This window comes from Ruegeria sp. AJ12 (assembly GCF_056536245.1).
Map to the genome: position 1 here is coordinate 450,001 of NZ_JBQFJJ010000001.1, position 175,000 is coordinate 625,000.

General features: G+C 58.1%; 171 protein-coding genes, 2 tRNA genes, 2 rRNA genes and 2 pseudogenes (2 of these 177 running past the window's edge). 87 read left to right on the top strand and 90 right to left on the bottom strand.

All coding sequences use genetic code 11. The features are described 5' to 3' along the window. The 3 genes from ACR3E0_RS02210 to ACR3E0_RS02220 form a co-directional block, all read left to right on the top strand. Positions 1-2,339 (top strand): 23S ribosomal RNA (locus tag ACR3E0_RS02210) (it extends 600 nt beyond the left edge of the window). Between the two features lie 189 nt (positions 2,340-2,528). Next, positions 2,529-2,643 (top strand): 5S ribosomal RNA (gene rrf / locus ACR3E0_RS02215). Positions 2,644-2,768: 125 nt separating this feature from the next. Then, a tRNA-Met gene (locus ACR3E0_RS02220) sits at positions 2,769-2,845 on the top strand. A gap of 430 nt (positions 2,846-3,275) precedes the next feature. Here the strand turns inward: ACR3E0_RS02220 and ACR3E0_RS02225 are convergent. The 4 genes from ACR3E0_RS02225 to ACR3E0_RS02240 form a co-directional block, all read right to left on the bottom strand. Next, on the bottom strand, positions 3,276-4,451 hold the full coding sequence (locus tag ACR3E0_RS02225; protein WP_480475756.1) for a recombinase family protein: 1,176 nt from the start codon (positions 4,449-4,451) through the stop codon (positions 3,276-3,278). 157 nt (positions 4,452-4,608) lie between these two features. Beyond that, positions 4,609-5,331, bottom strand: a complete 723-nt coding sequence (locus ACR3E0_RS02230; protein ID WP_480475758.1) for a hypothetical protein — start codon at positions 5,329-5,331, stop codon at positions 4,609-4,611. A gap of 168 nt (positions 5,332-5,499) precedes the next feature. Further along, complete coding sequence (locus ACR3E0_RS02235; RefSeq protein ID WP_170734239.1) at positions 5,500-5,712, bottom strand: helix-turn-helix domain-containing protein; 213 nt, start codon at positions 5,710-5,712, stop codon at positions 5,500-5,502. A gap of 636 nt (positions 5,713-6,348) precedes the next feature. Further along, entirely contained in the window at positions 6,349-6,633 is a 285-nt protein-coding gene (locus ACR3E0_RS02240; protein WP_480475760.1) for a hypothetical protein, read from the bottom strand. Between the two features lie 110 nt (positions 6,634-6,743). Between ACR3E0_RS02240 and ACR3E0_RS02245 the strand changes: the two genes are divergently transcribed. From ACR3E0_RS02245 to ACR3E0_RS02255, 3 genes and pseudogenes are all read left to right on the top strand, one after another. After that, positions 6,744-9,872, top strand: a complete 3,129-nt coding sequence (locus tag ACR3E0_RS02245; RefSeq protein ID WP_480475762.1) for an adenylate/guanylate cyclase domain-containing protein — start codon at positions 6,744-6,746, stop codon at positions 9,870-9,872. Between the two features lie 133 nt (positions 9,873-10,005). Continuing rightward, positions 10,006-10,980 (top strand): hypothetical protein, encoded by a 975-nt coding sequence (locus tag ACR3E0_RS02250; protein WP_480475764.1) that lies wholly within the window; start codon positions 10,006-10,008, stop codon positions 10,978-10,980. A gap of 393 nt (positions 10,981-11,373) precedes the next feature. Further along, a pseudogene (locus ACR3E0_RS02255) lies at positions 11,374-11,763 on the top strand (transposase); the annotation flags it as partial. 143 nt (positions 11,764-11,906) lie between these two features. On the opposite strand, the gene ACR3E0_RS02260 reads toward ACR3E0_RS02255, so the two are convergent. Beyond that, a complete protein-coding gene (locus ACR3E0_RS02260; protein ID WP_480475766.1) occupies positions 11,907-12,920 on the bottom strand; it encodes a hypothetical protein in 1,014 nt (337 codons plus the stop codon). A gap of 1,330 nt (positions 12,921-14,250) precedes the next feature. On the opposite strand from ACR3E0_RS02260, the gene ACR3E0_RS02265 reads away from it, so the two are divergent. Together ACR3E0_RS02265 and tnpB are read left to right on the top strand one after the other, a co-directional pair. Then, positions 14,251-14,688 (top strand): transposase, encoded by a 438-nt coding sequence (locus ACR3E0_RS02265; RefSeq protein WP_480475768.1) that lies wholly within the window; start codon positions 14,251-14,253, stop codon positions 14,686-14,688. Beyond that, on the top strand, positions 14,685-15,035 hold the full coding sequence (gene tnpB, locus ACR3E0_RS02270) for an IS66 family insertion sequence element accessory protein TnpB (RefSeq protein WP_480475770.1): 351 nt from the start codon (positions 14,685-14,687) through the stop codon (positions 15,033-15,035). The genes ACR3E0_RS02265 and tnpB overlap by 4 nt, the downstream gene beginning before the upstream one ends. A gap of 117 nt (positions 15,036-15,152) precedes the next feature. Here tnpB and ACR3E0_RS02275 read toward each other — a convergent pair whose 3' ends face one another. Beyond that, complete coding sequence (locus ACR3E0_RS02275; RefSeq protein ID WP_480475772.1) at positions 15,153-15,785, bottom strand: tyrosine-type recombinase/integrase; 633 nt, start codon at positions 15,783-15,785, stop codon at positions 15,153-15,155. Between the two features lie 307 nt (positions 15,786-16,092). On the opposite strand from ACR3E0_RS02275, the gene ACR3E0_RS02280 reads away from it, so the two are divergent. The 5 genes from ACR3E0_RS02280 to ACR3E0_RS02300 all read left to right on the top strand — a co-directional run bounded on the left by ACR3E0_RS02280 (position 16,093) and on the right by ACR3E0_RS02300 (position 19,883). Further along, positions 16,093-16,326 (top strand): helix-turn-helix domain-containing protein, encoded by a 234-nt coding sequence (locus tag ACR3E0_RS02280; RefSeq protein ID WP_480475774.1) that lies wholly within the window; start codon positions 16,093-16,095, stop codon positions 16,324-16,326. Positions 16,327-16,524: 198 nt separating this feature from the next. After that, positions 16,525-17,055 carry a transposase domain-containing protein gene (locus ACR3E0_RS02285; protein WP_480475776.1) on the top strand — a complete coding sequence of 177 codons (531 nt, stop codon included), beginning with the start codon at positions 16,525-16,527 and terminating at the stop codon, positions 17,053-17,055. A 69-nt stretch (positions 17,056-17,124) separates the two neighbouring features. Next, on the top strand, positions 17,125-17,376 hold the full coding sequence (locus ACR3E0_RS02290; protein WP_480475778.1) for an IS66 family transposase: 252 nt from the start codon (positions 17,125-17,127) through the stop codon (positions 17,374-17,376). A 31-nt stretch (positions 17,377-17,407) separates the two neighbouring features. Further along, positions 17,408-18,046, top strand: coding sequence for a hypothetical protein (locus ACR3E0_RS02295; RefSeq protein WP_480475780.1), 639 nt, complete (start codon positions 17,408-17,410; stop codon positions 18,044-18,046). A gap of 283 nt (positions 18,047-18,329) precedes the next feature. Continuing rightward, a complete protein-coding gene (locus ACR3E0_RS02300) occupies positions 18,330-19,883 on the top strand; it encodes an MBL fold metallo-hydrolase (RefSeq protein ID WP_480475782.1) in 1,554 nt (517 codons plus the stop codon). Positions 19,884-20,091: 208 nt separating this feature from the next. Here the strand turns inward: ACR3E0_RS02300 and ACR3E0_RS02305 are convergent, their stop codons facing one another. The 3 genes from ACR3E0_RS02305 to ACR3E0_RS02315 form a co-directional block, all read right to left on the bottom strand. Next, on the bottom strand, positions 20,092-20,466 hold the full coding sequence (locus tag ACR3E0_RS02305) for a hypothetical protein (RefSeq protein WP_480475784.1): 375 nt from the start codon (positions 20,464-20,466) through the stop codon (positions 20,092-20,094). Between the two features lie 372 nt (positions 20,467-20,838). Then, positions 20,839-21,996 carry a M24 family metallopeptidase gene (locus tag ACR3E0_RS02310; RefSeq protein ID WP_480475786.1) on the bottom strand — a complete coding sequence of 386 codons (1,158 nt, stop codon included), beginning with the start codon at positions 21,994-21,996 and terminating at the stop codon, positions 20,839-20,841. Positions 21,997-22,089: 93 nt separating this feature from the next. Next, positions 22,090-22,887, bottom strand: a complete 798-nt coding sequence (locus ACR3E0_RS02315; protein WP_480475788.1) for a GntR family transcriptional regulator — start codon at positions 22,885-22,887, stop codon at positions 22,090-22,092. 111 nt (positions 22,888-22,998) lie between these two features. Between ACR3E0_RS02315 and ACR3E0_RS02320 the strand changes: the two genes are divergently transcribed. The 3 genes from ACR3E0_RS02320 to ACR3E0_RS02330 all read left to right on the top strand — a co-directional run bounded on the left by ACR3E0_RS02320 (position 22,999) and on the right by ACR3E0_RS02330 (position 27,920). Beyond that, positions 22,999-25,449, top strand: coding sequence for a GcvT family protein (locus tag ACR3E0_RS02320; RefSeq protein WP_480475790.1), 2,451 nt, complete (start codon positions 22,999-23,001; stop codon positions 25,447-25,449). A gap of 144 nt (positions 25,450-25,593) precedes the next feature. Further along, positions 25,594-26,727, top strand: coding sequence for an amidohydrolase (locus tag ACR3E0_RS02325; RefSeq protein WP_480475792.1), 1,134 nt, complete (start codon positions 25,594-25,596; stop codon positions 26,725-26,727). Further along, positions 26,727-27,920, top strand: a complete 1,194-nt coding sequence (locus tag ACR3E0_RS02330) for a diaminopropionate ammonia-lyase (protein ID WP_480475794.1) — start codon at positions 26,727-26,729, stop codon at positions 27,918-27,920. The genes ACR3E0_RS02325 and ACR3E0_RS02330 overlap by 1 nt, the downstream gene beginning before the upstream one ends. A 127-nt stretch (positions 27,921-28,047) precedes the next feature. On the opposite strand, the gene ACR3E0_RS02335 is transcribed toward ACR3E0_RS02330, so the two are convergent. The 7 genes from ACR3E0_RS02335 to ACR3E0_RS02365 are packed head-to-tail and all read right to left on the bottom strand — an operon-like array spanning position 28,048 to position 36,156. Beyond that, positions 28,048-29,217: an aromatic ring-hydroxylating oxygenase subunit alpha gene (locus ACR3E0_RS02335; RefSeq protein WP_480475796.1), complete on the bottom strand. Its 1,170-nt coding sequence runs from the start codon at positions 29,215-29,217 to the stop codon at positions 28,048-28,050. Positions 29,218-29,252: 35 nt separating this feature from the next. Then, complete coding sequence (locus ACR3E0_RS02340; protein WP_480475798.1) at positions 29,253-29,717, bottom strand: sarcosine oxidase subunit gamma; 465 nt, start codon at positions 29,715-29,717, stop codon at positions 29,253-29,255. Beyond that, positions 29,710-32,649: a sarcosine oxidase subunit alpha family protein gene (locus ACR3E0_RS02345; RefSeq protein WP_480475800.1), complete on the bottom strand. Its 2,940-nt coding sequence runs from the start codon at positions 32,647-32,649 to the stop codon at positions 29,710-29,712. Before ACR3E0_RS02345 ends, ACR3E0_RS02340 begins: the two co-directional genes overlap by 8 nt. Further along, on the bottom strand, positions 32,646-32,966 hold the full coding sequence (locus ACR3E0_RS02350) for a sarcosine oxidase subunit delta (RefSeq protein ID WP_480475802.1): 321 nt from the start codon (positions 32,964-32,966) through the stop codon (positions 32,646-32,648). The genes ACR3E0_RS02345 and ACR3E0_RS02350 overlap by 4 nt, the downstream gene beginning before the upstream one ends. Continuing rightward, positions 32,941-34,212, bottom strand: a complete 1,272-nt coding sequence (locus ACR3E0_RS02355; RefSeq protein ID WP_480475804.1) for a sarcosine oxidase subunit beta family protein — start codon at positions 34,210-34,212, stop codon at positions 32,941-32,943. Before ACR3E0_RS02355 ends, ACR3E0_RS02350 begins: the two co-directional genes overlap by 26 nt. Before the next feature lie 7 nt (positions 34,213-34,219). Next, positions 34,220-35,014 (bottom strand): maleate cis-trans isomerase family protein, encoded by a 795-nt coding sequence (locus tag ACR3E0_RS02360; RefSeq protein ID WP_480475806.1) that lies wholly within the window; start codon positions 35,012-35,014, stop codon positions 34,220-34,222. Beyond that, the gene (locus tag ACR3E0_RS02365) at positions 35,014-36,156 is read right to left on the bottom strand and encodes a M24 family metallopeptidase (protein ID WP_480475808.1); all 1,143 of its coding nucleotides are present in this window, start codon (positions 36,154-36,156) and stop codon (positions 35,014-35,016) included. Before ACR3E0_RS02365 ends, ACR3E0_RS02360 begins: the two co-directional genes overlap by 1 nt. A 114-nt stretch (positions 36,157-36,270) precedes the next feature. Here ACR3E0_RS02365 and ACR3E0_RS02370 point away from each other — a divergent pair, with 114 nt between their 5' ends. Then, a complete protein-coding gene (locus ACR3E0_RS02370; RefSeq protein ID WP_480475810.1) occupies positions 36,271-37,149 on the top strand; it encodes a LysR family transcriptional regulator in 879 nt (292 codons plus the stop codon). A gap of 3 nt (positions 37,150-37,152) precedes the next feature. On the opposite strand, the gene ehuA is transcribed toward ACR3E0_RS02370, so the two are convergent. The 4 genes from ehuA to ACR3E0_RS02390 form a co-directional block, all read right to left on the bottom strand. Then, entirely contained in the window at positions 37,153-37,968 is an 816-nt protein-coding gene (gene ehuA, locus ACR3E0_RS02375; RefSeq protein WP_480475812.1) for an ectoine/hydroxyectoine ABC transporter ATP-binding protein EhuA, read from the bottom strand. A gap of 3 nt (positions 37,969-37,971) precedes the next feature. Continuing rightward, on the bottom strand, positions 37,972-38,637 hold the full coding sequence (gene ehuD, locus ACR3E0_RS02380; protein WP_480475814.1) for an ectoine/hydroxyectoine ABC transporter permease subunit EhuD: 666 nt from the start codon (positions 38,635-38,637) through the stop codon (positions 37,972-37,974). Continuing rightward, on the bottom strand, positions 38,630-39,307 hold the full coding sequence (ehuC, locus tag ACR3E0_RS02385) for an ectoine/hydroxyectoine ABC transporter permease subunit EhuC (RefSeq protein WP_480475816.1): 678 nt from the start codon (positions 39,305-39,307) through the stop codon (positions 38,630-38,632). The genes ehuD and ehuC overlap by 8 nt, the downstream gene beginning before the upstream one ends. Before the next feature lie 75 nt (positions 39,308-39,382). Next, on the bottom strand, positions 39,383-40,222 hold the full coding sequence (locus ACR3E0_RS02390; RefSeq protein ID WP_480475818.1) for a transporter substrate-binding domain-containing protein: 840 nt from the start codon (positions 40,220-40,222) through the stop codon (positions 39,383-39,385). 218 nt (positions 40,223-40,440) lie between these two features. Between ACR3E0_RS02390 and ACR3E0_RS02395 the strand changes: the two genes are divergently transcribed. From ACR3E0_RS02395 to amaB, 3 genes are all read left to right on the top strand, one after another. Then, positions 40,441-40,890 carry an Lrp/AsnC family transcriptional regulator gene (locus ACR3E0_RS02395; protein ID WP_480475820.1) on the top strand — a complete coding sequence of 150 codons (450 nt, stop codon included), beginning with the start codon at positions 40,441-40,443 and terminating at the stop codon, positions 40,888-40,890. A 776-nt stretch (positions 40,891-41,666) separates the two neighbouring features. Further along, on the top strand, positions 41,667-42,773 hold the full coding sequence (locus tag ACR3E0_RS02400) for a saccharopine dehydrogenase family protein (RefSeq protein WP_480475822.1): 1,107 nt from the start codon (positions 41,667-41,669) through the stop codon (positions 42,771-42,773). A gap of 18 nt (positions 42,774-42,791) precedes the next feature. After that, positions 42,792-44,288, top strand: coding sequence for an L-piperidine-6-carboxylate dehydrogenase (gene amaB, locus ACR3E0_RS02405; RefSeq protein ID WP_480480918.1), 1,497 nt, complete (start codon positions 42,792-42,794; stop codon positions 44,286-44,288). A 38-nt stretch (positions 44,289-44,326) separates the two neighbouring features. On the opposite strand, the gene ACR3E0_RS02410 is transcribed toward amaB, so the two are convergent. Further along, positions 44,327-45,904, bottom strand: coding sequence for a DUF5928 domain-containing protein (locus ACR3E0_RS02410; RefSeq protein ID WP_480475824.1), 1,578 nt, complete (start codon positions 45,902-45,904; stop codon positions 44,327-44,329). Between the two features lie 143 nt (positions 45,905-46,047). Between ACR3E0_RS02410 and ACR3E0_RS02415 the strand changes: the two genes are divergently transcribed. Further along, a complete protein-coding gene (locus ACR3E0_RS02415; protein WP_480475826.1) occupies positions 46,048-46,866 on the top strand; it encodes a sulfotransferase family protein in 819 nt (272 codons plus the stop codon). 187 nt (positions 46,867-47,053) lie between these two features. On the opposite strand, the gene ilvD is transcribed toward ACR3E0_RS02415, so the two are convergent. Continuing rightward, positions 47,054-48,886, bottom strand: coding sequence for a dihydroxy-acid dehydratase (ilvD, locus tag ACR3E0_RS02420; RefSeq protein ID WP_480475828.1), 1,833 nt, complete (start codon positions 48,884-48,886; stop codon positions 47,054-47,056). A 105-nt stretch (positions 48,887-48,991) separates the two neighbouring features. Here ilvD and ACR3E0_RS02425 point away from each other — a divergent pair, with 105 nt between their 5' ends. From ACR3E0_RS02425 to ACR3E0_RS02440, 4 genes are all read left to right on the top strand, one after another. Continuing rightward, on the top strand, positions 48,992-49,567 hold the full coding sequence (locus ACR3E0_RS02425) for a helix-turn-helix domain-containing protein (RefSeq protein WP_480475830.1): 576 nt from the start codon (positions 48,992-48,994) through the stop codon (positions 49,565-49,567). A gap of 36 nt (positions 49,568-49,603) precedes the next feature. Beyond that, on the top strand, positions 49,604-49,873 hold the full coding sequence (locus ACR3E0_RS02430; protein WP_480475832.1) for a CBU_0592 family membrane protein: 270 nt from the start codon (positions 49,604-49,606) through the stop codon (positions 49,871-49,873). Positions 49,874-49,965: 92 nt separating this feature from the next. Beyond that, positions 49,966-50,820 carry a 3-mercaptopyruvate sulfurtransferase gene (gene sseA / locus ACR3E0_RS02435; RefSeq protein WP_480475834.1) on the top strand — a complete coding sequence of 285 codons (855 nt, stop codon included), beginning with the start codon at positions 49,966-49,968 and terminating at the stop codon, positions 50,818-50,820. Then, the gene (locus ACR3E0_RS02440) at positions 50,820-52,004 is read left to right on the top strand and encodes an amino acid aminotransferase (RefSeq protein ID WP_480475836.1); all 1,185 of its coding nucleotides are present in this window, start codon (positions 50,820-50,822) and stop codon (positions 52,002-52,004) included. The genes sseA and ACR3E0_RS02440 overlap by 1 nt, the downstream gene beginning before the upstream one ends. A gap of 70 nt (positions 52,005-52,074) precedes the next feature. Here the strand turns inward: ACR3E0_RS02440 and ACR3E0_RS02445 are convergent, their stop codons facing one another. Beyond that, on the bottom strand, positions 52,075-53,397 hold the full coding sequence (locus ACR3E0_RS02445; RefSeq protein ID WP_480475838.1) for an ammonium transporter: 1,323 nt from the start codon (positions 53,395-53,397) through the stop codon (positions 52,075-52,077). A gap of 33 nt (positions 53,398-53,430) precedes the next feature. After that, on the bottom strand, positions 53,431-53,769 hold the full coding sequence (locus tag ACR3E0_RS02450) for a P-II family nitrogen regulator (protein ID WP_480475840.1): 339 nt from the start codon (positions 53,767-53,769) through the stop codon (positions 53,431-53,433). Between the two features lie 259 nt (positions 53,770-54,028). On the opposite strand from ACR3E0_RS02450, the gene ACR3E0_RS02455 reads away from it, so the two are divergent. Then, positions 54,029-56,218 carry a transglycosylase domain-containing protein gene (locus tag ACR3E0_RS02455; protein ID WP_480475842.1) on the top strand — a complete coding sequence of 730 codons (2,190 nt, stop codon included), beginning with the start codon at positions 54,029-54,031 and terminating at the stop codon, positions 56,216-56,218. Between the two features lie 38 nt (positions 56,219-56,256). Here the strand turns inward: ACR3E0_RS02455 and leuB are convergent, their stop codons facing one another. Both leuB and ACR3E0_RS02465 read right to left on the bottom strand, forming a co-directional pair. Continuing rightward, a complete protein-coding gene (gene leuB / locus ACR3E0_RS02460; RefSeq protein WP_480475844.1) occupies positions 56,257-57,360 on the bottom strand; it encodes a 3-isopropylmalate dehydrogenase in 1,104 nt (367 codons plus the stop codon). 144 nt (positions 57,361-57,504) lie between these two features. Next, a complete protein-coding gene (locus tag ACR3E0_RS02465) occupies positions 57,505-58,398 on the bottom strand; it encodes a LysR family transcriptional regulator (protein ID WP_480475846.1) in 894 nt (297 codons plus the stop codon). 84 nt (positions 58,399-58,482) lie between these two features. Between ACR3E0_RS02465 and ACR3E0_RS02470 the strand changes: the two genes are divergently transcribed. Continuing rightward, positions 58,483-59,385, top strand: a complete 903-nt coding sequence (locus tag ACR3E0_RS02470; RefSeq protein ID WP_480475848.1) for a Rossmann-fold NAD(P)-binding domain-containing protein — start codon at positions 58,483-58,485, stop codon at positions 59,383-59,385. Positions 59,386-59,392: 7 nt separating this feature from the next. On the opposite strand, the gene ACR3E0_RS02475 is transcribed toward ACR3E0_RS02470, so the two are convergent. The 7 genes from ACR3E0_RS02475 to ACR3E0_RS02505 all read right to left on the bottom strand — a co-directional run bounded on the left by ACR3E0_RS02475 (position 59,393) and on the right by ACR3E0_RS02505 (position 64,374). Further along, positions 59,393-60,421 (bottom strand): endonuclease/exonuclease/phosphatase family protein, encoded by a 1,029-nt coding sequence (locus tag ACR3E0_RS02475; protein WP_480475850.1) that lies wholly within the window; start codon positions 60,419-60,421, stop codon positions 59,393-59,395. Next, positions 60,418-61,248: a hypothetical protein gene (locus tag ACR3E0_RS02480; RefSeq protein WP_480480920.1), complete on the bottom strand. Its 831-nt coding sequence runs from the start codon at positions 61,246-61,248 to the stop codon at positions 60,418-60,420. Before ACR3E0_RS02480 ends, ACR3E0_RS02475 begins: the two co-directional genes overlap by 4 nt. Before the next feature lie 14 nt (positions 61,249-61,262). Further along, positions 61,263-61,442, bottom strand: coding sequence for a hypothetical protein (locus tag ACR3E0_RS02485; RefSeq protein ID WP_480475852.1), 180 nt, complete (start codon positions 61,440-61,442; stop codon positions 61,263-61,265). Positions 61,443-61,580: 138 nt separating this feature from the next. Further along, positions 61,581-62,186: a 3-isopropylmalate dehydratase small subunit gene (leuD, locus tag ACR3E0_RS02490; RefSeq protein ID WP_480475854.1), complete on the bottom strand. Its 606-nt coding sequence runs from the start codon at positions 62,184-62,186 to the stop codon at positions 61,581-61,583. Positions 62,187-62,228: 42 nt separating this feature from the next. Continuing rightward, positions 62,229-62,783, bottom strand: a complete 555-nt coding sequence (locus ACR3E0_RS02495; protein WP_480475856.1) for an HdeD family acid-resistance protein — start codon at positions 62,781-62,783, stop codon at positions 62,229-62,231. Positions 62,784-62,820: 37 nt separating this feature from the next. Further along, the gene (gene leuC, locus ACR3E0_RS02500; protein ID WP_480475858.1) at positions 62,821-64,224 is read right to left on the bottom strand and encodes a 3-isopropylmalate dehydratase large subunit; all 1,404 of its coding nucleotides are present in this window, start codon (positions 64,222-64,224) and stop codon (positions 62,821-62,823) included. Between the two features lie 51 nt (positions 64,225-64,275). Next, positions 64,276-64,374 (bottom strand): isopropylmalate isomerase, encoded by a 99-nt coding sequence (locus ACR3E0_RS02505; protein ID WP_480475860.1) that lies wholly within the window; start codon positions 64,372-64,374, stop codon positions 64,276-64,278. A gap of 231 nt (positions 64,375-64,605) precedes the next feature. Between ACR3E0_RS02505 and rsfS the strand changes: the two genes are divergently transcribed. The 3 genes from rsfS to ACR3E0_RS02520 are packed head-to-tail and all read left to right on the top strand — an operon-like array spanning position 64,606 to position 65,967. Next, positions 64,606-64,965 carry a ribosome silencing factor gene (rsfS, locus tag ACR3E0_RS02510; RefSeq protein ID WP_480475862.1) on the top strand — a complete coding sequence of 120 codons (360 nt, stop codon included), beginning with the start codon at positions 64,606-64,608 and terminating at the stop codon, positions 64,963-64,965. A gap of 44 nt (positions 64,966-65,009) precedes the next feature. Further along, positions 65,010-65,480, top strand: a complete 471-nt coding sequence (rlmH, locus tag ACR3E0_RS02515; protein WP_480475864.1) for a 23S rRNA (pseudouridine(1915)-N(3))-methyltransferase RlmH — start codon at positions 65,010-65,012, stop codon at positions 65,478-65,480. Position 65,481: 1 nt separating this feature from the next. Continuing rightward, positions 65,482-65,967 carry a flavodoxin family protein gene (locus ACR3E0_RS02520; RefSeq protein ID WP_480475866.1) on the top strand — a complete coding sequence of 162 codons (486 nt, stop codon included), beginning with the start codon at positions 65,482-65,484 and terminating at the stop codon, positions 65,965-65,967. 3 nt (positions 65,968-65,970) lie between these two features. Here the strand turns inward: ACR3E0_RS02520 and ACR3E0_RS02525 are convergent, their stop codons facing one another. Together ACR3E0_RS02525 and ACR3E0_RS02530 are read right to left on the bottom strand one after the other, a co-directional pair. Continuing rightward, complete coding sequence (locus tag ACR3E0_RS02525; protein WP_480475868.1) at positions 65,971-66,318, bottom strand: hypothetical protein; 348 nt, start codon at positions 66,316-66,318, stop codon at positions 65,971-65,973. A 34-nt stretch (positions 66,319-66,352) separates the two neighbouring features. Continuing rightward, positions 66,353-66,655 (bottom strand): annotated as a pseudogene (locus ACR3E0_RS02530) (DUF599 family protein); the annotation flags it as partial. 187 nt (positions 66,656-66,842) lie between these two features. On the opposite strand from ACR3E0_RS02530, the gene ACR3E0_RS02535 reads away from it, so the two are divergent. The 3 genes from ACR3E0_RS02535 to ACR3E0_RS02545 all read left to right on the top strand — a co-directional run bounded on the left by ACR3E0_RS02535 (position 66,843) and on the right by ACR3E0_RS02545 (position 69,037). Then, the gene (locus ACR3E0_RS02535) at positions 66,843-67,634 is read left to right on the top strand and encodes a trypsin-like serine peptidase (protein WP_480475870.1); all 792 of its coding nucleotides are present in this window, start codon (positions 66,843-66,845) and stop codon (positions 67,632-67,634) included. Next, a complete protein-coding gene (locus tag ACR3E0_RS02540) occupies positions 67,631-68,446 on the top strand; it encodes a trypsin-like serine peptidase (RefSeq protein ID WP_480475872.1) in 816 nt (271 codons plus the stop codon). The genes ACR3E0_RS02535 and ACR3E0_RS02540 overlap by 4 nt, the downstream gene beginning before the upstream one ends. Before the next feature lie 123 nt (positions 68,447-68,569). Continuing rightward, positions 68,570-69,037: an Hsp20 family protein gene (locus ACR3E0_RS02545; RefSeq protein ID WP_480475874.1), complete on the top strand. Its 468-nt coding sequence runs from the start codon at positions 68,570-68,572 to the stop codon at positions 69,035-69,037. A gap of 112 nt (positions 69,038-69,149) precedes the next feature. Here the strand turns inward: ACR3E0_RS02545 and ACR3E0_RS02550 are convergent, their stop codons facing one another. Next, a complete protein-coding gene (locus ACR3E0_RS02550) occupies positions 69,150-69,785 on the bottom strand; it encodes a hypothetical protein (RefSeq protein WP_480475876.1) in 636 nt (211 codons plus the stop codon). Positions 69,786-69,956: 171 nt separating this feature from the next. Then, a complete protein-coding gene (locus ACR3E0_RS02555) occupies positions 69,957-70,397 on the bottom strand; it encodes a MarR family winged helix-turn-helix transcriptional regulator (RefSeq protein ID WP_480475878.1) in 441 nt (146 codons plus the stop codon). A 101-nt stretch (positions 70,398-70,498) separates the two neighbouring features. On the opposite strand from ACR3E0_RS02555, the gene ACR3E0_RS02560 reads away from it, so the two are divergent. After that, positions 70,499-70,720 (top strand): hexameric tyrosine-coordinated heme protein, encoded by a 222-nt coding sequence (locus tag ACR3E0_RS02560; RefSeq protein WP_480475880.1) that lies wholly within the window; start codon positions 70,499-70,501, stop codon positions 70,718-70,720. A gap of 87 nt (positions 70,721-70,807) precedes the next feature. Here ACR3E0_RS02560 and ACR3E0_RS02565 read toward each other — a convergent pair whose 3' ends face one another. Beyond that, entirely contained in the window at positions 70,808-72,991 is a 2,184-nt protein-coding gene (locus ACR3E0_RS02565) for an esterase-like activity of phytase family protein (protein ID WP_480475882.1), read from the bottom strand. A gap of 128 nt (positions 72,992-73,119) precedes the next feature. Continuing rightward, entirely contained in the window at positions 73,120-74,595 is a 1,476-nt protein-coding gene (locus ACR3E0_RS02570; protein ID WP_480475884.1) for an NAD-dependent succinate-semialdehyde dehydrogenase, read from the bottom strand. 283 nt (positions 74,596-74,878) lie between these two features. Between ACR3E0_RS02570 and ACR3E0_RS02575 the strand changes: the two genes are divergently transcribed. The 7 genes from ACR3E0_RS02575 (at position 74,879) to ACR3E0_RS02605 (ending at position 82,007) form a co-directional block, all read left to right on the top strand. Continuing rightward, positions 74,879-75,958, top strand: coding sequence for a hypothetical protein (locus ACR3E0_RS02575; protein ID WP_480475886.1), 1,080 nt, complete (start codon positions 74,879-74,881; stop codon positions 75,956-75,958). A 297-nt stretch (positions 75,959-76,255) separates the two neighbouring features. Next, a complete protein-coding gene (locus ACR3E0_RS02580) occupies positions 76,256-77,374 on the top strand; it encodes a hypothetical protein (protein ID WP_480475888.1) in 1,119 nt (372 codons plus the stop codon). 22 nt (positions 77,375-77,396) lie between these two features. Further along, positions 77,397-79,328, top strand: a complete 1,932-nt coding sequence (locus tag ACR3E0_RS02585; RefSeq protein ID WP_480475890.1) for an AAA family ATPase — start codon at positions 77,397-77,399, stop codon at positions 79,326-79,328. After that, a complete protein-coding gene (locus ACR3E0_RS02590; protein ID WP_480475892.1) occupies positions 79,325-79,612 on the top strand; it encodes a hypothetical protein in 288 nt (95 codons plus the stop codon). Before ACR3E0_RS02585 ends, ACR3E0_RS02590 begins: the two co-directional genes overlap by 4 nt. Before the next feature lie 133 nt (positions 79,613-79,745). Continuing rightward, a complete protein-coding gene (locus tag ACR3E0_RS02595) occupies positions 79,746-81,083 on the top strand; it encodes a DUF6638 family protein (protein WP_480475894.1) in 1,338 nt (445 codons plus the stop codon). Positions 81,084-81,085: 2 nt separating this feature from the next. Further along, on the top strand, positions 81,086-81,352 hold the full coding sequence (locus tag ACR3E0_RS02600; RefSeq protein ID WP_480475896.1) for a hypothetical protein: 267 nt from the start codon (positions 81,086-81,088) through the stop codon (positions 81,350-81,352). Between the two features lie 10 nt (positions 81,353-81,362). Further along, positions 81,363-82,007: a DUF1523 family protein gene (locus ACR3E0_RS02605; protein WP_480475898.1), complete on the top strand. Its 645-nt coding sequence runs from the start codon at positions 81,363-81,365 to the stop codon at positions 82,005-82,007. A gap of 69 nt (positions 82,008-82,076) precedes the next feature. On the opposite strand, the gene ACR3E0_RS02610 is transcribed toward ACR3E0_RS02605, so the two are convergent. From ACR3E0_RS02610 to ACR3E0_RS02635, 6 genes are all read right to left on the bottom strand, one after another. Further along, on the bottom strand, positions 82,077-83,171 hold the full coding sequence (locus ACR3E0_RS02610; protein WP_480475900.1) for a flagellar basal body P-ring protein FlgI: 1,095 nt from the start codon (positions 83,169-83,171) through the stop codon (positions 82,077-82,079). Beyond that, complete coding sequence (locus ACR3E0_RS02615) at positions 83,168-84,139, bottom strand: flagellin (protein WP_480475902.1); 972 nt, start codon at positions 84,137-84,139, stop codon at positions 83,168-83,170. The genes ACR3E0_RS02610 and ACR3E0_RS02615 overlap by 4 nt, the downstream gene beginning before the upstream one ends. Positions 84,140-84,177: 38 nt before the next feature. Further along, positions 84,178-85,629 carry a flagellar hook-associated protein FlgK gene (flgK, locus tag ACR3E0_RS02620; protein ID WP_480475904.1) on the bottom strand — a complete coding sequence of 484 codons (1,452 nt, stop codon included), beginning with the start codon at positions 85,627-85,629 and terminating at the stop codon, positions 84,178-84,180. A gap of 33 nt (positions 85,630-85,662) precedes the next feature. After that, a complete protein-coding gene (locus tag ACR3E0_RS02625; protein ID WP_480475906.1) occupies positions 85,663-86,958 on the bottom strand; it encodes a flagellar hook protein FlgE in 1,296 nt (431 codons plus the stop codon). 91 nt (positions 86,959-87,049) lie between these two features. Next, a complete protein-coding gene (locus ACR3E0_RS02630) occupies positions 87,050-87,889 on the bottom strand; it encodes a flagellar motor protein MotB (protein WP_480475908.1) in 840 nt (279 codons plus the stop codon). A 92-nt stretch (positions 87,890-87,981) separates the two neighbouring features. Continuing rightward, positions 87,982-89,301, bottom strand: coding sequence for a FliI/YscN family ATPase (locus tag ACR3E0_RS02635; RefSeq protein WP_480480922.1), 1,320 nt, complete (start codon positions 89,299-89,301; stop codon positions 87,982-87,984). A gap of 105 nt (positions 89,302-89,406) precedes the next feature. Between ACR3E0_RS02635 and ACR3E0_RS02640 the strand changes: the two genes are divergently transcribed. Genes ACR3E0_RS02640 through ACR3E0_RS02680 form a run of 9 tightly spaced genes read left to right on the top strand, consistent with a single transcriptional unit; the run spans position 89,407 to position 93,973 of the window. Continuing rightward, positions 89,407-89,796: a FlgB family protein gene (locus tag ACR3E0_RS02640; protein WP_480480924.1), complete on the top strand. Its 390-nt coding sequence runs from the start codon at positions 89,407-89,409 to the stop codon at positions 89,794-89,796. 11 nt (positions 89,797-89,807) lie between these two features. Further along, on the top strand, positions 89,808-90,194 hold the full coding sequence (gene flgC, locus ACR3E0_RS02645; protein ID WP_480475910.1) for a flagellar basal body rod protein FlgC: 387 nt from the start codon (positions 89,808-89,810) through the stop codon (positions 90,192-90,194). Between the two features lie 11 nt (positions 90,195-90,205). Next, a complete protein-coding gene (gene fliE / locus ACR3E0_RS02650) occupies positions 90,206-90,496 on the top strand; it encodes a flagellar hook-basal body complex protein FliE (protein WP_480475912.1) in 291 nt (96 codons plus the stop codon). 3 nt (positions 90,497-90,499) lie between these two features. Next, the gene (locus ACR3E0_RS02655) at positions 90,500-90,772 is read left to right on the top strand and encodes a flagellar biosynthetic protein FliQ (RefSeq protein WP_170433997.1); all 273 of its coding nucleotides are present in this window, start codon (positions 90,500-90,502) and stop codon (positions 90,770-90,772) included. Next, complete coding sequence (locus ACR3E0_RS02660; protein WP_480475914.1) at positions 90,772-91,482, top strand: flagellar hook-basal body complex protein; 711 nt, start codon at positions 90,772-90,774, stop codon at positions 91,480-91,482. The genes ACR3E0_RS02655 and ACR3E0_RS02660 overlap by 1 nt, the downstream gene beginning before the upstream one ends. A gap of 24 nt (positions 91,483-91,506) precedes the next feature. Next, positions 91,507-92,292: a flagellar basal-body rod protein FlgG gene (gene flgG, locus ACR3E0_RS02665; RefSeq protein WP_480475916.1), complete on the top strand. Its 786-nt coding sequence runs from the start codon at positions 91,507-91,509 to the stop codon at positions 92,290-92,292. Then, complete coding sequence (gene flgA, locus ACR3E0_RS02670) at positions 92,292-92,711, top strand: flagellar basal body P-ring formation chaperone FlgA (RefSeq protein WP_480475918.1); 420 nt, start codon at positions 92,292-92,294, stop codon at positions 92,709-92,711. The genes flgG and flgA overlap by 1 nt, the downstream gene beginning before the upstream one ends. Beyond that, positions 92,711-93,442 (top strand): flagellar basal body L-ring protein FlgH, encoded by a 732-nt coding sequence (flgH, locus tag ACR3E0_RS02675; RefSeq protein WP_480475920.1) that lies wholly within the window; start codon positions 92,711-92,713, stop codon positions 93,440-93,442. Before flgA ends, flgH begins: the two co-directional genes overlap by 1 nt. A 9-nt stretch (positions 93,443-93,451) precedes the next feature. Continuing rightward, entirely contained in the window at positions 93,452-93,973 is a 522-nt protein-coding gene (locus ACR3E0_RS02680; RefSeq protein ID WP_480475922.1) for a flagellar basal body-associated FliL family protein, read from the top strand. A 40-nt stretch (positions 93,974-94,013) separates the two neighbouring features. On the opposite strand, the gene ACR3E0_RS02685 is transcribed toward ACR3E0_RS02680, so the two are convergent. From ACR3E0_RS02685 to ACR3E0_RS02720, 8 genes are all read right to left on the bottom strand, one after another. After that, a complete protein-coding gene (locus ACR3E0_RS02685) occupies positions 94,014-94,400 on the bottom strand; it encodes a hypothetical protein (RefSeq protein ID WP_480475924.1) in 387 nt (128 codons plus the stop codon). Then, positions 94,397-95,485 (bottom strand): flagellar type III secretion system protein FlhB, encoded by a 1,089-nt coding sequence (flhB, locus tag ACR3E0_RS02690; protein WP_480475926.1) that lies wholly within the window; start codon positions 95,483-95,485, stop codon positions 94,397-94,399. Before flhB ends, ACR3E0_RS02685 begins: the two co-directional genes overlap by 4 nt. Next, entirely contained in the window at positions 95,482-96,255 is a 774-nt protein-coding gene (locus tag ACR3E0_RS02695; RefSeq protein ID WP_480475928.1) for a flagellar biosynthetic protein FliR, read from the bottom strand. The genes flhB and ACR3E0_RS02695 overlap by 4 nt, the downstream gene beginning before the upstream one ends. Continuing rightward, entirely contained in the window at positions 96,252-98,339 is a 2,088-nt protein-coding gene (gene flhA, locus ACR3E0_RS02700) for a flagellar biosynthesis protein FlhA (RefSeq protein ID WP_480475930.1), read from the bottom strand. Before flhA ends, ACR3E0_RS02695 begins: the two co-directional genes overlap by 4 nt. 9 nt (positions 98,340-98,348) lie before the next feature. Beyond that, complete coding sequence (locus tag ACR3E0_RS02705; RefSeq protein ID WP_480475932.1) at positions 98,349-99,047, bottom strand: lytic transglycosylase domain-containing protein; 699 nt, start codon at positions 99,045-99,047, stop codon at positions 98,349-98,351. A 73-nt stretch (positions 99,048-99,120) separates the two neighbouring features. After that, entirely contained in the window at positions 99,121-99,549 is a 429-nt protein-coding gene (locus ACR3E0_RS02710; protein WP_480475934.1) for an Lrp/AsnC family transcriptional regulator, read from the bottom strand. A 51-nt stretch (positions 99,550-99,600) separates the two neighbouring features. Further along, positions 99,601-100,821 (bottom strand): MFS transporter, encoded by a 1,221-nt coding sequence (locus ACR3E0_RS02715; RefSeq protein ID WP_480475936.1) that lies wholly within the window; start codon positions 100,819-100,821, stop codon positions 99,601-99,603. A 3-nt stretch (positions 100,822-100,824) separates the two neighbouring features. Continuing rightward, entirely contained in the window at positions 100,825-101,082 is a 258-nt protein-coding gene (locus ACR3E0_RS02720) for a metal-sensing transcriptional repressor (RefSeq protein WP_480475938.1), read from the bottom strand. Positions 101,083-101,215: 133 nt separating this feature from the next. Here ACR3E0_RS02720 and ACR3E0_RS02725 point away from each other — a divergent pair, with 133 nt between their 5' ends. The 7 genes from ACR3E0_RS02725 (at position 101,216) to ACR3E0_RS02755 (ending at position 106,005) form a co-directional block, all read left to right on the top strand. Next, on the top strand, positions 101,216-101,830 hold the full coding sequence (locus ACR3E0_RS02725) for a ribonuclease D (protein ID WP_480475940.1): 615 nt from the start codon (positions 101,216-101,218) through the stop codon (positions 101,828-101,830). Beyond that, the gene (locus tag ACR3E0_RS02730; protein ID WP_480475942.1) at positions 101,827-102,795 is read left to right on the top strand and encodes a KpsF/GutQ family sugar-phosphate isomerase; all 969 of its coding nucleotides are present in this window, start codon (positions 101,827-101,829) and stop codon (positions 102,793-102,795) included. Before ACR3E0_RS02725 ends, ACR3E0_RS02730 begins: the two co-directional genes overlap by 4 nt. Before the next feature lie 12 nt (positions 102,796-102,807). Further along, a complete protein-coding gene (locus tag ACR3E0_RS02735) occupies positions 102,808-103,407 on the top strand; it encodes an LPS export ABC transporter periplasmic protein LptC (RefSeq protein WP_480475944.1) in 600 nt (199 codons plus the stop codon). A gap of 39 nt (positions 103,408-103,446) precedes the next feature. Beyond that, complete coding sequence (locus ACR3E0_RS02740) at positions 103,447-103,902, top strand: LptA/OstA family protein (protein ID WP_480480926.1); 456 nt, start codon at positions 103,447-103,449, stop codon at positions 103,900-103,902. After that, positions 103,902-104,660: an LPS export ABC transporter ATP-binding protein gene (lptB, locus tag ACR3E0_RS02745; protein ID WP_480475946.1), complete on the top strand. Its 759-nt coding sequence runs from the start codon at positions 103,902-103,904 to the stop codon at positions 104,658-104,660. The genes ACR3E0_RS02740 and lptB overlap by 1 nt, the downstream gene beginning before the upstream one ends. Positions 104,661-104,915: 255 nt before the next feature. Further along, entirely contained in the window at positions 104,916-105,479 is a 564-nt protein-coding gene (hpf, locus tag ACR3E0_RS02750; protein ID WP_480475948.1) for a ribosome hibernation-promoting factor, HPF/YfiA family, read from the top strand. A 61-nt stretch (positions 105,480-105,540) separates the two neighbouring features. Continuing rightward, positions 105,541-106,005 carry a PTS sugar transporter subunit IIA gene (locus ACR3E0_RS02755; protein ID WP_480475950.1) on the top strand — a complete coding sequence of 155 codons (465 nt, stop codon included), beginning with the start codon at positions 105,541-105,543 and terminating at the stop codon, positions 106,003-106,005. Positions 106,006-106,063: 58 nt separating this feature from the next. Here ACR3E0_RS02755 and dalA read toward each other — a convergent pair whose 3' ends face one another. Further along, entirely contained in the window at positions 106,064-106,579 is a 516-nt protein-coding gene (gene dalA, locus ACR3E0_RS02760; protein ID WP_480475952.1) for a divisome-associated lipoprotein DalA, read from the bottom strand. A 168-nt stretch (positions 106,580-106,747) separates the two neighbouring features. On the opposite strand from dalA, the gene ACR3E0_RS02765 reads away from it, so the two are divergent. After that, on the top strand, positions 106,748-107,347 hold the full coding sequence (locus tag ACR3E0_RS02765) for a L,D-transpeptidase (protein ID WP_480475954.1): 600 nt from the start codon (positions 106,748-106,750) through the stop codon (positions 107,345-107,347). Positions 107,348-107,487: 140 nt separating this feature from the next. Further along, positions 107,488-107,670 carry a hypothetical protein gene (locus ACR3E0_RS02770; RefSeq protein WP_170433947.1) on the top strand — a complete coding sequence of 61 codons (183 nt, stop codon included), beginning with the start codon at positions 107,488-107,490 and terminating at the stop codon, positions 107,668-107,670. Positions 107,671-107,745: 75 nt separating this feature from the next. Here ACR3E0_RS02770 and hemH read toward each other — a convergent pair whose 3' ends face one another. Both hemH and ACR3E0_RS02780 read right to left on the bottom strand, forming a co-directional pair. After that, complete coding sequence (gene hemH, locus ACR3E0_RS02775; RefSeq protein WP_480475956.1) at positions 107,746-108,795, bottom strand: ferrochelatase; 1,050 nt, start codon at positions 108,793-108,795, stop codon at positions 107,746-107,748. Between the two features lie 55 nt (positions 108,796-108,850). Continuing rightward, positions 108,851-109,681, bottom strand: coding sequence for a methyltransferase domain-containing protein (locus ACR3E0_RS02780; RefSeq protein WP_480475958.1), 831 nt, complete (start codon positions 109,679-109,681; stop codon positions 108,851-108,853). Between ACR3E0_RS02780 and ACR3E0_RS02785 the strand changes: the two genes are divergently transcribed. Genes ACR3E0_RS02785 through ACR3E0_RS02800 form a run of 4 tightly spaced genes read left to right on the top strand, consistent with a single transcriptional unit; the run spans position 109,662 to position 112,006 of the window. After that, on the top strand, positions 109,662-110,426 hold the full coding sequence (locus tag ACR3E0_RS02785; RefSeq protein ID WP_480475960.1) for a double zinc ribbon domain-containing protein: 765 nt from the start codon (positions 109,662-109,664) through the stop codon (positions 110,424-110,426). The two genes, ACR3E0_RS02780 and ACR3E0_RS02785, sit on opposite strands and share 20 nt — an antisense overlap. Before the next feature lie 37 nt (positions 110,427-110,463). Next, complete coding sequence (gene grxC, locus ACR3E0_RS02790) at positions 110,464-110,721, top strand: glutaredoxin 3 (protein WP_480475962.1); 258 nt, start codon at positions 110,464-110,466, stop codon at positions 110,719-110,721. Beyond that, positions 110,721-111,551 carry a carbon-nitrogen hydrolase family protein gene (locus ACR3E0_RS02795; RefSeq protein ID WP_480475964.1) on the top strand — a complete coding sequence of 277 codons (831 nt, stop codon included), beginning with the start codon at positions 110,721-110,723 and terminating at the stop codon, positions 111,549-111,551. Before grxC ends, ACR3E0_RS02795 begins: the two co-directional genes overlap by 1 nt. 14 nt (positions 111,552-111,565) lie before the next feature. Further along, positions 111,566-112,006: a MarR family winged helix-turn-helix transcriptional regulator gene (locus ACR3E0_RS02800; RefSeq protein ID WP_037313149.1), complete on the top strand. Its 441-nt coding sequence runs from the start codon at positions 111,566-111,568 to the stop codon at positions 112,004-112,006. Between the two features lie 153 nt (positions 112,007-112,159). Here ACR3E0_RS02800 and ACR3E0_RS02805 read toward each other — a convergent pair whose 3' ends face one another. Both ACR3E0_RS02805 and ubiG read right to left on the bottom strand, forming a co-directional pair. Next, on the bottom strand, positions 112,160-112,747 hold the full coding sequence (locus ACR3E0_RS02805; RefSeq protein ID WP_480475966.1) for a hypothetical protein: 588 nt from the start codon (positions 112,745-112,747) through the stop codon (positions 112,160-112,162). A 10-nt stretch (positions 112,748-112,757) separates the two neighbouring features. Beyond that, entirely contained in the window at positions 112,758-113,504 is a 747-nt protein-coding gene (gene ubiG / locus ACR3E0_RS02810; protein WP_480475968.1) for a bifunctional 2-polyprenyl-6-hydroxyphenol methylase/3-demethylubiquinol 3-O-methyltransferase UbiG, read from the bottom strand. Between the two features lie 48 nt (positions 113,505-113,552). Here ubiG and pip point away from each other — a divergent pair, with 48 nt between their 5' ends. The 7 genes from pip to ACR3E0_RS02845 all read left to right on the top strand — a co-directional run bounded on the left by pip (position 113,553) and on the right by ACR3E0_RS02845 (position 121,918). Beyond that, positions 113,553-114,530, top strand: a complete 978-nt coding sequence (gene pip, locus ACR3E0_RS02815; RefSeq protein ID WP_480475970.1) for a prolyl aminopeptidase — start codon at positions 113,553-113,555, stop codon at positions 114,528-114,530. Then, entirely contained in the window at positions 114,527-115,348 is an 822-nt protein-coding gene (locus tag ACR3E0_RS02820; protein WP_480475972.1) for an ABC transporter substrate-binding protein, read from the top strand. Before pip ends, ACR3E0_RS02820 begins: the two co-directional genes overlap by 4 nt. A 181-nt stretch (positions 115,349-115,529) precedes the next feature. After that, the gene (gene rimP, locus ACR3E0_RS02825) at positions 115,530-116,120 is read left to right on the top strand and encodes a ribosome maturation factor RimP (RefSeq protein ID WP_424832006.1); all 591 of its coding nucleotides are present in this window, start codon (positions 115,530-115,532) and stop codon (positions 116,118-116,120) included. Next, positions 116,120-117,739, top strand: coding sequence for a transcription termination factor NusA (gene nusA, locus ACR3E0_RS02830; protein WP_480475974.1), 1,620 nt, complete (start codon positions 116,120-116,122; stop codon positions 117,737-117,739). The genes rimP and nusA overlap by 1 nt, the downstream gene beginning before the upstream one ends. 21 nt (positions 117,740-117,760) lie before the next feature. Next, positions 117,761-118,384: an RNA-binding protein gene (locus ACR3E0_RS02835; protein WP_480480928.1), complete on the top strand. Its 624-nt coding sequence runs from the start codon at positions 117,761-117,763 to the stop codon at positions 118,382-118,384. A gap of 8 nt (positions 118,385-118,392) precedes the next feature. Beyond that, complete coding sequence (gene infB, locus ACR3E0_RS02840) at positions 118,393-120,867, top strand: translation initiation factor IF-2 (protein WP_480475976.1); 2,475 nt, start codon at positions 118,393-118,395, stop codon at positions 120,865-120,867. Positions 120,868-121,198: 331 nt separating this feature from the next. Beyond that, on the top strand, positions 121,199-121,918 hold the full coding sequence (locus ACR3E0_RS02845) for a hypothetical protein (RefSeq protein WP_480475978.1): 720 nt from the start codon (positions 121,199-121,201) through the stop codon (positions 121,916-121,918). A 196-nt stretch (positions 121,919-122,114) separates the two neighbouring features. Here ACR3E0_RS02845 and ACR3E0_RS02850 read toward each other — a convergent pair whose 3' ends face one another. The 5 genes from ACR3E0_RS02850 to ACR3E0_RS02870 all read right to left on the bottom strand — a co-directional run bounded on the left by ACR3E0_RS02850 (position 122,115) and on the right by ACR3E0_RS02870 (position 126,790). Continuing rightward, positions 122,115-122,942 carry an alpha/beta hydrolase gene (locus ACR3E0_RS02850; protein WP_480475980.1) on the bottom strand — a complete coding sequence of 276 codons (828 nt, stop codon included), beginning with the start codon at positions 122,940-122,942 and terminating at the stop codon, positions 122,115-122,117. A gap of 2 nt (positions 122,943-122,944) precedes the next feature. Further along, positions 122,945-123,826: a tryptophan 2,3-dioxygenase gene (locus ACR3E0_RS02855; protein WP_480475982.1), complete on the bottom strand. Its 882-nt coding sequence runs from the start codon at positions 123,824-123,826 to the stop codon at positions 122,945-122,947. A gap of 63 nt (positions 123,827-123,889) precedes the next feature. After that, positions 123,890-124,918 carry an L-threonine 3-dehydrogenase gene (gene tdh, locus ACR3E0_RS02860; protein WP_480480930.1) on the bottom strand — a complete coding sequence of 343 codons (1,029 nt, stop codon included), beginning with the start codon at positions 124,916-124,918 and terminating at the stop codon, positions 123,890-123,892. 14 nt (positions 124,919-124,932) lie between these two features. After that, on the bottom strand, positions 124,933-126,117 hold the full coding sequence (locus tag ACR3E0_RS02865) for a glycine C-acetyltransferase (protein WP_480475984.1): 1,185 nt from the start codon (positions 126,115-126,117) through the stop codon (positions 124,933-124,935). 109 nt (positions 126,118-126,226) lie between these two features. Continuing rightward, positions 126,227-126,790: a helix-turn-helix domain-containing protein gene (locus ACR3E0_RS02870; protein ID WP_480475986.1), complete on the bottom strand. Its 564-nt coding sequence runs from the start codon at positions 126,788-126,790 to the stop codon at positions 126,227-126,229. Positions 126,791-126,907: 117 nt separating this feature from the next. Here ACR3E0_RS02870 and ACR3E0_RS02875 point away from each other — a divergent pair, with 117 nt between their 5' ends. Beyond that, entirely contained in the window at positions 126,908-128,083 is a 1,176-nt protein-coding gene (locus ACR3E0_RS02875) for an acetyl-CoA C-acyltransferase family protein (protein WP_480475988.1), read from the top strand. Positions 128,084-128,180: 97 nt separating this feature from the next. On the opposite strand, the gene ubiB is transcribed toward ACR3E0_RS02875, so the two are convergent. Together ubiB and ubiE are read right to left on the bottom strand one after the other, a co-directional pair. Further along, the gene (ubiB, locus tag ACR3E0_RS02880; RefSeq protein WP_480475990.1) at positions 128,181-129,710 is read right to left on the bottom strand and encodes a 2-polyprenylphenol 6-hydroxylase; all 1,530 of its coding nucleotides are present in this window, start codon (positions 129,708-129,710) and stop codon (positions 128,181-128,183) included. Between the two features lie 3 nt (positions 129,711-129,713). Next, on the bottom strand, positions 129,714-130,466 hold the full coding sequence (ubiE, locus tag ACR3E0_RS02885; protein ID WP_480475992.1) for a bifunctional demethylmenaquinone methyltransferase/2-methoxy-6-polyprenyl-1,4-benzoquinol methylase UbiE: 753 nt from the start codon (positions 130,464-130,466) through the stop codon (positions 129,714-129,716). A gap of 86 nt (positions 130,467-130,552) precedes the next feature. Between ubiE and mutM the strand changes: the two genes are divergently transcribed. From mutM to recF, 6 genes are all read left to right on the top strand, one after another. Beyond that, positions 130,553-131,404, top strand: coding sequence for a bifunctional DNA-formamidopyrimidine glycosylase/DNA-(apurinic or apyrimidinic site) lyase (gene mutM / locus ACR3E0_RS02890; RefSeq protein ID WP_480475994.1), 852 nt, complete (start codon positions 130,553-130,555; stop codon positions 131,402-131,404). A 66-nt stretch (positions 131,405-131,470) separates the two neighbouring features. Continuing rightward, positions 131,471-132,247: an enoyl-CoA hydratase gene (locus ACR3E0_RS02895; protein ID WP_480475996.1), complete on the top strand. Its 777-nt coding sequence runs from the start codon at positions 131,471-131,473 to the stop codon at positions 132,245-132,247. A gap of 233 nt (positions 132,248-132,480) precedes the next feature. After that, positions 132,481-132,744, top strand: coding sequence for a 30S ribosomal protein S20 (gene rpsT / locus ACR3E0_RS02900; RefSeq protein WP_170430656.1), 264 nt, complete (start codon positions 132,481-132,483; stop codon positions 132,742-132,744). A 553-nt stretch (positions 132,745-133,297) separates the two neighbouring features. Next, a complete protein-coding gene (gene dnaA / locus ACR3E0_RS02905) occupies positions 133,298-134,683 on the top strand; it encodes a chromosomal replication initiator protein DnaA (RefSeq protein ID WP_480475998.1) in 1,386 nt (461 codons plus the stop codon). 227 nt (positions 134,684-134,910) lie between these two features. After that, complete coding sequence (gene dnaN / locus ACR3E0_RS02910; RefSeq protein WP_480476000.1) at positions 134,911-136,032, top strand: DNA polymerase III subunit beta; 1,122 nt, start codon at positions 134,911-134,913, stop codon at positions 136,030-136,032. Positions 136,033-136,091: 59 nt separating this feature from the next. Next, positions 136,092-137,189, top strand: a complete 1,098-nt coding sequence (gene recF / locus ACR3E0_RS02915; RefSeq protein ID WP_480476002.1) for a DNA replication/repair protein RecF — start codon at positions 136,092-136,094, stop codon at positions 137,187-137,189. Here recF and ACR3E0_RS02920 read toward each other — a convergent pair. Continuing rightward, positions 137,186-137,752, bottom strand: a complete 567-nt coding sequence (locus ACR3E0_RS02920) for a carboxymuconolactone decarboxylase family protein (protein ID WP_480476004.1) — start codon at positions 137,750-137,752, stop codon at positions 137,186-137,188. The two genes, recF and ACR3E0_RS02920, sit on opposite strands and share 4 nt — an antisense overlap. A 99-nt stretch (positions 137,753-137,851) precedes the next feature. On the opposite strand from ACR3E0_RS02920, the gene ACR3E0_RS02925 reads away from it, so the two are divergent. Together ACR3E0_RS02925 and gyrB are read left to right on the top strand one after the other, a co-directional pair. Then, positions 137,852-138,424 carry a TetR/AcrR family transcriptional regulator gene (locus tag ACR3E0_RS02925; protein ID WP_480476006.1) on the top strand — a complete coding sequence of 191 codons (573 nt, stop codon included), beginning with the start codon at positions 137,852-137,854 and terminating at the stop codon, positions 138,422-138,424. 103 nt (positions 138,425-138,527) lie between these two features. Further along, a complete protein-coding gene (gene gyrB / locus ACR3E0_RS02930; protein ID WP_480476008.1) occupies positions 138,528-140,945 on the top strand; it encodes a DNA topoisomerase (ATP-hydrolyzing) subunit B in 2,418 nt (805 codons plus the stop codon). A gap of 238 nt (positions 140,946-141,183) precedes the next feature. On the opposite strand, the gene ACR3E0_RS02935 is transcribed toward gyrB, so the two are convergent. The 13 genes from ACR3E0_RS02935 to ACR3E0_RS02995 form a co-directional block, all read right to left on the bottom strand. Next, the gene (locus ACR3E0_RS02935; RefSeq protein ID WP_480476010.1) at positions 141,184-141,759 is read right to left on the bottom strand and encodes a hypothetical protein; all 576 of its coding nucleotides are present in this window, start codon (positions 141,757-141,759) and stop codon (positions 141,184-141,186) included. Between the two features lie 40 nt (positions 141,760-141,799). Beyond that, a protein-coding gene (locus tag ACR3E0_RS02940) for an IS5 family transposase (protein ID WP_480475693.1) occupies positions 141,800-142,557 on the bottom strand; the annotation gives its coding sequence in 2 pieces (ribosomal slippage) (positions 141,800-142,236 and positions 142,236-142,557; 759 coding nt in all). A 437-nt stretch (positions 142,558-142,994) separates the two neighbouring features. After that, complete coding sequence (locus tag ACR3E0_RS02945) at positions 142,995-144,080, bottom strand: saccharopine dehydrogenase family protein (RefSeq protein WP_480476012.1); 1,086 nt, start codon at positions 144,078-144,080, stop codon at positions 142,995-142,997. A gap of 149 nt (positions 144,081-144,229) precedes the next feature. Beyond that, positions 144,230-144,742, bottom strand: a complete 513-nt coding sequence (locus tag ACR3E0_RS02950; protein WP_480476014.1) for a DUF4166 domain-containing protein — start codon at positions 144,740-144,742, stop codon at positions 144,230-144,232. Between the two features lie 77 nt (positions 144,743-144,819). After that, the gene (locus ACR3E0_RS02955) at positions 144,820-145,383 is read right to left on the bottom strand and encodes a GbsR/MarR family transcriptional regulator (protein ID WP_480476016.1); all 564 of its coding nucleotides are present in this window, start codon (positions 145,381-145,383) and stop codon (positions 144,820-144,822) included. 490 nt (positions 145,384-145,873) lie between these two features. Then, positions 145,874-147,295 (bottom strand): AMP-binding protein, encoded by a 1,422-nt coding sequence (locus ACR3E0_RS02960; protein WP_480476018.1) that lies wholly within the window; start codon positions 147,293-147,295, stop codon positions 145,874-145,876. Further along, on the bottom strand, positions 147,288-148,133 hold the full coding sequence (locus tag ACR3E0_RS02965) for a hypothetical protein (RefSeq protein WP_480476020.1): 846 nt from the start codon (positions 148,131-148,133) through the stop codon (positions 147,288-147,290). Before ACR3E0_RS02965 ends, ACR3E0_RS02960 begins: the two co-directional genes overlap by 8 nt. Further along, positions 148,130-149,461: a hypothetical protein gene (locus ACR3E0_RS02970; protein ID WP_480476022.1), complete on the bottom strand. Its 1,332-nt coding sequence runs from the start codon at positions 149,459-149,461 to the stop codon at positions 148,130-148,132. Before ACR3E0_RS02970 ends, ACR3E0_RS02965 begins: the two co-directional genes overlap by 4 nt. Continuing rightward, complete coding sequence (locus tag ACR3E0_RS02975) at positions 149,458-150,558, bottom strand: BtaA family protein (protein WP_480476024.1); 1,101 nt, start codon at positions 150,556-150,558, stop codon at positions 149,458-149,460. The genes ACR3E0_RS02970 and ACR3E0_RS02975 overlap by 4 nt, the downstream gene beginning before the upstream one ends. Beyond that, a complete protein-coding gene (locus ACR3E0_RS02980; protein ID WP_480476026.1) occupies positions 150,551-153,007 on the bottom strand; it encodes a PEP/pyruvate-binding domain-containing protein in 2,457 nt (818 codons plus the stop codon). The genes ACR3E0_RS02975 and ACR3E0_RS02980 overlap by 8 nt, the downstream gene beginning before the upstream one ends. Next, complete coding sequence (locus tag ACR3E0_RS02985) at positions 153,004-153,915, bottom strand: UbiA family prenyltransferase (RefSeq protein ID WP_480476028.1); 912 nt, start codon at positions 153,913-153,915, stop codon at positions 153,004-153,006. Before ACR3E0_RS02985 ends, ACR3E0_RS02980 begins: the two co-directional genes overlap by 4 nt. After that, entirely contained in the window at positions 153,912-155,099 is a 1,188-nt protein-coding gene (locus ACR3E0_RS02990) for a hydroxymethylglutaryl-CoA reductase (protein ID WP_480476030.1), read from the bottom strand. Before ACR3E0_RS02990 ends, ACR3E0_RS02985 begins: the two co-directional genes overlap by 4 nt. 454 nt (positions 155,100-155,553) lie before the next feature. Beyond that, the gene (locus ACR3E0_RS02995; RefSeq protein WP_480476032.1) at positions 155,554-156,195 is read right to left on the bottom strand and encodes a TetR/AcrR family transcriptional regulator; all 642 of its coding nucleotides are present in this window, start codon (positions 156,193-156,195) and stop codon (positions 155,554-155,556) included. 87 nt (positions 156,196-156,282) lie between these two features. On the opposite strand from ACR3E0_RS02995, the gene ACR3E0_RS03000 reads away from it, so the two are divergent. Continuing rightward, positions 156,283-157,443 (top strand): efflux RND transporter periplasmic adaptor subunit, encoded by a 1,161-nt coding sequence (locus ACR3E0_RS03000; RefSeq protein WP_480476034.1) that lies wholly within the window; start codon positions 156,283-156,285, stop codon positions 157,441-157,443. A gap of 12 nt (positions 157,444-157,455) precedes the next feature. After that, positions 157,456-160,599: an efflux RND transporter permease subunit gene (locus ACR3E0_RS03005; protein ID WP_480476036.1), complete on the top strand. Its 3,144-nt coding sequence runs from the start codon at positions 157,456-157,458 to the stop codon at positions 160,597-160,599. Between the two features lie 23 nt (positions 160,600-160,622). On the opposite strand, the gene ACR3E0_RS03010 is transcribed toward ACR3E0_RS03005, so the two are convergent. Then, positions 160,623-161,081 (bottom strand): Lrp/AsnC family transcriptional regulator, encoded by a 459-nt coding sequence (locus ACR3E0_RS03010; RefSeq protein ID WP_480476038.1) that lies wholly within the window; start codon positions 161,079-161,081, stop codon positions 160,623-160,625. 83 nt (positions 161,082-161,164) lie between these two features. On the opposite strand from ACR3E0_RS03010, the gene ACR3E0_RS03015 reads away from it, so the two are divergent. After that, positions 161,165-162,001 carry a phenylalanine 4-monooxygenase gene (locus ACR3E0_RS03015; protein ID WP_480480932.1) on the top strand — a complete coding sequence of 279 codons (837 nt, stop codon included), beginning with the start codon at positions 161,165-161,167 and terminating at the stop codon, positions 161,999-162,001. 48 nt (positions 162,002-162,049) lie between these two features. On the opposite strand, the gene ACR3E0_RS03020 is transcribed toward ACR3E0_RS03015, so the two are convergent. The 4 genes from ACR3E0_RS03020 to ACR3E0_RS03035 all read right to left on the bottom strand — a co-directional run bounded on the left by ACR3E0_RS03020 (position 162,050) and on the right by ACR3E0_RS03035 (position 164,879). Continuing rightward, positions 162,050-162,568, bottom strand: a complete 519-nt coding sequence (locus ACR3E0_RS03020; RefSeq protein ID WP_480476040.1) for an N-acetyltransferase family protein — start codon at positions 162,566-162,568, stop codon at positions 162,050-162,052. Then, a complete protein-coding gene (locus ACR3E0_RS03025; protein WP_480476042.1) occupies positions 162,565-163,119 on the bottom strand; it encodes a helix-turn-helix domain-containing protein in 555 nt (184 codons plus the stop codon). The genes ACR3E0_RS03020 and ACR3E0_RS03025 overlap by 4 nt, the downstream gene beginning before the upstream one ends. A 118-nt stretch (positions 163,120-163,237) precedes the next feature. Next, positions 163,238-164,254 carry a Fe(3+) ABC transporter substrate-binding protein gene (locus tag ACR3E0_RS03030; protein WP_480476044.1) on the bottom strand — a complete coding sequence of 339 codons (1,017 nt, stop codon included), beginning with the start codon at positions 164,252-164,254 and terminating at the stop codon, positions 163,238-163,240. Between the two features lie 193 nt (positions 164,255-164,447). Further along, positions 164,448-164,879: a MarR family winged helix-turn-helix transcriptional regulator gene (locus tag ACR3E0_RS03035; protein WP_480476046.1), complete on the bottom strand. Its 432-nt coding sequence runs from the start codon at positions 164,877-164,879 to the stop codon at positions 164,448-164,450. A 119-nt stretch (positions 164,880-164,998) separates the two neighbouring features. Here ACR3E0_RS03035 and ACR3E0_RS03040 point away from each other — a divergent pair, with 119 nt between their 5' ends. Next, positions 164,999-165,448 carry a hypothetical protein gene (locus ACR3E0_RS03040; RefSeq protein ID WP_480476048.1) on the top strand — a complete coding sequence of 150 codons (450 nt, stop codon included), beginning with the start codon at positions 164,999-165,001 and terminating at the stop codon, positions 165,446-165,448. A 137-nt stretch (positions 165,449-165,585) separates the two neighbouring features. On the opposite strand, the gene ykgO is transcribed toward ACR3E0_RS03040, so the two are convergent. Both ykgO and ACR3E0_RS03050 read right to left on the bottom strand, forming a co-directional pair. After that, the gene (ykgO, locus tag ACR3E0_RS03045) at positions 165,586-165,711 is read right to left on the bottom strand and encodes a type B 50S ribosomal protein L36 (protein WP_005648635.1); all 126 of its coding nucleotides are present in this window, start codon (positions 165,709-165,711) and stop codon (positions 165,586-165,588) included. Positions 165,712-165,802: 91 nt separating this feature from the next. Then, positions 165,803-165,877: transfer RNA gene (locus tag ACR3E0_RS03050), tRNA-Val, on the bottom strand. A 147-nt stretch (positions 165,878-166,024) separates the two neighbouring features. On the opposite strand from ACR3E0_RS03050, the gene ACR3E0_RS03055 reads away from it, so the two are divergent. After that, entirely contained in the window at positions 166,025-166,885 is an 861-nt protein-coding gene (locus ACR3E0_RS03055; RefSeq protein WP_480476050.1) for an N-formylglutamate amidohydrolase, read from the top strand. Positions 166,886-166,888: 3 nt separating this feature from the next. Here ACR3E0_RS03055 and ACR3E0_RS03060 read toward each other — a convergent pair whose 3' ends face one another. Continuing rightward, on the bottom strand, positions 166,889-168,142 hold the full coding sequence (locus tag ACR3E0_RS03060) for a DNA polymerase IV (RefSeq protein ID WP_480476052.1): 1,254 nt from the start codon (positions 168,140-168,142) through the stop codon (positions 166,889-166,891). A 359-nt stretch (positions 168,143-168,501) separates the two neighbouring features. Further along, a complete protein-coding gene (gene pyrF / locus ACR3E0_RS03065; protein ID WP_480476054.1) occupies positions 168,502-169,206 on the bottom strand; it encodes an orotidine-5'-phosphate decarboxylase in 705 nt (234 codons plus the stop codon). Between the two features lie 152 nt (positions 169,207-169,358). Between pyrF and ACR3E0_RS03070 the strand changes: the two genes are divergently transcribed. Together ACR3E0_RS03070 and clpB are read left to right on the top strand one after the other, a co-directional pair. Next, on the top strand, positions 169,359-169,679 hold the full coding sequence (locus ACR3E0_RS03070; protein WP_480476056.1) for a hypothetical protein: 321 nt from the start codon (positions 169,359-169,361) through the stop codon (positions 169,677-169,679). 128 nt (positions 169,680-169,807) lie between these two features. After that, positions 169,808-172,426 (top strand): ATP-dependent chaperone ClpB, encoded by a 2,619-nt coding sequence (clpB, locus tag ACR3E0_RS03075; protein ID WP_480476058.1) that lies wholly within the window; start codon positions 169,808-169,810, stop codon positions 172,424-172,426. Positions 172,427-172,487: 61 nt separating this feature from the next. Here clpB and ACR3E0_RS03080 read toward each other — a convergent pair whose 3' ends face one another. Together ACR3E0_RS03080 and ACR3E0_RS03085 are read right to left on the bottom strand one after the other, a co-directional pair. Next, positions 172,488-173,303, bottom strand: coding sequence for a cyclase family protein (locus tag ACR3E0_RS03080; protein WP_480476060.1), 816 nt, complete (start codon positions 173,301-173,303; stop codon positions 172,488-172,490). 187 nt (positions 173,304-173,490) lie between these two features. After that, positions 173,491-174,459: a hypothetical protein gene (locus ACR3E0_RS03085; protein WP_480476062.1), complete on the bottom strand. Its 969-nt coding sequence runs from the start codon at positions 174,457-174,459 to the stop codon at positions 173,491-173,493. Positions 174,460-174,723: 264 nt separating this feature from the next. Between ACR3E0_RS03085 and msrP the strand changes: the two genes are divergently transcribed. Beyond that, a protein-coding gene (gene msrP, locus ACR3E0_RS03090) for a protein-methionine-sulfoxide reductase catalytic subunit MsrP (RefSeq protein WP_480476064.1) crosses the window boundary here: on the top strand, positions 174,724-175,000 show its start. 626 nt of this gene lie beyond the right edge of the window; only the first 277 of its 903 coding nucleotides appear in the window; the start codon lies at positions 174,724-174,726; its stop codon lies beyond the right edge, outside the window.

Genomic DNA, 175,000 nt, shown 5'->3' on the forward strand with positions numbered 1-175,000 from the left:
ATCGACTTGGTCTCACGAGCAAGCTTAAGCCGTTAGGTGTAGGCGTAGCGAAAGCGAGTCTTAATAGGGCGAATGAGTTCGTGGGATCAGACCCGAAACCGAGTGATCTAGGCATGGCCAGGTTGAAGGTAAGGTAACACTTACTGGAGGACCGAACCCACATCCGTTGAAAAGGATCGGGATGAGCTGTGCCTAGGGGTGAAAGGCCAATCAAACTCGGAGATAGCTGGTTCTCTGCGAAATCTATTTAGGTAGAGCGTCATCCGAATACCCCGGGGGGTAGAGCACTGGATGGGTAATGGGGCCCCACAGGCTTACTGATCCTAACCAAACTCCGAATACCCGGGAGTACTAGATGGCAGACACACTGCGGATGCTAACGTCCGTAGTGGAGAGGGAAACAACCCTGACCTACGACTAAGGCCCCCAATTCATGGCTAAGTGGGAAAGCAGGTGGGACGACCAAAACAACCAGGAGGTTGGCTTAGAAGCAGCCATCCTTTAAAGATAGCGTAACAGCTCACTGGTCTAAATAAGTTGTCCTGCGGCGAAGATGTAACGGGGCTCAAGCCATGAGCCGAAGTCTAGGGATGCGTAAGCATCGGTAGCAGAGCGTTCTGTGAAAAACGTCCTGCCTCTTCATAAACCTTTGTTTGACGGAAGATCGGGCCGCCGCGACGCTGGGGCGGGTTCCTGTGGAGAGATCTGCAGGGCCTCAAGTAGCGAAGCGATAGGCCAACAAAAGATCTTCTGATCTGCAACATGTGGTTTATGCGCAGGCATGGACGTTTGCGATGAAGCCAGGCTGTGAGGCACTGGTGGAGCGATCAGAAGTGAGAATGATGACATGAGTAGCGACAAAGAGTGTGAGAGACACTCGCCGAAAGTCCAAGGGTTCCTGCTTAAAGCTAATCTGAGCAGGGTAAGCCGGCCCCTAAGCCGAGGCCGAAAGGCGTAGGCGATGGGAACTAGGTTAATATTCCTAGGCCAGGAGGATGTGACGGATCACAGGTGTAGTTCAATCTTATCGGATTGATTGGGCTGCTGAGTGGTTCCTGGAAATAGCCCTCCATCAGACCGTACCCTAAACCGACACAGGTGGACTGGTAGAGCATACCAAGGCGCTTGAGAGAACGATGTTGAAGGAACTCGGCAAAATACCTCCGTAAGTTCGCGAGAAGGAGGCCCGGTTCCTAGGCAACTAGGGGCTGGGGGCACAAACCAGGGGGTGGCGACTGTTTATTAAAAACACAGGGCTCTGCGAAGTCGCAAGACGACGTATAGGGTCTGACGCCTGCCCGGTGCCTGAAGGTTAAAAGGAGAGGTGAGAGCCTTGAATTGAAGCCCAGGTAAACGGCGGCCGTAACTATAACGGTCCTAAGGTAGCGAAATTCCTTGTCGGGTAAGTTCCGACCTGCACGAATGGCGTAACGACTTCCCCGCTGTCTCCAACATCGACTCAGCGAAATTGAATTGCCTGTCAAGATGCAGGCTTCCCGCGGTTAGACGGAAAGACCCCGTGCACCTTTACTACAGCTTCGCACTGGCATCAGGATTGTGATGTGCAGGATAGGTGGTGGGCTTTGAAGCCGGGACGCAAGTCCCGGTGGAGCCTCCCTTGAGATACCACCCTTCGCACTCTTGATGTCTAACCGCGGTCCGTTATCCGGATCCGGGACCCTGCGTGGCGGGTAGTTTGACTGGGGCGGTCGCCTCCTAAAGCGTAACGGAGGCGCGCGAAGGTTGGCTCAGAGCGGTCGGAAATCGCTCGTTGAGTGCAATGGCAGAAGCCAGCCTGACTGCGAGACTGACAAGTCGAGCAGAGTCGAAAGACGGCCATAGTGATCCGGTGGTCCCGAGTGGAAGGGCCATCGCTCAACGGATAAAAGGTACGCCGGGGATAACAGGCTGATACTGCCCAAGAGTCCATATCGACGGCAGTGTTTGGCACCTCGATGTCGGCTCATCTCATCCTGGGGCTGGAGCAGGTCCCAAGGGTACGGCTGTTCGCCGTTTAAAGAGGTACGTGAGCTGGGTTTAGAACGTCGTGAGACAGTTCGGTCCCTATCTGCCGTGGGTGTAGGAGACTTGAGAGGAGTTGCCCCTAGTACGAGAGGACCGGGGTGAACGATCCACTGGTGGACCAGTTGTCGTGCCAACGGCAGTGCTGGGTAGCTATGATCGGACAGGATAACCGCTGAAGGCATCTAAGCGGGAAGCCCCCCTCAAAACAAGGTCTCCCTGAGGGCCGTGGAAGACCACCACGTCAATAGGCCGGAGATGTAAGCGCAGTAATGCGTTCAGTTGACCGGTACTAATCGCCCGATAGGCTTGATTTGATCCAGTAATGGAAAGACAAATCACCAGAAGCATACACACCTTGAACAAGGACAGCGTCGCAGCGCCAAGCCGCGATGTTGGTTGATTATATAACCGTGCGGCAACGCGCCTTTATCTGCGATAAAGACGCTGCCTGCCGCGCGTCGCGCTTTTGCTCCGCAAAAGTCGCGACGTGGGCTTTTCCTCGGTTTGGTGGTCATAGCGCAAGTGAAACACCCGGTCCCATCCCGAACCCGGTCGTTAAGCACTGCAGCGCCAATGGTACTTGGGCTTAAGCCCCGGGAGAGTAGGTCACCGCCAAACCTAGCAAAAGCCCACAATCTCTCTAAAACGATATCAGAATTACCGACCCCGGCCTCAAGTAGCGTAAGCGATAGGCCAACAATGGTCTCAAGTAGCCGAATAGGCGGTAGACCAAACCAAAGTGTCGCGGGATGGAGCAGCCCGGTAGCTCGTCAGGCTCATAACCTGAAGGTCGCAGGTTCAAATCCTGCTCCCGCAACCATTACAGTCGAACGCAGTGTCAGACGAGCCGCCTCAGGGCGGCTTTGTTCGTTCTGAGATGCTCCCAACGCAAGCAAACCTGCCAACTCTCCAACAAGTTCAATCGCATACTTTCCATCATCTGGGATCAACCTGATCTCCGATAGACAGCTGCGAATGATGGATGTCGCTTTCGCTTGAGATGACGGATCGCGCAGTGCCGTGGTCAGATTAGCGACTTGTTCACGATACACATCGGACAATCTGGGATGCAGCAAAACCGGCGGTTCATCTGACACTGAATTGATGATGCCTTCGAATTCGACTTTGCGCGCTTCTAACTCAGTCAGCTTTTCTTTCATGCTGGGGTGGAACATGCCATCGCTGATGGCGTTTGTTAGATTGGCGATCTTACTCTCTACTTTCGCCAGATCGCGTTCGGCCTTACTCCGTTACTGTTGAATGGACCCGGTAAGACGATTGTATTCCTCTTGATAAGCGTTGGTGAATTCCGCGATCAGATCAGGGTGCAGCAACTGTTCCTTGAGGCCGGAGAGAACACGGTCCTCCAAGTCTGTGCGTTTTATCGTCAACCGGTTGTCACAAGTACCTTTGTTCTTATGAGCGGAGCACCCATAATACTGCTTTCCGACTTGGGTGATGCCGCCGCCGCAACGCCCGCAGGTCAGCATGCCAGAAAACAGATGCCGTGCCCGCTTGGTGCGGCCCAACTTCTTGATGCCATCGCTGATCGCGGCGTTGCGCGTCTTTTCCTGCCGTGCCTTCACCGCGTTCCAAAGGTCATCGGACACGATCCGTAACTCGGACACGTCTTCAATCACCCAGTCTTCCGGCGGGTTTGGGCGAGCTTGCCGTTTACCGCTGTCCGGGTCTTTAACGAAACGCTGCCGGTTCCAAACCAGTCGCCCGATATAGAGTTCGTTGTTCAGGATGCCGGTGCCACGCTGGTGGTTGCCGTAGATCGTCGAGGCACCCCATGTACTACGAGGTCCGGGAATGCCCTCTTCGTTTAGATTGGTGGCGATGGCACGTGGGCTCATCCCATGGCTATAGTCGCGAAAGATACGCCGTACGATCTCGGACTGATCCCCATTGACGCGGCGGTCCCCTGTGCTGATGGACCCATCTGCGCCAATGTCTCGCACGACATCGTAGCCGTAGGTGACACCACCGGCTGATTTGCCTTTGCGCACACGTCCCTCAAGTCCGCGATGGGTCTTTTGAGCCAGGTCTTTCAGGAACAGGCTGCTCATGGTCCCCTTGAGGCCGATATGCAGTTCGGAAATCTCTCCTTCAGCCACAGTCACAATCGGGATGCCCTGAAACTGCATCTGCTTGAAGAAAGCGGCAATATGTTCCTGATCCCGGCTGATCCGGTCTAGACCTTCCGCCACAACAACATCGAACTGGTTGTGACGCGCATCTTCCAACAGTCGCTGGTAGCCGGGACGCAGATGTGACGCCCCGCTGAGCCCCCGGTCAGAATAGGTCTCCGCTTCCTGCCAGCCATTGCCATTGATCAAGCGGAGGCAGAGCCGGTGTTGGTCCTCAATGGAGGCGTCACTTTGAAGATCAGTGGAGTAGCGGGCGTAGATGGCGGCGCGCATGTGTCGGGCCTTTCGGACTGAGAAACGAGTTGGCCCAACCCATTATAAGCATGGATTGGGCCGTGTCTTCCACTTTCGATTGCAACCCGTTGCAATGAAAAATGCCTTGATCATAGGTATTTGACCGAACCTGAGATCGACGGGCGGGAGTGAAAGCCTACCGTTTGCGACCCAAGCTCTTCATCTTAGCTTCCAACAGAGATTGGTAGTCGTCACAGGCTGACAGTCCGGTGGCACGATTGTAGTGCTTCTGGGACATGTCCAGCGTCGCGTGGTCCGTCAGCGGGCGGGTCACATAGCGGTCCGACGACAAGCGGTCCAACCGGGGAAGATCGAGACCGTGTTTGTCAATCACGTGGTTCCATGTATCGATCATGGACTGAATGTACTTGGCCGGTTCATTCTTCAGCAGCACAGCGTCGAGGACCGTCAGAAACGCCTGAACCACTTCGCCACCAATGTCCTTGGGCGAGATCGACCGGGCACTGCAATAGCGTGCAAACCGCATCAAGCCCCAAACCTGATGGGTGGATTGCACAGTCGTCAAAAACGCGCCCCACTCCGGGGTCAGTTCAGATTTGGCTTCAAAATCCTGCAACACCCCGACCGCACGCAGGGCACTGGCCAGATCGCTTTTGGTAGTGCTGAGGGTGTTGGGCTTCACCCCGCAGGCGGCAGGATGCAGCGATGCCAGCAATTTGCGCAGTTGCGGAATGTTCGTCGGGATATCCGACGGAGGACGGTTCAGGTATGTACTGATGCGGGAAATCGGGGACAGTTTGGAGCGTTGACGTTTTTTGTTAGGGTCAGGATTGGACTTCAGAACGTCCAGAACCTCGGCCAACGTTGTTGGCGGTTGGATCTCTTGGTGATGTGTCATGATAAACCACTTCGGTTTTGAAATTGGGGACAAAAGGGGACAAACGAGGACAGGCAGACCCACGGCGGCTCTCTTGCAGACATTCGGGAAACCAAGGGCGTGAATTTAAAGCCGAAGTTTACGCACCCGTTTTCCCGAACGCTCGAAAAGCCGAGATTTGTGAGGGCTTTAGAGAACATGGGCCGCTGCCAGATTGCCGCGTTGCTTGGCAAGGGCATGCAAATCACAGCGCGCGATGCGCCAATCGCGGCCCAGCCGGGTTGCAGGCAGATCACCGGATTTGATCCAGCGGCGAACGGTCTTGGTGCTAATGCGAAACAGCGCGGCGACATCGCGCACGCTGAGATAGGCGGACTCCTCCGAAATCGGCAGATCAACCATGATCAACCTCCGGGGCTTCACTGTTGCAACGGGTTGCAAAATCCGAGCGCGCAGCCTCGCGGGCCAACAGGCGCACAAGGCTGATCAAAGGTTCGGGGATACCAAGATTGGGCGGGTTACACTTGGGAGCAGAAGACGAACACGTTATCGATACGTTCCTTCCAAAGGAACCGCTCGAGACAATGATCGCGATGTTCTGGCTTAGGAGCGCACTCCAGACGACAAAACACTGATCTCGATAGAGATCAGGATCATTGCCATCGAGTGCGTCAAGGACGATGAGTCGTCCTATTTTCTCCCAATGATTGCGGCCCAGCCATCACGGCTGGTGGGTTGATAGTACTCTTAACCTATGAGCCGTTGCTTGCCTGTCAAGGGCAGCACGGCGTGGTTACCTCACGGTTACCACTACTGAGATCAGGCCCGACTTCTACATTTTTAACTCAATGAAGTTATTTAAATTTTGTCTGTTTTGACTTTGGGTGGTTATCCGGACGTGATAGTCTCAAGCGCAAGGGTGCCGGGTGAGTGCCTGGATACCTCCTCTCTCTGACAAGCGACGAGGCCACTCCAATCGGCGACCGCCGATATGTGTCAACCCGGCACCCGAACTCTTCAGTACAACTGATAACAAGTTCAGTCCCAGCCCCGCTTGACGGCTCCAGACAGCATCACGGTGATCTTTGCCCCTATCGTTTGATCGGGATTGCGTTTGAACATGAAAATCTTGCTAAAACCGCACCGTGTTCCAAGACTGCGACTGTGCTGGATACGGTAGCCATGGCTCACGCGTTCGCGGACTTCTTTTACCATGTCGTGGTCGTTGATCTTCAAATCCCGGATCGCGTCTTCTTTCAACCGACGTCTAACCCGTTCGGCAACTGCGCCTTCAAGTAGTAGTTGTGCTTCCGGCACAAACACCGCACATCCTTTGACATTTGGCGCGAGTTCTTGTTGGCTTCATTAATCCGGGATTGGCTTCGCGTTAACCGGCCTGCCAGAACCGTAGAGAAGTGAAGGGCCCGTTGCCGATGCTTACATTAAAGTCATGGCTCGAATCTCTGAAGTTGGAAAAATACCTCGACGTGATGGAAGCCAATTCCATTGATTTAGACGTCATCGGAGAGCTTTCTGAGCAGGATTTCGCAAGCCTTGGCATCGCGCTTGGCGATAGCAAACGACTTCTCAAAGCGATGAGGGCGCTGCCGGAGGAGAGGGAAGACCCCGACGTTGCCGGTTTTCAGGAATCCGCCTCCGCCTTCGAAATCGCGACAGAACGGCCGCGAAGGTCCATCGGCGAGTTGCGTCAGATGACGATCATGTTCGTTGATTTGGTCAACTCGACAGGGCTCGTGCAGGAACTGGGGATCGAGCAGTATCGAGACTCGCTCAAGGCCTTTCAGAACCTCTGTGCCGAAGCGATCAAAGAGAATTTCGGCTATGTCGCTCAATTCGTCGGTGACGGGGTGGTTGCCTACTTCGGTCACCCGGTAGCCAACGAAGATGATGCAGAACGCGCAGTGCTCACGGCACTTGCAATCATCGAAAAAGTGAGCGTGATCCCTGTTCCCCCGCTAGAAAAACTGTCCGTGCGCATTGGCATAGCGACCGGCGATGTTCTGCTCGAAGACATTATGCACGGCACACAACAGGTCGACAGTTTCGTGCTGGGGGATATCCCCAACCTCGCCGCCCGCCTGCAGGCGCTGGCCGATCCTGGGCAAATTGCCATATCTGGGCGAACGCGGCGGCTTTTGGGGTACAACTTCCGCTGCACTTCGATCGGCAAACACCAACTGAAAGGATTTTCGAGCCCTGTAAGTGTTTGGCTGGTCAAAGAATCTCGAAAGACAGAGCTACGCTTCGAGAAGCGGATACACGGCGCGCTAACCCCCCTGATTGGGCGTGAAGGCGAATTCAACTTGCTGCGCAGACGCTGGAACGCCGCCTGCCGTGGCGAAGGACAGGCAATATTTCTCTCTGGCGAGGCGGGGCTTGGAAAGTCGCGTCTAGCAGAGGAAATACAGCAAACGCTCGTTCTCCCCATGGGCCAGAGGCTCAGCTTCCAGTGCTCACCCTACCATGAAAACAGCTCGTTCTTTCCAATAAAGTCACATATCATCAATGCTGTCGGCCTTAAGGAAAACGACACTCTCAAAGAGCGTGAATCCAAACTGAAAACGTTTCTGGAAGAGCGCGGCAACGCCTCCGACGAAGTGACCTCACTGTTTTCCAACCTGCTTTCTTTCGGTGCGCCGGAGCAACGCCCGCCTGTGGCGCCCGAAGAGATTAAAACGCGCACTTTTGAGATCCTGCAAAACTACGTCGAACGCGCCTCGCTCAAAAAACCTGTCTTTATCCTCTTCGAAGACCTGCAATGGATCGATCCCTCTTCCGAAGAGTTGCTCAACAACCTGCTGGAGCGAATCGGCAATCTGCGGGTCATGGTACTGGGCACCTACCGCCCTGAATACACACCAAGGTGGTCGAACCTGCCCAAGGTCACCACATTGTCGTTGCCCAGTTTGGGCACGCGCGAAACAGCGCAGCTACTCGAAGCACTGATGAGCGACGGAATGGCACTGAACGGGCTTATGGAAACCATCATCACCCGCTCGGAAGGCGTACCGCTCTTTGTTGAGGAAATGGTGAGTATGCTGGCCCGCTCCGCGGGTTCAATCCGGCCGGACGGCCATTTGAAACAAGAAACACTATTCCCGTCGAACTTGAAGGACCTGCTCCGGGTCCGGCTCGACCATCTGAGCGTCGCACCGGACACGATTTCAATTTGTGCCGCTCTGGGACAGGGCTTTACGAGTGATCTCGTCGCCGCCGTTGCTGGGCGACCGGTAGATGAAATCCTGTCAGAGCTTCAAAACCTCGCACGCGCACAGACCATGGTGGAGAAATTTGAAGGAGGCGAAAGCAGTTTTTCTTTCCGCCATGCCCTGATCAGCGATGTCGCCTACGAGGCGATCTTACCACAACAGGCAAGGAGTCTTCACCTCCGCATTGCCGAAACCATGGTAGCGCGTTTTGCGAACCTTTGCGCACGTCAGCCCGAAATTCTGGCGCTGCACTACAAAAAGGCGGAACAATTCGACGCTGCGCGGGATCGGTGGCACGAAGCTGCCAAGCTGAGCCTGCGCAACTATGCCAGCAACGAAGCAATTGCCCAGATGAGCGCCGCGATCGAGGCGCACAACAGGCTTGAGCACCACGAAACGTCCGACCAGATCGAGATCAAATTGCGCCAGTCTCTCGCCGTCGCCCTTGAAATGCGCAGCTGGGGCTCGCCCGACATCACAAGAAATCTGGAAAAGCTGATCGCGCTTAACGAGAAAAGTGGCGATCACGAAGTGGCTTTTACCAACCTCCACCAGCTCATAGGTGAACACTTGATCGGTGGCCGCCCCGATGCCGCCTGGCCGTATTGCGAACAAATGACTGACATGCTGGCCGATGACCCCAATGCCGCTTTGCACACCTTAAGCGAACACAATAGCGGCTTGGCTTCGCTGCTTAGGGGCGAATTCGACCAGGCGATTTCTCATCTGGACCGTGCACTTGAACATCGCGCCCAGTGCGACTTGAGCGAAATCAACCGATTCTATCCAGCGGATACGGAAATTGTCGATATGGTGATGCGCTGCTGGGCACGCACTCTGCAGGACCCTGAAGATGACAAGGTGCGCTCGGAACTGGAGCAGGCGATAGCCAAAACCCGCGCCGAACGCAGCGAATTCTCCCGCTGCTACGCGTTGAGCATTATCGCGTCCATTTACTGTACCTACGGTGAACCCGCACCCTGTCTAGAATTTGCCAAGGAAGCGTACGAAACCAGCAAAAGAAAGAAATTCAAGTATTGGGAACACTGGTCCGCCGTACTTGTGGGATGGGCCGAGACCAGATGTGGCGAAGCAACGGGTGTCAAGACCCTACGGGACGGGCTTGAAAAATATGTGGAGACAGGATCGGGTCAGATCGTTGCCTTCTCGCACAGCCTGCTTGCGGATGCCTTGCTCCATCAGGGCGATCCGGAAGAAGCCGCCGTGGAAATGTCCAAAGCCCGTGAGATTCTTGCGGTCTCCTCCATCAGGTTCCATGAACGGCTGACCGATACAATCGAAAAGAAGATTAAGGCCCATCCCGCCGTTTGACCACGCTGCACCCTGCAACCCGAAATCCCGTTCACAGTCCACATTTTCCCGCAAACCGGGGGAATTCTTAGATTTTTTAAACCGAACGTGCTACGGTTCCGGCATTACTCGAATTTTGTTGTCGGAGTAAATTATGAAAAGACCCAGTTTAAGTATGTTGCTGTTAACTTGCATTGTCGCTCTTTTTGCCGGTTGTTCCTATGTAGTGGAAGACGAGAAGGGATCATCATTCAACACGATCAACCTGCCCGACCAGAAGGTGGTCGCGGGCGGAGTATCTCCTAACAAGAATCTGGAAGACCCGCCCAAGCCAGTGAAAGAGTTCACGGAAGCGGATTTCAAAAGGCTCCTGTCGCAGCTCAGTGAGCCCCCTTGCGATCCCCAGCAGGAGTTTTGTCCTGCCATTAGCCGGGCGTCGGTTGTCCGTGACTACGGCGGATTTTCCGGGGTCGCAACCGAGCCGGTAGTAAGGGTTGCGAACAACAGGAACCTGTTCGGCACAAGGACAGTGTCGGTCAAGGGGCAGATATTGGACAAATGTCTGCACGACTCTAGGCTCGCCGGGTACTATTATTCGGGCGGCGCAGATGGTCCGTATGCAAAATCAAGCGGCGACCTTCGTCTCTGTGTCCTGATGCGAACCGCAGTCTCGCGTGCTGGAAGGCTGACGCCAGCAGTTCGTTACCAGTATTTCCACGTCGAGGCCGGGAACGCCAGGGTCGACAAAAAAACCATAGAAGACGCGATAAAAGGTGTATTTCATAAAGCCTTTGATGCGACAGAACTGAAGGTCAGCGCTGCCATGGCGGAGCCGTTCGAATACAAGCTTTATGCCGCGAAACAGGACATCAAAATCGTCAACTATTGGGAAGCGAATTGGGAGCTTGGCAAGGGCCGCGCAAAATGGAAAAAATTCGATCAAAGCACAGTTCCACCCGGAAGTCTGAATCGTATCCCCCTGATCTTTGCGGATAACGGGACCGCCTGTATTGACATGATGTTCCCGAAGGAAACGGGCGTACCAATGACACTAAAACCCGACGCCGCGGCCGGTGTCCACTATTGCCTCGGTCGTTGTTCAAAACCGCCCATCGTGAACACGCGCTGACAGAGCGGTCGGTTTGGCGACCCTGTCGCGCGTTGCGTGTTTCAGCTGGCGCCGTTTTTTCTACTTCGCGAAAGTTGCATTTGCCCTTTTAGGCGAGCCGGCATGAACTTCCGTGTCGAAGGCTCCACCAGAGATGTCCCGTAGAAAGCGGGATATAACTACGCATGTGAAGGGTCCTGCGCTCGGATGCCGTGGGGCTTTTCTCGCTTGGTCGTCCTTCATCTTGCTCTGAAATGCACGCAACGCAGAGGCGTCTGTGAACCCATGGCGGACTTAAAGAAACTGGGAGCCGGTGTAGCCGATCCGCAGGCGATCATTCTGATCGAAGGAAAGAACGCGAGTAGGAAGGTCCAGACTTGCTCGCATGTTCTCTTTCAGAATGGGCGTGTGACCCACCTGCTCGAAAACGCACACGGCCTGCATATGAGGACCGATATCACACCGGGTTGGACATCTGATTATCGTGGTTTCGATTTGGTAAAGGTAGACAATCTGCCTTAGCCGCGCGTGTTGATAGCAGATCGCGGCTATGATGCTGACAAAACACGTAGACAGATGAATAGTCGAGATGTGATGACCCAGATACCGATGCGGAAAATCATATGGATGCGCGTTGGTGTCGACCGTTCACTCTACCGGCCGCGAAATCGGGTCTAGCGCTGCTTTTACAGGCTCAAAAACGCTCGACGTGTTGCGACCCGCTACCACAAGACCGCAGAGAGCTTCCTCGGATTCATAGACATAGCGTCCGACCGACTTTGGCGTCGCCATTTGTCAACATGAACTAGTCGCCAGTTCTCTTGATTAACGGCGTAAGTCGCGATCACTACCGCAGGTCACAAAGCCCAAAGCGCTATTCGCTGCGCTCACATAAGCGCATCTCGTTTTTATCGATGCCTCAATTTTGGCGTGCGAGAAGAATTGACCTATCGCGTCGCATCCAAACCCGGTGGAACGCCCTTGCAATAGCCGCCCGCACAAAACACACCTGCGTTTGGCAGCGACGCCGGCACGGAAATGTCAAAACCATTAACCTTATCCACGAACCAAATGTCGATACAGGCATTCCCTACAATCAGGTATGCAGGGTTGTTGGGCGGCAGCGCCGTGCCGTCAATTTGCATAAGTACAAGCTGAATTCCCGTTCCTCTTGCAATAAACCGCTGCTGATACGAACCACCATTGGGCGGCGGGTTTGAAAAGCCGCCTGATTCTTCGACTTTCAGGCTTTGGCCATTCACATTGAATACCCACCGCACATTGATTGGGATGCCCTCTATGTCGTTCGTAAGTAGATTACGACATAGGACAAACTTGGTGGTTCTTATGTCGAATTGGCCACGACCAAGGCCCTCGTTCGCGTCTTGATCAAAAGCGTACTGGACGGCAGTCATGGAACTACGACCCAAAATAGCCGTTTTGTAGATTTCCCATTTGTTATTTGGATTGCCCAGATCTGGTGGGGCAGGCGGAAGCGCCCTACACTTTTCTGCGCCGATGTCAGAAACTGTTAGCATTTCTATCGCTGCCGCGGCTTGCACTCCACCGCCGTTCAGTTCTTCATCTTCAAAATACCCGAGTGAGTCACCAAGGGCTTCCAACCCAGGGTTATCACTTTGTCTAAGAGCATTGATAAAAGCATCTTCGTTCAATGACCTATAACCATCCTCCTCCGAAGCATTTATCGCAAGTGCGGACTCGGAGCTTAGGCCCAACTCGCTTATTTGGTCGGAAAGCTCTTTTAGGTCAAAAAACTTCTTTATGTGGTTACCTTCAGAATCTTTTTCCTCGGACAGATAGCTGTAGAAAACACTTGGCACCGTCACGATTTCGTTGTCCTGACCGCGAACATCCGTCGCAATGGACAATGAAACCAATAGACACATCGGAGTTCCGTAACGAGCCTTGCTAAAAAAGGCTGCGCAAAGACTACTGATCATAAAACCCTCCCGGAAAAACTTAACGACAAAAAAGCAAAGACTTAAAAACAACAGCTATCAGCTGAGTGCGCTTGAACGGCAAAACATTCACGCAATGAACTAACCACTACAGCGGCGTAAGGATAGCACAATTCAGTGTTCGCTGCACTGGGTTTGTGGCAGTGCGTAGTACAGTTGCCCCTTGGGCATTTCGTTTTGGCCGGAAGCCTCATTCTTAGCAAGGAAACCAAGTAAACTGCCAAACACTGCATCAGACAAAAAATATCGGTCAATCATATGGCGACATCGCGAATGTCGGCCTCGACCCGTGCCGCTAGGCCGAGAACTATCATTTTGGGCTAGACCATGCGCGGTGGGCTGAGCTGTCTAAATTGCTTGGTCTCGTGCGCCAAACAAATGCGCATAGCTCGGCCCATAGTGTGCTTCGTCAAGTGATAGAAGCGGTCACATCACCGACAAGAGCACGATCGCTTTGTAAGCATTTAAAAGCGTCCGGCCTCTTTGCTCTAAGAATTGATTGGGTTCAGCGGCATCATAGCCGCCACGTAAGATGCGCGCAAAATGCAGCGTCCGCTGCGGTTTCATTCGCCCCCGTGCCGTTATCGTATCTGACCAGAAAACCCCGAACAATTTCGCGTTTCAAATCGTTCCATCCTTTCGGTCTGGAGTTGGGAAGGCTGGCAATGGTGACCCTCCCGGGCCGCCCCCCTTGCAGGCTTTAATTCAGTATAGTCGCTCAGAATCTTGTCGAAGAGACTCCGAATTTTTTGTATGCCTCTAACTTGGCGTTTCCAGACACTTTTTTTGACTGCCGGTAAAGCTCTACCGCTTCTACGAATAGGTTGTTAACTTCCGCGTCATTGTTTTGTGCTCGCACTTCGAATGCTGAAATGCAAAAAAAGCAAACGCCAGCAGAACGGTTCAACGCATGTGACGCGACGATCCGTTGAAATCACCGCCTATACCTGACATTTCAGTTGCGTTCGGCATCGGTGGTTGCGCCCTCCCGCAACCAAATCCCAACAGCCCGCTCGATCTGCAAACAGTCCACTGGACTGTTTGCTCAACGATCAAACCTCGCCAGGCCAATAAAATGAAGGTCAGAGGTTCAAAGCCTAAGGCGAACTGTGAGAAACAAACGTGCCCAGCGGGTTCATCACGCGGCTCAGGTGGCAACCCAAGACCAGCGGCCAGGAACGCGGCGCCAAGCTCAGCAACCGCTCTTCCTGGGCCTACGATTTAGTCGTAAGCGTTGCATCTGACCCCCTAAATCACCCCTGATCAGCTCGTACCTGGCAGTTTATGATGTCCGAAAAAGGATACAGGCATCATGAATTCTCAAGCTCTAGGTGAACTCGCAAGTGACCAGAAAATCGAAAAAGTCTTCCATGCCTATGGCTACTCAATTCCCGTTGGGAAGGACGGCCGTCGACTGTGGCCCAGAAAATTCAAAAATGAAGTGGGTCAACGCATGAGAACCGGACGTCTATCAACACGCGATGTCGCAAAGACATGCGGCATCTCAAGTGGTACCGCCTCCGAATGGAAAAAAGACGCTGAGCGGAAAGCGTCAGGACCGCACTCTACTCTGAAGGTAAAATCGCAACCTGTCTTTGCAGAGATTAAGGTCGATCCGGTCGAAGAGCCGGTTCCAGAGGCACAAGGGCACATCATCTTCAAGCGTGGCGCCTGTGAGGTCCTTCTTCCTTCAAATTACCCTCTCAATCAGCCCACTGCTTTGATCAAGTCGTTTGAGGGCAACTCATGATCGCACCAGCAGGAAATTTTAAATTCTACGTCGCGACCAGGCCGGTCGATTTCAGGAAAGGTATGGATGGTTTGGCAACCATTGTTATGAACGAATTTGACCTCGACCCATTCAGTGGTGCTATCTTCATCTTCCGTTCCAAGCGGTCGGACCGGCTCAAACTCATCGTCTGGGATGGGACTGGACTTGTGATGACCTACAAGCGGATTGAAGGCAGGGGATTTGAATGGCCGCAGATACAAGATTGCGTCATTAGTCTCAACAAATCGCAGTTTGAAGCTCTATTTGAAGGGCTTGATTGGAAGCGTGTTACACCGCGATACAGCCGGCGTCCCGTGGCTGCATGAAATCCCCTGCTTGTTGCAATGGTAAACTACCGCTGTCCACGACCTTCTGCAGTTTCCACTACGAGCCCAATAGCCGCCTTTGCTATCGAACCAGGATACTGTAAGTGCATTTGACAGCTATGCACCCCAAGTCGATGCGATGTTCTTTATTGATTTGGGATCAGTGTAACCGGTTTGATGTTGGATTTCCTGTATAGACATCCCTGATGCCAACATTCTTGCGACTGCGACTTGGCGAATTTTGTGCCAATCAACTTTTGCAGTGCTGCTCATCGGTTTTCGGAGCTCGACCAGAATCTTTTGAGCATCCCTCGTTGTAAGAGGCTCAGTTTTTATCATTCGGTCGTTCTTTCGCATGACAGGGAACACATAATGCTCCGGGTCATAGCCATCTTCGAAAATTTCCAAATAACGGTATGTCATAGGGCGAAGAGGCTTCGGAATCGGGACGATCGCCTCGAAGGATCGGTCAAAATAGAACCCAAAATTATGCCCAATTATACGATCTGAAAACCAGAAGCGTGTCGAAGTACCAAACGTATCCACTTGATGGACGAAGTAGGTCATTTGCCAGAGCTGAAGCTTCAGCAAGCTACTGATGCTCAAACCGGTTGACCATGCCAACGCGAGTAGAACGCGGTTCCGGCGTCCTCGGATGGAACTATCCCCCGACTCTTTGATGAGCGCCTGGATATCACGATCATGCACCGACAACAGCGGGCCGCCTGGTGGCTTTTCGGCTTCAGGCAATGATTCCACCCATAGATAGAAATTATTTTCCAGCCAGAGATAATGCGTTCCAAATCCGAATGCACTGCTGATATCTGAATCTGAGTGTAAAATCGCGCCAGTGACGCTCGGTTTTGTCTGTTAAAACTCAACAGGTTGCAAAATAGCTCAGAATTCTGAAATTTCGTTGCCGTGTGACCAAATGAGTGCAAGTGTCATATGGATCATTAAAAACCAAGTAAACACAGCTGGTTACAGAGTTTTTCTTCTTGCTGGGGAATTGTCGTTGCGCTTATGCAGTAGCAAAGTCACGATTAGAGACCCGCAAATGCAGGACCTCAGAGAAAGGCATTTGAAGACGAAGTATGAGCTTCAGCGCGCTGGAAGCTCATTCAACGAGGCCGCGCGCGAGCTTGGTTTAAGCCACAGCACAGTGCTGTCAGTGAGCAACTCACGTTCAGTTTCAGCCAAGGTTCAGGCAAGGATCGCGGATAAAATCGGCGTTCATCCAGCTGAAATCTGGCCCGAACGCTACCCCGAATACAAAGGAGATCCAGAATGAGCGGTTAAACTCATGGGCTCTGAATAAGCAAGGCCCAGAGGATTTTGCCGATCCTCAAGGGCCTCAAAATCGTCTAGTACCACGATCTCGCTGACTTCATCCCATCCCCACATCAAAAAATCAAGAGAAAACGCGGTCGGCATGTCGGCCGCGACCAAAGCGGCTGTGCTTGCGGCCAACATGGGATGAATAGGAGCAATGAAGGATATTCAATCTGCCTGCGCGGACCTCGCGGGTTATGCAGATTCGTTCGTGGCCAACGTGGCAGCCCGAATATCGAAGGCTGACCACCAGCGCGAGGCTGACTATGACAATGAGATCGTGCTGAAGGATGCGAAGATTTCGACGCTTTCTGCGGAGATTAGGGTCATCAAAGCTGATAACCGTCGCCTTCGAGCGCAGCTCAACAAACTGGCGGATATGCAATTCGGCCAATCGAGTGAAAAATCACCGAAGCGGAAGGATAAGGGCAACGTTGAAGCAGATCATGGAAAAGTACCACCTGATCCGATGAAGCCCGGACAAGACGGTTCGTCAATCGTGTCCAAACCCGAGAAGGTGTCGAAACCACGAGGTATGAAAGGGAAACAGTCCGTCACTATTCCAGCACATCTTCCCCGAGAAGATCGGGTCATCGAGCCGAAACAGGAGGCCGGGTGCACATGTGGTTGCGCCATGCGACCGATGGGTGAACAAGTGATCGAACGCCTGACCTATAAACCTGCTTAGGTTCGGGTCATTCGGGAGCACTATCCGAAATATGTATGCCGGGTCTGCGATAAATTTGTGCAGGCAAAAGTGCCACCGCGTGCCTTCGACTATACTCGCTTTGACGATCGGTTGATCGCAGGCCTCGCGGTCAGCAAATTTGCAGATTTCATTCCGAACTACCGCCAAGAGCAGATATTCAAACGTTCTGGTGTCAAGTTCCACCGTTCAACAATGGTGCGTCTGATGGATGAACTTGGGGACGCACTCGTACCAGTTCACGCGGCTCTTGCAGCGAACCTGAAGACAGACGTGTGTGGCGTTGGCCTCATACCTCACTGAACTAGCCAATACATCGCATACATCGGCGCTTGTGTTCGATGATCCGGTTTCATCACTCGATCATCGCTGGCGCTCAAAAGTCGCCAAGCGCCTGGCAAAGGAAGCCGGCGTGCGGCAGGTTATCGTGTTCACGCATGACATGATCTTCGTAAACGATCTGGCGCAGCTGGCTTCGGAGCGAAATACGCCGACTGCGCTGGCGCATCTCTCGCGCGGACAGGATGTCGTCGGCATCGTTAACAAGGACTTGCCATGGACGGCCTCTAGTATTCGTGACCGGATTGATAAATTTGAAAAAGAAGCCCGCGCTGCAAAGCGCTTGTTCGAGGAGAACGACGACGAGGGCTACAAAACGGCAGTATCTTCACTCTACAGTCGATTGCGGGCGACTTGGGAACGGGCGCTAGAGGACATCGTATTTGCCAATGTCGTGATACGTCACCGCGACTACATAGACACCAAAAATTTGAAGCGTGTCACAGCCTTGGAAGAGGCCGATGTCCAAACTTTCCAAAATGGATTCAAAAAGTGCTGCGACTTCGTCGATGCGCATGATCCTTCCCGTGGCCATGATCCCGAACCACCAGAGCCATCCGAAGTCATGGCCGACATTAAGTCGTTGAAGGGCTGGTCTGAAGAATTACGAAGAAAGATGAACGGGGTCTCTTGATACCACAGCCTTGCAAGAAGCGTCGGGAAGACGTCCACGACGTATGGGTGCCGCATAACCTTGGTATTTTGAGAGCCGATTCATTCATGATAATTGACAGTAATGAAATCTATAATTTCTAAAAAGCTGCACAGAGCCAAACTTGATCCTTCCAGGAAGCAGACGCTACTCGTCGGTGAAGATAACTGCGGCAATTCGATGAGATCATGCCGGTGCTTCTCGTCTAATTGCCATTGAAGAAATTTGTGGGGGTCAAATGTATAATACTAACTCCGAGAAACCTTTGGACGACGAGCAGTGGGAGCAGGCATGCCTGTGTGCCGAGACCAGAGTTCGCTCAGACATTGCTCGAAATTATGGCCTCAGATTGAAATTTAAAGACATTTTTCTCCCCCTAGAAGGGAGTATCCCAGACGACGTTCTGGCCCAAGCGTTGGAACATATAAAACAGTCTTTCGATACGGAGGCAGAACACAAGAAGTGCCAGGAGTTTCTGTCTAAGAAAAGGAAGGAAGCCGAACATCTCTCCGCTCGTACAGCACGCCTACCTTCTAGTCATTCTCGGGCATGGAAGCGCGACGATTCAAGGCATGTTTTAGGACATCACCGATATCAACTACCGGTCGGTCAGGGTGGCTTCCACGTCGGCACTCTTCGGAACCTTGGACTTTATGAGGCTGTCTGGCGGTCGTCACTTGTTGATGACGCGGTACCTTTGGCCGATTTCATGTATGTTTATGATTGCGGCTCCATCCCTATCGCGGGTGTGGTTGAGGCGGTACGATCGATCGTATCTCGCCGGGTGTCGCGCCGTCTCGACATGCTTTTTGTGTCGCACTTCGATCGAGATCATATCTGCGGCATACCTCACCTGTTACATCAAAAAAAAGGACTTCAGGTCGATACGATCGTGATGCCCTACTTGGATGATGTTGAACGGATTATTGCATTTGGAAGAAGCTCGGCTACAAGCGCCGAACCCCGAGCGGAACGTTTCCATGAAGACATGGTTGTTGATCCAATTGGAACAATGACCCAGTTCGGTCCGCGGCAGATCGTGATGGTCGCAACGGATGAAGAGGACGATGCTGACTCGGGCTTTTTCGAATTGCCGCCCACGGAACCTCCTCGTTCCGACCCCGACGGTCAGCCATGGAAGAGTAAAGGTTCTGGTGGCCCTAGAAGTGCGCCACCTTCTGCCCGCCGGACGCCCGAGGGTGCCATTGTCGTCCAGAAAGTTGAATTCAACATTGCCGACGGGATCGAAGGCGGATGGTTGTTAAAGCCACATGTGAAAAAGGCATCTCTGAAAGACCGAGAGGCCTTCTGCGCTGCTGTTGAAGTGATGCTGAAATGGCCGAGGGGTAGCTTCCGTAAAAAAGCGCAAAGTAAGAAAGTACGTCGGTTATTGGTAACGAAGCACCGGACTACACTGTCTCGAGCTTACGCCTGGACTTTCGGGGACAAGAACGAAACTTCAATGTCCTTATACTCTGGCCCAACAAAGCCTGAGGAAGCCGGTGCATTAGTATATAAATCTCAACAATACGATCGTGCCCGCGTTGGCTGGCTGGGAACCGGGGATACGTGCTTTCTCGATCCCCAAACGGTGAGGGAATACCAAGATCACTATAGTGAAGAGTTAGACATGATCTCCACCTTCATGCTTCCTCACCACGGTTCAGCGCACAATTTTGATCCTGATCTGCCAGTAGTTGATGCAGAGCTCTGGGTTGCGGCGGCCCAACCTAAAAACACGAGCTGGAAGCATCCGGCGCCGAGTATTGTTGAGGCGATCAAATCAAGCGGCGCTAAGTTCCGCAAAGTAGGTTCCTAGCCGAATTCTCTATTAGTGGAACGAATGGTTGTTTTCTGGCCTGGTTGAAAGGGCCTAGTTGCCAGAATAACGAGAGAATAGCTACTTTGACGGACCCCGGCGCACCATCGGCAAATTTTGGTCAATGGCCAGGATGAGTCGGTAGGGCACGACCTCGGATTTGATCGCGAGTGCTATAGAACCTGATGTTCGCAGAAGATTGGGGCCGTCAAAAGGTCTCGATCCCCAATGTTGCTTTGATTTCTCTTGCTCGATCTGCCAAGGGCGAGTTGGTCTTATAGACGCTGTGGATGAATCTTTGAGCCCAGTGTAGTAGGTCATTTAGGCGCTCAGGTGGATCTGGTCGGTAGGCCTTATTGGCGTGGATAATGTTGTTGCTGATCGTTCTAAGTTGTCTGTAGCAATTATCGAACACCGACTTCTCTTGGTCGAACTCGATATCCACGTAACGGTAGTCCTCGATATTGCCATCGTAGCGGCCTGGAATCCCAATCCCCCGCAATTCTTCAAACAATTCTCTCGGAAGGTCGGGTGGCGCCTCTTGAAAATGCTTGATTGCCCCTTCGAACGCCATCTCGTTCAACACCAGACTAATGATATTATATTCTTGCCTATTTATGCTGCCAGCCCCCACAGGAGAAAAGATGATACTCGTGTGCGCTCAGCGAAGCAATGTGTTGGTTATGTGGTCCGCCCGCTTGATCAGGCAAACACTTAGAGCTGGACTAATGTCGGCACTGGGGTAGCAGCACTGCAGCGTTGACCCTTCTGGCGAATGTCAGGAGAGGGCCGTAAGGACACAAATATGAATTCCTATATTGGCGCATAGCGCCAATATAGGCTTTAGATGCCTATGCTGGAAGACGCCAATTTGGGGGTCAGATGCAACGCTTACATTTAGTCGGTCAACCAGAACCTAGCGGCGGAACCCAGTGATGGTCCAGGCCGGGGCGCACTATATGACCGGAAGTGTTTCACTTGCGCGTGCGCTGAGCAGGCGGCCGCCCTGCGGTGTGACGACGATGTTCTCCTCGTGCACCATCATCAGCCCATCGCCATAGGACAATGACGGCTCAAGTGTCAGAACCATGTTCTCCTGCAGCTCTGTCGTGTCAAAGGCGGCGTGCGACGGTTGCTCGGTCAGTTGCAGGCCCAGCCCATGGCCCAACCGCCCGATATCCCCGCCGCTGTCATCCATTTCAGCAATGATGGCCGACATGGCTTGAAACAGATCGCGAGAGCTGTTGCCGGGGCGTGCGGCTTCAAGCCCGGCTTCTGTTGCGCGCCACAGCACATCATAGGCCTGTCTTGCGGCATCGTAGGCATGGCCGATCGCCCAGTTGCGGTCGAAATCGCAGTAATACCCGTCGTACACCAGCCCCGTGTCCAGCATAAGGACATCCCCAGCAGCCAGGGGTGTGGCATCTGGCGGAGAGATCACATCGGCATAGCCGCCCTGGGCCGCGGCCCCCACCACATAAGGTGCCCCATCCGCCCCCCGGGCCAAGGCCTCGCGGCGGAATGCGCGAAAAAGTTCGTCCAGCGGAATCCCTTCGCGGGCCATTTCAGGCACCTGCGCAAACGTCTCCGAGCCGATGGCGCAGATATGGCTCAGCTTCTCGATCTCGGCGGCGGATTTCACCATGCGGAGCCCCTGGACCAGAGCGGTGGCATCCGCGATTCTGAGATTCGGAAGCGCGGCGATTAGACGTTCCCAATCCCCCAGAGGCATACGCAGATGCGTTTCGTGGCCTTTCATCACACCGATGGTTCCCAAAGGCGACAGCAACTCGGTCAAAAGGCTGACTCCGTCGTCATGGGGGGCGGGTGCGCTCCATGTACGGATATCGTCGATCCAGCTGCGGCGCATCAGGCTGGCCCCAATCTCGGGGATGATCGCGATGGGTTTGCCCGCAGCCGGGACAAAGACAAACCACGGCCGCGTCGGGCTTTGCCAGAACAAAGACTGGAATCCAGTGAAATACTGCACCTCCGGTTCGGTCATCACCAGCAAACCATCCAAACCGATTTCCGCCATTCGGCTTTGCGCGCGCCGCGTGCGTGCTGCGTATTCCGCGTCGGAAAATCCGCGTGTCGCTTGGGAGGGTGTCATACTGACCTCGCTAAAGATGTGGTTGGCACTCGGTGCAAATTATCAGATTGGGCGGCGGGATTTGCTCGAAACAACGCGCGACCGGACATGAAATCATTCCACAAGCCCAGTTCTGGTATTTTTTTCGGAACCAGTTCTTTTGGCCTGGGACAGCGGGGCAACGATGGCGCGGGCGGAAAACTCGGCCAGTTCACCGCGCCAAATCTGGCGGCCAAAACAGAACGGCTGACCATCTGCGTCGAGAATGACCTGAGTCAGTTCCAGCCCGGCCCGGTTCGGCGATTGCCCCAGATGATGAGCTTCACGCGCTGCCATGGCACGCATCCGGATGGTGATATTGCCCGTGCCGACCCGCGTACCGAAATGCTCTTCGAGCAGGAGTGTGGTCGATTGCCGAAGGTCGTGGCCAAGAAGACCCGGAAACCGGTCGGCACTTGTATATTCGGTTTCCAGAAAGGCGGCATGGCCGTCGATGAGAAAAAGCCGCGTGTAGCTGTGCACATCGCTGTCAGCGGGAATGCCAAGTGCCTCGGCAACGGTGGCGCTGGCGGGTATGGTAGCTGCCTCAATTACCTTGATGCACAGATCGCTGCCCGTGGCCTGCGCATCCGCAACAAAGCTGACCATGTGGCTGACATCATAGGATATGCGGGGCGGGCAAACAAAACGCCCGCGCCGCCCCTCACTATAAGCTAGTCCCTCGGACTCAAGCGCCTCAAGGGCGCGCCGGGCCGTCATCCGGCTCACGTGATGGGCCTCGGCCACGGCACGCTCTGACGGCAACGCAGCCCCCGCATCCAGCGCCCCGGTTTTTATCTGTTGCCGCAGCGCATCGGCAATCCGCGCAAAATGCGTCTCGGGTCCGGCGTTGGGGAAGGATGAGTGCGTCATGGGTGATCTGCCTTTGGGTAACAAGATGCCTAGCAGCAATCTTGGTATAGACCAAGGGAAACATCTGGTATAGACCAGATTCGCAAACTGACCCAGACAGGAGAGCCCGACATGGCCACATCCCTTCCCCGGCAGACACAGGTCGTGATCATTGGCGGCGGCATTCATGGCTGCTCGGTTGCCTATCATCTGGCCAAGGCCGGCTGGAGCGATGTTGTGCTGCTGGAGCGCAAACAGCTGACGTCGGGCACAACCTGGCATGCCGCCGGGTTGGTGGGGCAGTTGCAGGGCAGTCATGCCACGACTGCGTTTGCCTCCTATGGTGTCGAGCTTTTGCAGGAGATCGAGGCCGAAACCGGCCAGAACCCCGGCTTTCGCCAATCGGGCTCCATTTCCATCGCCGTGAATGACGAACGTCTTGCGGAGTTGAAGCGCAAGGCGGATTTCGCGGCCCTACATGGCGTAGAGGCGCAGTACATGGCCACCCCCGAGATTGCCGAGCGCTGGCCGCTGATGAATGCCGAGGGCGTGCTGGGCGGGATCTACATGCCCTCGGATGGCTCGGCCAATCCGGTCGACCTGACCCATGCACTGGCCAAGGGCGCGCGGATGCATGGGGCCACGATCTGTGAAAACGTCAAGGTCGAAGAGGTGCTGACCGAAGGTGGCAAAGCCACCGGTGTGCGCACCGATCAGGGCACGATCATGGCCGATGTGGTGGTCAATTGCGCAGGCATGTGGGCACGCGAACTGGGTCAGCAAAACGGTGTCGGCGTGCCGCTCCATGCCTGCGAGCACTATTACCTCGTGACCGAGCCGGTTCCCGATTTGCCCAGTGACCTGCCAGTGCTGCGCTCTTACTGCGACGGCACCTATTGGAAAGAGGACGCCGGCAAGCTGCTGTTTGGTTTTGCCCATTTCCACGCCAAACCCTGGGCGGCAGAGGGCATTCCCGAGAGTTTCGAGTTCGACAGCCTGCCCTTTGTCGAAGACGACGTAATGGAGGTGCTTGAACTGGCGATGAACCGGGTGCCATTGCTGCAAGAGACCGGCATCCGCACCTTCTTTAACGGGCCGGAAAGCTATTCCTATGACGGGCGTTTCACCTTGGGAGAAGCGCCAGATCTGAAGAATTACTATGTGCTGGCCGGGGTGAATTCGACCGGCATTCAATCCGGCTCGGGCGCGGGCAAGGCGCTGGCTGACTGGATCATGGCGGGCCATCCGACGATGGACCTGGCCGAGATGGACCCGGCCCGGCTGGAAGCCTTCCAGGCGCGCGATCCCTATCTGCAGGAACGCTGCCCGGAGACGCTGGTACTGACCTATGCGATGCATTGGCCAAACCGCCAGCGGGAAACAGCACGCGGGCTGAGGCGTTCGCCGTTTTACCACCCGATGAAAGCGCGCGGCGCGTGCTTTGGCGAGGTGCAAGGCTGGGAGCGACCGCTGTTCTTTGCGCCTGAGGGGACGGACCCAAAAATCGAATACAGCTTTGGCCGGCAAAACTGGTTTGATGCTGCGCAGGCCGAACAAAAGGCGGTGCGCGAGGGTGTGGGCGTGATCGACTACACCATGCTTGGTAAGCTGATGGTGGAGGGGCGCGATGCTGAAAGCTTCCTCCAGCGGGTCTGCACCAATGAAATGGGCCTGCCCGTGGGGCGTGTAGCCTACACGCTGATGCTGAACGAACGCGGCGGCATCGAAAGCGATGTAACCGTCGCCCGCCATGGGCCCGAGGCCTATATGGTGATGTCGTCGATCTCTCACACGCGGCGCGATCGCGACCATCTCACCCGGCATATCCGAACCGGCGAGGATGTCCGCCTGCGCGATGCCACCTCTGACTACGCTGTGCTATCGGTCTGTGGACCAAAATCCCGCGCATTGCTGGCCGGCATCAGCGATGTCGATTTGTCGAATGAGGCTTTCCGCTTTAACTCTCTCAAGCGTTTTCATATTGGCCATGCGCCGGTTTTTGCTCAGCGTCTGTCATACACCGGTGAACTGGGCTGGGAGATCTTCATCACACCTGATTTCGCCGAATATGTCCTTGAGACGGTTCTGGCGGCCGGGATGCCGTTGGGTGTGCGGCTGGTCGGAGGCGAGGCGCTGAATGCGCTGCGTATCGAAAAGGGCTTTCTGCATTGGGGCCATGACATGGCCTATGCCGATGCCCCCCATCAGATGGGCATGGATTTTGTCTGCAAAGCCGACAAATCCATCCCCTTTGTCGGACGGGATGCCTATCTTGCCCGCGCGGCCGACGGCACCGGTCCCTTTCTGGCCTCGATCCGGCTGCATGACGCCGAACCGCTGCTCCATCACAACGAACCTGTAATGCAGGGGAACCGGATCGCCGGATACATTACATCAGGGGCCTATTCATATGGGGCAGGCTCGGCGATCGGGCTTTGCATCGTATCACCGGACGATGGTCAGACAGAGCGCGCGGCCTTGCTGAAGGGTGATTGGTCCGTCCTGGTCGAGGGGCAAAAGATCGCCGCCGATCTCAGCCTCAGGCCGCTCTATGACCCCACCGCCAGCCGGATGCGATCCTGAGGCATGCCGAGTTCACAAAATACTCACTCATTTTGTGAATTCGGAACAATTTCATCCAAAAACTCCCAATAATTGATCGCTCCCATCAGGCTGATCCCATATCTTGATTTTGCAGATGTACGATATTGTACTGGATCAAGCGATATGGACTTAACCGATCTTCGGCACGATTTTCATCGCCACCCGGAACTTGGCTTTGAGGAGGTCCGCACCAAGGCACGGGTGGCGGATATCCTGCGCGGCCTAGGTATTGAGGTTCATGAAGGCGTCGGCGTTGTAGGGGTTTTGAAATCGGGAACTGGTAACCGGGCCATAGGCTTGCGCGCTGACATGGACGCTTTGCCGATCCAAGAGCAAAGCAGCCACGATTACGTCTCTCAGACGCAGGGCGTGATGCATGCCTGCGGCCATGACGGGCACATAACGATGCTCTTGGGCGCGGCCGAACAATTGGCGCAGAGCCGCGATTTCGATGGCACCGTAGTGTTCCTGTTTCAGCCCAACGAAGAGCATGGCTTTGGCGCGCGCGCCATGATCGACGAAGGTGTGCTGGAGCGCTTTCCTATTGAAGAGGTTTACGCCATTCACAATCTGCCGGGCGCGCCGACGGGCCATGTCTCGACCCGTGTGGGGCAGATTTGCGCCTCGGAAAGCCTGTTTGAGATCACTATCACCGGGCAGGGGGGTCATGCATCCATGCCGCATGTCGGCGTCGATACGATCACCGTGGGGGCCGAAATGGTCATGGCGCTGCAAACGATTGTGGCGCGCAAACTGCCGCCAAGCGCGGGCGCGGTGGTCTCTGTCACCGAGTTTCTCACGGATGGGCAGCGCAACGTCCTGCCGGGCAAGGCCACCCTCAAGGGGGATGTGCGCGCCCGTCGGCCCGAAGATCGACGCGCAGTCGAACGGTTCATGCGCCAGATCGTGGAAGGCGTGGCCGCCACACATGGCGTTGCAGCCACGATGTCCTTTGACACCGTGTTCATTGAGGCGATCAATGCCGCAGAACCGACGCAGGCCGTAATTCGTGCCGCCACATCGGCCGGGCTTGAGGTCGATGGTGATCGGCCACCGATGAGTTTTTCAGAAGACTTCGCGCATTTCTCTGATGCCGTGCCGGGGTGCTTTTTATTAATGGGGAACGGCACCGAAGGGGCACATGCGCAACCGCTGCATGCCAATAACTATGATTTCAACGATGAGCTTTTACCGCTTGGAGCCGCCTTCTGGGCCACCCTTGTGCGCGAGCGTCTTCCAAAACGACAGGACATCTGATGACAGACCTTTTGCCAGCCGCCAATCTTGCACATATCTCCGTGAAACGCGCCTCGGGCGATGCCGCCCATCGGGTGCTGAGCAAAGAGGGGTTCGACACAGCCGAGGCCGAGATCACCGCATGGGAGGGCTATGCGCCAACCCCGCTCTATGAGCTGGGCGCTCTGGCGGCTCGGATCGGTGTGGAAAAGGTATTCTACAAACACGAAGGTCCGCGCTTTGGGCTGGCCAGTTTCAAGGCGCTTGGCGGAGCCTATGCGGCGCTGCGCGTCCTGCAACGCGAGATTTCGCAACGCACCGGGCAGGAGGTCAGCCTTGCCGACATCCGGCAGGGCAAATATCGCGACGCCTGTGCGCAGATCACACTGGTCTCGGCAACCGATGGAAATCACGGCCGTTCGCTGGCCTGGGGCTGCCAGACATTTGGCGCTCCCTGCCGGATCTACATTCATGCCGAGGTCAGCGAAGGCCGCGCCCAGGTGATGCGCGATTTCGGTGCCGAGGTGATCCGCATCTCCGGCGACTACGACGAGTCCGTCGCCCTGGCCAAGAGCGAGGCCGAGGCAAATGGCTGGTTTGTTGTCTCGGACACGTCCTGGGAGGGCTATACAGAGCCGCCCCGCGATGTGATGGCCGGATACGGGGTGATGACCCGCGAGATTTGCCGCGCGCTGGACCGCGCGCCGACCCATGTTTTTCTGCAAGGTGGGGTCGGTGGCATGGCCGCCGGGGTGATCGCGGCGCTGGTGCAATACTGGGGGGCGGACTCGCCCCGGGCCGTGATCGTCGAGCCCGACCTGGCCGCCTGCCTGTTCGAAAGCGCTCGCCGGGGCAAAGCCACGACGGTGGACATCGCGGAAGAAACTATCATGGCGGGCCTGTCCTGTGGCGAGCCATCCGCGCTGGCCTGGGATATTTTGGAAGAGACCGCCTCGGATTACGTGACCATTCCCGATGCGCTCGTGCCGCCGACAGTGCGGTTGCTGGCGCGGCCCTTGCCTGGCGATCCGGCGATTGAGGCAGGCGAAAGCGCGGTCGCCGGTCTGGCGGCGCTGATTGCAGCGCTGGATGATCCCGCATTGTCCGCAACTCTTGGGCTGGACGCGTCCTCGCGCGTGCTGCTTATCGGGTCCGAAGGCATCACCGATCCGGTGATTTATCAGCAGATCATGGAAGGGTGTACTGCGGCTTGATGCTTTTGATGAATGCTCTTGGGTGTCAGTGACCCAAAGCGTTTCGCGAAAGTCCTGAACGCGGTGCATCGCGAGGCGTTTCAAGACCGGCGTGTCCTCCCACGCCGGTCTTGCTTTTTCGGGCCATTCATTCAGCCGCAACGCGGCGATGTTTGACCAACTGTCGTGCCAGATACTGCTGGAAGTACCAAACGGTGCGCTCTTTCGGGGACAATCGCCCGGGGGCGGCGGCCAGCGCCTTGGCGTTCTGCGCAATGCCGCCGATGATCGGCTTGTCCTCATCATTGATCGCATCGAAGCCGGCCTTCAGTTCGGCGGCATAGGCGGCGCGTTCTTCCGGATCATCCGGTACCGCGCCCGGATAGGCGTCCGCCCCCCAGAACACCTTGACCTTGTCAGTTCCATGGGGCTGCAGTGACAGCCAGAATGTGCGCTCGGCCACGACTGAGAAAACATGGGCTGGAAACACGGCCGACAGCACGGCCTTGCCACGTTCTTCCTCGGTCAGAAGGGGGTTGTCCACCTCCATCTCCGAGGCCCGTTCGTAGGATTTTCCGGGGATACGCCCCTGCTCATAAAGGCTGTAACCCTCACCGCCATGCATCGCATTGGCCAGTCGGGTGGGCATCGCCGGCTCGATCGTTTTCGCGTGCGCCACAAAGAGGTGATAGCCTTCGGTGAAATTCTGCACGAGGATCTTCCAGTTGGTGTCCCAGATTTCCTCTGCCCGAAACAGGGTGCGGTACTTGGGCAGCTGATAGTTGTCCAGCCGCGCCGACAATCCGGCCAGCCTTGGGCCAAGCGGAGCGGCCTCTGGATCGAGCGAGACATAGACCCAGCCCTGCCAGACCTCGACCTGGAATTGCGGCAGGCAGACCTCTTTCTTGTCGAAATTGTCCCGCATATGGGAGGCACCAATCAGCTGACCATCCAGATTGTAGGTCCAGGCATGATAGGGACAGCTGATCCGGCCTTTGAGATTGCCCGAACCTTCCAGCAACGTCGCCATCCGGTGACGGCAGACATTCGACATGGCCCGCAAAACGCCATCACGATCCCGCAGCACAACAACCGGATCGCGGCCGATGGTGGTGGCGCGATAGTCACCGGGGTTTTCATACTCGTCGGCGCGCCCCACGCAGAACCATTCGTGGTTGAAGATCTCGTCCAGCTCCAGCTCCAAGAACTCGGGCGAGGTGTAGACCTGCGGCGGCGTCGCCTCGGCCAGCTCGTCGGGCAAGGCGGCGTTGCGGGCAACGGCGTCGAGCAGTTCGTCAACAGACATACGTGGCTTCATGAATATGCTCCCTTGGGTTGGTGTGCCTGGGGTGTCTAAATCTCGTATTGCGTGGCCGTGTCCTCAAGCAGTTCGCGCAGAGAGGCGGCAAAACTGCGGGGCAGGAACAGGTTGAAGGCATCGCCCGCCCGCCATAGCGTGACACCAACATGGTGAAACCCGGTTGAGGCGACATGGCCATCCGGGAAGGCCCTGTCCGACAGGTTGAGTGGCAGAAAATGGTTGAGCAGCCTGGCTGCCTTTGGCCCGCCAACCCGCAGCCAGATGCGCGATGAACTCAGGTCAAGTGTGACGGCTCCGCTGTGCTCGGGCATGGATGTTACCGGTTCGGTGTGGACCAGCCAGGATTTTAGTGGCTCCACCCGCAGCATTGTGCCGCTGTCTGTGGCCAAGCTGCCTCCGGGGGCGGGCATCGCGGGTATCCGATCCGGCCAGCAGGCAATCTGCGTGATCGTAAAATCGGTGATCTGGTCGATGGTGATCTGAGCAGGCTCAGCCATGCATCCGCCCTCCCTCCGGGTCAAACATATGCGGCGACACGATCTCGACTGCCACGGGGTCCCCTCGGACCGGATCCGTTGCCATCACGTCCTGATCTGCCCAGGCTGCGTGCCCACCCGCGATGAAGCCAAGCCCGATCCAATGCCCAAGCGCGGGCGAATGCGTCACCGCCGTCACCCAGCCATCGCCATGCCCAATCCCGTTGCCGAGCAGGGCACCGCCGTTAAAGCTTTGGCTCCGATCCTTGGGAAAGATACCGACAAGGCGCGCACGATCCGCCCGCGTCAATTCGGGCCGCTGGCTCAGCACCTGCCCGACAAAGGATTTCTTGGTCGAGGCCATCTGACCCAGCCCCGCATCCTCCAGTGTCACCCGCCCGTCCAGTTCGGCCCCGGTGACATGGCCCTTTTCGATCCGCAAGGTGCCAAGCGCCTCCAGCCCGTAGAGGCAGCCGCCCCTGGGCTCGGCCTCGGCCCAAAGCGCGTCCATCATCGCCGGGCCAGCGCCGGATGGCACATAGAGCTCAAACGCGCGCTCGCCGGAAAAGCTGATCCGGGCGATCAGGCCTTCTGTGCCGTTTTTCAGCACCACCGGGGCAACCCCCATGAAGGGCAACGCGTCGTTGGAGATCGCCTCCGGATCGCACAAACAGGCCGCAATCACCGCGCGCGATTCCGGGCCCGCCACCGACACCCCGGCCCAGGCATCCGACACAGAGGTGACATGCACACGCAGTTCGGGCCAGCGGGTCTGCAACAGCTCTTCCAGCCAGACCATCACACGGGCGGCGCCGGTGGTGGTCGTGGTCATGAGGAACTCTTCCTCACCCAGGCGCCAGGTGGTGCCATCATCCATGACCATGCCGTCATCGCGCAGCATGATCCCGTAGCGCGCCTTGCCTACCGCAAGTTTGCCGAAACCATTGGTGTAGATCCGGTTCAGGAACGTGGCCGCATCCGGCCCCTGCACCGCGATTTTGCCCAGGGAGCTGACATCGCAGATGCCCACCGTTTCGCGCACAGTGGCGGCCTCGCGGATATAGGCCTCGGTGATGGTCTCACTTGCGCGTGCGAAGTACCACGGGCGGTGCCAAAGGCCCGCATCGGTCATGGTCGCCCCATGGGCCAGGTTCCAGTCATGCAATGGCGTGCGGCGCAGTGGTTTGAAATGTGCGCCCGTAATGCGCCCGGCCAGCGCACCGATGGCAACCGGCGTATAGGGCGGGCGGAACCGTGTGGTGCCCACGGCTGGGATCTCGCGCCCCAACGCTTCGGCCATCAGGGCCAGGCCGATGACATTGCCCATCTTGCCCTGATCCGTGGCCATGCCCAGCGTGGTGTAGCGTTTGAGATGCTCGACCGAGACAAACCCTTCGCGATGGGCCAGCCGCACGTCTTCGCCAGTGACATCATGCTGCGGATCGACAAACCCCTTGGCCTTGCTGCCCGGCAGGCGCACCTCATAGACCGGCCGGATCGGCGTCTCCCACCCGCCGGGGGCAGGCATCGTGGCGCCCTGACCCATCGCTTTGAGGGCCGCCGCCTCGCCCGAGGCCAGGCAATCGTTCCGGCTCCAATGACCTGCCGCAGCCCCCGCGCAATAAAGCCGCTCGGCACTGTCGGTTGGCAGGAAACAGGCCAGATCGGCGCTCCATTCAGGGACGACATCGCGATGCGAGGCCAGATTGACCACCGGTGACCAACCGCCTGAGATCAGCAGCAGATCACACTCCAGCCGCCCAGCCGGGTGCCATACCTCGCCCTGTGCCTGTGCCATGCGGATGCCGGTGATCGACTGCCGACCCACGGTCGATAGAACCGAAGAACCGATGTAACGTTCCACCCCGTCAGGTGCATCAGGTGTATTCTGACGCGCGTCGAGAACCGTTACCTCGGCCCCGGCAGCGGCCAGTTCGGCGGCAGGTGTATAGGCGCTGTCATTGGTTGTGGCGACCACGATCCGCTGCCCTGGCAGAATGCCGAAGCGGTTCAGATAGCTACGCGCTGCGTTGACGGTCATTACTCCGGGACGGTCATTCCCCGCAAAGGCGACGGAACGCTCCAAGGCACCCGTTGCTAGAATTGTGGCACCGGCCCGCACGGTCCAGAACCGTTGACGCGGAAGACGCGGGTCCGGATTGGCAAGATGGTCGGTCACCCGCTCCACAAGACCCGCCGTGCTTGTGTCATAAAGACCAAAGGCTGTCGTGCGAGTCATCACCTTGACGCCCGCACGTCTCACCGCATCGACCAATGCAAGCCGTTCTGCCTCGCCCCCCGGATCGGACAGGTAATCTCCGCCCAGTTCAAAATCCTGCTCGACCAACATCACATCGCGCCCGACCTCGGCAGCCGTCAAAGCCGCCTGCAGGCCGGCCGGGCCTGCGCCCACCACCAGGACATCGCAAAAGGCATGGCCGTGATCATAGCTGTCCGGATCGGCCTCGCGGGAGGCTCTGCCCATGCCCGCCGCCTTGCGGATCAGCGCCTCGTATTTCATCCAGAGGCCGGTGCCGCGGCCCCATTCAAACGGCGGCAGACCCATGAAGGTCTTGTAGTAAAAGCCAGCAGCGAAGAAGCGGCTGAAGAGGCCGCTTGCCGCCCCCAGATCAAAGCGCACATTCGGCCAGGCGTTCTGCCCCGAAGCGCTCAGGCCGTCGTAAAGCTCTTGCATCGTGGCTTTGACATTGGGTTCAAGCCGCGCGCCGGTTCCGACCGAAACGATGGCGCCGGATTCCTCGACCCCCGCAGACATGATGCCGCGCGGGCGGTGATACTTGAACGACCGCCCCAATACCATCTGACCATTGGCCATCAGGGCTGAGGCAAGCGTATCGCCTTCATACCCGATCAGGGGTTTGCCATCCCAGGTGAAACGCACCGGCGTGGCGCGGTCAATCCGCCCGCCGGTCTTGAGGCGGCGCGCGGTCATTGGCCCTCCTCCAGTGCTGCGGCCATGCCGGGGTGAGCAGGCCTGACGCTGTGGATTTCATGGGTCACGGTATCGCGCTCGACCAGCAGCCACATGCGGCAGCCCTGCACGTGCTGCCATGTCTCGGTCTGGCACCCGCGGATATTCTCACGCAGGAAGACGGCGTCATGCCAATCCTTCACAGGCGCATCAAGCGCGGGGTAGGTGATGGACCCATCGCCGCCATAGCTGAACTCAGAATGGTCACGCGGGCCGCAAAAGGGACAGTTGATCCGGATCATGGCGCGCCTTTCATCCGTGAAGCTTGCAATCGGCACCCGCGCCACGCTCGTCGATCTGCAAGCCGCGCTCAAAGCGGGTCAGGTCGAAATCGGCGATCATCGGCGCAGGGCGCTCATTGGCGATCAGGTCGGCAAACCACCAACCCGAGGCAGGCGTGGCCTTGAACCCACCATAGTTCCAGCCCGCATTGAGATAGAGATTATCAAGCGGTGTGCGGCAGATGAAATGCGTGCCGTCCGTTGACATGTCCACGACACCGGCCCAATGGCGCAGCAGTTTGACCCGGCCCAGGCAGGGCAGCACCGACATGGCTGCCTCGGCCACGTCCTGCACAATCGGCAGATTGCCGCGCTGGGAATAGGACTTGTACCAGTCCAGATCGCCGCCAAACACCATCCCACCCTTGTCCGATTGCGAGATATAGAAATGCGCACCACCCATGCCAAAGACCACAACCTGATCTAGAAGCGGCTTGAGCGGCTCGGATACAAAGGCCTGCAACAGATGCGATTCAATCGGCAGCCGCCCCAACCCAGCCATGGACCACAGGCGCGAGGTATTACCCGCCACGGCAAAACCCACCTTGCCGGCTGTGATCGTCCCCCGCGTGGTTTCCACGCTGGTGATGTGGCCAGCATCGCGGGTCAGGCTTGTGACCTCGCAGTTTTGCAGAATGTCCACACCGCGCGCATCCGCGCCCCGCGCATAGGCCCAGACAACCGCGTCATGGCGCGCCGTCCCGGCCCGCTTTTGCACGGCAGCGCCCATGATCGGAAAGCGGGCATTCGCCGCATAGTTCAGGTGCGGGACCGCCTCTTTCAGCTGCTCCAACCCCCAGATCTCGGCATCGGGCGTTCCGGTCTGGCGTAGGACATTGTAGTTGCGCGCCGCCGCATCAATCGCACCGGGGCTGTGAAGGAGCGAGATATGCGCGCGCTGGCTGAACATGACGTTGTAGTTCAGTTCGTGGCTCAGATCTTCCCAAAGTCGCAGGGAGTGTTCATAGAATTCCCGGTTGCCCGGACGGGCATAGTTCGAGCGCACGATGGTCGTGTTCCGCCCGGCATTGCCGCCGCCGATCCAGCCCTTTTCCAGCACTGCAATGCTTGTCACCCCGTGGGTCTTGGCCAGGTAATAGGCCGTGGCCAACCCGTGCAGACCGCCCCCGATGATCACCACGTCGTAATGGGGTTTCGGCGTGGGGTCGCGCCATTGACGCGTCCAGCCGGTCTGCCCCTTCAGGCCCTGCCTGAAGACGTTCCATGCGTTGAAGCGGGTCATGATTGGATCAGATTGTCGGCTTGAGGGCTTTGCCGGGGTGTTTGAAAATCTGGCCAAACCCCTCCAGTTCATCCATCACACCCGCGCGCCGCAGGCAGGACCACATCTGCGCCTGATTGGAGGTGATCACCGGCTTGCCCGTGATCTGTTCGATCTCCTCAACCGCCTCCAGCGCCCGGATGCCGCCGCAGCTGAGGAAGATCACATCCGCCTCAGGCTGATCAATCTCCAGTGCGAATTTCTTCCAATAGGCGGGGGTCACCAGCCCCATATCCCAGCCGCTGGCGATGTTGAGGCCCTGAATGTCGAGCACATCAAAGCCGCGCTCAACCAGGAACTCCGCCTCGGCGGTGTTGATCTCATCAAGATAGGGCGTGCCGACAACCAGCTTCTTGGCACCCAATTCGTGCAATGCGTCCAGAACGCCCTGCACCAGGCACATGGGTTGTGCCCAGGGCGCGCCCTTGTGGATCTCTTCGAATACCCGCTGCTCACCGATCACGATCGACCCGCTGGTACAGCTATAGCTGACCACATCCGGCTCGGCCTCGGGCTGAATGCGGCTGGCGGCGTCGGCCATATGCTCGATATGACGCGAGAGTGTTTCATTGGTGGTATGATCGTCGGTCTTGAGCCGCGTGATGTAGACAGCGACACCTTCGGGGGCCATATCCTTGAAATCCGCTTCGCCCGAGGGATCGGTGGACATCATAATGAACCCCAGCTTGGCCCGGTGATGGCGGCCTGCATCCATTTCAGGAGTGCGGGGTGTGGATTGAACGGTTTGACCTGGCTGAAACATCAGAGAATGACCTCGTCTACGGATTTCGGATGGTGGGTGAGCGGCTCCCAGCCGGTTTCGGTGATGATGAAACTGTCGCCGACCTGGGCGCGGTAGGTGTCGACCGAGACCGAGCCATCGACTGCCAGCACCATGCCCGGCTGGATCACGGTGGTGTCGCCGGTGACAAGCTGGGGGGCCTCAAGGAAGCTGAAGCCAGTCGCCCGGCCACAGCGGAACGGGTATTCATAGCCCGCGCCCTGGATCACCTCAGCATAGGCGGCATGGACACTTTCCGCCGTCACGCCGGGGCGCAGCGCATCGAGCGCGGCCTTTTGGCTGGCCACGGCGACCTCATAGACCGCGACCTGATCCTCGGGCGCGTCCCCGATCCAAAACGAGCGGTCAAAGCCCAGTTTGAAACGGTGGAAATTGGTCATCCCGCAAAAACACAGAAACACCGGTTCGCCATGCTTCATGATCCGGGTCGAGGCGCGGTGATGGGTTTTGATGATGTCCTTGCCCGAGGCCATGATCTGCAGGAAATGCGTGTTGGGCGACATATCCGTGTCATCGTAATGGGCGGCCAAAAGCTCCGCCGCCTTGCGGGTTCCGGCCTGGGATGTGGCGATGGCCACTTCGAACTCGGGTACGCCGTCTGCGATGGCTGCGCGTCCCGCTGCCATCATCGCGGTGGCAACTTCACCGGCGTGGCGGGCCAGTTGCAATTCCTCTGCCGATTTGATCATCCGCATTTCATTCAGAATCGGCGTCGCGCTGGTCAGCTTGTCCGCCGCCACCAGCTCGTTCACATAGGCGCGCACGGGGGGCGGCATGTGCCCTGGCTCAATCGCGACCTTGCCTGCGGCCCGGACCGCACCGGGCAATTCCTCACGCCATTCATTGCCCATCCCGTCATTCCAGGCGGCAATCCGGCCAACGCGGGCGGCGTGCTGCGCGGAATTGAGATCGATGGTGGGGGTAATCAGCAGCACCTCGCCATCCTTAGGCACCACCAGGATGGTCGGGCGGCCGAACTCCATATGCAGATAGTCGTAATAGCCGGTCAGATAATAGACATTGTCATCATCAGTGATCAGCGCCACATCGATTCCGGCCTCGGCCAGCCTGGTCTGAAATCGAGATAAGCGTTCGGTGAACATTTGCGCCCCTTCGTTGATCCGGCGCAGTCCGCACCGCGTCCATCCAAAGACCCTAGGCGCGACCGGGGCATTTCCAAAGTGACATCTGATCCCATTTTATAATAACTTTGGGTTATGAAAAACTATCGCCGCTCCTTACCCCCGCTGGACTACCTTCTATTCTTTGAGGCTGTCGCCCGATCTGGCAGTTTTACCCGCGCGGCGGATGAGCTGAACGTCAGCCAGGCGGCTGTCAGTAAGCGAATCAAGGTGCTCGAAAACTGGCTGGGCATGGCACTTGTGCATCGGCGGGGTCGGCGTATCACCCTGACCGAGACGGGCAAGCTGCTGGCGGCAGACACCGGCGAGGCGCTGGATTACCTGACCTCATGTTTTCAGCGCCTGAGCCGGGTCAGTACCGGCGGGCGGCTGTCGCTGGGTGCCAATGTCGCCGTATCGCAATACTGGCTGACACCCAGAATCAACGAGTATCTTCTGGGAAGTGATGCGGTACCGGTCACGCTGACGGCCTCTGACAAGGATGCCGACCTTTTTACCCTCGATGCGGATGCGTTGATTTTTTATGGCGCCGAGATCCCGGCGGGCTGGGATGGTGAGTTGCTGTTTCAGGAAATCTGGCAGCCCGTTGCGGCCCCTGGCAAGGGGGGCGAGATGACGGGGCCCGATGCACTGCCGCTGCTGGATTTCGAGAAGCTCACACCGAAATGGGTCAATTGGGGCGATTTCATCACGCTGACCGGGATGAAGAACACACCGGAGGCAGGCCGAGTCAACCTGGGCTCTTACGGCAGCACGCTGGATGCGGCGATCCGTGGGCGCGGGGTGGCGCTTGGTTGTGCAGACGTGCTCGAATTCGAAATCGAGGAGGGGCGGCTGGTGACCCTGCCGGACCATAGTCTTGTCACCGGCCGCGGTTACTTTGTGATCTGGCGTCCGGGTACACTGAGCGATCAGACGCGCGAATTGCTTGCCAAGGTCGGCGTTATCAGGTGACGCTTAGACCGCTTCGCGCACGGCACTCAGAAATTGCTGGGTACGCTCTCTTTTCGGATTGCCGAACAACTCGGCCGGGGGGCCCTGCTCTTCGATCTTGCCGCCATAGAAAAAGCATACACGGTCCGAGATATCACGGGCAAAGCCCATCTGGTGCGTCACCATCAGCATGGTCAGCTTGTGCTCGGATACGAGCCCGCGAATGACGCTGGTCACTTCGCCGATCACCTCCGGGTCCAGCGCCGAAGTGACCTCGTCAAACAGCATCACCTTGGGGCGCATCGCCAAAGCCCGGGCAATGGCCACGCGTTGCTGCTGTCCTCCGGACAGCCGTGAGGGGTGCTGATCTTTCTTGGCGATCATACCAACCAGTTCCAGCAGCTCTTCGGAGCGATCCCGCGCTTCGGCCTTTGGCAGCCCCAGAACTTGCACCGGACCCTCCATGCAGTTTTCCAAAGCGGTCATATGCGGGAACAGGTTGAAATGCTGGAAGCACATGCCAATGTCCGCGCGCCGGGTGCGCAGATGACTCTCGTTCGCGGGGACAAGCCTGCCGCCCTTGAGCATATGGGTCAGCGGTTTGCCATCGACATAGATGACACCGCTGTTGATCGTCTCAAGCGTCATCAGCATCCGCAGCACGGTGGTTTTGCCCGATCCGGAAGGGCCGATGATTGAGACCATTTCGCCCTCTGCCACATCCAGATCAAGGTCATCCAGAACGGTCAGTGCGCCATAGGATTTGCTGACTTTCTGAAAGCGTACCATGGGGGTATCGCTGCCGGTCAGCTCTGTGGGGAAAGTATCAGTGCTTGCCATGGTTTATTGACCCAGCTTGCGGCGCACATAGCCTTCGAACAGCCGGATCAGACCAGCCGCCGGAAGCGAGATTGCCAGGAAAATGATGCCCACCATCGTATAAGGCTCCAGGAAGCGATAGTTCTCGGATCCGATGGCGTTGGCGGTGTGGATGAGCTCGGCAACGCCGATGACGGACAGCATTGGTGTGTCCTTGAAAATACCGACCAGATAGTTGCCCATCCCGGCCAGTGCCGGCGGGATTGCCTGGGGAATGATCACACGGCGGTATTTCTGAGCGGTGGTCATGTTCAGCGCGGTGGCCGCCTCCCACTGCCCTTTCGGTACGCTTTCGATGCCGCCGCGATAGACCTCGGAGAGGTAGCAGGCATAGTGCAGGCCGATGGCGATCATGCCGGACACCCAAGGGCTGAGGCGGATGCCGAATTGCGGGCCCACATAGAAGATGAAGAAGATCTGCAACAGCAGCGGCGTCGAGCGGATGAATTCGACAAACTCGCGCACAACAAAGGTCAGAACCTGATACGGCGTGCGTTGCGCCAGCGCGAGAACGAGGCCCAGAACCACGGCGATGGCATAGCCGATACCGGCCGCGATCAGAGTGTTGCCGGTAGCGTCGATCAGACGCGGCATGATTTCCCAGGCGAAATCCCACTTCCAGTCAAACATGGCCTACGTCCTTCCCCAGTTTGCGGGCCATGCGCCGCTCCAGCCACCGCATGAACGGCGTCACGAAGAAACGGGCCATGATGTAGTAAATCACCAAGGCTGCGCCAAACACCTGGGCGGATAGGAAGGTGGTGGCGTTGATCTGGCGGGATTGGAACATCAGATCGGCGACCGAAATCAGCGAGACAAGCGCTGTGCCTTTCAGCAGTTCGATCATCAGGTTGCCCCAGGGCGGCAGCATATTGACCAGCGCCTGAGGCAGGATAATCCGCCGCATTCTCTGAGCGGGGCTCATGTTGATGGCCTTTGCGGCCTCCCACTGGCCTTTCGGGACAGACAGAATCCCCCCGCGCACCAGCTCGGCCCCATAGGCGCCGATATTCATGCCAACGGCGAGATACCCGGCAGTAAATTTCTCGATCGACAGCCCGAAGAGCGGCAGAACAAAGAAAATCCAGTAGAGCTGTACCACCAGGGACGTTCCGCGAAAAATCTCGATATAGGTGACAGCACTCCAGCGCAGCGCCCGGTTCGCCGACAGCTTCATCAGGCCCATGCACAGGGAAATGGCAATGCCGAGCGCCGCAGCCAGCAGAAACTGCGCAACCGTGACACCGGCCCCGGACAGAAGGCGCGGCCAGTATTGGCTTAGAAATTCAAAGAAGCTCATGAGGTCCCCGGACCCGCTGTCGGGTCAATGGACATGGCGGGTCAGTGGTAACCGCCCGCCATGTCAGATATTGGATCAGCGGTTTGCGCAGACCCATTCAGCAGTCACATCGCCTGGCAGGTTGCCTTCGACGTAGCCATATTCCTCCACCGAGGCCAGCATTGCCTCGGTGCCCACATATGACGCGAGCGCCTCATTGAACTTGGCCATGAAGTCGGCATCCGCATCGCGGAACCCGACACCAACATAGTTCAGTGTCCAGGCGGGCAGGGCGGCCGGGTCAGTCACGTCGATATCATCGTTGGTGACGGCAAAGTGGTTGGCCTCGAAATATGTCATGCCTCCGGCGTCAGCACGTCCGGCTTTGACAGCCGCCAGCATTTCGGACGGGCCGGGCACCTGCATGATCTGGTCGTCGCCCAGGCCTTCTTTCTTGGCCGCTTCCACGGTGTTGTAGCCCGCGCCAGTCACCATGATGGCGCCCGCGTTCAGGATGTCCTTGAACGTATGAAGGTCCTTGGGATTGCCCGCAGGCACGATGAAGGCATCACCGGTCTGCGCGATCGGCTCGGAAAAGGCGATGTTCTGGCAGCGGCTGTTCAGGATATAGAGGCCCCCGGTAATCACGTCATAGCGATTGGCATTCAGGCCAGGGATCAGACCACCCCAATCGGTGACGATGGTTTCGACATTCTCATGGCCCATCTCCCGCAGGATACCCAGAGCGATCTCATTCACAAAACCTTTGGCTTCTCCGCTCTCATCAGGATAGCCCCAGATCGGCACGTTGGAGAAACCAATGCGAATGGGTTCTCCGGCATCAATGCGATCCTGCAGCGGACCGGCAATGGCCGCAGTGCCCGCAAAAAGCGCAACCCCGGCGGCCAACACCGTGTGTGAAATTACATTCTGCATCTTAGTCTCCGTGTTGTTCCGTTTAGAAAGTACGTATTGACCAGCGAAAGAGCTGGCTTGAAGGTGCCGGACCCTTGGCTCAAATGACTTTGAGGCCTCGGGCCGAAAGATGTTTTGATGTGAAAGTTTACCCAAGTCACTTGACGGAACTCATCAAAGAAATAGAAATGAGAAGAAAATAAGTCACAAAATTAAAAAATGACGAGGAAAAAAGTCCTGTGGACGATAAAGATTTAGAGATACTGAGTTTGGTGCAATCCAACGCGCAACTCACGGCCGAAGTGCTTGGCCAGGAGGTAGGCCTGTCGGCTCCGGCCGTGCAAAAGCGTCTCAAGAAGCTGCGCGAGACCGGCGTCATCGAAAAGGAAGTCGCAGTGCTTTCGCCCGCAAAGCTGGGGCGGGAAATGACCGTGATTGTCGGCGTCATGCTGGAGCGTGAAAGCCGCATGCATCTGGATTCGTTCAAACGCCGGATGCGTCAGGCCAAACACGTCCAGCAATGCTATTACGCCACAGGCGAGGCTGATTTCATCCTTGTTGTCGTGGTGGAGGATATTAAGGAATACGAAGCCTTCACACAGGAGTATTTCTTCGACGAATCCAATGTCAGCCGCTTCACATCGTCGGTCGTTATGGATCGTGTGAAGGTATCTTTGGATATTCTGTGACCGTCGTCAGAGCCCCGACGAGTTTTGTTCCCGAACCGGAGTTGTGATCGCGCGGGTCAGCGGTGTGTTTCACCGATGCCAGGAACCACTTTGTCCCGGACGCTGCGGTTTGCCATATCCTTAAGGTGCAGACCCCGATCACCAGTGTTGCCTTCCACGAAGTTAGGGCTGTAGGCGAAGGACCATGCGGCCAGCCAACTTTGGCAGCCTGTGTCTGCTTCGCGATATTGGCGACGGCTACATGTCCGATGACTTGGCCAAATGACTGGAAGATCAGAGCCCTGTGTTTACAGTCTCTGGCGCTCGGTCCCTTGGATACTCCAATCTGCGGTGATCAGCATGTCAGGCTGAACTGAAGTGTTCAATCGCGTCATCGCCACGTGCTCTGCACCTGAGACCAAATACGGATTGCTGCATCGCCAGTTTTAGCCGTGGATGCGGCTTTGTGTAGTAGGAGGATGCCCACGCCAGGGGAAGGCATCGATCAGGGCCAGTTCAAGCTCGTCTCTTGGGTTTGGCTTGTTCCGGCTCAGATATATATGGCGCCCGCCTGCTCTCATCAAAACCTCCAGTTCAGTTTACGAACACAAGTCTCAGATGGTTTTGAATGGGCTTGGTTTTCCGATTTCAGAGGCCTCCTTTGGCGAGAATTGGTCATTTTGACAACATTATCGTAGAATTGACGGAATAGTGTGCCTTTTCGTCAAGATTTGCCCTGCGAACCGAACAGCCGCTGCGTCACTCTTGGAAAAACACCAAAAAAGAGGAGGCACGCGATGAACTGGAATATCTGCGTGATAGGAGCAGGCAAGATCGGGCAGATGATTGCATCTCTGCTCAGGACCTCTGCCAAATATTCGGTAACTGTTGCGGATCGGGATTTGTCCGCATTGTCGGTGTTGAACCGACACGGAATCGCGACACGGCAGATCGATGTCGGCAACGCCACGGAACTGGCCAAAGATCTGTCGGGCTTTGACGCGGTCATATCAGCGGCGCCGTTTTTCCTGACACCCGATATCGCCCGCGCGGCTCAGGCGGCGGGCGCGCATTACTTTGACCTGACAGAAGATGTCGCTGCAACCAACGCGGTACGTGAGCTGGCGCAGGGCAGCAAAACAGCCTTCATGCCCCAATGCGGGCTGGCACCGGGTTTTGTCGGGATTGCCGGGGCGGCGCTGGCCGCGGAGTTCGACGAGGTCGACAGCCTGCATATGCGGGTGGGGGCGCTGCCGCTCTATCCGACCAATGCGTTGAAATACAATCTGACCTGGTCAACCGACGGTCTGATCAACGAATACTGCAATCCCTGCGATGCCATCGTAAACGGCCAGAGGATCAAGACCGCGCCCTTGGAGGATTACGAACGGATCGGCCTCGACGGGGTCGAGTATGAGTGTTTCAACACATCGGGTGGGCTGGGCACGTTGCCGGAAACGCTGGACGGCAAGGCGCGGGACGTATCCTATTGCTCGATCCGGTATCCGGGGCACCGGGACATCCTGCGACTGTTGCTCAACGATCTGGGGTTGGAACGTCGGCGGGATCTGATGAAAGAGATCTTTGAATCCGCCCTTGCGCGTACGGATCAGGACGTCGTGTTGGTCTATTGCACCGCCAAAGGCCTGATAGACGGTGCGTTGCGTGAAAAATCCCTGATCAACAAATCCTTCGCACGCATGATTGATGGCCAGGTTTGGAGCGCCATTCAGATCACCACCGCTGCCGGTGTGCTGGGTGTCGTCGACCTGATGCGAACCGGAGCGCTTCCGTCGCAAGGGTTTGTCCGGCAGGAGCAGGTCAAGCTTGCGGATTTTCTGAACACCGAATTTGGCCGGCTGTATCGCGCCGGCGATGTAACCCCACAAAACAAGGCGGCCTGAGATATGAAAGACATCGTCATGACTGCAGAAACCACGCTTGCAAACCTGGATTTGACAAAAGCGGAGCTGAGCGGCGGTACGCTCAGGGTGACATCCCCCATCGACGGGAGGCTGTTGGCCGAAGTGCACGAAACGCCCGTCGGCGAGATGGACGCTGTATTTGCCCGCGCCAAAGCTGCCTTTAAATCCTGGCGCGTCGTGCCCGCTCCGCGTCGGGGCGAGTTGATCCGCCTGTTGGGCGAGGAACTGCGCGCGGCCAAGGACGATCTGGGTGCTTTGGTCAGCTGGGAAGCCGGAAAGATAACCTCCGAAGGATTGGGTGAAGTGCAGGAGATGATCGACATCTGCGACTTTGCCGTGGGTCTGTCCCGCCAGCTTTATGGCCTGACCATAGCGTCTGAACGACCGGGGCACAGGATGATGGAGACATGGCACCCGGCGGGTCCGGTTGGCGTGATCTCGGCCTTCAACTTTCCGGTTGCAGTCTGGTCCTGGAATGCGGCATTGGCGCTGGTCTGCGGTGATCCCGTGATCTGGAAACCGTCCGAGAAGACCCCCCTGACCGCGATGGCGTGCCAAAAGATCTTTGAACGGGCTCTGGCCCGGTTCGGCGACGCGCCGGACAACCTTCTCCAGACTGTGATTGGCGGGGCCGCGCTGGGCGAAACGCTGGTGGCGAGTGAGCATGTGCCGGTCATCTCGGCAACCGGTTCGACCCGCATGGGCCGCGCGGTGGCGCCGATCGTGGCGCAACGGTTCGGCAAGTGCATTCTCGAACTGGGCGGCAACAACGCGATGATTGTCGGTCCGTCAGCGGATCTGGAAATGGCCGTACGAGCCATTGTGTTCTCGGCGGTTGGAACTGCCGGTCAGCGCTGCACGACACTGCGCCGCCTGATCGTGCACAACTCGATAAAGGATGAACTGGTCTCGCGCCTTAAGAAGGCCTATGCGGGCCTGCCCATTGGTGATCCTCTGGCCGAGGGGACGCTGGTAGGTCCCTTGGTGGACGAGGCCTCCGGCCAGGCGATGACATCTGCGCTTGAGGCCGCCAAAGCCGACGGCGGCGCCGTATTTGGCGGCAATCGCGTAACCCAGGACGTGCCGACCGGGGTCTATATGGAACCGGCGATTGTCGAAATGCCCGCGCAGACAGCGACCGTCAAAACCGAAACTTTTGCGCCGATCCTTTACGTGATGGGGTACGAGGCATTTTCCGACGCATTGGATATTCAGAACGATGTTCCGCAGGGACTGTCGTCCTGCGTTTTCACCCTGAACATGCGCGAGGCTGAGCAATTTCTGACGGCGGCCGGGTCAGACTGCGGCATTGCCAACGTCAATATCGGCCCCTCGGGCGCCGAGATCGGTGGCGCCTTTGGCGGTGAAAAGGAAACCGGTGGCGGGCGCGAAAGCGGCTCGGATGCGTGGAAATCCTATATGCGCCGCCAGACGAACACGGTGAATTATTCGGCAGAACTTCCTCTGGCGCAAGGGGTCAAGTTCGATATCTGATTGCCTGGGCCCGGCGGCGTATGTACGCCTTGCCGGGTTCAATCCAGAAACAGGTAATCCAGCTGCATGATGGCCTGAGCCTTTTCGACGGGCACCCCCAGAAACGCCGCGATTGTGGCCTCGTTCTGTGTTCGCTCCGCAGCTTCGCGCAGCCGGAAATGCCCGTCGAGGTCGGACCCCCGGATCAGCTCTGATTCATAGGCCAGCGAGTTGCGCAAGGCAGGCAGCAGGCGGGCCACCTGCTCAGCCGGGCTGTGATCGCCGGCAAGGCCAACGCGGCGGGCGTGGCCGATCAGATAATCGTCGGAATAGTTGCACTCGATTTCAAGGACATGCGTTGTCGCCTGATCTGCGCAGAAATCCTGTATGATCTCGAGATTTGCCGGATCCACGCACAAAACCAGCTTGTTGGTTTCAAATGCGTCAAACAGCATCCGAACCACGGCCCGCCGGTGGCGGGACCGCTTGGTCAGCGACGTCTCGATACCGCCCAGGTCGGGCAGCGGGGTGTTCTGTTCGTTGAACACATACTCGACACAGGGAATATCGGTTTCCGAAACGATCTGATCAACAAGCCGTTTGGCAACGTGCCATTTCTTGCAAACGATCAGGAAGATGTCCCGTTCAGGGCCGAGCGTGCTACCGGCCTCCCAGAATCGCCGCGCAAAACGGCGACCGACACGTCCGCGCCCAGCGAGAAAATCATAGAGGCTGCGGCCCTCATTCGAAATCTGGAACTCGACCCCTTCGCTGGCGTAAAGCTGGCCCAGCCGTTCCTTGAGCTCATGCGCCTCGGGGCTGATCTTGCGGGCAAACAGGTAATCCTGCCCGAGCAGCAGGTCATAGTGATCATTGTAGAATGAAACCGGCATCCCGTAATCTGAGAACATCAGGAACGTGAGCGTCCGGTTCTCAATCTCCTGCTTTGGAATGAGATGCCGGACCAGCGTCTGAAAAAAGGTTTCGTCGGGAATCCACGTGGTCGAGAAGAACCGGATGACATCGCGGCGCTGACTGAGAAAGTCGAGGATCATCTCAACCGTCCGGCGCCGCAGGCACCACCATTGACTGCCAATCATGACCTGAATGTCCTGCGGGATGTCCCGCGTCAGGCCAAACCGCCTCTGCAACTCGTATGCGGCGTAAAACCGCGCGCTCTGGCTGCGCTCGTTGAAATAGTGGCGATAGATCAGCCGGTCCTCTTTCATGCCGGTCTTGATCCAGTTGCTTTCGAAGAAATCGTGGCTCTCGATAAAGTCCTTGTCGTTGTCGTCCAGGAAGCGATGAACGTATTCGGCTGTTTTGATGGCCATGCAATCGCCGGACAGCATGTAAAAATGCGTGGCCCTTGGGAAGCTGTCGACTGCGGCGTGCAAGGCATTGAGTGTCGCCTGAACCAGTGACCAGGCACCCCAACCGCATTTGACGCGCTTGGCGGCAAAGACAACGTTCCGGTTGTCTTTCAGAGCATTTTGAATGTGATCGTAGTCTGCCGCCTTGGAACGCGCGTCGAAGTGAATTGCCATGCAGTCACCGGCAGCGGTCAACTGCTCTGCCTGCGCGATGATTGCATCAGGGTCTTTGTGGCATAGCAAAATGTAGGCAATTCTTGCCATGTGAGTTACGCAATTTCCGTTTCTGCCCGTTTCCAATGGTGATACTGAGGATGAGCGATTGAATAAACAGAATATTTTTGGTTCTTTGATTTCAAATGCTGGCGCGTCATTCTGAGACCTGACCGGCAAAGGAGGCACAGCAGATGGGTTTTCCCGGTACCTGGATGACCGAAAGCGAGAGCATGGTCTACCGTGTCGTGCCGAAATGCGCCTGCTCGACCATCGGTCAGATCATGTTCTACTCCGACCATGGCCGGTTCTTTGACGGTGACATTCACGACGCCAAGGACGGCATGCACAAATGGGCCTTTGGCCCAAGCCAGGATCAGATTTCCAGCAACGTACGCTCACACGCGTCCTATTCCTTTACCTGTGTCCGCAACCCGTACACCCGCATCCTGAGCTCTTTCTTTGACAAGATCTGCGGGATTCAGCGCAACGGCAAACGGTATCGCGGCAATCTGGTGCCTTCGCTTGTCTACAACTACGGAATCGAAGTTGGTGGCGACGATGGCAAAGGTGAGTTCGATCAGATTGCCAGCTTTCGCCGGTTTCTGCTGTTTGCGCGCGACACGATACGGTGGCGCCGCCCGATGGATCCCGATATTCACTGGTCGGCGATGTCCGGGCATGTGTCGACCTTCATCGTCAATGGTGGACAGTATGACCGCATCTTTTGGACCGAAAAGTTCAATGACGGCATGCAGGATGTATTGAACCATATTGACGTTCAGCATCCTGTAACGCTGTCCGAGATTCCCCGGTTTAACGAATCCGAGGGGCATGGGCCAAAGCGCGCGCATCCTGTCGAAGACTATTTTGACGATCTGTCGATGCATCTGGTCTATGAAATCTACAAACAGGATTTCGAGCTGTTCCGTTACGATTTCGAGAACCCGGCCAACAAGATGCCGGTCGGTGAGATCGATCTGGATGAAATCCACGCCAAGCTGGGCGACTAAACCAGCAAATCAGTGGTGCTCCCGCCCATCGTCAATGTCTCTTGCGAGACATCTCCTCTGGTTGGGCCCGGCGCCGCGCGACGCGCGGCGCCGGGCCCAAGTCCGGACAAGGCATCGGCATAGCCGATGGCGCAGTCCGGACGCGGGAGCGTCCGGTGACTGTTCTGACCCTTGGTCAGAATTCATGTCACAGTTGACGCACGGCTCCCTTGGCGGCACTCGTTGTCAGCTTGGCATAGGCCTTGAGTGCCGTAGACACTTTTCGTTTGCGTGGCTTGGCTGGGACCCAGCCCTTTTCGTCCTGAATTTCGCGCCGCGCCGCCAGTTCTTCGTCTGAAACGGCCAGATGGATTGTGCGGTTTGGGATGTCGATTTCGATCCTGTCACCGGGTTGCACAAGCCCGATCTCTCCACCTTCGGCGGCCTCAGGCGATACGTGGCCAATCGACAAGCCCGACGTGCCACCTGAAAAACGGCCATCCGTCAGCAAAGCGCAGGCTTTGCCCAGACCTTTGGATTTCAGATACGACGTCGGGTACAGCATCTCCTGCATCCCCGGTCCGCCTCTCGGCCCCTCGTAGCGGATCACCACGACATCACCTTCCTTGACCTTGCCCGTCAGAATATCGCTCACCGCCTGATCCTGACTTTCGCAGACATAGGCCGAACCGGTGAATGTCAGGATGTTCTCGTCGACACCTGCTGTTTTCACGATGCAGCCATCGCGGGCGATGTTGCCGAACAGAACGGCAAGCCCGCCGTCCTGGCTGAACGCGTGATCCCTGGATCGGATGATGCCGGTTTCCCTGTCTGTATCCAACTCTTTATACCGGTTGGATTGGCTGAAGGCCTGCGTGGTGCGCACGCCACCCGGGGCGGCCTTGAACAAATCCTGTGCCCTAGGGTTATCCGCAATCTTGATATCCCAGTTGGCAATCGCCTCTCCTATTGTGGTCGAGTGAACCGTGCTGCAATGATCATGCAGCAGGCCGGCACGGCTGAGCTCGCCGAGGATCGAGAAGATACCGCCAGCGCGGTGAACGTCCTCCATATGTACGTTTTCCGTGTTCGGTGCGACCTTGCACAGACACGGAATCTTGCGGCTGAGCTGATCCATATCGGACATCGTGAATTGCACCTGACCTTCATGGGCAATGGCCAGCAGGTGCAGCACCGTATTGGTCGACCCGCCCATGGCGATGTCCAGGCTCATGGCGTTTTCGAACGCGTCGAATGTGGCGATTTCGCGCGGCAGGAACCCTTTTTCATCCAACTCGTAGTGACGCTTGGTGATTTCGACGATCCGGCGCCCGGCCTCAAGAAACAGTTCCTTACGGTCGGAATGGGTCGCCAGCGTCGAGCCGTTGCCGGGCAGCGCCAGGCCCAAAGCCTCGGCCAGACAGTTCATCGAGTTCGCGGTGAACATGCCCGAGCACGACCCGCAGGTGGGGCAGGCGTTTTCCTCGATATGCTTGACTTGCTCGTCGGTAAAGCGGTCATCGGCAGCTGCTACCATCGCGTCGACCAGATCGATCTTTTTGGCATCCAGATCCGCGATGCCGATCTTGCCTGCCTCCATCGGCCCACCCGAAACAAAGATCGCCGGAATGTTCAAACGCATGGCCGCCATCAGCATGCCCGGCGTGATCTTGTCGCAGTTCGAGATGCACACCATCGCGTCAGCGCAATGTGCGTTGACCATGTACTCGACACTGTCAGCGATCACTTCGCGTGAAGGCAGCGAATACAGCATGCCGTCGTGACCCATGGCGATACCGTCATCCACCGCAATGGTGTTGAACTCTTTGGCCACGCCGCCTGCCTTTTCGACTTCGCGGGCGACCATCTGGCCCAGATCCTTGAGGTGAACATGCCCCGGCACGAACTGGGTGAACGAGTTGACGATGGCGATGATGGGTTTGCCGAAATCATCGTCGCCCATGCCGGTGGCACGCCACAGGCCGCGGGCGCCGGCCATGTTGCGGCCATGGGTTGAGGTTCTGGATCGGTACATTGGCATGATGCTGTTTCCCTTTTGCCCTGCCTGCGGTATCTGGGGTCGTATGTTATAACGCACGTAGCATGTGTGCGTTATAGCGCACAAGAGCATTTGCAGGGCGACCGCATGGAAAATCCGGCTGAACCGGGCGACATAACGCTGAAACTGAAGGATGTGAGGGCCGCGTCGGGTCTGAGCCTGTCCAAGGCGGCGGATCTGACCGGTGTCAGCAAGGCCATGCTGGGTCAGATCGAGCGCGGCGAATCAAGCCCGACCATTGCCACGCTGTGGAAAATTGCCAAGGGGTTCCAACTGCCGCTCAGTGCGTTGATCGGCAGTGCCACACTCCGCGATCCGTCGGATGCAGGGTTTTTTCAAACGGTGACCTTTCCAGGCAGCATCGAAGTCAAAATTGTCTTTCCCTTCGATCCGATGCTGGGGGCCGAAACCTTTCACGTAGAGTTGAAACCGAACCAATGCCACGAATCTCCGGCGCATGCGGTCGGCGTGACCGAAGAGGTGTTTGTGCTCGCAGGTACGCTCGAGGTGATGCGGCAAGGAGAATGGGTGCCGCTGCTGGCCGGACAGGGCTTGCGTTTTGCGGCCGATCTGCCGCATGGCTACCGGGCAGGTGAGACGGGCGCGACATTTCTCAATATGCACCACTATGCGCAACCCGCCACAACAGAGCCTGCAAGTTAACACGGGTTCGGACCGAAGACTCAAAAAGGGCAAGAGATGGCAGCGTTCTTGGACACATTAACCATGGCGGATGCCATCGGGTCTTTTGGCGCCTTGATGGTTGTCGCGGCCTATTTCGCCACCCAGATGCGGATGATGAATTCCGACGATCTGGCCTTTCCGGTGATCAACCTTCTGGGCTCGGTTCTGATCGTTTACTCGCTGCTGCATAATTTCAACCTCGCATCGATGCTGATCGAAGGCTTTTGGGTTGTCATCAGCCTGATCGGAATAATGCAGCACATCCGGCTGCGCCGCGCCCGATGAGAGCCTGAAACGGGCCGGCCTGACCGTATCCAGCCTTGAACACGACTTCGGCCAAGTATAGGGAAAACCCTGCGCGCAAAGGGGAGACACTGATGCTGGACGATCCAAAGACCCTGGTTTCCACCGAATGGTTGGCTGCTCATATCAAGGACCCGGATCTGCGGATTCTGGACGGGTCCTGGTACCTGCCGCAGCAGGGGCGCGATGCGAAGGCCGAGTATGACGCGGGCCATATCCCCGGAGCCCGGTTTTTCGATATCGACGAGATTTCCGACCATCGGTCCGACCTGCCGCATATGGCGCCCCCGGTCGAGAAATTCATGTCGCGCCTGCGGGCGATGGGTGTGGGCGACGGCCATCAGGTTGTCGTCTATGATGGAGCCGGCCTGATGTCGGCTGCGCGCGTCTGGTGGTTGTTCCGGCTCATGGGTCAGGAAAACGTCGCTGTTCTGGATGGCGGCCTGCCAAAATGGCAGTCCGAGGGACGCGAGATCGAAGACCTGCCGCCGGTGATCCGCGACCGTCACATGACCGTTCGCGTGCAGAACCAGCTTGTCCGCGATGTGACGCAGGTGTCTGCCGCCGCCAAGCTGGGCGATTATGAGATCATCGATGCGCGTTCGGCCGCCCGATTTGCCGGAGGGGAGGCTGAGCCGCGCGAAGGCCTGCGCTTGGGTCACATTCCCGGATCGCGCAACGTGCCCTTTGGAACTTTGCTGAACAAGAACGGCACGATGAAATCACCGGAGGACTGCCGCGCCGTGTTCGAGGCGGCCGGTGTGGATCTTTCGAAACCGGCGATCACCTCATGCGGTTCCGGCGTGACGGCCGCAATCCTGAGCCTCGCGCTGGAACGCCTCGGTAAAACAGACCACGCGCTTTATGACGGTTCCTGGGCCGAATGGGGCGCCTTCCCGACCCTGCCCGTCGCAACCGGAGAGACCTGATGTTCGAGAACCTCAAACCGCAGCCAGCGGACAAAATCCTGGCCCTGATGCAGATGTACCGCGAAGACCCGCGCGATCAAAAGATCGATTTGGGTGTCGGTGTGTACAAGAACGCCGAGGGCATCACTCCGGTCATGCGCGCGGTCAAGGCCGCCGAAAAGCGCATTCTGGAGGAACAAGAGAGCAAGGCCTATACCGGTCTGGCCGGTGATCCGGCCTATGCCGATGCCATGATCGGGCTGATCCTTGGCGATGCGGTTCCGCGCGACAACATCGCTGCGGTTGCGACCCCCGGCGGCACGGGTGCCTGCCGACAGGCGTTCGAGATGATCCGCATGGCCAACCCTGAGGCCCGCGTTTTCGTGTCGAACCCGACATGGCCCAACCACCTGTCGATCCTGAATTATCTGGGGATGGAGACCGTTCAGTACCGTTACTTTGACAGCGAAACCCGTGGTGTTGATTTCGACGGTATGGTCGAGGACCTGAAAGCAGCCAAAGCCGGCGATGTGGTTCTGCTGCATGGCTGCTGCCACAACCCGACCGGGGCCAACCTGAACATGGTGCAGTGGCAGGAGGTCGTGAACATCATCAACGCGCGTGGCCTCGTGGCGATGATCGACATCGCCTATCAGGGCTTTGGAGACGGCCTTGAGGAAGACGCGCAAGCGACCCGTCTGGTGGCCTCATCCGTCAAGCGCTGCCTGATCGCGGCCTCCTGCTCGAAGAATTTCGGCGTTTATCGTGAACGCACCGGCCTGCTGATGGCCATCAGCGATGATCCGGCGCAGACGGCTCTGAACCAGTCGACGCTGGCTTTCCTGAACCGTCAGAACTATTCCTTCCCGCCAGACCATGGCGCGCGCGTCGTCACCACGATCCTGACCGACCCCGAACTTCGGGCAGACTGGGAAGCTGAACTGGAAGAGGTTCGCTTGTCCATGCTGGACCTGCGCCAACAACTGGCCGACGAGTTGCAGCGCCTGAGCGGGTCGGATCGGTTCGGCTTTGTCGCCGAGCATCGGGGCATGTTCTCGCGCCTTGGCGCAGACCCGGAACTGGTCGAGCAATTGCGAAACGATCACGGCATCTACATGGTCGGCGACAGTCGCCTGAACATCGCTGGCCTGAACGCAAAAACCGTGCCGATCCTGGCCAAGGCGATTGTCGACGTCGGTGTTTGAAGCCAAGTTCTCAAAAAATGAACCCCGGGCGCGAACGCCCGGGGTTTTTTGTTTTTGTTGGGGCGAAGGTTCAGCCCTTTGAAAACTCAGGATAGGCTTCCATACCGAGTTCCGCCATATCCAGACCGTTGATCTCGTCCTCTTCGCTGACGCGGATGCCTAGGGTGGCTTTCAGCACAGTCCACAGGATCAGTGCGCCGACAAAGGTGAACACGCCGTAGGCGACAATACCGGTCAACTGCGTGATCAGGTTGGCTTCGCCATAGAAGATCACCGCGATGGTGCCCCAAATTCCGGCGCACAGGTGGACCGGGATGGCACCGACAACGTCGTCGATCTTGAACTTGTCCAGCATCGGAACCGCGAAGACCACGATGATACCGCCCACAGCGCCGATCCACAGCGCACCGAACAGGGTGGGGGCCAGCGGTTCGGCCGTGATCGAGACCAGACCGGCCAGCGCGCCGTTCAGCACCATCGTCAGGTCAGGCTTCTTGTACAGAACCTGTGTCAGGATCAGAGCAGCGACTGCGCCCGAGGCTGCGGCCATGTTTGTGTTGGCGAAGATGCGCGACACGTCGGACACGTCACCCACGGTGCCCATAGCAAGTTGCGAACCGCCATTGAAGCCGAACCAGCCCAGCCACAGAATGAATGTCCCCAAGGTGGCCAGAGCCAGATTCGAACCGGGGATCGGGTGAACTTTGCCGTCCTTGTACTTCCCGATACGCGGGCCAAGGATCAGACAACCCGCCAGAGCCGCCCAGCCTCCGACCGAATGCACGATGGTCGAACCCGCGAAGTCCGAGAAACCAGCTTCGGACAGCCAGCCGCCGCCCCACTGCCACGATCCGGTGATCGGGTACATGAGACCGGTCAGCACGACGACGAAGATCAGGAAGGGCCACAGCTTGATCCGCTCGGCCACGGCACCCGACACAATCGAAGCGGTTGCTGCAACAAAGACCAGCTGGAAGAAAAAGTCCGAGCCGATCGATGCGTAATCCAGCGCTGCCTCGGCAGGGTCTACGCCCACAGGATCCAAAACGGTGGTCGAAAAGAACGGACCCAGCCAGCCTGTGATGGTCCAGCCGTCGCCCGGGTACATCAGATTGAAGCCGATCAGCCAGTACATGATCGCAGCAATCGAAAACAGCGCGATGTTCTTGGTCATCTGCATGGCCACGTTCTTGGAACGCACCAGCCCGCCTTCGAGCATGGCAAAGCCCGCGGCCATAAAGAACACCAGGAAGCCGCCCATCAGAAACAGCAGCGTGGTGAAGATGTATTGGGTGTGCAGCGCGGCCTCGCCTTCGGCAGCGTCTTGCGCAAGGCCCATCTGCGGCAGCGCAACGAGCGCGGCAGCAGGGATGAGAGATTTCATCAGGTTCATTTTCAGTCCTCGAATGATGTGGATAAAGGGCGCTTACAGCGCGTCCTCGTTGGTTTCCCCGGTCCGCACGCGCAGCGCCTGCTCGACATCGAGGACAAAAACCTTGCCGTCGCCGATCTTGCCGGTCTTGGCGGTTTTGGTGATGGTCTCAACGATCTGGTCGGCCATGGTGGCGGGCACCACGATCTCGAGCTTGATCTTGGGCACGAAGTTCACGGCGTATTCGGCCCCACGGTAGATTTCGGTGTGACCGGATTGCGAGCCGAAGCCCTTGATTTCGGTCACCATCATGCCGCGCACGCCAGCCTGGGTCAGTGCTTCGCGCACCTCCTCGAGCTTGAACGGCTTGATTGTCGCAATGATCAGTTTCACGTCTTTCCCCTCTGCTTCCCCGGTCAGACCGGTTTGTTTGCACCTGCAGAAAAAGAGCGTGACGGAGCGCGGTTAGGAACGTTTTCCACGTCCGAAAGTCAGGAAAAGCTGCCCAAAGTTGCACAATTTTTGCACAAATTGCACAAGATGATTAAAAAATTGGCGGAAGAGAGAGGAGAATTTCCGGAATTTCATACCTCAACATAGCTGTGTCTCCGAGGTATGGTGACGCAAAAGCATAATCGGGCAGAGTTTGAGCATGACTGAGTCCAAGCGCCGCAAACCGACCTTGGTCGCGGATAAGAGATACCCGTCGAAGGGGCGCAAGCCCACGGCGTCCAAGCGTGCTGCCAAGCCGGCAGGCCGTAAATCGACCGCCCGCAAAACAGCGACTCGCAGAACCTCCCGCAAAAAGACGCGCAAGGGGTCTGGTGGCAATGGCGGCGGCCTGTTTCGTCGCCTGTTCCGCTGGATCGCACGGCTGATCTGGGGTCTGACCTGGCGTGTTGGTGCCGTGGTGGCGATGCTGATCGCGCTGGCGGTGGGCGTGGTCTATACCTCGCTGCCCGATGTCGATGCCTTGCTGGATGGTCGCGCACGCGGCTCGGTCACGATGTTGGACCGCGATGGCAAGGTCTTTGCCTGGCGCGGGGACCAGTTTGGCGGGGTGATCACCGCCGATACCGTTTCACCCCACCTTAAGAACGCCGTCATCGCGACCGAGGATAAACGGTTTTACCGCCATTTCGGCGTCAGCCCGCGCGGTGTGGCCAGCGCGGTTCGCATCAACCTGAGCGAAGGGCGCGGTCCGCTCTCGGGCCATGGCGGCTCGACAATCACGCAGCAGACGGCCAAGCTGCTGTGTCTGGGCGTACCTTACGAACCTGCCGCGTGGGAGTCGGAGGCCGCTTATGAGGCGGATTGCCGTCAGGGCTCGCTCTGGCGCAAGGGCAAAGAGGCGATTTATGCCCTGGCGATGGAGGTGAAATACTCCAAGGACGAAATCCTGACGATCTACCTGAACCGCGCATTCCTGGGGGCTGGCGCACGTGGGTTCGAAGCGGCCAGCCAGCGCTATTTCGGAAAATCTGCGGCCGAGGTCTCTCCGGCAGAAGCCGCGATGCTGGCCGGTCTTCTGGTGGCCCCATCGCGCTATGCGCCGACGAACAACCTGCAGCGCTCGCAGGATCGGGCGCGGCTTGTGGTTGGCCTGATGGAGGCGCAGGGCTACCTGTCCGGCGCGCAGGCCAGTGAGGCGCGTGCCCGTCCCGCGCAACTCTCCGAGGCCGCCGCCGCGCGTGCAGGCGGCTATTTCGCCGATTGGGTCATGGCCAGCGGGCCCGAGTTCTTCACCCGTAACACCACCGAGGATGTGGTGATCCGCACGACATTAGATCCGCGCATCCAGACCTCGGCAGAAGAGGCGCTGCAATTCATCTTTCAGGAGAAGGTTCGGGAAGGGTCGAAAGCGCAGGCCGCGATTGTTGTGATGTCGGCGGATGGGGCGGTGCGCGCCATGGTCGGTGGCCGCAAAACCCGCGTCTCGGGTGCGTTCAACCGCGCGACGCAGGCGCTGCGGCAGACCGGGTCGTCGTTTAAGCCTTTTGTCTACGCTACTGCGTTGGAGCTTGGGTATTCGCCCTATGATACGGTGATGGATGAGCCCTACTGCGTAAACATCCCCGGATCGGGCCAATGGTGCCCCAAGAACTACACCAACAAATACTACGGGCAGGTCACGCTGGCGGATGCGCTCAAGAACTCTCTGAACATCCCGGCGGTGAAAGTGGCCGAGATTTCGGGCCTCGACAATGTGCGCACTGTCGCCACCGGTTTCGGGATCGCCAGCGATCTGGCGCAAGGCCCCGCGCTGGCGCTGGGCGCCTCAGAGAGCACGCTGATCGAGATGACGGGGGCGTATGCGGGCATCCTGAACGGCGGTTCCGCCGTGGAACCTTACGGCCTGACCGAACTCAAGCTGCTGGGCGATGACACGCCCGTTATGGTCACGACAACCGGCATCGGAGAGAGGGTAATCAACGACAATGCGGCCAAGCAACTGACGTGGATGATGGAGCGTGTTGTATCGCAGGGAACCGGTGGGCGTGCAAAACTGCCTGGCTGGCAGGTCGCTGGCAAAACCGGCACGACCCAGGCCGCGCGGGATGCGTGGTTCATCGGATTTACGGCGGATTACGTGACAGGTGTCTGGATGGGGTACGATGACAACACGCCGCTTTCGGGTGTCACGGGAGGCGGGTTGCCGGCGGAAATCTGGAAGGAAACCATGCTGCGCGTCACCGAAGGGATGACACCCACACCACTGCCGATGCTGGCGCCCGCACCGCCTGTCCAGGTTGCACAGCCCTCTCAGCCGCGCCGCAGGCAGGGCGGAGGTCTGGAACAGGCCATCAGCAACCTGCTGAACGGGATTTTCGGCGGAAACTGAGGCAGAGGCGGCGCGTCGAGCGCCGCCTATGAGAGCTCTTAAAGGCTGGCGTCCAGCGCTTTGATGATGGCGTCACCCATTTCTGTCGTCGAAACCGGCTCCACGCCTTCATCGGCCAGCAGGTCGCCCGTGCGAACACCGTCGGCCAGAACCTTTTCGACCGCCGCTTCCAGACGATCGGCTTCGGCGCCCTGATCAAAGCTATAGCGCAGCGCCATCGCAAAACTGAGGATGCAGGCAATCGGGTTCGCCTTGCCCTGACCGGTGATGTCCGGGGCGGAGCCGTGAACCGGTTCGTACATCGCCTTGGGACGGCCATTGGCCATCGGTGCGCCCAGACTGGCCGAGGGCAGCATACCCAACGACCCGGTCAGCATTGCGGCGCAGTCTGACAGGATATCCCCGAACAGGTTGTCGGTCAGGATCACGTCGAACTGCTTGGGCGCGCGCACCAACTGCATCGCACCGTTGTCGGCATACATATGGCTCAGCTCGACCTCGGGGTATTCTTTGGCCACGCGATCCACGACCTCGCGCCACAGAATGCCCGATTCCATCACATTGGCCTTTTCCATCGAGCACAGCTTTTTGTTCCGGCGCATCGCCAGTTCAAAGGCCGAGCGTGCGGCACGTTCGATTTCGGATTCGGTGTACCGCTGGGTGTTGATGCCGACGCGTTCATTGCCTTCTTCGAAGATGCCGCGCGGCTCGCCGAAATAGACACCCGAGGTCAGTTCGCGGACGATCATGATGTCCAGGCCGGCAACGACGTCCTTTTTCAACGATGAGAAGTCAGCCAACGCATCAAAGCACTGTGCCGGACGCAGGTTGGAATAAAGGTCCATCTCCTTGCGCAGACGCAGCAGACCGCGTTCGGGCTTCAGGCTGAAGTCGAGATCGTCGTATTTCGGGCCACCAACAGCGCCCAGCAAAACCGCATCTACCTCTTGCGCCTTTGCCATGGTTTCATCCGACAGCGGCTTGCCATGTGCATCATAGGCCGCACCGCCAACCAGATCCTCGCTCACATCGAACTGAAGACCGCGATTGGCGCCGAACCAATCGATGACCTTGCGCACTTCGGTCATAACTTCGGGGCCAATTCCGTCACCGGGCAGGATGAGGAGTGAGGGGTTGGACATGAAGGCTCTCCTTGCGTTTTGTCGCAATGGCCCTAGCCTTTGCGTCGCCTCGGGTCAATGAGACGACGGACCCAAATCAAACGGTCCACGCTTATGGGACGGCAAAAGTCTGTTTGGCGGGGATCGGCCACGTGCCATGCCGCCTCAAAGTGATGCCTTAAGCCCCTCAGCCAGCAGGTCCCAGATCCGGCGGATGCGCGGGGTCTGGCGCATGGCCTGGGGCGAGGCCAGCCACACAGGTAGAACGGGAACGTCGACATCCAGCGGCAGAATCTCGATCAGCGGATCGGCCTCGGCCACCTGGGTCTGACTGAAACCGATGCCGCACCCGGCACGGATCAACTCCCAATACGCGCTTTGCAGATCGCAGCGGGTGGCAAAGCTTTCGCGGCTTGCGGGCCAGCCTTTTTCCCGCATTTTCCTGATGATCACTTCGCTTGCGTCAAATCCAACGAGATCATGCGCAAACAACTCTGCAGGCGTTTCAGGTCGCCCGGCGCGGTCCAGGTAGGATTTCGCGGCACAGAAACACAACGGAACGTCGCCCAGATATCGCGAGACAATGTCCATCTGTTCCGGGCGGTACATCCGCACGGCGATATCGGCCTCGCGAAACAGAAGGTTCTCACTGGCATCGGTGGCAACCAGCTCCAGTTGAATGGCCGGTTCCTGTTGTCTGATATGCGCCAGAATCGGGGGCAACAGATGGTGGGACGCAAAGACCGACGCCGTGATGCGCACAGAGCCTTCCAGTTGCTGGGACTGGCCAGCCGCCGTTAGGCTGAACGCGCTCATGGCGCTGTGCATTTCCTGCGCCATGGGCAAAAGCTGCGCGCCCACTTCGCTGAGATTGAGGCCGCGTGCATGCCGGTCAAACAAAGAGACACCCAGATCCGCCTCAAGCGCCTGTACCTGACGTCCGAGCGTCGGTTGGCTACGATTGAGTTGCCGGGCCGCCGCAGATAGCGACCCGGTTTCCGCAACCGCCAGAAAACTCTGAATCAGGGACCAGTCGGAATGCATCAGGGATCGTTCCATTCAAAAATGAATACACGTTCTTCGCCCCGCGGCAATTCCCCTGACACACTGAATGGTTAAATTGGGGTCAAACAGGAGGGATCCATGACGCAGACGGTTCTGATTCTTGGGGCGACGGGCCGCTTTGGGCGCAATGCAGCGCAGGCATTTGGCAATGCGGGATGGACTGTACGATGTTTCGATCGCAAAACAGAGCAGCTGGAACAGGCGGCGCAGGGGGCGGACGTGATCGTGAATGCCTGGAATCCGCCTTACCCGGAGTGGGCGCGGTTGCTTCTAGGCCTCCACCAGCAGGTGATTGACGTCGCCTCTGATACGGGCGTGACCGTGATCGTTCCCGGAAACGTCTATGTGTTTGGTGCGGGAACGCCGGGTCCATGGTCGGCCGCAACGCCGCATCTGGCGCAAAACCCCCTTGGGCGCATCCGGATTGAGATGGAGGAAGCGTACCGAAGCTCACCTGTGCGCACGATCCTGCTGCGTGCGGGGGATTTCATCGACACGTGTGGATCGGGCAACTGGTTCGACCAGGTCATGATCAAGCACCTGTCCCGTGGCCGGTTGGTTTACCCTGGCAATCCGGATATCCCCCATGCCTGGGCCTATTTGCCAGATCTGACGCGCGCGGCGGTCGCACTGGCAGAGATTCGAGACGATCTGCCTCGATTCAGCGATGTTCCGTTTGGTGGATACACGCTGACTGGCATGGAAATTGCGCAGGCTTTGTCACGTGTGACGGCGCAGAATGTTTCGTTGAAAACGATGAACTGGTGGCCCATTCATCTCGTCCGGCCCTTCTGGCGCATGGCGCCGCATTTGCTGGAGATGCGCTATCTGTGGGACGTTGCGCACAGTCTGGACGGCGCGCACTTGACCGAACTGCTTGGCGACGTTCCCCAAACCGATCTGGATGAGGCGTTGCGTACCGCGATCCCAGCCTCTCTGGTTTTGCAGACATGCAGCGACAGGGTTGAGAGCGCGGTCTGAAAACGCGCTAGGGAAGTTTGATATCCACCCAGACCAGTCGATGGCGACTGGCGCGTTGGGCCATTTCTCGTAGCTGGGTATCTGCTTTCGGCCAGAAAACACCCGAGTCCAGAACCTCCAAATCCGCCGAAGGCAGCACATAGTCGACGCGCATGTCCCCGACGGATTTCCAGTGAACAGTTGTCATTTCGCCGGTCGAATCCTTTGGTTCAGGGTCTTGCAGAAGCGGGTGCGACAGGAGGGTTTGGATAGCCTCTGTCCGTCCGTCTCCCCGATCCGGGTCCAGATTGGCATCTCCGGCGATCACAAAATGGTCCGGTGGCGCGGAACCCAGATCACCGTTCAACAGCACCGACCAGAACCGGATCTCGTCTTGGTTTCGCAGCCCGTTGCGATCTTCGGGCCCGTCGAACACAGGCGGCGTGGCGTGAAAGGTCATAAGGCTTAACCGCCCGGCGGGTGTTTTGATCGGGACGACCCAATGGGCGGTCGAGGACAGGCGCTGGACGTTCTGGGCCTGCGCCGAGGGGTAAGGCTGGCCGTTAACGGTGGGCAGGGTGGCTCCGGGCAAATCTTGCCACAACATATCGGAATAGTCTTGAACCTCTGACTCCACGATCCGGAAGCGGGACAACACCGCCAGCCCACCCGCGCCGGTAAAACGACCCCAGCCCTGTGCATCACCAGGCCCATGGACACGCCCATCCCCATCCAGATCATGGCCCGATTCCAGGCCTGAGTTTGGTCTGGACGAGAAAGTGTAGGGATAGTCCAAACCAGCGTCGCGCAGCGTGTTGGACAGGGCCGAGACGGCCAGACCGTCCAGATCCCAGTCCAGGCCCTGAAGGGCGATGATGTCCGGCTTCACTTCTGACAGGACAGCAACAACGGCCTGCACTTGCGCGTCACCCCGTTGGATGTCCCGCAACAGAAGGCCGGGGCCCTTGCGACTGAGTTCGGTGTTAAAGCTGGCTACGCGCACGACATCTGCCTGTGCCGCGAACGGCACCAGCAGCATAATCAAGACACGGATCATGCGGCCTGAGTTGTCTCGGCAGTGGAATAAGCGCGGCGTTTCTCAACGATCAGGCCGGCAATACGGACGGTCGCCATGCCGCGCATGATCATGCTGGCCGGCAAAAAGGCCCAGGCGCACATGGTCCAGATCAGGGTCTGAGGATTGTTGAGGGAAATCGGTGTGGCGAAGTTGGTGAGAAGCTTAATCACGGCCGGGATCAGGAATGGCAGAAGAATACCGATGCAGATGTTCAGGCGGCCATCCCGCTGCAGGCGGGTTACGACATCGCCCCCCTTGGTCGGGTCAAACAGCGGCAGGTTGGTCCAGACATTGAATGCGCCATTGCCAGTAGGCCATCCGCGCATTTTCACCGCGTAGAAGAAGCTGGCAATTGTCACCAGCGCCGCGACATAAGCCACGCTGGCAGTAATCCGCACCAGCTCGACAAGCGGTAGGCTTGAGTTCTCAGGCAGCATCAAAACGATCAGCCGTACAGGTGAATAGGGGAAGTCCACCACATTGGCGACGGACAGGCTGATTGAATAGAAGAAGGTGGTCATTTCGGTCGGCGCATAGGCGTTTTTGCAGATCAGAGTCAGAAAGGTGACCATCGACATCAGGCCCACAAACCGCAGCCGGTTCACCGGAGGCGCATCACGGAATTCGATAAAGCTGGGAAACGCAGAGTTGTATTCGGCAAATGTCAGAATGAACGCGAGAATCGCGAGAAAGACCACAATCTCGGTCCCGTTCGTCGAAGAAACAGGCAGGTACAACGCGGGGGTCAGCACCAAAAGCGCAACCAATATTCCACGTATCGCCGCCCCTGTTGTGCGCGCAATCACTATTCCGAACCCTTTCACACCGGACCAGTCGATTCTCCGCCGACTTGGTTCCAACCTGTGCCCGCCGTTCTTTGAATTTTGACGGTTGCCTCTTTAGCGCCAACATGGACGATAAGCGGCTTTTCGCTCAAGCCAGGGTGCAGAAAACACGGAATTTCGGGCAAAAAGATGGCAAAACTGGTGCGTGATTGCATCATTGTTGACGCAAACCCGGCGTGTGTTGACGTCAAACATCTACATGTTGTGGTTGCTGAGATTTTGACCCCAAGAACGCGAACGGGGCCGCTGATGCGACCCCGTTTGGTTGAGTGTCCACAGAATCATCCACAGAATCAGACCCAGGGGCGGGCTTGACTTGCATGGTCCTCGAACCTGTCGATGTGGTGATCCTTTTCCATCGTCAGCCCGATGTCGTCCAACCCATGAATTAGGCAGTGCTTGCGATGGGGATCGATATCGAACTCGATGACCGCACCATCCGAGGTTGTGATCTGCTGATCTTCCAGATGCACGGTCATGCGGGCGTTTTCGCCCTTATGCGCGTCGTCCATCAGAACCGCGTGGTGCTCTTCCTCGACCACGATGGGCAGAATGCCGTTCTTGAAGCAGTTGTTGTAGAAGATATCGGCAAAGCTGGTCGAGATGACGACCTTGATGCCGAAATCCTTGATGGCCCACGGCGCGTGTTCACGTGATGACCCGCAGCCGAAATTGTCGCCGGCCACCAGGATCTCGGTGTTGCGATAGGCGGGCTTGTTCAGCACGAATTCTTCATTTTCGCCGCCGTGATCGTGATACCGCATCTCGTCAAACAGGACGACGCCAAGACCGGACCGTTTGATGGTTTTCAGGTGCACTTTGGGAATGATCATATCCGTGTCGATATTGATCAGCGGCATTGGGGCGGCCACCCCGTGGACTTTGTCAAACTTTTCCATGTTTACACTCCTGCGGGAGAGGGCCGGCCCCGTGCCCCGCGTTTAAGCTTCTTTTGCTTCCGTTGTTTCGTCTTTGGGTGCGTTCTTGACGAAGAACGCCATGAAGATCAGCCCGAACCCGTTGAACAGCATCTCGATGCCCAGCAGGATGCCCAGCAGTTGCAACAGCACCGCCGGTTCTGCAGCGGCGTAGGACCAGATGATACCGGCCAGCACGATGGACAAGATGCCAGAGATCAGCGTGGGCCAGAAAAACTGCGTTCCACGCATCTGGAAGGACAGGATGATCCGCGCGATACCGCCTGCCAGGAACAGGATCAGCACCACGGTGGCCAGTGTCAGTGTTCCTTGCAGCGGATGATCCAGAAAGGACCAGCCTAGAAACAGCATCACCGCACCCATGATGAGTGACAGGATCTTGTTGCCGGTGCCTTCAACTGTGAACCCGCCAACAACCTGAAAGGCACCCGAAACCAGCAGCAACACACCCGTTACAACGGTTACGGCAATCGACGCCACAACAGGCGCGCCCAGCACAAAGATGCCAAACGCGATAGATAGAAGCCCCAGCAGGAGCCATTTGACCCAATCACTCATGTTTTCAATCCCTCAAAAGTTGATTTATGAGGGCAGCTTACATCAACTCTCGGACGTCTGTCAGCCGTCCCGTGATTGCCGCAGCGGCAGCCATTGCGGGGCTCAGAAGGTGGGTGCGCCCACCACGTCCCTGACGGCCTTCAAAGTTGCGGTTCGAGGTCGCGGCGCAGCGTTCACCGGGCTGCAACTGGTCGGGGTTCATTGCCAGACACATCGAGCATCCGGCCAGACGCCATTCAAACCCGGCCTCTTTGAAGATCTCAGCAAGACCTTCTTCCTCTGCCTGGGCGCGAACCAGGCCTGATCCCGGCACGACCATGGCGCGCATGCCGTCCTTGATCTTCTTACCCTTCAGGATTTCCGCCGCAGCGCGCAGGTCCTCGATGCGACCGTTGGTGCAGGATCCGATGAAAACGGTGTCGATTTCCACGTCGCTCAGCTTCTGACCCGCTTCCAGACCCATGTATTCGATGGACCGGCGGGCCGCGTCGACCTTGCCACCTTCGAAATCTTCGGGGTGAGGAACGGATGCGGTGATCGGCAGCACGTCCTCGGGACTGGTGCCCCAGGTCACGACCGGCGCGATGTCTTCGCCGCGGATGGTGACAACCTTGTCGAAATGCGCGTCGTTGTCGGTGTAGAGCGTTTTCCACCAGTCCATCGCCGCTTCCCATTGCGCGCCTTTCGGGGCGTGCGGGCGACCTTTGACATATTCAAAGGTGGTTTCGTCCGGCGCGATCAGGCCAGCGCGGGCGCCGCCCTCGATGGCCATGTTGCAGACGGTCATGCGCCCTTCCATCGAGAGATCGCGGATCGCTTCACCGCAATACTCGATGACATAGCCGGTGCCGCCAGCGGTGCCGGTCTCACCGATCACGGCCAGGGTTATGTCCTTGGCGGTCACGCCCGGCTGCAGTTTGCCGGTGATCTCGACCTTCATGTTCTTGGATTTCTTCTGGATCAGGGTCTGCGTGGCCAGAACGTGCTCGACCTCGGACGTACCGATCCCATGGGCCAGCGCGCCAAACGCGCCATGGGTGGCGGTGTGGCTATCACCGCAGACAACCGTCATACCGGGCAGGGTCCAGCCCTGTTCCGGGCCGACAATGTGCACAATACCCTGGCGAATATCGTTCACCGGGTAATAGTGAATGCCGAAATCCTTGGCATTCTTGTCCAGCGCCTCGACCTGAATACGCGATTCAGGGTTTTCGATCCCGTTCACGCGATCCGGCGTGGTGGGCACGTTGTGATCAGGTACCGCGATGGTCTTTTCCGGTGCGCGCACCTTGCGACCCGCCATACGCAAGCCTTCAAAGGCCTGCGGGCTGGTGACTTCGTGCACAAGGTGCCGGTCAATATAGAGAAGGCAGGTGCCATCATCGGCTTCGTGCGCGACATGGGCATCCCAGATTTTGTCATAGAGCGTTTTGGGGGACATCGGTCCTCTCCCGTAGAAAATGAGAATAGCTGGCGAGTGGCTGGGCGCCGCTTATAGGCGGGCCAGAACCGTGCGGGCAGCCCCAAAGAACCGCTCGCGCAGGCGCGCACGGTCTTGCAGGTCGATTTTCGGGGCCGTATGAGGTCTCATAACCGGTCAGATATAGATACTGGCTGAGTCTATCAAGGTCTTGTGCACCCTCGCAGATGCCGTCAGGGCACAATCCTGCGAGGGCTCAGGCGCCTTCATTGAAATGTCATCGGGTGCTTGTTACCTTATAAGTATCCCGGCGCCGGGGTTTCACGGCGCGTAACAAAGGAGGACTATGTCCTGTCACTACAGTCTCAGGCGGGTTTGCCCGCCGATGATGGGGCCAAAATAATGGCCCACTCTCAGTCAATCAGCGACAAGCTGCTTGAACGTATCCTTTCCTCACTTACCGATGACAAGGCCGAAGATGTTGTGCAGATCAACCTGCAGGGCAAATCGTCCGTGGCGGATCACATGGTGATCGCATCGGGTCGGTCGACCCGTCAGGTCTCGGCCATGGCGGAAAAGCTGACGGATCGCATCAAGCAGGAATTCGGCTTCACCTCGAAGGTCGAAGGCAAGGATGCCGGCGACTGGGTGCTGATCGATACGGGCGACGTGGTCGTTCATATCTTCCGCCCCGAAGTGCGTGAATTCTACCAGCTGGAAAAGATGTGGCTGCCTCAGGGCGGCAGCGCCTCGGCCAACTGAGGCGCTATCCCGGTCTGTATTGAGAGGCCGGAGGCGAGAGAGATATGCGTATCAGCATAGTTGCGGTCGGGCGATTGCGCGCCGGACCCGAGAAAACCCTGCTTGACGACTACCTGACCCGATTTGACCGGACCGGCCGTGCGCTGGGCCTTGGTCCCGCGCGCGTGATCGAGATTGAAGACAAGAAAAACGCGGGCATGGGGGCGGAGGCTGCGTTGCTGCGCAAGGCATTGCCCAAGGGTTCAGTGGTCTGCGCGCTGGATGAGCGGGGGCGCGTGATGTCTTCCCCGGATTTTGCGAAAAAGTTCGGTGACTGGCGCGATGCCGGACGGCAGGATTTGGCGCTGATCATCGGCGGAGCGGATGGGATCGACCCGGCGCTGCGGGCCGACGCGGATTTTTCGATCTCTTTCGGCGCGATGGTCTGGCCGCACATGCTTGTTCGTGTGATGTTGGCCGAGCAACTTTATCGGGCTGCAACCATCCTGTCGGGCGGCCCCTATCACCGGATCTGACATGGCGCAGCTTTTGATCGTCTATCACTCGCGCACCGGCGGTGCCCGGCAAATGGCCGAAGCGGCAACCGAAGCGGGGAAGGACGAAGCGGATATCGTCTTGAAGACCGCAGATCAGGCCGGGCCCGAAGATCTCCTGCATGCTGACGGCTACATTTTTTGCGCGCCGGAGAATCTGGCCGCGATTTCGGGTCTGATGAAAGAGTTCTTCGACCGCAGCTACTATCCCGTTCTCGGCAAGATCGAAGGTCGACCCTACGCGCAGATGGTTTGTGCCGGATCCGACGGAGAAAACGCAGCAAGGCAAACCGCGCGCATCGCCACAGGTTGGCGGTTGAAAGAGGTGCAGCCGCCTTTGATCATCTGTACGCATGCACAGACGCCAGAGGCAATACTGGCAGAAAAGACGATCCCTGAAGATCAGCTTGAGAAATGTCGTGAAATCGGCGCCGCCATGGCGGCAGGCCTGAGTCTCGGGGTGTTCTGATCCTCAGTTCAGGTCGACGACCGTGGTGGTTTCGCTCCACCCCCCCACATTGTCGCGCGCCTGCACCTGCACCTGTGTGACGCCTTCGGGAATGGCGACCCCGCTCAGCGACCGGGTAAAGGGCTGCTCGTCGACATGCGGGTGATGCAGCACCCGCATCCCCAGCTCGGTCCCGTCCATGTCCAGAACACGCCAACCATCCGCATAGTCATCCCAGCCCGTATCCGGATGCCGGATTGTCACGTCGAACCGCCAGGTGTCGCCGCTGCGGCTGGCTGAAACGTTCTCGATCACCGGTGGATCGGCAAAGGCAGGAACTGCCAGAAAAGCTGTGAGAATCAGGTAACGCATACCCGACCATAAGTCGTGGTGCGGGGCATTGGTATCACGACTCTGTGTTGGGCGGCTGTGTCGGCAGGATCGTTCTGGAATGGGACGCGAATTCACGCCGATAGAGCACCCCAACTTTGATCAGTGTTCCCAACATCAGTGCTGCGGGCCCCAGAATCCAGGCCAAAGAGGCCGACGCGAAATAGGTCGCACGCAGCGCACGATTAAGGCTGCAGGCGGCGGGGACGCAGATCTCGGTGGCAGGGGCTGTTCGTGGATAGGCTTGCGAATCCTTGAGGTCATTCGGAACGGCAACCATCAGCACGGCGCAGTACCCAAACAGCGACGTAGTCCATCGGCGGGAACAAAAGCGCGATCAATCCAGGGCAGGGCAGTGACAGGAGGGTCAACTGTCGTAACTTGCCAGGCGGTCTGATGCAGGCTGGCATCACCTTCGGTCGAAACATCCGAACGGCCTAGCCGCCCTATTTTCGCCCCACGATTCATGTATTTCTGGTGTCTCAGAACAGACGCCGGAGACCCTTGTGCGCAACTGGATCATGGCTATTGCGTTGAATTTGCTGCCAATTGCAGCCTTGGCGCAGGATTCCGGGCTGACCAGTCTGGAAACCTCGGATTCGGGCCGGGCGTGGATGGCGGTCGGGCGTCTGGATATCGATGGTACGGGCTTTTGCACGGGCGCGCTTATTTCACCGACGCTGGTCCTGACGGCTGCCCACTGCCTGTTCGACAAAGCAACAAAAACACGGATCGACCCGGCACGGATCGAATTTCTGGCTGGCTGGCGCAGAGGTCGCGCCTCGGCCTACCGGGCGGCGCGGCAGGCGGTCATTCATCCGGATTATCATTATGACGGGAAAGCAACGACGGCCCGGGTGCGCAACGATATCGCTCTGATCGAGTTGTGGCAGCCGGTGCGGAATACGACCGTGATCCCGTTTGACACCGGTGACCGTCCGGCGCGCGGCGAGGAGGTTGGTGTTGTTTCTTATGCACATGACCGCGCCGAGGCACCGTCCCTGCAAGAGGTTTGTTCGGTCATGGCGCGCCAATCCGGTGTTCTGGTGATGTCTTGCGACGTGGATTTCGGTGCGTCCGGCGCCCCGATCTTTTCTTTTGCTGATGAGCGCCCGCGTATCGTTTCGGTTGTATCAGGCAAGGCCGAGCTTGGCGGGCAGAGCGTCGCGCTGGGCACTGCGCTGGATGAATCGCTTCAGTTGCTGCAGGCCGAACTGTCCTCCGGGCGCGGGTTCGGCTTGTCCACGTCCGGCACCGGAGCGGGCAAGAATGTGGGCGCGAGATTCATCAAGCCATGACCAGAGTACTGCTAACCGCATTCCTGTTCGTATCCGCCTTGGTGAGCGCCGCTTTGGCCCAAAGTGACAAGCGCAAACTGACGGACCGCGATGATCTATATGGTTGGGAGGCAATCGGACGGCTGGATATCGGAACAGTTTCGTTCTGCACCGGGACCCTGATCGCGCAGGACATGGTTCTGACCGCCGCCCATTGCGCCTTGGACAAGAAGACCGGCCAACCCTATCTGCCGGGCGAAGTCACGTTTCGCGCCGGGCTGAGCAATGGCAAGGCTCTGGCAGAACGCAAGGTCGTGCAGATCGCGGCGCATCCGGATTATGGCGCCAATGACCTGCTGTCCCCTCAGAGCATTCGGGCAGACGTTGCCCTGATGCGGCTGGAGGAGCCGATCCCTTACGAAATCGCAGACCCCTTTGCGCTCCATGGCGGGCGTGTGTCTGGAAACGAGATCAGCATCGCCTCGTATGGGCGCGGACGAGCAGACGCAATCACACGTGAACGATCCTGCCGCATCCTCGAACGGCGGCAAGGTTTGATCGCGTTTAACTGCGATATCACATTCGGGTCGTCGGGTTCGGCGGTGCTGGCCAGGAATGGGCCGCGCTGGCAGATTCTGTCGGTGGTGTCGGCAGTGGGCGTGCATAACGGCAGAAAGACCGGATACGGAATGGAACTGGCTGGTGTCGTATCGGAACTCAAGGCGATCATGCGCCGCGACGCGCCGCAGCCCAAGGCGTCGATCCGCAGGTTGAAGGTTGGGTCCGGCAAGTCCGAATCGGGCGCAAAGTTCATCAGTTCCGGCGGGTCTTGAACTCAACCAATTTCCTACCCATGTGAGATGTACCGGATCGCCAAAATCGGGGTCCGGTGACTGTCGTCGCCCGTCCGAACGGAGGGCACAAATCGTGAATCGCTCAACATGAGGATACAACACATGCGTAGTTTTGATTTTGCACCGCTGCATCGCGCCACCATTGGATTTGACCAGATCGCAGACATGATGGACCGCGTTCTGACCAACGACGTTGCGCAGCCCAGCTACCCCCCATACAACATCGAAAAAACCGATGCCGACACCTATCGTATTTCGGTGGCTGTCGCCGGATTTTCGGAAGAAGATCTGTCGGTCGAAGTGAAAGAGAATTCGCTGGTCGTCGCTGGCAAGAAAGCCTCTGATGACAAGGATCGCAGCTATCTGCACCGTGGCATCGCCACCCGCGCGTTTGAGCGCCGCTTTGCGCTGGCCGACCATGTCCGCGTTACTGGCGCCAGCCACGAAAACGGCATGCTGAACATCGACCTGAAGCGCGAAGTGCCCGAAGCCCTGAAACCGCGCCGGATCGAGATCGCGTCGTCCAAGGCCATCGAAAAGGATGTCGTTGACGCCAAAGCCGTCAACTAAGGCGGCACAGAACCGAGCGGTAATCTGATCCTCTCTGGATTATCGCAACATACGCCCCGCGTTCCTCCAGACGCGGGGCGTCTTTATTCTGACCGTTGGAGTTTCCGATCGCTCAAACAGCTGTGCTTGAGGCCGCGTGTCGCTCAATTACCTCCAACAGTTCAGTCGCATTTGGGATGTACTCGAAAACGATGGGGCTGGTTACGCGCCCCCACAAGTGGGGCTGACCGGGATGCGTCAGCCCAAGCCCAAAAGGTTGCAATTGGTCCTGTGAGAGTAATGTACCGATTTGAAGTGAAGGATGCGGGCGAGTGTTGATGATTCTATATGGGTAAGTGGCTGAATGCGGACACGAAACCACATATAGGCGCGTGCTTAGCCGCCAGTTTCTTCCTTTGCGGCACACAATGGATCGCTTGTTGGTGACGAAATAAACTAAATTGAAAAGAACGTACTGCCGTTGGCTTGCGGCACTAAATGATATACCTGCAAAAACCACAGTAGCGACTGAAAAAATCATCAAAGCATCTATGCGATCAAATCGAGTTTCGTCCTCGATGAATGGAATTACGCCCCACATCGCCAGCACCCCCACAAGCAGACCAATGTGTAACTTCTTCTCTTCACCGACCGCCTGAAAAAAGCTGCTCCCATAAGCCGGGCAGCCGGACCAGAGCAAAACTTCATTGGTGCGCAGAATATCTTCCAGACGAGTGTGCTCAAAACACTCGATTGACGGGTTCTTCATTCTCTGCCTTCTAATGCCATTTGGAAAAGCCTACTTTCAATACGTGTTCAACGTTTGGTTCAAGGCAAAAAGTGGCAAATGCTCTTTTAACGCCTCTACGCAACTCAAGCCAGAAACACAAAATAGACCAATTGTGTCACTTCTTTGCTAGGGGGTTTTGTTGGGTTCTAACTAGTCTCCTGACAACCCATCGCAGATCTTCTCCAGGAGACCCTGCAATGTTTCCAACTCGCCACGCTCCAAAGTTGTTCCCTGCACCATGCATGCGGTGATGTACGGCGCTTCTTGTTTCAGCGCCTTGCCTTTGGAAGTCAGGTTTACATAGACCTCCCGGCTGTCTTGCTTGCCTCGGGTTCGTTTGACATGGCCTTGCGTTTCCAGCCGCTTGAGTAAGGGCGTCAGTGTACTGGTGGCCATTCGCAACCGCGCGGCAAGTTCTGTCACCTTCTGACCGTCCGTCTCCCAAAGCAGAGTGAGGGTAATGTACTGGGGATATGTCAGGCCCAGGCGCGTCAGGTGTGGTGTGTACGCCCGGTTGATAACGTGTGACGCCGTATAAACGCCATAACAAAACATATCTTCGGCCCGGGTCGGTAACTGATCGGTATCCATGTCTTTTCTCGAATTAGCATCGTGCACGATATAAATCTTGACATGGGGCTTGGGGATCATCAATGTGAAAATACATCGTGCACGACATAAAGAGAGGTAGCATGTCCTGGTTGCCAAGCTTAGAAACGAAAACTCCTGAGGCCGGTTTTGACCTGGCGATTTTGCTGTCCCGCATGGCAGTCAAGAAAACGCAGCCCGATGACGAGGCCCGGAACAGAATGCGCCCGGATTATGCAAACAGTGCCGACAGTTTGACGATGGTGTCCCACGTGGTCGCTGCCAACTTTCGCACAATCGCTCAGGCAAACAATTACTGGCGCTGAACCTTGTCGAGGCCAGGCAATAGCCGCGACAACTGAAAAGCCCCGCAGATACGGTCTGCGGGGCTTTATTTTGTCTCTGTTTGGGGATCAATTCCCGGCTGTCACAGGTCCAATTGACCAGAACATCGTCTCGCCCGAGGCGTCGTCTACACCGTCATTATCCGTCATCACAAATGCTTCGCCCGAGGGCAGGATGGCCAGACCTTCGATCTTGTCCAGAACGTAACCCCCGGTCGAGGTCAGGTCGGGCAGCAGGTCGCGGACCTCTTCCTTGCTGACCACAGGCAACTCGCCACCCAGTGGGGCCGGGGTCATTTCGGACAGTGGGATGCGGTAGACTTTTTTGGTCACAGCGCGGTGGTCATGCTGGTTGTCGCGCTCGATGACATAGACATGATCACCAAAGGCTACGATTTCCGACAGTCCGACCCAGCCTGTTTCCGGGGCGGCCTTGGGATAGTGCACGGCACCCCATTCCTTGCTGTCCAGATTATAGGCGACCAGTTTCACGTGGTTTTCCGGGTCGTCTTTCCACTCTCGCTGAACCGCCATCCACAGGGTGTCACCCACCTTGGTGATGCCTTCGAAGCCAAAGCGTTTTTCAACAGCCATCAGTTCCGGCGGCAAGCCAATCTCGCCCTTGCGGTCCTTGATCAGACCGTCCGGTCCGACGTGATAGATCGCGTGCGGGATGACACGATCGGTGCGGCCTTCGGAAGCGACGTAGAAGCCCCCTTCGCCATCCAGCGTGATGCCTTCCATGTCGATCTTTTGCGCCGGGTTGCCGTCCTGACGATGAACGCGGATCACATCCACGATACGGGCAGGCTGCTGGCTGGGGTCGATCTTGAAGATCGATGGCTGGAAGCCGTAGAAGCTGTCGTTGACCGCATAGATCATGCCATCCTCATCCGCGACCAGACCGGACAGAGCACCCCATCCGATCAGTTCATCCGCGCCAGCGGAGGTCAGGTGAGGATAGGTGGCGGGGGCGTCCTGATACTCGAAGATCGAAACATGTGCACGTGGGCCACCGTCTTCGATCAGGTCTTTTTCATTGGCCGAGATCAGCAGGTTGCGTTCCGGGATCGCCACATAGCCTTCCGGGCCAACGCCTGACGGCAGCAGCTGTTTCAGCACCGGGTTGGCCGGATCGGTAGCGTCATAGACACCGACGACCGAGGCGCGTTCGGCGCCCACAAAGATCATCGGTGTGCCGCCGAAGGTGGCTGCGGTCACGCTTTCCGGCTCTACCCCTTTGGCGTCAGAGCGTTTGTCGGGGTAGTGGCCGATCTGGATGATGGCTTTCTCGAAATCGGTGCTGTTTTCGTAGACAACGGTGCCGTCCTTGTGGAAGATCGTCCAGCCGCGCGACCCGCCCTGATAGTCGCCTTCGTTTGCGGTGGCGAAATGGGTGTCATCGATCCATTTCACCGCGTCAGGCTCGCGCAGACGGCCCTTCTGGCTTTCTGTGAAGATCAGCGCACCACGTTCGTCGGTGGCATCGATGCCGTCCAGATCCACGCTGCCTGCCGAGAAATGGCTGATCACGTTGCCATCTTTGTCTACAACCGCGATGTGGTTGTTTTCCTGCAGGGTCACAACGGTCTCCCCGAGAGCGTTGATGTCAACGAATTCAGGTTCGGGATCGGTCGGGGCGACGTCGGCCAGACCGGTCAGCGAGGCCATTTTCATGCCCGCGCACTCCAGCGCGCCGTCTTTCAACGGCACCAGCGCCAGCGACCCGGCGGGCAACTGCGGGATGATGCCATCGTTCAGGTCTTCGTCCCGCTCGTTCTCGATCGCCACGGCGACAAAGCTGCCATCAGGGGCAATCGCGACACTGTCGGGTTGGCCGCCCAGATCACAGGCTCCGGTTTCGGCCTTGCCTGCGATATCGACCGAGATCAGTTTGCCCGAGGGGGCGGTGTAGCTTTCCGACGTGTTGACGCCCACAAAAGCTGTTGCGCCAACGATCCCAACCGAAGTCGGCTCGCCACCCACCTCCATCGCTCCTAACGGCGCGGGGTTTGCAGGATCGGTGATATCGACCAGGCCGATCACGCCCAGCGGGCTGTCGGTATAGACCAGCGTCATGCCATCCGCGGTCGCCGCAATGATCTCGGGCGAGGTCTCACGGTTGGTATCGGCCCCGTCGGCCATGTTCTTGACGACCGGGAAAGATGCAATTCGGTTGAAGTTCATTTCTGCCATGGCCTGACCAGCGGTCAGGGCAAGGGCAGATGTCAGGCAGACAAAGCGCAATGACATCGGTAGGTGTCCCCTCTCAGTTCAATGAGAGGGGGATGAACGCGGGTCATTGCAGAGATGTGACGTTTTGTTTGCAGTTTTGTGACAAACCGAAGGGGTCCGCCACGATGCGCCGCAGCCGTTTCCTATCAGACGGACAGGCAGACGTATTTCATCTCAAGATAGTCTTCCATGCCGTGATGGCTGCCTTCCCGGCCCAGACCGGACTGTTTGACGCCGCCAAACGGGCCCAGCTCGGTCGAGATGATGCCTGTATTCACACCGACGATACCATATTCCAGTGCTTCGGCGACCTTGTAGACGCGGCTCAGATCCTTGGCGTAGAAGTATGAGGCCAGACCAAAGATGGTGTCATTGGCCATGGCAATGACGTCATCCTCGTCCTCGAACTTGAACAGAGGGGCAAGCGGGCCAAAGGTTTCGTCCTGTGCCACCATCATGTCCTGAGTCACGCCGGTCACGATGGTAGGTTGAAAGAAGGTACCACCCATATCGTGTGGCAGACCGCCGGTCAGAACCGCACCACCTTTGTCGGTGACGTCCTTGATATGCTCTTCGACCTTGGCGACCGCATCATCGTTGATCAACGGGCCGGTTGTGGTGCCTTCGGCCAGACCGTCACCGATCTTCAGCGCTTCGACGGCCGTTTTCAGCTTTGCGGCGAATTCATCATAAACTCTGGCCTGCACATAGATGCGGTTCGCACAAACGCAGGTCTGGCCGTTGTTGCGGAACTTGCACAGCATCGCGCCTTCGACGGCTGCATCCAGATCGGCGTCGTCGAACACGATGAACGGCGCGTTGCCGCCCAGTTCCATCGAGCATTTCATGACCTGATCGGCCGCCTGACGCAGCAGGATCCGCCCCACCTCGGTCGAGCCGGTGAATGTGAGTTTGCGCACGCCCGGGTTTTCGCAGAACTCTTTGCCGATCTCGCTGGCCTGGGACGAAGGCACGACGTTGAAAACACCGGCAGGCACGCCCGCCTGTTCCGCCAGCAGCGCCAGAACCAGCGCAGACAGAGGCGTTTCCGTGGCAGGCCGCGCAACAAAGGCACACCCTGCGGCCAGCGCGGGCCCGGCCTTGCGGGTGATCATTGCGTTCGGAAAGTTCCACGGCGTGATCGAGGCCGCAACGCCGATTGGTTGTTTCATCACCATGATCCGCTTGTCGCGCTGGTGGCCGGGAATCGTCTCGCCATACACGCGTTTGGCCTCTTCACCGAAGAACTCGATGAAAGAGGCGCCATACGCGATCTCGCCAACCGCCTCGGCCAGCGGTTTGCCCTGTTCGGCGGTCAGGATCTTGCCCAGATCTTCGGCGTTCTCGATCATCAGGTCAAACCAGCGACGCAGTATTGCAGCACGTTCTTTTCCGGTCAGTTTGGCCCAGTCTTTCTGCGCGGCTTCGGCCTGTGCAATCGCTCCTGCGACCTGAGCGCGGCTGACATCTGCCACCTCGGCCACCACATCGCCGCGTGCCGGGTTTGTCACCGCAAAGGTGCCATTGTCACCATCCACCCACTGTCCGCCGATATAGGCTTTGGTCACCAGCAAGTCAGGGTTTTTGAGAAGTGACTTCAGATCAGTCGTCGCGTCCAACATGGGGCAGTCTCCGGCAGAAATTGAGTTGTGCGCACCCAATCAGGTGTGGCGAGTTTTGTCTATGGCCACTGTGGTCGGCGGATCAACCCAGATTGCATGTGGGTCGGTATGTCTCAGCGTTGCAGCTGTGCCGCAATGTGCGTCGGTCGGTCAGGTTACGCCCGTGTGCCTTTCATTTCAGGCGCGAGTTTGCCAAAGTTTCCATGATTTTGGGTGTCAAGGGGATGTAAATGGATGTAACATTCCCTATCTTATTGGTTATACAAGAAAAAGGGATAAAAAGATGTCGAACCAGCAGTTTGAGGCGTTGATTCAGGAAACTCAGGACAAAGTGCGTGAGTCGCAATCGCAGATCGAAGGCCTGACCTCTCGCATCGAGGCTGCACGTGCCAAGATCGGCACGGCTGAAGCGGATATCGACATCGAAAACGCAACGCTCGAAGATGTGCACGCTCACACTGAGGTGATGAACGCCAATATCGCCGAGCTGATCATGGGCTTGGACGACGTTACCAGCGCCTTTTCCAAGGATTTCGACGAGATGCGCTCGAAAACCGGATGGGAAAGCTTTGTCGGTATCTTTGCCAAGGCCAAATCCGAGTCGATGCGGCAAGAGCGGATGCGCACGGCCAATACTGATGACAAGTTGCAGGACCTGATCGCCAAGTCCGATGTGATCGTGAAACTGCTTGAAGGGCAGTTATCCGTGCTGGAAGAACAGCGCGTGAAGGTCGAGGACAACCTGACCGTCACGCTGGACGACCGTGAGGCGACTGTCGCGGAACTCGAGGCGCTGCGGGCGGAGATTCAGGGCATGGACCCGGCGATCATCACCTTGGAAAACAAGATCAGCGTCGAACAGGACGCCGCTGCGCGGACCCAGCTGGAAACCGAACTGGCCGAGCTGAACAAGCAATACAACGCCAAGGTTCAGGAAGAGCAGGTCAAGCTGGCCAAGTCTCAGACGCTGGAGCGGTATATCGAAAAGGGCAAGACCTGGGTTGATTCACTACAGAATCAGGCGGCGACGCAGATGGTGCTGATCAACAAGCTGCAGACAGACACGCAACAGCGCGTGGTGCTGTATGACGCCCTGACCAAATCGCTGAAAACCGCGCAGCAGCAGGACGTGGCCCACCGTATCAACGAGATCGGTGTGCAGACCGACCAGGAGGCGCAGACGGCAATGGCCGCTATCGGCACCGCGACCAACCAGAAGATGGCCGACATGCTCGAGGCGCATGAGGACCACATGGTCTTTGCCCGTGACGTGCTGGAGAAAAAGGCCAAGGCGGACGAGCGCTTTGCCCGCCGATTCGCCTCGATTGTCGAGAAGCATGATAAGAATTTATATGGTGGGTGATGCTCAAAAGCCCTCTAGTCAGATTTGTATGCGTATCGCTGGCAATGGTCTTGTCACTGTATTTGGCATACTTGTCCATTGAGAATTCCGTATTCTCATCTGAGGGACCAATCCTACTTCTGTGGTTTTTCCTAGCGGCTTTATGGACTGTCGGTTTTGCTTACTTGTGCGTCCAGTACTGGATGGCAAACATCTGGTTTCTTGCGCTTTGCGTGAAAGGTTTTGGGAAACTCGCGTCGGCTTTTTCCCAAGCCCACCTTTACTTAGTGGGTTTCATGAGTCTTAGAAAAAGAAAAAATGACTGACCCCACCCAAGACCATGTCGGCCTGACCGACACTTTCGCCTCGCGCCGCTATTTCCGCAAATTCGAGGTCATCACCGTCCACCTCCTACGCGTGGCCGCGACGATGGAGGCGGAGGGCGCAATCAGCAAGCAAGAGGTGCGGATCGTGTCACGCTACCTCTCGGGGTTGCTCTACACCTTTCGGGCACTCAGCATGAAATACCTGCTGGTCGGGCGCGACACGGGGCGGTTCTTTGGCAGCCTTGCGATGGACAAGCGCGACAGCGGGTTTCCGGTCGCGGCTGAGTTGCTGACCATGGCCAATGACGCGCAGCAGGCGCAGGTGCATCTGGCGAACATGCCCTCGGAAGACGACCTGAAAACCGATATGGTCCGGACGATCATCGGGGTTCAGGAGATCCCCACCAAGCTGCAATTCGCGCTGTCGCAAAGGCTCTACTACGAGGAATTGCTGAAAGGAGAGCTGTTCTGGGCCCGCAACGATCCCGAGTGTCACTGGATCGGGAATGAGGGCGACCGGCGCAAGTTCATGATCCACTGGGCGGTTTATGACAGCCAGATTAATCTGCCGGTCATCTACCTGATGCAGTTGGAGGATAGCGGCAAGACGGCCCTGCCCAAGGATCAACGCCGCTGGCCCGAGGTACAGGCGCATCTGATGGCGCAATCTCTGGGCGGGTTGAAACTGGTGACCATCGCCAAGGGCTTCGATCTGGATTTCGATGACCTGCACCCCAAACATCTGCGTCGTATCCATGTGGGGCCGATGTATTCCTCGGCCTTTACCGAACAATCCGGCCCACTGCGGCAAGTGCTGGAGGATGCCCAATCTCCGCAAGGACAGGATTGGGCGCTGGCCTGGACCACCGAAGAGCTGCACAGCGAAGAGGTGATCGAAGAACGCGCGGGGTGGTTTTCGACCGTGGAGCGCGAGGTGTTTGCGCTGGATCCCTTCGGCGGGCAAGGGGCCGAGACCGGGGCGACGCGGACCCAGCGCTCGATCATCCTGCCCCAGCGCCCGTTTCAGGTGCTGGCCGAGCGCAACCCGCCGGGTTTTGCTGATGTGCGCAAGTTTGTGGTCAGCAAAACCGGGCAGGTGTTGAGATATTGAAGACAGCAAAGGCGATTTTGAAATGAGTTTGACGTCAGATCAGATGGAATTGCGCGAGGACGACATTCGCAAGCACTATCCCGCCGCGACCGACTTGCTGAACGGGTTTGAGCATGCGCCGCGGATTGCCAAAGCTGTCCAGGCCACCGTTGAACGCTCTCCGGGCGTATCGACCGGACGGCGGTTTCGCTCCACGACACCGGGGTTGGTGACGCGCCGAACTGCGCGGGCAGACGGGGTGCATCTGGTTGACCGGATCGAGGCCTCTGACGATGATGACGCGTTGGTCTCGCCGCCACAGGCCACCACGCAACAGGCGATCCGTCGCGCTGTTGCTATCGCTCTGGCCGTCGCCGAGACATATGCGGAACAGACCCTGCTGGCCGATCTCAAACGGGCCAATCTGGCCGGAGATCTGCCTGCTGCCCGCAAGACCGAGTTCTCGGAATTTCTGACGGCTGAGGCTCTGATCACCTCGCACACATTCGGCAATGCGCTGGCCTATCTGATGTCCTCCCATCTGGGCGAGACCACCGTTGATCTGGGCGAGATCGAAGAGGTTCTGACCGACAACGGCCAACTCGCGCTGCATGGCGCGCTGTGGGAGCTGGACCAGACGCTTGCCAAACACGCGCCCGATGACGCCCATCTTATCGCCGCGACCAGCGCCTATGCCGAGCAACTGATGGAAAAGGTCACCCTGCGCGCCCAATCGGCGGGCCATCTGGCCCCGTTCCAGAACGCGGCCTGGCATATCGAGGCGGATGATCTGACGATCCGGGGCTTTGAACCCGCCTCGAAAGCCAAATCCACCACCCTGACCATGACGTTCAAGAAACCGAACGAAGTGGTGGGCAACCACATCGCCAAGTACCAGGCGATGAAGCTGGCCAAGATGGTGATGGCCTATGATTTCGATCGTCGCCTGAACCCTTTTGCCGAGCTTGGCGGGTTCATCTTTACCTTCATGGGCGACGGCAAACCGGGCACCGGCAAGACGACCCTGATCCAGATGATGGCCGGGCTGATCAACGACTATTGCCAGAACGCGGGCTATCCGTTCCGCTATCAGAACCTGAGCACCGACAATATCGACAGCTATCAGGGCAAGTCCGGCCAGAATGCCAAGGCGTTTATCAACACCATTGTCGACCCCTCGGTTATCGGGTTCGGCACCATCGACGATATTGACCAGCTGGCGGGCAAGCGAGGCGACCGACAGTCCTCGGCCGGGCAGTTGGAAATCACCGCCGTGCTGATGGAGAGCTTTGCCGGTGCCAATACCGTCGTGCGTGGCAACTGCACCTTTGGCATGTTCTCGAACTACCCCGAGAATGTGGACGACGCCCTGCGCCAGCGGGCGGGCGCGCGGTTCCTGGTGGACGGGCCGCAAACGCGAGAGGATTACATCGACATCCTGCACCTGTTGATGGGCCGCAACCACGATATACCCTTAGGCGAACACGATGCCTATGCCGCGCAGGAGATCAAGAAAGCCGTCGCCGCCAGTTTCGAAAGCCATTCCCGCCCGCATGAGGACGCGCTGCTGCAGGTGTATGACCGGGTGTCCAGCGAGATCGGCCAGATGGATACGATTGCCAAACTGGGCATCTACCTCAAGGCGATCCAGCAGGCGGATGAGCGCTTCACCGGCCGCGCGATCAAGAACATCACCGACGCGGTCAAGGTCCGCGCGATGGATTTCGAACTGCCCGACGAATGGATGGAAAACCCCGACCTGTTCCTGTTCCGCGACTACGACACCAAGAAGGCCATGATCGAGGACCTGCGCCAGCCGATTACGGTGGAAATGGTGATACAGGAGATCAACCGCTACGCCGACAGCGAGTTCCGTTATGCCGACAAGAGCGATGAGGTCGCCATCGAGAACGCCGTTCGCGAGATGGGCCGGATGGAAGAGGCCAAGCGGCGGTATCTGGAGGGGAAGGGTTGACTTATTCTGCGCTTGTTATCGCAATTGGCTTTGGTTGGTTGGTGCCGTCAGCCCTTTGGGTTTTCGCTCCTATAGTGAAACGGTCTAAGGTAATACATGGCGTGATTGCTGCGTTGTTGGTGCCGGTAGCCACTTTGGCATCGCTTAATATTCTTCACTCTTTCGGGATTGTCTCTGATGAGCGTATGCCACTTTGGCCAACGGCGATGCAAGCCTCGGTCTATGCGATGGGTGTGATCATCTTTGAAATCGTAAGATTGCACCGGAAGAGCGAAAGACTATGAAAATGTGGAAGCCAAGCCTACAGGTAATCGCGGCGCAGCCGCGACGCGCCCGACCCGCCCCCCAGGGCGGGCGCGTTCCGCACCCACCCTCGGGCCGAGCGCTTCACTACCGTTGCGCGGGAAGGCAAGTGTTGTGATCCGCCTCATCAAAAAAGGCCTGATGTTCGGCAACCTTGTCCACATCTCCAGCCCGGCTCTGGTCGAGCGGTATAACCGTGCGCTGCAGCATTTGGCGGGCAAGACCACTCAGCTTTCGGATTTCCATGTCGATATCTCGGGCTATTCGCCGGAGGTGGGGATTGAGCTGGAGGATGAGGTCTACCTCAACCCCAACGGGGTCAACCGGCAGTTCATCCTGCTGACGACCGAGCAGAAACGCGCGCCTCTGCTGAACGTAAAATTCTCGACCTCGCGCGATATCCTGCGCGAATTCATCGAGATGAACGAGGCGCAGCTGTTCGCCCTGACCGCCACGGATGCGGTGGCCGGTGAGCTGGTGAACTCGGTCATCAAACTCAGTACGCCGCGCGATCTGTTCAACATCCAGAAGATCGAGATTGAGGCGGACACCGCGGGCGGTACCCTGCGCAAGGCCGAACAGCTGGCGGGTATGGTCGAGCGGTTCAAAACCGAAGAGGACGCCTGGTTCGATGATGTGCTGATCGCGAAAATGATCGAAACGGCGAAAGAAACCGGCGACGTCACCCGCAACCCGGTGCGCCTGCGCCACACGGCTTTTGAGCAGCGCAATTTCTGGACGGCGCATTTCGGCGGGTTGTACCTGTTCCCGGACATGGATCACCCGGCAGCGATTTGCATGGGCGAAAAGCCCGACGACCTGCCGATCAAATACATCTTTGATCCGTCGCAGCGAAACCAGATTGCCAAGTTTCTCGACTACAACGATCTGGTCGAACCCATCGTCAAGGCGCGCGGCGTGGACGCCGCCGCGATCCTGCAACAGAAGATGGATTTCCTGACAATCTCGACCGCCGCAGATGCCGATGTCGATCTGACGGAACTGGACCGCAGCGACATGCGTCGTCTGGCCCGAAAGCACTCGGATCGCCTGCCCGAGGCCTATCATGGATTGGCGCAGCTGCTGCGCTGGGCAACGGACGGAGGGCGATGGCCGCGCATCACGTCGGACCATGCGGCCTATTTCTATACCCTGCGCGCAGCCGATACGCCCAGCCGCGATCTGGTCAACATGTTGCTGGCCGAGCTCGCCCCGCTGGACCCGCGCCAGATGTTCATTTGCCACAAGGAGTTGTTCTACAGCACATACGCCAGATGGCCGGAGACCAAGAAAGCCTATGTTGCCGATTTCCTTGCACGCGAGTATCAGGTGGACAAGGCTGGCGCCCGTGCCGCCCTGTTCGGCCATGAACCGGATATGAGCGGTGAGGACCCGATCAGCGATGCCATCATTGCACGGGTCGGGCCATGGGGCGCCGTGAGGAGGGGTTAGAGATGTTGGGAGCACTGCGTCTGTTTCTGATCCTGCTGGTCATCCAGACGGTCGCCTATGTCGCCCTGTCCCTGTATTCGCGGAGCGTGCGCCGCCGCAAGCTTGAGACCTGGTGGGACGAGAAGGGTAAAACCGGCAACAAAGACGCGTTTGTCGAGCGCGGCCTGCATGTCTATGACAATTCGTTCCGGCGCAAACTGATCCTGAGTGTCTATGTTGTGCCATGGGTGGCGATTGGCGCGCTGATCTATATCGTAAATTACATGTGAGGGTATTGGCATGGCCTATGTGAAATGGGCGTTCATCATCATATTCTGGGTCACCATTGGCACGATCCTGCAATACTCGTTGCCGCAGCAAGATATCGTGCGGATCGTCAATACCTATGAGGAGCGGCAAGACCTGAACGATTGGACCCGTATCTTCTGGTCAGAGCCTGATGATCAATCGACGAGCCTGTCAAACCGGGACGTTCAGTTCATTCAGGCGGTGCGCGCAAACGGCAAGCCGATCGTCTATCGGAACGAGGATACCAGTTGGGGCTGGCCGCCCTATTTCAAGTTCGACACGGCAAACCTTTACACCGAAGCCAACGATGCGAAATCCACCAAGGATGACCCGGATTGGGTCGTGGTCACGCATTACGGCTGGCGGAACGAATTCATGTCGATCTTTCCCAACGCGGTTTCCATCCGGCATATCGACGGCCCGGACACCCGTATCATCCCGTGGTTCAACATCATCTTCCTGACCGTGTTTGCCGCACTGGTCTGGGCGCTCTGGGTTCGGTGGCGCAGGTTCCGGCAGGCGCGGATCGATCCGATGCTCGAAAATGTCGAGGATGGGTTTTATGCCGCCGGCGATGCGATTGACGAACGCCGCACCCGCCTTCGCCGATGGCTGGACAGCTGGAAATCGAAATAGCCGACTTCCGCACCGAGTTGCCGCCACCTCCGACGCTCAAAGAAATGGCCTTCTGGAACTGCCCCCGAGTTATCTGACGATGAACTCGGCATGCAGTGCGCCTGCGGCCTTGATCGTTTTCAGAATGTCGATCATGTCCCGCGGCGACACACCCAGAGCGTTGAGCCCGGCCACGACCTCGGACAGGGTCGTGGCCTCGGGGATCTCGGCAAGACCTGTGCCTTCTTCCTCTTCGATACCGGCGATGGTCCTTGGTACGACAACGGTCTCTCCCCTGGCAAAGGGGTTGGGTTGCACCGCAATTGGAGCTTCTTCGACGGTCAGGGTCAGGTTGCCCTGGGATACGGCAACACGCGAAATGCGCACTTCCTGACCCATGACAATGGTGCCGGATCGTTGATCGACGACGACCCTGGCCTTGGTTTCCGGCTCCACCAGAATGTTCTCGATCCGGCCGATCGCATGTGCAGTGGAGATAGCCTGTGTCGCGGCAATATTCAGTTCAACGGTTCCGGAATCCCGCATAATCGCGACGGCACGGTTGAATTCCGTGTTTATGGCCACCTCGATGCGTCCGGCCGTTGTAAAGTCAGGCTCTCTCAAGGCCAGCCGCATCTGGGTCAGAGTTGACAGGTCAAAGTCTATTTCGCGTTCCACCCGTGCGCCCGAAGGGATCACCCCGGATGTGGGAACGCCCTGAACGACGGTTGCGGCGTCACCCTCGGCAACCGCGCCGCCCGCCAGAACCGTGCCCTGAGCCACCGCATAAATTTGCCCGTCCGCCGCGTTGAGCGGTGTCATGATCAGAGTTCCGCCCAAAAGGCTGTTAGAGTCTCCGATCGCCGATACCGTCACGTCGATCTGGCCTCCGACCCGTGAGAAGGGGGGCAGGCTGGCGGTCACAAGAACGGCGGCCACATTCTTGGGCCGGAAATCCTCACCTGTGACGTTAACACCCAGCCGTTCAAGGATGTTGGACATAATCTCTTCGGTAAATGGCGAGTTACGCAAACCGTCACCAGTTCCGTTCAACCCGACAACAAGACCATATCCCACAAGGTCGTTGCCCCGCACGCCGTCGAAATCAACCAGATCTTTCAGCCGGATAGCGCCGGCAAATGCCATGCCGGGCAGAAGGGCCAGAAGGAAAACAAGGACCCTCATCTCAGGAAGTTCACCAGAGACAGGCTCGCATTGCGAACGGTGACGGAATAGAGGCTTTCCAACTGGAACTGCACGGTCTGCAACTTGGTCGCCGTTTCATACGGGTCAGCCGCAATCAACTCGTTTCGGCTGAATTCCAGACTGGTGCGCGCGGCGGCATTGCGCGTGGCGGCCTGCTCGACACGGGCCTCGGCCGCGCCGACCTCGGCCCGGAGTTTGACGGTTTCGTCCTGCGCATTCGCCAGATCGACGCCCAGTTGGGTGAACAGGCTCGTACGCTGGTCCGGTGCCATCGCCAGTGCATCGTCCGAGACAAGCGCAGCGACGGCAACGTCCCTCAGGGCCGCCTTGAACGCTGGATCGGTCGCAGTGATGGGCAGCGTGACGCGTTCGTTCTCGGAAATCTGTATTGGGGCCAGCGTGGTGTCCGACCCCTGATATATTACGGCATCGAACCCGGTCGGGTCATTGAACCAGTTCTCGGCGGCCTGCCGAATATCGGACACGGTGGTCAGACCGGTCAGCTCGGCCTGCAATGCGGTCAGAAGTGTCTCGGATGACGGGAGTGGTGAGACATCCGTTGCCATACCGGAATACAGGCTGCGACCGCCGATCCGTGTATTGAGCGCGGACATCATCGTGTCCAGTTCGTTGCGTGCCATCACCGAGGCCTGCTCGTGGCTCACGGTTTGCTTGGCTGTACCGAAAGCCAGGAGGGACGATGTGATTTCGCCCAGTGACTCTCCAAAAGTCGTCAGGCTTTGCTGCATGGCGTCCGTGAACAGGCCCGCTTCGGCGGTGGCGATCCTGAACGCGTCGAGCCTGCCAAGGCTGCGATCCAGGTCGAGGATCTGGGAATAGTCGCCGCCCAGATGTTCGGACACGTTTTGTACCTTGCCGCTCGACAACTCGTAAGACAGGGTTTCGATTTCGCGTTTGATTTCTGTCGAGCGCGTTTGCAAAGCCATCCCGCGCGCCAGATCTCCTATGGACGTCAAGTTTATCATCACAACCTCAGAAGTGTATCCATCAACTCATCCACGACAGAGAGGAGCCGTGCATTTGCGGCGTAGACCTGTTCGATCTGCATCAGGCGCTGCAGTTCCTGATCGGTGTCCACACCTTGTTCAGCCTCGATCTGTGCCATCTGAATCTGGGCGCCATTTGCGAAGGCTTTTCGCTGTTCCGCCGCATGGGCGCTCGCGCCGGCCTTGGAAAGCAACGCTTCGGTCACTTCGGCGGCACGCATGTTGCCTGTCCCAAACGACGCGCCGACAACGGGGCGTGCGTCGGTCAGAATAGCCGCGAACGCCTGCAACTGCGTGGCATCACCCGGTTCGCCAGGGGTCGCAGAGCTCAGACCCGCGCGCAGTTTCCAACTGTCGCCCCCGGTGTCGGGATCCACAACAGAATTCAACGCAATGCGAGACGCCAGGCCGGTTATCATGGTCGGATCGAACCGGTTTCCGTCATCTGTGAACAGGCCGGGATCGGTCGCTGTGACAGAGGGGTCCAACCCGGCGGTTTCATAGCGTTCGATCAGATCGCGGGCGACTGTATCCAGCTGTATCTGAGCCTCGACGGCCAGCTCATCCCGGATCATGAACTGCGCCATCAGTGCGCCACCGCGAATCTGAGCGGTGTCGCCGCTGGTTCGGACTGGGTGTCCATTCATTTCCAGCCCCGACAGCAGGCCGTTGGCGACAGTCATTTGCGGTTTTGTTTCGCCGGTGGTTGTAAATGAGAACTCCGCCGCTGTCCCCTCCAACAGAATCAGACCGCCATCGGAATAGAGGGACACCCGGTCATTGTCGCGTGCCACGACGTTGACCGGGACCAGTTCATTGACCTGGTCAATCAGAACCTGCCGTTGATCCAGCAAAGCCCCAATATCACCTCCAGAGTTCCGAACTCCCGGGATCTTGTCGTTCAGATTTTCGATATCCTTGAGGACCTGATTCAGGGTTTCGATTTGAGCTCCGATCTTTCGGTCTGCATCAGACCGCGCCTGTCGCACCCCCTCGGATGCTGCGTTCAGGCCGGTCGCCAAATCGCGCCCCGACCGGGCCACCTGGTCGAGGCGTTCCGCGGAATCGGGCAGGCTGGCCGCCATGACGAGGCTGCCGTCAAAGGCGGATAGGCGTGCGGCCAGGGACGTCGCGGCGTCGGCAGGTCCGACCAGTCGTTCAAATCCGGTCTGGAAGTCAGAAATCGCCGTCCGATAAGACATCTCCGCGTCTGCTGCGCGCCGGTTGGCCACCAAAACGGGGTCCTGATGCCGGATTACCCCAACAGTGCGCACGCCGTTCCCGGAAATCGGGCTGGTCGCCAGTTCAAGGGATCTGCGGGCATAGCCCGGTGTCAGGGCATTGGCGATGTTACCCGAGACAACCGCTGCCCCACGGCTGGCCGCCGTCAATCCGCCCAATGCGTTGTTCAAAGCCGTCGACATGTTCATGAGGCGTTTCCTTTCCCGTGGTCAGACCACGGATCAGCGTTTGATATTGGTGGTTTCCTGCAACATCTCGTCCACAGTCTGGATCACCTTGGCGCTGGAGGAATAAGCCCGCTGTGTCTGGATCATCGAGGTGAGTTCCGTCGCGACATCTGTCGTCGATTCCTCGCGCGCGAAGGACACTATTTCCCCGGTCGGGCCTTCTCCGGCGTTCCAAAGGAAGAACGTGCCGCTGTCACGGGACGGTGCATATGTCTGACTGTCCAGAGCCGTCAAACCATTGGGGTTGGGAACATCGGCGAGCGGAATTTGGAACATGCGGCGGCTGACACCGGTGTCATAAAACGCATAGACGTAGCCGTTCTCGTCCACCTGAACACTTGTCATCGTCCCAACCGCGGAACCGTCACGGTCGATAGAAACCGGTACGAACGTATCGGACAGTTGGGTGATGCCGTCCGGATCCCCGATCTCGCCAATATTGACCTCCATCGGACCACCGGCAACGCTGACGACGACGCTGCCGGTTGCCGGGTCATATGCACCCCCGGACACAGTGGTCACAGTGGCCAGAGTGCCGCCGGCGGTTCGGCTGTCGGTAAAGGTCAGCGTATATTCCCCAATGATCGCACCGCCCGACGCCGAATCGCGCATGATCATCGTCCATTCATTGCTGCTGCCGCCGGCAGGAACGGTTGGCACCAACTCGATATCGACGCTTTCAGATTTGCCCAGATTGTCAAAATACTCGACCGACAAGGGTTGCGTATCGCCCGAAGCTCCGGCTTCGGTTTCCGTGGCCGGCAGGTTCATGCGCAGGTTCATTCGTGTCGTTGGAGAGCCCGAAAGCTGATTGGAGCTCAGTTGAATAGGCTCCAGCGCGGCGGGTGTGTCCCGGGGCACGGCCGGGATCGATCCGTCTGCCGCTGCGCGCCACCCCAGCAGGACAAGCCCGGACTCGGTAACCAGATACCCCTGGTCGTTGGTGCGGAAGGACCCTGTTGTGGTCAACAACATCTCATTCGAGCCTGATGCAATCTGGGAACTGGACCGCACGGGCAACATCCCGCGGCCGCGCACCGCCAGATCGGTCGAGTTGGTCGTACCGACAAGCGAACCACGCTGATCAATTAGCCGCTGGCTGGTGGTTCGTACGCCCCCCGCCGAGTAGTTGCCGCCCTGACCGGACGTGACCATTGAATGGAAGTCCGTCTCTACCCGCTTGTAACCGAAGGTCGAGGAGTTGGCGATATTGTCGGAAATCGTGGCCAGCCTGTTGGCGTTGGCCTTCAACGCCGCCACACCGGCATTCAGCGAAGAGGAAATTGTCATCGGCGCGCCCTTCTGTTGCGTCAATCTTTGATGCAACAGGTAACGCGCTTGCCCTTAACAGCGGGCTAACAGGTAAAATGCGGTCTATCCTTTAGGAGCTGCGCAGAAAGATGATCTCGATTCTGTTGTTGCGGGGCGCCATGGGAACGTCGCTGTGCAGTTTCCGGTCCGCGTGACCGGTGACCCGATCAAGGCGCTGCGGCTCTATTCCGTTATTCTGCAACATCTGTCGCACCGTCTGGGCCCGGGCCGTCGATAAATCCCAGGCCGGGTTCTGCGCCAGGACGATCGGAAAAGCGCTGACATGTCCTTCGACGGCCACCGCGTTTGTCACCAGATCCGAGGACCGTGCAACCATGTGTCCAAGTGCGCGCATAACCGGCGTCGGAGTATCTGTGCCGGACTCGAACAGCGGCTGATCATCCGTGTCAAACAGCTCCACGACCAACCCCTCATCCGTCACGCGGGTGACAATGTGCTTTAGGAGCTTGTCCGACACCGTGCTTTCTCCCGTGCGCCCCAGAAGCTGCGCTTCGAGCGAAGAGAAATCTTCGAAGGCGCCTTTGCCGGCGCCATCTTCATCCACACCGGTTGACCCGCGCGCCTCGCGGGATTCTGTCGGGTTGCGGTTGCTGGCGCCCGAGCCGTCCATCACCAGTGTTTTTTCCGAGAACATGTTGTTGCCGCCAAAGGCGCCATCGCCGCCGCCCGACACCGGATTGACCGGAATCGACGGCGAAAAGTAATCCGCCAGACCCTTGCGTTGTTTCTCGGTCGTTGCGTTCAGCAGCCACATCAACATGAAGAACGCCATCATGGCGGTGACAAAGTCTGCATATGCAACCTTCCACGCGCCACCGTGATGACCATCGCTGGCCACGATACGTTTCTTCTTGATGATGATTGGCGCCGCATTGGATTGCGCACCCATCTCCACCACCTTTTCTCACCCGAGTACCGGGGTAGCAGCAGAGATGTTAAGGCGGGCTTAATACATAAAACTGTTCGGGTTTCGCGCGCGGTTCACCTTGGCAAACCAGCCGAGGCGCGGCGGAGAATCAGTGACAACCGGTTGAAACTGTTTTCAACGCCCTCCGCGTCGGGTTTACCAAAGAATTCGTCCAGGTCTGCGTGGACGCGGACGGCCTGATCCAACATTGGATCCGCCCCTTCGGAGTAGAGTCCGGCCCTGATCATCACTTCGGATTGCTCATAGCTGCCCACCAGCTTGCGCGTTTCTGCGATCATCTGGTTTTCCGCCTCGGTAGCGGCCCCCGGCAGACTGCGCGATACCGACCGGCTGAGGTCAATCGCCGGAAAGCGGCCGCGTTCGGCAATGTTCCTGCTCAGTACAACGTGGCCGTCCAGAACGCCCCGCAGGATATCTGCAACGGGTTCGTCCATGTCGGACCCGGCAACCAGAACGCTGAAAACGGCAGTTATATCGCCCTGATCCTGGGTACCCGGCCCGGCGCGTTCGCAGAGATTGGCGATCAAGGGGGTCACGGACGGGGGAAAACCGCGCAGCGAAGGCGATTCTCCCATGGCCACGGCGATCTCCCGATGGGCTTCGGCAAAGCGTGTGACGGAATCCGCCAGGAACAAAACGTTCAGGCCCTGATCGCGCAGGAACTCCGCCACAGACATTGCCGACCACGCGCAGCGCCTGCGGGCCAGTGCGGACTTGTCCGACGTTGCGGCGACAACCACGGATCGTTTCATGGCCCCCGGGCCCAGCGCGCTGTCCACAAACTCGTTCACTTCCCGCCCGCGCTCGCCGATCAGGGCGATCACGACCGCATCCGCTTGCATGGATTGCGCCAGCGTAGCCAGCAGAGAGGATTTCCCGACACCAGAGCCCGCAAACAGACCGACTCGCTGTCCTTGGACGATGGGCAGGACGGTGTTCAGAACCGCCAGGCCAGTAGCCATGCGGTCGCCCAATGGCCTGCGGTCAACAGCCGGTGGGGGCGCCTGCACAATGTCGCGGTCCTGTGGTCCGTTCAGTAGTGGCTTTCCGTCCAGCGGTTGACCGAAAGGATCAATGACGCGGCCCAGCCAGTGCATGCCCGGCGCGAACCCAGGTGAGGGGTCCAACACCACGCGATCCCCAAGACTGACCCCGTCAGGTGCGGCCCCCGGCAGCATGTGAATATGGTCGGCGCCGACATGCAACACTTCACCCGCCAGATCCGGACCCGAGCGGCGCCGCAATGTCAGAAGATCTCCGATTCTGGCCTGTGCGGTCAAACCGGCCACTTCGATCACGCCTTCGGCCACGCCGGTCACTAATCCGACATGCCGGACCGCACTCATCCTGTCGAATTCACCTTTCAGAAGCATCGGGTCGAGATCGGACATCGCAGTGTCTCCAATTGGTTTCTGAAAACGGTTTCTAAAGGAATCGGGGTTAAGCCTTGATTGAAATTGATCGAGGGAGAAGCCCCGATGTTCTCGGACCTGAACGTCTTTAAGACAGCGTACGCAATGGCAACCCATGCCGGGCAACGGCAGGCTGTCATTTCGCGCAACATGGCCAATGCGGATACGCCGGGCTACCAGCCGCGCGACATCGAGGCTTTCAAAACAGCTTATGAAAACACCGGTCGCGGGCATGAAATGACAGCAACCCGGCCCGGGCATTTGCATGGCACCGCACCGATTGGTCAGTCCTGGGCGGAACATGTTGCCCTGCCGTCGGGTGATCCCAATGGCAACGGTGTCTCGTTGGAGCAGGAAATGCTCAAAGCGATCGAGGTTAAACGTCAGCACGACCGCGCGTTGGCGATCTACCGCACGTCTATCGGCGTCCTGCGATCCAGTCTGGGCCGGGCGTAACAGAGGTTGATATGAGTGATTTTTCCCATTCCCTGACCGCGTCAGCCAATGCCTTGCGGGCGCAAGCCGCCAGGTTGCGCCACGTGTCTGAAAACATCTCGAATGCAGATACGCCGGGTTACAGACGTAAGACAGTCCCGTTCGAAACGGTCCAAAAAGACGGCAAAGATGTCGTTCAGGCTGGTCGCGTGCGGCTTGACCGCAGCGATCTGAGCCGCGTTTACGATCCCGGCCATCCGCTGGCTGACGAATCCGGCCATTATCGCGGATCAAATGTCGATCTGATGATCGAAATCGCTGACGCGCGAGAGGCTCAGCGCAGTTACGAGGCCAACCTCAAGATGTTCGACCAGGCGCGGCAGATGTCGTCGAGCCTAATGGAATTGCTTAGAAAATAAGGAAACCCAGAATGGATATCCGATCACTGACTGCTGCGCAGAACTATGCGTTTGCGCGACCCGCGACGCAGGCCGACCCTGACCACAGTGGTGTCGCCCAAGGGATGCGATCCGCATTTCAGGACTTTGCCACCACCCTGAAACACAGCGAGCAAATGGCCGAGACGGCAATGACCGGTCAGGTTGACCCGCATGCCTTGGTTCAGGCGCTGGCGCATACCGAACTTGCCGTCGAGACCGCCGTGATCGTGCGCAACAAGGTGGTTGAAGCCTATCAGGAAATCCTGCGAATGCCGGTCTGAGCGATGCTGAGCGAAGGTCTTTTCTATGACGTTGTGCGCCAGGCGCTTTGGATCGCGGTCATTACCTCGGTTCCGATCCTGGCAATGGCGCTTCTGTCGGGTCTGGTCGTGGGCCTGTTTCAGGCGTTGACCTCAATCCAGGAAATGACCCTGACCTTCGTTCCGAAACTCGTCGCCATTGTCATCGTGTTCTGGATTTCTATGGGATTCATGACCCAGACGCTTGTCACTTTTTTCACCGGGACGCTTGTTCCTTTGATCGCAGGAGGCCGCTGATGGATACGGCTTACACCACATTGTCGCGCCAATCCGGGTTAATGAAGGAAATGCGTCTGGTGGCCAACAATATCGCCAACGCAAACACAACCGGGTACCGCCAGCAAGGTCTGGTTTTTTCGGAGTTCATCAAGGATCTGCCCAACTCCCCCTCGCTGTCGATGAGCCGGGCCGAGGCCCGCAATACCTCCCTGCAACAGGGTGTTCTGACGGAAACCGGCGGCCAGTTCGATTTTGCCATCGAAGGCGAGGGGTTTTTTCTGATCGAAACGCCGGCAGGCAACCGTCTGACGCGGGCGGGCAGCTTCTCTCCTAACGCTCAGGGTGATCTGGTGACGATGGACGGCGCGCGGGTGCTCGACAGCAACGGATCGCCCATCTTCGTGCCGCCGGATGTCGCGTCCATCGATGTCGGCAGTGACGGCACGCTGAGCATGAACGGGCAGTTGTTGGGCCAGATAGGTGTTTATCGCGTGGGGGAGCCAAGGGATCTGGTACGCGAAGGCAACACACGGTTCCGCGCTCAGGGCGATGTTGAACCGGTTGAAGAACCGGTTGTTCTGCATCGTTTTCTCGAAGGATCGAATGTCAATGCCATCGAGCAGGTGACCCGCCTGATCGAGGTTCAGCGCGCCTATGAACTGGGCCAAAGCTTTCTAGAAACCGAAGACGAGCGTCTGCGGGGCGCGTTCAAAGCGCTGATGCGCTGATTTGCTGACACAGGAGACACTGACATGCGTGCACTGAAAATTGCCGCCACCGGCATGACCGCGCAACAGATGCGGGTTGAGACGATTTCGAACAATCTGGCGAACATGAACACCACGGGCTACAATGCCCGCCGCGCGGAATTCGCGGATCTGCACTATCAGCAGATGGCGCGCGCCGGAACCGTGAATGCCTCGGACGGGACTGTTTTGCCAACGGGCATTCAACTGGGCCTTGGTGTGCGTCCTGCCGCCGTCACCGTGCAACTGGCGCAAGGCGCGTTGTCCCAGACCGGCAGCGATCTGGATATAGCGATTGAGGGCCGAGGATATCTGGAGGTGACCCTGCCGAACGGTCAGTCCGCCTTTACCCGCGATGGCAGTTTGAAAAGGTCGGCAGAGGGTTTGATCGTGACCTCCGATGGCTTTGCCGTGGCGCCCGAGATTACGATCCCGGATGATGCCAGGTCGATTTCGATCAACGCGGTGGGCGAGGTTTATGCCTATTTCGATGACACCGCGGAAGGGCAGTTGCTGGGTGAGTTCACTCTGACGAGTTTCTCGAACGCCAAGGGGCTCGAGGCAATTGGCAGCAATCTTTTCAAGGAAACCGAGGCTTCTGGGGCGCCGGTTGTGGGATCGCCGGGTGAGGACGGTCTGGGCACCTTGCGGCAAGGCTATCTGGAAGACAGTTCCGTCGACGCCGTTCGTGAAGTGACAGAACTGATCGAAGCGCAGCGCGGGTATGAAATGAATGCCAAGGTCATTTCGGCCGCGGATCAGATGATGGCCGCAACGACCCAGGTGCGGTGATGCGTGTCCTGCTGCTCCTGTTCCTGGTAATGGCCGTGCCCTTGAGCGCGCAGGCTGACATTGTCGTGTCGACCCGAACCATTCGCGCGAAGGAGATCATTGCCGCGGCAGATCTGGAGACACAGCCCAAGACCATACCGGGCGCTGTCTCAAAAGTAGAGGTTTTGATCGGACAGGAAGCCCGCGTGGCGCTCTATCCCGGACGCCCAATTCGCGAAACGGATGTCGGTCCCCCAGCTATCGTTGATCGAAATGATCTGATTCTTTTGGTATTCAACCGCGCATCTCTTTCCATCACCACCGAAGGTCGCGCTCTGGGGCGCGGAGCCGCTGGCGACCGCATCCGCGTCATGAATCTGTCGTCGCGTACGACCGTGTCGGGCCGTATTCGGCCCGATGGTCAAATCGAGGTAAACTGATGTCTGCGTTGTCAAAATCTCTTGTTCTCACGATATTTGCCCTGTCTTCCTGCGGGCGTCTGGATCACTTGGGGAAGCCACCAAGTTTCACGCCGCAGGAAGAGTCGCCCGAGCAGGTCGCCATGCTGTGGCCCGGCCTGCCCCTGCACACCCAATCGCAGCGCAATGTCGACAGGGCGTCGCTTTGGAGCGGCGGTCAACACTCGCTGCTGGGCGATCAAAGGGCCATCAAGAAGGGCGATATCCTGACGGTTGTCATCGAACTGGACGAAGAGGCCGAGATCTCCAATAACACCAACCGCTCCCGGTCCGGTTCGGAAAACCTTGGGGTTGTCGGTCTGTTCGGTCTGCCGCAACGGGCGCAAAACAGCTTGCCAGAAGGCGCATCGCTGGAAGAGGCGGTCTCGATTGACTCTGATGCGTCCAGTTCGGGGCGCGGGTCGGTCCGGCGGAACGAGAAGCTGACATTGCGCGTCGCTGCGACCGTGTTGGATGTGCTGCCAAATGGGGTTTTGTCGATCTCAGGCTCACAGGAGCTGCGCGTGAACTTTGAATTGCGGGAGCTGCTGGTCGCCGGATACGTCCGCCCGCAGGATATCTCGCGCAAGAACGAGATCACCTATGACAAAATAGCTTCGGCGCGGGTGTCCTATGGCGGGCGCGGGCAGATAACCGACGTGCAGCAGCCAAGATATGGCCAGCAGGTCCTCGATTCCCTGTTGCCGTTCTGAGGTCTGGCCGTGACAAAACTGCTGATACCCTTGATGTTCATGGTTGCCGGGCTTGGAGCCGGAATCGGTGCGGGTATGTTCCTGTCACCATCCGGCGAAGGAGATGACCTACCAGCGGACAAAGACGCCGGTGTTAACTCAGAGCAACTGGTGGACACGCCAGCCAAACCCGATTCAGAAACGGTTGACAAACCCGGCGGGTCGGCCGGGTTCGATTACCTCAAAATGACCAAGCAGTTTGTTGTTCCGGTTGTCGAAGACGATGAAATCAGGGCTTTGGTCACGATGTCCTTAAGCCTTGAGGCGCATCCGTCCGTCACCGAGACCTTTTATGCGATCGAACCAAAACTGCGGGATGGGTTCCTTCAGGTTCTCTTCGATCATGCCAATACCGGCGGATTTGACGGCACGTTCACGCAATCTGACAATCTTGACGTGTTGCGCAAGGCGTTGTTGGAGGTGGTTCGCAAGGATCTCGGCAACGATGTGTCTCAGGTTCTCATCACAAGCGTCAACAGGCAGGATAGCTGAGTCGGAAACGGATTGCATTCTGAACCTGGTTCAGCTGTTTCTATTGCGTTGATCGCTTTTTGACCAAGGCTCGCCTGCTGGCGTCTTGCATACCAACCGACAGGTTTTCAACCGCCCGTTTGCGTCCGAATGCTTGACGCAGGGCGTCCAACGCTGCGAGTTTCTGAGACCGCAGCCGGGCGAGTTCCATGTTCAGTTGGCGGCGGGTGGCGGATTCCCATCCGTTCCACAGGATATCCGCGCCCGAGACTCGGTACCCGTCGCTGCCGGCACTGTCCTTGCGCGCCTGATGCAGTTGCTCATCCAAACGGGCCAATTGGCGCTGAAGCCGCGCTTCGGCCTCCAGCACCGGGCGGAGCGTTTGGAACTTCTGCTGAAACATCGCTTCGGTCACGGTTTCGAGGTCCTGCAGTTTTGAGCGTCTCATTGGATCTGTCCTTTCGCCCGTTTGCGCATCGCTTCTGCAAACCGGATGGCAGCGGCCACCGGACGGTAGAGGTCTTCCGGGATTTCCTGTCCGATTTCGACGGTCGCGTGCAACGCACGCGCGGTCGGGGGATCGGCGTGGAGCGGAACATCAGCCTGCTCCGCTGCCGACCGGATTGCTGCAGCAACCTCATCCACGCCTTTTGCCACGCAGACAGGTGCCGCGCCGGCGGCGCGTGACCACTTGAGCGCAACGGCAAAATGCGTTGGGTTCACGATGACGACATCGGCGGTCGGGACATCGGCCATCATCTGGCCTGCAGCTATTTCCTGGGCGCGCTGACGTCGATGCTGTTTGACGTGGGGATCGCCTTCGGCATCCTTGGTTTCATCCTGGATTTCCTTTCGCGACATCCGGTTCTTGCGGATATGTTCCGCATATTGCCAAAGGTAATCGACAATCCCGATGGCCAGCGCGATCACGATGACGATGAACAGAAACCGAAACAGCAGGTTCATCATCAGCAAGATCGAGGATCGCGACGGCGCCGCGCTGGCCGACAGAATCTCCATCAGGTTTGCCCACAGAAAAAGGGCCAGGCAGGTGCTGTAGATGGCAAGTTTGACGAAGCTTTTTGCGAACTCGAAAAGACCGCCGCGTCCGAATTTGTTCTTTGCATTTGAAATGATCGAGACGCGGGACAGTTTTGGTTTCAGCTTGTCGGGCGAAAAGACAAGCGCGCGCTGGGCGATCAGGCTGAGCACCACGGCAGCCGCCGGAAGGGCAAACAACAGCATGACCGGAACAAGTGTTCCCCTGAGCAAGCCACCAACCGGGGCAGAGGCGGGACCAATTGTCATCAGGTGCGACAATGGCTCAGACTGGTCGAAAAGAACCATGAAGGCCGTGCCCAGACGCTCGGCCGCGTATGGCCCTGCGGTCAGCAGGGCGATCAATAACCCGGCGTAACCGGCCACGCCGGACAAATCTGTGGATTTGGCGACTTCGCCTTTTTCCCGCGCTTTTTGAAGCTTTTGCGGTGTTGGGTCAAAGGACTTGTCGCTGTCGTCGTCCGAGGGGTTCATGGCAGTGGCCCGACCGGGTTCCGGATGAAGTCGAACAACGCATCCGACCAGACCGACAAGATCAAAGGTGCCCCGGCAAACAGCAGGAAGAGGCCCGCAAATGTGATGGCCGGCGCGCCGACAAACGCCACCATCAACTGCGGCATCGCCCGGTTGATCACGCCGAGCGCCAGATTGTAGATCAGGGACGCGATGACAAAGGGCGTCGCCAGGGCAAAGGCCAGTCCGAAACTGCGCGATATCTGCTGCACCCCCCAGCGCGACAGGTCCGGTGCCGGAAGAGCAAGGCCGGCAGGAAACAGGGCGTAGCTGTGGATCAGGAATTGCGCCACACGGACATGAAGGCCCAGCAAAACGGCCAGGGCCAGACCCGCCAGCGTCAGCAGGTACCCCATTGCCGGGACCGGGTCGACGGCTGCACCGCCCAAGATTTGTGCCAGCGACGTGGACTGTGCCGCAATGGACCCTGCGGTCTGCAGCGCCAGGACAAAGAGGCGCAGACCCATGCCCAGGGCCAGTCCGATCAATATTTCCGTTCCCACCATTCGCGCCATCGGCAGAAGTCCGGGCGCAGCAGCGGGAATGGAGACAGCCGGCGTCACGATCAGCGTGAAGGCCACAGCGATACCCAGTTTCACCCGGGTGGGTATGCTGCGTTCACCGAAGGCGGGCAGCAGGGAGACCAGAGCAGAGATCCGAAGGAAAACGACGAACAAGTGCCACAACCCCGCGCCCAGTTGAGGCAAAAGCTCGGGTGGCAGAGCGATCACGCGGGCACCGTTCCGACCAGAGCGGGTCGCGCCTCTAACCCGATTTCCTCGAAGGACAGAACCGGGTTCGACACGCCACGCGCCTGCATGATGGTTCGCAACAGACGGCGACGTCGAGTGGATGTGACGACGGCGGGAAACAGACCCTGGTCGGCCGAACTTGTGACCGTACCGACCACGCCATCCGCCAGTTTGTTAAACAGGTTGGGCGGCAACGCCACGTCCAGACCGGCATTGGGTGTGTCGATCTGGTAGGTGGTGAACGTGTCCTCCCATTCCGGATCCAGCTGAATCAGTGGGATTGACCCATCTTCGCGTTTCATGTCGGCGACCAGTTGGAACCCGAGCCTTTGCCGGACCAGCTCGCAGATCCCTTCGGGCTGGGTTGTCGACAGACGCGCTTCGGCAACGGCCTCCAGGATCAGGGTCATGTTGCGGATCGAAACCCGCTCATCCAGCAGCAGGCGCAGCACTGAATGCAACGTGTCGATCGGTACCTTGTCGGGGATCAACTCGTCTAGCAGTTTGCGGTTGGCCTCGGCCCTGACCGGATCGCTGAGCCGGGTCATCTCGGACAGCAGGCGTCTCAGGGATTTCAGGGTCAGCAGGCGGGAGAAATTCTGTTTGATGATCTCCAGCAGATGTGTGGCCAGAATTTCCGGAGGCGACACGATGGTCGCCCCGCTCAACGCCGCCTCCTCCTGATCCTTTGGCAAGATCCAGCGTGCCGGTGCGCCATAGACAGGCTCGGTCACATCATTGCCGTCGGGCAGAAGGTCGGGCCCGTCCTGCACCAGCGCCAGCACCAGATCCGGGTTCAACACGCCGCGCGCCTGTTCCACACCATGCACCTTGATCACATAGGTTCCGGTGGGCAGATCCGCGCGGTCGGTCAGGCGGATATCCGGCAGGATCAGGCCAAAGGTCGAGGCCACATAGGTGCGCATATTTGCGATCCGGGCATCCAGCCCCGTCCCGGCGTTCAAAACCATACTGATGAGATCGGGTGCGAATTCCAGATGCACGTCGTCAAGGTCCAGAATGTCCCCGATGGCCTGTGATACGGGTGTATCAGACTCCGCAGGCGTCGTGTGCTCTGCTATCTCTTCGGCCTGTTGCTTCCGGTGGACCCGAAACGCCGTGAAACCCAAAACGGCGGCCCCAAGGATGAAGGGCAGAAACGGCAATCCGGGCACCAGGGCAAACAGAAACATCAATACGGCAACGGTGCTCAACGCGGCTGGGTGCCGGCCCAGCTGCGAGAAAATCGCGCTATCGGTTGCGCCCTGCGTGCCGCCGCGTGCCAGCAAAAGGGCCGACGCAATGGAAATGATGACGGCGGGGATCTGCGACACCAGCCCATCCCCGACGGTCAGAATCGCGTACGTCTCGAAAGCCGACGAAACCGGCATGCCATGTACGATCACGCCCATCACAAGGCCCATGACAAGGTTCAGCAAGGTGATCAGCAACCCCGCGACGGCATCGCCCTTGACGAATTTCGACGCCCCGTCCAGCGAGCCGAAAAACGTCGTTTCCTGTTGTTCCCGTTCGCGCCGTTCCTTGGCCTGCTGATGATCGATTGCACCTGCGGACATGTCGCTGTCGATCGCCAGTTGCTTGCCCGGCATTCCGTCCAGCGCAAATCGCGCACCGACCTCGGCCATACGAGCAGCACCTTTGGTGATGACCATGAAATTCACGATCAGCAGGACGCCAAACACGACGAGGCCAAGGAAGATACTGCCGCCCATAACGAACTGGGCAAACCCCTCGATCACGTCCCCTGCCGCATTGGGGCCTGTATGACCCTGGCCGATGATCAGCTTGGTGGACGAGACATTCAGCGACAGGCGGAGCATCAATGAGGCGAGCAGGATGGTTGGAAAGGACGAGAAATCCAGCGGCCGCTCGATAAACAATGTCAGGGTAAAGATCAGGATCGCCAGCGCAAACGAGGCGGCCAGCCCAAGGTCCAGCACCCAGGCAGGCATCGGCAGGATCATCATCACGATGACCGTCATCAGCGCCAGCGCCAGCAGGACAGTGGGTGAAAACAGGGTCCGGGCGTCGATTTTGGGCAATCGAACCTCCTAGTTGAACGCGATAAAGGCGGCGGCAGAGTTTGCTACAGGCACCAGTGACCCCAGCATCCCGTGGCTGGGGGGCGTTGTTGAAAACGGGATCAATGGTGCGGCCGCTCGAGTAAAAGGATCGCCGGACATAGCCAGGGCTCGCTCGGGTTCTGCGCCATCCAGACGAGCAAGGACGTCTTGGAAGCGGCCCCGATAGGCCTCTGCCAAGGACGGCGTTCTTGAATGATACGCACCGGCTGCGGCGGACCAGGATCCAAGCTCGGCATATAGCTCTGTCAGAAACCGGGCCGCATATGTGGCGTTTTCATCCGGATCAAACATTGCATCAATCGACCGGAACGCCTTGCCATGCCAGCGGTAATTGATTTGGAAACACCCGACATCAAAGCTGCGCTTGCCCGCCTTGAAGATGTCGAAGACGTAAGATTTCGCCTCAATTTCCGATGTGAACCAGTGACCCTGCCCCTCGACATTGATGGTCCAAGGCCAGGGTTCCAGGCGACCGTCCCGCGCACGCCCGGTTTCCACGCGCGAAATGGCTCGTAGAACATCCAGCGGCACATCCTCGGACAGGGCCGCACGACGGGCGGCCTGATCACACACCGCTGCCGTGTGCGCCCTCGGCATAGCAAACCCCGGCTGAGCGGCAAGCGTCAGCGCCAAAAGGAGGTAAAGGGGGATCTTTCGATTTGGCATTCTGCCGGTCCGGGATTCTGATCACTCCGGGCCAAGCTAGCCAGTCATTGGTTTACAGCCGGTTATCGGCTGGTCAGTTTCGGTCGATGCGCCGACCAAAAACAACGCTCGTGTTGGTGCGCAGAACTCCGGGGATCTTCGCGAGGTCGTCCACCAGAATGTCCAGATCCTCGATCCGTGGCGCTTCGGCGGACAGCAACAGGTCGAACTCGCCATTGATCGACAGGCAGAGTTTGACCTCGGGATACGCCTCGAGCCGTTTGATGATACGGGTGGTTTCTTTCTGCTGCACCTCCAGCAGAACGACAACCTGAACCCGCGGGGCGTCCTCGGGACTGTTGAGCACGACGGAGTAGCCCGCGATCACCCCGCGATCCTGCATCCGGTTGATCCGCTCGTGCACGGTGGTTCGGGCAACGCCCAGTTTTGCCGCGATCTTGGTGGTCGACTCGCGGGCGTTGTGCTGCAGAGCGGCGATGATGCGGCGGTCAAGCTGATCCATGAGCTCTCCGTTTCGTGGTCTGTCCGGTGTAGTTCAGGTTCGCGCCTCTGCTCAAGACTGATGCGAAACCGGCACCGGGTCCGACCGGGGCCAGATGATTACGGCTACGGTCAAGCCCAGCACAGCGGCGATGGTCATCCAGGCGAGGGCAACGGTTGCGCCAAACCGGGTCATCAACCACCCGGCCAGCGGGTACAGGACCAGCCAGCAGGCGTGCGACAGTGTGAATTGCGCGGCGAAAACGGCTGGTCTGTCTTCCGGGCGGGCAGAGCGGGTCAGCAGGCGCCCGGATGGGGTCAAGGTCACGGAATAGCCAAAACCGACACAGGCCCACACCGTGGTGAGCAGCATCAGTGACATCGGCGTTGTCGCTGACACTACCGCGGCGGTCGCCATGGCTGCGGTTCCGACCGCCGCGCCGCTCAGCATCACGCGTCGGTCTTCGAACCTGTCCAAAAGCGGGGGCAGGATAAATGCCGCCAGCATTGATCCCCCACCAAAGCCTGCCAGCGCAATCGCCACGGCACTTTCAGACAGGCCCAGATCGGTGCGGACGATGACGACCGTGTTGACGATGACCATCGCGCTCAGCGCCGCAGCATTCCAGTTGAGTGCCAGCAATCCGCGCAGACGTGTGGTTGACAGGTAAATGCGAATGCCCCGTGTCGTGCGGTCATAAACACCCGTCTTCTTGGCAACTTTGGGAGAGGGCAAAACCACCGATACGACCAGAATGGCAGAGGCGACAAACCCAAGACTGGTGCCCCAGAACAGCGTGTCAAAGCTGAGAAAGACCAAGAGGGCGGCAGCCAGCATCGGGCTCAGAAGGCTTTCCATGTCGACCGCAAGGCGGGACAGCGACAGGGCCCGCGTGTAGTCGTGTTCGTTTGTCAGAACGTCGGGGATCGTTGCCTGAAACGCCGGGGTGAACCCGGCAGAGGCGGATTGCAGCACAAAGATCAGGGCATAGACCTGCCAAACCTCGGTCACGAAGGGCAAACACAAGGCGACAGCGGCGCGCACCAAATCCAGAACCACCAGCATTCGGCGACGGTCGACCTGCTGCGCAATCGCCGCCGCCAAAGGGGCAACCCCCACATACGCCACCATCTTAATGGTCAGTGCCGTGCCCAGAACCATCCCTGCAGCGTCGCCAGCCAAATCATAGGCCAAAAGCCCCAATGCGATTGTGGCAAGTCCGGTGCCCGTCAAGGCGACGACCTGTGCGGCCAGCAAATGGCGATAGGTGCGATTCCGCAGAATACTAAGCATGGGTTACAGGTATTTGGTTATGGCTTTGAAATCCTCGACATTTGGCTCTCCGCCGCTGGGCGAAAGGCAATGGTCGATGTGATCATGAATCAGAACGCGCTTTGCATTGGTGATTGCTTTTTCGACGGCAAAAAGCTGCTGGGCGATGTCCGAACAAGGCGCCCGATCCTCAAGCATCGCGATGACTTTTGCCAGATGCCCATGCGCCCGTCTGAGACGCGCGGTGATTTGCGGGTGTGATTGATGCAGGGTATCTTCCATATTCCATCCATATCCCCCCCATAAGGATATAGTCAAATGGCTCGGCACCGAATGGCGTGTACCAAAGCGATGGCGTTGAGTTTGCAGGCCAAACCGCCTATCTCGGGATCGATACCGCACAAAGGATACTTCTGTGGCGAACCATTTGTACAAAAACGATCTGCCGGACGGGTTGGATCTGGGTCCTGTCGTGGCCATCGATTGTGAAACTATGGGTCTGAACCCCCACCGGGACCGCCTGTGCGTAATCCAGATGTCGGGCGGTGACGGCGACAGCCATATCGTGCAGGTCGAAAAGGGACAGACGTCCGCGCCAAACCTGTCCGCGATGCTGGAAAACCCTGATGTTCTGAAGCTGTTTCACTTTGGTCGCTTCGACATCGCCGCGATGTATCATAGCTTTGGCGCGCTGGCCGCGCCGGTTTATTGCACCAAGATCGCCAGCCGTCTGGTCAGGACCTATACCGACCGGCATGGCTTGAAAAACCTGTGTCAGGAACTGATCGGCATCGATATCTCCAAACAGCAGCAGATGAGCGATTGGGGCGCCGAAGTCCTTACCGAAGCTCAACTGGATTATGCCGCGTCGGATGTCCTTTACCTGCACCGTTTACGCGATGAGTTGAACAAACGTCTGGCGCGCGAAGGTCGTGCCGACATGGCGCAGGCGTGTTTTGACTTCCTGCCGATGCGTGCGAAGCTGGATCTCGCAGGCTGGCCCGAAACAGATATCTTTGCGCACTCATGACCGATAACGAGTCCTTCCTGAAAACCGCCAAGCAAGTTGTCAGCGACGAGGCCCGGGCGCTGGATGTTTTGGCCGACAGCCTGGATGCACCCTTTGCCGAGGCCGTGCAGCTGATCCTGAACGCGACCGGTCGCATCATCGTTAGTGGGATTGGCAAATCCGGCCATATCGGGCACAAGATCGCGGCAACATTGGCCAGCACGGGGACACCGGCGTATTTCGTTCACCCGGCCGAGGCCAGCCATGGTGACCTGGGCATGGTGTCCAAGGGCGATGTGGTGCTGGCCATCTCGAACTCAGGCGAAGCGCCGGAACTGGCCAATTTGCTGGCCTTCACCCGGCGGTTCGGGATTCCGCTGATCGGGTTGTCCAGCAAACCCGAAAGCACATTGATGAAGCAGGCGGACGTGCACCTGTTGATCCCGTCTTTGGGCGAGGCCTGTGGGTTCGGCATGGTTCCATCGATCTCGACCACGCTGACGCTGGCCATGGGCGACGCGCTGGCGATTGCTCTTATGAAGTATCGGGATTTCAAGCCCGAGAATTTTCGTGACATCCATCCTGGTGGAAAGCTGGGCGCGCAACTCAGCAAAGTAAGCGACCTGATGCACACCGACTCGCCAATTGTGCCAACGGGTACTCCGATGAGCGAAGCTTTGCTGGTGATGAGCCAGAAAGGCTTTGGAGTGGTAGGGGTGACCGATACCGAAGGGCGATTGCTTGGTATCGTGACGGATGGTGACTTGCGTCGCAACATGCAAGGGCTGCTGGATTTGACTGTCGACCAAGTCATGACCGCTGACCCGCGCACCATCGGACCGGATGAACTGGCCGAGGGTGCGGTGGCATTGATGACGATGCACAAACCAAAGATCACATGCCTGTTTGTCGTTGACCCAGAGTCAGAAGGTCGTGCGCAGGGAATCCTGCACATCCATGATTGCCTGCGCGTTGGTTTGGGGTGAGGAGGTCCGCCGGTGGATCGTCATTCCCGATGGGTACAGTTCCTGAAGGTGGTGTTGCCGCTGGCGGCCATTTTGCTGTTGTCCACCGTGTTCCTTCTGTCGCGCAGCATCGAAACGGATGTATCTGTCCCATTCACGCAGAAAGACATCGATGAACGTCTGGCCGGTCAGGTGGTGACGCAACCGTATTACCGGGGCACCACCCGCAAGGGCGAGGACGTTCAGATTGAGGCGACCCAGGCCACGCAGGGGACGGAAGGGTCTGTGCCCTCGGCCGCAGAGTTTCGGGGACGGTTCGGCCTGTTGAATGGCGGGGTCATAACGCTCGATTCCAACGAAGGCCGCATCAGCCCGGACAAGGGGGTTGCGACTTTCGTAGGCGATGTCCTTATCACCACGACGGACGGAATTCAGATACGAACCGATCTGTTAAACACATCGCTCGATGAAATCCGGGGCGACACGCCGGGTCAGGTGACCGGCACAGGGGCCATCGGAAACTTTTCTGCGGGCCGAATGACATTTGGGACGGAAAATGACGATGGTCCGGTCCATATTCTTTTTACAGATGGTGTGAAGCTGGTATACGAGCCGGCAAAAGCAGAAAGATAACACGTGTTTGATTTTCGATTTTTTCCTGTTTGCATTGCCTTGCTGGCAGGTTCTGTTTCTGCAACCGCTCAGGAAGCGCAGGTAGCGTTTGGATCTGTGAAGGCGGACCCGAGCCTTCCGGTCGAAGTGACATCGGAAACCCTGAACGTGAATCAGGAAAACGGATCTGCCGAATTTGTCGGGAACGTTGTTGTTGTTCAGGGCGAAATGCGTCTGACGGCGGAACGGGTGCTTGTCATCTACAACCAGGAACGCTCGGCCATCCAACGCATGGAAGCGACCGAGAACGTGGTTCTGGTCAGCCCCCCGGACGCCGCCGAAGGCGACTATGCCGAATACACCATCGAGTCCGGTGTCATCGTGATGAAGGGAAACGTTCTGCTGACGCAGGGGCCAAGCGTTATCAGCGGTGATCAGATGAACGCGAACCTGACGACAGGCACGGCAACGATGACTGGCAACGTCAAGACGATCCTGCAGCAAGGCGAGAACTGATGGCCAGACCAAACCTTTCCGTCGCACAGGGCAGTCTGGGTCTCAGGATCGAAAAACTGCGCAAGTCTTACCGCAAGAAGACGGTCATCCGTGACGTATCCATGACCCTCGACAGGTCCGAAGTGGTGGCCCTGCTGGGTCCAAACGGGTCGGGTAAAACAACCACGTTCTACTCGGTGGCAGGCCTGGTTTTCCCCGAGGCGGGTACCGTCACGATTGATGGTCAGAATGTGACCACGCTGCCGATGTATCGCCGTGCGCGCATGGGGATCGGCTATCTGCCGCAGGAAATGTCGATTTTTCGCGGTATGAGCGTCGAAGACAACATCGCGTCGGTTCTGGATATCACGGTCAATCACGCGCACCGCCGCAAGGAGCGGCTCGAAGAGCTGTTGTCTGACTTTTCTATCGAACATCTGCGCCGGGCGCCCGCGCTGGCCCTGTCGGGCGGGGAACGCCGTCGGGTCGAGATAGCACGCTGCCTGGCGGCTGATCCCAAGTATCTTTTGCTGGATGAACCCTTCGCGGGTGTCGATCCGATCAGTGTCGGAGACATCCGGCATCTGGTGGCCGATCTGAAGAAGCGTGGAATCGGTGTTCTGATCACCGATCACAACGTTCGCGAAACGCTGGAAATCGTGGATCGCGCCTACATCCTGCATGACGGACAGGTGCTGATGTCGGGCACACCGGACGAAGTTGTCGAGAACGAAAACGTGCGCCGCGTCTATCTTGGTGAAAATTTCCGGATTTCATGACCTTGCGACAAAATGCGCGCGGCGCATAGGCGGATTTCGCGTATATACACGCCCTGTTTCGATTGACTCTTCCGCCGTCTCTTGCCTCAATTGGGCCATGGCATTTCCTCGGTTCCAGTCTGGATCTCGATGTCCCTTCGTTGAAGGGCAGAGTCTGGGACAATCCGGGTTCATGCCGATATCCCCCACCCGATAAAAACAAGCGCGTCACGTGACGTGACGTCAGAAATGGGTGTGAATTGTGAAGGAGATCACATGCGTTACCAAATCAGCGGAAAACAGATCGACATCGGCGCGGCCCTGCAGACCCATGTGCAGACCGAACTGGGTGAGGTCGTGGGCAAATATGCCCAGCGTCCGACAGATGCCAATGTCGTCTTTTCCCGTTCGGCGCATGAATATGTATGCGAAACCACAGTGCATCTTTCGACCGGCCTGACCGCTCAGGCCAAGGCACACGCGACCGAGATCTATGCGGCGTTCGAGGCGTGCTGCGACAAGATGGAGACGCAGTTGCGTCGCTACAAGCGCCGTTTGAAGGATCACCACAAGGATCGCGCCGAGCCGGTTGAACTCTTCGGAGCGTCCTCTTATATCCTCGCCTCTGACGAATCGGAGTCGGCTGCTGAACCCGAATCTCTGCAGCCGATGATCGTGGCTGAGATGGAAACCAAGATCCCATCGCTGAGTGTTGGTGAAGCCGTTATGCAGATGGAACTGGCTGGTGCCCCGGTGCTGGTGTTCCGCAATGAGAACAAGGATGGGTTGAATGTCGTGTACCGTCGGGATGACGGTAACATCGGCTGGATCGATCCTTAACAGGCAATGAGAACGAGGCACGCCCCTGCGACCGCAGGGGCAATGCCAATGGAGCATGATCATGGAGCTTTCGAGCATTTTGAAGCCCGAAGCAGTACGTGTATTGTCCGCCGCTTCCAGTAAGAAGCGGCTGTTTCAGGAAATCGGCGATGTTGCAACCGCCACGCTGGGCCTTGAGGCCCAGGCCGTGGTCGATAGCCTTCTGGAGCGTGAAAGCCTTGGGCCCACCGGTGTAGGGCATGGCGTTGCCCTGCCGCATGCCCGGTTACCGGGGCTTGATGCGGTTTCGGGCGTCTTTGTCATGCTGGAAAAACCAATCGATTTCGGATCGGTTGACCGTCAGCCGGTGGATATCGCATTTTCGCTGTTTGCACCCGAAGACGCAGGTGTGGATCACCTCAAGGCGCTGGCGCTGGTCTCCCGGACATTGCGCGACACATCGGTCTGCAGCAAGCTGCGCGCGAACCCGGATCCGGTGAAACTATATGCGATCCTGACAGAAGCCCAATCCATGCAGGCGGCCTAAGGCCACAAAAAAGCCCCCGAAAATCGGGGGCTTTCTTTGAAGTTCTGTCTGCGGTTCCTTACCCGCCGGTTCCCATTTCCAGAGTCCACCAGATCTTGCCGCCCCCTTCCTGGTGCCAGGCAAAGCCCATTTGTGTGGCTTTCGGGTCCATGATGACCGATCTGGGGCCGGGTTCCTGCATCCAGGCCGCCAGCGTCTCGGTCTCGGTTTCATAGGTTTCCGAAATCGCCTCGCCCAGGAATGTTCCGAAATACCCGACGCGCTGGGCGCGATCCAAAGGCGAGGAACCGTCGGACCCGAAATGCCAGGGCCGGTTCTGTCTTGCCATGTCCTTGGAGTGTGTTGCGGCGGCGGCGTTGAGTTGCGCGTTCAATTGAACGGATTGCAGACCCGAGGCCTGCCGCAGCGCGTTGACCGAATCGAGCATGCGAAATTGCAGCTTTTCCGGGTTGCCGCGAATTTTGTAGACCGTCGGCAGGGGCTGGCCATCCGCACCCAACGTGGTTGGCCGGGTGTCTGTGCATGCCGCCAACGCGACAAAGCAAATCAACAGTAAAGAAACGATACGCGTCATGATCGACCTGATTATTGTGTCGTTACGGGCATAGCGTGCCTGATCGTGCTGGGCAAACGCACAATGGCCACATTCTGCGTGATTCTGCCGGTTTGATTTGCGACTGAAGCATTCTGGCAATAAATTGGAGCAGATTTCAGTTTTTGCCATAGCAAAGGACCGCCTGTGATGGTCAAGAAACGTATTCCTTCATCCACCCGCCGAGGTTTTCTTGCCGGCGCAGCAACTGCGTTGGCGACGCCTGCCATAGCGCAATACATCCCCGGTGACCCGCTGCGCCCTGCGCCAGAGGTTGAACCGGCCGTGCGCCGCAACATTTCGGGCTTCAGGGCGCTCGACTGGCAACCCTATTTCTCGAACACCCGGAATGGGGCCATTCTGGTCGATACAGTGTCAAGGGCGCTGCATTACTGGTCCGACGACCAATCCGTCTATAAACTCTACCCGTCCTCGGTGCCCCTGACCGAAGAAATGACGCGCCGTGGACGCACCAGCGTGATCCGCAAAGTCGAGGGCCCCAGCTGGGCGCCGACGCCGTCGATGAAGAAAAGAAATCCCGAATGGCCGGACTATATCCCGCCCGGACCGGATAACCCTTTGGGAACACACGCTTTATATCTGAGTTGGAAATATTATCGTATCCACGGTACCCACGACACCCGCAAAATTGGCCGCCGATCTTCGAATGGTTGCATCGGGCTGTTCAACGAGGATATCCAAGAGCTGTTTTCTATGACGAAGGTTGGCACGCAAGTGTTGCTAATTTGACGACATTTTGGCGCGCGAACCCGCTTGCAGGGCAAGTTGCAATTGCAATCCCGCCGCTTTGCTGATTAGAAAAAACTCACGAGGTAAGTCTTAGGTGTGCGGCTCCGGGTAAAGGAATCGCGCAAATTCTGGAGGTTAATATGAAAAAACTCGTTCTCGCCGCTGCTTTGACTGCTGCAGCTTCGACCGCATATGCAGGCAACCTGGAAGAGCCGGTTGTTGAAGCACCTGTTGTTGTCGAAGAGACACAGGGCACTTCGCAGGGCATCCTGCTGCCGCTGATCCTGCTGGTCGTTGTTGCCGCAGCTGTTGCAGCAAGCTAATTTGACGCCAGTCATCTAGAGAAAAGGCGGTGGAAGTCTCCACCGCCTTTTTTCATGCCTGAATGATGCGGCCGGCTAGTCCAGCCACCCCCGCAGGTTGTTTTCGATGATCGTGCTCAACGCCGCAATGTGCGAATCGTCGTCGTTGAGGCAGGGGATATAGGTGAAATTCTCACCGCCCGCCTCTTCAAAGCTTTCCTTGATCTCTTCGTTGATCTCTTCCAGCGTTTCGATGCAGTCGGCGGAAAAGGCCGGCGCGATCACCGCTATGTTCTTTTTGCCTTGTTGCGCCAGGTACGCCACATGATCCACGGTGTAAGGCTTGAGCCATTCTTCGGGACCAAAGCGCGACTGAAATGTCGAGACAATCTGATCGTCCGCCCAGCCAAGGCGCTCTTTCAAAAGGCGTGAAGTCTTGACGCACTGGCAGTGGTAGGGATCGCCCTGCTGCAGATAGCGCTCGGGCATGCCGTGATAAGAACAGACCAGAACATCAGGTTTGCTGTCCAATTCGGCGTAAGCGCGCTCAACCGATTGCGCCAGAGCTTCGATATAGGTCGGTTCGTCGTAGTAGGCAGGTACGGTCCGGCTGGCCGGCTGCCAGGCTTCTTCCATCAAGGCGCGAAAGAACTGATCGTTGGCAGTGGCGGTCGTGGCGCCTGCGTAGTGCGGATAGAGCGGAAAGAACAAAATCCGGTCGCACCCTTCGGCCACCATCTGACGCACCCTGGATTTGGTCGACGGATTGCCATAGCGCATGCAGAAATCCACCATCACCTGATCGCCATAGCGCGCCTGCATCGCATCACGCAGTTTTGCGGTTTGGTCCTTGGTGATGGTCATCAAGGGGCTTTCGCCCTTGTTGTGGTTCCAGATCGATTTGTAGGCCGCGCCGGAGCTAAAGGGGCGTTTAGTCAGGATGATGCCTTGCAGGATCGGCTGCCATTTCCACGCCGGATAGTCGATCACGCGCTGATCCGACAGGAACTCGTTCAGATAGCGACGCATCGGCCAATAAGTGTAGTTGTCCGGCGTGCCCAGGTTGGCCAGCAGGATGCCGACGCGTCCCATCTTGACTTTGGGATGGTCGGCGGGCGCATGCACAGGGCGGGTGGCGTCAAACATAAGGGCTTCCTGACTTTACGAGTTCTGACCTGAGATAAAGGGAAATACCGGGTCGTCAATCGGGCAGTTTGCCCTCATTCGTGCCCAGCGCGTCGGCCAGACGCGTTTGCGCTGATCCGGGGCGCAAAGGTTTCGGTTGGCTGTCATCGGGCGACCACCCCGTCAGGCAAATCAGTTCGAAGGTTGCGGGCAGTTTGCCGTCGCGTGTTGCGAAGTGGTCATTGTAGATCTGCTGCGCTGTGTCGAACACCCGGCGTCTTGTGGGGTGTTTGAGGCGGTTCGACAGGATGTTGGTCTCACCCATCGCACGCAGATCATGCATCAGGTGAAACAGATCACGATACTCGGCCGTCAGCGAGGCGGCGTCGGCCACCGGCAAAGCCAGACCGGCCCGCTGCAGCAGGGCGCCCAGATCGCGCAGTTCGGCCATCGGGGCGATCCGGGGGCTGAGCCCGCCAGTGACCGCAATTTCGGCCTGACCCAACGCCGCACGCAGCTCGTGCAGGGTTTCCCCGCCCAGACATACCGCCAACAACAACCCATCCGGGCGCAAGGCCCGCTGGCATTGGATAAGCTGGCCAACCGGATCATTTGCCCAGTGCAGGGCCATCGCGTGCACGACAAGATCGTGACGTCCTGCATTCAGATCCAGAACCTCGTCGTCGGGTTTGACGTTGGCGCCATCGATCACGTCGGCCCAAACCCTTGGAAAAGGGGTCACGATCACCGGATCCGTAAAGGATCTGTTAACCATAGACAGCCGATCCTGCACCTCGTCGACAGCGGCCTGGTGAAGGAACAGGGCGTCGTCCCGGACCCGGGCGCGTCGCTGGGCCAGAACCGGTCGATCAAACAATGAGGGTGCATTGGACGCAGGCAGTTTCATAGGGCGCAACTATCGCATTTGGCAGCGAGTTCAAACCGCTCTCCGGCTGGTTTATCCGCCGCGCTGCCTTGGGTGCGGACAGTTGACCGAATCGGATTTTGGCCTGTGCGGGCCATGCTGGCGTGACACGCCCTTTATTGGCGGCGCGGTATGTGAGAGCTGCGGAACACCTGTTCCGGGTGCCTCCGATGGTCACCGCATAGAATGCGATGACTGCCTCAAGACGCCCCGCCCATGGCGCGCCGGGCGCGCTGCGCTGTTGTACCAGGGACGCGCCCGATCTCTGATTCTGGCTCTGAAACACGGAGATCGGCCCGAGCTGGCCCGACCCGCGGCACGATGGATGGCGCAGGCCGGGCGCGACCTGTTTCACCCCGACATGCTGATCGCTCCGGTTCCGCTGCACTGGTCCCGCCTGATCAAGCGGCGCTACAACCAGTCGGCCTTGCTGGCCCAGCATCTGGGCCGCGAAACCGGGCTGGACGTCTGCCCCGATCTGCTGCAACGCCCTGCGCGAACGCCGGTTCTCGACGGAAAGACCGCAGCAGAACGTGCGGACACCCTGAGCGGGGCCATTTCGCTGCATCCCAGGCGAACAACCAAACTAAAGGGGCGGGATGTCCTACTGGTCGACGATGTCATGACCTCCGGCGCGACCTTGGCCGAATGTGCGCGGGCTTGCACCGCATCAGGAGCAAATCATATTTTCGTGTTGGTGCTGGCGCGCGTTGCCAAGAGTGCCTAATTCGCCGAAAGTCATGCGAAACCCATAGGGACGGAATATGAAACCGGTTGAAATCTACACATCGCCGCTGTGCGGCTTTTGCCACGCGGCCAAGCGCCTGCTCAAACAGAAAGGCGTTGAGTTCAAGGAAATCGACGTGTTGCTGCATCCCAAACGCAAGCCTGAAATGATCAGCCGTGCCGGCGGTAAACGCACGGTGCCGCAAATCTTCATCGGTGCCGATCATGTAGGCGGCTGCGACGACCTGTATGAGTTGGACCGTCAGGGCAAGCTGGATCGCCTGCTGGCTGCCTGATGAAGACGGCACTGCTGCAAATCACGTCGTCGGATGACCCGCCCCAGAACTTGGACGTGGTCCGTGCCATGATGATTCAGGCTGCCGATCAGGGTGCGCGTTTCATACTGACGCCAGAGGTCACGAACTGTGTGTCGACCAGCACAACCCGGCAGCGCGAGGTCTTGCAGCACGAAGAAGACGACATCACGCTAGCAGGTCTGCGCGAACAGGCCGCCGCATTGGGTGTCTGGCTGTTGATCGGCTCGCTCGGGGTCAAAACCCACGATCCGGATGGGCGCTTTGCCAACCGCTCCTTCATGATCAACCCGCAAGGGAAGGTTGTGGCGCGGTATGACAAGATTCACATGTTTGACGTGCAGGTCACCGAGACCGAGACGTTTCGCGAATCCTCAAATTACCGCCCCGGGGACAGGGCGGTGATCGCCGATACAGAATTTGGCAAGGTTGGTCTGACCGTCTGTTACGACATCCGCTTTCCGCATCTCTATGCGGCTTTGGCGCGGGCGGGTGCACGGGTTCTCACCATACCAGCCGCGTTTTCCCCCGTCACCGGGGCCGCGCATTGGGAGACGCTGCTGCGCGCGCGGGCGATCGAGAATGGGTGTTGGGTGATTGCCCCCGCCCAGACCGGGGAACACCCGAACACCCGCGGAAAGACGCGATTTACCCACGGTCACAGCATGGTAGTGGCCCCGTGGGGTGAGGTGCTGATCGACGCAGGCACCGATCCGGGCATTCACTTTTTCGATTTGGATGATAGTTCTGTGACAGAGGCACGCCGCCGCGTGCCGTCTTTGACAAACGCCCGCTCTTTTGAAGGGCCCTGATCCAGTATCGGACCATGACGGACGAACACAATGCTCTGGCGGTCACGCTGTTCAGCGAGATCCTGACTGCCGATCAACTGTTGCGCAACCGGCTGAGCCGGGTGCTGCCCAAGGGCATGGAAATCTCGCATTTCTCAGTGCTGAACCATCTGGTCTTTGTCGGCGACGAGCGCAGCCCGGCGCAACTGGCCAATACGTTCCACGTGACCCGAGGGGCGATGACCAACACTTTGGCCAAGCTGGAATGGGCCGGATACATCCACATCCGCCCCGACTGGGACGACGCCCGCCGCAAGATGGTGGCCATCAGCCCCGCCGGTCGCCGTGCACGCGATCAGGCGATTTCGTCGATCGCCCCGCTGATCAACCGCGTGGTCGGAGAGCTGGGACTGGAGCGGGTGCGGAGTACGTTGCCCGTGCTGCGGGATTTGCGGTTGCAGTTGGAGGGTGAGTAGGGGCGAAATCCGTTGTCCTATGTCAGACCGAAGACGACCGTGGTCAGACGTGAAGTCTAAGAATTTTTGGACTTCTTGGTAGTTAACGAGCCACTGTTCACCTTTTGTCCTTGGGTTTGGAAGCGATCTGCTTTTAAGCACAGGTTTTTGTATTCACCTTATTCCCAAGATCAACGCATCTAGAAGCCGCCGCAAATCATTGGCCTCCATTTTTGGGTTGCCTTGCAAGCCAACCCCAGCAGCAGCAGCCGCTGCGAATAGAAGACAGGATTCTATTCCATCCACGCCCTCGAATTCACCGCCATGGATAAGCCATATCAAATACTCACCTTTTACATCTTCATTAGTAGCGCTTATTTTTCCTACGTTGCATCCTTCGTTGGAGAGTTCGTGTGAAGCAAATGGTTTTGTGGCTTCCTCCGATAGTTCTAAACCAACTGGTTTCACAAACTTGCCTTCCGAAACTATCTCGGGGTCAATAAACACAAAAAAATACAACGCCCTTACCAGATCATACTTGTTCGAACTTGAGCCCAAGTACCGATCTGCAATTTCATGAGTCGCCCCAGAAACCTTAGGATCGCTTACATAGCCATACAGCGGAACGCCTTCATGCTCGTACACGAACCCGCCGGCTACCTCTTGTGATGTGGCTAGCGGGCTATTGAATATGGTAGCAGCGAAAATTGCAGCTCCAAAAAATACTGCGCGCCACAGCGCGTAACTTAAAGATCGAGTCAAAAAATCTTCCTTAATTCGGCTTCACACTCGCCGTCACATAATTCACGCTCAAATCCCGGTCCGAGATCGACCAGCTCCACAGGATCGGGTTGAAGACGAACCCCTTGCGGTCCGCCGGGTCCAGCCCGGCCTGACGCAGCAGGTCGAACAGCTCATCGGGGGTGATGAACTTGTTCCACTCATGTGTACCGCGTGGCAGCCAGCGCATGACGACCTCGGCCCCGATGATCGCCATGGCATAGGATTTCGGGTTGCGGTTGATGGTGGAACACACCTGTAACCCGCCGGGTTTCAGCAACTCTTGTGTCGCTGTCAGATACGCCTGCGGATCGGCCACATGCTCGACCACCTCCATGTTCAGGACCACGTCGAATTGCTCACCTGCGGCGGCCATATCCTCGGCCGTGGTGTGGCGGTAGTCAATGTCCAGCCCCGATTGCTCGGCGTGAATGCGCGCGACAGGCAGGTTGCGTTCCGCCGCATCCGCACCAACCACATCAGCCCCCAGCCGCGCCATCGGTTCGCTGAGCAATCCGCCACCACAGCCGATATCCAGCACGCGCAGGCCTTGGAATGGTTCTAAAGTTTTCAAATCTCGGTCAAACTCGCCTGCGATCTGCTGGGTGATGTAGTCCAACCGGCAGGGGTTGAGCATATGCAACGGCTTGAATTTCCCATGCGGATTCCACCATTCCGCGGCCATCGCCTCGAATTTTGCGATCTCGGACGGGTCCACCGTGTTCGGATGCGCTTGCATTCCTGTCTCCGTGTGCTCTTTTACGCTTAAGGACTATATAGGGCCATAATGGACAAGTACCCGGACCAAAAGCGCGCAGTTCAGTATCTGTACCCGCCGATCGATCCGTACGATCAGCGCATGCTGGGTGTCGGCGACGGTCACCAGATATATATGGAACAAAGCGGCAATCCGGATGGGTTGCCGGTTGTAGTTTTGCATGGCGGCCCGGGCGGCGGATGCAGCCCGGCGATGCGCCGGTATTTCGACCCGCGCATATTCCGGGTGATTCTGTTTGACCAGCGGGGATGTGGGAAATCCCGCCCCCATGCCTCGGTCGAGAATAACACGACATGGCATCTGGTGGACGATATCGAGCGCTTGCGGAGCTTTCTCGATATTCCGGAATGGACCGTGTTTGGCGGCAGCTGGGGCGCAACGCTTGCCCTGATCTATGCGCAGTCGCATCCCGACCGTGTCAGCCGTCTGGTGTTGCGCGGTGTCTTCCTGATGACCAAGGCCGAGCTGGATTGGTTCTATGGCGGGGGTGCGGGAAAGTTCTGGCCCGATCAGTGGTCAAAGTTCACCGCTCTGCTGTCTGAGAGCGAGTTGTCCGACACGATAGGTGCCTACAACAAGCGCCTGTTTTCTGGTGATCGCGCAACGGAAATCCTGTATGGGCGGGCGTGGTCCAGTTGGGAAAACGCGCTGGCGTCGATCCATTCCAATGGAACCACGGGTGAAAGCCCCGGAGAATACGCACGCGCCTTTGCCCGTCTCGAAAATCACTATTTCATCAACCGCGGATTTCTGGAGCGGGATGGGCAGATTCTGGACAGGATGGACAAGATTTCTCGTATCCCCGGCCATATTGTGCAGGGACGGTATGATATGATTTGTCCGCCGCAAGCCGCCTGGAAACTGTCCGAGCGATGGCCGAATGCAGAGCTCAAGATGGTGCGGCACGCAGGTCACGCCTTGTCCGAACCGGGAATCAGCGCTGAGCTTGTACGTATCATGGACCGGGTGGCGGAGGGCGTGGCATGACGCGTATTGACCGCCGTGCTCTGTTTGCATCGGGTGCTGCGGCGGCCCTGCTGGCGGCCACTGGCACGTCGCTGGCGGCCACGCCGAAAACCGGTGGCACATTGCGCCTTGCCGTTCCGCGTGATGACAGCCTGGAGCAGGTGGCGCGCGGTGCCGTGTTTGACACGCTGACCGAAGTGGCCCCGGATGGAACCCTGCGCGGCGAGTTGGCCATTAAATGGCAAACCGATGCCGAGGCGCGGATCTGGACGTTCGATCTGCGAGATGACGTGACCTTTCATGACGGTTCACCGCTGCAGGTTGAAGATGTGCAGGCCGTACTGGCCGAGCTTGGACGCGCGGAGTCTCTGACTCCGCATCAGGTGCGACTGGAGTTGGCCGAGACCAATCCTGGTCTGCCCTTCCTGCTGGCCGATAGCCGTTTCGTCATTACGCGCGCCGGGCAGGGTGTGACGCCGCTCGGGGCGGCCAACGGCACCGGATGCTATCGCGTGGAACGGGCCGAAGATGATCGGCATTTTTTGGGACGCCGCGTGGCAAACCACTACAAAGACGGACGTGCCGGTTGGGCGGATGAAGTCGAAATCATCGTGATCCCCGACGATCGCGTTCGGGCCGAGGCATTGCGCGATGGATTTGTGGACGTCGCTGTCCTGCCGAATCCCGAGGATGCGCGCCGTATTCGGGGCCTGCGATATCACCCGTCCGAGAGCCAAGTGGCGCTGGCTGCGTCAGGCACTGTTGGTATGCCACGGCAAATTGGAGGTCTTGGGTGTCTGGATGACGGTCGTATTGCAGAGCGGTGGTGGATCGCCTGACGGCCCCCTGAATCGGCTCTGATCTGCCATTGTCCGATTGCAGGGGTTGCAGACTCGGAAACTCCTGCGTATATGCAGTTTCAACAGCGGCGTGTCGGACTTCTGGTCCGGGGCTCCACCGGAAAAGATCGACGGGCCGCGCGCCCGTTTTTTTGTGCCCGACGACAGGGTAGAGAACCAGATGACAAACGACCTGATAGCCAAAGCTGCCATCGACCGGCGACTGGCCGAGATCATCACCCCTGTGATCGAGGATCTGGGGTATGAATTGGTCCGCATCCGCTTGATGAGCGGCAAGCAGACCACGTTGCAGATCATGGCCGACAAGCCCGATGGCGGCATCGAAGTGGACGATTGCGCCGAAATATCGAACGCGGTCAGCGCCACTTTGGATGTCGAGGATCCAATCCTTGACGCCTATACGCTGGAGGTCTCCAGCCCCGGTATCGACCGCCCTCTGACCCGCCTCAAGGATTTTGAGATGTTCGAAGGGTACGAGGCGAAGATCGAGACCGCTGAGCTGATAGACGGTCGCCGCCGTTTCAAAGGCGAACTGGCCGGCATCGAAGGGGATGAGGTCCTGATCAATATCCCCGAAGGGGATGAAACGATCACCATCGGTCTGCAATTCGACTGGCTGAGCGATGCCAAGCTTGTCCTGACCGATGATCTGATCAAGGAAATGCTGCGCCAGCGTAAAGACGCCGGTGCCCTGAACGAAAACGCTTTCGACGAGATTGAGACCGAAGGGTCCGAAGAGGAGACGAACTGATGGCAATCACCTCAGCCAACCAGCTGGAGCTGCTGCAGACCGCCGAGGCCGTGGCCCGCGAAAAGATGATCGACCCCGGTCTGGTTGTCGAAGCGATGGAGGAATCGCTCGCCCGTGCCGCCAAGAGCCGCTACGGCGCCGAGATGGACATTCGCGTCAGCATCGACCGCAAGACCGGTAAGGCGACCTTTACCCGCGTCCGTACCGTGGTCGAGGATGAAGAGCTTGAGAACTATCAAGCCGAAATGACCGTCGAACAGGCCAAGCAGTACATGGAAACGCCTGCGGTTGGTGACGTCTTTGTTGAAGAAGTGCCGCCGGTTGAAATGGGCCGTATCGCGGCTCAGTCGGCTAAACAGGTCATTCTTCAAAAGGTCCGCGAAGCCGAACGGGATCGTCAGTACGAAGATTTCAAGGATCGTGCCGGCACAATCATCAACGGTGCCGTCAAACGCGAGGAATTCGGTAACGTCATCATCGATCTGGGTGGGGCCGAAGCCGTTCTGCGTCGCAACGACAAGATTGGCCGCGAAAGCTATCGCCCGAATGATCGCGTGCGTGCGTATATCAAAGAAGTCCGCCGCGAGGTCCGTGGCCACCAGATATTCCTGTCGCGCACCGCGCCGGAATTCATGGCCGAGCTGTTCAAGATGGAAGTGCCGGAAATCTATGACGGTATCATCGAGGTGAAGGCCGTCGCCCGTGACCCCGGTTCGCGCGCAAAGATCGCCGTGATCTCGTATGATGGTTCGATTGACCCCGTCGGCGCTTGCGTTGGCATGCGCGGTAGCCGCGTGCAGGCCGTTGTGAACGAGTTGCAGGGCGAAAAAATCGACATCATTCCATGGAATGAAGATCAGCCGACTTTCCTGGTGAACGCGCTGCAGCCCGCCGAGGTCTCCAAGGTGGTTTTGGACGAAGAGGCTGGCAAGATCGAAGTTGTGGTTCCGGAAGAACAGCTGAGCCTTGCCATCGGCCGTCGCGGTCAGAACGTGCGTCTGGCCAGCCAGCTGACCGGTCTGGACATCGATATCATGACCGAGGCCGAAGAATCGGCGCGTCGTCAGAAAGAGTTCGAAGCCCGTACCCAACTGTTCATGGACAGCCTCGATCTGGACGAATTCTTCGCGCAGTTGCTTGTGTCGGAAGGATTTACCAATCTGGAAGAGGTTGCTTACGTTGAGATTGAAGAACTGCTGGTGATCGACGGTGTCGACGAAGGCACCGCGCAAGAGCTGCAGACCCGGGCGCGTGAGTTCCTGGAGGCGCAGGCCAAGGCCGCTCTGGACGCGGCCCGCGCGCTGGGCGTCGAGGACAGCCTTATTGAATTCGAAGGCCTCACACCCCAGATGGTAGAGGCGCTGGCTAAGGACGATGTGAAGACCCTGGAAGACTTTGCAACCTGCGCCGACTGGGAACTGGCCGGCGGCTGGACGACGGTCGACGGTGAGCGCATCAAGGATGACGGCGTTCTCGAACCCTTCGGTGTTTCGCTGGAAGAGGCGCAGGAACTGGTGATGACGGCCCGTATCATGCTGGGCTGGGTCGATCCGGCTGACCTGGAACAGGCCGAAGAAGCAGACGAAGGCGAAGCGGCTGAAGAGGAGGCTGAGGCCTGATTCAGGCCTCGGGTGGCGCGTATGGGTCGCGGTGGCGTCCATAAGGATCGGTCTGACGGACCAGAGCGGAAGTGCATCGCCACAGGCGAAGTGCAGCCCAAATTCGGGCTGATCCGCTTTGTAACGGGTCCTGACTGTCGGGTGTATCCGGATGTCGGGGCCAAATTGCCGGGGCGTGGTGTTTACGTTTCGGCCGATCGTGAAGCGTTGGACAGGGCCATCGGCAAAAAGCTGTTCGCGCGGGGGTTCAAAGCCCAGGTATCGACGCCTGAGGATCTTGCGAACGACGTTGAAAAACAACTCGCACGCCGAGTGATCGAATTGCTCAGCCTTGCGCGCAAGTCCGGCGACGCGGTTGCGGGCTATGAAAAAGTCAAGACGTGGCTGGACCGGGAAGAGGCCGAAGTGTTGATTCAGGCCGCAGACGGGTCGGGGCGTGGCAAGTCCAAGTTAAGCACGCCGCATTTCGGCAAATACATTGGCTGGCTGACCGCAGACGAGCTTGGACAGGCTTTTGGGCGCCAAACGGTGATTCATGCGGCCTTGGCCTCTGGCGGACTCGCCAAACGTGTTGTAGAGGAAGCGCAGCGCCTGCGTGGCTTGCGCGAAAAGGATGACGGCGGCAAGGGCCGCTCGGAAGGGTAAGAAGCTTTATGAGCGATAGTGACGGCAAAAAGACATTGGGTCTTCGTGGTGGGGCACGCCCCGGAAATGTGAAACAGAGTTTCAGCCACGGACGGACCAAGAATGTCGTGGTGGAAACCAAACGCAAGCGCGTGGTGGTTCCTAAGCCGGGCGCAGCAAAGCCCAGCGGCGGCGCTGCGCCGTCGAGCGATCCGTCGCGTCGTCCTGCTGGTATCTCGGATGCCGAGATGGCCCGCCGGATGAAGGCGCTTCAGGCCGCCAAGGCCCGCGAAGCCGACGAGGCCGCTCAGCGCGAAGCACAAGAGAAGGCGCGCGAAGAAGAGCGTGTGCGCCGTCGCGCCGAACAAGAGGCCAAGGAACGCGAACAGCGTGAAGCTGAAGAGCGTGCGAAAGCCAAAGCCGAGGAAGAGGACCGTCAGCGCAAGGCTGCGGAAGAAGCGGCTCAACGTGCCGCTGCGGCCCCCGCTCCGGAAGAACCGAAGGCGCAGCGCAGTGCGGCCAGCAAACCTGCGCCTGCAGCCGCTCCGCGCAAGCAGGATCGCGAACGCGAGCAACGCGGACGTGGCAAGGGGCGTGATGACAACCGCCGTTCTGGCAAGCTGACATTGGGTCAGGCGACCGGTGGCGAGGGCAATCGTCAGCGTTCGATGGCAGCAATGAAGCGCAAGCAGGAGCGTGCGCGCCAGAAAGCCATGGGCGGCCCGGTTGAGCGGGAAAAGGTGATCCGCGATGTTCAGTTGCCCGAAGCGATCATGGTGTCGGAACTGGCCAACCGTATGGCCGAGCGCGTGGCTGATGTGGTCAAGTCTCTGATGCAGATGGGCATGATGGTCACGCAGAACCAGACCATTGACGCAGACACCGCCGAACTGATTATCGAAGAATTCGGCCATAAAGTGACCCGCGTTTCGGATTCGGATGTCGAAGACGTCATCAAAGAGGTCGAAGACGACGACAAGGATCTACAGCCGCGTCCGCCCGTCATTACCATCATGGGTCACGTTGACCACGGTAAAACCTCTTTGCTGGATGCGATCCGCGACGCACGTGTGGTGGCCGGTGAGGCCGGTGGCATTACCCAGCATATCGGGGCATATCAGGTCCAGACCGATGGCGGCACAACGCTGACCTTCCTGGATACGCCGGGCCACGCGGCCTTTACCTCGATGCGCTCGCGCGGGGCTCAGGTCACGGATATCGTGGTTCTGGTTGTTGCGGCGGACGATGCCGTGATGCCGCAGACCATAGAGGCAATCAACCACGCCAAGGCGGCCGAAGTGCCGATGATCGTGGCGATCAACAAGATCGACAAGCCCGATGCCAACCCGGACAAAGTGCGTACCGACCTGCTGCAGCACGAAGTCATTGTCGAGAAGATGTCCGGTGAGGTGCAGGATGTCGAAGTTTCTGCCATCACCGGTCAGGGTCTGGACGAGTTGCTGGAAGCCATCGCGCTGCAATCCGAGATATTGGAACTGAAAGCGAACCCGAACCGGGCTGCCCAGGGTGCTGTGATCGAGGCCCAACTGGATGTTGGCCGCGGTCCCGTTGCTACCGTTCTGGTTCAGAACGGTACTTTGCATCAGGGCGATATCTTTGTTGTGGGTGAGCAATACGGTAAGGTCCGTGCGCTGATCAACGACAAGGGCGAACGTGTCGATGAAGCTGGCCCGTCGGTTCCGGTCGAAGTTCTGGGCCTCAACGGCACGCCAGAGGCTGGTGACGTTCTGAACGTGACCGAGACCGAGGCGCAGGCCCGTGAAATCGCCAACTACCGCGAACAGGCCGCCAAGGACAAACGCGCCGCAGCAGGGGCCGCGACAACCCTTGAGCAGCTGATGCAGAAGGCAAAAGACGACGAAAACGTCTCGGAACTGCCTATTCTGGTCAAAGCGGATGTGCAGGGCTCTGCCGAGGCCATCGTTCAGGCGATGGAGAAGATCGGCAACGACGAAGTGCGCGTGCGCGTGCTGCATTCGGGTGTTGGTGCCATTACCGAGACCGATATTGGCCTCGCCGAAGCCTCGGGCGCGCCCGTCTTTGGCTTCAACGTCCGCGCCAATGCCTCTGCCCGGAACACGGCGAACCAGAAGGGTGTGGAAATCCGCTACTACTCGGTGATCTACGATCTGGTCGATGATGTGAAGGCGGCCGCCTCGGGTCTGTTGAGCGCCGAGATCAAAGAGAACTTCATCGGCTACGCCGAAATTCGCGAAGTCTTCAAGGTCACCGGCGTCGGCAAGGTAGCGGGTTGTCTGGTCACCGAAGGTGTCGCCCGCCGGTCCGCAGGTGTACGCTTGCTGCGCGACAATGTGGTGATCCACGAAGGCACGCTGAAGACACTCAAGCGCTTCAAGGACGAAGTGGCCGAGGTCCAGTCGGGTCAGGAATGCGGTATGGCGTTCGAAAACTACGACGACATCCGTCAGGGCGACGTGATAGAAATCTTCGAGCGCGAAGAGGTCACCCGCACGCTGGACTAATCCAGATAAGCATTGAAACAGAAAACAGCGGCTCAGACGAGCCGCTGTTTTTACTTATTTCGGAACGTCGCGAACCTGTTTGTTTTTTGAGTTTTTCTGAAGCTGATCGCTGAGGCGCATAATACAATCCCGGCTCAAGCGCCAAGTCAGTCTGACTCAATGCTGGCTGTGCGGACCTTGCAGCCGTTGACATTGTAAATTTGAATGGCAGCTTGCACCCAGGTTTCTACTGGGCTAGCCGTGGCATACCTAAGTTGACTGCCACTACGGGCTCCCAAATAGGTTGTTTCGATTGAGAGATGATAGTTCACTGAATTTGCCAGAACGCCAATTGGCCAACGAACTCGCCTATCAAGTCGCGGAAAAAATGTGGCATGAACTAGGTCAAGAAGGCAGCGATAAAATCTACAACTCAGGGCAGTCCAACTACGAGGCTGGTTGTAGCGCACTCGACCGTGTCGGTATCTACAAACAGGGCGCAAATCATACGCTCTACGAGGCCATCGTTTCTGCGGACGATGTGCATAAACACATGACGGGTTTGAGTGATGTTCCCAGATCGGCTCTCGATGCACTTCTTTCTGCGTTCGTCGAAAACTATACAACATACGGTGGTGGGCTGTCCGGCACGCGAGGCCGTTTTCCAGTCCCAACGAACCTCAGAAAAGTTCTTAACCTGTTGGTTTTATGCGGCTATGCGGAAAAGCTTGGGGGTGGCTTCCGATGGACAGATAAAATCGCTTCTGTCATGCGCAAATGGTGCATCTGGGATGAATATGGAAACTCCAAGGAAGATCAGCTCAGTTCTCAAGAGGCCGAGGTCGTCGACAAGCTAGATAAAACAATGCCGAATTCTGTGCGACGCAAGCTGCGCAACGCAATGCGGTCCAACGATGCGCTGAAGGTTTATGAGGTGCTTAAAGTACACCTGTATGGGGAGGACTGGTGGGAATTGCCAAAAAAGAAGCCTCTGACAAACTATGTCAGAGGGGAAGGATTGGATCTCAAGATTATTGAGGCTCTGTTGCGACGCTTAGAAGAAAGCTCTTGAGCTTCCGGCAAGGCTAACTGCGTCCTGCCTGAATAGGCGGTAAGCTGCACAATGCAGACACTCGCAACCATTGCTGCATCGGTGTGAATGGGCTCAAACCGGACACTTCCCAACACGTCACAAGCGTGTGGTTCGTAGCGGTTAAGTTGCGCTGTGACGCAAAGGCCAAAATTGACTGACGTCTAACATTTTTGGGCTAGCGAGAAGCTGCTAGAAACGTCCCCGGATGCAGGATGATATCAAAATGATGCATCCCCTTTTTCAGGTCGAAACTGACTGAATGGCCGTCCTTGCGCAGCAACTCGGCATAATCCCGGCTTTGGCGGATGAACTCGGGCGTGTCGCGCTCAGCCACTGCCACGTGATAGCGCGGGCCGGGGGCGGGTCGGTGCCGGATGGGTGACAGGTCGTGCACCTCAACCGGGGTCAGTTGCAGAGGGTCATTCGCAGAGGTCAGGCTGATCGGCTCAAGATCGTAGACGCCGCTTATCAGGATCACATCGCGCACGCGCAATCCGGCGCGGGCCAGCGCATCGGCTGAGGTTGCCATGACCATGGCCACAAGATGCGCGCCGGCACTGTGCCCCGACAGGGTGATCCGCGATGGATCGAATCCCAGCCAGCCAGCCTCGGCGGCAAGCCACAAAAGCGCATCGCGGCATTCGTTTATCATCTGGTCCAGTCGCGCGTCCGGAGCGAGCGTGTAGTTCAAGGTCGCAAAGGATTGCTCGGCCTCTATCAGTGCGGGTGCCATCATCGCCGACTCGCGTTGGCTGAGCGCCTGCCAATAGCCGCCGTGAACAAAGATATGCAGCGGCGCACCTGCACCTTTTGCGGGAAAGAAATCCAGAACCTGCGTCGGAGAATCGCCATAGGCGAGGTTTTCTTTCACCGGCAGGCTTGCCCGGTGCTGCGCGCTGAGTGCGGCATAGCTGTCAAGATAAGGTGTCAGATCGCCGCCGATCATTGAACTGGGGGAATATTCCTGTTCAAGCTCTTCCTGCGAAAACCCGCGATACAGCATGATCAGTTCTGCCCGCTGTACATCAGTTCCGTCCGCACATCGTAGAGATCGTGAAAGAACCTCAATTCGAGTGCCTTGCGCAGAAAGGCCACGCCGCTGGAGCCGCCGGTCCCGGGCTGCATGCCAATGACCCGTTCAACCGCCGTTGCGTGGTCAAACCGCCAGCGCTGAAACAGGCTTTCGACATCCATCAGCTTTTCCGCGAGCGCATAGAGGTCCCAATACCTGTCGGTGTTGCGGAACACCTCGACCCAGAGCTTGACCACACGCGGGTCCCCGGAATAGGGCTGCGCGTAGTCCCGGTCGATCAGGTCCTGCGGCACATCGAACCCTTGGCGCGCCAGCATGTGAAGCACTTCGTCGTAGAGCGAAGGCTTGGTCAGCGCAGCGTTCAGCATCTCCATAACGTCCGCGTCATGTTCATGGACCTTCAGGGTCGAGGCATCCTTGTTGCCCAGAATGAACTCGATCTGACGGTAGCCATAGCTTTGAAACCCAGAGGAATTGCCCAACGCCTGCCGGAAGGTCATGTAATCGGCAGGCGTCATGGTCAGCAGGGTTTCCCAAGCCGCTATCAGTTGCCGCTGGATCGCCTTGATCCGGTCGAGGTTTTTCATCGCCGGGCCGAATTGATCCCGCTGCAGGAACCTCCGAACTTCGACCAGTTGATGATGCATCAGCTTCAGCCACAGTTCGCTGACCTGATGAATGATGATGAACAGCATCTCGTCGGGCTGCGCGGGGTCCTGAAAGGTCTTCTGTAGGTTCAGGAGCGTCTTGAGCTGCAGAAAGTCGCCATAGCTCTTGCGATGGGTGGCGGCGAAATCGGTGACAAGAGACTCTTCGATCCCACGTTCCAGAAACCTGTCGTCATTGTCACTCATCTCGCCCCTCCGATGCGGTTTTTTGCACCTGTGTAGGGGCTCAGTCTGCAACTTTCCAGCGTGTCACGTCCAGTCCAGCACAACCTTGCCCGAAAGCCCGGACTTCATCGCGGCAAATCCCTTGGCAAAGTCATCGACGGTGAATCGGTGCGTAATCACACGGGATACGTCCAGACCATTCTGCAGCATGGCAATCATCTTGTACCAGGTCTCGAACATCTCACGCCCGTAAACGCCCTTGATGGTGATCGCCTTGAACACGATGCGCGACCAATCCACCGGGGATTTACCGGGAGGGATGCCAAGCAAGGCGATCTTGCCACCCATCACCAATGCTTCGACCATCTGATCCAGGGCCGCCTGTGAGCCAGACATCTCCAGGCCCACGTCGAACCCTTCCTTCATGCCAAGTTCGGCTATGACATCTCGCAGGTCTTCATGGCTGACATCAACCGAGCGGACTGTTGGAACAACGTGCTCGGCCAGTTTCAGGCGATCGGGGTTGATATCGGTGATGACCACATGCCGTGCGCCCGCGTGCCGCGCCACGGCGGCGGCCATGATCCCGATCGGGCCTGCGCCGGTGATGAGCACGTCCTCTCCCAACAGATCAAAGCTGAGCGCCGTGTGAACCGCATTGCCCAAGGGGTCGAGGATTGCTCCGATTTCATCCGGGATATCGTTCGGCAAGGGCACGACATTGAAAGCGGGCAGTTTCAGGTATTGCGCGAAGGCACCCTGCTCATTCACTCCGATACCCCGCGTGCCGGGGTCAAGGTGGAACTTGCCGGCGCGGCTCTGCCGGCTGTCGGTGGTGATCAGATGACCCTCGCCCGAACACCGTTGACCGATCTCCAGACCGGTCACGTTGCGGCCGATCTCGACGATCTCGCCGGCGAATTCGTGGCCGGTAATCATCGGAATCGGAACCGTGGCCGCAGCCCAGTCGTCCCAATTCCAGATATGGATATCGGTTCCGCAGATGCCGGTTTTGTTGATGCGGATTAGAACCTCGTCCGGGCCGATCTCGGGCACCGGGGCCTGCACCATCCAAAGGCCTTCTTTGGGTTTGGATTTTTCCAGCGCTTTCATCGTGTTTGGGGGCATCAGATCACCCCCAGATCGGTTCCGACCTTGCCAAAGGCCGCCAGTGCCCGGTCCAACTCATCTCTGGTGAGGGCGGCATTCATCTGCGTTCTGATCCGGGCCTGCCCCCTTGGGACGACGGGAAAGAAGAAGCCCGAGACATAGACGCCTTCGTCAAACAGGCGCGACGCCATCTCCTGCGCCAGCGTGGCCTCCCCCAGCATGACCGGGATGATCGGGTGTTCCCCCGGCAGCAGGTCAAAGCCCAGTTTTTCAAGTCCCGCACGCCAATACTTGGCGTTGCCGAACAATTGGGCGCGTAGCATGTCGCCGTCTTCGACAAGGCGGATCGCTTCAATCCCGGCAGTGACAATGGAGGGCGGCAGCGAGTTTGAGAACAGATAGGGCCGCGCCCGCTGCCGCAGCAGGTCGATCACTGGCTGCGGCCCGGCGATGTAACCGCCGATTGCCCCCCCAAGTGCCTTGCCCAGAGTTCCCGTCAGAATGTCGACATCGACATCGAAATGGTCAGGTGTGCCCGCACCGTTCGGTCCCATGAAGCCGGTTGCATGGCAATCATCCACCATGACAATGGCATCGTATTTGTTAGCCAGTTCGCGGATTTTCGGCAGATTTGCCAGATATCCATCCATTGAGAATACGCCATCTGTCGCGATCATGATATGCCGCGCCCCATCCGCGCGCGCCTGCTTCAGCCAGGCCTCCAGATCGTTCATATCGTTGTTTAGGTAGCGATAGCGCTTGGCCTTGCACAGCCGAACGCCGTCAATGATCGACGCGTGGTTCAGGCTGTCCGAGATGATGGCGTCTTCGGGTCCCAGCAAGGGTTCGAACAGCCCGCCATTGGCGTCGAAACAGGCGGCGAACAGGATCGAATCGTCCTTGCTCAGGAATGTCGCTAAGCGTTGCTCCAATTCGCGATGGATGTCTTGGGTTCCACAGATGAACCGGACCGAGGCCATGCCGAAGCCCCTGGGCTCCATCGCGCCTTTGGCGGCGTCGATCAGCGCCGGATGGTCGGCGAGGCCCAGATAGTTGTTGGCGCACAGGTTGATGACATGCTTGTCGCCCACGGCGATTTCGCCGCCCTGGGGCGAGGTGATCATTCGCTCGCGCTTGTACAGGCCTTCTGCTTCGATCTGTGCGAGCGTGTCCGTGATGTGGGACAGGAATGCGTCTGCCATGGCGATCTCCTTGCGGTGAGTCGCATATCTAACATAACGGACAAGAATCCCAAATAGGGGAATTACAGTATGAAGGAAAAATTTCCGTGAAGGCGGAAAAGTGCCAGGATCAGGCGTTTTTGACGATCAGGAAGACGCGGGCCGGATCCTTGGCAGAAATCGAATGGGCAACGTCTGCGGCATAGCGCGCCGTGTCGCCGTGATGCAGTTCCATCACCGCCGAACCGGACCGGACTTGAACCGAGCCATCCAGCACGGTCAGCTGTTCCCTTGCCCCGCGTGTGTGGGGCTGGCTGTTAAGCGCACCGTCTTTTTCGAACTGGACGTCATAAACTTCATGCCCGCCTGCCTCTTCCGGCGGAGACAGGATGCGAATACGGCAGTTCTGTCCCATGTTGTCGATGCTGGGCACTTCGGACTTTCGGAGCACTTCGATGTCGTCAGCGATGTCTGCGTCTTCCAGCAATCCGGCAAAATCCACCTGTAAAGCTCGGGTCAGGTTCCACAGGGTCGAGATCGTGGGGCTGCTCTCGCCGCGCTCAATCTGGCTGACCATGGATCGTGATACGCCACTGAGGTTGGCCACCGCTTCCAGCGACAACCCTTTGGCTCGGCGCGCCTCTTTCAGGCGGGCGGGCAGGCGTGTCAGGATATCGTCTGTATTGTCCGTCATGACGGAATCTCATGCGCCCTGAGCGCCGCATTGTCAATTCCGCCTGTGACGGGACGTCTCAGGGGACAGCCCTGAGCACCGGGTGCATACTGTCGCCAAATCCAGGAGGAGTGATCCATGACCGACATCGTAATTTTGGACGGTGCCCGCACCGCAATCGGCACTTTTGGCGGGGCGCTGGCCTCAACCGCGCCTATTGATCTGGCCACCGTCGCGACCGAGGCGGCGCTGGAGCGTTCCGGTGTCGAAGGGGCACAGATCGGGCATGTGGTGTTTGGTCATGTGATCAATACCGAACCGCGCGATATGTACCTGTCCCGCGTTGCCGCGATGCAGGCAGGCATTCCCAACGGAACGCCAGCGATGAATGTGAACCGGCTGTGCGGGTCGGGTGCTCAGGCTGTCGTGTCGGCGGTTCAGTCTTTGATGTTGGGCGATGCGGAGTTTGCGGTCGCAGGCGGCGCAGAGAGCATGTCGCGCAGTCCTTACATCGTGCCTCAGGCCCGGTGGGGCGCCAAGATGGGAGATGTGACCTCGCTGGACATGATGCTGGGCGCGCTGAATTGCCCGTTTGGGACAGGTCATATGGGGGTGACTGCGGAAAACGTCGCCGATGAGCATCAGATCAGCCGCGAACAGATGGATACGTTCGCCTTGACCAGTCAGACCCGCGCGGCGGCGGCAATCGATGCGGGATATTTCGAAACCCAGATTGCGCCGGTTCAGGTGAAGGTCAAGCGAGACATGGTCGGTTTCAAAGTCGACGAGCATCCCAAGGCCACCACTGCAGAAGCACTGGCTGGGCTGCGGGCTGTGTTCAAGAAAGATGGCCGTGTGACGGCCGGTAATGCTTCGGGCATCAATGACGGGGCGGCGGCAATGGTCTTGGCCACAGCCGATGCGGCGGAAAGAGCGGGTTTGAAGCCAAAGGCTCGTATTCTCGGATATGCCCATGCGGGTGTTCGGCCCGAGGTGATGGGAATCGGCCCTGTTCCTGCAGTTCAGAATTTGTTCCAGAAGACCGGTCTGTCTGCCGATGATTTCGATGTCATCGAAAGCAACGAAGCCTTTGCGGCGCAGGCATTGGCCGTGAATCAGGAACTGGGCCTGGACGCGTCAAAGGTAAACCCGAATGGCGGGGCTATTGCTCTGGGCCACCCTGTTGGCGCAACGGGCGCGATCATCACGCTCAAGGCGCTCTATGAACTGGAGCGGACCGGAGGGTCCAAAGGGTTGATCACCATGTGTATCGGTGGCGGTCAGGGTATTGCCATTGCCATTGAGCGGCTTTGAGCTGGAACCGGTTGGGGGGCTGTCTGCCCCCCCCATCGCGTCAAGACGCGATTCCCCCCGAAGGTATTTTTGGCCAGATGAAGCAGGCGGTTCTGCGTTAGCCGAACATCACGATCAATAGCGTGACTACAGCGCCCGCAGCGGCACCCAGGACCGCTGGCAGAAGGCTTGTTGCAAAGCGGTTGTTGTCATGGTCGTCTTTCTGGGTCTGCGCGATCAGGGCGTTTTCCACGAGGGTTGGCAGGCGCGGTCCGAAACGAGCCAGAACCATGGCGGTTTTGCCCAGGTCGCGCAGGGCGGCGCGGGGACCGATGGAGCGTTTGATGTAATCCTCGACCACCGGTCGGGCGACTTCCCAGATGTTCATATGGGGGTCGAGTGAACGCGCAACGCCCTCGACCACGACCATGGTGCGTTGCAGCAGGATCAACTCGGTGCGGGTTTCCATGCCAAACCGCTCGGTTACTTCGAAGAGGTAATTCAACAGGCGACCCATCGAGATATGCGACGCATCCATGCCGAAGATTGGCTCGCCCACCGCCCGCAGGGCACGGGCGAATTCATCAACGTCCTGATGTGCAGGGACATAGCCAGCTTCGAAATGCACCTCGGCCACGCGTTTGTAATCGCGCCGGATGAAGCCGAAGAGAATCTCGGCATAGACCCGACGTGTGTATTCGTCGATATGGCCCATGATGCCGTAGTCGTAGGCGATGATATCGCCATTTGCGGCGACCTTCAGGTTGCCCTGATGCATATCGGCATGGAAAAACCCGTCGCGCAGGGCGTGCAACAGGAACATCCGAAGGACTCGTTCGGCGAGATCGCGGCGGCTGTGACCCGCCGCATCCAGCGCGCCGTTTTCTCCCAACGGGATGCCGTCCGCCCAGCTGAGCGTCATGACGCGGCGGGCTGACAGGGACCAGACAACAGGTGGCAGCCAGAACCCGGCATCATCCTTGGTGTTGGCGGCGTATTCCGAGGCGGCGGAGCTTTCCAGCCGCAGATCCAGTTCACCCCGAACCACGCCATCAAAATGCTCGATCACTTCCATCGGGCGCAGTCGGCGTGCGCCCGGGGCGAAGAGTTGCACGATACGGGCTGCGAAGTAGAACGCATCCACGTCCTTGCGAAAGGCGCGCTCGATACCGGGGCGCAGGACCTTTACCGCCACGTCCTCGCCGGTGCTGACCAGCTTGGCCTTGTGGACTTGTGCAATGGACGCAGCCGCGATCGACTCGCTGAACTCCGAAAAAATCTCATCAACCGGCTGGCCCAGTTCTTTTTCAACCTCGGCCATCGCCTCGGCTTGGGAAAACGGGGGCAGCTTGTCCTGCAGAACGCGCAATTGTTCCGCCAACTCGTCGCCAACCACATCCGGCCGAGTCGACAGGACCTGGCCAAACTTGATGTAGGCAGGGCCCAGGGCCGTCAGGGCACGGGTGGCGGGCGGCATTTCGGGATCGCCTTTGTAACCCAGCCACTGAAAGGGCTTGCCCAGTGCATGCGCGACGAACCTGAGCGACCGTGGCGCCTCGAACGCGTCGAGCACCACGTTCATGGCGCCGGTCCGTTCCAAGGTTGCGCCTGTTCGGATCAGGCGGATAATGTTGTGGGGACCGCGCATGCGTCAGATCTTCCAGCCGGAATGCAGTGCGGCGATACCCATGCTGAGGTTCCGGTACTTGGCGTTTTCGAACCCGGCCGCGCGGATCATGCCCAAAAAGGTCTCCTGATCCGGGAAGTTGCGGATTGATTCGACCAGATACTGATAGCTGTCGCGGTCGCCTGCAATCGCCTGCCCCATGCGCGGGATGACATTGAAACTGTAGAGATCGTAGAGTTTTTGCAGCCCGTCATTCGGCAACTGACTGAACTCCAGCACCATCAGGCGACCGCCTGGTTTCAGCACGCGAAATGCTTCGTTCAGGGCGTCCTGCGGGCGGGTGACGTTCCGGATGCCGAAGGAAATCGTGTAGACGTCAAAGCTGTTGTCTTCGAAGGGCAGGGCCATGGCGTCGCCTACAACCCAGTCGAGACGGTCGGCCATTTGATCGGCCTCGGCGCGTTGGCGGCCTTCGATCAGCATCGGTTCGGTCAGGTCCAGAACGGTGGCATGGCCGTGGCCAGCGCGTTTGAGAAATCGGAACGAGATATCTCCGGTGCCGCCTGCCACGTCCAGCAAGCGCTGTCCGGGCCGCGGCGCAAGCCAGTCCATCATCGCATTCTTCCAGACACGGTGGATGCCCATCGACATGACGTCGTTCATCACGTCGTATTTCGAGGCGACCGAGTTGAACACGCCCTGAACACGCCCCGCCTTCTCGGCCTCGCGCACGGTCTCGAACCCAAAATGGGTGGTCTTGTCGCTGTTATCGGACATAAGCCTTGCCGTTTGTCGAATTTCGCCTCTGTTATAGGGCCCTGACACCGGGGCACAATGCGGCCCTTTGAATTTGGAGACCTGTAATGCCTGAATTGCCCGAGGTCGAGACAGTACGACGCGGCCTGACACCGGCAATGGAAGGGGTGGTGATCGAACAGGCGGATGTGAATCGTCCTGACCTGCGCTGGCCCTTCCCGGATCGGATGGCGGAGCGGCTGACCGGGCAACGGGTCAATCGGCTGCGGCGCAGGTCGAAATACATTCTGGCCGATCTCAGTAGCGACGAAACCCTGTTGATCCATCTGGGTATGTCCGGGCGCATGACGGTTTCAGGAGATCCCCTCGGGCAGTTTGTGCATGAGCATCCGATGCCTGAGAAGCATGATCATGTCGTGTTTCACATGGCCAATGGCGCGCGTGTGACATTCAACGACCCGCGCAGGTTTGGCGTCATGGATTTGCTGCCTACGGCGAAGGCTGACGAACACAGGCTTCTGTCCGTTCTGGGGCCGGAGCCTCTGGGCAACAGCTTTGACGAAGCTCACCTGATCGAGGCGTTTCGGGGCAAGAACACACCAGTCAAATCAGCCCTCCTGGATCAGGGAATCGTTGCCGGGCTGGGCAACATCTACGTGTGCGAAGCGCTCTATCGTGTGGGTGTGTCGCCACGTCGCAAGGCTGGCCAAATCTCCCGGCAGCGTGTCGCGGCACTGGTTCCGATCATCCGTCAGGTGTTGCAGGATGCGATCGAGGCAGGCGGCTCCTCCCTGCGGGATTTCCGGCAAGCCGATGGAGAACTTGGATATTTTCAGCACAGTTTCGACGTATATGGACGCGAGGGGGAACCCTGTCGGACAGACGGTTGCAGTGGCAAAATCAAGAGAATCACTCAATCCGGTCGCTCATCCTTCTATTGCGCGCAATGCCAAAGATGACTTGATCCAGCATTGTCGCGTGATAAGGAATCGTACCTGAACGGAACAACCGGAAGCTTACACCTCATGGCTTTTGAGACGATCATCGTCGAAATCGAAGACCACGTCGCCCTAATCAAGCTGGATCGACCAGACGCGCTGAATGCGTTGAACACTCAGTTGATGAGTGAACTGTGCACCGCGCTGGAAGAGGCGGACGCAAACGACAAGGTGCGTTGCATCGTCATCACCGGCTCGGACAAGGCATTTGCCGCAGGTGCGGACATCAAGGAGATGTCCGAAATGAGCTTTGTCGACGTCTACGCCAACAACCTGTTCGGGGACGCCAATGACCGGATCTGCGCGATCCGCAAACCGATCATCGCGGCTGTTGCCGGCTATGCGCTGGGCGGTGGCTGTGAATTGGCCATGCTGTGCGATTTCATCATCGCGGCGGATACGGCCAAGTTCGGCCAGCCGGAAATCAATCTGGGCGTCATTGCGGGTTTGGGTGGCAGCCAGCGGCTGACGCGTTTTGTCGGCAAATCCAAATCCATGGATATGAACCTGACCGGCCGTTTCATGGACGCTGAGGAGGCCGAACGGTCCGGATTGGTCAGCCGCGTCGTCCCGGCCAAGAAACTGATGGACGAAGCCATCGGCGCCGCCCAGAAGATTGCCGAAAAATCCCAACTGACGGCGATGGCCGCGAAAGAGGCCGTCAACCGCAGCTACGAGTTACCGCTGAGCGAAGGGATGCTGTTCGAACGTCGCGTGTTCCATTCCATGTTCGCGACCGAAGACCAGAAAGAGGGCATGGCGGCGTTTCTGGAAAAGCGCGCGGCGCAATTCCGCGACAAGTAATCGACGCCAGGATTCAGACAGGACAAGGCGGGCAGATCCCGCCTTTTTCATGCTCACTAGGCGTCACAGAAGAATCGGCTTGGCAAACCCCGCAAACTTGGATAACTAGCGCCGCTATACATGCGCGTGCGGCCCGCTCTGGCCCGACTCACACTCGTGATTCCTGATCCGGTGCGGATAGACCCGTGGCGCGCAACCCAGATAACCGTACCGAACAAAGGTCAGAGAAACACATGGCAAACTCGCCCCAGGCTAAGAAACGCGCGCGTCAGAACGAAAAGCGTTTCGCTGTTAACAAAGCGCGTCGTTCGCGCATCCGCACCTACCTGCGCAAAGTCGAAGAAGCGATCGCCTCCGGCGACAAGGAGGCTGCAACCGCCGCTCTGCGCGCGGCGCAGCCCGAGCTGATGCGCGGTGTCACCAAGGGTGTCTTCCACAAGAACACGGCTGCTCGCAAAATGTCGCGACTGTCTTCGCGTGTCAAAGCGCTGGGCTGAGTCCTTGATTGACCTTGGGTCACGTAAGCAAGGCTGAACTAATTCGAAAGGCGTCGCGGGCTGCGGCGCCTTTTTCGTGTTGCCGGAAAACCGCGCCTTCACATTACTGAGAGATTCTTTCGGCCAAAGTGCCGAGTCAATATCAGAGTTTCGTTGCCGCGCCCCGCTTGGTCTTGTTACGACTGAATCCAGCGATTCACTCGCTTGGGGGGACAGGCAGTCCCAGCAATCCTACTGACGGGCATCAGGACGATTGCGGGACGATTGTCGTCAACCGGCAAAGCCGGGCTGCCGATCTGCTACAGGTCTCGGGACAACCGAAGATCTTGGCCCTGTCGAAAAAACGAATGCGACGTGCAACCCGGTTTTCGGGACACCCCTGTTTTGGGGCGTTTCCGGGATCAGGCAGCGCAGAGCTAAAGAAGGAAACCCGCCGGGCCGATTTGGTCTGGCGACGGGAACCCTTTGTGCGTGTGAATTCATAATCCGGGCGACCGGTACACAGTTAATAAGGCCGACAGGCCAATAAAGAATGGGATGCGTGAGGCGCTGAATGACACAAGAGAAATGGGGACTACTGCGTAACAAGTTGCTGAAGACCATTGGTCGGAACAACTATACCACCTGGATCGAACCTCTGGAGTTTCAGGAGTTGCAGGACGGTGTGGCCGTATTTTCGGTACCGACCAATTTCATGGGCAATTACGTCAGCCAGAATTTTGCCGACCTCATTTTGTACGAACTCAACACCTCGGGCGAGACGGTGCAGCGACTGGCCTTTCGCGTCGCCGCCAACTCGCCGGCTCGGCCCACACGCGGGACCGAGCCCTCATCCGAAGCGACCCGGGAGGTAGGTGTTGTGCCGCAGGTAGATAATCCGCAAAGCGCGTTGGACTCATTGCAGGCCGCACCGCTGGATTCCCGATTTACATTTGACAGTTTTGTCGTCGGCAAGCCCAACGAACTGGCACATGCCGCTGCGCGCCGCGTGTCCGAAGGTGGCCCCGTCACGTTCAATCCGCTGGTGCTGTATGGCGGTGTCGGCCTTGGTAAAACCCACCTGATGCATGCCATCGCGTGGGAGTTGAAAACCAAGCACCCCGAATTGAACGTTCTGTACCTGTCGGCTGAACAATTCATGTACCGGTTTGTCCAGGCCTTGCGCGAACGCCGTATGATGGACTTCAAGCACCTGTTCCGCTCCGTCGATGTGCTGATGGTCGATGATGTGCAGTTCATCGCCGGCAAGGATTCCACGCAGGAAGAGTTCTTTCACACATTCAACGCGCTGGTGGACCAGAACAAGCAGATCATCATTTCCGCGGATCGTGCGCCGGGCGAGATCAAGGATCTTGAGGACCGGGTGAAATCGCGCCTGCAATGCGGTCTGGTCGTGGACCTGCATCCGACCGACTATGAGCTGCGTCTGGGCATTCTGCAGAACAAGGTGCAGCATTACAGCAGCACGTACCCGGATCTGGTCATCGCCGACGGCGTGTTGGAGTTCCTCGCTCATCGCATTTCGACCAATGTGCGAGTGCTTGAGGGCGCACTGACCCGTCTGTTTGCGTTTGCCTCGCTGGTCGGGCGCGAAATTGACATGGAGCTGACGCAGGATTGTCTGGCGGATGTTCTGCGTGCGTCCGAACGCAAGATCACCGTCGAAGAGATCCAACGCAAAGTCTCGGATTACTACAACATCCGCCTCAGCGACATCATCGGACCCAAGCGTCTCCGCTCCTACGCGCGTCCGCGGCAGGTGGCAATGTACCTGTGCAAGCAACTGACCAGCCGGTCGCTGCCCGAAATTGGCCGCCGTTTTGGTGGGCGTGACCACACGACTGTCATGCATGGTGTCAAGCGGATCGAAGAGCTGAAGCTGACCGATGGCCAGATCGCCGAGGATGTCGAAATGCTGAGGCGGTCTCTGGAAGCCTGAGTTTTCCGTATCTGCCATTCAGGAAACGCCCCGGTTCCGCATTCGGGGCGCTTTCTTGTGCGCAATTGCCCACGGTTGGAGAGGAACTGTGTCGCATGGACAACGTGCCCCTTGACGCTGTGGCCTTTCCGACCCAGAAATCCGTAAAAAATCCTTGTGCCTCAGGGCTGAACCGCTAACGTTCCAGTCCCGCCCATGTAAGCACTCAAGTCAGAGGAATTGAGGGTATGAAGATCAGCATCGAACGCGGCACCCTTCTCAAGGCCGTTTCGCAGGCCCAATCCGTTGTGGAACGCCGCAACACAATTCCGATCCTGGCCAATGTGCTGATCGAGGCCGAAGGCGATCAGGTACAGTTCCGCGCCACCGATCTGGATATTGAGGTGGTCGACAAGGCACCCGCGCAGGTTGAAAAAGCCGGGGCCACAACCGTCGCGGCAACGACCTTACACGAGATTGTGCGCAAGCTGCCGGACGGGGCGCTGGTGACTCTGACAGCGGACAGCGCGGCGGGCCGCCTGACGGTTGAGGCCGGTCGGTCGAACTTCTCACTGGCGACCCTGCCGAAAGAGGATTTTCCGGTCATGGCGTCCTCGGAGTATCAGTCGAATTTCACGGCGACAGCGGCCCTCTTGCGTCGGCTGTTCGACAAATCGAAATTTGCGATTTCGACGGAAGAGACCCGCTATTACCTGAACGGCGTTTATATGCATGTCACCGAAGGGTCCGACGGTGGAAAAGTCCTGCGATGCGTGGCAACTGACGGGCACCGTCTGGCACGGATCGATGCGGACTGCCCCGAGGGCGCCGCAGACATGCCGGGCGTAATCGTCCCGCGCAAGACTGTGGGCGAGTTGCGCAAGCTGCTGGACGACGATGAAATGGATATCGCTGTATCGGTCAGCGAAACCAAAGTGCGCTTTGCGACGCCCGACATCACGCTGACATCCAAGGTGATCGACGGAACTTTCCCCGACTACACCCGCGTCATTCCGCAGGGCAACACCCGCAAGATGGAGGTGGACGCGGCAGAGTTTGCGCAGGCGGTGGATCGGGTTGCAACCGTTTCCTCCGAACGCTCGCGCGCGGTGAAGCTGCAATTGGACGGTGACAAGCTGGTTCTGTCCGTCAATGCACCCGACAGCGGCGCCGCCGAGGAGGAGTTGGCGGTTGCCTATGGTGATGAGCGGCTGGAGATCGGCTTTAACGCCAAGTACCTGCTGGAGATCGCATCCCAGGTTGATCGCGAGAACGCAGTGTTTCTGTTCAATTCGGCAGGTGATCCCACGCTGATGCGTGAGGGGAACGACCAGAGCGCGGTCTATGTAGTCATGCCAATGCGCGTCTGACCGCCCGGGCGCGCGATGTCTTCGGCGCAAGTATCTTTGAAAAGATGAAGGGAGGGGTCATGGCGTTGGCCCTGACCGAACTGACGGTCTCACATTTCCGGTCGCACAAACTGGCGCGTCTTGCGCTGGATGGACGACCGGTCGCGCTTTACGGGCTGAATGGCGCAGGCAAGACCAATATCCTTGAGGCGGTTTCACTGTTTTCACCCGGTCGCGGATTGCGACGGGCCAGCGCGGCTGAGATGACGCGACACCCCGAGGCGCTGGGTTGGAAACTCACCGGCGTGCTTGAGGCGCAGGGGCAGACATACGAGATCGAAACCTGGTCCGAAGGGGGCGCCGCGCGGCAGGTCAGGATAGATGTCAAGGCCGCCAGCCAGATCGATCTGGGTAAACTGGCGCGGATGGTCTGGCTGATCCCGTCGATGGACCGGCTATGGATTGAAGGGGCAGAGGGGCGCCGCCGGTTTCTGGACCGGATCGCCCTGAGTTTCGATCCTGCACATGCCGAAGCGGCGCTGACATACGAAAAAGCGATGCGGGAACGCAACCGGCTGCTGAAGGAGCAGGTGCGGGATGCCCATTGGTATGCCGCCTTGGAAGGGCAACTGGCCGAGACGGGTCACCAGATTCACACCGCGCGGCTGGCGGCGTTGGATCACATTAGGAGCGCGCAGGTTCAGGCGGAAACCGCGTTTCCTTCGGCAGAGCTTGAATTGGTGCAGACCGAAGGCGAAATGCCAGAGACACGCGATGACCTGCGTGAGGCGTTGGCGGAGAGCCGGTTTCGCGATCTGGCCGCAGGTCGTACTCTGGTCGGGCCGCATCGAACCGATCTGTACGGGGTGTTTGCCGCAAAAGGCGTGCCCGCGCGGGAGTGTTCAACCGGCGAGCAAAAGGCACTGCTGGTCTCGCTGATCCTGTCCAACGCCCGGGCCTTGGCCGGGCTGATCGGCGCGCCACCTATTGTGTTGTTGGATGAGGTCGCGGCCCATCTGGATGCCGACCGCCGAGCCGCGCTTTATGATGAGATATGTGCTTTGGGGGCTCAGGCCTGGATGACGGGTACCGGGCCTGAGTTGTTTGTGGAACTGGGCGATCGTGCCCAGTTGTTTTCCGTCACCGAAAGCGATGACGGCTCGGTCGTGACCGCTTAGGCGGGCTCGGACACTTTGCGTTCCCAGAGAAAGCCGCGCATGACTTCGTCAACAGGTGTCTGTGCCATGTGATTGACGTAGTTCGACATGGTTTTTTGCGCGAGGCCCAACACGACGTCCAGCACCGCGCGGTGCGAATAGCCGGCATCAAAAAACGCCTGCAACTTTTCGTCGGAGACGTTGCCGCGTGTTTGCATCATCTGCAGTGTGAAAGTGCGCAACGCTTCCAGCTTGGCATTGGGCAACGGGGTTTCATTGCGCAGGGCTTTGGTGATCTCGTCCGACACTTTCATCATCTTGGCGATGCCGGTGTGGGCTGGAACGCAGTAATGGCATTCGTTTTCCACATTGATGGTCTGCCAGACGACCGTCTTCTCATCATTGTCGAAATCGGTTTGCAGGAACAGGTGATGCAGAACCTGATAGCCTTCCAGATGTTGCGGGCTTCCGGACATGACTTTGTGCAGGCCCGGCAGCCGGCCAAAGGCGGCCTGAGATTTTTCCAGCAGCGGTTTTGACCCTTCAGGGGCGGATTCGAGATCGTGAGAGGGGAAATTTGCCATGTCGGAACTCCTGTTTTGGCGCGATGAGTCGTATTTAGGGTTTCTTGAGTGATCACTCAAGTATATATTTGAGCGAATGTTCAAGAATTGGTGAAGTCAATGCCCCGCAAACCTGCCTATGACCGAGATGCACTGATCGACCAGGCCAGGGATATCTTCTGGCGTCAGGGTTGGGCCGGTACCTCACTGAAGGATCTAGAGCGTGAGCTGAACCTGAAGCCGGGCAGCTTTTACGCAGCCTTTGGGTCCAAAGACGCGCTTTATGCGCTGGCGCTGGAACGATACGCGCAGACGGGTGTCGCGCGCATGACGGCGCTGGCGGAAGAGCTGGGGCCCAAGGCGGCCCTACAGGCGCAGCCCCGGCTGGTGATCGAGGCTGCGGGGCTGCCTGCCAAAGCATGTATGTTGGCTAAGACCTATGCCGAGTTGCAGGCCAAGGATCATGAACTGGCCGAGAAGGCGGGAGTGCATATGGCTGAGATGAAGGCCTGCTTCGCCGCCCTGTTCCGGCGTGCCCAGCAGGCGGGCGAGATCGGGCCGGAACACGACCCCGAGCGCTTGGCGGCGCGCTATCAGTCTGACCTGCTGGGGCTGCGTCTGTCTGCGGAACGCGATGATGTGGATGCCTTCGCCATTGCTGCGGATATTGCTGCGGATATCGATCGTCTCTGACGCCGCACAAAAGACCAGTCTCAAACACAAAATATTGGGGGATCGCGTGACAATCCCCACCAGAGAACGTATAAGATAGCAAAATAATAAAGGTACTGACGGCATGTCCGAAGACGCACAGGCACCCCAGGAATACGGTGCAGATTCCATTAAAGTTCTCAAAGGGTTAGAAGCCGTTCGCAAGCGCCCCGGCATGTATATCGGAGACACCGATGATGGCTCGGGCCTGCACCACATGGTGTATGAAGTTGTCGACAATGGAATTGACGAGGCATTGGCCGGTCACGCCGACCACGTAACGGTAAAAATTCACGCCGATTCCAGCGTGTCAGTCAGCGACAACGGACGTGGAATTCCGGTCGATATTCACCCCGAAGAAGGCGTCTCGGCGGCTGAGGTCATCATGACTCAGCTGCACGCGGGCGGGAAATTTGACAGCAACTCCTACAAAGTTTCGGGCGGTCTGCACGGTGTGGGTGTTTCAGTGGTTAATGCGCTGTCCGATTGGCTGGAACTGCGCATTTGGCGGAACGGTAAAGAACACGTTGCGCGCTTTGAGGGCGGCGAAACAGCAGAGCACCTGAAAGTCATCGGTGATTGCGGTGACCGCACTGGGACCGAGGTGCGGTTCCTGGCCTCGACCAATACATTCTCGAACCTGGAATACTCTTTCGAAACGCTGGAGAAACGTCTGCGCGAACTGGCTTTCCTGAACTCGGGTGTGCGCATTATTCTGATCGACGAACGTCCGGCGGAACGCCTGGAAACCGAGTTGTTCTACGAAGGCGGCGTCAAGGAGTTCGTCAAGTATCTGGATCGCTCGAAGACGGCCGCAATGCCCGAGCCGATCTACATCAAGGGCGAACGCGACGAGATTGGCGTCGAGATCGCGATGTGGTGGAACGACAGTTACCATGAATCGGTGCTGCCCTTTACCAACAACATCCCCCAGCGGGATGGCGGCACTCATGTGGCCGGATTTAGGGGGGCGCTGACCCGGACCATCAACAACTATGCTCAATCCAGCGGCATAGCGAAAAAGGAAAAGGTCAGCTTTACCGGCGATGATGCCCGCGAAGGTCTGACCTGCGTGTTGTCGGTCAAAGTGCCGGATCCGAAATTCTCATCCCAAACCAAGGACAAATTGGTCAGCTCGGAAGTGCGCCCGGCAGTCGAAGGGATGGTGAACGAGAAACTGGCCGAATGGTTCGAAGAAAACCCGAATGAGGCCAAAATCATCGTCGGCAAGATCATCGAGGCCGCTCTGGCCCGCGAAGCTGCCCGCAAGGCCCGCGAACTGACCCGTCGCAAGACGGCGATGGATGTGAATTATCTGGCAGGCAAGCTGAAAGACTGTTCCGAAAAAGACCCGTCCAAGACCGAAGTCTTCCTGGTCGAGGGGGATTCGGCCGGCGGCTCAGCCCAGACCGGGCGCGACCGGCTGACTCAGGCCGTCCTGCCCCTGCGCGGCAAAATCCTGAACGTCGAGCGCGCGCGATTTGACCGGATGCTGTCATCTCAAGAGATTGGCAACCTTGTCATGGCGCTGGGCACCGGCATTGGCCGCGATGAGTTCAACATCGAAAAGCTGCGGTACCACAAGATTGTGATCATGACGGATGCGGACGTGGATGGAGCGCATATTCGGACGCTGCTGCTGACCTTCTTCTATCGCCAGATGCCGGAACTGATCGAAGGCGGGTATCTCTACATCGCGCAACCACCGCTTTATAAGGTTTCGCGCGGGAAGTCCGAGGTTTACCTGAAGGACCAAGCCGCACTGGATGACTACCTGATCAATCAGGGCGTTGAAGGTGCCGTACTGCAGCTCGGGTCCGGTGAAGAAATCATCGGTCAGGATTTGACCCGCGTTGTGGATGAAGCCCGCCAGTTGAAACGCGTTCTGGATGCTTTCCCAACGCACTATCCGCGTCACATTCTGGAACAGGCCGCTGTCGCAGGCGCTTTTGTCCCTGGCGCGGTCGATACCGACCTTCAGGGCGTGGCCGACAAGGTCGCCGCGCGGCTGGACCTGATCGCACTGGAATACGAACGCGGCTGGCAGGGCAGGATCACACAGGACCATGGCATTCGCCTGGCTCGCATCTTGCGCGGCGTCGAAGAGGTTCGCACGCTGGACGGTCCGATGTTGCGTTCAGGTGAGGCCCGCAAGACCGGCAGCTTCACCCAAAGCCTGCAAGAGATTTACAACACACCGGCCACATTGATCCGTCGCGACCGCAGCCAGGTGATCCACGGGCCGCTGGACCTGTTGAGTGCCATCCTGGAGGAAGGCGAAAAAGGCCTTTCCCTGCAGCGTTATAAGGGTTTGGGTGAAATGAACCCGGATCAATTATGGGAAACAACGCTGGACCCGGATGCACGCACGCTTTTGCAGGTTCGGGTTGATGATATGGTCGAAGCCGATGATCTGTTTACCAAGCTCATGGGCGACGTGGTCGAACCCCGCCGCGAGTTCATCCAGCAAAACGCTCTTAGCGTTGAGAATTTGGATTTCTAAACCGCTTGTAGGTGCGCCCAAAACTTTGCATTTCGCCTAAAGAATTGCATCTTTGGCCCAAAGCCTTGGGCGCAATAGTCAACCACTGAATTTCGAATTCAACGTTAATTTCGCACAGTGCAAACTTTGGTTGTTCCCATGCCATGGTCGTAGGCCTCGTGAAGCGTGACGATTGCCGCTTTAGCCCCAAAGCAGCCACTCGTTCTTGAGGTGACATCGCGTTCAGCTGCCAAGCAACTCACCAAAGTTTCAGATAAACGTCTCCGACCACGGCCTGCGTTATGTCCAGCGTTGGAATTGCCAATAGTAGGATTCCGGTGATGCCCAGACTTAGTGATACGAAGCGCGCCGAACGAAATGTGTGCATCTCTCCTGTCCACCATTCTCGCGCCAAGTAGCTGATATAGTCGCCATGTCGCGAAATCATGTGAGAACGAACATCAGGTCTGTGGCCGGACACCACCGGTTTCTTACTCCTGAACTTGTCATGCACTTTCCAGAACAAAGGTAATCTGGGCTTCCAATGGTCGGAAAAAACATGTGCTTCCATGTCCGCAAGCTCGTGGACGCTGTAACGTTCTCCAACTCTGGCGGCAAACTCAATGTCACCTTTGGCAAGCCCTAGAACCTGTGGACGAAAGGTCTTGAAAATTAAATTTGAAATAAGCAATAGCAGACTACCAAAGAAAACCAGCCTCATCTTGGCTATACCAGTCAGGTAAAACGGTGTTTCCACACCCGGTTCAACTCCAGCTAGCATTCGAAATGAAGCTATTTCTGCGATTTGGTCGTTGAACAGGATCAGACTACCCAATGATCGGCACCAACGCGACGACACGCGTTAGGGTCAGGACTCATAGCCAATAGATGACCAGAGCGGCGAGTGCGATTGCGGAGAGGAAGACCTTGGGACATCTGTCGTATCGTGTGGCAACACGCCGCCAATCCTTCAGCCTGCCGAACATGATCTCAATCCGGTTGCGGCGTTTGTAGCGGCGCTTGTCGTATTTTACGGCTTTCTTGCGCTGTTTCCGACCTGGGATGCAGGATCTTACCCCTTTGTCTTTCAACGCTTCTCTGAACCAGTCGGCGTCATAGCCTCGATCCCCAAGCAACCACTCGACCTTGGGCAAGCTGCTCAGCAACGCCCGTGCTCCGATGTAGTCGCTGACCTGTCCGGCGGTGACGAACAAGTTGAGTGGCCGCCCCTGACTGTCGCAGATGGCGTGCAACTTGGTGTTCATGCCGCCTTTGGTCCGACCGATTAGGCGCCCACGCCCCCCTTTTTGACGCCCATGCTGGTCGCTGTTCGGTGGGCCTTGAGATAGGTTGCGTCGATCATCACGGTCTTCTCTTCGCCGTGGTTGGCCGCCAGACCGGTCATCATCTGCGCAAAGATGCCTTTATCGCTCCAGCGCTTCCAACGATTGTAGAGCGTCTTGTGAGGACCGTACTCCCTCGGCGCATCACGCCACCGTAAACCATTGCGATTGATGAAGATAATCCCACTCAACACACGCCGATCATCGACGCGGGGTTTGCCGTGGGACTTGGGGAAGAAGGGCTCAAGACGCGCCATCTGCGCATCTGTCAGCCAGAATAGATCAGACATATTCACCGCTCGTTTTTACAACTGTGAATCATGCTGCCGTGCGGAAATCAATGGGTCCTGACCCTAGTCATTTGCTTTGGTGGTTGTACAAGTGGAGTTCAGCCGATCTGCTGAAATTTCACCGGCCAGCCCCACCTCAAACAGGTCTGGTATGCCCGGAGACAATCGAATGCACAAACTTTAGAAGATTGGCCAAATCGCTCTTTTCCAAAGGAAAAAAACGTGGTTTGAATCAGATGAAGGGGCAGAATCTTGCCCACTGCGGAGCGTGACTGGTGCCCGCAATACGTCAAGGATGAACCGCAGAACTATGCGCAGATTTGGCGCAAAGCTTTGGGCGGCAAGTGCTGGATTTTCCTTTGCGAATGAATAAGGGCCCCGCAGCGCTTCGGGCGGCCCTACAACCGCTGTACGTCGCCTCGTGGATCAGGGGCGCTCTATTCTAAAATGTCGACGATCTCGGTATGGATTTCCAGATCCGCCATTGCGCTTTCAACCAAGGACCTTGGGAGCTCTGCCAGGCAAGGTCGCGCACCCGCATTCATGTTGTTACACTCTCGCAGGATTGCGCGGCACATGATCCCGGGCACAAAGGGACCGTGTCCTTTTTCAGCGATCAGTCTCCATTTTCGGGTTACGTCATAGCCGTTAAGCTTTCCGGAAACACGCACCTGCATACCGCCTCGGTCACTGCCGAAGGGATAGAGCACTTTCGAGAGAACGTAGAGGGCTGAATAGGCCATGTCCGGTAGCTCAAAGCGCCCGTGCCGCCTTAGTTTGGCCAGCAGACTTAAGGACCAGTTCATCAACGGAAGCTCAAGGCCTGCGCGAAACATAACGCTCCTCGCACCCGTCATTTCCGGAAGAAGCATGATGTCGGGAACGTTAACGCTGTATCCAGCGCGCATCATGCCCGGCTTCAGCTCATACAATTTGCGATCCGTCCATCCGGTGGCTGTCTGCCAAGCGCGGTCACGCCACACCTGATAGGGCCGCCCGACCCCGCTCACGATGCTCTTGATAACGGACATGCCTCGCGGTGCCCGATTGCCTGGCAGGATTGCGATGTCAATAAGGTCGACTTCGTCCAGACGCCCCATCAAATCTTTGACGATACTTGAGGACAGGCCGGGTACGCTGGACGCACCGGAAAGCGCAAAAACACTTGCTGCCATCGCTTCGGTGTTCAAGTCTTCAATACCTTTCGTGAACGCGGCGCAGTCCGACAGGTCGAGATAGTGGCAGCCATGGGCGATGCAGAGCCTCGGAACCAAATAGGGGTCGTCGCCATAGTGTTGGAACGGCCCTGCGGCATCAATAACAACGTCCGGCTCAACTTCAAAAAGAGCGTCCGGAGCTTTGCGGATGTCCAGCTTCAGGGTCTGCGCCCCTAGGTCTTGAGCAAGAGTGCGGCCCTTTTCAGGGCGTCGCCCGGCCAGCCAAAGCTGGTGCCCGTCACGCGCCAGCAATCGGGCCGTCAGGGATCCAAAAACACCATACCCACCTATGATAACGACCTTCATGATCGAACGCCCCCGATGATTTCGGCATCGTGGAAGGTTGCGTCCTGCCAGATCAGCTCGCCAAAAAGCGGATGTACCAGTTCCAAGGTAAACCGGAACTGCCCATCCCCGAGCTCCTCGTGGCCTACCAAAAGCCTTACCGGACAGATCTAACATGGCAGAGTGAGTCGTCTTTGCCCAAGCTTCAGGAAATACCGGTCGCTGACGAAATAGAGCCCGTTTGTTGTACTTTCAAGCCTCAGAGAGATGCCAATTCCGAAGCCGATGTATTCTTCCAATCCGGTGGGTCCGGCAAAGCGTTTCGAACTGCCAACCATCTGTGGAAATCCAGCGGCCCGACCATATTGCCGGATCCAAAACTGTCCGCCCGTTGCCGCGTCTTCGGTGACGGTGACCACAGCGGATCGACCGATTGATGTACGATCAAACGGCAGCGGGGCTCCTAAAACGCGTAGGGCAAATGCTAACGCGCGACCAACGGGGTTCATCCGCATTTCGGTCACGCGGCCCTGATAGGCAAGGCTGGCATCACCCAGAAGCCGCTTGCTAAACCTGCGTTGAATTGTCTTGGGCAGGCGGGCCCAGGCCTTGGCCCCAAGCAGGTCTTTGAACCGATCATCCTGGCTGCTGGCCGCATCGGGTTCCATTTGAGCTGGCATCATACCAGGCGGGGTGGCTTTTACACTGTTTTCGTACATTCTGTTGTTTCCGTTGAAAGAGAAATTTTAGAACAAATTTTTTAACGGGTCTTTTTGCCTCCGGCGAAGTTGAGCAGAGAGACAACTTTGGTTCCCATCTTCATCAACAACACAAGCTTAGGACGAGGCACCGTGAGCATGTCGCGGAACCACGTGTCGGCCGTTACCAGGAACTCTTCCATGTCTTGCATCCGCCGCAACGCGGTTGGGTCAAGTCCGTTTTCGGTTTCAGCTTGGGCGACGCAGGTGCGAAGGGCTTGTGCCGCCGGATCAATCTCGCGTTCTTTGCGCCCTTGGGCGATACGAACACCCATTTCCCAGACGTCCACTTCGGCCTCATAATGCTCGCGCCGGTCCCCTGGAACGGGAATGCGACGAATGAGCCGCCAGCTTACCAATTCTTTGAGCGAGTTGGACACATTGGATCTTGCAATGCCTAACGATTCCGCAATCTGCTCGGCATTGAGAGGTCTTGAGCTGAGGAAGAGCAGCGCATGGATCTGCGCGACGGAGCGATTTACGCCCCATTGGTTGCCCATGTCACCCCAGTACAGGATAAACTGACTTGCCGCGTCAGATTTCGTTATGTCACTTATTTCTGTCACAACAGAAACATCAGACAAAACTAAATCAGAATCAAGAGCTAATTCGGTTTATTGACAGGTAATCCCTTGAGGAAGCGGCGACCTCTGTCTCAAAACTTGATCATTTGACTGACCGAAAGCAGTGTACCTTCGCGGCGGCCTCGGCGATGGTAAGGTCAATGCACGGTTGGAAGGCAGGCATAGTGCACGCGCGTATTGCACCCATCCGCAAGCGATGGGCCCATTTGTCTGAACACCGTGACCATGTTCTGGATGTCATACGAAAGGGTACGGAGCGGGCTGTTGTCAAGAAACGCATAGTCGCGTGTGCTCTGGGGTTGTTTCGGCTTTGATACTGCAAAAATGGCCGCGCCCGTGAAGGGACGGTTCACTGCAACTCCGCGTACAGTGCGAAGAGTGTTGGCGACCGGATTGAGTCCCAGAGAAGCTTTCACCTAGAGCGATTGGACTTGGTCGAATGAAAACCTGTGCGCTTTCGATCCGTACGGCGTTAGGAACCCATGATACGTTCGAGTTTCGCGCGATCGACCTTGGATGCATGGCGTTTGTCCATGGGGATTTTCTCAACTGTAATCACCATGGGTACGCCAAATCCAAGCGCAGAGTCACGCCAGACGTCGACGTGATCTGTACATCCCTGAATGCAAAGTGCCGGGCCTGTCTTCGTATTGACAAGCGCGCATCGATCCACGCCCGGCCATTGTTGCGCGGCGACTTCGATGGCAAAGGGGAACAGCGCGCCTGAAGCGACGTCAATTTCGGACCCCACCCGTCCCCACAACCACAAGCGTCCGTTGTTATCCAGCGTGCCGGCATCGCCGGTTCGATGCCAAACGACTTGGCCTTCCGTGATCTTGTTTTCCTTGGAATGAGCCGGGTCGAGGTATCCGTCATTGACATGAGCGCCTGCGACCTGAATCTCACTATTCCGAATGCGGAGCATCACTTCGGGCGCCGGATATCCCACCAGAAGCCCCTTTCCGCCGGCCATCTGGCGATGATCCTCTTCCGAGATATCCTTTGCATCGAGATGAGCAATTGGTTCAGCCTCGGTCGATCCATAGACGCACATAACCGATAGCCCGTGCCGGGTTCGCAGCGCTTCGACAAGGTTAGGGAACACCGGACCGCCGCCCGTGAACACCGTATGCAACGGTCCGGTGTCGTCCGATTGGTTCAGTTTTTCACATAGCGACGGCGGGATGAGGGCGCGGGTGATCCCCTGGTTTTGTATCCAGCTTTCCATCTGCTCAGGCGACAAACGGTCAAGCTTGCTGAGCCTCCAATTTGGCAGAACAGTTGTGCGCCCGGCCGCCAGATTGATCAGCGTGAATACCGGAAAGGCCACCAGATCGCGCTCTGCCTGATCGCTGTCGAGGAGGGGCGCGATTGCATCGTGCTGCGCCATCAGAAACGCGTGAGACCGTGGAATGGCCTTTGGCTGGCCTGTCGTTCCAGACGTGAAGGATATTAGCGCGATATCGTCCGACCGAACATTGTGTGATGGCGGGTCGCGGCGGCTTTTTCCAGGCTTCAACAGGGGCAATGTCCAAAGATCCGGAACCAGAAGCTTCAGCAAAGTAAACGCGCCTGCCGCGCAGAACGCCTTAGGCTCTGTGGTCCGGGCGGCGTGGCGCAGACCGGCCACACCCATTGCCGGTTCCGGCAGAACAACCGTTGCGCCAAGGGACCATAGGGCCGCGAGGCTGGCATACAAATCAGCATCAACTGACATGGCCAACAGCACGCGATCTCCGGACTGGATGCCCTGTTCAAACCATCGGCCCGCTAGGTCGTGAACGCGTAATTGAAGGTCCTTAAAGCTGATCTGGCGGCCTTTGCCATCCACTATGGCAGTTCTGTTCGGAAAACATTCAACCGCTGCCGCAAAATGGGTGAGCAAATCAGCCATTCAGCTTAAGCCCAAGCAGGGTGTAGCGCCTGAATATAGTCGCACCTTCCGCTGCACTGCGATTTGCCGATGTGTTGTCGTCATGGATCAGGGCATGAATGGCGCTTTGGTATCCCATGCTAAACGCCGCCTTGTGAAATCTGTGGGCCAGATGCCGCCCGGCGCCCGGCTCGAGACTTGCGTAGGTCTTGAGGATTGCGGATGTGGGGTCGGGCCCTTCCGCATAGTTGGGAATACCGAACAGAAAACCGGCCAATGTCCCATCAGGGCGACGCGCAAAAAGGATCAGGTCGCGTTTCATCAATGGTACAACCGGCGTGTACATGGCCAGAAAATCCGCCTCGGAAATCGGTTTGTAGAACGCGTTTTTTGAAAAGGCCCGAGTTGACAGCGCAAAGACCTGACGGAACAGGGCTTCGGGGTCAGTTCCGTCCCATTCCTCCACCACAAGGCTATCGGTCTCAGGCGGTGCCGCCTTTGCAGCGTCCTCCAGTGTCACACGGGCCGAGAAGTACCGGCTGATTTCCGTAAAGCCTGCTGACCGGAATACACCCGGTTCGTGGGGTTTGTTGTTGGGTTCCATCAAGAAAGGAGCGGACCCGTCGCTATCGGAAACAAACCGATAGCTGTGCCAGGTGTCGCCTGACATCGGACCGATGATACGGTCGATACCCGCGTTCCTGACCCGGTCTATCCCCTTGTCGAGAACTTCGGCACCGGCCTCGGGAGACTTGCAGGAAAAATCACCGAATGTTGCGGCAGGGGTGCCATTCCAGTCCGGGCCGTTCAGGTACACGGTCAGCCTTGCGTCAGCTGTTTTGATTGTTTCTCTGCTCATGAAGAAACTCCGACAAAGAACCCTGAATCGACCGACACCAAGACAGCCCAAGCATAGTAAATCAACGGGGGGATGAGGGCCAACACAGTCAATTTCAGTACCCGATCTTTTTCGAACCAGTCTGGCCGCATTAGTGGCACCGCACTTGAGCAGAGCAGTGACAGCAGAGCCAAAGCTGTCAACGGTTCCGCCCAGCGGGATGGGTCCGGGTTCAATGCAACGACCGAATGCCTGACGACAAGAAGGGCTGCGGCCATGGCCAGAACTGCAAGGATGTTGCCCCGCAACGCGAGAACACTGAACCCCATCGCAAGCCCCATTGTAGAGAGCCCGTAGAAGGATACTGCGTTCCATCCGGTCGCGTTTCCAAGCGCCAGCCAGCCGAAGCTGACAAGCCCGAGCGAGGCGACGATATCCAGATCGGGGTATTTGCCGTCACAAGGGTTCAGGACGCGCGCCCAAAGGTGCATGACGAGCACCAAAATGGGCAGAACAGCATTTTGAAGCGCGGTAACCGACAAGACCAGAAAGACGGTAATGACATAAACGCGGGTAGCATGTTTTGTAAGTCTCAGCTTTGTGCCGAGAGTGCTGAATCCGGCGATCGAAGTCAAAAACACAGCAGCGATGGTCGCCAGTTCGACAAGAGAGTTGTCGGAATGCACGCTCAAAAAAATGAGCAGGCCAAGTGGCAGGAACAGGTTGTCAAAGCCACGCCAGCTTTGTGCCTCGACCAGCGTTCCGAAGGCTGCGACCATAACGCAAAGCATAAGGGTGTTTGTCGGCGGCAGGTCTGACATGAACAGAAAACAGATGATTGCGATCAACAGCGTCACAACGAAGAAAACAACTGAACCTTCAACGCTTTTGTGCCCGTCTTCGACTATGAAACGCCTTGTTCCATAGGTGGTTCCGGCCAACGCGGCGGCTGCATCCGCCAGCGTCAGGACCGCGATTGGAAGCACGTAGAACAACGTGTTTTCCCCCGCCAACAGGAAGCAAAGTCCAACGGACAAGGCGAGCAGAAAGTCACCATAGGATGTCCGCTCGACCCCGTGCAGGGTTGCGCCAAGACCTTTTGAGAAACGCGGCAGACGCAAAAGAAGCATCACAAGCATTGTCGCGGCAATCAGCATATAGACTGGCCACCGGTCGGGAAAAAGCCAGGGTAGGAGCAACGCAAATAGACCCGTGCTGACATGCATCATCTTGCGCTGTACTTCAGCGCTCAGGCCCGCAGCCTTGGCCAGCCGGCGAATGACCATCATCACCCCAATCAGCGCCAGCACCGATCCCGCTGCTAGCAGGATCTGCAGAAGAATGGTCAAGGTTGCACCTCTTCGACTACGAAATCCGAGTAAAAAAACGCCATGTCGCGGGCTTTCAGTTGGGTTTCGATGTCGGCTAGGGTTTTCACCTTTTCTAGGTACACCAGCGGGACGCGCCGGGGGGCCATCATGTTCCAGTAGACCAACCGTGCGCTTGGTTTTGCGGCCGTCAAGATCGCGCCGTAAACTTCCCTGAACGTTTCAGGTGACATGTATTCAAAGATGTCAGACAGGTTGAACCCGCTGGCTTTCTCTCCCGTCGCGACAAAGGCCTCCAGCGACCCAAGCCGGATATCCAGGCGATCCAGCCGGGACCGGATCGTTTCATAGTGCTCAGGGCGCCATGCCATCGGCAGTGTATCGCCATGATTGCCCGTGAGGATCCAGCGCAGATAGGGGTTTTGCGATGGATCGGTATCAACCCCCGCATGACGGATGCGGCGGGCGACATGTTCGGCCGGGCTACCCTCGACATGGTCGAAAAATGCGCTGTCGCGGCCCATGCGTCCCATGATGAAGCGAGAGAAGAAGAATTTCAGCAAAAGCCGCCATCGGACTGTATTGAATTGTGTGTCGAAAAAGACCTGCCGCGCTTCTGGGGTGCGGGGAATGAAAACGTCATCGATGGTTTGGTGCGAATGCACTAACGGCAATAGCCAGGTCCGAAAGATACGAAAATAGCGTTCGAACTTGCCGACGCCGCCAATGCCATACCTTTCGACATCCGGTGCCAGAGCCTGCCAGAAAACCCGGATATCTGCTTCAGTGACCTCCAATGCCCGGTTCAGCAAGTCAATCCGTCGGTAGCTTGGGCGGGATCCAGTGAGTTCGATGAACTCGGAATGCGACAGTGCCTTGTAGGCTCCGATCCTGAGCTTGAGGCAGGCTATCTGAGCCGGTGACAGGTCCAGAACCACGACACGTGCGGGATCGAGTGTCAGCATGGCCAGCGCGTTGTCCCCCGCCGAACAGATGGACACCAGAGTCTGTTCTGCACAATCTCCCAAGGCAGAGGTCAGGACATCTGCGTCCTCCCACAACTGGGCGTATCGAATGTGATCGAAATCCGCTTTTTTCTCGATTTCGCTGCTACGCATCGCATCGTTCCACCGTGCCGCTTGCCCCGTCAACCGACAGCATCTCTCGATCTTCGATCCAGTGTGTGGCCCCTTTCAGCCCGACAACGCAGGGAATACCCAACTCCCGTGCGACAATGGCAGAGTGGGACAACAGTGAACCTCGTTCGACGACGATGGCAGACGCGTTTGAGAACACCGCGATCCAGCCCGGGTCAGTATGACGCGCCACCAGGATTTCTCCGGGGCTCAAGGTTTCGGTGCGGGGGTCGCGGATCACGCGGGCCGGTGCCGTGACCTGTCCCGCAGAACAGCCCGTGCCGTGTTTCACCCGTGTTGTATCTGCCGGAACATCAGTCCCCTCTGACCAGACCGGTGCGATGGCTGGGCCGCGAATTTCAATGCGTTCCGGCGGGTCAGGACGTCGGGACGAGGCTTCATCTTCCTTCTTACGCTGTGCGACGATGCCTTTCAGATCGGGCGATAGGCTATTACCTTCGACGGCACCCAAAACCTCTTGCGTGGTCAGAAAAAACACATCCCTTGGCGTTTCAAGCAAGCCGTGCGCCGTAAGTTCCCGGCCCATTCCCAAAAACACGCGCCGTGCATACCCGAAGATGCGCGTGCGCTCAAAACGCAGGTTTTCGCGGTCGCGTACGCGTGCTTTGGTCCAGCTCAAAACCCACTTTGCCAACCGCCGTTTGATCGGGTTCGCCGCAAACAGCGTCTGCCAATCCGGTTCTGTGTTTTCCTGATGCGTGGTGGCGGAGCGTTCGGCGCTTGCAGCAATGGCCAGCAACAGGCTGGTCGGGTCGTCGCGCAGTGGAATACTCTCCAGCTTGAGTTCTTCCGTGCACCGGTCTCCGAACCTTCCAAGATATGCCTCTACCTCGGTTTCGATCTGCGGGTGGCCAGTCAGGGCGGGCATGTGCGGATTGGTCCTCAACTGCTCGGCCAGACCTGCCTGACGAACCATCGCACCCATCCGGGCAATGCGTTGTGCGGGCTCGGCCGAAACAATGTCGCCTTGCCCGATCATGAGGTCGTTGTGCAATGCCAAACCTTTGTCACCCAACCAGTTCTGCAACAGGTTGCGCGACCCACCAAAGGCGATCATGCACAGAAAATCATTGATCAACGGGGCGTCCCAACGATCCAGAAGGGTACCTTCAATGCGGCGATACTCGGCAGCCAGTTCGGTTGCATTCGAGGTGTCGACATCCAACCTGGCCTGTAAAATGCTATTCAGACGCTGGTAAAAGTCGCGCCGGGTTCGTGGCAGGCGGATGGCTTGCCAGATCAAACCACCTGCGACCTTGGCCACTTTTGCGTAGTCCAAGACCCGGTGCCAGCCGACTGATGGGGGCGGGGCAAGGGCATCGGTGACCTCTCGCGGCATCGGTTCAGAGACACCCATCATCGTTTCCATATAGTCGCGGTTCAGTGAGAACCCTGGCAACAAAGCCAGCGCGCGGTACCAGTTGATCAGGTTGTAGTAGACCCGCCCATCGATCCGCCCGAGCAAGTTGTCCAACAAAACAGAGTTCTGGTCGACGGTTTGCCGGGGAACGCCCAATAGCCTGACGAATGCTCGGTAAACCTCGGAATAGACGTGCAGGGCAAAGGAGTAGGTCAGTGGGCTGACGATGCCCGGATAGCTTTCGACGATATTGGAATTGTCGAAAATGGTCAGAGTTTGGTCTTCAAGGGCTGACGGACGCAGGGCTGTAGTGATCGGTCGGGCCTGTAGAATATGAAGCCCCTTTCTATCAATGGCCCACTCAATATCCTGAGGTGATCCGAACAGCGCCTCTGCTTTTCTGGCAAGGGTTGCGATGGATTGCGCCTCGCTCACTGTCAGGTGTGACGGAGTACCCGGAGTGTTTTCCGCTTCACCATCGGCATCGATGATCCAATCTTCTCCATCTGCTTCACCCGAAACCAGTTGCTCTGCGAGGCCTTCAACGGCTGAGATCACGACCACGTCGCGTCGTCCGCTGACCGGGTCGGCGGAAAAGGCAACACCTGCGGCTGTCGCATCGACCATGCATTGCACTATGATTGCGGGCGCTTCAGCCTCGCCGCCGGATTTGACCGCGCGGTAGGTTTCGACCGTTTTCGAGAATCCGGACTGCCAGACCTGTTTGGTCGCCGTCAGCACAGATTTGGCAGGGACGTTCAGGACCGTTTCATATTGGCCCGCATGGCTATGTTCCACACCATCTTCGGCCTTGCCAGAACTGCGAACGGCGTACGGACCCGGTCCAATGGTTTCAATTGCGGCGGTCACGGCCGCGCGCAGACCCTTTTGGGCAACGGGTCCTGATTGCCCTATGCGAAACGCGTCATTGGTGACGACAAAAAAAGCTGGTGGGGCAAAGCCGTGCTTCGCGAGATGCGACAGTGCGGCTGCTTTGCCTCCGACAACGGAAATTTCGTTAGCGTCCGTTTGGGCGACAATGAAAGTCATGCATTGGCTCCGATCAGGAACGGCAGGAAACCCGCTGTGGCATAGCAGAAAAACACCCACAGACCTGAAACAGTGTCCATCCTCGATTGGGCTTTTGCCGTCGGCGATTGAATGTAGCGATGGGCGGCCAGCCCACAGGGAACCAAGGCCAGCGCTCCGATTAGGGCACTTGGCCAACCAACGCCGGTGGCAATGCCCGTGCCGACAAGGAACGCATAGGACAGTAAGGCACATCCGAGCCAGATGCGCGTCGCCTGACGAGGCCCCCAAAGGGCCGAATAGGTGTCCACCCCGGCAATCTCGTTTTCGGGAGCCCACAACTTTCGCCCAATCTCCAAGACGCAGCCATTCACAAAGGACAGTGCCAAAAACAGCCATAAGTAGGATGCAGCGCCGCCTGCAGGCAGCCATTCGATGCCCGTGAGCAACAGGTCAATCAGGGGCATGATCGCCATATGACTCAGCAAGTACAGAGCCGGGCGCGCCTTCAGCCAGGCCGGGGCGCCGAATTCGACCGTCATCGCTGCAAGCCAAATCCAGACGATGCCCAGCAGCCACAAGACGGATGGGTCCCAGAACCAGGCAGCAGCCACGGCCAGAGGAATGGTCAACAAGCCGAGGCGCAGAACCTCTCGTTCAGACACCAGACCGCGCGGGATCGGTCTATCTGGCCTGAAGCGACGGTCGTCCTCGGCGTCTTTGAACTCGTCGCAGACCCGCATCTGGAAGAACAGCGCCAGTGCCAGCACAAAACCTGCCGCAAATGCCGGCCATTCCGGCAAGGGACGGTCCGCCAGACGCGCGGACACGCAGATACTGGCGGCGGAAAACACAAGTAGCAGCGGGACGGTTTTCTTCAGCGGAAATCGCTCGGATTGATAAATCCAGAATCGGTTCTGAAAACTCATCTTTGGCGGGCCAGACTTTCATGGGCGCGGGTGAAATGACCCGCTGCAATCGCTGCAACGATGGAGATTTCACCGCATAGGCATGTGGCGGCGGCCACCTCGGCCAAAGCCGTGCCGCATCCGTTGCCCCTGAGGCCAAGTATGTTCAACGCCGCAGCCTGGCTTGGCAAACCGGTTCCGCCACCGACCGAACCCACCAAAATGTTTGGCAGGGTCACTGAACAAAACAGATTGTCACCCCTTGGTTCCATCCGTGTGACGCCCATCGCGCTTTCAGCCACGCACGCCGCGTCTTGGCCCGTCGCGACGTAAAACGCCGCCAGCCCGTTGGCATAATGCGCCTGTGCGCCAAACTGGCCCGACAAATGCGCCCCCAGATTGGCAACACGCCCATAGGCCAGCATCGCCTCGACCGTTGTGCCCAATGTCTTTTCGACAATATCGGCGGGAAGCGTGACCGAGGCGCTGACCTTGCGTCCGCGACCCGTCACGAGCCCCAAAGCCGAGGCTTTTTTGTCGCCCGAGAAATTGCCTTCAATATACCAGTTCTCAATAGGTACAGGGCAGTTTTCCGCAATCGCGTGACACAACGCGTCGGTGGCGATCGTCACCATGTTCTGACCGGCGGCATCGCCTGTGGTATAGCGACAAATCAGGAAGACAACATTGGTGTCTATGAAGGGTTCCAGCGATACAAGCTTGCCATAACGAGTGGTCGTTTCGGCCGCAGATTTGAGCGTGTCGACATTTGTGACGACCCAATCCACGAACTGCCCGGCCTTCAGCAAGCTCTCGAACACAAAGGCAGGGGTCCGTAAAACGCCTTCGTAAAGCACGGCAGTGCTGATACCGCCAGAACGGGTGGCGACATATGCACCCCGGGCGTAGGACGCGACCAGAGCCGCCTCGGTCGTGGCGAGCGGAACATGAAAATCCCCGTTAGCATTCATCCCATTCAGGCGCAGGGGTCCTATGACGCCAACGGGCAGCTTAACTGTCCCGATGAAGTTCTCGATATTGGCTCCATAGATTTCCGCCGCTTCAACGGTTGTCGGATCCGCGATCTGCGCTTGATCTTCCTCACTGGCTGTGGGTCTCAACTTGTCCCAAAAGCGCGCAACCATCTCTGCGGTGGTCTTGCGGGACGGGCGCAATATTGAAAACTCAGCGTCGTTTGGCGCCATCTGCTGCGGTATCTGATCGGCGTCAAATCGTGCCTTTATGCGTTGAAGCATTTCCCGAACGTGAAACGGAACTACCAACTGCGTGCTCCAATAGATTTTCCGCGAAGTAGTGTTGCAATCAAGAACCGACGCCTGTGCAAACTAACAGTCGGTGGGCTGATATCCAGTCAAATATTTTTCCACCAAGTATTTGATCCGAAAGGGTCTCGCATTTGTCCCAATTAATAGCATCGTTCTGCTCGATATGCGCGCGCATTGGCAAGAGTTTCACTGCCTACGAGAACTGAACAGTCTTGGAACCTGAAAACCGCGACCTTGAACCTACAGTATTTTGACGTTCTGCTTTCCGAAACGATGGAACGGCTAGACGTCCCTATATGTGGCGCCAGTTTCAGAAGAGGATTATTGGCCACATAGGTGTTTGCAGGAAAATCCCGTCCAATCGGGCTGCTTTTCACCGCAGCATTCGTTCAGAAACGTCTTCCAACATATCATGCAGGTCAACGTCCCCGGCCTTCTCGGCCAGACCCTGATCACGCAGGATGAAGGACAGCCCGTGAACGAAACTCCACAACAGAAAACCACGACGGCGCACCTCGTCCGTGATTTCAGATTCACCCAGGCATTTTGCGATTTCTGACAGCAGAACGCCAAAAACCTGTTGGCCCGCATCATCAAGACGCGGGTCGGTTATGCGATCGGTGAACCCACCGAATTTCAGGCGGAACACACCGGGTTCCCGAAGCGCAAAGGCCACATACTCCATCCCAATTGCCGTGACGCGTTCGGGGGACCCTTCGGGGATCCCTTCCAGTGCCGCGAGCATGTTTTCACGGTGTCGCGCCATTCCACCCAGCGCCGCAGCGACCAGCATTTCTGTCTTATCTTTGAAATGCTTATATGGGGCTGCCGTCGAAACGCCAGCCAGTTTACAGGCGTCGGAAACCGAAAAGCTGTCCGGACCTTTCTCCTCGACCAACTGCCGCGTCGCCTCAATCAACGCCGCGCGCAAATCTCCGTGATGGTAGCCCTTCTTCGTAGCCGCCTGATGCTTAAAACTTGTGCGCAAAGCCTGATTTTTTTCTGTGCCCGTCATGATCCAACATGTGGCAGATCGCGTATCCCTTGTCAAAGTGAGAAGAACTAACATATGTTAGAGTCACTAACTTAACGAGGCCCCGAAATGACGGAACCTGCAAAGTCTCCCTCAACGCAACCCAGGCGCAGCCTTTTGGCGCGCATTATCCGTGGTGGAGTGCGGTTTGGTCTGACCCTCAGCGTCATAGCCGCCGCCGCTGCCGCGGTTCATTTCGGGGCCTCGGAATTGACACGTCGGGCCGAGGCCGTGCCTGCGCCCGATGCGGCTGCGGTTACGCCCGTGTCGGCAACGCCGATCACTCAGGAAACCGGCTATCTCATAGATCGCGTGTTTATCGGCCAGGTCGAAGCGCAGCGGTCCGCCGACATCTCCTTCGAACTGAGTGGAACGCTGGACAAGATACTTGTCGACGAAGGTGATGGAGTTGTGAAAGGGCAGCTGTTGGCCACCCTCGACATTGCCTTGCTGGACGTTGAGCGCGACCGGTTGACCGCGTCCCGCGACGCGGTCGAAGCCCAACTGGTGTTTGCACAGAAAACGGTTGAACGAAACGCGAAACTGATCGAGCAGGGATTCACCAGCCAGGCGCGTCTGGACGAGGCGGTGGCCCAACAGGACGAATTGATGTCGCGAATGGGTGAGCTTGATGCCGCCCTTCAGGACGTGACAGTTCGGATAGAAAAATCCAGTATCGAGGCCCCATTTGCTGGTCGCGTCACGGCCCGGCATGTGGATGGAGGAGAGACTCTGCGACCCGGTGATCTGGTCCTTGGCATGGTCGAAGTCGTATCCCCCCAGGTTCGGATCGGCATTCCGCTGGATGTGGATCCGATGCTGTTGTCGGAGGTGGAAATTGAAATCGGTGGCGAAGAACTGACCGCGAACCTGGCGACTCTGCGGCCCGACATTGATCCGCTGACGCGCACACGGACCGCCCTGTTCAATTTGCAGGACGGCGTCGACGTTGCGTTTGGGCAGACAGCGCGCGTCCATATTCGCCAACCGGTTGAAAGCGCAGGTACGTGGGTGCCGACGACGTCCCTGAAAGAAGGCACCCGGGGCCGGTGGACGCTGCTGGTGGCCGACCCCGAGAAAACCGTGCGCGTGGCGACGGTTGAAGTGCTGCATGCCGAAGACGAGCGTGTCTTTGTGCGCGGTGCCTTTCCGGACGGAACGGTTCTGATCGATCAGGGTCCGCAACGGGTGACCGTTGGGCAGCGTGTCGCCTTTGAAATGAACGAGTGACGGAGCCGTCAGATGGAAACGCTCACCTTTCGTCACCCGCGGCTGGTCGCTCTGATCATCCTGGTTCTTGTCTCTGCCGGGTTGTCCTCTTTCCTGTCGCTGGGGCGTCAGGAAGACCCGACCATAACCAACCTTTTTGCAACGGTCACCACGCAGTTTCCGGGGGCTGACCCGGAACGGGTCGAGGCCCTGGTCACCGCAGAAATCGAGGAAGAACTGCGCAAGATCGCCGAGGTGGACGAAATCAGTTCGGTGTCGAGATCGGGCGTGTCCGTGGTGTCGGTTGAATTGCTCGAGACACTGGACGAAGCCACCATCGAGCAGGTCTGGTCCGAAGCGCGCGATGCCGTCGATGATGCAACGCAGAATTTTCCGGCAGGCGTCCTGCCGCCGGAATTCGATGCCGAAGGTGTCTCGGCCTATTCCGCCGTCATTGCGGTTACCGCAGGCAGCGCCGATTATCCCGTTACGCTTCTGTCCCGCCATGCCGAAGCGCTTGGCGACAGGCTGCGCGCAATTCCTGCAACCCGCGCAGTGGATTACTTCGGGCAACCAGAGGAAGAAATTCTGGTCAGTGTCGATATGGACAAGGCCACGGCACTGGGTCTCAGTGCGACGGAAATCTCGCAGCGTATTTCCGAAGCGGATGGAAAAACTCAATCCGGCCGGCTGCAATCCGATGTTGATCTAACCATCAACATCAGCGGTGAAATCGAAAACTTGGATCGCATTCGGAACATTGTGCTGCGCGAAAGCACCGGAGGCGCCGTTGTCCTGCTGGGCGACATCGCGCATGTCGACCGTGGGGCGCGCACGCCGCAATCGGCGATTGCGGTGGCCAATGGAATGCCGGCGGTTTTGATTGGCGTGCTGGCACAAGACGACGTTCAGATCGACCGATGGATGGGCTTTCTGCGCGATGAACTTGCGGCCGGTGCCGACTCCGTGCCTTTGGGCATTCAGGAATTGCTGCTGTTTGATCAAAGTGGATACACAACCGATCGCCTGACCGAGGTTGGACTCAACATGGCCATCGGCGTCGGGTTGGTTGTGGCAGTGCTGCTCATAACGCTGGGTGTACGAGCGGCGGCCATAGTGGCTCTTGTGCTGCCCGTTGTGTCCTTGGCGACGCTTGCGACCATGAACATGATCGGGTTGCCGATCCACCAGATGTCTGTCACCGGATTGATCGTCGCGCTGGGTTTGCTCGTGGATGCGGCAATTGTCATGACGGACGAGATCCGGCGCCGTCTGCAGGACGGGATGGAGCGCATTGCCGCCGTGAGGGATGCGGTGCGCCGTCTGGCGGCACCCCTTTTGGCGTCGACCGTAACCACGGCTTTGGCATTCATGCCGATGATACTATTGCCGGGGCCTGCCGGGGATTTTGTCGGCGCCATCGCCATCGCCGTGGTTTTGATGCTGGTGTGGTCTTTGTTTGTCGCTCTGACAGTGACACCGGCCATCGCAGGCTGGGTTCTGTCGAGCAAACCTGACGCCGGAATGCTGAGCCAGGGTATCCGCATTCCCCCCCTTGGCCGTCTGTTTGAGGCTTCGATCCGATTGTCCGTCGCCAACCCGATACGGTCCATTGTAGTGGCCCTGATCCTGCCGGTTCTGGGGTTTGCGGCGTTCCCGACCCTGACAGCGCAGTTCTTTCCCGGCGTGGATCGGAACCAGTTCTACATCGAAGTTGACATGCCCGGGGGCACGTCCATCGCAACGACGCGGAACACGGCCCGTCAAATCGACGACATGCTGCTGAGCGACACCGGGGTCAAAAGTGTCTACTGGACCGTCGGAGAATCCGGCCCGGCCTTCTACTACAATATCGTGGGGAACCGGTCGCGCGAGCCGGGATTTGCGCAGGCCATGATCACCACTGAAACCGACGCCGATGCTGCACGCCTTGTCGGAGAGCTGCAGGCGCGCTTGGATGCCGACTTTCCCGATGCTCAGATCATCGTTCGGAATCTGGTTCAAGGCCCCCCCGTTGCGGCGCCGGTCGAGGTCAAGATTCAGGGGCAGGACATCACGGTCCTGCGCAACCTCGGGGACGAGGTGCGGTCCGTGATGGCCAATCTCGATCTCGTGACACAGGCCCGCGCCAGCGTGAATGGCGGCAATCCGCAGATTCGTTTTGAGATTGATGAGGTCAAAGCCCGTCTGTTGGGCCTGGATGTCACGGATATCGCGACGCAGCTGGATACGGCTCTTGTCGGGGTGACCGGAGGGTCGTTGATCGAGGGGACGGAACAGCTGCCGGTGCGTGTACGTCTGGGCGAGGACGTGCGATCCGACCTCAGCGCGATCGCCAGCATGCCCATTCTGTTGCCAGACGCGGCGGCGATTTCGGCCACCGGTGCTTTTCCCGCCGTGCCTCTGTCAGAACTGGCCAAGCCTGTCATCGAACCTGCAGAAAGCGTGATCACCCGAACGGATGGCGTGCGCGAGAACACGATCCAGGCGTTCATCGTTCCGGGCGTTCTGCCCGAAGAGGCATTGCAGGATGTCTTGGAGGCGTTGGATGCATCGGGCTTTGTGCTGCCGCAAGGATACTCGATCTCCTTGGGTGGTGACAGCGATGCACGGTCGAACACGGTTGGCAACCTGATGGCATCGGTTGGCCTGATCGTCACGCTGTCGATTGCAACCATTGTGCTGACCTTCAATTCGTTCCGGCTGACTCTGGTGACTTTGGTTGTCTGCGTCCTGTCGGCGGGGCTGTCGATGCTGTCGCTGGCCGTCATGCAATTTCCCTTTGGTATTCAGGCCATTATCGGGGTGATCGGGTCAATCGGTGTTTCGATCAATGCTGCCATCATCATCCTGACCGGCCTGCAGCAAGACCCCGCAGCCAGTCGCGGAGATCGCGCGGCCATGGCGCGTGTGGTCACCGGGTCCAGCCGTCACATCATCTCGACCACCGTAACAACGTTCGGGGGTTTCCTGCCGCTGATCCTGGACGGAGGCGCGTTCTGGCCGCCATTCGCGGTTGCGATTGCCGGTGGCGTGCTGCTGTCGACGGTCGTTTCCTTCTATTTCACGCCGCCCGTATTTGCGCTGGTTTACCGTGGGCGGTTTAGGGAAAGCCAGCAAAGCGCCGCTGCGGGTCCAGGAAAGGCCGTTGCAGTGCACAGTTTGGCGGTTGAATAAGGGTCTGGGCCCCGCGCCGCAATTCAGAGGATCGGCAAAGGGCCGCGTGTTTTGGTCTGGCGCAGAACAAAATTGCTGCGGGTGTCTCGGACAAGCCCGGATTTCAGCAGGCGCTGCATGATGAAAACTTCCAGATCTTCCGGGGTTTTGGCGTACACCTTCAGGATGAAATCATGATCCCCGGTGATCGAGGCGCATTCGACAATCTGTGGTTCGGTTTCCACAAGGCGCAGGAAGTTGGAAATGCTGTCTTCCTGATGGTCGCGCAGAGCCACGTGAACATAAGCGATCGCATTCAATCCGACAGCCTTGGCCGCGACCTGCGCGCGGTACCCTGAAACCACGCCGGATGCCTCAAGATCACGCACGCGTCGCCAGCATTGCGAGGCCGACAGTCCTGTTCGTTCCGCCAGTTCCTGCATCGACAGGCGGCCGCTGATCTGCAATTCACGCAGGATGGTGATATCTGCTTGGTGAAGCATTTGATCCGAATTATCTCCAATTTCGATATGTTTATGCCAATATACTTAGATTTCTGCCGATTTCCAAACGAAACGCTCCACAGCTGAGGTGTATCCTGTTTTCGAGCAGGAGGATGCCTATGCCGAAATCGACCAAATACACTGCCAAAGTGGCAGATGAACGCGGCCATATTGACTACACCCCCGAAGAGGATGCCGTCTGGGCGGACCTCTATGCGGCACAGCAAGAAAATGTGCAGCGCTACATGGCGCGGGAGTATATCGACGGTCTGGCGCGGCTGGACTTGCCAAAGACGGCTGTGCCCTCCTGCACCGATATCTCTGACCGGCTGATGGACATGACCGGGTGGCGCGTGCAACCGGTCCCGGCGCTGATTGGATTCAAGACCTTCTTTGGCATGCTTGCAGATCGGGTCTTTCCGGCGGCGTCTTTCATTCGCTCGCGCGAGGATTTCGACTACATCGAAGAACCCGATATCTTTCACGAGATCTTTGGCCATACACCGTTGTTGAGCGATCCCCGGTTTGCGGCATTCAGCCATGCAATCGGGCGCGCCGGTGTCCGGGCCGATGCTGCGGACTATTCCTGGCTGATCCGGCTGTATTGGTTTTCGATCGAATTCGGCCTGCGCTGTCAGGATGGTGAGATCAAGGCGCTAGGGTCCGGGCTTGCCTCTTCCCCAACCGAACTCGTCTACGCGGTGACCAGTGACATCCCGGATCGGGATGAATTTGACATTCTGACCATCCTCCGGACGCCGTATCGGATCGACATGCATCAGATGGGATATTTTGTGCTGAACGATCCGGAGGACCTGTTTGCTGCGGCGGAGCGTGACCTTTTGGCAGATGTGCGCCAGGCCCAAGCACTCGGGTTGCTGCCGAACAAGTTCCCTGAAAAAGTCACGGTTGCGGAATAGGCTGGCGGTTGGCCAGAGCCACCGCAAAAGCAGGCGATTCCAAGCCGGCTAGCTGAGATCCTTGTACATATATGTTGTTGGTTCCAGCCGATCCTGAAACGGATTGCGGCAGTAGTTCGGGATTTCGCCTGCAATCTGAAACCCAAGGCTTTGGTACAGCAGGCGCGAGGGATCCGAACTGCGCGTATCCAAAACCAGCAGCGTCCGACCCAATTGTTCTGCCCGCTCGGTCAGTGCCTGCATCAGCGCGCGCGCCAGACCGCGTCGCCGGGCGTTCGGATGAACCAGCAGTTTTGCCACGTCCGCCCGGTGCGGTTGGTTGGGCATGTTTGCGGGGATCAGTTGCACGGTTCCTTGGATTTGGCCCTCTCCGTAAATCACGAACAGGTCCAGTGCCCCCGAGGCCAGATCGGGCTTCACTTTCGCTGTCCAATACGATCTGGCGTCCTCAGGTGCAAATGGCAGAACAAAGCCGATGCTGGCGCCGGTCTGAACACAGGCATGCAGAATATCCGTCAGATCATTCAGCGCATCTTCGAAATAAGCGGCCGTCAGTCGGGTGATCATATCAACACCAGCAGGTAGCGGGCGCCGCGTTTCACACCTGTTTCAAATCGCGTCGGACCAGACAGGTGATAGCGCAGGCAATCCCCGCCGCTGAGTACATGTGGCGTACCGTCGACAGTGAGCGTCAACCCACCGTCCAGCATGATCAGGTGATGCTCCTGCCCGGGTTTGGGCGGTGCCTCATAGGCGATCACCGTGTCGCGTGGCAGATGGCATTCCAGCACTTCACCAGTCAGCCCGTTTGCTGGGGGCGAGACAGACCGGCGCGTGAACCCTGTCTCAGGGTCGCTCCATTCCGCCTGGCGTTCAAAAGGAACCTTGGGGTCAAAGCTGTCTTCGACCATCATCAACAAGCGGGACATCGGCAAACCATACGCTGCGCACAGTCGGCCCAGGTTTTCCGCCGTCGGACTGACTTCGCCTTTTTCCATGCGCGACAGGGTCGCGCGGCTTATCCCACTGTGGTTCGACAATTGGTCCAGTGACCATCCGTGGTAGTGGCGCAGTTCGTTCAGGCGTGTCGCAAGTCGGTTCGAAAGGGTATCAAGCATTGCTCATATCAGAGAAAAAAGATCGAATACGAGAAATCTATTCTGAAAATATAGAAATGCAACCAAAAAAGGGCGCAGAATACTCCGCGCCCTTTGCTCTGCCTGTATTTTGGAAAGGTTACTTCCAGCCCACTTCGTTGTAGATTTTCTGAGCCTCGGGCACATTTTTGGCAACCGCCGAAAGATCGACAGGATCGGCCTTGTAGTCACCCAGTGCGGAAACTGACTCGGACAAGGCAACGCCCTCAACCGCTGGGTATTCGTCATTGCCGGCCGAGAAGTACTCTTGTGCCTGATCGCTCGCCAGATACTCGAGGAACTTTATGGCGTTTTCCTTGTTGGGGGCATGCGCTGCAACACCGCCGCCAGACAGGTTCACATGCGCGCCGTTGCCGTCCTGATCCGGAAAGACCCAGCCGATCATCTCACGGTCTGCAGAAACGCCGTCCACGTCTTTGCGGATTGCGCGGGCAAAGTAGTAAGTGTTGGACATGGCGATGTCGCACTCACCGGAAACGATGCCACGCAACTGATCGGTGTCGCCGCCCTGCGGTTCGCGGGCAAAGTTTGCAACGACACCTTCCGCCCAGTCTTTTGCAGCGTCAGCGCCGGCATGTTCGATAATCGCTGCCAGAATCGTCTGGCTGTAGACGTTGGTGCCGGACCGGATGCAGACCTGACCTTTGTACTTGGGGTCCGCCAGATCGGCATAGGTCTGCGGTGGTTCGCTCACTTCGTTCTTGTCGTAGAACAGAATCCGCGCGCGCTGCGAGAAGCCGAACCACTCGTTTTCACTGTCCTGCAGGTTCGACGGGATACGCTCTTCCAGAACGGCGCTGTCAATCGACTGCAGCACGCCGGCGTCTTTGGCGCGTTCAAGGCGCGAGGTGTCAACGGTCAGCAGAATGTCGGCCGGCGAGTTTGCGCCTTCGGCTTCCATCCGTGCAATCAACTCGTCGGCCTTGCCTTCGATACGGTTGATTTTTATTCCGGTTGCCTCTTCAAAATCCGAATACAGTCGTTCATCGGTGTCGTAGTGGCGCGAGGAATACAGGTTCAGTTCACCTTCCGCAGCGGCGGAGGTGGCCATCAGCGCTGTCAGTGCGGCGGCGATGCAGGTCGAGGATTTCAACATAGTGTCTCCCAACGTTAAAAATCGTGGCGGATCTTAATCCGACTGATTTGCTCAATTAAACGATTTCCGGGGAGATGCAAGAAAATCTGACAGATTTAGTTGGTCAAAAAGCCGCACACGATCAGACATCAAGTTTGGATGGATACAACCGATAAAATGCGCGTCCCATCGCGCAATCCGATCCGCGATTTGGCTAGGGGGATCGAAGGTTCGCGACCACCCGGCGCATGTAATCCAACAGTTGCGCCCGCTCGGTTGCATCCAGAACGCTGAGCGCGTCCGCGTTCACGCATTCGGCGCGTGTATAGGCTCGATCTCGTAATGCGACAGCCTTGGCCGTCAACCAGATTTGCTGGGTCCTGCCATCCGAAGGATTCTTGGTCCGTTTAATCAGACCGTCCCGTTCCATGCGGTTCAGGGTGTTTGCCAAAGTCGCCTGCTCGACGTCGATCTGTTTCAACAGGTCCTTTTGTGAAACGCCGTCCTTTTGCCACAGCTCCAACAGAACGGGAAACTGTCCGACAACAATGCCGAGAGGCGAAATCTGGTGCTGCAACTCGCGGGCGAACAGGCGCGCCATGTGATTGACGAGATATCCGGCCGAGTCTTCCTTTTGAAAAGCCATGCTTTGATTTAAGGCTTGAATAGCAAGCTATGCAATATTACATAGCTTGCTATCTAATTGTTTGGCACACCGCCGACCGCTCGGCTTGAAGTGTCGGACGCCAAGACCGGAGCGTTGAAATGTTGAGAATAATACACCCCATTGCCGGGCTGATCGGGTTTTTGACAATCCTGGTTTTCTGGACCTCCACCGTCTTCACCGAAGTGTTCGGAACCTATGCGGCCGTTGCGACCGTAAAATCGATGGTTCTGTATGGGCTTTTGATCCTGGTCCCGGCGATGGTGATTGTCGGCGCGACCGGGATGTCGATGGGACGGCGCCGCAGGGATGCGCCCGCGATGTCCAAGAAACGGCGCATGCCGATCATCGCCGCGAACGGGTTGTTGGTTCTTGTACCGGCAGCGTTCTTCCTCAGTTCCAAGGCAAACGCAGGGGCTTTTGATACCAGCTTTTACGTCGTTCAGAGTATCGAGCTCATTGCCGGTGCAACCAATCTGACACTGATGGGTCTGAGCATCCGGGATGGGCGTACAATGAGTGCAAGAAGACGTGCAAAGGCATTGACCTGAAGGCCAGCCTCGCTGACTGGAAGAGTGCCGCTATAGACCCGTGTCGCAGGGGTTCAGCAACGTGCACACTGGTTACACCAAGTACAAAAAAACCGCGCTGGAAAAGCGCGGTTCTTTTTTTGAAGTATGTGCAGTTCTCAGCCCTGACGAGCTTTGAACTTTCGCTGCGTCTTGTTGATCACGTAGACGCGGCCTTTGCGACGCACAACCCGGCAATCACGGTGCCGGTTCTTGAGCGAGCGGAGCGAGTTCTTGACCTTCATGGTCCGTCTCCAATTCCTGCGGCGCCTTCTTCTGCGAAGTGGCCAGCGCCTGGGTTAGCGGGTGTCCCGGACGTCCGGAACAGCGAATAGATGGTGGGCGGTACAAGGATCGAACTTGTGACCCCTTCGATGTCAACGAAGTGCTCTACCGCTGAGCTAACCGCCCACGAACCTTTGCGAACCCTGCCCCATAACGAAATGGGGCGCGGAACTCCGCGCCGGTAGCGGGGTCTATAAAAGGAGTCGCAAAGGGGTTCAAGGGGTTTGGAAGAACAATTTTCCGGTCTATGTTGAGTGCGAAGACGGAGGGACCATGCAGAACCCAGCCTATTTTTTGGATATGCCCGAAAACCGCAGGTCCTGCGCGGTTTTTTCGTCACCGCATAGCGGACGTGACTATCCCGACGCCCTTTTGAAGCGCTCTGTTCTGAATCAAAGTGTGATTCGTTCTTCAGAGGACGCGTTCGTTGACCTGCTGTTCGCTCCGGCTGCCGAGTTTGGGGCACCTTTGATCACAGCCGCCATGCCCCGTGCTTACCTGGATCTCAACCGCAGCGCGGATGAGTTGGACCCGGCGCTCATTCAAGGTGCCCGCAGGCATGGGCATAATCCGCGCGTGGCGTCCGGGCTGGGTGTGATCCCAAGGGTCGTGGCAAACGGGCGGGCGATCTATCGCGGTAAGCTGACGATGGATGAGGCTCGGCTGCGGATCGACACCTATTGGCGACCCTACCATGCCCGTTTGAAATCGCTGCTCGCCGAGGCGCACGAGCTGTTTGGCCAGGCGATCCTGGTCGATTGTCATTCCATGCCACATGAGGCGGTCGCCATGGCGAGCACAACACGCAGCAAACGGCCCGAGATTGTCCTGGGTGATCGGTTCGGAGCGTCGGCATCCAGTGAAATCGTCGACCGCATCGAGGCTGCTTTTGCCTCCGCGGGTCTCAGTGTCGCCAGAAATGCCCCTTTTGCAGGGGCTTACGTCACGCAAACCTACGGTCGGCCGGGGCGTCAGCAGCATGCAGTCCAGATCGAGGTTGATCGTGCGCTGTATATGGACGAAGAAAAGATCGCGCCCAACGCCAATTTCACGGCCTTTTCCGACGTTCTGCGACAGGTCATTGGTGACATTGCGGAAATCGGGTCAAGACCACTGCGGCTGGCCGCCGAGTAACGCTCAGCGCAGCGCGCGGCCTTTTACGATTGCGTCGGTGCCAAACTTTTTCCGGATTTCGTCCGTTGCACGCTCGGCTTGCGACCGGCGCGACGCTCCCGGGTCGAGGAGGTCCCCGGATGTATCGGCCTGATCCGACGGGCAGAGGTCGGACAAACCGCATCCCAACAATCTATACGGTCCCTCATCACCGACCTGATCAAACAGCCCCCGCGCCGTCCTGTAAATCCGATCAGCGATCTGGGTTGCGTCCCGCAGGGACACCCGCCGGGTCAGAATCTTGTGATTGGCTTTCTTTAGCTTCAGCGTGACCACGCGTCCGGCCAATCCCTTGGCCTTGGCGCGGTCCGATACTTTCAAGGCCATACGCCACAGGTGACCATCCAGAATGTCCAGGCTGGCGGTGTCTTCGAAAAATGTGGTCTCGTTGCTGATCGACTTCATCGGTTCGTGGGCGGACACGCGGCGTTTGTCCTGCCCGCGCGCCAGGTTCCACAGGCGATAGCCCATCGACCCGAAACGCGCCGTCAGGGCTTCCTGATCCCAGCGCAGCAGATCGGCAAAGGTCCGGATACCCGCACGCTCCAGCGAATCCTGCGCAGCCGGGCCGATGCCCCAGATCAGACGCACGGGCTGGTCATGCAAAAAACCCGCTGTCTCGGCCCTGCCAATCACCGAAAACCCGCGCGGCTTGTCCAGATCCGAGGCAACCTTGGCCAGAAACTTGTTGTGGCTGAGACCGATGGACCCGGTCAGACCCAGTTCATCCTTCATACGCTTGACCAACCGCGCCAGCATGACCGCAGGTGGGGCGCCGTGCAGGCGTTCCGTGCCTGAAAGGTCCATGAACGCCTCGTCCAGTGACAGTGGTTCTATGTCGGGCGTCAGTTCGTCCATCATTGCACGAATTTCGCGTGATGCTTCGGCATAGACGGACATGCGTGGTTTTATCACCACCGCGTCGGGGCACAATGCCAACGCCTTGAACATCGGCATGGCCGAACGCACACCACGAATCCGGGCCACGTAACAGGCCGTGGAAACCACGCCGCGCTTGCCGCCTCCGATGATCACGGGTTTGTCTGCCAAGTCGGGATTGTCGCGTTTTTCGACCGAAGCATAGAATGCATCGCAATCCATATGCGCAATGGACAGGTCGAAAAGCTCTGGATGCGATGTCACACGCGGGCTGCCACAGGACGGGCAGCGCCGTTCGTGTTTAAGTTGGGTCAGGCACTCTCGGCAAAGACCGGGCATCCACGTCGTCCCGCAATCCGCGCATCAGTCAGGGCGTTCTTTATAGCACTCTGGCCACATGATCCTAGACCAGACAGTGCAACGACGCGCTTGAATGCCGGAAAAGAAGACCCCCCGCTGGTTTGGCGGGGGGGAGGTAACGAACCTCAGGAAGAAACGGTTCGTTGGGGAGTGTTTCGCATTCAGATTCGCGCAAATCGCTATATTTAGATAGGTTCAAGCCGTTTACCCCTAAACTTGCGTCACTGATGTGTACTTTCGGGCACAGGGCAGTTTTGTTCGGAATGTGCCCAAATTGACGTAAGGTCAAGATTTCGCGTGAATTTCCGGCTCTGACCCGGTTTGATTCCGAAAAGGGCCTAGTGACGTGTCAAAGAATTTAACTCGTTCAGAACCGCCTCTGCTGCGGCTTTTGGGTCATCCGCCCGATAAATCGGGCGGCCCACAACGATGTGGTCGGCACCTTCGCGGATGGCATTGGCAGGGGTTGCGACCCGTTTCTGATCTCCCAGATCGGCACCTGCAGGGCGGACGCCGGGGGTGACGATCAGGCAACCTTCGGCCTGAGGCAAGGCACGGATCAACGCAGCCTCTTGTGGGCTGGCAATCACGCCATCGGCCCCGGCCTCAAATGCCCGGGCCGCGCGCTCGACCACCAGATCCTGGACGTCGCCCGGTTTCAGCAGACCGGCATCCAGATCATCGCGGTTCAGTGAGGTCAGAATGGTCACCGCCAGAATCTTCAGGTCCTTGCCTGCGGCACCTTCTTTTGCGGCGCGCACCACATGCGGGTCGCCATGCACCGTCAGAAAGTCCAGATCGAACTGAGCCAGCCCACGTACCGCGTTTTCCACCGTGTTGCCGATGTCGAACAACTTCATATCCAGAAAGATGCGCTTGCCATGATCCTGTTTCAGTTCATTGGCCAATGCCAGACCGCCTCCAGTCAGCATACCCAGCCCGATCTTGTAGAACGAGACGCTGTCCCCCAATCGCTCGGCCATGGCCAGACCCTGCAAGGCGTTCGGGACATCGAGGGCTACGATCAGACGGTCATCGGACATGGGGGCGCTCCTTTTTGGCAAACGTTTGCGTCCTAGCCGGTTCGGCGCGCTCTGTCCATGATTGAGCCAGCGTGATCAAAGTCACCGTGCAGATTTTCGACTGTGCTATGGTGCCGTCCACTAAGGCGAACAGCGTCAAAGAGGGACAGGAAATGAAAAAGTTGCTTTTACTTGGTTTGGTGGCAGTCGTTGCGGCCTGTGACAAGGCCCCGCAGAACGGCACCCCGGACACCGGGGCCGCACCCGCGCCGACAAATGACGATTTGCGATTGGTGGGCGGCTACCGATCAGAAGATGACTGGTGTCAGTTGACGGGTGAGACGTCCTTTACCATCGAGTTTTTGGATCACACCGCCGATCTCGTATCCTGCCCGACCGGCAGCGCCGCCGCGCAATCGCTGGTCGAGATGTATGATGCTCGGCAAGTGGCAGAAACCGGTGGCTATTCGGTCTACACGATCCCGCGCGGATGAGGCCGATTTCTGTGTGCTAGCCCCTTGAACGGTCGAAGACATTTCCCAGATTGAATGTGAGGCCCAGACCGAGGCGTGCCGCTCAGCGGGCGCATCAGACATAGGGCGCTTTGAAAAAGGAGAGAGCAATGGACTTGAACAAGTTCACCGAGCGGGCACGGGGATTCGTGCAGGCGGCGCAGACGATTGCGTTGCGCGAGGGGCACCAGAGACTTGCACCCGAACATATACTCAAAGCATTGATGGATGACGATCAGGGGCTGGCCAGCAACCTGATCACACGCGCAGGTGGTGCGCCGAACCGCGTGGTCGAGGCGCTGGATGCCGCGATGGGGAAAATCCCGAAGGTCAGTGGCGACGCGAGCCAGATTTACATGGATGGCCAAACCGCCAAAGTTCTGGACGAGGCCACCAAGATCGCCACCAAGGCGGGCGACAGCTTTGTGCCGGTCGAACGCGTGTTGATGGCGCTGTGCATGGTGAAATCCAAAGCCAAGGATGCTTTGGACGCTGGTGCCGTATCCGCTCAGAAACTGAACGAAGCGATCAATGACATCCGCAAGGGCCGTACCGCCGATACCGCGTCGGCGGAAGAGGGCTATGATGCGCTCAAGAAATACGCGCGCGACCTGACCGAAGCGGCAGCCGAAGGCAAGATCGACCCGATCATTGGGCGGGATGAGGAAATCCGCCGCTCGATGCAGGTTCTGTCTCGTCGGACCAAGAACAACCCGGTTCTGATCGGGGAACCCGGCGTCGGTAAAACCGCGATCGCCGAAGGCATGGCCCTGCGCATCATCAACGGAGACGTGCCTGAATCGCTGAAGGATAAAAAGCTGCTCGCGCTCGACATGGGCGCGCTGATTGCGGGCGCGAAGTATCGCGGTGAGTTCGAAGAGCGCCTCAAGGCTGTTCTGACCGAAGTGACCGAGGCCGCCGGTGAGATCATCCTGTTCATCGACGAGATGCACACGCTGGTCGGTGCCGGGAAATCCGACGGCGCGATGGATGCCGCCAACCTGATCAAGCCCGCGCTTGCCCGGGGTGAGCTGCATTGTATCGGCGCGACCACGCTGGATGAGTACCGCAAATACGTCGAAAAAGACGCGGCTCTTGCGCGCCGCTTCCAGCCTGTGATGGTCACCGAGCCGACCGTCGAGGACACGATCAGCATCCTGCGCGGCATCAAGGAAAAGTACGAACTGCACCACGGTGTGCGCATTTCGGACTCGGCGCTGGTCTCGGCAGCGACGCTCTCGCATCGCTATATCACCGACCGCTTCCTGCCCGACAAAGCCATCGACCTTGTCGATGAGGCGGCGTCGCGTCTGCGGATGGAGGTGGACAGCAAGCCCGAGGAGCTCGATCAGCTGGATCGCCAGATCCTGCAGATGCAGATCGAGGAAGAGGCGCTGAAGCTTGAGGACGACGCGGCCTCGAAGGACCGACTGGAGACCTTGCAAAAGGATCTGGCCGACCTGCAAGAGCAATCCGCCGAGATGACCGCCCAATGGCAGGCCGAACGCGATAAACTCGCAGGCGCACGTGATCTGAAAGAACAGCTCGACAAGGCGCGCGCTGATCTGGAGATCGCCAAGCGGGAAGGCAATCTGGCCAAGGCGGGTGAGCTGTCCTACGGCGTCATCCCTGAGCTTGAGAAAAAGCTGACCGAGGCCGAGAACGCCGAAAGCAACGCCATGATGGCCGAGGAAACGGTGCGTCCGGAACAGATTGCCTCCGTCGTGGAGCGTTGGACCGGTATTCCGACCTCGAAAATGCTGGAAGGTGAGCGCGAGAAGCTTTTGCGGATGGAAGACGATCTGCATTCCCGCGTGATCGGTCAGGATGCAGCAGTGACCGCCGTTGCCAATGCCGTGCGCCGGGCTCGTGCGGGCCTGAACGACGAAGGCCGTCCGCTGGGCTCGTTTCTGTTCCTCGGGCCGACCGGCGTGGGTAAGACCGAGCTGACCAAGGCCGTGGCAAACTTCCTGTTCGATGACGACAACGCGATGGTGCGCATCGACATGTCCGAGTTCATGGAGAAACACGCGGTCGCCCGTCTGATCGGTGCCCCTCCGGGCTATGTCGGTTATGATGAAGGGGGTGTGCTGACTGAAGCCGTGCGGCGCAGGCCCTATCAGGTTGTGCTGTTCGATGAGGTCGAAAAGGCGCATCCGGATGTGTTCAACGTGCTGTTGCAGGTTCTGGATGATGGCGTGCTGACCGATGGTCAGGGCCGCACCGTGGACTTCAAACAGACGCTGATCATCCTGACGTCGAACCTCGGGTCTCAGGCGCTCAGCCAACTGCCTGAAGGGGCCGACAGCGCGCAGGCGCGGCGCGATGTGATGGACGCGGTCCGGGCGCATTTCCGACCGGAATTCCTCAACCGTCTGGACGAAACGATCATCTTCGACCGGCTCAAGCGCGCCGATATGGATGGCATCGTCGACATTCAGATGGCGCGTCTGCAAAAACGTCTGGCCGCACGCAAGATCGAGTTGGTCCTGGACGATAGCGCCAAGGAGTGGCTGGCCAATGAAGGCTATGATCCGGTTTTCGGAGCCCGACCGCTGAAGCGTGTGATCCAGCGCGCCTTGCAGAACCCGCTGGCCGAGGCACTGCTTGCCGGCGACATCAAGGATGGCGAAACCGTTCCTGTATCCGCCGGGGCCGAGGGCCTGATCATCGGCGACCGGTTGGGAACGTCAGACCGCCCGCGCCCGGACGATGCGGTAGTGCATTGACCTGAACTTAGACACTGGAAAGGCCCGCCAAACGAGCGGGCCTTTCCAATGGAACATGCGATCAAACCATCGCGAAAATCCGCGCCGGTCCGCCGGTTCCCCCGGCATGCTTGGGCGCGCCGATGACAATCGTCGCCCCCGCTGCGGGCACGCGGTCCAGCCCGGCGAGGCATTCGATCCCGAACCGCCCCGAGGGCAACCAAGCGTAGTGGGTCGCAAAATCAGCGGACATGCCGTGATCCAGAGACAACGTATCCACCGCAATCGACCGCGCTCCTGTGTCTTCCATCAGCATTTGTGCTGCTTCGACATGGAAACCGGGATAGTGCTGCACCTCTCCGTCAAAGTTGCGGAACTCGTCGGTGGCCGTTTTGCTGCCCCAGCCGGAATGCATCGCCACGCAGGCCCCGTCAGGGATATCGCCATTGGCCGCAATCCAAGCCTTCAAATCGTCCGGCGTCACGCGGGTGTCGGCATCGTCGGCTGCACGCGCGGCGATATCAACGACGCAGAGAGGCGCGACCAGATCTGACACAGGAATCTCGTCGACGGACAAACCATCGGCAGAAAAATGCAGGGGCGCGTCGATATGCGTGCCCGTGTGTTCACTGATCGACAGGTTGAACAGGTTAAAGCCGTGATCACCGAAATTGAACGCCTGTTCTGCCGAAATGCCGGGTTCACCACCCCAGGTTGGGAATTCGGGGCTGAGAGTGTGGGTCATATCTTCGACCCCGCCATGACCAGCGGCCAATGCGGCGGGCGCGGAAACCCCTGTAGTGGCCGCGGCCACGCTGGTTGCGGCGGCGGCTTTGAAGAAGCTCCGCCTTGACAGCATTCGGTCCTTGACGGTGTTCATGACGCAGATGTCACACATTTGATGATCTCCCTTTGCTGCAGTCTGCCAACCTGGGAGGCTGGCTTTTCTGTCGTTGAGTTCTTCGTGTGTTGCCTGACAGACTGCAGCGTGGGTGGGACACTTGTAAAGAATCCAGGCCGGAGCAGACCGACGTCTTACCGGGTCAGCCATCAAAATGGCGCGAAATCCTGCGTATTGTGTTGAACTAGGGCTTGGTTTGCCTGCTTTTTCGCAGGGCGCGCAGTTCTTCGGCGCTCATACGCGGGCCTGAATTTGCAACAGGTGTGGGTGTGGGTTGCGGGTCCGGATCATCAGGAACAGAGGTCACTGCGCGGTCCGCCCCGGCGTGCAACTCCAGATATCCCAGCACCCCGCCAGCGCACTGCAGACTGAAACTCCACAGGGCGATGACAACATATACTATGGCTCCGACGATCATCACCCAGTTGGGTCGAAACGGTGCGGTGCCATCAATCATCGCGGTCAGATCCTGTATCTGACCCTCCAGTGTTCCACTCGCTGCAAGCGCGAGGAAGACTATGAAGGACACGGCATAAATGATCACCATGCCCAGATAGCTGAGCAAAACGAGCGAAAACAGAGGCCAGAACGAGGCCCCGAAATTCCGGAACGGAGTGTAAGCGCGATTGTCCGGATCCCGCCCGATCGAGGCCGAGGCCATAGGCACCAGAAGACAGGCCCGGATGCCGCAAATGGCAATCATTGGAATGATTGCCAGGGCCAGGAATGGTCCGGACGCCTTGAGCATCTCGGCAACTGCGGCATCCTGCGCGGTGGCCAGATCCAGATTGCCCGGTGTGACCCATAGCAATGTGGCCCCCAGAATCGGCACCAGCGCCAGAGCGATAATCAGGGTTTCAACCGCACCGTACATAAGCGCCGGCAGGATCAGCTTTTTGTAACCGCCGCTGGGTCGAATGTGCCTGGATTGAAAGCCAAAACGGGCCCCGACCAGGATCGGGATGACGCTTGAGGACGCGCTGACCAGAAAGACGACCAGAACGTTTGCACCTGGGAACAGAAAGCCGATCAGCAACCCGATCAGCCCGCCCAGAAGCCCGTACAGACCCAGCCCTATGACAAGGACCGGAAAGGTCACGACAAAGCGCCAAAGAATGGAAAACGAAAACGGGATGGCCTGAACGACGAGCACAGTGATACTCTCTGATCAACTCTTGGATGTGCCCGGGTTACCCAAACGCCGCTATAGGGACCAGCGATTTCTAACGGGCCAGATAATTCTTCTGCCGGGCGGGGATTGGTGAGCACACCGGCGTCTGATGAAGGATCAGGCTGCGAAGGGCGCCAGCCGCAGGCTTCGTTACAATCCCGTCTCTCAATCGTGACGCCGGTTTCCTTGGCTCTGTGCTATCACGCATTAACTCAACACTCAGGTTGATGAATTTCGGAGAATCAAATGGCGCATCGCTGGACCAACACGTTGACGCGTGCAGACGTGACCCCAAAAGCCGCGTTCCTGAACCGGCGGCAGGTCATCGCCGGGATGGCAGGTGTCGGACTGGCGGCCATGTCCAAGCCCGTTGCGGCACAGGACGCTTTGGAGCCGAACACGTGGGAAGAGATCACAACCTACAACAACTATTATGAGTTCGGAACCGGCAAGGACGATCCGGCCAAGTACGCTAGTGCCCTGACGACTGAGCCATGGAGCATCAAGATTGACGGTCTGGTCG

What these genes read in the sequence shown, in the direction of transcription:
- ACR3E0_RS02225 (WP_480475756.1), bottom strand. Translation starts at nt 4,451, where the DNA reads ATGCGCGCCGCCATCTACGCCCGCTACTCCACTGATCTTCAAAGTGAC.
- ACR3E0_RS02230 (WP_480475758.1), bottom strand. Translation starts at nt 5,331, where the DNA reads ATGACACATCACCAAGAGATCCAACCGCCAACAACGTTGGCCGAGGTT.
- ACR3E0_RS02235 (WP_170734239.1), bottom strand. Translation starts at nt 5,712, where the DNA reads ATGGTTGATCTGCCGATTTCGGAGGAGTCCGCCTATCTCAGCGTGCGC.
- ACR3E0_RS02245 (WP_480475762.1), top strand. Translation starts at nt 6,744, where the DNA reads ATGCTTACATTAAAGTCATGGCTCGAATCTCTGAAGTTGGAAAAATAC.
- ACR3E0_RS02250 (WP_480475764.1), top strand. Translation starts at nt 10,006, where the DNA reads ATGAAAAGACCCAGTTTAAGTATGTTGCTGTTAACTTGCATTGTCGCT.
- ACR3E0_RS02260 (WP_480475766.1), bottom strand. Translation starts at nt 12,920, where the DNA reads ATGATCAGTAGTCTTTGCGCAGCCTTTTTTAGCAAGGCTCGTTACGGA.
- ACR3E0_RS02265 (WP_480475768.1), top strand. Translation starts at nt 14,251, where the DNA reads ATGAATTCTCAAGCTCTAGGTGAACTCGCAAGTGACCAGAAAATCGAA.
- tnpB (WP_480475770.1), top strand. Translation starts at nt 14,685, where the DNA reads ATGATCGCACCAGCAGGAAATTTTAAATTCTACGTCGCGACCAGGCCG.
- ACR3E0_RS02280 (WP_480475774.1), top strand. Translation starts at nt 16,093, where the DNA reads ATGCAGGACCTCAGAGAAAGGCATTTGAAGACGAAGTATGAGCTTCAG.
- ACR3E0_RS02285 (WP_480475776.1), top strand. Translation starts at nt 16,525, where the DNA reads ATGAAGGATATTCAATCTGCCTGCGCGGACCTCGCGGGTTATGCAGAT.
- ACR3E0_RS02310 (WP_480475786.1), bottom strand. Translation starts at nt 21,996, where the DNA reads ATGACACCCTCCCAAGCGACACGCGGATTTTCCGACGCGGAATACGCA.
- ACR3E0_RS02315 (WP_480475788.1), bottom strand. Translation starts at nt 22,887, where the DNA reads ATGACGCACTCATCCTTCCCCAACGCCGGACCCGAGACGCATTTTGCG.
- ACR3E0_RS02320 (WP_480475790.1), top strand. Translation starts at nt 22,999, where the DNA reads ATGGCCACATCCCTTCCCCGGCAGACACAGGTCGTGATCATTGGCGGC.
- ACR3E0_RS02325 (WP_480475792.1), top strand. Translation starts at nt 25,594, where the DNA reads ATGGACTTAACCGATCTTCGGCACGATTTTCATCGCCACCCGGAACTT.
- ACR3E0_RS02330 (WP_480475794.1), top strand. Translation starts at nt 26,727, where the DNA reads ATGACAGACCTTTTGCCAGCCGCCAATCTTGCACATATCTCCGTGAAA.
- ACR3E0_RS02335 (WP_480475796.1), bottom strand. Translation starts at nt 29,217, where the DNA reads ATGAAGCCACGTATGTCTGTTGACGAACTGCTCGACGCCGTTGCCCGC.
- ACR3E0_RS02340 (WP_480475798.1), bottom strand. Translation starts at nt 29,717, where the DNA reads ATGGCTGAGCCTGCTCAGATCACCATCGACCAGATCACCGATTTTACG.
- ACR3E0_RS02345 (WP_480475800.1), bottom strand. Translation starts at nt 32,649, where the DNA reads ATGACCGCGCGCCGCCTCAAGACCGGCGGGCGGATTGACCGCGCCACG.
- ACR3E0_RS02355 (WP_480475804.1), bottom strand. Translation starts at nt 34,212, where the DNA reads ATGACCCGCTTCAACGCATGGAACGTCTTCAGGCAGGGCCTGAAGGGG.
- ACR3E0_RS02360 (WP_480475806.1), bottom strand. Translation starts at nt 35,014, where the DNA reads ATGTTTCAGCCAGGTCAAACCGTTCAATCCACACCCCGCACTCCTGAA.
- ACR3E0_RS02365 (WP_480475808.1), bottom strand. Translation starts at nt 36,156, where the DNA reads ATGTTCACCGAACGCTTATCTCGATTTCAGACCAGGCTGGCCGAGGCC.
- ACR3E0_RS02370 (WP_480475810.1), top strand. Translation starts at nt 36,271, where the DNA reads ATGAAAAACTATCGCCGCTCCTTACCCCCGCTGGACTACCTTCTATTC.
- ehuA (WP_480475812.1), bottom strand. Translation starts at nt 37,968, where the DNA reads ATGGCAAGCACTGATACTTTCCCCACAGAGCTGACCGGCAGCGATACC.
- ehuD (WP_480475814.1), bottom strand. Translation starts at nt 38,637, where the DNA reads ATGTTTGACTGGAAGTGGGATTTCGCCTGGGAAATCATGCCGCGTCTG.
- ehuC (WP_480475816.1), bottom strand. Translation starts at nt 39,307, where the DNA reads ATGAGCTTCTTTGAATTTCTAAGCCAATACTGGCCGCGCCTTCTGTCC.
- ACR3E0_RS02390 (WP_480475818.1), bottom strand. Translation starts at nt 40,222, where the DNA reads ATGCAGAATGTAATTTCACACACGGTGTTGGCCGCCGGGGTTGCGCTT.
- ACR3E0_RS02400 (WP_480475822.1), top strand. Translation starts at nt 41,667, where the DNA reads ATGAACTGGAATATCTGCGTGATAGGAGCAGGCAAGATCGGGCAGATG.
- amaB (WP_480480918.1), top strand. Translation starts at nt 42,792, where the DNA reads ATGACTGCAGAAACCACGCTTGCAAACCTGGATTTGACAAAAGCGGAG.
- ACR3E0_RS02410 (WP_480475824.1), bottom strand. Translation starts at nt 45,904, where the DNA reads ATGGCAAGAATTGCCTACATTTTGCTATGCCACAAAGACCCTGATGCA.
- ACR3E0_RS02415 (WP_480475826.1), top strand. Translation starts at nt 46,048, where the DNA reads ATGGGTTTTCCCGGTACCTGGATGACCGAAAGCGAGAGCATGGTCTAC.
- ilvD (WP_480475828.1), bottom strand. Translation starts at nt 48,886, where the DNA reads ATGCCAATGTACCGATCCAGAACCTCAACCCATGGCCGCAACATGGCC.
- ACR3E0_RS02425 (WP_480475830.1), top strand. Translation starts at nt 48,992, where the DNA reads ATGGAAAATCCGGCTGAACCGGGCGACATAACGCTGAAACTGAAGGAT.
- ACR3E0_RS02430 (WP_480475832.1), top strand. Translation starts at nt 49,604, where the DNA reads ATGGCAGCGTTCTTGGACACATTAACCATGGCGGATGCCATCGGGTCT.
- sseA (WP_480475834.1), top strand. Translation starts at nt 49,966, where the DNA reads ATGCTGGACGATCCAAAGACCCTGGTTTCCACCGAATGGTTGGCTGCT.
- ACR3E0_RS02440 (WP_480475836.1), top strand. Translation starts at nt 50,820, where the DNA reads ATGTTCGAGAACCTCAAACCGCAGCCAGCGGACAAAATCCTGGCCCTG.
- ACR3E0_RS02445 (WP_480475838.1), bottom strand. Translation starts at nt 53,397, where the DNA reads ATGAACCTGATGAAATCTCTCATCCCTGCTGCCGCGCTCGTTGCGCTG.
- ACR3E0_RS02455 (WP_480475842.1), top strand. Translation starts at nt 54,029, where the DNA reads ATGACTGAGTCCAAGCGCCGCAAACCGACCTTGGTCGCGGATAAGAGA.
- leuB (WP_480475844.1), bottom strand. Translation starts at nt 57,360, where the DNA reads ATGTCCAACCCCTCACTCCTCATCCTGCCCGGTGACGGAATTGGCCCC.
- ACR3E0_RS02465 (WP_480475846.1), bottom strand. Translation starts at nt 58,398, where the DNA reads ATGGAACGATCCCTGATGCATTCCGACTGGTCCCTGATTCAGAGTTTT.
- ACR3E0_RS02470 (WP_480475848.1), top strand. Translation starts at nt 58,483, where the DNA reads ATGACGCAGACGGTTCTGATTCTTGGGGCGACGGGCCGCTTTGGGCGC.
- ACR3E0_RS02475 (WP_480475850.1), bottom strand. Translation starts at nt 60,421, where the DNA reads ATGATCCGTGTCTTGATTATGCTGCTGGTGCCGTTCGCGGCACAGGCA.
- ACR3E0_RS02485 (WP_480475852.1), bottom strand. Translation starts at nt 61,442, where the DNA reads ATGCAATCACGCACCAGTTTTGCCATCTTTTTGCCCGAAATTCCGTGT.
- leuD (WP_480475854.1), bottom strand. Translation starts at nt 62,186, where the DNA reads ATGGAAAAGTTTGACAAAGTCCACGGGGTGGCCGCCCCAATGCCGCTG.
- ACR3E0_RS02495 (WP_480475856.1), bottom strand. Translation starts at nt 62,783, where the DNA reads ATGAGTGATTGGGTCAAATGGCTCCTGCTGGGGCTTCTATCTATCGCG.
- leuC (WP_480475858.1), bottom strand. Translation starts at nt 64,224, where the DNA reads ATGTCCCCCAAAACGCTCTATGACAAAATCTGGGATGCCCATGTCGCG.
- ACR3E0_RS02505 (WP_480475860.1), bottom strand. Translation starts at nt 64,374, where the DNA reads ATGAGACCTCATACGGCCCCGAAAATCGACCTGCAAGACCGTGCGCGC.
- rsfS (WP_480475862.1), top strand. Translation starts at nt 64,606, where the DNA reads ATGGCCCACTCTCAGTCAATCAGCGACAAGCTGCTTGAACGTATCCTT.
- rlmH (WP_480475864.1), top strand. Translation starts at nt 65,010, where the DNA reads ATGCGTATCAGCATAGTTGCGGTCGGGCGATTGCGCGCCGGACCCGAG.
- ACR3E0_RS02520 (WP_480475866.1), top strand. Translation starts at nt 65,482, where the DNA reads ATGGCGCAGCTTTTGATCGTCTATCACTCGCGCACCGGCGGTGCCCGG.
- ACR3E0_RS02525 (WP_480475868.1), bottom strand. Translation starts at nt 66,318, where the DNA reads ATGCGTTACCTGATTCTCACAGCTTTTCTGGCAGTTCCTGCCTTTGCC.
- ACR3E0_RS02540 (WP_480475872.1), top strand. Translation starts at nt 67,631, where the DNA reads ATGACCAGAGTACTGCTAACCGCATTCCTGTTCGTATCCGCCTTGGTG.
- ACR3E0_RS02545 (WP_480475874.1), top strand. Translation starts at nt 68,570, where the DNA reads ATGCGTAGTTTTGATTTTGCACCGCTGCATCGCGCCACCATTGGATTT.
- ACR3E0_RS02550 (WP_480475876.1), bottom strand. Translation starts at nt 69,785, where the DNA reads ATGAAGAACCCGTCAATCGAGTGTTTTGAGCACACTCGTCTGGAAGAT.
- ACR3E0_RS02555 (WP_480475878.1), bottom strand. Translation starts at nt 70,397, where the DNA reads ATGGATACCGATCAGTTACCGACCCGGGCCGAAGATATGTTTTGTTAT.
- ACR3E0_RS02560 (WP_480475880.1), top strand. Translation starts at nt 70,499, where the DNA reads ATGTCCTGGTTGCCAAGCTTAGAAACGAAAACTCCTGAGGCCGGTTTT.
- ACR3E0_RS02565 (WP_480475882.1), bottom strand. Translation starts at nt 72,991, where the DNA reads ATGTCATTGCGCTTTGTCTGCCTGACATCTGCCCTTGCCCTGACCGCT.
- ACR3E0_RS02570 (WP_480475884.1), bottom strand. Translation starts at nt 74,595, where the DNA reads ATGTTGGACGCGACGACTGATCTGAAGTCACTTCTCAAAAACCCTGAC.
- ACR3E0_RS02575 (WP_480475886.1), top strand. Translation starts at nt 74,879, where the DNA reads ATGTCGAACCAGCAGTTTGAGGCGTTGATTCAGGAAACTCAGGACAAA.
- ACR3E0_RS02580 (WP_480475888.1), top strand. Translation starts at nt 76,256, where the DNA reads ATGACTGACCCCACCCAAGACCATGTCGGCCTGACCGACACTTTCGCC.
- ACR3E0_RS02585 (WP_480475890.1), top strand. Translation starts at nt 77,397, where the DNA reads ATGAGTTTGACGTCAGATCAGATGGAATTGCGCGAGGACGACATTCGC.
- ACR3E0_RS02600 (WP_480475896.1), top strand. Translation starts at nt 81,086, where the DNA reads ATGTTGGGAGCACTGCGTCTGTTTCTGATCCTGCTGGTCATCCAGACG.
- ACR3E0_RS02605 (WP_480475898.1), top strand. Translation starts at nt 81,363, where the DNA reads ATGGCCTATGTGAAATGGGCGTTCATCATCATATTCTGGGTCACCATT.
- ACR3E0_RS02610 (WP_480475900.1), bottom strand. Translation starts at nt 83,171, where the DNA reads ATGAGGGTCCTTGTTTTCCTTCTGGCCCTTCTGCCCGGCATGGCATTT.
- ACR3E0_RS02615 (WP_480475902.1), bottom strand. Translation starts at nt 84,139, where the DNA reads ATGGCTTTGCAAACGCGCTCGACAGAAATCAAACGCGAAATCGAAACC.
- flgK (WP_480475904.1), bottom strand. Translation starts at nt 85,629, where the DNA reads ATGAACATGTCGACGGCTTTGAACAACGCATTGGGCGGATTGACGGCG.
- ACR3E0_RS02625 (WP_480475906.1), bottom strand. Translation starts at nt 86,958, where the DNA reads ATGACAATTTCCTCTTCGCTGAATGCCGGTGTGGCGGCGTTGAAGGCC.
- ACR3E0_RS02630 (WP_480475908.1), bottom strand. Translation starts at nt 87,889, where the DNA reads ATGGGTGCGCAATCCAATGCGGCGCCAATCATCATCAAGAAGAAACGT.
- ACR3E0_RS02635 (WP_480480922.1), bottom strand. Translation starts at nt 89,301, where the DNA reads ATGCTTCTGAAAGGTGAATTCGACAGGATGAGTGCGGTCCGGCATGTC.
- ACR3E0_RS02640 (WP_480480924.1), top strand. Translation starts at nt 89,407, where the DNA reads ATGTTCTCGGACCTGAACGTCTTTAAGACAGCGTACGCAATGGCAACC.
- flgC (WP_480475910.1), top strand. Translation starts at nt 89,808, where the DNA reads ATGAGTGATTTTTCCCATTCCCTGACCGCGTCAGCCAATGCCTTGCGG.
- fliE (WP_480475912.1), top strand. Translation starts at nt 90,206, where the DNA reads ATGGATATCCGATCACTGACTGCTGCGCAGAACTATGCGTTTGCGCGA.
- ACR3E0_RS02655 (WP_170433997.1), top strand. Translation starts at nt 90,500, where the DNA reads ATGCTGAGCGAAGGTCTTTTCTATGACGTTGTGCGCCAGGCGCTTTGG.
- ACR3E0_RS02660 (WP_480475914.1), top strand. Translation starts at nt 90,772, where the DNA reads ATGGATACGGCTTACACCACATTGTCGCGCCAATCCGGGTTAATGAAG.
- flgG (WP_480475916.1), top strand. Translation starts at nt 91,507, where the DNA reads ATGCGTGCACTGAAAATTGCCGCCACCGGCATGACCGCGCAACAGATG.
- flgA (WP_480475918.1), top strand. Translation starts at nt 92,292, where the DNA reads ATGCGTGTCCTGCTGCTCCTGTTCCTGGTAATGGCCGTGCCCTTGAGC.
- flgH (WP_480475920.1), top strand. Translation starts at nt 92,711, where the DNA reads ATGTCTGCGTTGTCAAAATCTCTTGTTCTCACGATATTTGCCCTGTCT.
- ACR3E0_RS02685 (WP_480475924.1), bottom strand. Translation starts at nt 94,400, where the DNA reads ATGAGACGCTCAAAACTGCAGGACCTCGAAACCGTGACCGAAGCGATG.
- flhB (WP_480475926.1), bottom strand. Translation starts at nt 95,485, where the DNA reads ATGAACCCCTCGGACGACGACAGCGACAAGTCCTTTGACCCAACACCG.
- ACR3E0_RS02705 (WP_480475932.1), bottom strand. Translation starts at nt 99,047, where the DNA reads ATGCCAAATCGAAAGATCCCCCTTTACCTCCTTTTGGCGCTGACGCTT.
- ACR3E0_RS02710 (WP_480475934.1), bottom strand. Translation starts at nt 99,549, where the DNA reads ATGGATCAGCTTGACCGCCGCATCATCGCCGCTCTGCAGCACAACGCC.
- ACR3E0_RS02715 (WP_480475936.1), bottom strand. Translation starts at nt 100,821, where the DNA reads ATGCTTAGTATTCTGCGGAATCGCACCTATCGCCATTTGCTGGCCGCA.
- ACR3E0_RS02720 (WP_480475938.1), bottom strand. Translation starts at nt 101,082, where the DNA reads ATGGAAGATACCCTGCATCAATCACACCCGCAAATCACCGCGCGTCTC.
- ACR3E0_RS02730 (WP_480475942.1), top strand. Translation starts at nt 101,827, where the DNA reads ATGACCGATAACGAGTCCTTCCTGAAAACCGCCAAGCAAGTTGTCAGC.
- lptB (WP_480475946.1), top strand. Translation starts at nt 103,902, where the DNA reads ATGGCCAGACCAAACCTTTCCGTCGCACAGGGCAGTCTGGGTCTCAGG.
- hpf (WP_480475948.1), top strand. Translation starts at nt 104,916, where the DNA reads ATGCGTTACCAAATCAGCGGAAAACAGATCGACATCGGCGCGGCCCTG.
- ACR3E0_RS02755 (WP_480475950.1), top strand. Translation starts at nt 105,541, where the DNA reads ATGGAGCTTTCGAGCATTTTGAAGCCCGAAGCAGTACGTGTATTGTCC.
- dalA (WP_480475952.1), bottom strand. Translation starts at nt 106,579, where the DNA reads ATGACGCGTATCGTTTCTTTACTGTTGATTTGCTTTGTCGCGTTGGCG.
- ACR3E0_RS02765 (WP_480475954.1), top strand. Translation starts at nt 106,748, where the DNA reads ATGGTCAAGAAACGTATTCCTTCATCCACCCGCCGAGGTTTTCTTGCC.
- ACR3E0_RS02770 (WP_170433947.1), top strand. Translation starts at nt 107,488, where the DNA reads ATGAAAAAACTCGTTCTCGCCGCTGCTTTGACTGCTGCAGCTTCGACC.
- hemH (WP_480475956.1), bottom strand. Translation starts at nt 108,795, where the DNA reads ATGTTTGACGCCACCCGCCCTGTGCATGCGCCCGCCGACCATCCCAAA.
- ACR3E0_RS02780 (WP_480475958.1), bottom strand. Translation starts at nt 109,681, where the DNA reads ATGAAACTGCCTGCGTCCAATGCACCCTCATTGTTTGATCGACCGGTT.
- grxC (WP_480475962.1), top strand. Translation starts at nt 110,464, where the DNA reads ATGAAACCGGTTGAAATCTACACATCGCCGCTGTGCGGCTTTTGCCAC.
- ACR3E0_RS02795 (WP_480475964.1), top strand. Translation starts at nt 110,721, where the DNA reads ATGAAGACGGCACTGCTGCAAATCACGTCGTCGGATGACCCGCCCCAG.
- ACR3E0_RS02800 (WP_037313149.1), top strand. Translation starts at nt 111,566, where the DNA reads ATGACGGACGAACACAATGCTCTGGCGGTCACGCTGTTCAGCGAGATC.
- ubiG (WP_480475968.1), bottom strand. Translation starts at nt 113,504, where the DNA reads ATGCAAGCGCATCCGAACACGGTGGACCCGTCCGAGATCGCAAAATTC.
- pip (WP_480475970.1), top strand. Translation starts at nt 113,553, where the DNA reads ATGGACAAGTACCCGGACCAAAAGCGCGCAGTTCAGTATCTGTACCCG.
- ACR3E0_RS02820 (WP_480475972.1), top strand. Translation starts at nt 114,527, where the DNA reads ATGACGCGTATTGACCGCCGTGCTCTGTTTGCATCGGGTGCTGCGGCG.
- rimP (WP_424832006.1), top strand. Translation starts at nt 115,530, where the DNA reads ATGACAAACGACCTGATAGCCAAAGCTGCCATCGACCGGCGACTGGCC.
- nusA (WP_480475974.1), top strand. Translation starts at nt 116,120, where the DNA reads ATGGCAATCACCTCAGCCAACCAGCTGGAGCTGCTGCAGACCGCCGAG.
- ACR3E0_RS02835 (WP_480480928.1), top strand. Translation starts at nt 117,761, where the DNA reads ATGGGTCGCGGTGGCGTCCATAAGGATCGGTCTGACGGACCAGAGCGG.
- infB (WP_480475976.1), top strand. Translation starts at nt 118,393, where the DNA reads ATGAGCGATAGTGACGGCAAAAAGACATTGGGTCTTCGTGGTGGGGCA.
- ACR3E0_RS02850 (WP_480475980.1), bottom strand. Translation starts at nt 122,942, where the DNA reads ATGCTGTATCGCGGGTTTTCGCAGGAAGAGCTTGAACAGGAATATTCC.
- ACR3E0_RS02855 (WP_480475982.1), bottom strand. Translation starts at nt 123,826, where the DNA reads ATGAGTGACAATGACGACAGGTTTCTGGAACGTGGGATCGAAGAGTCT.
- tdh (WP_480480930.1), bottom strand. Translation starts at nt 124,918, where the DNA reads ATGAAAGCGCTGGAAAAATCCAAACCCAAAGAAGGCCTTTGGATGGTG.
- ACR3E0_RS02865 (WP_480475984.1), bottom strand. Translation starts at nt 126,117, where the DNA reads ATGGCAGACGCATTCCTGTCCCACATCACGGACACGCTCGCACAGATC.
- ACR3E0_RS02870 (WP_480475986.1), bottom strand. Translation starts at nt 126,790, where the DNA reads ATGACGGACAATACAGACGATATCCTGACACGCCTGCCCGCCCGCCTG.
- ACR3E0_RS02875 (WP_480475988.1), top strand. Translation starts at nt 126,908, where the DNA reads ATGACCGACATCGTAATTTTGGACGGTGCCCGCACCGCAATCGGCACT.
- ubiB (WP_480475990.1), bottom strand. Translation starts at nt 129,710, where the DNA reads ATGCGCGGTCCCCACAACATTATCCGCCTGATCCGAACAGGCGCAACC.
- ubiE (WP_480475992.1), bottom strand. Translation starts at nt 130,466, where the DNA reads ATGTCCGATAACAGCGACAAGACCACCCATTTTGGGTTCGAGACCGTG.
- mutM (WP_480475994.1), top strand. Translation starts at nt 130,553, where the DNA reads ATGCCTGAATTGCCCGAGGTCGAGACAGTACGACGCGGCCTGACACCG.
- ACR3E0_RS02895 (WP_480475996.1), top strand. Translation starts at nt 131,471, where the DNA reads ATGGCTTTTGAGACGATCATCGTCGAAATCGAAGACCACGTCGCCCTA.
- rpsT (WP_170430656.1), top strand. Translation starts at nt 132,481, where the DNA reads ATGGCAAACTCGCCCCAGGCTAAGAAACGCGCGCGTCAGAACGAAAAG.
- dnaA (WP_480475998.1), top strand. Translation starts at nt 133,298, where the DNA reads ATGACACAAGAGAAATGGGGACTACTGCGTAACAAGTTGCTGAAGACC.
- dnaN (WP_480476000.1), top strand. Translation starts at nt 134,911, where the DNA reads ATGAAGATCAGCATCGAACGCGGCACCCTTCTCAAGGCCGTTTCGCAG.
- recF (WP_480476002.1), top strand. Translation starts at nt 136,092, where the DNA reads ATGGCGTTGGCCCTGACCGAACTGACGGTCTCACATTTCCGGTCGCAC.
- ACR3E0_RS02920 (WP_480476004.1), bottom strand. Translation starts at nt 137,752, where the DNA reads ATGGCAAATTTCCCCTCTCACGATCTCGAATCCGCCCCTGAAGGGTCA.
- ACR3E0_RS02925 (WP_480476006.1), top strand. Translation starts at nt 137,852, where the DNA reads ATGCCCCGCAAACCTGCCTATGACCGAGATGCACTGATCGACCAGGCC.
- gyrB (WP_480476008.1), top strand. Translation starts at nt 138,528, where the DNA reads ATGTCCGAAGACGCACAGGCACCCCAGGAATACGGTGCAGATTCCATT.
- ACR3E0_RS02945 (WP_480476012.1), bottom strand. Translation starts at nt 144,080, where the DNA reads ATGAAGGTCGTTATCATAGGTGGGTATGGTGTTTTTGGATCCCTGACG.
- ACR3E0_RS02950 (WP_480476014.1), bottom strand. Translation starts at nt 144,742, where the DNA reads ATGATGCCAGCTCAAATGGAACCCGATGCGGCCAGCAGCCAGGATGAT.
- ACR3E0_RS02960 (WP_480476018.1), bottom strand. Translation starts at nt 147,295, where the DNA reads ATGGCTGATTTGCTCACCCATTTTGCGGCAGCGGTTGAATGTTTTCCG.
- ACR3E0_RS02965 (WP_480476020.1), bottom strand. Translation starts at nt 148,133, where the DNA reads ATGAGCAGAGAAACAATCAAAACAGCTGACGCAAGGCTGACCGTGTAC.
- ACR3E0_RS02975 (WP_480476024.1), bottom strand. Translation starts at nt 150,558, where the DNA reads ATGCGTAGCAGCGAAATCGAGAAAAAAGCGGATTTCGATCACATTCGA.
- ACR3E0_RS02980 (WP_480476026.1), bottom strand. Translation starts at nt 153,007, where the DNA reads ATGACTTTCATTGTCGCCCAAACGGACGCTAACGAAATTTCCGTTGTC.
- ACR3E0_RS02985 (WP_480476028.1), bottom strand. Translation starts at nt 153,915, where the DNA reads ATGAGTTTTCAGAACCGATTCTGGATTTATCAATCCGAGCGATTTCCG.
- ACR3E0_RS02990 (WP_480476030.1), bottom strand. Translation starts at nt 155,099, where the DNA reads ATGGCGCCAAACGACGCTGAGTTTTCAATATTGCGCCCGTCCCGCAAG.
- ACR3E0_RS02995 (WP_480476032.1), bottom strand. Translation starts at nt 156,195, where the DNA reads ATGACGGGCACAGAAAAAAATCAGGCTTTGCGCACAAGTTTTAAGCAT.
- ACR3E0_RS03000 (WP_480476034.1), top strand. Translation starts at nt 156,283, where the DNA reads ATGACGGAACCTGCAAAGTCTCCCTCAACGCAACCCAGGCGCAGCCTT.
- ACR3E0_RS03005 (WP_480476036.1), top strand. Translation starts at nt 157,456, where the DNA reads ATGGAAACGCTCACCTTTCGTCACCCGCGGCTGGTCGCTCTGATCATC.
- ACR3E0_RS03010 (WP_480476038.1), bottom strand. Translation starts at nt 161,081, where the DNA reads ATGCTTCACCAAGCAGATATCACCATCCTGCGTGAATTGCAGATCAGC.
- ACR3E0_RS03020 (WP_480476040.1), bottom strand. Translation starts at nt 162,568, where the DNA reads ATGATCACCCGACTGACGGCCGCTTATTTCGAAGATGCGCTGAATGAT.
- ACR3E0_RS03025 (WP_480476042.1), bottom strand. Translation starts at nt 163,119, where the DNA reads ATGCTTGATACCCTTTCGAACCGACTTGCGACACGCCTGAACGAACTG.
- ACR3E0_RS03030 (WP_480476044.1), bottom strand. Translation starts at nt 164,254, where the DNA reads ATGTTGAAATCCTCGACCTGCATCGCCGCCGCACTGACAGCGCTGATG.
- ACR3E0_RS03035 (WP_480476046.1), bottom strand. Translation starts at nt 164,879, where the DNA reads ATGGCTTTTCAAAAGGAAGACTCGGCCGGATATCTCGTCAATCACATG.
- ACR3E0_RS03040 (WP_480476048.1), top strand. Translation starts at nt 164,999, where the DNA reads ATGTTGAGAATAATACACCCCATTGCCGGGCTGATCGGGTTTTTGACA.
- ykgO (WP_005648635.1), bottom strand. Translation starts at nt 165,711, where the DNA reads ATGAAGGTCAAGAACTCGCTCCGCTCGCTCAAGAACCGGCACCGTGAT.
- ACR3E0_RS03055 (WP_480476050.1), top strand. Translation starts at nt 166,025, where the DNA reads ATGCAGAACCCAGCCTATTTTTTGGATATGCCCGAAAACCGCAGGTCC.
- ACR3E0_RS03060 (WP_480476052.1), bottom strand. Translation starts at nt 168,142, where the DNA reads ATGCCCGGTCTTTGCCGAGAGTGCCTGACCCAACTTAAACACGAACGG.
- pyrF (WP_480476054.1), bottom strand. Translation starts at nt 169,206, where the DNA reads ATGTCCGATGACCGTCTGATCGTAGCCCTCGATGTCCCGAACGCCTTG.
- ACR3E0_RS03070 (WP_480476056.1), top strand. Translation starts at nt 169,359, where the DNA reads ATGAAAAAGTTGCTTTTACTTGGTTTGGTGGCAGTCGTTGCGGCCTGT.
- clpB (WP_480476058.1), top strand. Translation starts at nt 169,808, where the DNA reads ATGGACTTGAACAAGTTCACCGAGCGGGCACGGGGATTCGTGCAGGCG.
- ACR3E0_RS03080 (WP_480476060.1), bottom strand. Translation starts at nt 173,303, where the DNA reads ATGTGTGACATCTGCGTCATGAACACCGTCAAGGACCGAATGCTGTCA.